Here is a 226,376-nt window from a genome sequence, read left to right as displayed (position 1 = left end):
ATCCGCCACCCGCAAGCCTGCGATGCCGCGCACCTTCAGCGTTGCCGGATCGACAACGGCCATCGCATCCGTCCCCATCTTGCACGTTCCCACCGGGTGATAAACGGTCAGCGCTTCGGCGCGCAGATAGGCCAGGATTTCATCGTCGCTACGCACATCCTTGCCCGGCAGCATCTCCCTGCCTCGGATATCGTCGAACTCGGGTGCGGCAAAGATTTGACGCGCAATCTTGATGCCTTCGACCAGCACCCTGGCATCCTCCTCGTCGGAAAAAAACCGATGGTCGATCAGCACATCCCGGCTCGATGCGTGGCCGGACAGTTTGAGTTCGCCAACGCTTTTCGGCCTAAGGACGCAGGTGTGAATTGCGTACCCGTGGCCGTACTCCAGCAGTCTGCCGCGATGGCTGCGATATCCCGGCACAAAGTGGAACTGAATGTCGGGAATGCCATCTGCGTATTTCGTCTTGGCAAAGCCGCCGGCCTCGACATAGTTCGTGGTGAGCATGCCCTTTCGGCCGACGAAATACCGAAAAGGCGCCGCCAGCATCCGGGGCAGGTTAGGCAGCGACAGACCGAGCGTCTTCGTGCTTGAGGAGCGGACCGTGATCATGCCGTCGACATGGTCCTGCAGGTTCTTGCCTACTCCCGGCAAGTCGGCAACCGGTCTTATGCCGATCGCCTGAAGCTCGGCCGCGGGACCGATCCCGGAGGCCAGCAAGATCTTCGGCGAGTTGATCGCGCCGGCCGAGAGCACGATCTCGCGGCGGGCAGATAGCCTCTTCTGCTCGCCTTTGTGCTGAACCCGCACCTGTGTCGCACGCCCCTCGGCTATATCGAGGTCGATCACCTCGCATTCGCTAAAGATCGTGAGATTCTTGCGACCGAGCACCGGGCGCACGAAAGCGGTGAAGCTGCTGAAGCGCTGACCGCGATCCTGCGTGACACTGTATATTCCGAGGCCGAACTGGCTTTCGGCATTGAAATCGTCGTTGGCGGGAAGGCCGGCATTGTTGCCGGCCTCGACGAACATCTTTGAAAGCACGTTCGGATCGCGTGGGCTGTCGACCAGCAGCTCTCCGCTTGTGCCGTGGTACTGGGGGTTTTGGCCAAGCAGATTGCGCTCGAGCTTCTTGAAGACGGGAAGCACGTCGCTATACGCCCAACCTGTGCAGCCGAGCCGCGACCACTCGTCATAATCTTGGGCGGCGCCCCTGATATAGACCATCGAGTTGATCGAGCTCGAACCGCCCAGCGCCTTGCCACGATTGACCGGAATCCTGCGGTTATCGAGGTGCGGCTGAGGCACGCCGACAAAGCAATAGTCATAATTCGGATTGCCGTAGAGCGAGAGGATTCCCGCCGGCACTCTCACCCGCACGCTGTTGTCGCTTCCGCCGCCCTCGACGAGGCAGACCCGCACGGATGGGTTCGCGCTCAGGCGATTGGCGAGGACGCAGCCTGCCGAACCTGCGCCAACCACGACATAATCATAAGTATCGGCCGACATTCACCGCGCCTTCAAAGAAAATGGAACGGGCCGGAAATCTTGGTAACCGGCCCGCCGACCTTACTGGAGGAGTTGCGTCCAGACTTTCGTGACAAGTTCCTGGGCTGCAGGCGAACACGCTTCGCCCATTTTCACCGGAACGGTTGGGAAAAGCTCGGGAGCGTTTTCCTTGGAGTAGAGCGCTTTCGTCTCGTCGATCTTCACCGGGGAGGAATGGCCGTAATAATTATACTCGTCCGTCGCGTTGTCGATCTCAGCCATAAAGTCGATGAACTTCTTGGCATTGTCGATATTGGCCGCACCCTTCGGCACGACATAGGAATCCAGCCAGCCGACCAGGCCTTCCTTAGGCATCGCGTACTCAACGTTGGCCTTGTCGTTGCGGCGAACGCGCATGGTATTGCCGTCCCACCAGAAGTGGGCGCCAACCTCGCCGCCACCGATCCGGTTCTCAATATTGTCGCTGGAGTAGGCAGCGACGTAAGGCTTCTGCGCTTGCAAGAGATCCAGAACGCGCTTCATTTCCTGAGGATCTTCGCTGCAATATTTGATGCCGAGATAGTTCTGCGCAGCCGAAACGACTTCGTCAGGTTGCGCAAGGCTGGCGATTTTACCTCGCAGTTCGACCGGCGGCTCAAAATAGGTCTTCCAACTATCGACCGGACCCTTGTAGACGTCGCGGTTGACGGTGTAGCCGGCGTTGCCGAAGGCAAGCGGGATCGAATGATTGCCGGTCGGATCCCACCATAGCTTCTGCCATTCCGGCAGGATTTGCTGGTAGGCAGCCATGGAGCTGGCGCCAATGTCCTCGAGCAGTCCGCTGTCGATCATGATCTTCACGAAATGCTGCGAGGGCGTCACGATGTCGTAGCCGGAGGAGCCTGCCTGGAGCTTCGTCAGCAGATCCTCATTAGACGAGAATGCATCGACGGTGACGTCGATACCCGTTTCCTTTTCGAATTTTGCGACGACGTCCGGAGCGATGGAGTCGGCCCAAGCGTAGATCGAAAGCTTGCCTTCAGCATGAGCCGAGACGCTGAAGGCCAATCCTAGCGCGCTGGCGACGACGAGTGATGTGACACGCGGATTTTTGAACATGTCGTTCCCCTTAATTTCTTGTTCTCCAAGGCAACGATAGCCCACATGCGCCAGCAATAAATTTGAATTCGCCGATGTGGTGGTTAGGTAAAAACTTGCTTCGCTATCTCTGCCGCTGCAGCAGAAAAGCGACCGTCGCCAGCGCGATAGAGGCCAGCATTATCAATGTCGATATTGCGTTGAGCTGCGGCGACACGCCTTGCTTGATCAGCGAGAAGACGTAAACGGGCAGAGTGGTCGCGCCGCCGGAATTCAAGAGATTGCTGGTGATGAAATCGTCCATCGAGATGACGAACGCAAGCATCGCGCCGCTGAGCACTCCCGGTAGAATGAGCGGCAGAGTTACGCGTCGGAAAGCGATCCATGCCGACGCGTAAAGATCGCGCGCGGCTTCTTCCAGATCAGCATCCATGCCCTGCAGGCGGGCACGTATGGGCAGGAATGCGAACGGGATGCAGAAAGTCGTATGCGCGATGATCAGCTTTACGATGCCATTCGCGAGGCCGATCTGGGAAAACAGGATCAGCGTGGCAACGGCAACGACAATTTCCGGCAGCAGCAGAGGCAGATTGACGACTGTCTCGGAAAGGCCGCGGAAACGAACGTCCCTTCCGCGCACGATTACCAATGCGGCCATTAGAGCCACGATTGTCGAGATCGTGGTAGCGATGACGGCGACGATGAGTGACACCTTCACGGCGGAAACCAGCGCTGAGTTGGATAGCGCCGCCGTATACCAATGAAGCGAAAAACCGCCCCAATTGGAAACGATGCGATTGGCGTTGAACGAGTAGAATACCACCACCGATATGGGCAGATAGAGATAGACGAAGAAAAGCAGGCTGAAGAGCCCGAAACCGGGGTAGCGCCTGACATCGGAACCGTTTGTCATAGTGCGAGCTCCGTCGTTTCCCTCCGTACGGCCCGCAATCCTCTGGCAACAAGGAATATCAGAACTGCCGTCATCAGAACGATGGATATGGCAGCGCCCAACGGCCAATTGCGCGCCGCGCCGAATTGCAGTTGGATCAGATTTCCCATCATCATCGACTTGCCGCCGCCGAGCAGCGTCGGCTCCAGCACTGCGCCGAGGCACGGAACGAAGACCAGAATAGCGCCAGCCAGCATTCCCGGCTGACAGAGAGGCAGGATGACACGGTGTAGCGTGATGAGGCGGCTTCCGTAAAGATCGTGCGATGCCTCGATAAGCGCCGGGTCGAGTTTCTCGATGGAGGCGAAAATCGGCAAAATCATCAGCGGGATGTAGCTGTAAACGAGGCCGATCAGCATGGCGGTGTCACCGAACAGCAAACTGTCCATATCATCGATCAACCCGAGCGCGCGCAACGTCTTTTCGATCACGCCTTCATTGCCGAGAATGATGATCCAGGAGTAGACGCGCACGATCATCGAGACCCAGAACGGCAAGGTTACGAGATAGATCAGAGCGACCTTGAGCGACGGCTTTTGCAACGAGATGAAATGGGCGACCGGGAAGCTGAGGACCAAGCAGATCAGCGTCGTCCCGGCCGAAAGCAGGAGAGTTCTCGCAACGACGATCAGATATTGTGGATTAAATTCGAGCTCGCCCGCCCAGCCTTCATTGAACAGTATCTGCTTGTAGGGTGCGGTGGTGAAAACATATTCGAAACCACCATACGGTCCACGGGTAGAGAACGAGACGAGAACGATGATGCCGACCGGTATGATCAATGTGAGGAACATGATCAGATGCGTCGGCAAAAGCCCCAGCACGTTCCAGCCCGGGCTCTTGATATGCCGCGTCATGCACCGAGGATCCGCACGGATTCGGCGGCAAAGCCGACTTTCACCGACTGCCCGATCTCGAACATCTGGCCGCGGCTGACACTGTTGCGCTTGGAAATGCGCAGCCTGGTGCCGCCCGTTTCAACGAGATAGTATGTGTAGCCGCCGAGATAATTGGTGCCCATGATCGTGCCATCGACAGCTATCGGGTTGTCCTGGGCAGGCAGGCTGATTTTCTCCGGGCGTATCGACATGAAGGCCTTCTGGCCGGCGACTGCTTTCTTGTGAGAAGCCGTCAAGGTCATGCCGAGCTGCGTTGTCACGGTCGCCTGCTCGCCGTCGACGGCAATCACCTCGGCGTCGAGGAAATTGGTCTCGCCGATGAAGTCGGCGACGAAGCGGTTTGACGGCTCCTCGTAGATCGCAGCGGGCGTGCCAAGCTGTTGGATTTCGCCATCGCCGAGAACGCAGATGCGATCCGACAGGTCGAGAGCTTCTTCCTGGTCATGGGTGACGAAGACGAAGGTGATACCGGTCTTGCGCTGCAGGATGCGCAGCTCGTCGCGCATAGCCTGGCGTAGCTTCAGGTCGAGTGCCGAGAGGGGTTCGTCGAGCAAAAGGACTTCCGGTTCGGGCGCCAATGCGCGGGCGAGCGCGACGCGCTGGCGCTGGCCGCCCGACAATTGCTGCGGCTTGCGCCCGGCAAATGCCTCCATATGGACCAGACGAAGCATGTCAGCGACGCGCGCATCGCGGCGGTCCTTTGACCAACCCAGGTTTTCAAGCCCGAAGCCGATGTTCTGTTCAACGCTCATGTGCGGAAACAGGGCGTAGCTCTGGAACACGGTGTTGACCCGCCGCTTATGCGGCGGCAGTCCCTGTATATTTGATCCGTGCAGGAAAATTTGCCCCGTCGTTGGCTGCTCGAAGCCGGCGATCATGCGCAACAGGGTGGTCTTGCCGCAGCCGCTCGGGCCAAGCAGCGTAAAGAACTCATTGTCGTAGATGTCGAAGGAAACGGGCTTCAACGCCTGATAGGTGCCGAATACCTTGGACACGCCCTTGATCTCGACAGCCTTTCGAGGTGCGCGCAGGCAGGCCTCGTCATTCATGGTCTGGGCGCTCCGGTAAGTCTTTGCGAGCTCGGGCGATGAAGGATTTTCAACGCCGCGCCACCAAGGGTGGGCGCGGCGTCGATCAGCGACTACATCTTCTCCCATTTGCCGTTGCGGACGACGAACATGTCGACGTCGATGGCCATGTTTGTTTGTCCGTTCGCGTCGAACGAGACTTCTCCCAGAATGCCGTTGTGATGGATGTCACGAATGGCTTTGCTCAGGGCCTCGTTGTCGTCGATGCCCTTTTCCTTGATGACATCGAGCAGGATCTGCGTGGCCTCATAGGCATATTTGGCGTAGGAACCGGCAGGATCGGTGTAGCCTTTGGTTTCATAGGCCTTGCTGAATTCGTCGAGCTTCGGGTTCGACTGTACGGCCGGGGTTCCCGCAATCGTGCCCTCGGCGGCTGCGGCTGCGATCTCGATGAACTTCGGATCGTATATGCCCGAAATTCCGTACATGGGCACACTGCCCATTCCAAGGTCGGCCATCTGGCTGCGCACAAGCGCTGCTTCGGTGACAACGCCACCGAAGTAGACAGCATCAGGCGCCGCCGCCTTCGCCGTGGTCAGCATGGCACGGAAATCGGTGGTGCCGACCGCGGCTGCGTCCGACGAGACGATCTCTCCGCCAGCAGCCTTGAAGAAATCGCCGAACCACTTGGTGTTGGCCGCGCCGTAGTCGGTCGTATCGGAGATGATCGCGATCTTCTTGACCTTGCCTTGCTTGACAATGGCTTCGGCCAACGGCTTGTTTTCGTTGACCAACGTTGGCGTCACGCGGGTCACGTTCGCGAAATTCTGCTCGGTGATCTTCGGGCTGACCGCGCCCCAAACGATGAACGGCATCTGCGCGCGATTGAAGACTGGGATCGTCGCCAGGGCGACCGAGCTGTTCCAATGTCCGGTCGCGGCAATCACCGACGGATCGTTGACCAGCTTTTGGGCCGCCGAGACGCCGACGGCCGGATCGGAGGCGTCATCGAGGACGATGCCTTCCACCTGGTGCGGATAGCCGCTGGCATTGGCTTGCTCGATCGCGAGCAGGAAACCGTTGCGGGCGCCGAGGCCCTGCTGGGCGTTTCCGCCGGAGAGCGGTCCAATGAAGCCGAGTTTGATCTGGTCGGCCTGAGCCTGGGCGGCACCCAGCGCAATGGCGAACAGAGACCCAGCCAGAATTGACGATACGCGGATAAGCGCCCTGCGCCTGTTTTGCATGGTTCCACCTCAATAGAATTATCTGCCGCCATCGTAGCGACCCGGCCGATCGTGATCGTCGGCTGATCATCAGTGTATTGGCGCGTATTCAGTGATGAAATTCGGAAATTGTGACTCGTGAGTTCGGAGATTCGTTCTGTCCGCCCGGCATGGCGGTTGATACCCGTCTGCTCCCGATGGAGGCGAGCACAATGACGGAACTGCTTGTCCAGCAGCTGGTGAACTGGATAACCCTTGGCTGCATCTATGCCTTGCTGGCTATCGGATTCAGTCTGATTTTCGGTGTCCTGAACGTCATTCATTTCTCTCACGGCGATGTCGCAACGACGGCGCCGTTTATCTCGCTGGCGCTCGCCCAGGCGTTGGCGACGGCGGTTGGGGCTTCAAGCCCCGCTTGGCTGGTGGTTGCGGTACCGGCAGCCGTGTTCGCCGTCGGATTGATCGGCGTCTTGCTGGACAAGCTGGTTATCAGGCGCTTTCGCGACGCCCCTGCCATGATGGCGCTGGTCGCGACGGTGGCGCTGGGTATCGTCATCCGCGAGCTGATCCGTCATCTCTATCCGCAAGGCTCGAACCCGCATGCCTTCCCGCGCCTGGTGTCGGGCATGGCTTTCGAAGTCTCCGGCGTTGCCATCAGCTGGTTCGCGCTGCTTGTGGTCGTACTGACCATCGCGCTGGTGGCCATGCTGTTCGTCTTCCTGCGCTTGACCCCGCTCGGCCTGCGCATCCGGGCGGCCTCGGAGGACCGGATCGTGGCGCGGATGATGGGCATCCGTGATGCACGTGTCTTCCGGGCGACTTTCTTCATCGCCTCAGCGATCGGCGCCACTGCCGGCCTTTTGTTCGCAAGCTATGCCGGCGTGACACGGTTCGACTTCGGTGTCATGGCCGGCCTGCTCGGCTTTTCCGCTGCGGTAATCGGCGGCCTCGGCTCGATGCCGGGCGCCATACTGGGCGGACTGATCATCGCTGGCATCGAGGTGCTTGCGCAGACATTTGTGCCCGATGGTGCTTCCTATCGATTGGTGTTCGTCTTCCTGCTCGTCATCGCCGTGCTCATCTTCCGCCCGGCCGGCCTGCTTGGGCGCACCGTCATGGAGAAAGTCTAGCATGCAGGGTAGCGCTTCACTTGCTGCGCCGGGCAAGGCGGCGGCCGCAGTCTTCGCCATCGCCTCGCAACTTTGCGGGGCAGCGTTTCTCTACCTCATTTTGAAGGTTGATGGCGGCTGGCAGGTGGTCGGCCTGCTGGCTTTGCTCGGCTTCGGCTTCTACCTGTTGGAGAGGCTGCCGTGGATCGGCGACTACGCGTTGGCCAGCTTTGCCCGTGCTCCCCTTGTGGCGATGGCTACCGCGGCGGTCATCGTTGTGGCTTTTCCATTCGTCGTCGGCTCGAATACCTATATGCTGCATCTGCTGATTGTCGCCCAGCTCTATGCCGTGCTCGCGCTGGCGCTCAATTTCCAGCTCGGCAGTGCCAACATTCCGAACTTCGCCACCGGCGCTTCCTACGGCATCGGGGCCTATGTGTCGGCGTTGCTGGCGATCAACTTCGGTATCAGTTTCTGGCTGACACTGCCGGTCGCGGCGCTGGCTGCAACACTGTTCGGTTTCATCATCGGCATTCCTTCGATGCGCACGCGTGATACCTATCTGGCGCTTGTCACCATCGCCTTTGGCGTCGTGGTCCAGCAGTTGCTGAACAATTTCGGCTGGACCGGCGGGCCCAACGGACTGGTCGGCATTCCTGCGCCCAGCCTGTTCGGGCATTCCTTCGCCGACCCGCTGGTGATCTTCGGTTGGAAACTACCGAGCCAGGCGAACTTCTATTATCTGTCGGCGGCGCTGGTCGTCGTCGCCATCGTCACGGCGCATCGGTTGCATGGCTCGCGCATCGGGCTGGCCTGGAACGCACTGCGCGCCGACGAGATCGCCGCCAAGGCGCAAGGCATCAATGTGGCGTGGTTCAAGGTGTTGGCGTTCGCGGTCGATGCCTTCCTGGCCGCCTTTGCCGGCACGATCTACGCCTTCTACGTGTCCTACATTTCCCCCGACAATTTCACCTTCCTCGTCTCCGTCACCATCATGACCATGGTCATCGTCGGCGGCATGGACAACATTTTCGGCGTCATCGTCGGTGCGTTCCTGCTGACCATCCTGCCCGAGAAACTGCGCGCCTTCGCCGACTACCGCCTGCTGTTCTTCGGCGTCGTCATCATCGGCTTCCTGATGATCCGGCCGCAGGGGTTGTTCCCGCAACGCATGCGGCGATACGGGGGCGATCTGTGAGCGCGCTTCTCAAAGTCGAGAATTTGACGATGCGCTTCGGCGGGTTGGTCGCGCTCAACGATGTCAGCCTTTCGATCGACAAGGGCGCGGTGCTCGCCGTCATCGGCCCGAATGGCGCCGGCAAGTCGACGCTGTTCAACGTCGTGACTGGCGTCTACCGGCCGACCTCCGGCCGGGTGACGTTCAACGGCGCCGAGATCACCAGCCGCCCGTCCTATGAAGTCGTCGATCGTGGCATCGCCCGCACATTTCAGTCGTCGCGGCTGTTCTCGGACCTCAGCGTCCTCGACAACGTCATCATCGGCATGCACACCCGCACGAAGACCGGCGTGCTGGATGCGCTGTTCCGGCCGGGCGCGTCGCGCCGCGAGATGGCGGCCTGCGTGGAAAAGGCCGAAACCCTGCTCAAGCTCGGATCCGGCGGCCTGTTCGAACAGCGTTATCGGCCAGCGGGAACGCTGGCGCAGGCCGACCGGCGCCGGCTGGAGATAGCCCGCGCACTGGCCTCGCAGCCCAAGCTTTTGCTGCTCGACGAACCGTCGGTCGGCATGGACGATACGGAGACGGACGCATTGGTGGCCGACATTGTGCGGCTGCGTGCGCAAAACCCCGAGCTGTCGGTGGTCCTGATCGAGCACGACATGCGCGTGGTCGAGGCATTCCCGCACCACGTCGCGTGCATCGACTATGGCAGCAAGATCGCCGAGGGTGACTTTGCGGCGGTGCGCGCCGACCCGCGCGTCCAGGAAGCCTATCTCGGGAAGGCGGTCGCCCATGCTTGAGCTGAAGGGTGTCGATACCAGCTACGGGGCGGTCCCGATGCTGCGCGGCGTGGCGATGAGCGTTCGTCCCGGCGAACTGGTCTGCCTGCTCGGGCCGAATGGCGCCGGCAAGACGACAACCTTCATGACCGTATGCGGCGTTGTGCGCGCCCAGCGCGGCAAGGTCGAGGTGATGGGCCGGGACATGGCGACGCTTGGCACGGAAAACCTCGCGTCGCTTGGTGTCGGCCTTGTTCCGGAAGGGCGCCGGCTGTTTCCCAGCCTGACCGTGATTGAGAACCTGCGCCTGGGCTACGACGCGGTGTCCGGCCGGGGTCCCGATTTCGAGGCGCAGCTGGACAAAATGGGCAATCTGTTTCCGCGTATCCAGGAGCGTTTGCGCCAGGTGGCTGGCACTCTGTCCGGCGGCGAACAGGCGATGGTCGCGCTGGCGCGCGCGCTGATCGGCGAACCCAGGCTCGTGATCATGGACGAACCGTCGCTTGGTCTCTCGCCCAAGCTCATCGGCGAGTATTTCGAGATCACCCGGGAGATCCATCGCCGCGGCACGACCATCCTGCTGATCGAACAGAATGCGGAAATGGGACTAGGCATCGCCGATCGTGGCTATGTCCTGGTCAAGGGCAAGGTCGCCCAGGAAGGACCGGCAAAGGAGCTGCTCTCGTCCAAGGCGGCCAGAAGCCTTTATCTCTGAGCCTCCCGGTAATTGCGTCTGTCGCAGCGGCGATGATCCCACGTTCACTTCTTTGGCGATGGCATCCAGCATTTAGGGACAAGCTAACCACTGCCACATGAAATCGTAATTTTCGCTACCGGGCCCCTTCAGTAAACCAACGATCAGACCTCCGTCGCATCCGCAGAAATTCTCGGGGAGAGCCAGAAAGGGCCGCTGAAATGTCAGTTGAAAAAGTAGACACGCTCGTTGTTGGCGGCGGCCAGGCGGGATTGGCTATGAGCGAGCATCTGAGCAAGTGCGGCGTGCCTCATCTTGTGCTCGAGCGCCGGCGTATCGCCGAACGCTGGCGCTCCGAAAGATGGGACTCTTTGGTTGCCAATGGTCCCGCCTGGCACGATCGTTTTCCGGGCATGGAGTTTCCGGACACCCATCCCGATGCCTTTGTCTCCAAGGAGAAGGTTGCGGACTATTTTGTCGCTTATGCGGAAATGATCGCGGCCCCTATCCGCTGCGGCGTCGAGGTAAAGAAAGTGCACCGGCTCGTCGGCCGTCCCGGTTTCCAGGTCGAAACCTCCGATGGCGTGATCGAGGCCAGCAATTTGGTTGCCGCCACCGGAGCTTTCCAACATCCCGTTGTCCCGGCCATCGTTCCCGCGGATGCCGGGCTCATGCAGATCCATTCCAGCGCCTATCGCAATCCCGGCCAACTGCCCGACGGTGCGGTGCTGGTGGTCGGTTCGGGATCCTCGGGGGTGCAGATCGCGGACGAACTCTTGCGTGCGGGAAGGCGCGTCTACCTCTCGGTCGGGCCGCATGATCGCCCGCCGCGGGCCTATCGCGAGCGTGACTTCTGCTGGTGGCTGGGGGTTTTGGGCAAGTGGGACGCCCAGGCGCCGGCGCCCGGCACGGAACATGTCACCATCGCGGTGAGCGGTGCGCGTGGCGGCCAAACGATCGACTTCCGGCGTCTTGCCGCGCAAGGGATGACGCTGGTTGGCCGGACGGAATTGTACAGGGACGGTATCATGACCTTCGCGCCCGATCTGGCCAAGAATATCGCTCGCGGCGATGCGAACTATATGTCGGTGCTGGACGAGGCCGACGCCTATGTTGCCCGCAACGGCCTTGACCTTCCCGAAGAGCCCGAGGCCCGCAAGATCGGGTCGGACCCGCAATGCGTGACCGATCCGATTCTCGATCTCAACTTGGCAGAAGCAGGAATAGGTTCGATCATCTGGGCAACGGGATTCACCGTCGATTACAACTGGCTGAAAGTCGATGTGTTCGACGAAAAGGGCAAGCCGAGGCATCAGCGCGGTGTGTCGACCGAGCCCGGGATCTATTTCCTGGGCCTGCCGTGGCAATCGCGCAGGGGATCCAGCTTCATCTGGGGCGTCTGGCACGACGCCCAGCATGTGGCGGACCATATTTCCACGCAGCGCAAATACCTAGCCTACCATGCATCCGCGAAGCGCGAGACCAAGGTGGCGTAGCCAACGGCAACTGCAACGGATGTCCCGACCTCGAGCCTGATCTGACGGAGACCAAGATGGTGCATACCAGAATTCGCAAGTTCAACACCAAAGACACCTATCCCGAGCAGAAGCTCGACAACGATCTGTGTCAGGCGGTCGTTACGCGGGGCGGCAGGACCGTCTATCTGCGTGGCCAGTGTCCGCAGGACCTCGATACGGCCAAGAATATCGACAGCCATGATCCCGTCGAGCAGACGCACAAGGTCATGCAGAACATCCGCCAGCTGATCGAGGAGTGCGGCGGGTCCATGGAGCACCTGGTCAAGGTGGTGGTCTACATCACCGACGTGCGCCATCGCGAGGCGGTCTACCGCACCATGGGCGAGTACATCAAAGGCGTGCATCCCGTTTCAACCGGCCTCGTCGTGCAGGCTCTGGCGCGGCCAGACTGGCTGGTCGAGATCGACGGCACCGCCGTCATTCCGGATTAACGGCGATGACATTCTCCATTGTCGCGCGGTGCAGCCGCACCGGCATGTTCGGGGTCGCGGTGTCATCCTCGTCGCCTGCGGTCGCGGCGCGCTGTGCCTATGCGCAGGCAGGCGTCGGCGCCATTGCCAGCCAGAACGTCACCGATCCGACGCTTGGGCTGCGAGGCCTCGAACTGCTGGCGCGAGGCGCTTCGGCCGCCGAGGCGGTCGCCATCCTGAAACGCACCGGCGCCTATAGCGAATACCGGCAGGTGCTGGCTGTCGATGCCGCTGGAACGACCGCGATTCATTCAGGCCCCAGGGCGCTTGGCATCTGGGCGGAAGCGCGCGCGGAAAATGTTGCTTGCGGCGGCAACATGCTGGCCCATGACGGAGTGCCGCAAGCCATGGTCAAGGCCTTTCTGGCGTCGGAAGGGCATCTGGGCGACCGCCTGATCGCGACCATGCGCGCCGCGCTGAAAGCGGGTGGCGAGGCAGGCCCGGTCCATTCCGCCGGAATGAAGCTGGTGCGCGAGGTTGCGTGGCCGGTCGCCGACCTGCGCTGCGACTGGACCGACGACTGCCCGATCGAGCAACTGGCGACGCTGTGGGAACTCTACAAGCCGCAGCTCGATGCCTATGTGACCCGCGCGATAAATCCATCCGATGCGCCGAGCTACGGCGTGCCGGGCGATGAATAGTCAAGACACAGCCACGGGATATCTGCGATGAGCGAACTCAGCCACAAGGACTGGATCGGCAAAGCATCCGCGATCCGTTTTCGCGACAAGGCGTTCATCGACGGCAAGGCGGTTGCGGCGCGTTCTGGCCGAACCTTCGCCAGCGTCAATCCGGCAACCGGCGAAGTCTTGGCCGAAGTGGCGTCCTGTGGCGAAGAAGACATCGATCTGGCTGTTGCCGCGGCCCGGCGCAGCTTCAACGCCGGCGTCTGGTCACGGACCAGTCCGGCACACCGCAAGGAGGTGTTGTTGCGGCTGGCGCAGTTGCTGCGCGAAAACCTGCATGAACTGGCCCTGCTTGAATCGCTCGACATGGGCAAACTCGTCAAAGACGCGGCCTCGGTCGACGTCCCCGGCTCGGCAGCGATCTTCCAATGGTATGGCGAAGCCGTCGACAAGATCTATGACGAAGTGGCGCCGACCGGCGAAGGCGATCTGGTCCTGGTGCGGCGCGAGCCACTTGGCGTGATCGGCGCGGTGGTGCCGTGGAATTTCCCCCTCGACATGGCGACCTGGAAGTGCGCGCCGGCGCTGGCGGCGGGCAATTCGCTCGTGCTGAAACCGGCCGAGCAGTCGCCCTTGTCGGCGCTGTGGCTGGCGGAACTCGCGATGGAAGCGGGCCTGCCGGCTGGCGTGCTCAATGTGGTGCCCGGTCTCGGCGAAACCGCCGGCCAGGCGCTTGGCCGCCATATGGATGTGGATTGCCTTGCCTTCACCGGCTCGACTGCCGTGGGCAAGATGTTCCTGCAGTATTCCGGTCAGTCGAACATGAAGCAGGTTTGGCTGGAAACCGGCGGCAAGAGCCCCAATCTTGTCTTTGCCGATTGCAGCGATCTCGATGCGGCGGCCGATATGGCGGCGTTCGGCATCTTCTTCAACCAGGGCGAAGTCTGTTCCGCCAATTCACGTTTGCTCGTCCAACGCGGCATCAAGGATGCTCTTGTGGAAAGGCTCGTGCAGCGTGCGGCGGCCACGCAGCCCGGCGATCCACTCGATCCGGCTTCGAAAATGGGCGCGATGGTCGATGCCCATCACGCGGCCAACGTCATGCGGTTTGTCGAGGCCGGCAAGAAAACCGCGCGCTTGGTTGCGGGCGGCGATCTGGTCACGGTCAATGGGCGCGGCAGCTTTATCCAGCCCACCATCTTCGACGATGTCGCGCATACCGATCCGATTGCCCGGGACGAGATATTCGGGCCGGTGCTTTCTGTCATCGCCTTCGACGACGAGGCGGAGGCGATCCGTATGGCCAATGACAGTCCATACGGGCTGGCCGCATCGCTGTGGACCGACAGCCTGTCGCGTGCACACCGCATCGCCGGGCGGCTCCATGCCGGCACGGTTTCCGTCAACACCGTCGACGCGCTGAGCCCGATGACGCCGTTCGGTGGCTTCAAGCAATCCGGCTTCGGCCGCGACCTGTCGCTGCATGCGCTCGACAAGTACACCGCGCTCAAGACGACGTGGATCAAATACTGATGGATGGCAAAGGCTTGATCGAAGCCCCTAAACCGGCAACATAGCCGGCCATGCCGCTACGCTTTACCCTCAGACAGTTGGAATATTTCGTCGCCGTTGGCGAGGCTGGCTCCATTGCAAAGGCGGCCGAACAGGTCAACGTGTCACCGCCATCGATTTCGGCCTCCATCGCGCAGCTGGAAACTGAGTTCGGCGTCCAGCTTTTTGTCCGCAAGCATTCGCACGGCCTCTCGCTCACCGCCGGCGGTCGCGTCTTCCTGAAGGAAGCCGCTCGCTTACTCAACGACGCCGACGCCTTGCATGACGTCGCTGGCGACATTGCAGAAAAGGTGCGCGGCCCGCTGGCAGTAGGATGCTTGCTGACGTTCGCGCAGATCGTTCTGCCGGCTCTGCGCATGAAGTTCGAGCGCGCCTATCCTGATGTGCGTGTGCGGCAGTTCGAGCGCAATCAAGGGCAGTTGCTCGAGATGCTGCAGCGCGGCGAAATCGACCTTGCCCTGACATACGATCTCGAACTGTCGCAAGACATGACCTTCGAGCCGCTGATCCTGGTGCCGGCCTATGTCATGCTGCCGGCGGGGCACCGCTTTGCCGGGAAGGCGTCGATCACGACGGAAGAATTGGCCGACGAGCCGATGGTGTTGCTCGACCTGCCTTTCAGTCGCGAATATTTCCTGTCGGCGTTCCACCAGCGGGGAATCCGACCGAACATCGCCGAGCGCACAGGCGACATTGCGGTTATGCGCACCATGGTGGCCAATGGCTTCGGCTACGGCATCGCCAATATGCGGCCGCTCAACACCCTGGCGCCGGACGGCAAGCCACTTGTCTTTGTGCCGCTGGATGGTGACCTGCGACCTCTGACCATGGGCATCGCCTTGCCCAACTCCGAACATCGCACGCAAACCGTCCAGGCGTTCATCGATCACTGCCGGCATTTTGTGGTTGAGCAAGGCGTATTCGGCGCCGGGCGGGCGGTGGAACACCAGTCGATTGGCTAGATCAGCCACCCAATCAAATCCGAACTGCTCTGTTGCTAAGCTCGAAGTTGGTCGTCGGCAAGCCGCCGCAGCAATTCGTCCAGCATGTTGTCGCAGCGGCGCATCTGCTCGACGCTGACGAATTCGTCCGGCTTGTGCCCTTGCGCCATCGACCCCGGTCCGCATACGACCGTCGGCGTGCCGAGATCGCTGCTGAACAGGCCACCTTCCGTGCCGAAGGCAACCTTGATGGTGTCGTTGGCGCCGGTCAGCGATTTGACGAAAGCGACGGCTTGCGAATTGAGCGGCGTATCCAGGCCGGGATAGGTGTTGGTGATGTCGATGTCGATCGCCGCCTCGGGCGCAATGGCCGAAGCTTCGACGGCAATGCGCGCTGCCTCCGCGCGCAAACCGTCGAGGATCTCCAGAGGGTTGTCGGCTGCAATATTGCGGATCTCGAAGTCGATCTGACAGAGGTTCGGCACGATGTTCAGCGCCACGCCGGCGTTCATCTTGCCAACGTGGACGGTTGTGTAGGGAATGTCGTAGTCGCCATCGCGGGCGCCATCACGCGCCAGCCGGTCCTGCTCCCGGCGCAAGGCGGCGACGAAGTCGCAGCCGAGATGGATGGCGTTGAGCGCCAGTGGAGCCAGCGCCGAATGGCCTTCGCGTCCCTTGCAGATGGCGCGTGCGGCAAGCTTGCCCTTGTGACCCGTCGCCACCTTCATGCCGGTCGGCTCGCCGACGATGCATAGCAACGGCCGTTGCGGGGCTCCTCGCAGCATGTCAATCAGGCTGCGCACGCCGATGCAGCCGATCTCCTCGTCGTAGGAGAGTGACAGGTGCAACGGGGTCTGCAGTGTCATTTTCGAGGCCGTGACACATGCAGCGAGCGCGCTGGCGACGAAGCCCTTCATGTCGGCCGCCCCGCGTCCGTAAAGCTTGCCGTCGCGCTCGCTCATCTCGAAGGGCGGCAGCGTCCAGTTCTGGCCGTCGATGGGAACGACGTCGGTGTGGCCGGACAGCATGATGCCGGAAGTGCCGGCCGGTCCGATGGTGGCAAAGAGGTTGGCTTTATGGCCATCCCCGCTTTGAATGATCTGGCAGGCAATGCCATGTGCGTCCAGCAGGTCCGCTACGTAGCCGATGAGGTCGAGATTCGGGTCACGGCTCACCGTCGGGAATGCGATCAGCTTTTCAAGGATCCGGATGCTGTCCATGCGTCTAAATCTCGTTGCCCGTGCGAGCTATCTAGCATCGCGTGGCCACGGCCTTGAAGTCGCATTTGGCTCAGCCGGGATTCACCGGATGCTAATCCAGGCCGTGCCGATTAGGCGGGTCCTAATCGGCACGGAAGAAATCTGTAGTTTTCCGGCGCCTGCCTCAGCTTATGAGTAGTCTCTCGGCATCAACCTAATGGCGCTCGCCAGACTGGCGTGCGCCGCGGCTCGAGGAAAGCTCCATGCGCGATCCACGCTACGACATTCTGTTCGAGCCCATGAAGATCGGTCCGGTGACCGCCAAGAACCGCTTCTATCAGGTTCCGCATTGCAATGGCGGCGGCTACCGCGATCCATCTGCTGCGGCCGAGATGCGCCGCATCAAGTCGGAAGGCGGCTGGGGCGTCATCTTCACCGAGCAGACCGAGATGCACCATACCTCGGAGATCACGCCCTTCATCGAGCTCAGGCTATGGGACGACGCCGATATCCCAGCACTGGCCAAGATGGCTAAGGCCATGCACCAGCATGGCGCGCTGGCCGGCATCCAGCTGGCTTATTCAGGCATCAACGGCCCGAATCTCTACACCAAGGAAGTGCCACGCGGACCGTCGGCCCTGCCCATCCGGACCTTCACCAACGATCCGGTTCAGGCGCGCGCCATGGACAAGCAAGATATCCGCGACCTGCGCCGCTGGCACCGCAATGCCTTCAAACGTGCCAGGCAGGCGGGCTTCGACCTGGTTTGTCTCTACGGCGCGCATGGCTTCGGCATCATCCAGCACTTCCTGTCTACCGCCACCAACCAGCGCAGCGACGAATATGGCGGCTCGCTGGAAAACCGCTCGCGGCTGATGCGTGAGCTGATCGAAGAGGGCCGGGATGCCATCGGCGACACCTGCGGCCTGACGCTGCGGCTGTCGCTGGACGAGATGATCGGCGAGCTTGGTTTCGCCAATTCCGAAGTGCGCGACGTGATCGAGATGCACGCCGACCTGCCCGATCTCTGGGATCTGGCCCATGGCGCCTGGGAGGACTGCTCCGGGCCGTCGCGGTTCAAGGAGGAGGCCGCGCAGGAGAGCCTGGTGTCAGGCATCAAGAAGCTGACTTCGAAGCCGGTCGTCGGCGTCGGTCGCTTCACCTCGCCCGATGTGATGGTGAAGATGATCAGGTCCGGCACGCTTGATTTCATCGGCTGCGCGCGGCCATCGATTGCCGATCCCTTCCTGCCGAAGAAGGTGGAGGAGGGGCGGATCGAGGACATTCGCGAATGCATCGGCTGCAACATCTGCATTACCGGCGACATGACGATGTCGGTCTCGCGGTGCACGCAAAATCCAACGTTCATGGAGGAGTGGCGTAAGGGCTGGCATCCGGAGCGCATGCAGGCCAAGGGCGACAGCGAGAGCGTGCTGATCGTCGGCGCCGGCCCTGCCGGGCTGGAGGCCGCTCGCGCACTCGGCCTGCGTGGCTATCAGGTGGCCATCGCCGAAGCCGGCACCGAACTCGGCGGCCGCGTGGCGCGCGAGTGCCGCTTGCCTGGCCTCTCCGCATGGGGCCGCGTGCGCGACTATCGCCAGTATCAGCTCAGCCAAATGTCGAATGTCGACGTCTATTTCGAAAGCCGGTTGTCTGCCGAGGACATATTGGCCTTCGGCTTTCAAAACGTTGCCATCGCCACCGGCTCGACATGGCGCAGCGACGGCGTGGCGCGCGCGCATGTCGTGCCGATGCCGATCGATCCGGTCATGCCGGTCTACACGCCGGACGATCTGATGGGCGGCAATGTGCCGACCGGCAATGTCGTGCTGTTCGACGACGACCACTACTACATGGGTGGCGTTCTGGCGGAGCTTATGGCGCGCCAGGGCGCGAGGGTGACGCTGGTGACGCCATCCGCCTATGTATCCGACTGGACCCGCAACACGCTGGAGCAGGGTGCCATCCATCGCCGGCTGGCTGAGCTCGGCGTCGAGATCGTGTTGAACCGGATCGTGACGCGCATTGTGCCGGGAGGTGTTGCCACCGCCTGTGCATATACTGGCAACCGACGTGACATCGCTGCAGACGCTGTGGTGCTGGTGACGTCGCGCCAACAGGACGATGGCGTCTGGCAGGGCTTAAAGGCGCGGAGGGACGAATGGGCCGATAACGGCATTCGCTCGATCAAGGTCATCGGCGATGCCGAGGCGCCGGGGCCGATCGCGTGGGCAACTTATGCGGGGCACCGCTTTGCGCGCGAACTGGATGAAGCCGATATTGGCGACGCACTGCCCTTCCGTCGCGAGATCACGGCATTGGCCGCGGAATAGGTTTGAGAAGAAATAGATAGATTTGAAGCCGTTCATGCTTCCGGTTGCTCAGCATTCGATGAGCCACAGATTCGCGAGGATATGCGGCGCCCCGAACCTTTGGAGATAGCCAGGCGCACAGACAGTCATCGGTCGCTGGAGAACCCAGATAGCTCAGTCTCGTTTACTGTACTACTGCATTTGGATTCCGTTCATCGGCATCATATTGTGATTGAGGTGCGTCATGATCCAGACGGAACCGAGCACGACAAGCACGACGATGAATACGCCGAAGGCCAGCGCCAGGACGTTGTTCGTGTTGTCCGGGCCTGTGGTGAGATGAATGAAGAAGACGAGGTGCACGCCCATCTGCGCAATGGCGAGCACAACGAGCGCTGAGATGATCGCCGGCTGGTAGATGAGACCGCTCTGCGCCGCAACGAAAGAGGCGACAGTCAGCAGGATGGCCAGGCCAAACCCCAGTGCGTAGCCCAGCAGGCCGCCGGCCAGCTCCTGCTCGTTGATGCGCTCTTCGCCAGGCGCGGAATCGTCAAGGTCGGCAAATTCTTCGGGGCGGTGGTCGCGATCGCTCATGCACTGGCTCCCAGAAGATACACGAGAGTGAAGATCGCGATCCAGATGATGTCCAGCGCATGCCAGAACAGGTTGAAACACTGAAGGCGACGCAAGATGTCGTCGCGAAAACCCTTCACCCAAAGCTGCGCGATCATCGTGCCCAGCCAAAGCAGGCCCATTCCCACGTGCAGGCCATGGCATCCAACCAGCGCAAAGAAGGCAGAAAGGAAGGCGCTGCGCGAAGGGCCGGCACCTTCCTCGATCATTCCGGCGAACTCCTGCACCTCGAGCATCAGAAATGCGGCGCCCAGGATTCCGGTCACGAGTAGCCAGATCTGTGTCCAGACCATATCGCGCCGGTGACTGGCAAGACTTCCCAGACCGCAAGTGAAGCTGGAGGTGAGAAGCAGCCCGGTCTGGATCGCGACCCTGGGGAGTTCGAACAGATCGCGGCCGGCCGGGCCCCCGGCGATCTCCTTCGCCAGCACGGCGTAGGCCGCGAAGAAGGCCGAGAACATGATGATGTCGGACAGCAGGAAAATCCAGAAGCCGTAGGCGACGGTCACGAATTTCGAAGCCGGTCCACCTTCGCCGTGCCCCGTCGCACCATGACTATGGCCTGAGCCGTGGCCGAGCCGATGTGGATCTGGCCTGCCAGGCGAAATGGCGCCTGGCAGCGCCCCTGAGACGGCGCTCATGCGAGTTCCTCCCTGCGCTTGGACCACACAGCCCGGCCAGCGCGTTCAATGCGCTCGAGCTCTTCGGCGGAGACCTCGTACTCGGCGACGTCACGCCAGGCAAAAACCACGAAGGTGGCGTAGGCGCCGATAAGACCGATGATGGCTAGCCACCAGATGTGCCATATGAGCGCGAATCCAACGAGGGTCGCGAAGAAGGCGGCCACGAATCCGGTAGGACTGTTCTTCGGCATCTCGATCGGTTCATAGGCCGGCTCCTCGCCCGAATCCTGCATTTCGATCCTGCGCTGCTTCATGGTCCAGTAGGCTTCCTCGCCTCCCACATGCGGAAGTCTGGCAAAATTGAAGCTTGGCGGCGGAGACGATGTAGACCATTCCAGCGAGCGGCCGTCCCATGGGTCGCCGGTTTCGTCGCGCAACTCATCACGGTGCCTGATTGATACGACAAGCTGCGTGATCTGACAGGCCGCACCAACGATCATCACAAGAATACCGCAGGCCGCAACGATCAGCCAAGGCACCCAAGGGTCGATTTCGATGTGCTGAAGGCGGCGCGTCATCCCCTGCAGCCCGACGATATACAGTGGCAGGAAGACGAGAATGAACCCGAGCAGCGTGAACCAGAACGCCGCCTTGCCCCAGCCTTCATGCAGCCGGAAGCCGAACGCCTTCGGGAACCAATAGGTGAAGCCTGCGAAAGCCCCAAACAGCACGCCTGCGATGATGACATTGTGGAAATGCGCAACAAGGAACATCGAGTTGTGCAGCATGAAATCGGCAGGCGGAACGGCCAGCAGCACGCCGGTCATGCCGCCGACGGTGAAGGTGGTGATGAAGCCGATGGCCCACAGCATCGGCGTGTCGAAGCGAATGCGTCCGCCATACATGGTGAAGAGCCAGTTGTAGATCTTCACGCCGGTACCGACTGCAATGATCGAGGTGGCGATGCCGAAGGCGGCATTCACATCTGCGCCGGCGCCCATGGTGAAGAAGTGATGCAGCCACACCATGAAAGAAACGATGCAGATGAAGAGCGTAGCGGCCACCATCGAACGGTAACCGAACAGCGGCTTTGACGAGAAGGTGGAGAACACTTCCGAAAAGATGCCGAAGGCGGGCAGCACGAGGATATAGACCTCCGGATGGCCCCAGGCCCAGATGAGGTTCACGAACATCATAGGGTTGCCGCCAGCCTCGTTCGTGAAGAAGTGGAACCCTAGATAGCGATCGAGCGTGAGCATCGCCAATGTCGCCGTCAGGATGGGAAACGCCGCGACGATGAGGAGGTTGGCGGCGAGCGAGGTCCAGCAGAACATGGGCATGCGCAGATAGCCCATCCCCGGAGCGCGCATCTTCAGAATCGTGGCAACCAGATTGACGCCGGTCATCAGCGTGCCGACGCCCGAGATCTGGATCGCCCAGAGATAGTAATCGACGCCGACGCCCGGGGAGTAGTCGAGCTCCGATAGCGGCGCGTAGGGGAGCCACCCGGTGCGGGCGAATTCGCCAATCACCAGTGAAATATTGACAAGCAGTGCACCCGACGCAGTCAGCCAGAAGCTGACGGAATTGAGCGTCGGAAAGGCCACATCGCGCACGCCGAGTTGCAGCGGCACCACGAGATTCATGAGGCCGATCATGAACGGCATTGCGCCGAAGAAGATCATGATGGTGCCGTGCGCGGAAAATATCTGGTCATAGTGGTCGGGCGGCAGATAGCCTGGCCCCTGTATGGCGGCGATCTGCTGGGTGCGCATCATGATCGCGTCGATGAAACCGCGCAGCAGCATAAGCACCGCCAAAAGTACGTACATGACGCCGATCCGCTTGTGGTCCACCGAGGTGATCCACTCGCGCCACAGGTAGGGCCAGAAGCCTTTGACGGTGATCCAGGCCAACACGCCGATAGCCGCAAGGAAGACGACGAGAGCGGCGATGAGGGGGATCGGCTCATCGAAGGGAATCGCGGACCAGTCGAGCTTTCCCAGCATGGTTCAACCGCCTCCGTGTCGTTCATGTCTGGCATTCGGGTCCGCCGGCGTGGCCGGACCCAAAGGATCAGGGTGGACCCGTGGATTGCCGCCGCGGCCTTCGCTTGGCCCGGGCGCTGGCGGCAGGTATTGACGCACCACGGCATCAAACAGCCCTGGCTGAACATGCGAGAACGCAAACGGAGCGACGTCCTGGCTTTGTCGAGCGAGTTCGCGGTACGCCCCCGCGTTCAGGGTCTGGCCGCCGCCGCGGAGGCCCGCCGTCCACTGGGCGAACGCTTCGGGCGGCACGATCCGCACCCGAAAATTCATGTCCGAGAAACCGTCGCCGCTGTAGTGGGCCGACTGGCCATACAGGACGCCAGGCTTGTCGGCCAGGAGGTTGAGCTCGCTTTCCATACCGTTCATCGCGTAAATCATGCTCCCGAGCTGCGGAACGAAAAATGTGTTCATTACGCTCGCCGAGGTCAGACGGAACCGCACCGGCGTGCCTGCAGGCATGACCAGTTCGTTGACGCTCGCGATTTGCTGGTCGGGGTAGATGAACAGCCATTTCCAGTCGAGCGCGACGACTTGCACCTCGAGCGGCGAATTGGTCGACGATAGAGGCTTGCGAGGGTCGAGCTGATGGGATCCGTAATAAATTAGACCCCCGAGAAAGAGGATCGTCAGCGTGGGAATTGACCAGACGATGAGCTCTATCCGGCCTGAATAGGTGAATCCTGGATCATATTTGGCGCGGGTGTTGGAAGCGCGAAACCACCATGCAAACCATAGCGCGGCGACGATGGTCGGGACGACGATCACCAACATGACGGCCAGCGAGTTGAGCAGGATTGTCCGATTGCCGGCGCCGACCGGCCCTTGTGGGTCGAGCACGCCGCCTGCGCAGCCGGCGAGCTCGACCGTGCCCAGCAAGAGAATGGTAAGGCCTGACGAGCCAGCCCGCTTCATGTTCGTCCCTATGGTAGGTGATCACATAGTCACCCGGCTCCGGTTCGTTCGTGGCCACCGGCCACGGGCCGAAACTATGCGCATCGACGCGAAATCAGCTCCCTCAGCAACGGCTTCAACTTGCAGTGAGAAAGACCGTATACGTCGAAGAATTTCCTGTCTCTCTGGTTTTAGGTGCGGAACAGATATGCCGCCGGTCCGCGGAAAGCCGAACATTCAGGGGCCGAATTTGTTCCCGGGCATTTACGCGAGGCAAAGTTAACGTTTGGCGGAGTTGGTGTGCAGTCCGTGAGAAGCGGCAACCGCGGCCCAGTCCGATGTGCCCGCCAAGGTCGGCACATAACTTGCTTATCAAATACGGGAGACACATCAGGGGAATTTCGTCATGCAAGAAGCAACTGCAACTCATCCTGAGGGCAATACCCTCTTCCCGATCGTGCTTTCGATCGTCGCTGCAGCGGCGACCGGAGTGCTCTGGGCCTATGCGAACCCGATCCAACTCGTTCCCGGCGTCATCCAGTGGCGCATCTTCGCCTTTCTGCCCCCGCTGGTGGGCATCCTGCTCGGCTGGAAGAGCGGTTTCATCTGCGGCTATCTCGGCACCATAGTCTGGTCGCTGCTGGCCGGTACCTTCATCCCCGCTCATTCGCTCATCGTCGACGGCATCATGGTAGGCCTCACTGGCCTCTTGCCCGGGCTGATATTCGACCCAGCGAGGACGAAATTCGATCGCAACACGCTGATCAAAATTGCGGCAGTGTGCCTCATCGTTGGCCTTGTGATGGTCGTCGCGGTCTCGGCCAGTCTCGCTTATCTCGGCATTTTCCCCTTCTGGTGGGCGGTGATGTATCTGGGCCTGTCGGACATCGTGCCGATGATCATAGGCACGCCGCTTCTTGTTGTCCCAGCGCTAAAGATCCTCAAGAGCGCGCATCCTGCCGGTTTCACGCGCTTTTGAGCGCAGTAAGATTTGAAAAGTGCTTGAACTGAACAATGTGACGGTGGGCTTCGGCGATGCGCCGATGGCAGTCACCGAAGCCACGATGACCGTTGCACGTGGCGAGTGCCTCCTCGTGTGCGGGGCGGCAGGCGGGGCCAAGACCACGTTGCTCAACGTGGCGGGAGGGATCATCCCCCGCCTCGTTGCCCCTCGCCACTTTTCCGGCTCGGTTTCATTCGATGGCCAGCCGCTGTCGACCTTGTCGAAGGATGCCCTTTTTACCAAGATCGGCATCGTCACTCAGAATGTCGAGGACCAGCTTTGGGACCTCGGTGTCGAGGACCTGATCGCGTTCCCGCTGGAAAACCGGGGCGTGGAAAAGAAACTTATCCGCCGCAGGCTGCAGATTCTGCTCGATGAGCTTGAACTCAATCCGCTGCGGGGGAGGCGAGTACTCACTCTCTCCGGCGGCGAACGGCGGATGGTGGCAATCGCAGCTGCCCTTGCGGCTACGCCTGTGCTGCTTGTGCTCGACGAGCCCACGACAGGGCTCGATCCAGCTGCCCGTGCACGGCTGGTTCGAATTCTCGCGAAGCTTGCCGACGAGGTGCCCTCGTTGCTTGTCGCCGAGCAGGATCCGGGTGCATTCAAATCTGTCGCTGAAAATGTGCGCCTGCTCGTGTCGGGCAGGCTTTCGGAGGCCGTCGCCGCGCGCACGATAATGACACAGCAAGAGCCATGGCTGGAGGCGGGCATCCTGCCGCCCAATCATCGGACGACCTGCACTCCGTCCTTTCCTGCCGGCGACGTGCTGCTTTCGGTTTCCGGCATCCGCACCCGGCTTGCGCGCCCCGACGGCGTCCCGGTATTGCGTGATGTCTCGCTCCAGATTCGCGCCGGGGAGCACGTGGCGCTGATAGGGCGCAACGGCGCAGGCAAGACGACGCTGTTCCAGTCGATCCTCGGCTTGGCGAAGCTCGCCGCAGGATCGATCCGTATTGGCGGCGAACCGGCCGACGGCTGGACCGTTGCGCGCCGCGCCCGCGCGATCGCGTATCTTCCGCAGAACATGCGCCGCATCCTGTTCAACATGACTGTGCTCGAGGAAGTCATTTTCTCCATGACCGCAGGCGCGGCAGCCGACGATTTAGTAAGGAGGGAGGCGCATGCCGCGCTAGAGAAATACGAAATTAAAGGGTTGGCCGAAGCCAACCCCTTCGCGCTTTCGACGAGGCAGCAGGCATTGCTGGGGCTTGCCTGCGCCGATGCGGCGCAGGCATCGATAGCGATCCTGGACGAGCCGCTGCTTGCGCGCGACCTGCAGGGCAGACGCATGCTGGACCTGTTCATCGGGTCCATGCTGTCGTCGGGGCGCGCGATCATGCTCATCTCGCATGATCTCGACCTCGTCCAAGATGTCGCCTCGCGCACGCTGATACTGGACGAAGGGCAGATCGTCTTCGACGGCGCGCCGCAGCAAGCCTGGGCGTCGAGCGCGTTCTCCCAGCTCGGTTGGCCCGCACCGACGGCTCTATCGACCGGAGCAGCGGCATGAAACGGATCTATGAGCTCAACTTTTTCGTGAAATTGACGGGTGCATTCACGATCATGCTGGTGGCTTGGCTTGCGCCGGACTGGCGCTTTGGCGTGCCCCTGGCCCTGCTTTCTCTCGTTTTCCTGAGCGTGATGCAGGTGCCCGGCTTGCGCGGCTATCTCAAGGGTGCGGCGCTTCTCGTGCTTCTGGTCATGGCGAGTTGGATCGGCAATCTCCTGCTGCAGGGGCTTTCGCCTGCCGATGCCCTGCCGATCGCCGCCGGGATGGCTGCACGCCTCATCACGACGACCGCGGCATTCTATTTCGTCATGGAGACAAGCACTCCAGGCTCTATCCTGGCAGCGGCCAGTGCAGCTCGTCTCCCGCCCATTGTCACTCTGATCCTGTCGCTCACCTTCGGCATCATCCCGATGCTGCGCGAGGATTTCGAGCGCATCGCCGACGCGCAGCGCGCACGCGGCATGGAGATCGACGACGTCTCGCTACCCACTCGGTTGCGCTTTGCGCTGGCACGCGGTGTGCCGCTTCTAGTGCAGGCCATCCGCTTGGCGCACGCCATCTCGCTTTCGCTTTCCATCTACGGGTTCGACATGAACCGAAAGCGCACAACGTGGCGCAATGTGGGCCTGCTGGTCGAACCCCGACTCGCTCATCAAGGATAAACAAAATGACCCAGGAAACCGCCTTTTCGCCGATAACCGGGCAAAACTGGCCGGTCGACGTCGCCGGCTTGCAGGTCGACTTGCCGATCGTCGCGATCAGGCCGGATTTCGCCATCTCGCTGATGATGGTCATCGATCTCGGAGTAAGGTTCGGCGAGCATGTCGGCCGCAAGTTGGCCGAGAAACTGCGACCGCTCAAACCCGACGTGATCGTGGGCGCGGCCACGCTTGGCATTCCCGTCGCCATCGAAGTGAGCCGCGCCTTGAGCCTCGATAACTACGTGATCTTGCAGAAATCGCCAAAGATCCATCTGGGCGACGCGCTCGTCCAGCACATCTCCTCCATCACCTCGAAGGGCGAGCAGCGCCTGCTTCTCGACCGCCGCGCGATACCGTTCCTAGCAGGCAAACGCGTCGTGGTGGTTGACGATGTCGTGGCGTCCGGCTCAAGCCTGAAGGGCTCGGTCGAGTTGGCGCGCAGCGCGGGCGCGGAAGTGGTCGGCATCGGTGTGATCCTCACCGAGGCGCGGGATTGGCAAGAAACGCTTGGGCCGGACCAGGCACTGATCCACAGCCTTGCGCATATCCCGCAATTCGCATTAGGCAAGGACGGCTGGAGGCCCATTCCAGAAACCTTTCTCTAGCGAACCGGTCCCGTACACTAGCCGGTTGCCGGTAGCGCCATACGTGCGGAAAACATCAGCCACCGACTGACACACATCGTATCTCTGCTCGAAGTCGGGAAAGAGATGAGCGGGAAAGACCGTTCGATCTTCTCCAATACAAGAACGCCTCGACCATCATTCTCGTGATCTTCGTCGTCGTGGTGTTGATGGAGTTCGCGACGGATCGCTTGCGCTCGAAGATCCAGTAGCTGCGGCCATGTGCGTGCAAAATCGACACGACACGGTCCCGCATCCTAGGGCACGAAGATAAGGAACAGATAGGCGACAAACACGACGAGATGAACGAGCCCCGTCAGCATCGTTGTTCGGCCCGTCCCAAAGCTCACGATGCTGATGGCGAGCGCGAGCAGGAGAAGCACAGTATCCCCCGGACCCAGACCAAGCATCAGGCTTCGTCCCGTGAGCAGGCTCGCTGCCCCGATTGCCGGGATTGTTAGGCCGATCGTGGCGCAAGCGGAGCCGAGGGCGACATTCAGCCCTCGCTGAAGTTCGTTGTTAAGCGCAGCCCGAACGGCCGATGCCGCCTCCGGCATAAGCACAAGCGCAGCGACGAAGAAGCCTACGATTGCGTCCGCCTGGGTAATTTGAAGAAACGCTAGCCCATCCTCGATGCTGCCGGCCACCTGCTCGGTCAGAAGAACGATCCCTGCCAGCCCGACAAATAAAAGGAGCACGTTGGTGGTCACTTTCCCACCCTCAGATACATGCTCCTCATGTTCGGCTCTGGACGTCAGATCCTCGATAAAATCGCCCCGTTGGCGCACCATCTGTGCAAAGACGAACGCACCATAGAGGAGAACTGAAAGGACGCTCACGAATGCGAGTTGCGATGCGGAGAACGCACCGGGGACTGTTGCAAGAGTGTAGTTTGGAAGGATCAGTGTAAGAACCGTCAGCGCCATAATAACGGCAAGGGAAGCGTTGGTGCCCTGTCGTTTGATGTCCTGATATCGATGCTTCAGCCCACCCAGGGTGAGGCAGACCCCGACCACACCAGTGCACACGATCATGACCGTCGAAAATACGGACTCGCGTGCCAGCGTCGGATTGTTCGCGCCGTGCAGCATCATCGAAACGATGACCGATGCTTCGATGGCAGTGACCGAAAACGTCAACAGCAGCGTGCCGTAAGGTTCACCGAGCCGCCGTGCGACGGCTTCGGCATGATGCAAAACCACAAACACGGTCGCGAAGATGAAGATAGCGACCACGATCAACGCCAGGATCTTGATCGAAAGCAGCGAATGCTCGATCGACGCGCCGCCGAAATGAATTAATGCGGCCAGGCCCAAGGAGCCGATTGGGAACAGATATTGGCCGATCGGTCGTCGATGAACAGCCAAGACGGATTTCCTTCATCGCATCGACGGTCGCAGACTGGGTATTACAGAGACTGACCGAAGCCCATGGTGTCAGTCTACTTGCGGCTGCCGGCCCGTTCAATGGCCGCGTGCTCGACCGACTTGGCGTAACGAAATTGGCCGAGCTCGATGCCGCATAGGCCGGATTACAATTAAGCCTTGAGTTTTCACGCTTCCGGCAATAGCTAGGTGCTACCAGGCCGGGCCCCTCTGGCAGTCCATCAGGACTGTGATGTCGGACTGGAATTCCAATCCGGGTGGCCTGGCTTTGAGATTTCTTCAGCTGTAGCGGCATTTCTCCTGTCATACGCGGTGTCCGCGTTGCTCTACGGCTATGCTCGCAAGCCTCGTCACCCCTAGCTGAACGCAAGGGTGCCGTATGACAGAATTTTTCAGTCCTGAAGCAATGACCGCTCTCTTGCAGGTCATCATGATCGACCTGGTGCTGGCCGGCGACAATGCCATCGTTATCGGCCTTGCCGCAGCCGGGCTACCCAAAGAGCAGCGCAGAAACGCCATCGTCATCGGTATCGTCGCAGCGGCCGTTCTGCGCATCGGCTTTGCGGCCGCCACAACCCAGCTCCTGCAGATCGTCGGCTTGCTGTTTGCCGGCGGGATATTGCTGTTGTGGGTATGCTGGAAGATGTGGCGCGAACTCCGGCAAAACCATGCGCAGGAAACACAGGCGATCGAAGCGCTTTCGGAAAGCGACGTCGACTACGATGGCATCGTAGCTGGCAAAGCTTCACGCAAGACGCTGGCGCAGGCAACCTGGCAGATCATCATCGCCGACGTCTCTATGTCGCTCGACAATGTTCTGGCGGTAGCGGGTGCTGCGCGCGAACATCCGAACGTATTGATCTTCGGCCTTGTCCTCTCCGTCGCGCTGATGGGCATTGCCGCAAACTTCATTGCCAATCTGCTTCAGAAGCATCGCTGGATTGCCTATGTCGGCCTGGTGGTCATCCTCTACGTAGCTGGCGACATGATCTATCGCGGTACGCTCGAGCTTCTGCCTCACGTCGCGGGCTCTTAAGACGCAAAAAGTGGACCGGCCGGAACAACGTTGTTCCGGCCGATTTGGGGCGCATTTGCTCGATCCGGCGGTAGAAAGAATTCCCTCGTGCTCAGATTTGCGTAAGTCGCGGCTTGCCCCCACGCAAACGACCAAATCGGAAAGCATCTGAAACGGCTGAGCGGACCATAAGCATCTCGCCTATGGTTTCGTGTGTCATGAGCCCGACCAGTCGGTCGGAATTGTCCACGACCGCAACGGCAGGCACATCTGCCCGCTGCATAAGGCGCAGGCTTTCCTCGAGACTTTTGCGGTAATGTATTTTCGGGATATCGTTGCGCATTGCGCTCGCGACCGGTTCAGCGGGGCCCTTTTCCTTCAATGTCCGGATCATGTCGTTGCGTGTCACCAGTCCTTCAAGATGGCCAGCGGAATCGATGACCGGGAATTCATGCTGCGTGGTCGCGAGCAGCATCTCGATTGCCTCGTCGAGTGTCGCCGACCGTTCCAGCCGGGCGAACTCGGTGATCATCACGTCCCCGACAAGGACGCTTGTGGCAAGCTCGCGGATCTGTGCGTTCTGGGCTTCCGCAGCCGCGGCGAGATAGACGAAGATGCCGATGAAGATCAGCAGCGGGTTGTAGAACAGCCCAACGAAACCGAAGACGAAAGCCAATCCCTGCCCGATCGTGGCGGCGATCTGGGTCGCGCGCGACCAGGAAAGGCGTGCGGCGAGGGCGGCGCGCAGGATACGGCCGCCATCCATCGGGAAGGCCGGGATCATGTTGAAAAGGACCAGGAAGACGTTGACCCCTGCAAGCCTGGCGAGAAAATTCGTACGCGGATCCTCGATCCCGGCCATCTGTTCGACACCTGCCGACCCGCCGAGCAAGGCGAAGATCAGCGCGGCGATCGCGACATTGACCAGCGGCCCCGCCACCGCGATCACGAACTCCTGCCTCGGCTCTTCGGGCATGCGTTCCAGCCTGGCCACGCCGCCGATCGGGAAAAGGGTAATGTCCGGCGTGCTGATGCCGAAGTACCGTGCGGCGGCGATGTGGCCGAACTCATGCAGGACCACGCAGGCAAAGACGGCAATGATGAAGGCAACGCCTTCCCAGGCCGCTGGCGTGCCGCCGATCCGATAGTGCGTTAGCCAAATCCAGACGAGCAGAAGCAGGAAGGTAAAGTGAACGCGCACGGTGGTGCCGGCGATCGTCCCGAGGTTCAGCGACCAACCCAAATCTATCCACTCCGAGAGACCCCGCCTTCACCATAGGCTTTGGCAGGGCGCTTGCAATCGTACGAGAACATCAGGCGCTGGCACTGACGTGTCGCGGCGTCAGTCAGTGAGTGGTTTGCGAGTGCTCGCCGCCCGGCTTCGAGATGCCGCTTAAAGCCTCTCCCGCTTCTGCCGCTTCGCCGTTCGTCGCGAGATCGCCAAGAGAGATGATCCCGACGAGCCTCTTGTCGCGGTTCAGAACCGGAAGCCGACGCACCTGCAGGTCGCCCATATTCTCAAGCACATGCTCGACGTCTTCGTCATCGAAGCAATATTTGACCTCCGGGCTCATGACATCACGCACCTTGGCGTCAGGTCCCTTGCCCAACGCTACGCCGCGGATCGCGATATCACGATCGGTGATCATCCCGACCAGCCGGTCGTGGTCGCCCACAGGCATCACGCCGGCGTCGAGCCTTTCCATAGTCTGCGCTACTTCGCGAATGGACTGTTCGGGGTTCGCGACCTGGACATTCCTCGTCATGCAGTTGCCGACTTTCATGGCAATCTCCCTTCTACTTGCGAAGCCCTGCCGCCGGTTTTGGTGTCGACCTAGGAAACGAACTCTTCGGCAGTAACGTTCCCTCGAATCTGAACGGCCCGCAGCAGGTCTCTCACCTGCAGCCGGAAGGGCTGGGAAAGCCCACATCGCCGGGATCTTGCGGTATGTCTTTGACGCGAAGTCGAACCACCCACGGTCGTGCGCTCCAATGCGCGCCCATCGCCGTAGCTGCCGCCGCAGCGACAAACGCCAATGACTGGCCAAACTGGAACCCTGATGGACAATACGACGTTTCAGGGAGACAGCGCAGCCAACGCAGCCAACGGAGAAGTCGAATGCAGCCCTTAGCCGCAAATTCCGCCCGCCACCCCAGCGCGCTTACTATTACCCCGTTCAATGGGACGGTGACGGTCAGGTTCTCCGACGCGATTATTGCCTCAACCGAGCGGGCAAAAGTGCTTCACGAAGAAGGACATGATCCTGTCTTCTATATCCCTTTCGAGGACATCTATTTCGACCTTCTGGAGAAGACGAACACCACAACGCGCAGTCCGTTGAAGGGCACGGCGAGCTACTGGCGGGTTCAAGCGGTCGGCGGATCGGCTGATGACTTCATGTGGGCTTATGAGACGCCCGACACCCCGGCATTGGCCATCGCCCGCCATGGCGCCTTCGATCCCGATAAGGCGCGGATCGATGCCGACCCTGCCGAGGATAAGCGGCATACGCCTCACATCCCCGAGTAGAGCGGCGCTTGAATTTCCAATCGGTCAGTCACACCGCAGGCGCCAATCTTTCCGTCATTCGGAGAATTCTTGATCGAGGATCCCCAGGCCGTCTTCATACTTCGATGTCGAGGCGCCAATCTGCCGTGCCTGCCATAAATTGTCGACGAGATCCGCGCGCTTCACCCGCAGTGCCAAAGGGTTGGCTGCGGCTCTGCGCACGAAAGCAAGCTCGTCCTCGTCCGGCCTGCGTGTCATGGCATCGACAGCCGATACGATGGAGGTTCCGAAACCGGCCGCCTCGAGCCGATCGCGGTCCCAACTGTCGCTTTTCTCAAGGACGTCGTGAAGATAGGCAACGGCCTTCTGGTCGAGCGTTTCGACGGCGTCAACGACCCGGCGACAATGTTCGATATAGGGCCGGCCGGTCTTGTCTGTCTGCCCGGCATGAGCCTGTTCGGCGATTTTTGCCGCGCGGTAAAGCACGCTCACTGCTTCGATCCTTGCTGGATATGTGATGATGCAAACCGACCTTGCTGCGATGCACGACGTGGTTCAAAACGAGCGTGTTGCACCGTAGCCGTGTCACCGAACGCGCGACGATTGCCTGAGGTTCCAGAGCGCGGGAGGGCTCCGGCACACTGCCGAAGGATTTCCAGCTTCGCGTTACCGAAACTGCCGTGTAGCTTGCCGTCGCCGATCTTTGGGAAACACCGGGATAGTTGCTGGACTTGAGCGGCAGGCCAGATGTGCGGTGTTTGAGGGCAGTTAGTCGCCGGACGGCCCATCGACAATCCCGGAATTGGGCAGAATTCCAAAATCCTGTGACTTGGCACCCTGTGCTGCCGTCAGAAACCCGTCTGAATGGAGACCGCGCCGCAGCAACTCTCTCACGGCCGCCGACCGGCTTGGCATGCGCCTTTCGAAGCGCCAGTTTTCCAACGCAGCCAATTCGTCAGCAGTTAGCATGATCTGCAGTCGTTCGGGTCGTTCGAGTTCGGCCATTTTTGCCTCCAGCCGCTCAAAGTTAGTATTTACCTAAGAATTAGGAAAAGCCTCGCCGAACGTCAAGATCGGTTTATGGGCCGTCGGCGTGAAAGGCTTGCAGTTACTGTGAGAAGTCGATTGTGCAGCCTGCGTTCTATGCTAACTTATTGAATTCACGAATTATTTTATGGATTTCGCTTGTTTTTGGAGCCGATGTGGCAGATGCTAATCTCAAGGGACAAACCGCTCCTGAAAGGAGGGTTCTCCATGAGAGACGGTTATTCGGCTCGTTTGTGTCACGATGTTAACCGCCAAGTTTGGGCAGCCGCCCGGTGCAAGGGGATCGTCAATGTCACCGCGGTGGCTGAGGTCGCGCGGCTGCGAAACCTCGCAGAAAACGTCGCGCTTGAAGACATCGAATGCCTGGTGCTGCAAGCGGCCCAGTTCTACGGGGCAGCCATGGAATTCGACAGCCTGAGCGTCTTTGAATTAGATAACGTCCATCGGCTTTCAGTTAATCGCGATGCTTTGCCCGAGAGGGGCAACCTCGATGTTCTGGAGGGCAGAACTGTTTCGCTCTATCATCGCCAGCCGGACCGAACGCAATAGGTCCGGCCGAGCCGTCAGCACAGTCGGTCGGAGGGGAAGGGTTCATCTTCACAGGCGCTTTCAAACCGCCGTGTTGTCCGCCACTGACGCCTGGACGAAGTGCAGTGGTGCCTCGAGCGTCCAGGTGACGCCTTGCTCATGGAAGTCCAGCCGGCCGCTGCCGCTGAAAGCCTGCGGCGCCACTCGCTCCAGGACGACCGTTCCGAAACCGCGCCCCCTGACGGCGTCCAGGATCGGCCCGCCCAATTCACGCCAGACCAGTCGAAAGGTTCCCGCGCCGTCGCCGGCAGAGATCACATTCCAATCGATTTCGACGCGTCCACCGCTGCAGGACAGCGCTCCATGTTTTGCCGAATTGGTAGCGAGTTCGTGAAAGGCTATGCCGAGATACTGCACTGCGTTCGGCTGCAGTATAACCATTGGCCCGGCCATCGACACGCGGGACTGCGCTGCGAAGGCCTTGAGCTGTGCCTGGATGAGCTCGCCGACCGTCGCGCCGCGCCACTCGGCATTGACCAGGAGATCATGGGATTCCGAAAGCGCCGCGATACGCTCCCGAACCTGCCCGAGGAAAGCCTCGGGTGTGCTTGTCAGTTTGCTGGTCTCGCGGATCATCGAAATGATCACCGAATACTGGTTCTTCACCCGATGGTTGACCTCGCGCATGAGCAGTCGGATGCGCCGTTCGTTCTCCTTGTGGGAGCTGATGTCGCGCGCGATCTTGGAGGCGCCGACGACCCTCCCGATGGCATCGCGGATCGGCGAGACGGTGAGCGAGACCGAGACGTGCGTGCCGTCTTTGCGCAGGCGCATCGTCTCATAGGAGGGGACGCGTTCGCCGGCGCGGATGCGGCTGATGATCGAGACTTCCTCGTCCAGACGATCAGGCGGAATGAGGATCGTCACCGGCCGGCCAATCGCCTCGGCAGGCGTGTAGCCGAACAAGCGTTCTGCCGCATCGTTCCAACTGGTGATGATGCCGTTGATGTCCTTCGAGACGATGGCGTCCATCGACGACTCGACAATGGCGGCAAGACGCATGCGGGCTTCATCGCCCAGCGCCTGCGTGCGCAGGTCGAGCAGCGTGTTTATGGCACCAACAATGTTGCCCGCTTCGTCGCGAAGCAGCCGTGGGTGAGCCCTGAACGGGACGAGTTCACCATCCGGCCGCTCCGCAATCGCCTGGTCCCATGAGACGTCCCGCCCTTCGCGCAGCGCCACGGCCATCGGACACTCGCCATGCGCCATATTCCGACCGTCTAGATGACGAAGCTTCCACGAGCCGCACCATAGGTCCCGACCGATAACCGGACGATGGCCCCAGAGCTCAGCTGCGGCTTCGTTGAAGAAGGTGATGCGTCCCTGTTCGTCGGTGGTGTAGACGGCGACGGGCAGTGCCTGCAGCAGGTCGGCAGAGGGAAGGCCCGGAACTCCGAGGCCGATATCGGCTTGTTCCACGAAGTTCACGTATTGCGCCATTCCAGTGGATTTCTGCAGCGGCTATAATGCGCTTGAGCAATTTCGGTTCCCCGTCGGGACAATCCCCCCTTTGCCCCGCCGGCTGCGGCGACATTCCTGGACGAGGTACCAGGCCGACACAGGATCACCGGTGAAGTTATCGGCTAAATCGTGCGGGCCCTAAATGCGCCCGAGAAGGACCAGGATAATCACGATCAACAGCACGAGACCGAGGCCGCCACCGCCGTAATAGCCGGTGCCATAGAACGGCCCGCCACCCAGACCGCTGAACCCGCCAAGCAAGACAAGGATCAAAATGATGATGAGTATGGTTCCGAGGCTCATGGTGGTTCTCCCATTCTTGCGCTGCCGCGCCATACAAGGGCACGTCCATGCGCCTGTTGATGACGGTATGAACTCCCAGAGGGGCTTCCTGTTCCACCGGAAGTAGCATCGTTGTGGCTCGTCTAGCGGGAAAAGCCGGTGGGCCCACGAGAAAGCCCGCCGGCCGGGAGCCAGCGGGCAACAGGCTTTTTCAGCCTCGGACCGCCTGGAGGGACGGGCGATCTAAAGCAAGAATGCATGACGTAGGTTGAAGTTGCGACGGTAAGCCAAAAAAGCCCACAGCCATTGCCGAGCCGGTGATATGTCCCGCATCTGGAATCTGAAGACCTGAGGGAACTCATATAAACGTAATCCGTTCACGAATAACTGTGCGCGGCGGACGTGACCGGGAGGACGGTATAGTGAGCGCGACAGGCCTCGACGTGTTCGACAAGACGCTTCAGACAACCAACGTCTGGCTCAATGACTTGATGGAAGAGCTCGGCCCAGACAGGCAGCTCTGCTGGAAGGTGTTGTCGACAGTCCTGCAGATGCTGCGTGACCGGCTGCCTTTGGGGCTAGCGGCGCATCTCGGCGCAGAACTGCCAGTTTTGGTGCGTGGCGCCTACTACGATCAGTTCGAGCCGGCAAGGCAGCCGAGCGATTGTGACTGGGACGAGTTCGTCATCGAAGTCACGGATCGCGTGTCCGATGCACGGCTCATGGATGCCAACGATGCGGTGCGTTCTGTCTTTGCCACGCTGTCGCGGCATGTCTCGCGTGGTCAGGTCGCCAAGGTCCAAGCCACTTTACCGGAAAAGCTGCGCACCATGTGGCGCTTGGCCGAAGAACGGATCGTCCCCCCGGACCAAAGTGCTGCCTAGACCACAGCGCCGTCAGGCGGTGCTCACAATCAGACGGTCTGTTCGCGCCCCGCATTTTCAGCAAAGAATGCGAGGCGCTACGCCCCAGGCTTCAGCGACCATTCACCTTCCTTCTCGTGCCGGTCGGGTGCTGCCGCCCTTCTTTTCGGGGTCATGAGTATGGTGGCTGTCGCGTTCGCCTCCGCCGCCTGAGATCTTGCTGCGGCTGCGCAGGTCGGAATCGGCTGGCGGCTTTTCTATCACCAGCGGCTCCTTCGCATTCTCGTGCGATGCGCCAGGACCGCCGTGGCGGATGCTGGCGCGGTTCTTCTTCGACGTGGACATGAAAATCACCTAACGGTCCTGCTGGTAGCCTTGGTGGGTCGTATTGACCCTCGTGTTGCCCTGCTGGCCCTGTTTGTCGGGATTTGGGGCGGAATGGCTGTGCTGCGTTTGGTCGACAGGAACCGACTTCTTATCGCCCGGACCCTTAGGGCTCTGGTTCTCTGCCGGAACGGGTGGTGGCTTTGTGCTCATGGCGGTCTCCTTTCACTAGCCAAAACAAGCAGGCCCCCGAGAAGGTTCCTGATACGAGCCGTGCGAGGGGTGAACTCCTCACATTGCCAATTCCCGGCCTTGTCGGCGCGTCGCAGCGCAATAATTTTTTGTTAGGGCGTGGGTGCACCTATCAAAAGGAGCCGACCATGAGACACCAAACACTCGACCAACTGCAGACAATTGCAAAAGTTGAGCCCTCGGCGACATACCCTGTCATGACTCGGACGCAGCGGATCGAGCGTTGGGCAGATCTTCTCGAACAAAATCCACGGCGCTGCCTCGGAGCGCTTTCAGGCACCGAATATCTCAGTCCTGAAGCCCGTGCTGTAGCGCGTGGCGCGGGATCGCCGATCACCGTTGCCTATGAGGATCCGGTGCTGCGCGCCATGGGTCTGAAAGATGACACCTACGGTGAGGCAAAGCGCTTCTTCGAGCTAAGTGACTGGCAGTTGCACAACATCGTCTGTCACTGCCACGTTGGTGCTACGATGCAAGCGCGATGGGCTGCCGCCAGAGTCCGCCGGACAATTGTCGGGAACAGACTTCTGGCTTGGCTGAGGGCGAAGTTTGTGCATTGAGGCCCGCGCAGGACGGTGACGAAAAGTCTTGCTCGTTCTCGTTAGCGACTGGCCGCCAACTGCCGGCGGCATCGCCGGCAACGCCATGGATGGTGGAGCCAACGCACTGCTTCAAAGCAGCCGGGTGAAGACCTCATGCTCGCCCGGGCGCGGTTCTTTTTTCGGCGAGCACATTGAGGAGCAATCGGGGCGCCAATTTCAAGTGAGCACGGCCCGCGCCGATACGATCCATAGCCGGTTGTGGTTGTTGGGGTCGTCTGATGGAGAGAAGGCCGCGACGGGCGCGCGCCAAAGCGTCTATTTCGACGAGTCTAGCCGAGCAAGGAGGAGAATGATGGCGTTCACTTTGACCAGTCCCGCCTTTCAGAACGGCCAGCCTATTCCAGATCGTCATGCCCGGCGCGGCGACAATCTCTCCCCGTTTCTGGAATGGAGCGATCCGCCGCCGGGCACTCGGAGCTACGTGCTCGTCATGGAAGATACGGATGCACCGTCACAGGCGTCCCGGCATTGGGTCGTCTACGACATCGGCGGCGACCGGCGTCATTTGGCCGAAGGGCGCAGTTCCAAAGCGCGAACCGAGGACCTGCCTCATGGCTTCAATGATTTCGGCAATCTTCACTATGATGGACCCGACCTGCATCCGGGTTATAAACCACACACCTACCGCTTCAGGCTCGCCGCCCTTGGCATTGCCAACCTTCCCATCGGCCCGGAACCCGATGCCCTGGTCGTGTGGCAGGCTGCCCGTGAAAACATGCTGGGTGAGGCGGAATTAATCGGCACTTACGGATGAATCAGCGCCAAGTCCTGCAGGCGGGCTGCCTGTCGGCCACGCACCGATCACCTCCCGAATGGCTTGCCAGCAGAACTGGTTCACTTTGAACTTGAGCATTCCGGGCTCAGGCGGCCACCTCAACCACGATCTTGCCGCGCGTATGTTCCCTCTCCAGCCGTTCCTCGGCCTTGGCGATCTCCTCCAAAGGATAAGTTGCCTGCACGAACGGAGTTACCTTGCCGGCGTCGATGAGGCGGCTGATCCTCGCAAGCTGCGCCGCGTTTGGCTCAGCCAGATAGGAAACGCCACGCGCCTGATGCAGGCGTGCCTGTTCGGCCGAGGGCTCAGAAACGGTGGAAACAAGTATCCCACCGGGCTTCAGCACGTTCCAGGAGCGATCCTGTGTGTCGCCCGCGACCAGATCGAAAACCATATCGATGTCCTCGACCTCGTCCTCGAAGCGCTGGTTCTTGTAGTCGACGGCCTGGTCGGCGCCAAGCTTGCGGACGAAATCGAAATCCTCGGCAGCAACGGTCGTCGCGACAAACGCGCCCGCAGCCTTGGCAAACTGGATCGCCAGATGGCCGACACCGCCGGCGCCGCCATGGATGAGAACCCGCTGCCCGGATTTGAGGTCGCCATGGTCGAAAAGGCCCTGCCACGCTGTAATGCCGGCAAGCGGCACGGCGGCGGCTTGCGCGTGGCTAAGACGTTCCGGTTTTGCTGCCGCCTCCGTCGCCTTGACGACGACGTATTCGGCATTGCCGCCCCGGCCATGACCAAGCATGGCAAACATCGGATCGCCCTTCTTCAACGTATGAGCCCGCGTGCCGCACAGTTCCACCACGCCGGACACGTCGCGGCCGAGCGTAACGGGCAGATCCCCGCCCGCCGATCCTTCGCGGGTCTTGGAGTCGATCGGATTGACGCTTGCTGCGCAGACCTTGAGCGTGACCTCGTCGTCACGGGGCTGAGGCAAGGGAACCTCGTCCAGCGAAAGGACCTCTGGCCCGCCAAAAGTATGAATACGAACTGCTTTCATGGTCGCCATGGGTTTCCTCCTCGTTTCGGGGTCCAGCGCAGGTCCGGAAAAAGGACGAGCATCGGGTGAATGGGATAGCCTGCGATCCTGGCAGTCGAGCGCGGATTTTCACCAAGTACTGAGGACATCATCTTCCACTCAATCCGCTTCAAATCCTTGCCCACCTAACCGGATTGCGGGCCGGAAGTTCCAATGAACTTCCGAGGTCGATCGTGGCATTCAAAGACCGTTCTCTGGCGCTCTACGAGAGGCCTGGCGCAGAGATCATTCTGTGACATCCCGCAATCTCGTCTGGGAACTTTTCTGGAGGGACATGGTTGGAATGGCGGCCGAAAGAATCCGGGCCTGTAGCTGTCCCAGGGAGGCTCGCCATGAAGCTTCGCGAATTGATGGACCAAGTGAAGGATCTGCCACCGGATACCCTGGTCTGTACTGCCGAGATTGACGAGGCCTTTGCGGCCAACATTGCTGGCATAGAAACAGTAGAAAGCGCCCGGATCGAAAGCCGCAAGCCGGACGGCACCGAAGCTGTCGAACTCACCAATGGGAACGACAAGGTCGTCGTAATCCGCTGGTGAACGGCTTGCGCATGCTGGAACGGTCATATGCTTGATCGCTGAACGCCGAAGGAGTCGCAGACCATGTTTCCGGTGTTGAACAAAAGACTCTGCGCCGGCCTGATTGCCGCAATTCTGGTATTCCCGGCCGGCGGCCTTGCTCCGCTCGCAGCCCAGGAAATCCCGAACGACTTCACGGCGATCGTGCGCGAGAAAATTCCGGCCGTGGTCGCCATAACGACCAAACAGATTATCCAGGGCCAGACGATGCTGGACGATTTTTTTAGTCCTTTCCGTAGTCCCGGCCTCGAACCGGCGCAACCACAGGTGCGAGAGGCCCTTGGTTCCGGCTTTGTGATCAGCCCTGAGGGGTACATCGTCACGAACAACCATGTCGTTGCCGATGCAAACGAAATCCATGTCGTATTCTCCGACAAGCAGATTTCGCCTGCGCGGCTCGTCGGCCGGGATCCGGCGACCGACATCGCGGTGCTGAAGGTCGATCCGCGGCCCAATATGACAACGACCGCCTGGGGTGACTCCGATGCAGTACAGCCCGGCGCCTGGACGATCGCGATCGGCAGTCCGTTCGGGCTTGGTGGGACCGTTACCGTCGGCGTGCTTTCAGCCCGTTCGCGCGACATTCAGGCTGGACCCTATGACGACTTTCTCCAGACGGATGCCTCCGTCAATCAGGGCAATTCCGGCGGTCCCTTGTTCAATGCACGCGGCGAAGTGATCGGAGTCAATACAGCCATCGTCTCGCCTTCGGGCGGTAGCATAGGCATTGGTTTCGCCGTGCCATCCCGGACCGCGCAGAGGATCGTCGACCAGTTGATCCGCACTGGTCGGATCGAGCGCGGTTTCATCGGAGTGCGTCTCCAGGAGATCACGCCCTCGATTGCCGAGGCGCTTGGAATACCGGGCAGCAAGGGAACGCTCGTCGCCTCGGTCGAGTCCGGCAGTCCGGCGGAGAAGGCAGGCATACAGGCGGGAGACGTGATAACGCGCTTTAACGGCAAGGACATCCAGAGCGTTCACGACCTGACGCTCGCGGCTGCGAGCCAAAAGCCGGGGACAAGGACGACGCTCACAAGAAACCGCGGGGGCAGCCAGCAGGAAATAGCTCTGACCATCGGTCAGCGTGACGATGAAGAGCAACAGACCGGCGCCATTCCCGGACCGGAAGCGGCGGACCAACGTCTCGGGCTGTCGCTCAGTCCCATCCCCGATGAGGCGCGCCAGCAACTCGGACTCCCGCCGGGCACCACCGGGCTGTTCGTGCAAGAAGTGGCGCCGAACAGCCTCGCCGACCAAAGCGGCCTCCGCGCGGGCGACGTGATCGTTTCGGCCAACAATCAGAACGTAAGCCAGCCGTCCGACATCGAAGCGCAGTGGACGAAATCCCGTCAACAGAACAAGCCCATCTTGTTCCGCATCAACAGGCAAGGGCAAACGCTTTTCGTTGCCGTGGCTATGGCCAAATCTTGACGGGCAAATCTTGATAGGAACGCATGAGCGTAAGCTTGGCCGGACGGATCACACGCTTTTGCGGGCCAGGGTCTTTACGCTTGGCAACGGGAACAACAGCCGACCAAGGTCGTTTCGTCCAATGAGTTGTTCGAACAGTTGGCAGAAAAAGGAGGCTTCGATGAGCGCCACCGGACTCGACGTATTCGACAAGACGCTGCAGACCACAAACATCTGGCTTGACGAGATCATGGCCGAGATCGGACCGGATCGGCAGATCGCATGGCACGTTCTTGGGGCGGTGCTCCACGCCCTGCGGGATCGCATGCAGCCGGATCTTGCTGCCCATCTCGGTTCGCAGCTGCCGATCCTCGTGCGCGGTGCCTATTATGACCAATATCAGCCCTCCAAGACGCCAGAGAAGTTGCGATCGCTCGATGAGTTTCTAGCCAAAATCAAGGCGGAGCTGGAGTTCACCCGACCGGTCGATTCCAAGGATGCATTCAAGGTCGTATCCAAGGTTCTCGCTCACCACGTGGGAGAGGGGCAGATGATCAAGGTTTGGGAATCCTTGCCAGCAGAAATCAGGCGCGTCGCGGAAGCGCAGCAAGCGGCGTGAGATGACTCGGGAATCTCGACGATCCCGGCCGTGACGCCGGGCCGTGTCAGTCGTCGCCTTTCCACAGCGCGGCCGGGGATAGCGGTTTTCGAGCCGGGCCGTGGATGACCGAACCGTCGGCAGCGAAGATCGAGCCATGGCAAGGACAGTCCCAGGTGTTGTCAGCGTTGTTCCAGGTCACGGTGCAGCCCTTGTGGGTGCATGCCGCGGAAACGGGATGGAGCACCCCTTCAGCGTCTCTCCACGCCGCGATCTTTTCGTCACTCCTGACGATCACACCGCCCATGCCCGGCGCTATGTCGTCGACGCTTGAGACAATGGATTGGCTGCGGCCATTCTTGTGAAAGTCCTCAGGATAAGACCGCGCCGGATCGTAGAGTTTTTGCCATGGGCTCGGCCGAGCGCAGATCAAATCCGCAATCATCGTGCCTGCGGCCGTTCCGTTGGTGATGCCCCAGGCGTTGAATCCCGTGGCGATATGAAAACCGGAGGCTTTGTCCGGATCGGGCTCGCCGGCATACGGAACTCTGTCGGCCGTGTCATAGTCCTCGTTGCACCAGCGCCACGCAATGTCTCCAACTGGAAGACTAATTCTTGCCCATTGCTCCAGCTCGACAAACCGTTTCGCGACGTCGCCGTCCTGGCCTGTATCGAACTTGGGGCCGAGCGTGACCAGCAGCGGGCCTTCGGCATCGCGGCCCGTGCGGATGGAGTGCGTCGGATCGTCGATGCCGATGAACATGCCGTCGACAGCAAGAGGGTCATCGACCCGAAACGCCATGGCAGTGTGGCAGCGCGGCTGGGTCCGGTTCGCCATGCCGATGGGGCTCTTCACTGTCATGTTGGTGGCGACGACCACATATTCGGCGTGAACGGTGCCGCCGTCGGTGACGACGCGCCAGCGGCTTGCCTCGCCAATCGAGATCGCGCGGCTGTTTTCGAAAATCCGTCCGCCACGGGCCGTCACCGCCTGAGCCAGGCCAACCAGATACGCCGCCGGATTGAACTGCGCCTGGTCGGAAAAACGCAAAGCGGCGGCCGTTTCGAAAGGCAGCGGCGCGCGCTCGAGAACATCGGCGTCCAGCCCAACCTGGCGCGCGGCCTCTGCCTCGGCTGCGATCTCCGCGCCCCGGCTTGTGTCGCAGGTGTAGGTATAGGCGTCCTTGGTCTCGAGATCGCAGGCGATGGCATAGTTGCGAACCCATTCCCGGATCTGGACGGCGCCGGCGGAATTCGCATCGGCATAGGCTTGCGCCATGTCCCGGCCGAATGTGTCGATGAGATGGCGATAGATCAGCGCGTGCTGCGTCGTGATCTTGGCCGTCGAGCGGCCGGTCACCTGGCCGCCTGTCCGCAAGCCTTCGACGACGATTACCGACCGACCGGCCTCGCAAAGGCGAAGCGCCGTCGTCAGCCCGACAATCCCAGCGCCCACGATAACCACCTCCGCATGGATCGAGCCATCGAGCGGGGGATAGTTTGTAGCGGTGGCGGCAGCCACCCAACAGCTTCCCGGTTTTCCCGAAAGAATGGCCATTTCACCTGCATCCTTTGCGTTTTCGATGCACTTGTCATCGACAACCCGCGCCGGCGCGAGAACGTTCCCGGGATTTACCGTCTTCAATCGGTCCTTGGCCGTCCGGAAGCTACAAACGCACCGGGAAGATGCGAGGTGCAAGCCATCACCCAGGTGATCGCCTCGCGATCGTATTCGTCGCCGGAGCGCCAGTTCTCGAAGAAAGGGTTCAGCCTCTCGACACGCTCCGGCCAGACGCCGGCGGCTTGAAGGCCCAGCGACACGCCGTAATTGGTGAAGGCGAACTTCGTATCGCGCAGCCACGGCGCGCGGCTGAAACAACCCGGCGGGTCGACCCACATCGTTTCCAACGTTGCCAGCGAACGTTTCGTCTGCGCCTCAGCCCATGGCTCGGTAGGAAAGAAGTGCGCGAGCCACAGCATCATGCCGAGGCCGAGATCCTGTTCGATGTCGAGGGTGCGCCAGTCGCGCTCCATCAGGTCACGCATCTGCGCGATCTCGGGCGCAAGTGCGTCTTCGTCGAGCATCCGGTAGGAGACGTAGCCATCATAGGCGTCCATGCTGCCGAGGCCGTAGCCGGGATAAGGTCTGCTCAAATCCTCCTGCATCTTCCAGATAACGCCGCGGCCGGGGATCACGAAGGCCGGATGAATGTCCTGCGCCAGCGCGATGCCGTGCGTGCGGTATCGCGGCTTCAGATCACCGAGACGCGCCAAGGCAAACAGCCACATCGCCAGGTAATGGAAATACTGTCCGTCGCGATCTGCCGCTTCGCCGATCCTCACTCCGCGCAGACGACCGAGCACACGCTCGACCTCCGCCACCAGTCGCTCGGCCTCACCCAGCCAACGTTCCTCGCCGAGCTCCTTGTAAAGCGAGACATAGAGTACGACCCCGAAAGCATCGGTCCAAAGGTAGCGCAGACCGTTGGGCCAGATGCCTTCGGCGCGCATCCAGTCGAGCTTTCGCAAGACATAGTCAACGTCGCGCAGCATAGCCGCGATCTAAAGCTCTAACGGATAAGTACGGGTGCTCCGGTCTTGGCATGTTCCGGCCCGAGCGAAGTCCCGCCGGGTTATATGCGCGTCGACGCTGCGATTGCGAGCATGCGGCATGTCGAGCATGTTTGCCTCCGGTTAGTCTGCGTCAGATATCGCGAAACGAACTGGTCGGCGGCGGGTTCCTTGGCCGTCGCAATAAGAACAGAAGATGGGCGGCGTTTCGAGTTCGCTCCGCCCTTCTCAAGAAAGCCCGTTTCGCCGGACCGGCCGTCTGACTGCGACCATTGTCGTTGCGCGCCGGCTGGCAAAGGGTTCGAGCTACCAGAACGTACCCGCATTCAGCATTCTGGCGATAAACCAATTCGCACCTTGTTCTTCCTCGTGAAATTCACGAAGGATGGATGGTCGACTGAGGGATCGATTCGGAGCTTGTCTATGCGCGGACTGCAAGCGGCCCTGGCTGCGGTGATCTTGAGCACTTCAGTCAGTTCTGGACGCGCCGATGACAGCTCTCCCTTTATCTATTTAGCGACCCAGGATCCTTTCACAGACGGTCTGCCGACGAAGAACGATGTTTATGTCTTTGGTGGCGTCTTTGCTCGCGGGTCCTTCGGGGATACGATCGACCTTTTTGATGCCAACTACACAGACAACTACATAATCGGGGCCGCATATGGTCGCGATCTCGTCGATATAGGCGCTGGTTTTGTTCTTGGTGGCGTCACCGGCGCGGCCATAAGATTTGGCGAGGACGATGATACGTCTGGCGAACTTTGGGCCGGAGCGCGACTTCGCCATCAGGGCCTTGTCATTGGTGATCTGGCGATCGCGCCCGCAGTGACGGCTGGATTTAGTGCCGTTACGGGCCCCACCGAGATCGAGCGCAATCGCGAAATCCGCGACGATGGCGATGCATCATTCCTCGGCTTCGTTGGTGCGGAGCTTTCTTTCAGAGTCAGGCAAGCACCCAATGTCGAACTCGTCTACCAACTCCACCATAGATCCGGCGCCGACGGTACATTCGGAAATATGAAAGAGGGTTCTAATGCGAACACTCTTGGAATCCGTTATCGCTTCTAGCGCCCGGTGCTGTAGACCTTTTTCAGGCGCCCACGTGCTCCCGTATTGGGAACGGCGACACTCTCGTGAACGCTTTGCACGGGAGATGGCGAGCGTGGCTCCAATGTAGGATCATTGTGGGCCGAAGCCGCCAGGAGAAAGGGGCGATGGCACTTCCGGAGAACAGATTCTGCGTCTTCTGCGGCAAGATGTGGTTGGGCAAGGGATCTCAATGCCGACCGGCACGATAATTTCAGGGCGGGCGGGGTCACCCTGTAGCGCCGTTCACACTCAGGCCATATCCTTGAGCGTGTCCAGCGGCCCTTTCAGCGCAGACCTGGGCTGGATCAACTCTGGCGTAATCAGGAATGTCTGCGGCGGCGTCGTTGGTTCATCGATAAGCTCGAACGCCTTCGTAATCATCGCCTCAACATTCTGCCGCACCATGATTACCGGGAAGGGCAGGAATGAGCCGAACGGATCATAGTCGTAGCAACCGACAACAAGCTCGCTAAACATCTCCGCCGGACGGCCTGCCATGAAACGCAGCAGACCTTCCATGTTGATCGACGAATTGACGAACAGCGCGCGCGGCAGCTTGCCATGGCGTTGGTAAAACGCCTCGAAGGCACGCAAAGTTATATCGGGCGAATACCCGGAGGACTGCACACCGTCGTCAGGGTCGGCGCCCAGCAGTGCCTTCTTGGTCGCATGGAATGCGGCGATGCGTTCGCGGCTGGCGTGGTCGTTGCGGCCGCCAAACAGAAACAGCTCGTCCGGCCGTAGGGGATCGTCATTGCCGAAGTGGCGGATGATTGCTTCCGTCAGCATCCGCGCGCCCTCATAATTGTCGCTGATCACCGAGTGCGCCTTCGCTCCCGGCAGGTCGATGTTGATATGCTTCAGCCCCGCCGGTTCGCAGACCTCATGCACGCCGTCCGGATCGGTGGCGCCGACGATGAAGAGTTGGTCGATTGAATAAGAGATCAGCGTCTCCGCGGTCCGCCGTTCCTCTTCCGGGTCGCGACTGGCGCTGACCACCACCGGGCATTGACCGCGGCTACGCACATGCCCCTCAAACGTCTGCGCCATGGAGGAGAAGTAGCGATTGTCGTGGACGGGCAGCATAAGGCCGACCAGGCCCGATCGCGAGCGTCGCAAACCCCGCGCCTGCAGATTGGTGGTGTACTGGTGGCGTTCGGCGAGGCCGAGAATTGTTTCCGCCGTACTTTCCTTGATACGGCGCTTGCGCCAGGTGCCGTTCAGCACGGCACTCACGGTCGACGGCGAACTACCCGATAGCACGGACAGATCATAGATCGTCGCCTTCTTCTTGACCCGCTGATCCATCTGGCGCCTCCGGCGCGTCTTTTTAGAGCAACATCCCGCTTGACGAGAGCTTCTCGATGCACAATAGTTTCTGCACCATCGATTGTGCAAGCGAAAACCGCTGCATGATCGATGGGGGAGTGTCCCGTCTTTTCGGGGAGGTTTCTAACGGCCGCCGTCGTTCGACGGCTCGAGTGTGTTTCCACTAGGAACGTTATGGGAGGAGTACAGATGAAAAAGCTCATGATCGCGGCGCTTGCCGCGACCCTTATGCTTGGCGGTTCATTCGCTGCGATGGCACAGCAGGCCGGCAAGGTCGGCGTCGTCGTCAAGATCGGCGGCATTCCGTGGTTCAACGCTATGGAGGCGGGAATCAAGGAGCGCGGCCAGAAGCTCGGGATCGACGCATTCATGGTCGGCCCGACCAGCGCTGATCCGGCACTGCAAGTTCGCGCAATCGAGGATCTGATCGCTCAGGGCGTCAAAGTCATCGGTGTCGTGCCGAATGATGCAAAAGTGCTCGAACCAGTGCTGCAGAAGGCGAAGGACGCCGGCATCATCGTCATCACGCATGAATCGCCTGGCCAGAAGGGCGCCGACTGGGACTTCGAACTCGCGTCCGCCACCGGCTTCGGCGAAGCTCATGCCAAGCTCCTGGCGGAGAAGATGGGCGGCAAGGGTGAGTATGCAGTGTTCGTCGGCTCGCTGACGGTGCCGCTACACAATGCCTGGGCCGATGCGGCAATCGAGTATCTGAAGAAGAACAATCCCGACATGAAACTTGTCGGCGAACGTTATGGCGTCGCCGAGGATGTGGACAAGAGCCGCAGCACTGCACTTGACTTGATCTCCGCCAATCCCGGCTTGAAGGGCTTTCTCGCCTTCGGCAGCCAAGGGCCAATCGGCGCTGGCCGCGCAATCGAAGAGCGCCGGAAGGTGGGCGAAATTTTCGTGCTCGGGCCATTCTCGCCAGGCCAGGGCCAGAAGCTCATCAAAAACGACGCGATCTCCGGCGGTTTCATGTGGAATCCGAAGCAGGCGGGCGAGGTTTTCGTCACGCTGGCCGACCATCTCATGAAGGGCAACGAGATCAAGGATGGTGATACGATCGAAGGACTAGGGACAGTTAAGCCCGACTTCGAAAACCGTAACATCATCGTCGATCAGCTGGTCCCAATCAACAAGGATACTGTCGACGATCTCGCGGCGATGGGCCTGTAAAGCCTCCCAAGGCTATGGCAGCCGGGCTGGCCTCGAGCCGCCCGGCTGCAGGATTGCAACCGATTGGATCCAGGGTTCAACTCGATGGCTGATCAGGCACTCGATGGCGCCGCATCACGGCCGTTGCTGTCGCTCCGCAACGTCAACATGACGTTCGGCGGCGTGAAGGCGCTGAAGAATGTCAGCTTTGAGGTGCTGCCGGGCGAGGTGCATTGCCTCGCCGGCGAGAACGGCTCCGGCAAGAGCACGCTGATCAAGGTCATCACAGGCGTGTACAAGCCCGAGGCGGGCGCCGTGATCGACTATGACGGCCAGAGCTACTCCCATATGTCGCCGGTAACCGCGCAAGCCGGCGGGATTCAGGTCATCTGGCAGGACCTCGCCCTGTTTCCCGAGATGACTGTCGCCGAGAATATCGCGTTCCAGACTGTCATCGGCCGTTGGCCGCGGCTGGTGAACTATGCCGAAATGCGCCGTGTCGCGACCAACGCCTTGCAACGTCTTGGTGTTTACCTCGATGTCGATCTCGCACTACACCATTTTCCCATCGCACAGCGGCAGATCGTAGCAATCGCGCGCGCCCTCGTCGGCCAGGCGAAGCTCGTCTTCATGGACGAGCCGACGGCGTCGCTCACTCAATCCGAAACCGACTATCTGCTCGATATCGTGCGCAATCTGTCGGCGTCGGGCGTCGCCGTTGTGTTCGTCAGCCATCGCCTGGCGGAGGTTCTTGAAATCTCCAGCCGCGTGACCGTGCTGCGCGACGGCGCGCTCGTTGGCGTCTATCCAACCAAAGGCCTGACCCAATCGCGCATCACCGAACTGATGACGGGCAAGACCTTCGGCTATTCCGTCCTGCACCGGGATTTAGGCACGAGCCCGGTCATGCTTGAGGTCAAGGGGCTGTCGCGGCCCGGCGAATTCCAGGATGTGTCCTTGACGGTCCGGCGCGGCGAGACGCTCGGCATCACCGGGCTTCTCGGGGCAGGGCGCACCGAGCTCGCGCTGACGTTGTTTGGCATGCGCAAGCCGAAGTCGGGCTCTGTCGTCCTGGAGGGCAACCCCGTTCGCTTCGGTTCCAACCGTGACGCGATCGCCGCCGGCGTCGCCTATCTTTCGGAAGACCGGCTGTCGCTCGGTCTCATTCAGCCCCAGGCAATCGCCGATAACATGGTGATCGCGTCGCTAGACAAGATCCTTTCGCGCGGTTTGATTTCGAGCGATCGCAAGCGATCTCTGGTCAATCGCTGGATAAGGGATCTCGGCGTCAAGATCGGAAACCAGAACGACGCGATCTCGACGCTGTCAGGGGGAAATCAGCAACGTGTCGCCATTGCAAAATGGCTGGCGACCGATCCAAAGCTGCTTATCCTCGACGCACCGACAGTCGGCGTCGATGTCGGCGCGCGCGCCGGCATTTTCGACATCGTTTCCAAACTGGCGGACAGCGGCCTGGCTATTATCCTGATCTCGGATGAGGTCCCTGAAGTCTATTTCAATGCGGACCGTGTGCTGCACATGGCTCAGGGGCGCATTGTCGGCGAATATGCACCGGGCTGCACGACCCTCCAGGCGATCGAGGAGGCGGTCCATGCGTAGGTTTGTCCGCTCCCACGCAACGGAACTGGCTTTGCTCGCCGTGATCGCAGTCATCTGCGTCTTCCTCTCACTTGCGACAGACCGGTTCTTCACCCTCGGCAACGCCTTTGACCTTCTCAACACCAGCTCGGTCAACATCATCTTCGCTGTCGGCCTGCTCGTCGTGCTGATTGCCGGCGGAATTGACATCTCCTTCGCGGTTGCTGCCTCCGTTGTGCAATATCTGACGGCGACTGTCCTCGGTTGGGTCGGCGGCGGGAATTGGATTGTCGGCCTCATCATCGCTGGCGCTTTGGGCGTCGCGTTGGGCTGCGTCAACGCCTTCTTGATCCACGGGTTCAGGATCATCTCGATCGTCGCCACGATTTCGACCTTCAACATTTTCTTCGGCTTGCTGATGTTCTTCACAGGCGGCGTGTCGATCTACAATCTGCCAGACTGGCTCACCACCCGCGTCGTGCTGTTCGAGCGAGAGATGGCTGACGGCAGCTGGGCCGAGATCACCCTACCTGTGCTCATTATGGCGATATGCGTGTTCGCTACCTGGGCGTTGATCACGCGCACCACCACAGGTCGCCAGCTCTACGCATTTGGCGATAATCCGGAGGGCGCGCGCCGCTTCGGCATCAATATCGGTGCCATGCAATTTATCGCCTTCGGCTGGCTTGGCCTGATGGCGGGCATCGCCGGTCTCGTCCAAGCGCATTACGCGCAGGAAGTCGTGCCGAACGCCCTTTATGGGCGCGAACTCGACGTCCTGGCAGCGGCAGTCCTTGGCGGTGCGCGGCTCGGCGGCGGCAAAGGCAGCGTGCTTGGCTGCATTCTGGGCGTTCTGTTGGTCTCGATCACCCAGAACGGACTCAATTTGATGGGTGTGTCGCCTTTCGCGTTCAAGATGATCGTCGGCGCCATCATTCTTGCCGCCATCACCCTGTCGAACACCAGCATCGAACGCCTGCTGCCGTTCCTGAAAAGCCGACGGGTGCCTTCATGACGGTTTTGATTGACCGCGCCCGCAATGCGCTTGGCCCCGAACTGGCAGGTCCGCTTGCCGCGTTCGCGGTGGTCATGGTCGTGTTCGGCATTGCCGCGCCGAACTTCCTTTCCCGCGCCACCTTTGGATCCGTCGCCTTCCAGCTGCCGGAGCTCGGCCTCCTCACACTCGCTATGCTGCTGCCGATCCTGACCGGCGGCCTGAACCTGGCCATCACCTTCACGGCCAACATGGCCGGCCTGACGCTGGCTTGGGTACTGCAAAGCCAGGGAGGCGTCGACGCGGGCATCGGCGCCTTTGTCCTTGGCTCGGTCCTTGCCGTCGCGGTCGGAGCACTGAGTGGGCTGATCATGGGGCTCGTCATCGCCTACACCAAGGCTCACCCGATCCTGGTCTCACTTTCGATGATGATCTTCCTGCGCGGTCTCGGCGAATTCCTGACGCGGGGCGGCGACGTGTCCGGCATTCCCGGGTTCCTGGCGCGGATCGGCTATAGTTCGATTTTTGGCATTCCGGTGCCGTTGCTCATCTTCATCGCTAGCGTGCTGATCTGGCACATCCTGCTGACACGCATGAAGCTAGGCTTCAACACCTACATGATCGGCTCCAACATCGAAGCCACGCGCTATTCCGGTATCAATACGCGCAAGGTACAGGTTCTCGTCTACACACTGTCCGGCGCGATGTGCGCGGTCGCCGGTATCATCATGCTGGCGCGCTTCAATTCGGTGCGTGTCGGCCACGGCGAGTCTTACTTGCTGATCACCGTGCTTGCCTGCTTTCTTGGCGGGGTCAATCCGTTCGGCGGCTTCGGTCGGGTGATCCCGGTCTTCGTTGCGCTGGTCGTGCTCCAGCTTCTGTCCTCAGGGCTCAATCTGATGGGCGCAAACCAGCATCTTGCGACGGCAGTCTGGGGCATTTTGATGATCACGGTGATGATCCTGCGCTGGCTTGCCGGGCGCCTCAAATTCCTAAACACAAACAGAGGGTGAGTTGAGATGCATGGTTTTGGGGTCCACACCTCGATGTGGACGATGAACTGGGATCGGGCCGGCGCTGAGAAGGCGATCGCGGCTTCGGTCAAATACGGGATGGACTTTATCGAGATCGCGCTTCTGAACGCGCCGGCGGTCGATGCCGCGCATACGCGCGCCTTGCTCGAACAGCACAATCTTCCTGCCGTTTGCTCGCTTGGCCTGCCGGAGCGCGCCTGGGCCTCGGTGCGGCCGGATGCTGCCATCGAACATCTCGAAGTGGCGATCGACAAGACCGCCGAGATGGGCGCGCTGGCGCTTTCCGGCGTGATTTTCGGCGGTATCGGCGAACGCACCGGCCTGCCACCGACCGAGAAGGAATACGACAATATTGCGAATGTGCTGACCGTCGCCGCCAAGCACGCCAAAAAGCGCGGCATAGAGCTCGGAATCGAGGCGGTGAACCGCTACGAGAACCATTTGATCAATACCGGCGCGCAGGCCGTCTGGATGGTCGAGAAGGTCGGGGCCGACAACATCTTTGTTCATCTCGACACCTACCACATGAACATCGAGGAGAAGGGGGCCGCCAATGGCATTCTGGCCGCACGCGACTATCTGAAGTACATCCACTTGTCTGAGAGCGATCGCGGCACACCAGGCACCGGCAACTGCCCCTGGGACGAGATCTACGCGACGCTGGCGGCGATCGGCTTCAAGGGCGGACTTGCCATGGAAAGCTTCATCAACATGCCGCCGGAAGTCTCCTACGGTCTCTCAGTCTGGCGGCCAGTCGCGAAGGACGAGGCCGAAGTGATGGGCAATGGCTTGCCGTTCCTGCGCAACAAGGCTCGCCAATACGGTCTGATCTGAAACGATGGGTGACGCGCAGAAGGTGGACGGCGCAAGGATCGCCGTCCTCGATGTCGGCAAGACCAATATAAAGCTCTCCGCGATGACATTCGACGGCATGCTCGCGGAGAGCCTCTGCGTCCGCAACGAAGTGCGGCCCGGTCCACCTTGGCGGCACCACGATCTCAATGGCATTAGCGACTGGCTGTTCGGCTCGCTCGCCAGTTTGTGCCGTCGTCATCCGTTGGAAAAAATGGTCGGCACCGGACATGGCTCCGCGGGGGTTCTGGTGAACGCAGATCCCGACGACACTTCCGCCCTGCCGATGATTGACTACGAGCAGGACCTGCCGCCTGCAATTCGCGATGGTTACGCGCCGCTTTCGGGCGATTTCTTCGATCGCGGCAGCTCGATGATGCTGAAGGCCGCCCACCAGGCGCGCCAGCTGTATTGGATGCAGCAGGTTGATCCGGAGCGCGTCGCTCAAGCTCGTTGGTATCTGGGCTTGCCCCAATATTGGGCCTGGCGGCTGTCAGGCGTGCCATCGGCCGAAACGACGGTTCTTTCGGCGCAATCACATCTATGGAACAACGTGCGCAAGGAGTGGTCGCCCATTGTGGCGGGGCAGGGCTGGAAGCGCCTCATGCCACCATTCCATCCGGCATGGGAGACGTTGGGGCCAATCCGGCAGGATCTAGCGCGCCGGCACGGCATATCGGAAAAGCTGTCTGTTCTGACCGGCGGCCACGACAGCAGCCTGAACCTCTACCGCTATCAGGCGGCAGGCATGCGCGATGCCTGCGTGATCTCCACCGGAACCTGGATTGTCGGAATGTGCGCCGCGACACCTCTCGACCAACTCGATGAAAATCGCGGAATGGTGCTAAACAGCGACGTGACAGGACGCCCGGTTGGCGGTGTTTTGACCATGGGCGGACGAGAATTCAGTCATGTGGCAGGGCAGGGGCAAGAAGGAAATTCGGCCGACGCCGCGCTGGTCAGTTCGTTGATTGGGCGAGGCACCTTCGCATTGCCGTCGTTCGGCGACGATGACGGACTGTTTCCCGGCAGCGCTGGGCGCGGCCGGTTTGAAGGGCCGCCTGCAGAAACCCCTGAGGAGCGCAAGGCGCTCGCGGTGCTCTATGCCGCGCTGCTGACAGCGGAATGTATCGATGCGCTGAAGGAAAACGGGTTGGTTGCATTGGATGGCACCTTCCTGCGGGACCCGCTCTACGCCATGCTGGTTGCCGCGCTGCGGCCAAACGCCGAAACGGTTTACAACCTCGACTCCTACGGCACCGCTTCGGGTGCGGCATTACTTGGCGAACATGAAGCTCGTGACACGCCGGCTCCGATCGCGCTCAGCCTGCCGGCCGCCTTTGCCGGCGATCGTGCGGCGCTCGCGGCCTATGCGCAGCGGTGGCGCGAACTGGCAAACAGACACATTCTTCCGAGACAAGACAGAAGGACTGACCGATGACTGATGACAGCGCTCTGCGCCGCGAGATGGTGGATGTTTGCCGCCGGATGAACTCCAGCGGTATCAACCAGGGCAATGCCGGCAACCTGTCGGTGCGCTCCAGCGACGGTTTCCTGATCACGCCCTCATCGCGACCCTACGAAACGATGACGCCCGAAGACATCGTCGAGATGGGCTTTGATGGCACCTATGTCGGACGACGACCCTCCTCGGAGTGGCGCTTCCACCGTGACATCTTGAGGGAGCGGCAGGAGATCAACGTCGTGCTGCATTGCCACTCGCTCTATGCTACGACGCTGGCCTGCCATCATAAGACGATCCCGAGCTTCCACTATATGACAGGAGTGGCGGGCGGTACGACCATTCGCTGCGCGGGCTACGCAACCTTTGGCACGCAGGCCTTGTCCGACAATGCCTTGGTTGCACTCAAGGATCGCCGCGCCTGCCTGCTCGGCCAGCACGGTCAGATTTCGCTCGGCAAGACCATGGAAGCTGCGTTGTGGCTGGCGAACGAGGTCGAAACCCTGTCGCGCATGTATGTCCAGGCGCTTACCCTTGGCGAGCCGCCTGTCCTTTCCGACGAGGAGATGGCGCGGGTGATCGAGCAGATGAAGAAGATGAGCTATGGCCAAGCGCCGGATCCGGAGGGAACGAACGATCTGGCGCGGCCGCGCGATGCTGCGGTCTAGCACGGCTTTGGCAGATTTTTAGCGGAGAGATGCCTGAGCCGCGTGGGCAGCGGACTGGCGGCGGCTGTGCGAGGGCTGAGGGATCGCCTGCCGATCGTCTCGCTTTATCCCATTCGCCGCCTTGAGCTCGACTGTGGCAGGTGAAGACTGAAATGTCGCCCTTATGACAAACGTTGAATCAAATCGTTCAGCAAGAGCAGCGACGCCCCGGCGAACACAGCCGCAGCCGCGTCGTCCAGCATGATGCCGAGACCACCCCTTACCTTGTCATGCATGACGCGGATGGGCCAGGGTTTGACGACATCGAAAAACCGGAAAGCAAGGAAACCTGCTGCCCACCAGACCGGGTCGAGCGGCAGCATGGAAAGTGTTGCGGCGGTACCGAAGGTCTCGTCAATGACGACGATCTGCGGATCCTCCGTTTCGGTATGGGAGACGACATGCGACGACGCCCATACTCCCACGGCGAATACGGCCATGTAGGCAACCACGACCAGCCAAGGCGATGCAGGTATTAGCACCGCGGCAAGAACCACTCCAACTGCCGCGCCGCCCGTGCCCGGCCATAACGGAGATAATCCTGCGCCGGCCGAGGTCGCAAGCAGGTAAGCGAACTTAGGCAGAAATTTACGCATCCAGTTTCGGGCGCTTCCCCGTGAATTGTAAATAGGCATTATAATCACATCTTTCGGGTTACTGCCGCTAGACCGCCGGTCGATTTGCGACGGCGGACACAAGGGGCATTGCAGAAACTTCGAAACAACATCGGAGGTTATCGCAGCGACCGGAGCTTTCGCCGTCGGCTTGACAGTTCTCTGACTGCCTTAATCCATGGGCGCATTCGCCAAAGACTTGAGCCGGGGAAGAGCCTGATCCGGTTTCGACCGCGCTGACCACCTCGATCGGCGCCGACGGGCTGGAACGAACCCACAATTTGCCGGTTAAGCTTCGCGGAACGACATCATCAGAGGAGCCAAGTCATCATGATCGCCGGTCTCATGAAACGTCGCATCGACCCGCTATGGGAGCACGCCGCTTCCCCGCTGATCGGGATCGGCATGACCCCGAACCAGGTTACATCAGGCGGGCTGGTGCTCGTCGCCTTGTCGTGCGCCGCCTATGTGTACCACCAGTCAACCCTTGCCTTTGGCCTTTGCCTCGCGTTGGCGTTTACCTTCGACGCGCTGGACGGCGCGGTTGCCCGTCGGAGACATATGAGCACCAAGGCCGGTGGCTATTTCGACGCGATGGCCGACCGATATCAGGAACTTGCCGTGTTTGCGGCAATAGGCTGGGTCGCCGATCTGTGGGCGATCGCAATGATCGCGTTCGCCGGCGGAATCCTCACCAGCTACGCCAAGGCGCGGACGGCGATCGAAATTCCCATAGAAAATCAGGCGTGGCCGGATTTCTTCGAACGGATGGAACGTCTGGTGTTCATTTGCGTGCTATTGGTCGCCGACGGAATCGCGATCGCCATGGGCGCCACTTCGCCCTGGATTCTCACGGGCGGGTTCGCGTTTTACGCGCTGCTGGCAAACGCCACAGCGCTGCAACGGACCAATCGCGCATTTGCGATGCTCAAACGAGCGGACGCGAAGCAGCCGTGAGACGGTGAAATCCATAACGCAAGCATCGATAACGGCCGCCTCACCTGGGGGGACCCGTCCGGTCGACCTGCTCCCGCGCCCTGACCCAGAAAAGGTGGTCATGACAACGGTTTGGCCGGTGGAAAACGTGAGGCGCTGGCACGGGCGCAGTCGGGTTAAAAACGATCCACGCGCGACCTGCGTCCTCTGGCATAGCGAAGTTGCTGACCCCTGTGGCCCGATATCCGCACCCTCGTTAGACCGTTTCGAGCCGGCTGAACCGAACTGGGATGAGTTTGCGGGTCTTCAGTTGCCCTACCGAACCCTTGTCGATGACCGTCAGCAACTGCCCTTGTTCGGGTCCCATAGGCATAACCAAGCGGCCCCCCGGCTTGAGCTGCTCAAGCAAAGCCGACGGCACCCGCCCAGCCGCCACGGTGACTAGGATCTTGTCGAACGGGGCGTGCTCGGGCCAGCCGCGAGACCCGTCTCCGACACGAATGCTGATATTGGATAGACCGAGGCCCTGCAGGAGAGCCTCGGCATGGCTCGCGAACTCCTCAATGATTTCGACGCTCCAAACGTGCCCGGCGAGTTCCGCGAGGATTGCGGTTTGGTAGCCCAGGCCAGTGCCGATCTCGAGCACCGCCTCGTGCGGTTGAAGAGCAAGGAGATCGGTCATGAGAGCGACGATGAACGGCTGCGAGACGGTTTTGTCGAAGCCGATCGGCAGTGGCATGTCCTGATAAGCATAAGGAGCGACTGAGCTTGGCACGAAGAGATGGCGCGGCACACGCTGCATCGCTGCCATCACCCGTTCATCGAGCGCCGCCTTGCCGAGTTCGTCGCTTGCAAGGTCGGTATGGATCGCAATCATCTCAACCATGTGTCGGCGTAAAACTGCGAGATGTTGTTCGTTCATTGGCTTCATGACGGTGGGGCTTTCCTCAACCAGCTTGCTGCCAAATAGGCTTATATCCTGTTCGTCACAGCAATGCCCGTCATGGTTTCCAGTTGCGGGTGGCCACCGCGACCGGAGGCAATTTTAGCGTTGCGTCTGGTATATACCGGCGGCAGCCCTGGAGATCCGGTGCCATGTCACCATAACGGTATGTCCTAGCTCGCGGTGATCGAACGACGAACGGCTGAATTGCCGCATGCGTGGGCAGCCGGCGATCTCGATCGGGACGTCGTCGTTGTAGTAGTGGACGCCGGTTTCACCGAGCGATGCTGCGACTGCTGGATGGCTTCGGGCAGCGGAATGCCACGACGGGCGTTCCCACAACGTCGAGCCAAAGCCCCGGGGATGCCGCTACTTTATCGCTTCCACGAGTGCTGAGTGGAACTCGCCGGGTGCCTCTATCTGTGGTGAATGTCCAAGCTCTGGGAACTCGACGAGCGTCGCGTTTGGAATGGCCGCGGCTGCAGCGCGTCCGAGTTTTGGATATTGGCCGAGCGTCTTCGCGACCTCCGCGCTGGCGCGATTGCTGCCCGGGGCGGTGCGATCCTTGCCTCCGATGATCAGCGTTGTCGGTACGGAGATATTGCCAAACTCATGGATGACAGGTTGGGTGAAGATCATGTCCGAGGTTTGGGCCTGATTCCACGCCACTATCTCCTTGCCCTCGCCAGCGTACATGCCAGCCAGCATGCTCACCCAACGGTCGTATTCCGGCTTCCAGTCGCCATTGTAATAGACGCGCTGCTGGTAGGCCTTGATGCTGGCGAAGCTGGTTTTCAGTTCGCTGGCGTATGCCGTGTCGAGGGTGGCATAGGGAACACCTTTCGCCTGCCAGTCCTCGAGACCGATCGGATTCACCAGCACCAGGCGCTCCACGGTTTGAGGAAACTGCAGAGCGTAGCGTGCTGCCAGCATGCCGCCCATGGAATGGCCGACAAGGATGACGTCGGATACATCGAGGGATTCGATGAGCTCAGCGGTGTTATTGGTCAGTTGCTGAAACGAGAATTGATATTTCGGCGGCTTGGTCGACTTGCAGAAGCCGACCTGATCCGGCGCAATGACGCGGTAACCCGCTGTCGTCAGCACGTCGATGGTCACTTCCCAGGTTCCGGCGCAGAAATTCTTGCCGTGCAATAGCACGACGGTCTTGCCGTTCGCCTTCCCGCGCGCCGGAACATCGAGATAAGCCATTTCGATGGGCTGGCGCTGCGACGTGAAGCTGTGGATCTTGACCGGATGGGCATAGCTGAAGCCCTCCAGTCGAGGGCCATAGACGGCACCGGAGGCGGTCGCGCCGGGGTCCTGGGCGAGAGCCGATGTCGTTAGGGTGATGAAGATGGCGGCGCTGGCTGGAATGCGCATGAAAGTCCTCTCTGTAATTCTCGGCGAGAATTATGGCCATCAATACGAGCGGCTTGTGACAGGCCTCGTCACCATCTCGGCACGGAGATAACGATCAGTTGATCGTGGCACGCACAAAGAGGACCGCCTCTCTGCTGTGCACCGTGCGACTTCACTGTTGGAGAATCCGGGGCTACACTATCGGCGCCGCCCACACACATCACGTCGGTAGCAAAAATGGATCTGCAAGCCTTCAGAGATTCGATTGCGCAATCACAGCCGCCCGCCGGCTTGAGCCCCGCCCTGCAGGCGCTGTGGTGGGATGCAAAGGGCGATTGGGATAAGGCGCACGAGTGCGCGCAGGCGCGCGACGATACGGCGGGTATGCGCGTTCATGCCTACCTCCATCGCAAGGAAGGCGATCAATCGAATGCGGAATATTGGTATCGTCGCTGCGGCGCCGCGCCGTCGACCTTGACGCTTGATGAGGAATGGCAAGAGTTAGCGCGTGCACTTTTGGGGCAAAGCTGATGCCTTCCGCACGCCAAGTCTGGTTCTGGGGGCCTTCACTCGAACCGCAGCGATGACTTTGATATAGTACCGCGGTCACGATCGAGAGCCTGCTCAGTCCGCCGCTCGCCGCAAACAGGCAGGCGGCATCTCTCTGCCACGGTCGGACATCTTGCTCCTGGCGCTGGTCCAAGATCGCAACGGAAGTTCAATTTCATTTCCTCTGATGCCCGTCATAATTAGGCCGGCGGCGGCATTACCAGCATGTCTCGAGGAGGAGATGAAAATGCGGCTCAATAGGTGTTTCAATTTTGCAGGTAAGGTTTCATCGGTGCTTTCTCCCGCAGCAGGGAGGAAACGGCGTCTGCGTCAGACTATCCTGATATGTGCAGCTGTGGCCGCCGGTTCCGCGACGGTTGGTTTCGGGGCACAAAGCGCCGAAACGGGAGCCTGGATCACCACTTGGGCTGCCACACCTGCTCCGCGCTGGTTGGATGATCTTCCTGCGCCTTTTGGAGTGCCGGAGGTATTGGAGAATCAGACCGTCCGCCAAGTTGCCCGCATCAGCGTTGGCGGCAATACCGTCCGGGTCGTCCTATCGAATGCTTTCGGCGCTAGGCCGCTGACTATCGGGGCCGGCAGCGTCGGAATAGCAGGCAAGAACGGCGACGTCGATCAGGCGACCCTGAAGCCCCTGACCTGGGGCGGCAAGAGTTCTGTGGTCGTTCCGCCGGGAGCCCCGATCCTCAGCGACCCCGTCGACCTGCCGGCAGAAGCGCTTTCCGAAATCTCGGTCAGCATCTTCCTGCCGAAGAAGACGGCGCTCTCGTCGGTGCATTGGGATGGTGTGCAAACCGCCTACATTTCCGGCCCGGGGAACTTCACAAACGAGGCGGCGTTCAAAGCTGACAGCACACTCAAATCACGCCTTTTTCTGAGCGATATATGGGTTGACGCCGCGCCGGAATCCCAGGCGATCGTGTTTTTCGGGGATTCCATCACGGATGGGAATTGTTCGACCCCCGACGCCAATAACCGCTGGCCAGACCATATCGCCAAGCGATTGCAGGAAACCGCCCACAAGGTCGCGGTGATTAACGAAGCTTTTTCGGGCAATCGCGTGTTGACCGACGGTATGGGTGTCAATGCGCTGGCGCGTTTCGATTCTGATATCCTGAGCCATCCGAAAGTCTCGACCGTCGTCGTAATGATGGGCATCAACGATATCGGCTGGCCCGGCGAAAATGCAATCACGCCGGACGACAAGGAACCGGCCGCCGAAGAGATCATCACCGGATACAAACAGCTCATCGACCGCGCGCATGCCCACGGCATACGCATTGTAGGCGCGACGTTGACCCCCTTCGCCGACACCTTCAAAGGACTTCCCACCGAGGGTTACTACACACCCGAGAAGGAAAAGATACGCGTCGCAGTGAACGAATGGATACGCACCGGTGGCGGCTTCGATGGCGTGGTCGACTTCGACAAGGTGATGGAAGACCCGGCCAAACCGGGGTATCTGCGCGACGACTACGACTGCGGCGATAATCTTCATCCCAACGACGCGGGATACAAGGCGATGGCAGACGCGGTCGATCTCGACGTCCTGTTGGGTTCAGCTAAATAGGTCACTGCTGACCTTGCCGCGCTGCTCAGGTATTGCGCGGCAAGGTCGGTTCCCCCGGATGTCGAGACCGAGAATTGCAACCTGGTGCTTGGGACTGGGATCCGGATTTCCCACACAGGTCCCACGACGTGTTAAGCGTTTGGTAACTCTCCTAAGTCGAAAGCCAAAAGGTATTGGCTCCTTTTGCCCGCGATAGGTGTTAGGGCTGACATCGGGGCGAGACAAAAGGAGAAAAGACCGGGATGGCCACGGTACTGAACGCCAAGGGCGTTCCACTTCCCTATAGCGGGTCCTCCGTAAAGTGGTATTCAGCGACGAATTCCGGCCCAACACTTTATGGCAGCACGTCCAACGACTCGATATATGGGGACGGCAGTGTCACCGTCACGATGTATGGCGGCAAGGGCGATGACATCTATTATCTGTATTCCTCGAAAAACAAGGCGGTCGAGCGGCCCGGCGAGGGTGTCGACACCATCTCGACCTGGATGAGCTATAAGCTCCCAGCGAATTTCGAGAACCTGACGGTCACGGGCGACAAACGCTATGCTTTCGGAAACGAGCTGAACAACATCATTACCGGCGGCTCCGGCCAACAGACGCTCGACGGCTTACAGGGCGATGACGTGCTCAAGGGCGGATCCGGGGCGGACATTTTCATCGTGACCCCCGGCAACGGCAGTGATCTGATCCTGGACTTTGGCGCTCAGGATACCGTCCGTGTCGGGAGCTACGGCTTCACCTCCTTCGAGGAGGTGCGCGCCAACATGGTCCAGTCGGGAGCGAACGTCCGACTCAATCTGTCCGACAACGAGTTTCTCGTCTTCGCCAACAAGACCATCGGCGAGTTTACCGCAAGTCAGTTCAAGATGGCCGTGGACAGGTCGGCTCTGGAACTCACCTTTTCGGACGAGTTCGACACGCTGGACCTGTGGAATGGCTCGAGCGGCACCTGGGACTCGAATTTCTGGTGGGGAGCCGCAAACGGCAGCTCGCTCACGAGCAACAAAGAGCTTCAATGGTATATCGATACCAACTACGCCCCGACGCGTTCCGTCAACCCGTTCAGCGTTGACGACGGTATTCTTACGATTACCGCCGCCAAGGCCCCTGCGGCGATCCGGCCCGAGATAAACAACTACCAATACACGTCAGGTTTGCTGACGACCTACGAATCCTTCGCGCAGACCTACGGCTATTTCGAAATTCGAGCCGACATGCCCGAAAAACAGGGTGTATGGCCGGCCTTCTGGCTTCTCCCGGCAGACGGCTCCTGGCCACCGGAACTGGACGTCGTGGAGATGGTCGGTCAGGATCCAAACAAGCTCATTCTGACAAGCCACTCGAACGAGACGGGGACTCAGACGACAGTGACCTCGACGGCGTATGCCGCGGATACCGAAGGGTTCCACACATATGGCGTGCTGTGGACAGAAGACGAACTCGTTTGGTATTTCGATGACGTCGAAGTTGCTCGTGCCGCAACGCCTGCCGATATGCACGAGCCGATGTATATGCTGGTCGATCTGGCGGTTGGTGGCATCGCGGGAGCGCCTGCCGACGGGCTTGCGACGCCGGCGGAAATGCAGATCGACTACATCCATGCCTATGCGTTGAACGATTGGATTATCTAGGCGTAACACCTGACGGTGGGCTCGGCACGGACGCGTTCGTCATCAGGCCTGATTTCGGGCGCGGTCATTGCCGCCTGAGACTGAACCGGGACTGATGTGAAGGCGATGTCGCATCCCCATCCACCCGAGCCGCCGCGAACGACCCTCGCGGCGGTTCTGGCTTCCTTCCGGCGAGCGTTGGCGGGAATTGCCTTGATGAGCGGCGTCGTCAATGTCCTGGCGCTGACCGGCTCGTTCTTCATGCTGCAGGTCTATGATCGCGTCATACCCGGCCGCAGCGTGCCGACGCTCGTCGGGCTTGCCGTGTTTGCCGGCACACTTTTCGTCTTTCAGGGCGTTCTCGAACTCATCCGGTCGCGTTTGCTGGTGCGCATCGGAATGGCGCTGGATGCGCGCTTGAGCGGACAGGTCTATGCCGCTCTCATGCGTTTGCCGTTGCGCACCAAGCTCGCAGGCGACGGCCTCCAATCGTTGCGTGATCTTGACCAAGTGCGATCGTTTATGTCGAGCGCCGGTCCGACCGCGCTTTTCGACCTGCCCTGGATGCCGCTCTACCTCGCAATTTGCTTCCTGTTCCATTTCTGGATCGGCATGACGGCGCTGGCCGGCGTGGTGATTCTCTTCAGCCTGACATTGCTTGCCGAAATTCGCACGAGAGAGCCCGCCAGAAAGGCAAACAGTCAAGCGGCAGCGCGCAATACGCTTGCCGAAGCGACACGTCGCAATGTCGAGGTTCTGCAGGCCATGGGCTTTGGATCACGCATCGCCGAGCGCTGGTCAGGGATCAATGCTGACTATCTCGACACCAATGCAACGGCGAGTGACCTTGCCGGGACACTCGGAACGATCTCGAAGATCCTGCGCATGATGTTGCAATCGGGTATCTTGGCGATAGGCGCTTATCTGGTCATCCATCAGGAAGCGACCGGAGGCATCATGATCGCCAGTTCGATCATGATGAGCCGGGCGCTCGCACCAATCGAACTGGCTATCGCGCACTGGAGGGGTTTCGTCACCGCCCGCCAGGCCTGGACCCGGTTGACCCAGCTTTTGGTCCTGCTTCCCGAAACTGCGATAAGTGTCTCCCTGCCTGCACCGAGATCTGCTCTTTCGGTCGAAAATATCAGTGTCACACCGCCGGGAGAGCGCCGTTTGGTCGTGCAAGACGCCACCTTTGCATTGGAAAGGGGCGTCGGCCTCGGCATTGTCGGGCCGAGCGCTTCTGGCAAGTCATCGCTCGTGCGCGCTATTGCCGGTATATGGCTCCCAGTTCGTGGAACCGTCAGGTTGGATGGCGCAACGCTCGACCAGTGGTCGCCGGAAGAGCTGGGCAACCATGTCGGCTATCTGCCGCAGGATGTGCAATTGTTCGACGGCACCATTGCCGAGAATATCGCGCGCTTCGAACCGCAAGCGCCCTCGGACAAGATACTGGCGGCTGCGCGCGTGGCTGGTGTCCATGATCTCGTCATCCACCTGCCGGAAGGCTACGAGACGCGGATCGGCGAGGCCGGGTCGGCACTTTCGGCTGGCCAGAGACAGCGGATTGCGCTTGCACGGGCTCTCTACGGTGACCCGTTTCTTGTTATTCTCGACGAGCCTAACTCCAACCTCGATGCGGAAGGCGAGGCCGCGTTGACGGAAGCAATTCAAAGTGTCCGCGCTCGAGGCGGCGTTGCCATCGTGGTCGCACACCGGCCGAGCGCGCTGGCAAGCCTGGATCAGGTTCTTGTGATGGCGAACGCCCGCATCGTGGCCTTTGGCCCGACGAATGAGATCTTGAACAAGATAACTCGCCCAGCAGGCGTTCCCTTGAAGGTCGTTTCCGGGCTTGAAGAGACGGCATCCTGATGGCGCAACGCACGATATTCGCGGCGGATCGCACTATTCGACGCTATCTGCTTGGCGGTGTCGCAACCTGCATCCTGCTGGTCGGCGGGGCGGGGAGTTTGGCTGCGGTCACCACGCTCTCCGGAGCCGTTATCGCTTCGGGAAAATTGGTCGTCGATTCCAGCGTCAAGAAAGTCCAGCATCCAACTGGTGGCGTGGTCGGTCAAATCTTCGTCCGGGAAGGCGATGCCGTGCAATCGGGCAAGGTTTTGATCCGCCTCGATGAGACGATCACTCGGGCCAATTTGGCAATCGTTACCAAGAGCTTGGACGAATTCGAAGCGCGACTGGCTCGCCTTGAGGCCGAACGCGACGGCAAAGGAAGCATCACCTTTCCAGCTTCGCTTGTGTCACGGCAGGATGCCCCTGAGGTTGGTCGGGCGATGGCCGGCGAGCAATCTCTATTCGAATTTCGCCGACAGGCACGCGCCGGTCAGAAGGCCCAGTTGGAAGAGCGCATTGCGCAGCTTGCCGAAGAAGTTTCCGGCCTGACCGAGCAAAGAGATGCCAAGAGCCAGGAAATCAAGTTGATCGGGTTTGAGCTCGAAGGCATGCGCGGACTTTGGCAACGCAAGCTGGTTTCAATTGATCGCATAACTGCGCTTGAACGCGATGCCGTGCGGCTTAAAGGTGAGCACGGGCAACTGACTGCGGCCATAGCGCAATCGAAGGGTCGTACGTCGGAGATCCGTTTGCAGATCATTCAGATCGACCAGGATTTGCGCAGCGAGGTGGCGACCGAACTGCGTGACGTCCAGGCAAGGATCTCTGAATTCGTCGAGCGCAAGGTCTCGGCTGAAGATCAGCTCAAGCGTATCGATGTTCGCAGTCCGCAGACCGGCGTCGTTCATCAACTCGGCGTGCACACGGTCGGTGGTGTGATTTCTCCGGGAGAACTCATCATGCTGATAGTCCCGGTGACCGACGACCTGACTGTCGAGGCGCACGTGGCACCCCAAGATATCGATCAATTGACGCCAGGGCAAAGCGCGACCTTGCGGCTGTCGGCATTCAATCAGCAAACAACACCGGAGCTGAACGGTGTCGTGGGCAAGATTTCCGCCGACCTGAATTTCGATGAGAAAACAGGCGCCGGCTTTTACACCGTGCACATTGTTTTGCCGCGCACAGAGCTTACCAGGCTCAAGGGCCTGACCTTGGCACCTGGAATGCCCGTCGAGGTGTTCTTTTCGACCGGCAGCCGCACCATGCTGTCCTATCTCGTGAAACCTTTGGCGGACCAAGTCCAACGGGCATTCAGGGAAGAGTAGGCTGGGTGTCTGGGCGAGCCGACGAGCTAAATTCCGGAACAAGGGCGCGATTTTGCCGTTTCGCCTGAAACTGGAAGCGATCCCACATGTCCGAGTTGACGAATGAAGAGATCGAGGGGCGGCTGAATGCCCAGCGGGAGACTTTGTCGCTAGTCGTCGCGCTGCTTGCCGGCCTCGACGCCAGTTCCGAGCGAATATGGGCAGAACTGGAGGCCCGTTTTCAATTCCAGAATAATCAGGAAGATCCCGGCGCCTTGCCAAGCGGTGCATTCGCCATTGAGAGCGCGATGATGCGGGAGTTCAAGCTGATCGCGGACGAAGCGCGGGCACGCAAGGCGGAATGGAACGACCCGGACAAGCCACCCATAAGAGGGGCTAGCTGAAAATCGCGAGCCCAGCGAGTGCGATGCTGCACCATGGCCAAAGCGCATCGTGTCATCGGGTCTTGTTTAAAACACGAAAACGGGCCTGACCTATGGCAAATCACGGCACGACCCTTCCGACGGTTCTTATTACCGGTAGCAGCGGCTTCCTCGGGCAGGCGATTGCGCGAGGCTTGATTGACCGCTACCGCATCATCGGCCTCGATGTAGCAATGCCGAAACATCCCCCCGCCAACATGGGAACGATCGAGATCGATCTCACCTCCGACGAGGGCGTGGGGAGGGCTGTGGAGGCGGCACGGGTGCGCAGCGGTGGCCGCATCGCCTCGGTCATCCATCTTGCTGCCTATTACGACACGACCGGCAAGGACAATCCGAAATATGACGCCGTCACCGTGCAGGGCACGCGCCGGCTCCTGAATGCGCTGACGGCGATCAAGACCGAGCAGTTCGTGTTTTCCAGCACGCTTCTCGTTCATGCGCCAAGTCCGGGGAAGGGCACGAAAATAGATGAAGACTCGCCGCTCGACCCGGCCTGGGCCTACCCCCAATCGAAAGCCGAAACCGAGGCGCTGATCTCGAGGGAGCGCGGCGAAATCAAAACGGTGATCCTGCGGTTCGCCGGCGTCTATGACGAAGACTGCCGGGCGGCCTTCGTTGCCCAGCAGATCGCTCGCATCTTCGAGCGCTTGCCGACCGCCTATTTGTTCGCCGGCGATATCACCGCCGGCCAGCCCTATCTGCATAAGGACGATCTCGTCGATGCGGTGGTGCGCACCGTCGACCGGCGCGCCGAACTTCCAGTCGAGACCGTGCTTCTGATCGGCGAAGAAGACACACCCTCATACGAGGAGATGCAGAAGCGCATCGGCCGGCTCATCCATGGCGAGGACTGGCGAACCTTGGCGCTGCCGAAGGAGCTGACGAAGCTGGGCGCCTGGTTGCAGACGGAGGTGCTCGATCAGGACACCGACATCAAGCCGTGGATGATCGAGAACTCGGACGATCACTACGAGATCGATATCTCGCGGGCCGAGGCTCTGCTGGGTTGGGCACCACGACACAGCCTGCTGGACACACTGCCGGAGATGATCCGGCGGCTGAAACAGGACCCAACGGATTGGTACGCGGCCAACAAGCTCAATCCGCCCGTTGTCGCGGCTTCGGATCCCGAGATCGAGCAGGCGGAAAGGCGCCTCAAGGGACCGCTCGAGCGAAGCAAGAAAGACGTCGAGGCGGCCACAAAACGGCATCGGTTCAGAACGCTCTGGGCGCCGATGACCAACGCTGCGCTCGGACTGTGGCTGGTCACGTCGCCGATGACGGTTGGCCTGTTCGATCCCGTCGCAGCCGCAATACCTCCCGCTCTGGGACATGCTATTGCGGAGCCCGAATTCCGCAACGCCGGTCTCGGTGTTAGCGAAATCGTTTCCGGCCTGCTCGTGACGGTCTTTGCGTTGCTGGGCATGCTCCAACGCTGGCGCTGGGTGCAGTGGATCACGGCGTCGCTCGGTCTTTGGGTGATGCTTGCGCCGTTGCTGTTCTGGACGACCAGCCCTGCCGCCTATGCTGTCGACACGCTTGTCGGCATGCTGATCGTCGCCTTCGCGGTGATGATCCCGCCGACCCCAGGTATCAGCCGTCGCGCGCTGGCGGCCGACGACGACCGCCCGCTGGGCTGGACCTATTCGCCATCCACCTTCACGCAGCGGATCCCCATCGTGGCGCTGGCCTTCGTCGGCCTATTCGTTTCGCGTTATCTCGCCGCCTACCAGATGGGCCACATAGATGGGCTATGGGATCCGTTCTTCGGCCCCGGCGGCGCACCGGTGCGCAACGGCAGCGAAGCGGTGGTGACGTCATGGGTCTCGCAAGGTTTTCCAATAGCCGATGCAGGGCTCGGCGCCTTCGCCTATTGCCTCGATATCCTGGCCGGCGCGATCGGCGACCGCCGGCGCTGGCGCACCATGCCGTGGATGGTGCTCCTCTTCGGCTTGCTGATCGTTCCGCTCGGCGTGGTCAGCGTCTCCTTCATCATCATCCAGCCACCGCTGATTGGTGCGCTGTGCACGCTCTGCATCCTCCAGGCCGCCGTCACGGTGGTGCTGATCCCCTACTCGGTCGATGAGGTGCTGGCGACCATCCAGTATCTCTGGGGCGCCACGAGGGCGGGCGAGCCGTTCTGGCGTACCTTCTGGAGGGGCGGACCTGCGCTGTCGGAGAACCAGACGCCTGACACCGACCTAGACCGTCCAGCTTCCGCGTTGCTGAAGGAATTTGTCACCGGCGGCGTGAACTTCCCGTGGACGCTGGTTGCGAGCACGCTGCTCGGCGCCTTGCTGATGACAACGCCATTGATCTTTGGCACGCAACCGCCGCTCTATTTCAGCGATCACGTCGTCGGCTGTCTCATTATCATGGTCGCAGTCACGGCCATGGCCGAAATTGTCCGGCCGCTGCGCTTCCTCAATGTAGTGCTTGGTGCATGGATCGCGGTGTCACCCTTCGTGTTTGCCGGCGGTGGAACCATCGCGATCGCGGCGGACGTTGTGATCGGTCTGGCGCTGATCGTGCTCAGCTTGCCGCGCGGCACGCGCAGCGACCAACATTATGGCGGTTGGGATCGAGCGATTGTGTGAGCAATTCGACTTCAGCACCTGGCGATCTGAGCCGATATCGTCACGGGTGCAGTGACCAGGTCCGTCACGACGAGGCTTTGACCCCGAGCTTGCGGGCCTTATCTTCGAAGTCATCTTTGATGTCCTCGATTGTCGGCAGATGCAGGCGCCGCAGCTGAGAGTGCACCTTCTTGGCGGCGTCGGAGCTCAGGTCGCGTTTGAAATTGACGACGACCTGCTGAGCGGAGTCGTAATTGCGATAGCGCTCGATCTCGGCCTTGGTCGCCTGCTGCACGTGCTCCAAGGTTTTGCGATCGGCATCGGATTTTCCACCCGGTTTCGCTCGCATGACCGGATTGAAGGCCTTGCTGATGACGAATTCGGCCAGTTCCTGCTGGGCGTTAGCCATGATCATTTCTCCCTCGAAATTGGCTGTTTGGCCTTAACCCACGCGGAAATTGAAAGTTCCCTCAGGGACGGTTTTGTCGCGGCCGGGCGCTACATTAATCGCAGGCTTGGAAGCGCTTGGTTCAGCCGATATCTGGTGGCTGTTAGTCCGCAGCAGGTTGGATGGAACCAAGCTGCAAATCTGCCGTTGGCCTCATCAACGAAACACGTGCAGAAGGCGAGACGCACTACGCAAGGTTTCGCGCAACCAAAATCCGGGAGCCGGAGTATGACCAACATGCCAGACGAAACAATTGGCGGAGATCGGATAGGCTCAAGCACAGACAATACCGAGCACGCCGATGAGCGCAGTCCCGATGGTCATCAGGGCAGAAAGGACAAGCGACAAGATCAAGCCGCCGAGCGGGACAACAACCGTCCGCAAGAGGATCCGGCAGAAGGTTCGCGCGACACGGTGGAGCACGAACTGGACAGACAGAAACAATCGGAGGCACCTCGCGGCGAGGTGAAGCGCGCGCGTGACGATCTGCAGCAGCAGGTCGAGGAAGAGATCGAGCTGCCTCAACGAGGCTCTGCCTGACGGCGCCGATCTAGATTTGTTCGCCGAGCAGGATTCTCGCATCCTTGGCCGCGACGATGAACGCCTGGCGCGCGACCCTCGGCGGCTTTTCGCCGCGAATAACGGCAAGGCAGGCTTCGATTGCAGCGAGTCGCGTCTTGGAGGCCGGCGCCGGCCAGTCCCTCAGCAGCACTTCAGCCGCGTCGGAGACCGACAAAACAACCCTGTCGCGATCGATCCGGCCAGGTTGAACAACAATCGGCTTTCTGAAACGTCTCGTACGCACGACACTCTCCAAAGTGGCAATATGTTAGCCGCGTCTGATCTTCTTGGCCACCTCAAATGTTGATTGCTGTCGGACTTGCTGCTGCCCTGTCCATGCGAGGCTTTGCGACCTCACCACGCCGCGCAGTTTGGCGTAATACAAGGTCACCCCGCGAAGGTGATCTCCCAGCCATATTGTCGGCTGGATTTGGCTATCAGTTGCCAGCTTAGGAGCAGACCCGACGCTGTGCTTCAAGGGGGCCAGGCAGTGTTATGAAATCATTGACTGCAATTGGGGGCTGCTTGGCTCTGTTCGTGTCGGCATGTACCTCATCCGATGAACAACAACTGGGTATCTCGAGCCCGCCGGTGAAATTGGCGGAGCCGCGGGTCGTGATCGAGGCCGACCCTGCGCCTCCGTTCACATATTGGGCACCGGAAGGCTCCACGATACGCAACCATCCGCGAAATCCCGCGATTTGGGTCGCGCAAGTCGCCGGCCAGCCGCAGCGATACTATTACGGAGATCAGTGTCAGGCGTCCCGTTACCAGCATCTTCTGGGTCGACCGCTCACTGAAATGCCGGATCCGCCGAAGGAAGCTGTCTGGCGCACCCACTGCTCGACATGCGCCCGCACCTCCGATCTCGGCTGGGCCCGGATGAACATCAGCTACGATGAGGACACTCGGATAATTGTCGAGATTGCCTGCGGGTGACCGACGATCTTTAGCTTGCCCATCGTCGCGTCGCGTTGGGGAAGACAGGCTTAAGCCATGAGCTGCTCGATGATCTATTTCACGGCCGACACACATTTCAGCGATCCCCGCATATTGCGTATCGATCGTCGCCCGTTCGGCTCGCTGGCAGAACACGATCGAACGCTGATCTCGCTCTGGAACGAAATCGTCAGCCCGGACGACGAGATCTGGCATCTCGGCGATTTCGCGAAGGGATCGGCCGAATTCGTTTCATCGCTCCTGTCGTCTCTTCATGGCCGGAAGCACTTGATCATAGGCAACAACGATGGCGCAGCGACTATCGGCGCCGCAGGTTGGGCCAGCACACAACATTATAAGGAGCTGACGATAGACGGCAGGTTGCTGATCCTTTGCCACTATCCTTTTCGCACCTGGAATCAGATCGGCAAGAAATCGATCGATCTGCATGGCCATTCCCACGGCAAATTGACCCCGGTTACACGCCAGTACGACGCCGGCGTCGACAGCTGGGATTTTCGACCGGTCACCCTTTCCGTCATCCTTGCCCGCAGGCGTCGGCGAACGGCCCGCCGCGATATTCAACGCAAGTGATCAAAAACGCGGATCATCCGGCTGTTGCTTACATGTTGGTATTCATTGTCCCCGAGTGAGGAATGCTTCCGGCGGCTAGATTTGCTGCGAACTCCGCATGCAGTTCATCTTCGTGTCCGAGATAACGAGGAGAAAAGTGCATCGGCACAGCATGTTCAACACCCGCAAGCCGGGCGATAGTGCCGGCTTCGGCCGCCGTGAGGTGCCGCTTCGCGGCGGCCAGCCGCCGATCTTCCTGCAGGAAGCCCGCTTCGATAAACAGTTGGTTCGCGCCGTGCGCAAGCGCAACGACACGCGCGAGATTTGCCTCGTTGAATGCGAGATCGGTCGCATAGACAATCCTCTGTCCGGGACCGGTTCTCAGGGCTCCGGCACCGAGGAGTTCGCCGACCGAGATATGCCGATCCGCGGTCGGGGCGAGTATCGTTTCGGGATCAGCTCCGCGCCGGACCGCACGCTTGGCTTCGTTCAACCAAGCTCCGACAGGCAAACCCAACGCTTCCAGTTGTGGTTTTTGCACATTGACCTGGATCTTTTCCTGAAACGCGAATGCAAGGCACGGAACGCCGTGGTCGAGCATTGCTGCTTCGACACGGAAATCGGGATCATCGAGCAGGATATTTCCCTCAGCTGGGGTTGAGGCCGTATCCTGCCGTGCGAAGCCCGATCGCGCCCGAAAGAGGCGGGAATGACGAAATCCGGCCGGCGTCCAGTCGCAGGCCGCTATCATGAAGTCGTGGGACTGTTCGTCGAGGAGATTCCACGTGTATGCGTTGAGCTTGGCTTGCACGGCCTCGGTCAACCCAGGCGGGCCGAAGAAATGCACTGTTCTATTCCTGTATAGAAATAACCGCAGGAGCCGATCGAAGCCGGCGAAGTGATCCATGTGCATGTGTGATACGAATACGTGGCTGACGCGCAGGATTTCGCGCGGCGAAAGTGGCGACAGATCACCAATGTCGAAGAGCATCGCCCGGTTGCCGAATCGGAAGTCCAGAAGAAGCCCCGCATCCGAGAAGGGATCGTTGACCAGGCGCGGCTGAACCAGCAACGTCACGGAATTCACCCGATACCGTTTTCGAATTTCGCCACTAGGCGCTCACCTTCAGACACGACCTGAACCTGAGGTCTATCCTCTCTAATCGTGCGCTCTGGGTAGCGGTTCCCATGGATATCGTTCGAAATGATGCAGAAGGCGGCGAGCCGGCCAAATCAGACTGAACGTTTTTGCCACCTTCTGCGTTGTCTCGGTTCGGAGCGAGGAGCAGACCGCAACGCGGGCAACCCGCGGTCACAACGAGGTAGCACCAAGAACGAGCGACATGACCGAGCACAAAGGCACTCAGCCGAGCGAGGCAAAGGGGACGGTGATCGCATTCTCAGCGCCGGGCTGCGAGCCCCTCTACGCTCACGAACGGGAAGCCGTGGCTGCCGTTGCCCGCACGATTGCGACCCTCAAGGGATTTGCCTTCCGGCGGGGCCTAGGCAACAGCATCGGCAATGGCGGCGGCTTGTATTTCGTGCCCGACGACAGCTTGCTTGTCACCGATGCGGCACGGCTGGGTATCGGCGGACCGCAAGACCTCTTCGGCGGCGTGGTGCCTTGGCGTTTCGCAATGACCAAGGCCATAACCCATGAACTGGTGGACGGCTTGGCCGAACGACCGAAAGAATGGTCAACCGGCTTCGGCAGAACTGTCAGCGCAGCAGTATTGCCTGGCTACACGGTGTTTTCGCGGCACGATGCGCTGCGGGCGGCCGAACGTCTGCTGAGGCTCGGGGTTGCCCGGCTTAAGCCGCCGCTTTCCTCGCGAGGCCAAGACCAACACATTGTTCTGACGGTTGCTGACGTCGAGAGGCTGCTTGAGCGGTACCGCTCCTCCGACTTGGACGAGTGCGGTCTGGTGCTCGAAGCGGACCTCCGCGACATCGTCACGCTGAGCGTCGGCAGAACGGAAATCGATGAGATCATTGTCGCCTATTACGGCACTCAAAGGACGACCACCGATAATGCGGGACAATCCGTTTATGGCGGATCCGATCTCATTGTAGTGCGCGGCGGATGGGAAGCGCTCGAAGACCTTCAGCTTCCTCGCGCACTGGCTTTGGCAACGGTGCAGGCGAGGGCCTATGACACGGCGATGGCTGACTATCCTGGATTTTTCGCCTCGCGGCGCAACTACGATATCGGCCAGGGCGTCGATTCGTCGGGCATCTGGCGATCCGGTGTGCTCGAAGCCAGCTGGCGCATTGGCGGCGGCAGTACTGCCGAGCTTGCAGCAATAAAGATCATGAAGCAGGACCCGGACATCCAACTCGTCCGTGCGTCCGCAGTTAAGGAGTTCGGCAACAACAGCCGGCCACCGGTGAACGCGGACGTTCACTTTCACGGAGAAGATCCCGATGAGGGCCCCCTCACGCGCTATACTGTCATCACGCAAGCGATCCGGGAGCCGGCCAATTGCGCCGGCTCATGAGTGTCAAATTAGATCGCAAAACGCTTAAATCAGGGAACATCCATGGGCGGCTTGAGTTGTTCGGGATAACCCGTGAAGCCAATTCGAAAGGAGGAAAAAGTGATCGAGGTTATTTCTGCTCCTGAGAACGTCGCCGCATTTCGCGTTGCCGGTACCGTGACCGCGCAGGACTACGACAAAGTCATCCCGGCCATCGAGGAGAAGCTGAGCGAACATGAGGAGATCGGCGTCCTGGCGGACCTTACGGATTTGGAGGACATGACGGGCGACGCTTTGCGCCGCGATCTGCAGTACGGCTTGAGCAAACTTGGCGAATTCCACCGCTTCCAGCGTGCCGCAGTGGTGTCCGAAAAACAGTGGATTAAGGCAGCTACGGAGATGACGGGCGCGCTTTTCCCGCAGATCGAGGCGAGGGTGTTCCCGAAGGACGAAAAGGCCCAGGCTCTGGAGTGGGTAGCAGGTGTCCAATAGCAGCATCTAGCTGATCTTCAGACCGCCTTAGGGAGTCGCCATGCCAACCACCTACAACAAGCGGCAGGATTCGGAAGGCCTGTGGGAAGTCTATGACGGCGAGAGCGAGGAAGCCGTCATAGTTGACGGCATGCCGCTTTCCGGGCTGGATGAAGTTGAAGCCAACGAAGCCATTAGAAGGCTCAAGCGGGGCGAATTGACGTCCGACAATATTCCCCCGACGGCTCAGTCCGGGTGGCCTCCGGCTAAAGACGGCATATAATGGGTTCAGGTGTCTTGATCCCTCCGTCGTCTTCGAACAGAGAGCGGACCGATTCAGTGTTGCAAAATCGCGAACCGCGTAAGCCGTTGTCCAGAACCGCACTGGCAGCAATCGCACTTATCTGCGCGCTAATTCTTGCTGCGTTTTTCATAGGCTTTGAATATTCGGCTCCTAATGCAGGCGCGCTCGTTATTCCCGGAGGATCGCAACAATCGCCGTAATGCCCCCATCGCTGTACGTTGCTTGCCGAGTTCGTCGGGCCAGCACGAGCGAGGTTGCAGGGACCACATTTCCAGTGCATTCTCGCCATCGTCCATGACCAAGCAGTATCTCAACCATCAGTTGGAGTGCCCTTATTGCCTGACAATAAGGCTGAGGATTCCGGCCGACGCCGGTCCTGACGACCGGATCTTTTGCGACGACTGTGGCGAGTTCCTGGGAACCTGGGACGATCTGCTTACCGATTTTGAGAGGCAGGGCGGGCAGGATGGGGTATTCCGTCTCGACAAGGGCCGCATCAGGCGGATCGATTGAGCCGCAAGCGAGGCAACCATCGCCTCGGCGGCCTCTGCTCACCAGCGTAACGCTTGCAGCGCCTGACCATGCGACGCGAGTCGCCGGAAAATTTCTGGCGATGCTGAATTGATGTGGAACTTGTTGCTGGCCGGTGGGGTTATCGGACGCCTTCACGTTTAGGAAGGCTAGCTCCAACCCCAGCGGGAGAAGACCATGGCCACTGCGAAGAAATCCACGAAAGCGACAACCAAGGGTCTTGAGGACCTGTTCCTCGACGGGCTCAAAGATCTTTACTATGCCGAAAAGAAGATACTAAGGGCCCTGCCGAAAATGGCGAAAGGTGCTGAGTCGGAAAAGGTGACTGCCGCCTTCGAAAAACATCGCATGGAAACGGAAGGTCACGTCGACCGCCTCGAGGAAGTGTTCGAGAAATTCGGCAAGGCAGCACGCGGCAAGACCTGCCCGGCGATCGACGGCATCATTGAAGAGGGCTCCGAGATCCTCGAAGACTATGAAGGTGCTCCTGCGCTCGACGCCGGACTGGTCGCAGCGGCGCAAGCCGTCGAGCATTACGAGATCGCCCGGTACGGCACTCTGATCGCCTGGGCAGAACAGATGGGAAAGGCCGACGTTGCCGCCCTTCTCAAAGCGACGCTCAAGGAAGAGGTCGCAACGGACGAAGCGCTGACGGGTCTAGGCGAGGGGGGTGTCAACCAACGCGCTCTTCAAGCGGCCGCATAATTGCTTGTGCCACCGGGTTGCGGAGCCCCGGCAGGGATCGCCAGGGCTCCGCTCCGAAGAGGCGGGTATCGGGCTTGCCATCCGGAATTCTTGAACCGGCCTGACTGACCGTCAGTTGCAGGAAAGGCACTGCGCAGTTGTCAGGCGGAGAGAGCAGGATCATGGATCCCGTGTTGTGGATAGCTTTCCTGGGGACCGTAATCTCGATGCAGGCCCCGCCCGGCCCCGACAGCATGCTTGTGACAGCACGCGGAATTGCTCACGGACGAAGTACGGCGTTTTTCACGGTGCTGGGCATGACCGTCGGAGCGGGGCTTGTTCAATTGCCTCTCCTCGCGTTAGGCGTGTCTTCATTGGTTGGGGCGTCGCCCCTCGCATTCAGTCTGCTCCGATGGTCCGGCGCCGCTTACCTGTGTTGGCTCGGAATAAGCCTATTGCTCTCGTCAGCCACGGAAGTTGCCATCGAAGAGCATAGAAATCTTGGTCCGCTAGCGGCTGCACGAGAAGGAATGATCGCCAACCTCATAAATCCCTGGCCAATGATGTTCATGGTTGCGTTCCTGCCGCAATTCGTTGACCCGGCTCGAGGATCGGTGACGCTGCAATTGCTGTTGCTGGGTGGGACACAGAAAATCACAGGTGTATTGGTGCTGGGCGCGTACGCGCTCGCGTCCGGTGCGGTTGGCGAGTGGATCCTGAAGCAGCCAAAGATACGGCTCTGGCAGCAGCGCATCGCCGGCTGTTTTATCATTGGCCTGGGCATTCGCATGGCCGTGAGTGGCGGAGCGACCCGTTAAACTAGCCGACCCCGCGGCTATCGTATCCCTCTTGCCTTCACAGTCGCTAACCAAAAGGCGGGCGATTGCCCGCCTTCCCATGGTTCAGTTCTTCGACTCGCCGCCGAGCTTTTTGACATTGCTGCAGAATTCAGGGTGGGTGTTGGCGGCGTTGGGGTTTGCCATCTCCTCATCGCAGACTTTTGTCATTGCCATGCGGTCCTCGTCCGTCAGCGCTTTCCACGCCGTCGTGAACGCGTCGTCCGACCGCAGAGTCTTCATGCTGGAGTCCGTGTAGAACGGCTCCATCTTTGCAGGGTCATCCAAGGCAGACGTGCCTGTGTCGGCGCCTGCCGCGAGAGAAACGCCGCTTACCAAAGAAAGCGCCATCGCGCCTAAACAGATCATCTTGTAGTTCATGGCAAGACCCTTTCCGTTGTTTAAAGGTCGCTAATGCAACCGCCTGCTGGCAAACGGCGTGTTTCAGAAAAGGTTCCTATCCCACCTGCTGGCAGGCCGCCCGATCGGCGCTTTCTACAATCAGCGAGGCGTCCTGTGCATCCGGCTCTGCCCGCCACCATTAATGCGGCATGCCTGCCAACGGAACAAAGCGCCTGCTTGACTGTTCGATTCCAAACACGAGAGCCGTCCGATGATCGCCTGCTGCAGCTTGTTGCCATAGAGGATGATTAATCCGATGGATGTCTCCATTGGCCTCCACGTCACGCCAGCGGCAGTGCGTGCCCAATGAGCGAACTGGCTCGCAAGGACCCCGGCCGAAAAAAGCCGCGACGGGAGGGTAGCGGCATCGGCCGGGCCCTTGGGCTCGGGCTGATCACCGGCGCGGCCGACGACGACTGCTCGGCCATCGGAACCTACGCCAGTGCCGGGGCCAGGTTCGGTCCCGACCTGCTCTGGACCGCGCCACTTACCCTGCCGATGATGTACACTGTCGTGTATCTCTCATCGAAGCTGGGCCAGGTCTCCGGACGCGGGCTCTTCCAGGTCATTTCCGACTTTTACCCGCGATGGCTCTTGTGGTCGGTGTTGGTGGGCGTGCTGATCGGCAACACCATCGAGGCTGCCGCGGATCTCGGGGCGATGTCTGCGGCTCTCAATCTGTTCGTCCCGCTGCCGGTTCCGTTGATCGTGGTTGGCGTCGCCGCCATTATTTTCGCTCTGCAGGTTTTCGGCTCCTACAAACTGATCCGAAACGCCTTCCGGTGGCTGGCGCTGACGCTGCTTGCCTATGTGGTTTCCGCCGTCCTCGCGAAACCGGACGCATTGTCTGTTCTGTACGGCACTCTGATCCCAAAAATCGAGTTCAGCCGTGAGTACCTGTCCATCCTCGTTGCCATCATCGGCACGACGCTCTCGGCATATCTCTATACCTGGCAGTCCAACCAGGAGGTCGAGGAAGAGATTGCAGAGGGCAGGACGACTCTCAAAGAGCGGAAGGGAGCGACGGAAGGCGAACTTCGCCGGTCTCGCCGCGACATCTTGATCGGTATGACGTTTTCCAATTTGATCATGTATTTCATCATTCTTTCGACGGGATCAACCCTCTATGAGGCAGGTCAGACCCAGATTGAGACAGCCGCCCAGGCAGCCGAAGCGCTGCGGCCGCTTGCCGGTGATGCGGCAGGAATTGTCTTCGCAGCCGGCGTGATCGGCGTCGGCTTTCTGGCCGTTCCAGTCATGACGACCGGCGCCGCCTTTGATCTTGCGCAGGCGATGGGTTGGAAGCACGGCATGAACGACAAACCTCGCCAGGCTCCCAAATTCTACATCGCGACCGGAGTGATCACACTGTTGGCGGTGGGGCTCAATTTCATCGGCTTCAACCCGATGAAAGCCCTGGTCTGGTCCGGTATTGTGCAGGGTTTTTCTACTCCGCCTCTGCTGCTGCTGATCCTCATCATGACCAACAACCGCAAGATCATGGGCGACAAGGTGAACAGCCCCGGCACAAACGTCCTTGGCGGCGTGACGACATTGGCGACCTTTGCTGCGTCAGTCGGGCTAGTGGCGACCTGGTTCATCTAGCGATACGCTGGCATCGCGCGATCTGTTGAAGAAGCGCTCGACCAAGTTTCGCAATCAGCAAACCCAACGGCTGAAGCAGATCGGCTGGGCGCAGCGCAACTCGCGCTGCTCTCGCCCGTTAGCTTTTTTCAGTCGACATCCTTCGCACAGGAGCCCGCCATGCTTATCGAGCACCAGAGCAAGCGGCCGAACATCGATCCAACCGCCTATGTGGCTCCGACAGCGGTGATCTGCGGAGACGTGGCGATCGGTCCACACACGCACGTCTCGTTCGGGGCGGTGATCGAGGCGCATGGCGCGCCGGTACGGATCGGCGCCCAGTGCGTCGTCCGCGAGAACCTCAACATCCGCAGCACGAGCCGGAACGCCGTCGAGATCGGCGATAATGTCCTGATCGGGCCGCTCTGTTCACTCAAGGGCTGTATCGTCGCGGACGAGTGCTTCCTGGCAACGGGCGTCAAAATCTATCAGGGCTCGGTCATTGGGCGACGCACAGAGGTTCGCATCGACGGCGTGGTCCACGTGCACAGCGTCCTGCCGCCGAACTCGCTCGTCCCGATCAAATGGGTGGCGGTCGGCGATCCCGCTGAGATGTTCCCGCCCGACAAGCACGAGAAGATCGACGCCGTCCTCGCCAAGATGAACTTTGCCGAAGAGGTCTACGGGCTGCAGCGACAGTCCGGCATCGGCGTCGACATGGACATGAAGAAGGTCACCCAGCGCGAGGCGAGCGGGCTCGCCGATCATCGCGACGACCGGGAGCTATAGCCAGGAGCAAGGATCACGACGGAGCTTCCGCCGTTCCTTCACCTCGGCTCCGCCGCCCTGCCAGCAACGGCAACAGCCCGGCCAGCGCCGATCCAGACGATCGAGGAAAGGAGTCTGAATATGCGCCCAGCGACCCGTCAACGATTTCGCCTCTCCGGCGGCACGGAGTTGTCCTTTATCACGGCCGGTGACGCGTCGACGCCGGCGGTGCTGCTCCTGCACGGCTTTCCGGGCTCGGCAGGCTATTTTCGTGGGGTCCTCCCCAACTGTCGCAGGCCGCATACGTGATCGCCGCGGATCTACCTGGCTTCGGCGAAGGCGAAAGTGCAGGCGAGCGTGAGTGCCGCTACCCCCTAGATCTTTGTGATGTCGAAGTGATCGGCGTCCGTCTCGCCTACGAAGACCTGGGCGATGGCCCGGCGATATTGTTCATCGATGGCTTCGACGACGTGGCTCGACATTCGACCGCACGATGTGGCTCGCGCGATAGGCGGCGGTTTACTGACGAGAGCGATGCATCGGAGCCGGTGAATGGAACATCTGCCGACAATTGCCGTTGATATGCTCATCAGGCGAAAGGGCTGCATATGTCAAAACTTCAGGCGGCAACTCCAGAGGATTTGCAACGGCTCAAGCTCGAGGCGTCGGCCTATTTTGGCCCGAAAATGCTCAAAGAAGCATTATTGCGGCTTTGCCAGGCTTGCGGAAGCGATACCCTTGATCGGTTCGAGAAAACAATGATCGATCAGATCGAGGCAATGCAAGATGATGATAAAGCCAACTTCGAAACACTGAAGGAATTTGCTATCGAACAGCTTTATGCCTGTGTTCGAGAAGTCAAGTCTTCACCTGACATGAAACAGCCACTGGAGGAAGCAGAAACCCGACGGACATCTGGTCGGTCGCAAAAGCCGGAAACCCTGGAAGACCAGCTGCAGGCCGGCCTCGAGGATTCTTTCCCCGCAAGCGACCCGCCTGCTGTGGTGTCTACAGCGATCCCCGGCGGATCGAAGAAGCTGGTCGGGACTGACGAAGTCCTGAAAAAGCAGCGAGAGGAGGCGGCTAAGAACAACAGCCGCTCATAGACAGTCGGTCCTAGTGACGGATGCTTTCGCCCACTTGGTTCTACGGCTCCAGTCAAGCATGCGAACAGACGGCCAGCATGCACCGGCGTCAGAGCTTGACGGCCGCCTCCCGCGCCCACAGCCGCAACTTCCGGCAGGCTTGGACGAACTTCTCAGCCGTCTTGTTTGATTCCAGCCTTATCAGCCCTTCATCCGCATCCGCATCGACGCCTGCCTTGGCCAGCAGCGCCTCGGCTCCCGACGTGAAACCGATGAATTTGCAATGAGCGAACGCATCGGAAACGAAGTCCTTTGCGGCGGCTTCCTTGGCCAGCAGTTCGGCGCCCGGCTCCGAGAGCATAAGCACGACCGCGTCGAACAGGACCGACGGACCGCCGTCGATCATGTGTCTCGCTTCGATCTGCGTGCCATCGGCCGCATCTACGCCGCCGACCTTTGCGGCGACGACCTCCATCACCGCGCCTTCCTTTTCGACCGCGGTTCGGAGTTGCTCGAACAGCGCAGCATCCACGCCGTCGCTGACCAGCACGCCGACCTTACGGCCTCCGAAGCTCTCCGGCCCGTTATTGATGATGCTGAGCGCCGGCGAGGGCTCCAGGTCGTCTCGCGGCGGCACCGCAGCGTCCGCCGGACTTGGCATCTTTCGAATGCCAAGCTTGTCGGCAACGGTGGCCGCCAGCGCCTCGTCGATGTTCAGCAGATGGGAAACCATTCGCTCGCGGATTGCCGGTGTCTGGACCTTGCTCAATTCGAATGTCAAAGCCATGACGATGTGGCGTTGTTCCGGAGGCGTCTGGCTGTTGAAGAACAGCCGCGCCTGGCTGTAGTGGTCGGCGAAGCTTTCCGCCCGCAGCCGCACTTTCTGGCCCTGCTCGGCATCGGCAAAGGAACGGTAGCCGCGCTGGGGATCCTCGCGCGGACCCATGCCCCACGAATTTGGCTCATAATTTGCACGGCCTACCGGATTGCGCATAGCCATGTGTCCGTCCTGCTGAAAATGAGCAAACGGGCACTTCGGTGCGTTGATTGGAAGGTGGGTAAAATTCGGGCTGCCGAGCCGCTTCAGCTGGGTGTCGAGATAGGAAAAGTTGCGTCCCTGCAGCAGCGGGTCATTGGAAAAATCAATGCCGGGCGGCACGTTTTGCGTCATGAACGCCACTTGTTCGGTCTCGGCGAAGAAATTGTCGGGCATACGATCCAGGACCAATCGTCCCACCGGGATCGGCTTGAGGATTTCTTCGGGAATGATCTTCGTGGCGTCGAGGACATCGAAATCGAAGCTGTCCGCAAAGTCCTGATCGAAGAGCTGCACGGTAAGTTCCCATTCCGGGAAGTTGCCGGACTGGATCGCCTCCCACAGGTCGCGGCGATGAAAATCCGGATCGGCACCATTGATCTTGACTGCCTCGTTCCAGACCACCGACTGCATGCCGAGCTTTGGTTTCCAGATGAATTTGACGAAGGTGGATTCGTCGTCGGCGCTGACGAAGCGGAAGGTGTGGACGCCGAAGCCCTGCATGAAGCGGAAGGAGCGCGGGATCGCACGATCCGACATGATCCACATGATCATGTGCATCGATTCCGGCATCAGGCTGATGAAATCCCAGAAATTGTCATGCGCGGTCTGGGCCTGCGGGAAGTCGCGGTCCGGTTCCTGCTTGGCGGCATGGATCAGATCGGGAAACTTGATCGCGTCCTGGATGAAGAAAACCGGGATGTTGTTGCCGACCAGATCCCAATTGCCTTCCTTGGTGTAAAGCTTGACGGCGAAACCGCGCACGTCGCGGGCCAGGTCGAACGAGCCCTTGTTGCCGGCGACTGTCGAGAAGCGCACGAAAACCGGCGTCTTTTCGCCAGCACGCTGGAAAATGTCGGCGCGCGTGTATTTGGCTAGCGATTCATAGGTTTCGAAATAGCCGTGTGCGCCGTAACCGCGAGCATGAACGACCCGTTCGGGAATCCGCTCGTGATCGAAATGGAAAATCTTGTCACGAAAGTGGGAATCCTCGATCAGCGACGGGCCACGCTCGCCGATCTTCAGAGTGTTCTGATCGTCGGAGACAGGCGTTCCGAGCGCAGTGGTGAGGACAGGCGTCTCGCCTTCCGCCAGTTGGTGAAGCTCACCGCCGTTTCCCCGCTCGACATTCTGGTTGCGACCGTTTGCGGGCCGTCTTTCTGAACGCTGCCGGGACTGCGCCATGACTGTTGCTCCTCGATGAATGAAGGCCGGAACCACCGGCTCAGGGCGTCGAACTTCCGGCGCGCCGCTTTGTTCCCGCAAAAGGACTGGCGCCTTTGCTTGCGGAACAATGGCGAATTGACGTCGCTGTCTGTCCAATGGAGCGACCTTGGCCGTGTTCCGGGCGGGCGGCACTCACCCGCAACAGGAGTTCAGCCGCGCAGTTACGCGATGTGCGTCCGCGCAATCCGAGATTTTCTAGCGACTCATTTCGATGTCCGGAACGATCCAAACCTTCATGCATTTAGCTAGGTCTTTGTTCATCAACTCGTTCTTGCTGGGAGCTGGACCATTGTCCTCCAGGGGCTATGCCTTGGCCAACCAGGAAACGGATGAAGTTTCCATCGTTGACCTGATACCTGCCTTGCGAGCCTTCGCCCGCACCTTCTGCCGTGTTCCTGACGACGCCGATGACCTGGTCCAGGAGACGTTGACCAAAGGGCTCGCCAACATCGATAAATTCGAGCCTGGGACACGCATGAAGTCATGGCTCTTCACCATCATGCGCAATACCCACTACACGCGTGCCAAGGCCGCCGACCGGGAAAAACCCGGCCTGCTTGACTGTGCCTCTTTGATCCCGATTTCGGAAGCTACACAGGAGTGGTCCGTTCAGAGCAAGGAAGTCTATGGCGCGGTCCAGAAGCTGCCGGAACATCAGCGCGAGGTCCTGATGCTGATCGGGGTTCTTGGCGTCAGCTATGAAGAAACTGCCGAAATATGCGGTTGCGCGGTGGGGACGGTAAAGAGCCGCCTTAACCGAGCGCGCGCCGGCGTCCTGGAATACCTCGGCGAATGTTCGCTGCAGACGTTGGTGGAAAGACGCAATCACCTGTCCGAGGTACAAGGAAACTTGGCAGTCGACAGGCGTCGATAGCTAGTCCTCTTTCTTTGCCTTGCATCGACGCTTGTCGACAAGCGCGTTCTGCAATTGAACCGCAAGGTTGGTCAACCGGTCGGGGACCTTCTCCTGCTCGATGGCAGTCAGCAGAGATGCGATTTTCCGGTCTATTGCCAGCCGGAGTCGCGGGCTGATCGTATCGTCGCTCGAGCGAGACATCGTGTTCTCTTAACGAATTGGTCCCTTCACCAGTGTGGTGTCAGCAATCAGAGTTTGCAAGGATTCACGCGCCGTTCTCACAGTCAGCGCTGACCCTTGCACAGCATTGTTTCGAAGCCGCTGGTATCGTCAGGAAAGCCTGTGCCTTCCCTCCAATCTCCCCGGGCAATATTCCCGGGCGCGCTCGACAAATTCGACTCTCGCGACCTCAGCTGGTCGCCGGTCATAATCGCGTCTGCGGTTGCAACATTCGGCCTTAGGCGAGCCGATCTGCGGCATGATACTGATCGGAGTTGATCCGATTGCCATCGAACCTGCGTTGCTCGGTGTGCTGCTTCTAGGCTCTGGTGGACGCAACCGCTTTCCTCGGCCTAGTCCTTGAGCAACCCGGTCATCGCGCCGTCGCCGGATCCTTTGTTCTGGCGGCCGAGGTGATGTCCCTTGCCGCCGTATGCCACCTAGTCCTCCTTAGGATTGTGGGCACTCACAGGCGCCTTTTCTATGTGACGCCCGAACAGTTATTGAGCCGTAATGTTCCCTCGGATGCAGCAAGAAGAAAGGCATTGCCATCCCACAGCCGGAACGGCTTCTCGCTGTCGACAACGACCTGCATGCCATGGGCTCCGGCGAGGCGGTGAACATCGGCACGATCCAGCGCCGGCGTTCCGCGGTAGGAGTAGTTCAGAAGTGCTGCCATGCCCGACGTCTTCAGAACACGCGCGATTTCCTTGAAATACCGCTCCGCCAAGCCGGCCAGCACCAGATAGGGGAAGCTGTCGACAGCCAGCACGCAATCGAAACTTGCATTGCCGAAATCGGCAAGATCGAGACCGGAGGTCGGCCGCACTTCTACATTGCGCAGACTGGCACATCGCTGACGAGCGATCGAAATCATCTTTGAGGATATGTCGATGCCGACGATCCGGTGCGCCGCGCTGGAAAGCGCGCTTTCGAAACGCCCGATGCCACAACCAATGTCCAGTATGTCCCGGTGGGCGCCGGTGAAGCCTTGTGTTTCCAGCCACGCGACGATCTCGTCGGTAGTGGCGGTGAGCTTCTCCTCGTCTCCCAACGAAGACAGCTGAACGCTCGCCGCCAGGGAAATCGCCGCCGCCGCATCGAAGCCGGCGGCCAGCCGCCTGACGACAGCGGCATCCGTTTCCCATTCACTGCGTTCGTGGCGAACGGCCGCGCCTGTTTCGCGCAGCATGGCAAAGATGTCAGGCCTGCGACGAAGCAGCTCGGCGATCCGCTCCAGTCTGTCCCCGTTCCGCAGGTCGGCTGAACACATATCCAGCGCCACATCAGCGAGCTCCGCGGCATCGATCCCCGTCTCGAAGCGAAGCGCCAGCCTGGCAACGACGGCTTCGACGCAGGCGCCGTCGGCCATGCACTCCTCGATCACCATTCTTGCTGTCGACGCCTGTAAAGATGGTTTTCGTCCAGCTGTGCTCATTGAGCCATGCTCCGCGTCCAGACCTTTCGCGTCGTCCATTGGTCGACGGCACCCCAGCCATATTTGTAAGTCTCCTGGCCGCGCAGGAAATCGAACTCCCGCGCCCCTTCGCGGGCCGCCTCGGAAATCGCGTGACCGATCAGGATTGCGCCGGGACTTTCCTCGGCATAGGCCGGATCAAAACCGCCAAGGTAGGCGTACGCGCGGTGGCGATGGTGAAATCCATAGTAGGCGCCGACGACCGCGTCATCGATAGCGACAAGCCAGCATCGGACAAGACCCTGTGCGGCAAGCAGGGCAAGCGCCTGCCGGTGGAATTCTTCGGCAGCCGGATCGGCCAGCACGCCGTCACCATGCCCGGCCCAACGCGCGCCATGGAGGCGGATCAAGTGATCGAAGAATGCTTTGGGACTATCTTGCGCTGGCGTGAGGGAGACGCAGCCGCGCCTGCATGCGGCTCTATGCGCGCGGCGCAGCTGGCGTCTTCGCCGCGCAGGAACGCAGACCGCAAGCGCATCGTCACCAGCGATCGGGAGCACGGGACAAGCCGCATGATCGACGAGTTCACCCGCCTCCAGCGCAGGGTGTGTAATAGTGAGACCTGCAGCACCGGCCGGTAGGTCCGGTAAAATCCATTGCGACCAATTGATCGCGAGAGCCCGGTCGGCGATGACTGCGGCGACCGCCGCTTCGATGCCGGGGGAACACAGGACATCCAGATAGTCGCTCAACGAAATCCCGACCGGAAGCAGTCTCGGCCCGGAAGGTGTGTGTTCCAGGTAAAACGGCGCCAGTCCCACCAGATCGCCGCCACGCCAGACGGCGATCGTAGCCAGCTCTCCGGGCGCGAACGTGCGCCACCACGGCACGAGCCAGGCGGGGCATTGGAACGGCGTCGCCGTCCGGCTATGCGTCCAGAGCTCCCACCAACGCGGCGCCAGGGCCTCAAGGGCGGCCGGATCGTCGATGATCTCCGAGCGGAGCATGGAAGCCGCTCACTGGGCCGCCGCGAGGCGCCTGCGGCCGCCACCAAGCCCCGCCAGCGCATGGTAGGCGTCCATGTAAGACGAAATCATGCGGTCGAGCGAAAAGCGCCGCCGCGCCTCGGCCCGGCATGTCTCGGCATCCAGGCCGGATGATGCGACAATGGCCTCCGCCATCTCGTCGACGTCATTCACCAGAAAGCCCGTCTTGCCGTGTTCGACCACGTCCGGCAGCGCGCCGTTTGGAAAGGCGACGACCGGTGTGCCGCAGGCGAGGGCCTCCATCGCGACAAGCGAACTGGTTTCCGCGGCAAGGCTGGGAATGACCAGGCAACGGGCGGCGTTGAGAAAGCGCCGTTTGGAGGTGAAGCCGAGCGGACCGAGGAAGCGGCGGTGCTTGTCGAGGCGAGGCTGGACTTCGTCACGAAGGTACAGCGTATGCGTTTCATAGGGATAGACCTTGCCGCCGATGACCAGCGGCACGCCAGCCTGTTTGGCGGCGTCCAGCGCCAGATGGATGCCCTTTTCCGGGCAGATGCGGCTGAGCACCAACGCGAAGTTGCGCTTGGACTGCGGGCCGCTCAGCGCATCGATATCGACGCCGTTTGGAATGGGCGCAACCAGCCGGGCGCCTGGCGGTGCGGTTCTTTGTTGGGCCTCTGAGACGGCGTGAAGCCATAGATCGTTGCGCAGCGGGCGCAGAGCATCGGCCGGATACCAATCCAGCGGCAGGTGCAGGCTTACCAATGTCGGGCCATGGTCAGGCAGATAGGCATGAAAATCGATGCCGTGCAGATGGATCACGTCGATCGGCCAACGGGCACGTGCGGCTTCTATCGCGGTGCGATGGGAGCGCTGTGCCCTTTTTTTCGCCGCATCGTCGAGCACACCTGGTTCAGCCGGTGTCTCGATGAGGACGCCCGCCGCTTTGGAGCCCTGGCAACCGATCACGATAGAAATGTGCCCTGCGCGCGCGAGTGCCTGGTCGAGCATCGAGAGCACTTGCTCGGCACCGCCAACCGCATCCGGACCGACTGGCGCGAGAGGGTAGGCGACGTTCAGGACGGTGAGGGTCATGGCCGGTCGAGCCCAAGCTCCTCATGCGCAGCCGCCGCCGCGTGAAGCCAAACCGCCGGCTCGAAGCCGAGCGGCAGCGCCTCGTAATAGAGCTTGCCGTTGTTCGGCAGCGCCAGGAAATCATAAGCAGGCGCCACCCGGAAACGTTCGACGCGCGCCGTGAACGGCGCCAGCGTCCGTTGCTGGGTCCGATGGCAGGCCAGCATGCACTGCTTCCGTTCGAAAGCCGCTTCCGTAAGGTGCAGTTCGATGCACTCACTGCCGGGTCCGCTGTTGAAATCCTGAAGGACCGCGCCCTCAGGCCCGGCGCAATAGAATGCCATTTCGACGATGACCGGCGCCTGGCGTCCGTCGCGGCGCAGCAAATGGCAGGCCGCATGGACGGCAAAGGCGGTCGCGTCATGATCAGGGTGACCACCTTCATAAGGATGCGTGCAGACGAAGCTGACATCGCGATCGGCCAAAAGGCCGGTCAGCTCCCGTGCGAGCGAGCTAAGATTTCCGGCGGCTTGCTTGTCGGGATAACCGAGACTGATCAGGGCCGTCGACGGCAAACCCGCTGCCGCCACCGCCGTCTCCAACTCCCTATGGCGGGCCTTGGCGTAGTCCTGCCACGTCTCGAAACCGTATGCTCGCGCGTCATCAAGATCTCGCGGCGCACCGTCAGTGACATGAACGATGCGAGATCGGCGCAATCCGGCAAGATGCCCGCCGATGCCGATGGTCTCGTCGTCCGGATGCGCGACAACGATCATGATTTCAGCACCGTCCGATGAGTATGGTGCGGTACCTACTAGCAACAGGGCCGCGAATTCGGCAAGCGTTCCGGACCCGTCAGGTTGGTGTTGCATGACACACTCATGCTGCCGAAGCTCGCACGGACCTGACCGGCGAGACGGCCATGCCGGGAGCATAGCGACGGATCATCGTCGCACAAAACTCCGCGAACTCCTCCGGCACCAGCGGCGGACTGGTGTGATGCGGCATAACTCCGCGATGCTCTGGAGTGAAGCAGAAGGTGACGGTCACGTCGAAATCGGCCAGTGCTTCCATCTGCCGGTCGTACCAATCCAGCGCATTCGGCCTGAAACTGTCGGCCCAGGAAAGCCCGGTGCGCAGACTGGTGACGCCCAGCCGCTTCATCCAGGCGACGGCGTCGTCCAGCCGGGGATCTTCAAAATGGAACCACTGCGCCAGTCCCATGGCCGGGGCATAACGCAGGAATTCCTCGAGCGCTGGTTTGGGCGTACCGTCTTCGCGCAGCAGGCCCATGTAGAAGTGGCGATAGTAGGAGGAGCCTTCCGCTTCGCGGTGACGCGTCGTTGCCCCCCATTCGCGCGGAAGGTCGTAGAGGCTGTACCATTGTATGCGCGGCGCATTGCCGAGCAGCAGTTCGGCGGTCCGGCGCAAGCCCCAGCGCTGCACCTCCTCGGCACCGAAGCTCGACACACCGACTTCGCTGACCCATACGGGCAGATCGGTGACGGTCGAAATCTCGCCGATCTTCTGCGGCCATTCCTGAATCTGCCAAAGGTTCCAGTCGAGCGGGAAACCATGCACGCCGACGGCATCGACGTGATCGAGCACGCCATACTGCTTCATGAGCGCCATGAAATCGGCATCGATCGGCGAAATGCCGCCGAGGATCTTGGTCACGGCGGGGTTTTCAGCTGCGATCGCATCGGCGGCCAGTATTGCCATATTGGCGAAGCGGCTCCAGTCGGGGTCGAGTTCGGGGTCCCAATGGGACTTGTTGTTTGGCTCGTTCCAGATCATTGCAGCTTCAATCATGAAGTTGTCCTCTCGACGGGTAAACGGCGCCGCCGCCGGCCGGCTCACCGGCGGTGCGGCAGAAATAGACCTCCTGCTCCGGGTGCAGCACGATCTCGAAGCCGGCGCTGCGCAGCATCGCTTCGGTGCAGGCGCGATTGGGAATCCACCAGTTGGTCGGGTCGTCGGCATAGCGATGCTCGACGAAATGCAGCTTCGGAAACTCCGGTCGGTCGAACAGATCGTGGGTCCAGAAAGGATAATTCTCATCGAGTGCAGGCAGGTCGGCGCTGCCGCGCTGCATGGACTGGAAGATCATCAGGTCGCCGGCAACGTGCTCACGGATCAGATCGAGAGCGAGCAGGGGGTGGCGCAGGTGGTACAGCACGCCCATGAACAGGACGATGTCGAATTTCTCCCGCAGGACGCCCACCTCGTAGACCGACAGCTGCTGGAATTCGATGTCGCAGTCCGCGATCTCGGCGGCAAAGCGCGCCTGCGCCAGATAGGCTTCATCGAAATCGATGCCGAGGACACGGCGGGCGCCGCGGCGCTTCATCTCGATCGAGTAGAAGCCGGCGTTGCAGCCTATGTCGAGCACGGCCTTGCCGGACAGATCGGCAGGAATGGCGTCGGCGAACTTGCGCCATTTGATCAGCGGGTAGTTGCCGAGGAAATGGTCTGGGGCGGTTTCGACACCCGCCAACTCCATATTGTGGAACCACGGGCCTAGGGCATCGATGCGACGGCGGATTTCGGCGTTGGAATGCAGCATGGCTAGCCTCCTTCGCCTGGATGGCTTGGTATTTGCGACTCCCCTGGCAGCACGAATATGAGGTTTTTCGGGTCCTCCGACGTGGCGTCGTTGTTCTCAAGCAGCCGAAGTGCCGTGCGGTAGCCGTTGAACGTGCCGACGTCGACATAGGCTGTGCCTGCCTTGACGCCGTAAGCCTCGCCGCCGGCCGCCAAGTAGGCGTTGATTAGCGTGCCGACGTATTCATCATGGCGATCCCGCTCGCGCCAGAGCGTCGCAAGCTGATGAAAGATGCGGCCGGGCATCTTGAATGCACCCCAAATCCAATTCGATCCGGCGTCTTGTTGCTTGACCTGGATTTCCTTCACCCGGCTGTCGTTGTCGAGAATGACGGCATCGAAAAATTCCGGACGGTCGACGGGGAACAGCAGGAAAGACAGGCAATCGTTCCGCAGGGCGCAGAAACCGTCTTCGGGTAGCCAGATCGTATCGGGCAGGCCGATCAGGACTGTCTCGTCCGTCGCGACGAGCGGCGCAGCGCGGAAGATCGCATCGCAAAGACCGACAGGGGTGGGCTGCACGACAAACAGTGCTGCGGCATCGCCATAGCCGGCGGCATAATATTCGAGGATGTCCGATTTTCCCGATCCGATGACGAAGCAGATCTTGTCGACGCCGTTGCGCACCATGCGACGCACCAGATATTCGCTCACCGCGCAGGGACGCTCGGTTTGGCCGTCGATGCGGCTGCCGACCGGCAGGAGTTCCTTCGAGAAGCCGAGTGGCTGAATGCGGCTGCCGCGGCCGGCAGCAGGCACGATGCCCAACATCAGATTGCTTCCTTCAACGGCTCCCCCGCCGTCTGCAATGAATCTGACAGGAGGCGGTCCAGCTCCCTGGCGCGTTGCGCAGAGGTATGCTCGTCCAACACCCGCTCGCGCGCACGGCGCCGAATTGCGTCAATTTCGCTGTCCGACAAGCAGACTGCGGCAACCACGTCGTCGGTGGTGTCCGCCAGGAGGATCTCGCTGCCAGGTTGGAAAAAACTGCTCAGCCCGGGCCAGGTGTCGCTCACGATAGCTGCGCCGCAGGCTGCCGCCTCGAACAGCCTGCCCGAAGGACACCAGCCCCTCTTGGCCATTGCCTCGCGGGTCACGTTCAGCGTCAAACGCGATGAGCAGAAGAAGGCCGGATGATCCGCAGGCGGAAGGTGCCTGACAAAGAAGATGTTGTCGCTCCATGGGAATTCGTGCGGGTATTGGGCGCCGCCGATGACGAAGCGATGGTCCGGCAGGCGCGCTGCCGTGCGCACCAGCAGCTTTTCGACGCCGGCCTGGCGATCTGCGGCATAGGTTCCGAGATAGGACAGATCCCCGGCAAATTCGGCCCGGGGCTGTGCCGGGCGGTGTCGCTCGGGATCGACATGGCCGTAGAGAGGCAGGACACGGCGGGCACCCAGCAGCGTTTTGAGCGCATCGATTGCGGTCCCGCCAGTATAGCTTAAGACAAGCTCGAAATCGCGTAGGCCTTCGGGCCCGTAATACGCCGGCCGTTGACCTTGTTCGATCCGGGCGAGTGTGACCGGGGTGTCAAGATCGTAGAAAACCTTCAGTCCGTAACAGGCATCCTGCGCCAGGCGCGATGCCTCCACGGCGTCGGGGCAATAGGACGTGACGATGACGACGTCCGATTGCCCGATCGCGTGTTCCGCGACATGGCGAATGTCTTCCCAGTCCGGATAGATAACGACACTGCCGCCATCGAGATGGTCAAGGTCGCGCGCCCCGGCATAATAGGGAGTGTTGCGTTCGAAGAAGGTGACGGACCAACCCAGCCCACCCAGCGCCCGGATAAGCCCGCGCCACAGCGTCGCGTGTCCGTTTCCCCACGAGGAGGTGACGGTGAGACCGAAAATGACCATTCGCATCCGGTAGTCCTCGTCAGGCGGCTTCGTTTAATCGGATCAGCTTGGAGCCCCAGTCACCGGATACGATCGTGGTGATCGAAGCGGGGTCGATGTCGAAGCGAAAACAATCTCCCAGCGGCAAGCCGAGCACCTTGCAGACGGCGGCCTTGATCACGTCGGCATGGCTGACCAACGCCACGGACTGGTTCTGATAGCGTTTGCGAAGTTGCTGCATCAGCGAGAAGACACGTTGCTGGACGTCCAGCATGGTCTCGCCGCCCGGCGTCCTCGCCTGCTGACGCCGGCTGTTCCACACCCGCCAATCGGCGTCCTGGCTCAACTCTTCGAAGGTCTTTCCCGACCACGCACCGAAGTCGATCTCATCGAGTTCTTGGCAGATTGTGATCTTGTCGGGACTGCAGGCGATTGCGATCGGTTTGGCGGTTTCCAGCGTTCGTTCGCGCGGGCTGCAACAGATGGTGGCTAACGGCTCCGGCGCCATGTGGCTGGCCAGGCGCACGGCTTGTGCCTTGCCGGTTTCGCCAAGACAAACTCCGGCCATACGTCCTGCAAGATAGTCGCCGACATTGTCGTGCGCCGCATGGCGGATCAAGAAGAACGTCGTCGTCATTCCGCGGCATCGAGCATCGGCTCGTCCCTCCCTGCGATGAAAGAGAGCGTGCGCAGGCGTGCCTCGGCATCGGTGAATTGCTCGGGCGGCGACTTCATGAAATAGCTGCAGGGACCGGTCAGCGCCCCCGCGATGCCGCGGTCAAGCGCCAGCTTGGCGCAGCGCACAGCGTCGATCACGACTCCGGCCGAGTTGGGCGAATCCCACACTTCCAGCTTGAGCTCTGCATTGAGCGGCACGCCGCCGAACGTCGTGCCTTCGACGCGGATGTAGGCCCATTTTCGATCGGTGAGCCAAGGCACATGGTCGCTGGGGCCGACATGGATGTTGCCGGCCTCCAGGGGAACGTCGAGTTGGCTGGTTACCGATTGCGTCTTCGAGATTTTCTTCGATTCCAGCCGCTCCCGTTCCAGCATGTTGAGGAAATCGGTGTTGCCGCCGAAATTCAGCTGATAGGTGCGGTCGATGCGGACGCCGCGCTCGCGGAACAGATTGGCAAGCAACCGGTGCACGATTGTCGCGCCGACCTGGCTTTTGATGTCGTCGCCGATCAATGGCAGGCCACGCTGTTCGAAGAGTTGGCGCCATTCCGGCCGCGACGCAATAAAAACCGGTATGCAGTTGACGAAGGCGCAGCCGGCCTCGAGCGCGCACTCGGCATAAAAACGCGTAGCCTCTTCCGAGCCGACCGGCAGATATGAGACCAATACGTCAGCGCCGCTTTCCCGAAGCAGCGCGCTGATATTCGCGACCGGCTCTTCTGCCTCCTCGATCTCATCGCGCAGATACTTGCCGATGCCGTCGAGCGTTGGTCCGCGCTCGACGCGAACGCCGGTTGCTGCGACATCGGCAAAGCGGAAGGTATTATTGGGTGGATTGTATATGGCTTCCGCCACATCTCGCCCAACTTTGCCCTTAGCGACGTCGAAAGCACAGACCACTTCGATGTCATCGACGTGATAGCCGCCGAGATCGGCATGCATAAGGCCGGGTATCGGCTCATTACCTCTGGCGTCCCGATAATATGAGAGGCCCTGGACAAGGGAAGACGCGCAATTGCCGACGCCGGCTATTCCAATCCGTACCTTTTTCGATCCCACGAAACTGCCGCCATCGCTGTTGAAGGTAAGTTCCTCGCGCCGAACTGCCAGTTGCCAGGAATGTTCCTTGCGACCTGGAAAAATCACGAACGTCACGGCGAGATGACAACTGCGCGCTGTGTTTGAGGCTGAGCCGATCGATGCCTGGGCGCCGCAAGCCTCAGTCGAGCCTTCGCAGCATATCCGCTTCTTTTTCCAGGATGGTGACCACCTCCTCGCGTTCAAGATGCGTCATCATCAGGCTCACACAGCATTCAAGATAGGTGATTGAGGCACGTCTCAGAAAGGCAGCCGTTTCCCTTGCGGCCATTTGCTCGATGTCCTTGGCGGATCGTTTTCGATGCACGGGTCCGTTCTCCATGCCGGTATCATCGCCCAACGGCGAGCTCGGCTGGATGTTCCCCCAATGAGAAAAAATGAAGCCCGTGTTGGTCGCGGTATCACCACGAGCCATACCCGAGCGCACAGCCCTTCCTGACTTCAGGCGGGCAGGTTTTGCAGTCGGCCCGAAGCGGACCTCACGCTTGTTGCAATCGGGGAAATTCGATCCTCGCTCCGGCTGGCTTCAAGCTCCGTAAAGTAGCTGATCGTCTGCATCAGGCCTTGCCTGAGCGGCACCTTTGGCGACCAATTGAGAAGGGTTTCTGCTCGGGAAATGTCCGGTTGCCGCCGGCGAGGGTCGTCTTGCGGCAGTGGCAGGAATTTGAAGGCCGACTTGCTATGGGTCATATCTCTCACCAATCCGGCCAGTTGAAGGACGGTGAATTCCCCGGGATTGCCCAAATTGACCGGTTGGCGCGGATTCGAATCGATATTCATAAGGCGGACCAGACCGTCAACCAGATCGGAGACGTAGCAGAAGGATCTGGTCTGCAGCCCGTCGCCGAATATCGTCAGTGGTCTCCTCTCGAGGGCCTGCATCACCAGGTTCGAGACGATCCGGCCGTCGGCAGGATCCATCCGCGGACCATAGGTGTTGAAGATGCGGGCGACCCGGATATCGGCCATTTCGGTTCTCAAATAGTCGAAGCACAAGGTTTCTGCGGTTCGTTTGCCCTCATCATAACAGGCGCGCGGACCGGTGCAGTTCACGTGACCGACATAGTCTTCCCTTTGCGGGTGCTGTTCGGGATCGCCATACACTTCGCTTGTCGATGCCTGCAGAAAGCGCGCACTGTTTTGGGCGGCGAGCTCAAGCAGATTTAGCGTTCCGATCACGCAGGTTCGCGTGGTGTGAACCGGATCGGCTTGGTAGCGCGGCGGTGACGCGGCGCACGCAAGGTTGAAAATGCGGTCCACAGGCTCAGTAAGATCCAATGGTCGGCAGATATCCTGCTCGATCAAGCGGAAACGAGGACGGTCCACGATCGAGATGATGTTTTCCATCCGACCGGTAAGGAAATTGTCCACACAGATCACACGATACCCGGCCTGAAGCAGTGTTTCGCAAAGATGCGAACCGAGGAAACCCGCGCCGCCGGCGACAAGCGCCGTCCTGGTCCGTTGCGTCCTTCTTGATTGCCGCATCTCTATTTTCTCCTGTCTGCCAGTCATGCTGCACTTTCAATGTCCAGATCGAGGGCCGGACGTGCCGATCTTGGCCGCGCCAGCAGCGAAACGAATTCACGGGCTCTCGCGGCGCCGGTATGTGCTGCCAGGATCGTTTCGCGTGCCCGCTTGGCCATAGCCAGCCTGGCGCGGTCCGACTGCCTGGATAGGATGTCGATCACGTCTTCGGCTTGGCTGGCCGTGTTGATCGTGGCTGTCGGAAAGAAGCTATCCAGACCTGTCCAGCGATCGCTGATGATGGCCGTGCCACAGGCAGCCGCCTCGAAGAGACGTACGCTGGGAGACCATCCAGCCGCTATCATGGAGCTGCGCGTGACGTTCAACGTGTAGCGCTGGCGGCTGTAGAAGGCGGCGTGGTCCGCCGGCGGCAAGTGCTCGATGCGATCGACATTGCTCGGCCAGACGGTCTCGGACGGGAATTGCGAGCCGGCCACGACGAAGCGGCGGTCCGGCATGCGTCTTGCCGGTTCAAGCAGGAGTGCATCCAGGGTCGCCTGCCGGTCCGAGCTGTAGGTGCCGAGATAACCAAGGTCCCAGCAGATCGGATCGGCCGTTCGGCGATGCCGCTCCGGGTCGACGGAGCAGTAGAGCGGCTCGGCGCGCCGTGCACCGAAGTCCGCCGCCAAACGGGCGAGCGTTGGCCCGCCGGCGAATGAGAAATAGACGTCGAAATACGGAATCTGCCGTCGGCATATGTAGTCGCAATCATCCGCGGCGAGCTTTGCCAACGTGACTGGCGTGTCGATGTCGTAAAAGCAGAACTGGCCCGTGCACAGGGACGCAACGATGTCGACGACTGCGCGCCCCTCCGGGACGAAGGACCCAACCACCACGATATCGGCCTGCTGCAGGCAGCGAGCATAGGTGCGACGAAGATCGTTCGTCGTTTCGTAGTAGCGCAACGTGCAGAAGTCCGGGTCGCGCAGATCGCGATGGCTTGCGTACCACGGTACGTCGCGCTCGAGGAAGGTGACGCGATGGCCGAGCTCGTGCAGGCCCTTCAGCAACCCGCGAAAGGTCGTGGCGTGGCCGTTTCCCCATGAAGAGGACAAAGACAGGCCAAGAAAGACGATATCGAGCCGCTTGGTCATTCCGCTGCCTCCACGGTGGGGCGCTCGAAATGGCGCCTGAAGACAGCGTCGGCCACAGCTGCCCTTAACGCGTAGGTATGCTCGGCGAGAACACGCCGAAGCGCAGCTGCGCCGATCGCCTTTGCCCGCCGGGGTGTGAGGGTCCGCATGATTTCGGCGACATCGTCGCCGTCGCGCGCCACCAGGATCTCTTCGCCAGGGACCAGGAACAATTCGACGCCGAGCCAGGCGTCGGTGATGAGGCATGCGCCGGCACCCGCAGCCTCGAAGACGCGTGTGGCAGGTGAAAAACCATTGGCGGCCATGCTGTCGCGGCTGATGTTCAGCACCGCCTTGGATGTGACGTTGAACGCATTGTGATCGCGCGTGCCGACGTGGCCGAGCCATGCAACATTTGCCGGAAGCTGCTTGTCACCCCAACCCGATCCGCCGAGCAGGAAACGCTGATCGCGCGAACGGCTGGCCGGATCGAGGAAGAAGGCTTCGACGCGCGCTTCACGGTCCGGCAGGCGGTTGCCGAGAAAGGCGAGGTCGCAAGCGAACCGCGCATCCTTCGCGACAGGATGATGCGTTTCGGGATCGAGCGCATTGTAGATCGGCACGCACTCGGCCGCCCCCAGCGCACGATAGGCCCATACGACCGGATCTCCGCCGCCATAGGTGAGGACAAGGTCGATCTCCCGCAACGCGCGGTGCAGGGGATGGTCCGGCTCGTCGCGCAACTGGCCCAGAGTGGCCGGTGCGTCGACATCCCAGAACACTGTCAGCGCATCGGAGCGGGCATGGTCGAGCACCGCGCGCAGCAGCGCCTCGTCCTCGAAGCCTACCCCGCTCGCCTTGACGACGATGTCGGCTTCGCCGGCGCTTGCTGCCACCTGCATCAGCGCATGCGGGGTCGCCTCGTAGATGACGACATGGCACCAGTCCGGTGCCTCGATATCGCGGTTCTTCTGCCTGTCGTAGACGTCCGGTTCATAGAAGGTGATCTCGTAACCGAGCTGGGAAAGAGCCTTGAGCAATCCGCGATAATAGGTCGCCGCGCCGTTCCAATAGGACGACAGCAGGCTCGATCCATAAAATGCAATCTTCATACGACTGTCTCCTCTACGGCGATGGAATCGATGGCTTGGCGGCTGCCGCATTCGGCGAGTACGTCGAACAACTCGTCCGCCCGGTGCCGGCACGTGTGTCGCGTCCGGATGGTTTCGAGGCCGGATTTCACGAGGGAGGCGGCCAGGTCAGCATCGTCCAGCACGTCGCGAAGATGACGGCCCATCTCGGCTCCGTCGCGCGCGAAAAGGAAGTCGATACCTGGCCTGAAGAGTTGTTCGACGTCGGCCCAAGGCGCCGAAACGAGCGGGATGCCGCAGGCGAGCGCTTCGAACATGCGGATCGTCGGGATTCCGGGCAGGCTCTCCCGATAGGGACGCCGCGGAATATGGACGGCAACGCGATGCGCCGCGAATGCCTTGGGCACGTCGGCATTGGCAATCCAGCCTTCGTAACCCAGGCCGGCGGCGGCAAGATCGGCGAGCGCTTCGCGTGGATAGCGCACGCCATGGACAGTGCCGCTCAGGCCAAGTTGTTCCACCGGATCGATCAGGAATTCCTTGATTTCGGCACTGCGCTCGTCGTCGCCCCAGTTGCCGATCCAGATCACGTCGGATGTAGGGTCGATCTCCGGGTGCGGTTTGAACAGGCATGCATCCGCCGCTTCGTGCCAGGTGAAGGCACGTTTGCCCCAGCCGGCGCGAAGATAGCTTTCCCGCAACGCTTCGCCGAAGGCGAGCACGCCGTCATAATGCTCCAGCCGCAGAGCCGAGATCGCCTGCGTCGCCGAGACGGCGCGATGGTGGGTGTCATGGAACAGAAGCGTGAAGCCGCCTCCGTTGGCCTTGGCCCTGCCGATGCGCGCGACGAGCGCCGGGTCCGTCCATTCGTGCACGATCACCACATCGGCGTCGGCAATCCAGGTTTCATGATCGAAGGAGGCGTCGTAGGTTACCGGCATCAGCTCCGGAAAATCCTTCCTGAAGCGCTCGATCGCGAAGGGCCCTTTCTCTGCCAGCAGGTTCGAACGGCTCCAGCCGTCCGCCGGCTCCAGCGCGATCGCCTGGTGCCCGCGTGCAACGAGCTCCCGCATGATGCCGCGCAGGAAATGTGCGTTGCCGTGGTTCCAGTCGGAAACGACGGAATGGGTATAGAACACAAACCGCATCATCAGCGTTCCGCAACGGCCAGGGCGGCCCGATCGTAGATGTCGTGCATGGCGGCCGCTTGTCTTGCCGGTGAAAACTTGCGCGCCCGGCGTGCGGCGGCTTCGCCGAGCCGGCGCCTATACTGGGCGTCGTATGAGAGATAATCGATGCATCTGGCGAGATCGCGTGGATCGTGGGCGTCGTAGAACATGGCCACGCCGTCCCACAATTCGCGATAGGTTGGGATGTCGGCAAGCACCAGAGGTGTAGCCGATGTGGCTGCCTCCAGCGCGGCAAGGCCGAAGGGTTCGTAGACGGACGGCGACACGAAGATGCCGGCCCGCGCCATCAACAGACGCACCTCATCGTGGCAGACAGAGCCCAGAGGGATGACGCTGCTGAAATTGGCGCGTTGCCCATCGGCGCTCTGCAGCGGCCCGGCAGCGAAGACCGGCCATTTCGTCAGCGATGCCGCTTGGTCCAGCGTAGCTGCGTTCTTTCCTTCATCCCACCAGCGCGCGGCGGCGAGAACCACCGCTTCCCGCCTCTCTGCTTTTGGACCCTGCCGCGTGCCATTGCTGACAACGCTCAGGCCGGCGATCGGCCCGTAGCAGGCTTCGAGCATGTTGGCATGGCTGCGGCTGGGGGCGATTACCGCATTTGCCCAATCGAAACCGCGTCTGTTGCGATCCTTCTGCCAGCCCCATTCGCCGTCCACAGTCTGTCCCCTGACGGCGTGGAGCCACGTCACAACGCATGAATGCGAGACCGCTACGACCGGGCACGGCACATCAAGTCCCACGGCCTGCGTCGGCGCATTGACATGGACGAGGTCGATTGCGTAATCACGAACAAGTGCGCGCAGTTCCTGCGGCAACATTTCCAGATCGTGCTCATTCCGGGTCATCCAGTCCGGCGGTGTCTTGAGCCACGCCAGGGCCGCGAAAGCCTGCGCCTCCTTCGCCTGCTCCTCGGACGGCTCCGGGCCTAATCCGGCGAGCACGATGCTGTCGCCGCCGTGGGCCAGCTCCCGCGCCAGATCAAGCGCGTAGCGCCAGACACCGCCGACAGCGTCGACGGTCATCAGGATTCGCCGCGAGCGCCGGATCAGTGACTGCAACATGTAGCCTCCAACTCGGCCAGTGCACGAGGACGCTTCTCCTGGATGTCGCTGAATGTCCGGAACGAGGCCAGGTAATGCTCATGGGCGCGCTCCCAGGCGAGATCGTCGGGCTCGCCCCAGATCTCGCGATAGCTGGGCGAACTGGGGTAGGGATAGAGCGGCACCGGTTCATTGGCCCACACACCGCGGTCGATGAGGTGCTTGCGCCAGTGATCGACCAGAGCGGGATCATCCTCGACCACGCCGATCAGATTGGCCTGGACGAACGGAACGTGACGTCGTGCGTTGACCAGCAGCGCAGCCAGTTCCTCGGTGCCCAGCCGGCAACGCTTCGCCAGCATGGCCCGGCCCTCCACGGTCAGGCTTTCGAGGCCGGCCTCGATCGAAACACAGCCGGCGGCACCCAGCAATTCGAGGAGCTCCGGCTTCCAAAGATCGATGCGGGTCTGCACGCCGAACTTGACGTTGCGGTCGACCAATGCCTCCAGCAGTGCCTTCTGCGGCAGGAAGATCTCGTCGATGAAGTAGATGTAGCCGACGCCCTGTCCGATCAGGCGGTCGATCTCCGCCATGACCGCATCGTGGTTCCTGCGGCGGTAGGCGTCGCGGAAATCGATCTTGGCGCAGAAGCTGCAATTGTAGGGGCAGCCGCGCGAGGCCTCGACCTCCGCTCCGAAACCCACCTGGTTGTCGTCGAACCGGTGATGGTGGTGCGAATGGGCGGCAATCCAGTCGGACGGCCATTTGAGAGCCGGATGACCGACAAAGGAACTGGCGTGGACGCCGCCATTGCCGACGAGTTTTCCCTCGTGGAGATGAGCGGTGTGGGGCACCGCGCTCCAATCGTCACGGCGGGCGAGTTCCGCGACGATTTCTTCGCATTCGCCGCGCACGACGACGTCGACACCGAGCTTGCGCAGCGTCGGCGCCGGCGTCGCCGAGCCGTGCGGTCCGACAGCGACGGGGCGGCCGCCGCGCCCCGCGAGGCAGTTGAGGAATTCGGCAGGCACGCGCAGCTCGGGCGGCGCGCAACGCCAGAACAGATAGGTCGGCGCCGTGCTGACGACGGTCATGGCCGGTGCGAAGGCGGCGACGCGATCGGCAAGTGCCGCGTTGTCCAGCTTCTGGATTTGCCCGTCCAGCATCAGCACCTTATGGCCGTCGGCCTCCAGCAGGGCTTTCGAGTAGCCCAGTTCCAGCGGCAGATGCGGCTGGCGGCAGCCGAAATAGATACTGTCCTCATATGTCCAGAACGGATTGACCAGGGCGACTTTCATGCCACGTACCTCGCTGCTTCAGGTTCGAGGCGATGATGCTGCAGCCAATCGGCGAGGTCACGGATACCGTCGCGCCACGAGACATGCGCTTTCCAGCCGAGCGTCGCTTCTATCTTGCGGGTATCGGCGACAAAGAAGGGCTGGTCGCCGGTACGTTCCCGGTCGTAGAGGATCAAAAGCTTGCGACCGGTCAGTTCGCCGATCTCCTTGAGCAGCATGCGCAGGCTGACGGCGTTGTTCGGTCCGCCGCCGAGATTGAATGCTTTGCCCCTGATGTCCTCGATCCGGGCAAGTGCCCCGCGATAGGCCGCAACCGCATCGGAGACATGAAGGATGTCGCGCACTTGCTTGCCGTTGCCGTAGATCGTGATCGGCTGGCCGGAAAGCGCGCTGAGCAGAAAATGCGCGACCCAGCCCTGGTCTTCCGTGCCGAACTGGCGCGGTCCATAGATGCAGCTCATGCGCAGGACCGCCGTAGGCAGGTCGTACGACTTGGCATAGTCGAGCACATATTGATCCGCCGCGCCTTTGGAGCAACCATAGGGCGTGCAGAAATCGAGGCCGCAGGTCTCGTCTATGCCGTTGGCTCGGATGCCGGCATCGCAGGGCACGCACCGGTCGTCTTCTTCGCGCACGGCGACGTCGGGCAGGCCGCCATAGACCTTGTTGGTGCTGGCGAAGATCACAGGGATGCGCTTGCCGCTCCGGCGGGCCGCTTCCAGGATGTTGAATGTCCCGCGAAGATTGATGTCGAAATCTTCGCTTGGCTGGACGAGGCTCGTGGTGACGGCGGTCTGGGCGGCTAGATGGAATATCGCCCTGGAATGCGCCACAAGCGGCGCCAGAACGTCCGCATTCCGGACATCGGCGGTTTCCACGGCAAGTTGATTCCCGTGCTTCTGGGCCAGCCAAGCCAGATTCTGCTCAACGCCTGGACGGCTGAGATTGTCGATGACCAGTACCGGCATTCCATCCGACAACAGGCTGTCGGCGAGGTTCGAACCGATGAAGCCACTGCCGCCGACGATGGTAACCGGCGTCGCTTCGCGAAAACCATCGGGTCTCATGACACCAGTCCCCGCTCTTCGAGTTCCCGTCTCATGTCGGCGCCGCGGTCGATGGCGACCGTATTGCGCACCCACGCGACGAACTCATCGAGTGAATGCTCCAACAGCTGCCGCGGCTCAAATCCAAGCAATTCACGCGCCTTGGAGATGTCGGCGAAGCAGTTGCGGATATCGCCGGCACGCGCTTTGCCTAGGATTTCAGGCTGACGGTCCGGCACACCCATTGCGTCGGCGAGCAGCCGCGCGACCTCGCTGATGGCATAGGCACGCCCGCTGCCGATGTTGATGACGTGGCCGCGCGCCTGGCGTTGTTCCAATGCCAGGCGGAAGGCGTGGGCAATGTCGCGCACATGGACGAAATCCCGTTTCTGCTCGCCATCTTCGAAGATCATCGGCCTCTGGCCGTTGGCGAGCCGTGAGGCGAAGTTCGCCAAAACGCCGGTATACGGGTTTGAAAGCGCCTGTCCGGCGCCGAAGACGTTGAACAGGCGCAGCGCCACTGCGTCGACGCCATAGGCCTCGCCGAAGATCAGCACGGCGCGCTCCTGGGCATATTTCGTCAGCGCATAGATCGAGGCGAGATCGACCGGCTTTTCCTCGTCCGTCGGCAGCGGCGACAGGCTTTCATTCGCCGCCGACAGCGGGTTCCATTGGCCGCTCTTGATGTCGCTCGGCTGGCGCCGTGCATTGTCGACGCGCCGACCGTCCGGCGTGCCGTAGAGGCCCTCGCCATAGACGCTCATCGATGAGGCGACAACGATCCGCTCAACCGGATGTTTGATCAGTGCTTCAAGCAGTGTGGCGGTGCCGAGGTCGTTTGCGCCGACATAGCGGGCGATCTCGTACATGGACTGGCCGACGCCGACCTCGGCCGCCAGATGGATGACGGCGTCGACGCCCTGGAGCGCCTCGGCGACAGCGTCGCGATCGCGAACATCGCCCTTGATCAGTTCGGCTCCCGCCGGCAGGCTGATCGCCTCGCCGCCGTGCACCTGTTCCAGCAGCGCATCGAGAATGCAGACGGCATAACCATGTTCGACGAGTTCCTGGACGACGTGGCGGCCGATGAAACCGCAACCCCCGGTAACCAGTATGCGTTCCACGACAACTCCTTGTGCAGATGGCCTTGGCGCCCCGAACTGTTTGACAAAAGGTTTGTTCCCTCTCCTTCAACAAAGATGGTTTGGGGTCCCTCACACCGAGGTGAACGCATCGCGAACAGGCCTTGGGCCTGCGCTGGAACATTGCAGCTCGTTTGGGGTTAGGCGCTCATCTGGCCGTAATCGGAAGCAGCAGACAGGTAGTTAGTTGTCATCGAGCGAGACGCGCACACCAAGCTAGGCCTGGCCGGGACGCCCACAGGATCGAAAGGAGATTTCAATGTCTGAATCGAAGACAACCACCAATCACGACGAGATCCGCCAGTGGGCCCAAGATCGGGGTGGCCGACCTGCGGTTGTACGAACCAGAGGCGAGGGCGGCATCCTGCGGATCGATTTTGGCGAGCCCGAGGAGGAGTTCGAAGCCATCGAATGGGACGAGTTCTTCCGGATTTTCGACCAGAACGATCTGGCCTTCCTCTACCAGGACGAAACCGGCGGCGGAAAAACAAGCCGGTTCAACAAGTTCATCGAGCGTAACCAGAGCGGCTGATAGGGCTTCTACGTCAATGGTCCCTCGGTAGCTCTTAGGTCACCTTGCGTTTTGATGGAGAGGTTCACTCCAGATCATTGTGTTTGCATGCTTTTTCGGAGCCGTTTGTCAAATATGGAGCGGTCTTATTCGGACTCAACAGTACAAATCAGAGAGATCACGGCCTCGGTCGTTGCCGGTCGCGCTTCAGTGCAACAGGCTCGTTCCGCTCGATCTTGCAACACTTCGCATAATACCGTTCAGCCAATCTTCAGTCGACCCGCCGACCCGCCTTCTGTCGATCTCGCCGATGGCGCTCTCCAGCGTTCGCTCGACCAGCCGGTCGGAAGCGCCCACGTCGCCAAGAAGCAGACGCGCCGCGAGCCTGAGCTTCGGCAGAAGTGAAAATACATTGTCGGACAAGTTCACGGGAGGGCGACCCGCCAAGGCGGATCGTTCCGGAGGAAACAAGGCGTCAAAGATTGCGTAGCTATCCGACGATTTTCGAAGATTGCTGGCGTGACGCAGACGTTCCGGAATGACGATGTCCTCGTCACCGCTGAAAAAGACGAAAGGCACGCCGCGGCGCATCAGTTCGTCGGCGATCGGAAACACCCGCCGGCCGTTGAGATTGACGTCAAGGATCGCGGCCTCAGCCGTATCGGTATGCGTAGACGCCTGCTCGACTGTCGCCGCAGGGCCGAGGACGACCGCGCCCATATTGCCGAAGTATCTCGCAAGATCGCCGGCCAATAGCCAATCGTCTTCGACGATCAGGATGTGCAAACCTTGCAGGTCGCGCACCTCATCGACCTTTCTTCGAGCGAGATTTCCGATTGTCAGTGGGGGCTTGTTCAGAATGTTGCTGCAAGGCTGCCTGCAATCGTTTGGCCAAAACCAGCATGCGCGGCGGAATGGATTCGTTTCCCGGCAAACCCAGCAAATCCGAAGAGTGCAACAGCGTTTGTTTTGTCAGCTTTAGGTCAGGTGTGCGTTTTGACATTGAAGTTTCCACAAAAGTCCCGACGTTAACGCCGTCTGCACGGACTTGTTCCGGCCCTCTTGCACGTTGTATGCTGGCGTTCAGCCCGGTTGCGGGTTTTGGGTCGATTGGCGGCTTTGTCGTCTAGGCTGTTCAACCGAGGGCTTGCGGTGACATCCCAGATGAAGAGATTTCCCATTGTGGGCGTCGGCGCGTCAGCCGGCGGCATTCCCGCAATGGAGGGTCTGTTCAAAGGCATCAGCGGCCAGCCCGGCATGGCGTTCGTCATCGTGACCCATCTCAGTCCCGGGCGCGAAAGCCTGCTTCACGAGGTGGTCGGGCGTTATACGCGGCTGCCGGTTGTCGTCGTAGAGGATGGCACCACCGTCCTATCCGACCACATTTACGTGATGCCGCAAAACGTCGTTCTCACGATCGAGAAGGGGGTGCTGCATCTGCGGCCGTCGAACGTGTTCAACCGCGAGCGCAAGCCGATCGACATCTTCTTCAGCGCGCTTGCCGAGGACCAGGGCGAATATGCGGTCGGGGTCATTTTGTCGGGCGGCGATTCGGACGGCACGCTGGGCGCAAAGGCGATCAAGGAACGCGGCGGACTGACGGTCGCCCAGGCCCCCAACGGCTACGGTCCGCGCAACCCCGACATGCCGAAAAGTGCGATTTCCAGCGGACTGATCGATATAGCGGCGCCCGCGGAGCGCATCGGTGCGAAGCTGGAGGGATTCGCCCGCAGCTTCGATCTGCTGAACGGGATTGCCGACGACGGCGGCGAGCACGGCACGGGAGACATCGGTCGGCTGCGCGAGGAAATCTACGGCATTCTGCGCGGTCATTCCGGCCACGACTTCTCCGGGTACAAGTCCAAGACATTCCTGCGTCGCGTAAAACGGCGCATGCAGATCGCACAGCTTCAGTCAATTGCTGACTATGTCGAATGGCTGAAGAAAGACCCTCGCGAGGTGACGGACCTCTTCCGCGATCTTTTGATCAACGTCACCGATTTTTTCCGTGACCCCGACGCTTTCAAGCTGCTTGAGGAGAAGATCGTACCGCAGCTTTTCGAGGGCAAGACTGCCAGCGATGCGGTCAGGATCTGGGTGCCTGGCTGCGCCACCGGCGAGGAGGTGTTCTCCATCGGCATGCTGATGCGCGAACACATGGAGACACTTTCGGTTGTGCCGCGCGTCCAGATATTTGCGACTGATATCGATGAGCCGGCGCTCGCGGTGGCGCGCGCAGCGCGTTACCCGGCGGCATTGCTGCAGGGGCTCTCGCCCGAACGCAAGCAGCGTTTTTTCAGCAGCGACGGCGACAGTTATGTGCTTACCAACGAGGTACGGGAGCTGTGCGTCTTTTCGCCTCACAGCGTCGTCCGCGACCCGCCCTTTTCGCGCATGGACATGGTTTCATGCCGCAACCTCCTGATCTATTTCGGCTCGAACATCCAGAACCGGGTCATTCCGATCTTTCACTACGCGCTGAAGCCGGGCGGTTACCTTTTCCTCGGCACGTCCGAAAGCGTGGGTCAGCACGACAACCTCTTCGCCACGGTCGACAAGAAGCAGCGCATTTTTCAGGCGCGGGAACATGCCTCGCCCCATATAACGCTGCCGACGCTGATCGGCGACGCCCGTTCGGGCGCCTTCCTGGCCGAAGGCACGGGGTCCAAGAAGGGAACCGCCGGCTACCCGCTTCGGCAGGCGGTCGAGGCACAGGTGCTGGAGCGTTTCGCGCCGCCGCACGTCCTGGTCAATGGCGATGGCGACGTCGTCTACTATTCGGCCCGGACAGGCAGATATCTCGAAGCGCCGCAGGGCATTCCGAGCCGGCAAGTGCTGACTTTGGCTCGCCGCGGGCTGAGGCTCGACCTGCGTGCGGCCTTGCGGGAAGCGGCCGCGACTCGCCGCACCGTGGTGCGTGAGAATGTCGTCGTCGATGAGGACGACGAACCGGTCCAGTCGATCAAACTCACTGTCGAGCCCCTGGCGGAACTCGGCAAGCGTGAACAGCTTTATCTTGTCCTGTTCGAACCGTTCGGGCCAGCACAGGCGCGGTCGGATGTGGGGCGCGAAGACCGTGATATCGAAGGTGCTGCCGATCTCGAGCGGGAGCTGCGCGAGACGCGCGAGCGACTGCAATCGACGATCGAGGAGTACGAAACCGCGCTGGAAGAGGTGAAATCGTCGAACGAGGAACTCGTCTCCGTCAATGAGGAGGCGCAGTCGACCAACGAGGAGCTTGAGGCTTCGAAGGAGGAGATGCAGTCGCTCAACGAGGAGCTCAACACCATCAATTCAGAGCTGACCAGCAAGATAGAGGAACTCGATCGCGCCAACAGCGATTTGCGGAATCTGTTCGAGAGCACGCAGATCGCAACCATTTTCCTCGACCGCAATCTGGTGGTGCGGACCTTTACTCCGGCGGCCTCACCTTTCTTCAGCCTACGTCCCTCCGACGTCGGCCGGCCACTGACCGAGCTTTCGAGCCAGCTCGACTATCCCGAGCTAAAACAGCACATCGATGCCGTGTTCGAAACCGGAGAGACCCTGAAACATCATCTGGCGCGTGACGACCAGGGCCGGTTTCACATGGTTCGTATCAATCCGTATCGCGACAAGGACAATAGAATCCAGGGCGTCGTGGTCACATTGGTCGACGTCACCACCTTGGCCGAGGCGGAAACGCAAAACCAGGTGCTCATTTCGGAGCTGAATCACCGCGTCAAGAACATGCTGGCGGTCGTCGCCAGCATCGCCAACCGCACCCGCGAAAATTCGGAATCGAAGGAAGAGTTCGCCGAAGCGCTGATCGGTCGCTTGCACGCCATGTCGCGGGCTTACGGTCTGCTGTCGAAGGAGCGCTGGAAAGAAGCCTCGATCAGCGAACTGCTGCGGCAGGAACTCGAACCTTTCGGCAGTGACCGGTTCGAGCTTGACGGCGCTGAAGAGAAACTTAGCCCGCAACAGGGCCTTTCCCTCAGCATGGCCATTCATGAGCTGGCAACCAACGCCGCCAAATATGGCGCGCTGTCGAAGCAGCAGGGCAGGGTGGCGCTGAAGTGGTCGGCAGACGGCGACGTTTTCAGGCTTGCCTGGCGCGAGAAGAACGGGCCGCCCGTCAGAAAGCCAGAAGTAAACGGCTTCGGGCTTTCCCTGTTGCAGGGCGAGATCGGCTACAGGCTAGGCGGAAACGTCGAGACCGCCTTCAATCGTGACGGCCTTGAGGTCCAGATCACATTTCCGATGATGGGCAAAGAGACGCCGTGAGCGATCCGCTGCGCGTTCTGGTGGTCGAGGATGAATGGCTCATCGCCGAGGACATCGCTGCGTGTCTGCGCGCTTCGGGACATCAGGTGATCGGCCCGGCCCCTTCGGTGGCGGCGGCCCTGCGTCTTATCGGCGAAAATCATGTCGACGTGGCGCTGCTGGATGTTCAGCTGCATGGCGAAACAAGCCTGGCGATCGCAGAAGAACTGCAAACCCGCCACATCCCGTTCGCGTGTCTGACCGGATTTGGGCCGCGCGATGTTCCATCAGCCTTCGCCAACTTCAAATTTGTTCGCAAGCCGGCAGATCAGGCTGCCATTCTGGGCGCCTTGGCTGAATTGGTCAGGGTGGCCTAGCTTGTTTCAGCAGACTCGTCATGGATCGAAGGGCGGAAAGCGATCACCGGCAAATTGCTCCGCCCAAGGCAATGCCATGAGCCAGTTCTCACGGCGCGGTACCCACAGTTCGTAGTCGGGAATGAGGTCGCTGGGAGCCATATCGAGCGAGCCGAGCATGATCTCGGCCTCGTTGTCCCGCAGCCAGGCGATGTGCGAACCGCATTGCGGGCAGAAACTGCGTCTGGCGAACGTGTTCATTTGTCCGCTGCCTTCATAGGCTGACATGGGCCAGACGCCAAACGGCGTGAAAAAGCTGCCGCTGGCGCGGCGGCAATCCTGGCAGTGGCAAATTCCGACCCGCAACGGTGGGCCGCTCACCTTGAAGCGAACGGCGCCGTACAGACAACCGCCGTCCCGTTCGACCCCTGCCATCGCCTTCAGTCCAGCGGTTTGTCTGTCGGCCGCGGCGTGGTGCCCGACTGGCGCGGCCCGCCGGCATTGCGGTTCACCACCGGATTATCCAGCGGAGCGGTCGATGGCTTCGATGTTCCCGCGGTTTTTGGCGTCGGCGGTTTCGCTCCCGCGTCCGTTTCGTTGGCATCGCGTCTTGGATGCCGCAAGCCGTCGGCATTCACTTGCCGGATTGCCGGCTTCGATGTGGTGTTTGCCATGGGATCTCCTTCCTGCTGCGGCGGAAAGAACGGATGGTTTCGTTCTTAGCCCACAGCTCGTACATCTCAACCGCCGGCAAGGTGCGAAGTTCCACGGCCTGGAGCTTCAGGTGTCCTCTTCGGTGCCAACGTATGCTGCAGGGTAAGCGGTGTACCGCTCGCACGCTTACAGTAAATCTTAAATTGGATGCTGGCGAGGAATCGCAGCCTTGATGGCACGGCAACTATGCGCCAGACGTGGCGGCCCAAAGCGGCGGCTGACGATCTGCCGGCCTCTCGCCGCCATCAGTCATTTGCTGTGGTGATCTCATAATCGCCCCCGGCAATCCCGCCATCCCCGCGCAGGATTAAGCCTTGTGCACGGCAATGAGTCCAGCACCGCCGATTTCCACCTGACTGGCCGGAACCATTTTCGCTACTGGCTGTTCGGCTCGCAGGAAGGAGCCGGACATGGAGCGACGTAACGCTATACTTTCGCTGGTGATAGCAGCGGTCATTATCGTCGGCTTTCTCATTGGCTTTCTGTACGCTGATATGGGCTGGCGCACCTCGCCACTCAAAAGAGCGCCTGAGCAAAACCAAGGTGGAAACGCACCAGCCGATACCTCGCCTGCAGCGGGCATCAAGAAGAATCCTCAAGAGAATACCGAGATGCCGGATCAGAAATAACGGGGATCCTTTGGGCGCAGGCAGCGCCGGTTCGATGCGGACTTGAGGTCACTCTCGAACAATCGATCTCAGAACCTGCAGTGTCGGCTCCTTGTCCGCGCGTCCGATCCATACTTTCCGCACCGCGCCTGCAAGGTCACCGAAATAGGATGGCAGATCTCGACGAGCGAACGCTCGGCTGACGCCTGATTTTCCCTTTGGAGAAGGAGCCCGCCAACCGGCGACGCTTTTGCCTGTCAGCCATCCGCCTTCAGCGCTTCATCTTGCGGATAGTGCGACCTCAGCGTATCCCTCAAGGAACTGTCAACTGGCCTTGGGAGCGGTGCTCGGGACCAGGAATCCACTCTTTAGCAACTCCAGGGCGTCGAGCGCGTCCTCATCCAGCAAATTTGTCAGAGCCACCCCATCTGAGAAGACAACGTTGTGGTCGTCTATGTCGTAGACTTCCCAAAGCCCATCCTTGATTCTTCGAATGGCGTGCCGGTGCTCCATAAGCGCACGCTAATTGAGTCTCGGAAATGGTAGGTAGAAAAAATCAGCGGTAGGCCAACATTAGTAGTGGAAAACTCAGGCGCGCTCTGCCGCGTGGTGTGTGGACTGAAGGGTGCAGGGCCGCCGTCGGGCCTGGCAGGCGGCAGTAGACATTCGTCGCTAGGGCAAAATGTAGGTGTCCCAGCACGAGCTATTTTGTCGGGGCATCGCCGACCAGAACTCAGCCCAACCTGCTAAGATCAGAATGCCGGCCGCGCCCGGTCCGGGGAGGCCAAAGCGACCACGGCCGAATAGCCAGGTTGAGAAAGCGTCTGACAATCATTGCGGACACTCGGCCTCTGATGTAATTTAGAACTTGATCACGTGAGGAATATGCCCGCTGTCGCGACGGCTTTTCTCTCTTTTCTGTCTCGGCAGATAGCATGCTCTCTAACGGACCTGACACTGCAAGCTGGTTGTTGTGGTCGCCGGGTAACAGCGGTTAAGGGATTTGCCATGCTTCGACGTTGCGGATTCGTTGCGGCCTTGATGCTCGCAAGCTTCGTGATCTTCGAGGCTTCTGCCGTCGAACGAAGGGTCGCCTTTGTAATCGGCAACTCCGATTACCAAGAAATCTCGGCCCTCAAGAACCCGGCCAAAGATGTGGTGGACGTATCCAACACGTTTCGGGCGGCTGGTTTTGATGTTTTCGTCGCGAGCAATCTTACAAAGCTGCAGTTTGAAGATCAGTTCCGTAACTATCTTGCCGCCGTGGATGGCGCCGATATCGCTGTCGTCTACTATTCCGGCCACGGCTTTCAGATCGGCGGCGAAAATTTCCTGATCCCTGTCGATGCCTCGTTGAAAGATGCGGCGGACGTCGAGGTCCAGGCAATCAAGCTGAACGATGTGCTGCAGCAGATGCGTTCGAAATCGAAGATCCAGGTGATCATCCTCGATGCCTGCCGCAACAATCCATTCCCTCGCAAGGACTATTGGCTCAGGGACCAGCTTCTTACCGCAAGCGGCACCGGCCTTGCGCAAGTAAGAAGCTCATTGAACACGCTGATCGCTTTTGCCACCGAACCCGGTGCGGTTGCCTATGACGGCGCCGGCGACCTCAGTCCTTTTTCATTGGCGTTTTCTCGTCGCGCGCTCGCCCCCAACCAGGAGATCCGCACGGTCATGGCGGCCGTCCGCCGGGATGTGGTTGAGGCTACCCAAGGCCTGCAGGTTCCCTGGGAGAACTCTTCGCTGATCGACGAAGTCGTTCTGATGCGCCGCAGCAGCCGCCCATCACTGCCGCCGGTATTGGAGAAGGTCGTGCTGTCCGGGGCCGGCCCCATCGATCTGGACCTTCCGGAACCGGTCCAGGTCGACGGCGGGACAATAACCGTCAGCATCGAAAGACCACCCGCCTTGGGACGCCTGATGCTGGACGGCAAGGTCATCGAGGCGGGAGAACTGATCCAGGGCAAGGATCTGCCGCGTTTGCAGTTTGATGTTCCCAAGGGAGCTGGCGAGCCGGAAGAGATGGATATGCTGGCCTACGCCGCACGCGACAGTTGGGGCGGCGAAGCCAAGGGCATGCTGGTGTTCCGGGTCAAGAGCGGCGAAGGAGCCGAGGGCGAACAGGTGATGGCCTCGCTCGAAGCCGAGCAGAAGCAGCAGGTGCTGCAGCGCGGCATTCATGTCACCGGTGCGGCCGAGGCGATCGAGAACCGGGAGGTCGACGTTCCGGTCGGCGTGGGCGCCGTTGCTCTGAACCTGGATGTCCCGACAGACGATGCGGCGGTCAGCCTGAAAGTCACAAACTATCCGGCAACGGGAACGCTCTCCCTGCCGGATCGGACCCTGTCGCCCGAATCGAGCTTGACGGTCGGCGAAGTCGAGGGGCTGCGCTATGAACCCCAGATCGGAGCCAGTGCACCGGTCGAGATCGCCTTCGAAATTCGGGCGGACAGCGCAATATCCAAACCCGCCAAAATGAAACTGTCGCCGAGCGTGGATCCGTGCGACCTGGCTGCCGGCGAACCTCTCGACCTTCAAGGCGTGGTCCCCGGCCTGCTGCCAAATGAAATCGGCGCCGACGCGGTGGAGCTGTGCGAGGCTGCGGTGAAGGCGTATCCCGATGTCGCCCGCTTCCGTTATGAACTGGGACGCGCGCTGCTTGCAGCCGGCAAGGTCGACCAGGCCAGGAAAGCCATCCAGCAGGCCGCCGACAGGGGGCACGTGCGCGCGGTGTTCGAGCTCGGCTACCTCCATGCGACGGGAACGGGCCAGGCTGTCGACCGCAAGCAGGCCAACACCTTCTACGCGGTGGCATCCGACAAGGGTGACCCCTACGGCATGACGGCATGGGGTCGTGCCCTGTTCCATGGAAACGGCGTCGAGCGCGACACCGGCAAGGGGCTGGATCTGCTGCTCAAGGCGGCATCGATGGGGCACACCTATGCCATAAACGATCTCGGCGCGATCTTCACCGAAGGCCGCAACGGCGTGCCCGCCGATCAGGCCCGTGCCGTTGCCTTCCTCAAGGCCGGTGTCCAGCGCCAGGACATGTATTCGATGAACTTGCTCGGTCGCAATTACCTCAGCGGTCGAGGCGTCGAGAAGGATCCGAAGGCTGCGCTGGCGCTTTTTCAGAAGGCCATCGACCTCGGCCAGCCCTATGCGCCGGCCAGTCTTGCGCGCATGTACCGTGATGGCGTTGGCGTCGAGCAGAACCTTGATGAAGCCCAACGCCTGTTTGAACTGGCAACCTCGCGCGGCGACCAGTCCGGCGCCTATGATCGCGCGGCTCTCGAGATGCAAAAGGGCGACCAGGCCGACCAGGCCGTCGCCGTGCGTTTCCTGGCATTCACAGTAGCGCTCGATTTTCGCAATGAGTTGCCTGACGCCCGCGCGACGTTGGCGAAATTCGGGGCCAAGCCGAAAGCGGCGGCGTTGAAGCAACTGCGTGGGGAACTCAAGTCGAAGATTCCGTTGAGCGGTTCTGTCGACAAGCAACTGGTCAAAGTGGCGAGGGCGGTCTGGGAACAAGCCAATCCGCGTCGGGATTTGTTCTGATCAACAAGGAGGCAATGGTGGGCAGAAATCGGAAGCAGGCAACAATCGGGATAACTCTGTCCATCGCCTTGGCGGGGGTCATGGGCTGCACATCCTGGCCACCCCTTCAACCGACGCCGCTGGTGGCGACGCCAGCACCGGCGCCGAAGGTCGTTCGCAGAGCCCCGGCGCCGCGGAAGGTCGTCAACCCGGCTCCCAAACCGGTAGCCGCCAGGAAAGCGGTTAAACCGGTCGCGGACGAGCCGGCTGCTCCCGTAATCATCCCGACTTCGGGAGGTGGTGGCGGGACTGGCGGGAGTGGGGGGAGTGGCGGGAGTGGCGGGAGCAGCGGAGGAGGAGGCGGCTGGGGAGGAGGATAGCGTTGAATGGCTGCTGCAAGTAAGCCAATTAGAGCATTTACGGCCAAGTGGAGTCACTTGGCGTCGCAGAAATGCGGCTAAATCAAACAGATAGATCCGGATGCTCAGCTCAATTTGAACGTATCCCGCTCGCGGATCCGGGCGACGGTCTAACTCGCATCCGCTGACTGGCGCAGCGCCTCTGTCTCCGCCATCTGAATGCCCATTTCGACAAACGCGGAAAGAACTGAAAAGCGATCCTCCAGTGCAACGCGTGCCAGTCCGGCCAGAACCCCCGCACTCACAGCGCGGGCGGCTGTCGGCAAGGCCGATAGCGCTGGCGCCTCCATAGCTGAACCGTTGCCATGCCGTCCTGCAGCCAGGGCAATCCAGGCAGCCGGCGTTGTTGGCGGCATCGCCGCAGCCTTGCTCACTTCCGGGCGATGGTGAGGGCTATCCGGTTCGCTGACCCAGTCACGAACAAGCGCGAGCAACTCCTGATCCCTGTGGTCGAGCAGAACGGTGAGATGGCTCAGGCACTCATGGGCCCACCACACCGCAGCCCGCTCGGGAAGGAGATAGGCACAGAACGTAATCGCCTCCTCGGGCACGCGCCCGGCAAGGAGGGCGCGGCAAAATTCGATTGAAGGTTGTTCGGTCGGACGTGCCACCATGTCCCTGGCAACAGCGGGGTAGGCCATGAAAAGGTCCCGTGCCGTTTTGAATCGAAGCTCATTGGCCATGGCCGCCACGCTTTTATCGGGGAATAATCGACACTGAAGCCCTGGACAGGGTGCGGGTCAAGTCTCAGTCCGTAGCAAGATGCAAATGCCGTCCACTCCCCGTATGCTTGACGTTTATTGACAGACAATCGCTTCGGAATTTGGTATACTCCACAGCCGAAAAAATCGGATGTTCAAGACAGGAGTAACCGTTATGCAGTTGGGCAGTTTAGCCTTCGTGTTGACGGTCACGCTTTTTTCGACCCACGCTTCCGCTGATCCACTTCAGAAGTCAGAAGACATCGTGAAGTTTTTTTCCGGGGCGAGCGAGTTCGGCCCGGCGCGTGGAATCTGCGTCGGCACCGAAGACGAGTGCAAGGGCAAGAAGAAAGAAGCGCCGGCCGAAAAAACCAGCCTCGATATGCTGATCAATTTCGGCCTGGATTCTGCCGAACTCGACGCGACTGCGCGTGCTGAACTCGACGAGTTCGCCAAGGCGCTAAAGGACAGCCGACTGAGCGCCCTCGACTTCGTTGTTGAAGGTTACACCGATGCGTCCGGCTCGGCTCACTACAACGAGGGACTGTCGGAACGAAGAGCCCGATCGGTAACAACCTTCCTGACCTCTAACGGCATCGACGCTGCCCGCATCAAAGCGACAGGCTTGGGCGAAACGAACCCGCGCAATCCCAACCCATACGATCCGGTAAACCGCCGGGTGGAGATGCGGATAAGGACTGAGTAGGGCTGGTACGCCAAGGCACGGCTCACGTCGACAGACTTGAAACGCTGGCTCGTCAGTTGTTGTTGAGCACGCCGCCCACAGCCACACCGGTGCCGAAAATCAGCGCCTTGGTCAGGAAGTCGTTGTTGTCCGGCGGCGGTGGGTTGTCCTGTCGAACCACCTCGCGGTTGCGCCTCTTCTGAACGACCTGCTGCTTGCGGGGCATCTTTGCCACCACCGACTTTTTTGTGCGGGTCTTCTGTGCCACCGGCTTTTGTGTGCGGACCTGCTGCACCTGTTTTTTCGGCTGTGCTGCACGAGCCTGATCGGCAGCGTATCTGGCGCGCACCGACTCCATCATTGGATCCGTCTGGATCACCAGGAACGTCAGTTGCTCGCGTGTCAAAAAATTGGTCTGCGGTAGACCATTCTTCGCTTGCCAGATGCCGATCGCCTGCCGGGTCTTTGGACCTATGTTTCCATCGATGCGGCCAAGCTCGTTGCCCAAGGCTTCGATGCGCAACTGCAAATCGATACGGCCCTGGCGATCAAGACCGATCGCACTTTCCGTCAACTCGGTGCCCGGGGCCTGCTTCACCTCATCCGAAACGCCAACCGAGGTGCGAACGGCTGAGCCGGAATTTGCGTTCGCCTCGTCCTCATCGATTGCCGCAATCTGCCGATCTTCGGCTTTCGGTTCGTTCAACTGATCGATGTTCAGCCGTGCCACCGTGGCGAAGCGGCCATTTGGAAACTGTTCGAGATAGGCTTCGTAGAACGGAATGGTATTGCGCTTGGAAGCTTCATCCCACAGACGCTGCTCCACCTCCCAGGAAGGAGGCTCACTGGTCACCGGGGCAGGAGCCGGTGTCGCTGCGGTGCCGGATGCGCCAGCGACAGGTTTTGTGGCAGGCGCCGCTTCCGCTACGGACTGTCCCAGGAAGACCTCGCGTCCCAGTGATGCGTTGTGCCAAGGTCTCTGGCGACCTTGTGTCGTTTCGGTCACCTGGCCGCGCACACGCGTCAGCGCGCTCTGGATTTCAACGCCGGGTTCAGTCAGGTGCCTGGCGAGTGCAGTGGAGTAAGGACTGTTGACACCGTTGCCGTCGAAAGCGATGGCGCCTGGATCGGTTGCATACGCAATCAGGATTCCGCCGGTTCCAACGCCGTCCGATTTTGCGTCGATCGGCGCCAGACCGGAGCCAAACGAGGCGGAACGGCTCTTCGGCATAGAGGCGGCCAGCGTCCTTGCCAGTGGATTGTCGCGGCAGGCATCGAGGATAATGACGCCGATCGCCGGCTCGGGCGGTAACGCCGCCATGAAGTCATCGATCTGGATTGTGCGGGTCTTGAGATAAGCGGGCGATGTCAGCTCGGCGTCTACCGGAATCAGAAAATTCCTGCCGTCGACCTGCATGCCGTGCCCGGCATAAAAAATGACGGCGAGGTCGGCGTCGTAGGATTGCTCAGTAAACCGGCTGATGAGGCCGTGCATGCCTGCATTGTCTTGATCGACCCCCTCGATCACTTGGAAGCCGGCATTGCGTAGCGTGGAAGCGATGAGATGCGCATCGTTGGCGGGATTGGGCAATGCAACGGCATGCACGTATTTGCTGTTGCCGATGACCAGCGCCACGCGTTTGGCATCAGGCGCAGCAGCCTCGGCGCCAAGCGACGCGATGATAAACAGGATAAACCCGCTCAGAAAGACGGCAAATGCTTTCATCGACCAGCCCTCCGCCCCGCATGGGCGCACTATTGATGTCTGCGCATGCTAAATTCATCAGCGACATAATCTGCCAAATGGCTCTTGGGCGTATGTGATCTCGACCACAGTTTTGGTTCACAAAGGGCCCTAAAAAAGTTGGCCATAGTAACACTTGGCAACAGGAACACCAATGGTCTAACGGCGAACTCGCACGCCGCGAGAAGCAGGTTCAAAGGGTATTCTGCGTCGGGCTTAGGAGGGCTGTGATCGCCTGCTTGTACTTTTCGAACTCCGGCGATGTCTGCCGGACTTCCGTCGTTGTCGTTGTCTGTTGACTCACCTCGGTCGTCGCCGGGCTCAGCTTCCTGCCCATTTTCCTTTCGGCCCAGCCCACGACATAGCTGGCAGTCTTGCCAGTGAGGAACCGATTGGCTTGAATGACGGCCGACCCGAGCACCGCGCTCAATTGCGCCGAACCCGGCGACGACAACACTTGATGGGCGCCTTCCATTCCCAGGAAATGACAGAGATAGAGCCGGCCGGCTGTGATCTGGTGGCCGCGCGCGCGAAGATAGGCTTCGCCCTCGCGCGCAAGATTGCTGACCATCTCGCGCGAGATGGTGGCGTCGAAACGCAGAGCGAGCAGGTCGGCGGTTGACAGTGTCCGCGCAAGTTCGGGGCGATAGGTGTTCATCATCCTGATCCAGGTCTTCGTTATGAACTGACCGGCGCCGGTTGCCGAAGAATTTGGATTCTTGGCGCGGGCGCTGCCGCCACTTTCGACTTGAACGATACGGTCGGTCAGTGTTTCGACAGCAGAAGCGTCCGTCGCGATTGCCGTAACCGTACCCAAGGGATTGATCGCCTCGCCATTGCGATAGAGTTCGAAATGCAGGTGCGGCCCAGTCGAAAGACCAGTCGTGCCGATGTAACCAATGATATCGCCTGCCTTCACCTTCGCGCCGACACCGCCCTTGACCGCGAATTTCTGCATATGCGCATAGCGCGTCTCGCGCGCGCTTCCGTGCGAAATCTTCACCAGATTGCCGTAACCTCCGCCATCGCCTTGAAAGACGATTTCGCCGTCGAAGGCGGCTGCAATAGGCGTACCCAGAGGCGCCGCCCAATCCACACCCTTGTGGATGCGAACAGTGCCGAGGATCGGGTGCTTGCGTGGGCCGAAGGTGGACGTCATGACCCCGTTGACCGGGGTGACCATGCCGTTGGTGACTGTCAGCGAGCGAACCTGATCGTCGCCGCTAACGCATGCAAACTGGCCATCGGTCTGCTGGAACACGAAACAGTCGAGGCTTTTTTCGTTGCCTTGGACGCCAACATATAGCACCCGTCCGGCCGTCTCTTCCTTGCCACGCGGCCTTTGCGAATAGATCAGGACCAGACGCTGGTCTTCGCTGGCGAAGGCATCCAGATCCTGTCCTCTCGAGAGGTACATGATCGCTTCTCCGATCACGCCGGTGGGGACTTTATTGCGTGCTGCTGTCGAGTAGATTGCGTCGAGTAGTCGGTATTGCCTTTTGTGGGTGCCTTGTGCCTGTGCGCCCGAGTAGTTGAACAGATCTTCGCGGACCCAGGGGTCGACACCAGACACAAACGCACCAGCGGCATTGCGCGTCAGCGTACCGACAAATACGTTCTTGGCGTAGATCGAAACCTGCATGAGGGACATGGTTGTCGTCTCGCGCGTCGGCCTGAAACCGCGCATCGCGACGACATGACCTGGCTCAAGGCTTTCCCGATTGAAAAGCGCCTTCAAGGCTTCGCCTGCCAGCTTGGCGTCCTCGGCGGAGAAATGTGCATCCAGGGCAACGCTGTCCAAGCTGCGGTCGTTGAGAATCTTTACGAACGTGTCCTCGGTAGCCTCATATCGCTGATATTCGCTGGTGACATTTGCAACGCTTGTGTTGTTTTCGATCTGGGTTTTCTGGAACGCGGGAAGGGCTGCCTCGCCTGCATCGATTGTTTCGCCCCAACCTGCTTCGGGGTCATCGGCGTCCACCTGCGGGTCCGAAGCAACCGGAGCCTCGTTTAGAACGGGCGGTGGCTGAAGGTCGTTTTGCAGATCGTTGGATGGCGCCGCCGCAGTCTGTCGCTGTGCCTGGAAGAATGCGAAATCTTCTTGCGTGGAGGGTATCGTTGTCATGAATTTTTCGCTGGCGCTAAGCATCACGTCGGACAGAATTTCAATCTGGGGAGAAACTCCAGCCTGATCGAGTTCTGCGGGGCGCGGGATCACTTGGCTTTTTGTGGCGGCGCCGGTGTCGGGCGCAAGGGTGATCCACATCGGATCGCCTGCGAGATCGATGATGGCAGGCACATAGACCGATGCATCGGCTGGCACATCGTCGGTTCCCTCGACCGCGTGCAACTCCTCGTCTTCATCGCCGAACGACCAATGGTCCGCGGTGAGATAGAAGCCGGCAGCGATCGACAACAGGACAATCACAGCAAGGCCGGCAAGGAGTCTGCGCCAGAGCCTGCGTCTGCGCAGGGCGGCGCGCGCCTGCCTTTTCAACCTGAAACTTGTGTCGATACTGTGCGTCACGGATTGCTTCCGGTCAGGAAAAAGGTCCACCGCACCTGTTCGAGCGTATCGACTTCGAGAAATCGTGCGGCGATATGGCCGCGCTGCCAGCATTCATCGATGCCGCGTATCGAGAAGCGCCGCCGGTCGATGCACATTTCGGTCGACCCGGTCAGGGTCGCATGACCAAAGACGTCCGTCGCATAGATGTAAATGTAGCGGTTCGTGAGCTCCTCGCGGATGACGTTCACGCACTGATTTGCACCGATGGTCCACCAGCCGTCGGTCTGGTCCGCATTGTCGACCTTTTGGCCGACGGCGAGATTGACGACGTCGAGCGTCTGATTGCAGACGGTGAATTCGGCGCGCGCTTCGTGGGACGACAGGACAGCAAGCAATATCGCCCCCGACACGACCGTGAGTTTGGTACGGCTTCTCAGGGCAAGCAGGCCGCGAAGCCAGTCACGCTGATTGTTGGGCGGGACAGCGGTCAGGAAGGAAAAACGCGAGCGGCGGAGGTCCATCGGCGTCCATGCTACCCGCCGAGCCGGAAGTACTTTGCAGTCGCGGAGAACTCAGATCGGTTAGTCTCGATCTCTTCGAGAATCTTGGGCAACAGCAGCGCGGCTGGTGTTGGCGCGGAGAACGCCGCAGCCTGGATATCCTGTGGACCGGTGATGACCATTATGATCTGCGGCACGACCTTGCCGGCCGCCTTGTCGGCTGCGCCGAGATCGATCGGAATGTTGAAGGTGGCCTTGTCCGCTTGCGCCAAGATACGATCGTCGAGGCTGAATGCCATGCCCCTGTGGTCGATCAGCAGCACGCTGGAAATGAGGCCGCCATGCGTCACCAGCGTGCCGCCGATCGGCGAACCGCTCGGCACCCTCGTCCGATCGAGAACAAGCTGCGGCTTGTCAGCCGCCATCTGGTCCAGAAAGCGCAGAAAGTTGGTGACTTCGCATTGAGCCGGTTCAATGAGGCGGACGCTGATGTCCGGTTCGACATGGAATCTCGCCTGGAAATCGGACATCATTTGCTCGAATGGCGGGACCCCAGTGCCCAATCCTTCGATCTCGACGGCGGTTTCGGTTGCCGATGTCACCGTCGCATAGAAACAGTCGCCGCCGTTGAAGTCGCGCACCCAGGAGACCCGTTGCGCAGCGTTGGCGAGGACATTTTTCGGCGGTCGTCCTAGTTCCGGTTTCGGGACGTTCAAGGCGACGGTGGATTCGGGCACCCGCGCGGCCGCCTTGGACTCGGCCGGCTGGTTGGCCGGTTGCTCGGGCTTCCGGCTCTCCATCACGTCGGGCTGGACCGCGGGGGGCGGCGAGGCTTTCTCGGCCAGCGGCACTGGCGCGATCTGGGCTAGCGGCGGAGCCGCTTGCTGGCTGTCGCTGATCACGGTGTCCGGCTGAATTGCCGGCGGTGGCTTTTCGGCTGTCGCTTGTGCCTCGGCTGCCGACGGCTCCAGGGTTTCCTCGGTTGGTGAGGGGACTTCGGCGGGCCGTGTCGGCTCCAACCTTTGATGCGCTGCGGCATCTGTCTGATTTTCAGCTGACGGCCGCGTGTCGGCTGCCGACGGCTCCAAGGTTTCCTCGGTTGGCGAGGGGACTTCGGCGTGCTGTGTCGGCTCCGGCATTTGATCCGCTGCGGTATCTGCTTGATTTTCAGTTGGCGGCGCAGCGGCCTCGGTTTGCGACTGCTGAGGTGGAGCTACTTTTGCCGGCTCATCGCCCGGCGGATTCGCAGCTTCTTCCGATGGGGCCGGAACTTTTGGTGCCAAAAGCGATGTATCGGCGGCGGTCGGTGTGGAAGGCGTCATCAAGCCAGTCAGATAAATGCCTGCACCGGACGCTACAGCTAACGTCGCCAAGGCAGCGATCGCGATGGATCGGGTCTTGGCGGACTTTCCAGGGACATTAGGCAAAACCGCCCGAGGAGGACCGGCAACTGCCGAAGGCCTCGGTTCGGACAGATGCGCCGGCCGGACATGCGGAACGAAGACCCGCTCGCCGGGAGCCGCCGGAGGCTGACTTTGGAGCTTGGGGCCAGGCGCGACGGTTCCCCTCCTTCGCGGCAAACCCGTCCGGTCTCGGGGTGTGATCGACGCTGGCGGCGTTGTCTCCTCATCCGTGTCGTCGCGTGTCATCCTGGCGATGTCCGCCATGCTGATCGGCCGGTCTTGTGGATCCGGCAGCAGCATGGCTTCAACAATTCCACGAAAATCGGCGTCGATGTCGGATAGGTCCGGGACAGTTCGGCGTTTTTCCACGATCTCGAACTGGGAGCCGCCCATGTCGATCGGTTTGCCGCGTAAAGCAGCAGCCAGCACCAACCCCAGGCTGTAGATGTCGGATTGCTCGCTGACATCGCCACTGTAGAGCCCGAGTTGTTCGGGAGAAACGTAGTTGTACTTTCCCGCGAATTTTCCGCCGATCAGGGTCTCGCCGCCGACGGTCGCCGATCGCGCGATGCCAAAATCGATGATCTTTGCGCGTTCGACCCGGCCTCCTGGCAGGATGATGTTATCCGGGGAGAGGTCGCGGTGTATTGCTCCCGCCTGGTGCACGGCGCTCAAGCCGGAAGCCAGACGATGGCAGAGCTTGCGCACGTCTTCCGTCGGCATCGGGCCACGTCGCATAACATCGAACAGCGATTGGCCGTCGACGAATTCCATAGCGAGGTAGGGGCGACCGATGCCGGGATCGATCGTGAAGACGTGATACCGAACGACTGCGTCGTGCGACAGGTGATTGAGGATCGACGCTTCCTTGCGGAACAGGGACAGGATCGTCTGATCACGGGCGAACTCGGGCAAGACGATCTTGATCGCGACGTGGTCGCCGGTCTGGATGTTGTGGCCACGATAAACTTCGCCCATGCCACCGAATGCGATCCGCTCGTCTAGTTCATAGATGCCGCTGAGTTGCGTGCCTACGGCTGTGTTGGCCACGTTAGGCGATATCCGCGTCTTGTCGTCGGCGCTCATCAGCCTCAACCTTCCGCTCTGGACGGATCAGGATGGGTCCAACTGCGCCCGTCTCCGATCTTCACGAGCACGATGGTGACATTGTCTGTCCCCCCGCGCGCCAGCACCGTTTGCAGTAGGTTTTCGCATGCCGCCTGAGGTGTCGCCGACACCGCCGCTGCCTCGATCTCGGCGTCTGTGACATGCGCTGTCAGCCCGTCGGTGCTCAACACAAATATGTCCCCGGGCATGATTTCGCCTTGCTGGAAGTCAATGACGATCTCGTCGCTGACACCGACCGCATGCGTGATAACATTGCGGCGCGGCCAGGTGAGCGCTTCGGCTGCGCTGATCATGCCCCTGTCGAGAAGTTCCTGGACTTCGGTGTGGTCCTTCGAAATCTGCGAGATCGAGGCGTTGCGGATCAGATAGACGCGGCTGTCGCCCGCCCACAGGCAGGCAAACCGCCCACCCATCGCCAGCAAGGCGGCGACGGTGGAGCCAATGGTTATTCCGCGAGATTCCGATATCCTGCGGATTTCGGCGTTGGCCCGGCTCAGCCTGTCCTCGAAGCGCGCGCGAAGATCCGGTGCCGAGCTTGCAATGCCGATCGTTGCCAGATGATCGACGATGCTGGCCGAAGCGACTTCCCCGGCATCATGTCCACCCATTCCATCGGCCACCACCCACAGGCCCGTTTCGGGCTCGACCAGATAGCTGTCTTCATTGAGCTCACGGACACAGCCTCTGTGGCTAACGCCGAAGCTTTCAAAGGGAAGGGCGACATTGTTCAATTTGCCACCAAGCGCTTCTCAGGCGTCCTCTGCGGCGCACTGTCAGGCGCTCGCTCGCGCCAGTTTGCCACAGGCTCGAACATTAGAGTATCGAAATCAACGTCCGCGCCTCTGTTGCCGAAGGACAGCGTCACCCTGTCGGGAAGCTCAATGGTCATCTCAAAACGCCTTTGGACAGCTGAACCCAGTAAGCGCGGCAAGGAAGAGAGGGTTGGGGTCCGAATTGGTCTGGATCGTATAGGCAACATCGCGCCCGCCTATCACGAAGCGGGCTTCCGTGTTGCCGCCGGTGCTGGTGATATCAGCCTTGTCCAGCAGACGCTTCAGTGCCCACGGACCGTCGAACTTGATCGCGGACTCACGGCCCGGCATTTTCGGGGCAAGGCTCAGGCTCGCTGACGCGGAAGCCATGCCGCTTGGCCAGGTCACTGTGCTTGGCGCGTTACCCGCCTGGTTGCTTTGGACAATCTGGCCATCGACGTCGAGGACCGCCGTATCGGCGTCGCCATGCAGTGAAAACGGCGTAAAGGTGATGTTGACCAACGGCACCGAACCACCTGAAGGAAAAAAGGCGTTGCGGATTTCCGCGGCCAGCTGGAAGTTTTTCAAGGTCGACTTCGACAGGTCGCGCCCAAACCGCGCATCCTGTTTCCAGCTCCAGTCCTGGCCGGTCATGTCGATCAACGATGCGAGATTCTGTGCAAAGAACCGGTCCATCAGCCCGCCTGGACCGAACAGTTTCGCGAAATCCGCCATCGCAATATCCTCTGGGCCATTGCTGGCGAAAGGATAACGGCCCGCGACCACCTCCTCGCAGGTGCGCGTGACCGTCTGGCCGAGCATCTGGTTCAAATTTGCTAAGGAGGTTTCTGCGACATTGCCGTCAAACTCGTCGGCGGTCGCAGTGACCATTCGGGCGAGTTGCTTGGGCAGACGCGAGACATTGGCGCGAAGGGTGGATATCTGCAGCTGCAGATTCATGTTGACGCGTTCCGTTTGCGAAGGGACGTGGGCCGCCAGTTGCAGGCTCTGGTAGATATCGCGGAAATTCTGGGTCAACGCATCGATTGGGCGGCGTCCGGCCGGACCGTTCACCAAAGCCTGGAATGATCTGAACTGCGCTTCGATATTCGCCCCAGGGTTTTGCGCGCTAGCGGACCCTGTGCCGGCCCGGCTTTGGGATTTGCCGCTGGCGATTTGAAGGCCGATGCGGGCCAATCCCCTGGGAACATCTGCAGCGTTCTGCGGCTGGTTTTGAAGCACGCCGGCTTCGGCCTCGGAACCAGAGCCTTTGCCGGAACCAGCTTCCCGCGTCAGAGCTGTTTCGTCGGCGATCGCCGTAAAAAGCTGGTCGATTGGCGAGGTTGGTGACGCAGCGGCGGACAGCGCGATATACTGCGGCTTGTCCTTCAGCATCGCCTTGAACTTCAATTTGTCGAGAACGCCGTTCCACACCGCGGCGAATTCCCTCCCATAGCGATCGAGAAGTTCGGGACCGAGCTTAAGCAATTCCTGATCGATGCCGCCTTGCTCGCCACCGCCGCCGAGAACCCACTGGTCATCGACAAGCATCTGCGCAACGCGCGAGAGTTGTCCGAGATAGAAGTTGTTGAAGCCGCTATAGGTGTAGATACCGGGAACGCGAAGGCCTGACAGATCGCCACCATCGACACGCTCGAACAACAGCTGCGCTTCCGGGCCGCCTTCCACGGAGACGGAAAAATCATCCAGCGCTGCCGCGTATACCGCTGACTTCACCAACGCTGAGGCACGATCGGCAAGGCTCATGCGTCCAAGCGAGCGTTGAGCGGCTTCGACAAGTGGCTGGTTGAGTTCGAAAACCGGATCATAGGCGTCGTCCAACGCAAGCATGGCCCGCAGATGCTTTTCGAGTTGCGACCGCCCCTCGCGGTTGTTTTCGCCCGGATACCGGTTCTGTTCCCAATCCTGCCTCATCCAGGAAACGATCAACTCGTCGTCGACCTTCGGCGCCTTGCCGCCCAGCATCAGGTAGATCTTCAGTGGTTCGTAAAGCGCGGCGGGATCAGCCATCTTGGCCTGGATCGTCCGTTCGGCCTGAAGCAGCAGGCGCGAGCGGAACATGCGTTCCAGCGCTTGCCGGTAAGCTGTTTTTGATGCCGAAAGAAGTCTTTCCCGCTGACCGAGGCCGAATGTCTCCTCGATCGGTGTCGGCAAGCCACTGGTGTCGAACCCAGCCGGCAGATCGCGCAACTGGTCGAGCGGGCCAATGACGTTTTCGAGGTCGACATCGGCGACCGTCGGGGTTTTGAGTAGCGGGTCTGCCGTCTCGCGATACCGGCTTACAGCTTGCATGGTAGAGGTAATCAGCGACCTGTTAGCTGTAAAGCTCAGAGCCAAGGTGCCCAGAGCCGCGGCAGCGATCAATGCTATTGCGCCAAGGCCGCCATATCTGGCGATCGCTGCACGCCTTTCAGCCGATTTGTCGTATGAAACCCACCCGGATTCCGCGAAAATGACGCCGGTCAGAAGATCATGCAAGAAGAAGCTTTTGCCAGTGCCGGAAAGATGGGCGCGAGAAGCGCTGCCGAAACTACGACCGATCACGCCCAGCACCTGGTCGATCGGCGTACCCTCCTGCGTGCCTGACGAAAAATAAAGTCCACGCAGGCTGACGTTCACTTGGCTGCGGGCCGGATCGAATATGCTGGTGACGAAACTGGCAATACGACCTTTCAACGCGCCAAACTGGGCTGGAAAGCCAAAGATGGCTATGCGCACGACCGGATCAGCCTCTTCCTGCAGACGGTCGGCCATTTCCTCCGCCAGGTGTTTTGCCAATGCGTCGAATTCGGCCGGTGCCTCACCGACCATGTTCTTGCTGCGATCGGCGGTCTGGAACGTCGCACCCCATACTTTGCGACGGCGCTGCTCATCGAAACCGCCAAAATAATCCATGAAACCGCAGACAAGGTCGGCCTTGGTGAACAGCAGGTATACCGGGAATTGGATTTTCAGTGCTTCGTGAATTTCGCGCAGACGGCTGCGTATCTCAACGACGTGGACCTCAAGCTGCTGATCATCGAGACTCATGAGATCGGCAAGGCTGATGGCCAGGATAACGCCGTTTATCGGTTGCCTGGCGCGGTATGTCTTGAGCAGAGACAAGAAGGCGAGCCAACTCTTCTTGTCGCTCTGCGCGTTGGAATCCTGCGTCGTGTAGCGTCCGGCGGTGTCGATCAGGACCGCCTGGTCGGTGAACCACCAGTCACAAGATCGCGTGCCGCCGACGCCGGTCACCGGCTGGGCGTCTCCCGAACCGGCAAGCGGAAAATTCAGACCCGAATTGACCAACGCCGTTGTTTTGCCGGCACCAGGCGGGCCGATGACGACGTACCAGGGGACCTCGTAGAGGAAATTGCGCTTGCCGCTCGACCGCTTGAGCGCAGCGATGGCCTCATTCATACGAGCCTCAAGCACCTGCGAGTCGTCATCCTTGTCGTCGTTGCGGGCAACTATCGTCTCGAGCGCTTTTTGCGCCTTTCGCCTTTGCCAGAAAAGCAATCCATAGAAGAGCGCCACGATCGCCACGATTACGCAGATGATCGTCACGCGCAGCCAGGTATCGGCAAAGCGGATCAATGGGCCGGCAAACCAGACGGCTGCCGCGAAACCGGCCAACGCGATGACGCTGAATATCCGCAGCAGCCAACGCGTCATGGGCGCTTCCAAATGGCCGTGCTCACAATGTCTCCTCCTTGGGGATCATCACATCGACACGGCGATTCTGGGCGCGGCCTTCCGGCGTCGCATTGTCGGCGATCGGCTCGTCCTCACCCTTGCCCTCGGCCGTGATCCGCGAAGGCTTGCTGAACCGCGGCGCCATCATCGCTTCGACAGCCTTCGCCCGGGCGACCGAAAGGTCGAAGTTGGATTTGAACGCGCTCGATTTTCGCGGCTTCACATTGTCCGTATGGCCGACGATCCTGATCGGTCCGGGCTCGGGTTCCAGCGCGGCGGCGATGTCTGCGGCAATCGGCTGAAACTCCGGGTTCACCTCGGCCCTGCCGGACTGGAACAACAGGACGTTGTTGATCTCCACCACAATGAACATGCCCTGCGTGCCGACGGCCAGCCCACCGCGTGCGATATCCTTGGCCAGTGCCGAGCGGATGCGATCGATCTGGTTGGTGGCGGCGGGCGGAGTGACTGTCATCGGCACAGCCGACGGCACCACGCCGGCGCGTTCGATGGTGACCGGCGTGGATGGATTGAGCGCCAGCAACCCGCCGGCAATGGCGTCGCCTTCATTGGTGATGAAGACCCGCAAAGCGAAGAATGCCGCCGTCAGCAGCGCCGACGCTGTGGCCGCAATGACCCAGAGCGGCAACCGGGCCGACGACTGTGCGATTGATGCCGCCAAGCTCTGCCAGTGAGGCGAGATGTCTTCGTCGGCGCGCGCCCTGAAATAGCGAAGCGTCTCGTATACATCGCGTCGAACGCGCTCGAGATTGTTGTCCTCGCGTGCGAGGCCCCGATACTGGCCTTCGAACCCAAGCGACAGGCAGGCATGCATCAATTCAAGCAGGTCGTAGTGTGCCTCCGGCGCGGCCAATATCTTATTCAGCGCTTCGTAGAAGCCCGCGCCGGTGGGCTCGACGTGAAAGAACTGCGACAGCATGCTGTGCTGCGCCCAGGCGTCTCGCTTGGGCCAAGGCAGGTTGCCGATGAGATCGTCAGCGGTTTCGCAAAGGGCAAATTTTGCGATCCTGGCGTCTGCTTCGGGAACACCAGCTTTCTGCATTGTCCGGTCGAATTTTTCGATCGCCTCAGCGACATGTTCCGCTAGTTGTTCCGCCTGTCTTTCGACGGGCATGAGCCTGAGCTGGCCGAACAACATCAGCAAAGGCGCCGCCGCGGCGAGGATCGGGTTCGCTGCTGAATATCTGACGCCATCCGTGGCATTCAGCAGGATTTCCTGCTGGATGGCTGGCTTCGGCGTCGCCGCAAAGGAACCGCTTCCGGTCGCTGCGCCGGGATCTGCACCCTGATAAATCACGGTTCCGGATGTCCACCCCGGCGGCGTGTGCTGACCGACACCCGGATCGAAAACCGTTGAATCCTTAGCCCGCAAGGGACCGGGCTGCCCACTGTCAGGAACAGGCCCCTGAGGAGCTGGCGCTGATCCTTCCGCGCGGCGCGGTGCGCGAATGACGGTCTTGCCCGCTGGACCGAACGGATTGTCCTTCGAACTCATCGCCAAACGTCCGTCCACACCTGATTGCTGCGCGTGCGCCACAAACAGGCAAAACGGTCCTGGGTCAGGCGCAGGAAATGCAGGCGCTGCTGACAAGGGCAGTGTCTGGAGGAAGGTCGGCTACAAAATTCTATCCCGCCGTAACATGACATTTGCCGCAGACCCCCGGGTCAATCAGCCTTACCCGCTGGCGAACTGTCGTATGTGATCGTAATCTCAGAAGCTGTCGATTGGAACAGGATGCAGTGCTGCGAAAGGATTTTTCTTCCGCCAACTACAGCGCCGTGTCCTTTGGGCTCGCAAAGGACGCTCTAATGCTTCCAGTTGGCGTGTGGTCCGCTCCGCAACCGAAGATCAGCATAGCAAACCGACTCAATTTCCGGGAATGCGCCAGGTTCAGTCTTCCCGACCTATTTTTGCTTGTCGGCTTTGGCATAGGCTTCGCTGAAATAGGCCAGGAATATGTCCAGCATTCCGTTTTCGTGTGTTTCTTCCATGGTCCGCCATTTGGCAACGAAGGCGTCCCAAGCCAGGCTCTTCTTCGATGTGAATGACGCAGGCGGAAGTTTCTTGCCGATCGCCTCAGGCGACAGGTCGTCAAGCAGCCGGGAGAGCGCAGCTTGCATGGCTGCGTAGGTAGCAAATTCATGCGTCTTGAGATCGCGGAATGCGTCTTCGATACTGTGCCTGGCATCAAGATAGCCGGCTCTGCGTCGTGCAAACATGATTTCAAGGATGTCGTCGGTTCCCGGGACGAACTTCAAGGGATTGTTATCGGCAGCGCTGATCATCGTCCGATGTGTGCTCTTGGCCAGTATTTTCGCAGCCGCACGTGCCTTCAGCAACAAGGCCAGTTCCTCGACAACCGTCCGCAGCACCGCGCCGATTTCGGCAGCGACTTCATGCGGATCACGCGATTGGAGCAATTCCGCAGAGATGCCAGCTCCGATCGCGATTTCCCGCAGCACCTCGTCCCTCGTCGAAGGGAGAGGCGCGGGCGGCGAAGACGTCGACACCGGTGCTCGGTGCTCTACCGGATTGAAGAAGGGCTCGCCTCCGAAGTCCAGCGGCCGACCTGACGTGATCGGCATTTCTCGTTGCGTCGAACCGTGCCTGCTTTGAGGATGACCCTCCGTGGTGCGCTCGTCGTCAATCGATACCAAGATGACGTAGCGGCCGATCAGCAACCGGTCTCCATGGTCAAGCCGATGCGGGCCGGCCATGCGATGGGTCGACCCGTTTATGAAGGTTCCATTGCGCGAGACATCGTGCAGCCAAAACGCGCCTGCCTCGTATCGAACGTCGCAGTGTCGGCCGGAGATGAACTTGTCGGGATCGGGCAAGGTCCAGTCGCAGGCCTCGCGCCCGATTTCGAAGCTGCGATCACGAGCTGAGTAGCCGGTCGAAATACCGGCCGGCAGGGAATCGGCATTGTTGATCTGCAGCCTGATGAACATTCAAAAATCGCCGTCGATCGCCTGTCGGGACACTCACCCAGGACTTCCATTATACCAGCAAAATCACGAGCGCGGCGTTACGAAGCTTTCAAGTCGATGATTCGAGAGGTGACACGCCGCAGCCACCGATCCGGTCCCCTTTGGTCGCTGGAAGACATGTGCTAGGCTCAAGCAGAAACGAGCGGCGGGAGGGGCAAGACCCATGCCGGACGAACGCGCCACGGTTGTGCAGACGCCGCTTGGCGCTGACCTGTTGACCTTCACGCATCTTGTCGGGCGCGATGAGATCAGTCGTTGTTTGGCCTATACTGTCGGGTTCGTGAGCAGCAGCCCCGATATCGATCCGCTGAAGATGCTGGGCGGTGCCGTATCGATCGAAGGTGAATCCGATCCGAAACGCTGGTTCAGCGGGCTTGTGTCCGAGTTTCGGCTCACCCGGATCGAGGACCGCCTAGCGTACTACGAAGCAGCCATCAGGCCCTGGCTCTGGTTTCTCGGCAATACGACCGACTGCCGCATTTTCCAGAACATGAGCGTCATCGAAATCGTCGAAGAGGTTTTCTCGAAATACAGCACGGCGAAATTCGAGAAACGCCTGCAGGGTTCTTATCCGCCGCGCGAGTACTGCGTGCAGTACGACGAGACCGATCTCGATTTCGTGCAGCGGCTGCTGGAGCACGAAGGCATCTTGTATTTTTTCGAACATGACGAGGGCAAACACACGCTTGTGCTGGTCGATGCCATGAACAAGCTGAAGCCCGCGCCGGGCTACGAAAAGGTGCCATATCACTTCGAAGGGCAGGGCTCCCGGCGCGATGTCGAATACATCACCGAATGGATTCCAGGCAGCTCGGTGCGGCCGGGCGCCTATGTCCACACCGACTATGATTTCAAGAAGCCGGGCGCCGACCTCATGGCCAAGTCGGCCCAGCCGTTCGGCCACAAGCTGGCCGCTGGCGAGAACTACCGCCAGCCGGGGGCGCATCTTGAAGTCGGTCGCGGCGACAGCCTCGCCGCGATCCGGCGCGAGGAGATCCAGGCCGTGCACCAGCGCATTGCCGCTGTCGGCACCGTGCGCGGGTTGTATTCGGGCTGCACATTCAAGCTGGACGGCTTCCCAAGAGAAGACCAGAACCAGGAATATCTGGTGGTCAGCGCCGAATACAGGCTGTTCGATCCCGGCTACAGAGCTCTTGCCGACGTCGAAAGCGAGAACTTCAAGGTGATCCTCGGCGTGGCGCCGACCGCCTTGGCCTATCGCCCGCCACGGATCACGCCACGACCGATCATGCGCGGCCCACAGACGGCGACGGTGGTCGGTCCATCAGGCGAGGAGATATTCACCGACAAATATGCCCGGGTGAAGGTCCAGTTCCACTGGGACCGTCTGGGCAAGAAGGATCAGAACAGCTCCTGTTTCGTGCGGGTCTCGCAGACCTGGGCCGGCAGCGGCTGGGGTTTCATCCAGATACCGCGCATCGGCCAGGAGGTCATTGTCGATTTCATTGAAGGCGATCCGGATCTGCCGATCATCACCGGCCGGATCTACAATGCCTCGCAGATGCCGCCCTACGGACTGCCGGGCAGCGCCACGCAATCCGGCTGGAAATCCGACTCTTCGAAAGGCGGCGGCGGTTACAACGAGCTGATGTTCGAGGATAAGGCCGGCTCCGAACTGGTCAATTTCCAGGCACAGAAGGACCACAACCTTCTGATCAAGAACGACCGCACCAAGCTGGTGCAACACGACCAGTCCGACCGCATCGACCACGACGCCAAGCACTCAGTCGGCCACAACCTCGACGAGGACGTCGGCAACAACAAGACGGTCAAGGTCGGCGTCGACCAGACCACGGATATCGGCAACAACGACACCGAGACGGTAGGCGTGAACCGTTCGCTGACCGTCGGATCGAACGAGACGATCGGTATCGGGTCGAACTCGACTGAGACGATCGGGTCCAATCACACACAGACTGTCGGGTTAGTCCAGACGATCACAGTAGGCGCGGCGCGTGTCGATTCAGTGGGTGCAGCGGAAACCCGAAGCGTTGGAGCCGTCCAGACCAATCAGATCGGCGCATCGCGGTCGATGACGGTGGGGGCCGGACAGACTCACACGATCGGAGCGGCGGACAACTGGACAATCGCCGCCGCCCAGAGTGTTCAGATCGGCACGGACCAGAGTTTCGCCATCGGCGGAGCGCAGTCGTCGCAGATCGGCAAAGCCAGGTCAGCAAAGATCGGCGCTGACGACGCAACCGATGTCGGAGGCGGGCATGCGCTCAAGATCGGCAAGGGCAGCGGAATCCAAATCGCCGAAGACAGTTCGATCAAGGTCGGCAAGAATCTGGTGATCGAGGCGGGCGACTCGATCACGCTCAAATGCGGCGACGCGTCGATCACTATGAAAAAGGATGGCACCATTGTTGCCGACGGCAAGGACATTACCATCAAGGGCAGCGGCAAGATTAATATCAAGGCCGGTGGCGACGTGGTCGTCAAGGGAAGCAACATCCACAACAATTGAGGGCGTCATCATGGAAGTGCTGGATCGTATCGACGGCGTCGTGATCGGCCTGCTGATCGGTTTCGAAGACGGCGCGCCGCTGGTTGTCTTCGTCGGTAATCCGCGCGAGACCGCGATTGCGGCGCGCAGTCTGGCGGAGCTGGACGTCTCGGCGGTCGGTTCGGAACTGGCTCTCCTGTTCGAGGATGGTGATCCGACGCGGCCGCTGGTCGTCGGACGCATCGTCGATCCGCCTCACAAGGAGAGGAAATTGTCAGTTGTCCGCGAAGGCGATCGCGTCGTCATCACCGGAGAAGAACGTATAGAACTGCGCTGCGGCCTGGCATCGATCATCCTGGAGAAGGATGGGCGCATCACAATTCGCGGCAACCAGCTAACGAGCCACGCCAGCGGCACCAACCGCATCCGTGGCGGAGCCATCCATCTCAACTGAGGCGTTCACGATGCAGCGGATCGCGTCTATCGCTGCCATGGTGGACCAGCACGCCAGCGACGCGGCCTTCCTCTGGTTTCGTCGCCGCCGTGAAATCGATGGTCCGATCCTGGGCGAAACCGATATCGGCCGCATCGACCAGCGCCTGAATGCAAATCTCGAAGGGCTGATGGCTTCCGGAAAGGCCGGCTGGGAGGCGGCCCAGGCGCATTTCGCCGATTATGCCGAGCCCGGCGAGCTTTTCGTGCTCGGCGTGCTGGCGTTGCGCTGGGGCGAGGCCGAAGCCGTTGCCTCGGCGGTCGACGCCGCGGCGACGCTGGGCGAGGTTGGCGTGTCGGGCCTGTCCGGCGCGATAGCGCGCACGCCGCGCGAAAATCTGAGTCCGTTGGTGGCGGAATGGCTGGACGCGCGCGATGCGCGGCTGCGCGGCCTCGGCCTCGCGGCACTCTGGCATCATCGCGTCGATCCCGGTGCCCGCCTCGGCGATTTGCTGAGCAATCCGGACCCGGATGTTCGCAGGCGTGCGTTTCGGCTTGCCGGCGGGCTCAAACGGCGCGACCTCCTTCCGGCGGTGCTGGACGGACTTGACGGCGACACGTCGAGGGAACGCCTGACGGCGGCCCTTGCTGCTTGCCTTCTTGGCGAAACGCGCTCGGCCAACCCGGTGCTCGACCGGATCGTGCTAGCCGAGCCCGATCTGGCCGCCGCGGCGATCGAGTTGCGCCTGCTGACGACGCCCTTGAAGACCGGCAAGGCGTGGCTGCAGGAACGTCTGAAGCAGCCTGCCTTGCGCGCCACCGCGACAGCGGCAATCGGCCTCTTTGGCGACCGGTCGGTCATGCCCTGGCTGATCGCCAAGATGCGGGAACCCGACCTCGTATTCGCTGCCGGACTTGCGCTTCGCGATCTGTTCGAGGTGGATTTCAACGACTTCGACCTGTTCACGACGGACCCGTCCTTGCTTGGTAAGGACTTCGAATCCCTCAACGAAACACCGCTTCCGGTCGCGGATCGCGTAGCGGAATGGTGGGACGAGGGGCGCGGCGGGCGCAATCATGCACTCTTCCACTCGATGCGCAGACTTCGGCTGGATGCGTTGCGCGCAGCACTCGCCGAGCCGGACGCGCCGCTGACCGATTGGCGCAGGACGCGCCGGTTCCCGGCCTGGATGTGAACGAACAACGTTTTGAGTTCAGCGGCGGGTCATGCCGGCCATCACCGCGGCGGCGCGCAGGCCGCCTTCGGAAGCCACCTCGCAGATGGCGGTCGGCCCCGGCGCATAGTCGTTCACAAAACTGTCAGCCGCCAGCATCAGGGCCATCGCCCCTCCGGCAGCGCCGATATCGCCGATCGTCATCGCCGGATAGGCGGTGGGCAGGATTTCACGGCGGGTGCGGTAGAAGCGGGGACGGGCGATCAGCAGTTCCCAGCCGCTGTACCGCTCGCCGTTGCCGTTGCTGACGACGAAATTGATGTTTGGTTCCGATGGTCCCGATCCCCTCACCGCATCGCGCAAGGCGCCGAGCATGGCGCGGCCCTGGCTATAGCGGTCCGAAAGCACGCTGTCAGTCTCCTGGGCTGTCCCGACGCTATGAATGGCAGCCACCACCGCAGCCTTTCCTTCCGGCTCCCGCGTCAGCCGAACGAAAGCGGCGGCCTCGCCAGGCACGAGACCTTGCGCGTTTTCCGCACCTTTGAGGCGACCGGCTTTGCCAAGTCGGGAAAGATCGGTTTCGTTGACGAGGCTGTCTACTCCGCCAAGCAGGACCTGTCCGACGTCTGGCTGCTCCAGCAGTTCCACCGCTCGATCGAGAAGGCCGACGCTTGCCGCCGCGCCACCATCGATCGCACGCGAGGCGGCGTGGAAGCGATTGCCGGTCGCCTTGATCACGGCCGCAAGAAAGCCGGATGGCGGGATATCGTTGTATGCCGGATGATTGCGGAAGCTTTCGGGTGGGGCAAGCAGGATCGCCGTAGCCGCCGGGCCGGCCATACTTGTTCGCAACGCCTCGACAATGGCGCGCGACGCCATATTGACGAGCCATGCGCCGTCGGTGGCGCGCAATTGCCAATGGACAGGGATGCGCGCAACGATCTGGATGGCGCCCATGGGATCGATGAGGTCAATTTCCTCGAAAGCCGACAAGCTTGCCCGGATCGCCGCCAAGGTCTGGCTCGCGTCAAGCCCGGCTGCGGTCACCGCACCTGCGCCTGTTATGTAGAGCGGACGCTTCATGGCAGGAATACCGGCTGGTCATGTAACGTGCCGTCGGTGCCGAGTGGGTTAAGATATTGCTTGCGCTTAAAGTGGGCGCTCAACAGGACGGGCGACACATGGCCGAAGACTATTTCGCGCAACTGCGGAGCATTGCGCCGGGTCACGAAAGAAAGGCGGGCCTTCAGGGTGAGACGTCTCAAGTCCGGCTCGATGATGAGCGTATCGGGCTGGAGAATGGCTTCTTCAACGCGATCTGCAAAAATGAGACGCAGCGGCGCAACAATGCGTGGCAGCCGGAAGTCCCAACGGCCGGACGGCGTCATGCCGATCACCGTCACCTGCTCGCCACCGACAAGGCGCGGCACCTGCTGGTCGGCTGGCGCACACATGTTGAAACGCGGGTCGAAATCCTTCGGCGGCAACGGCCACTGCGTTTCGATCCAGGCCTGATCGTAGGTGCCTGCATAGCCGATTCGCGGCTGCCAGCCGCGACCAAGCGCGCCAAAGCCAGCCGGCTTCGGCCGGTCGGAAGGGTTGAGAAAGGGCTCGCCTGGATAAGTGATGTTGGGCGCCTGAGTGCGCACCTGCGTATCGGCCGACGGCGCATGGTGGAAACCGACGCCGACCGGGTTGCGCGGATCGGCGTTGCCATCCGCCGTGGTGCCGCCATAGGCGCGCTCATAGACGATCGGCATGGTGAGGAACGGGTTCGGCGCGCTGTAGCTACCCATGTCATACGTGCGATCGCCGACGACGTTGAGCGCCTTGCGCATACCGCCCACACGAAGGCCAACCTGCATTTCACGAATCGGCTTGCCATTTGGAGCGTAAGCCGTGCCGTTGACGATGATCTCCGAAGCCGGCTTGAGCGGCACGATATCGGATTCATAACGGGTCGAAGACAGAGCTGGATTGCCGAAGGGGGTGTCGCCAAAGATGACTGGCAACTGCTCGCCGGATGGCTCGAGGTCGCTGCCTTCCTTCGGTGCATGAAAACTGGCGGAAAACATCGCCACCAGCACCTCCTGCCCGTCGGAGTTGACCTGCACATGGGTCGCTGCGGAAAATGGCGTGCGGTTCTCCAGCCATACAGCAAAGGCCATGGCTCAGGACCAATCGCCGTTTTCGTCGAGACCGACCGGCCAGTAGGGCATGCAGGCGATCAGCTGGACCAGTTCCTTCTCACCAGCGTCGACGAGCCACTTCAGCAGAAACGTCTCAGGATAGACCGGTTTGCCGGGCACGAAATCGGTGTTGATCTTGTCGCAGGCCAACCAATACAACCTTACGATCCACACCACTTTGGGATGGGCGGCGGGCCCGGCCCAACGCCGGTTGAACGAGACGGCGATCGCGTCGTCGCGGTCCATGCCTTTCTTGACCTGCGCGTTGACGGTGTCCTCCCACCATTTTTCGGCGATGCCGCAAGCAGTGGTGAGGTCAGCAACATAGTCGCCGAAAACCTCCTGGTGTTCGGCCGACGCCTCTTCCAGAGTGCTGCGGCGGATATCGTCGCGCCGCGGCTTGATGTCGCCTGGCTGTGCCAGCAGTCGGGCAATGCCGTCTTCGGTGCTGCGGAGTGTAATCAGGGTCATCAGCAGCTCTCGTCGTTCTGGTCGAGGCCAATGGGAACAAAAACCAGACCGAAGACCAGCAACTCAAGGTCCGGCGCCTTCTCAGTCATATCATAGATCAGGCGATCGATCTCGCGTTCCACGCGCGGCGCCTCGTCGTCGTCCTCGGCACCCCACATCTCTTCCCACGGTTTCGGCGGCCGTTCCTCGAATTCGTCCTCGGCCTCCAGGTTCAATTCCTCGATCTCGAAATAATAGCTGCGAAAAACCTCTATGACGCTCGGATGTCCGGAAGGGCCTGTCGGCCAGCGTCTGGTGGCTTCATCAAGGCCGAGCTTTTCGACCAGACCGCTCCACCAGTGCTGCACCACCGGCTGCACTACCCGCATGTCTCGAATGTAGTTCTTTTGAAGCTTGTCGATCTTATTCGCCATGCCGCACCTATGCCGCTGCCTTGAATTGCGCACGCAGTTTCTTTGCGTACTCGTCTACCTGTGACCCCTGGCTCTTGTAATGCGCTTTACAATGCGACTTCACCACATCGTCCTTCTCGAAACGCTTGCGAAACTTCTCGGCACCCATGTGGCAACCACCCATCTCCCAAGCAACGGCCAAAGGTGGCTGATGGTCGTGGGTCATATGACCCTTGCCCCTCGAATGCTTGGTGCCGTGCTTCCTGACCTTCTTCAGCTTGACGAAAAGCTTGCCCCTCAGCCAGCCGCCAGCGCCCTTCGATTCATCGCTCTGGGTGCGCCATGCCGCTTCGGTCTCGCCGTGATCCCGCTCGCATTCCCAACACGGCTTGTCCTTGACCTCCTTGACTTGCGCCGGCGAAGGATCCCGTTTTGGCCGATGGACGCTCGCCTTATATTTGCTTTTGCAGGGCTTGCCGTAGTTCTCGCCCAACTCAGCCTCGAAATCGACCATGGCCTGCCCATCGATGCAGTTGGGCAGATCGCTCGCCGTGTTCTGAGCCATCATGTCGCCGTGACGGTCGACCCCCTTGCCTTCTGCCTTGACCGTGAACGACCACAGTTTGAAGACACCCTTGCCCTTGATGCGATGGGTGACCACGCCGGCGCCCAGTCCCGGCGTGGCCGCTTCGTTGCCCGTACTCAGCGCCACTTCGGAAGAGTTCTCCAGCGCCGTCGGTGTTCCCTGCACCTTGACGCTCTTGCTGCCTTTGATGAGATCGCTGGCAGAAAGCATGTTGACATATGGAACCGGCACCGGTCCCGCCGGCGGCGGCGGCGGGCTGAGGCAGACGTCGCCCGGCGCGACGCCCTTGCCGCCGCTTGCCTGGTGGAAGAAGCCCATCTTTTCGGCGTAGACCGTGTTACCCATGGCTCAGGACTCCGCCGTCTCCGGCCGTGCCGCGCGCATCGCGGGCAGGGCATTTTGAGCAAGGTCGTGGATGTCGGCGAAGCCGAACTCCCTGACCTCCCAGTCGTCGCTCCAGAATGCGATCTTGTCGGTCGCGGCGGCGGCGCCCGGAGGTGGCAAAATCTGAAGGCTTTCGGCCAGCCGGGTCTGCGCCCAGTAGTTGTCGACGCAATTCTGAAGAAGCGAGGCCACGGCATCGTACCACGGGTCGCCCGGCTCCGGCGGGGGCCCAAGCCGGACGATGGCGAACGGATAACGGCGGCCGACGCGGTCCTCGCTCATGCGCCAGACACCGGCGCAGGGCTGGTCACCGAAAATCCCGGCCTGGACAATAAAGCGCCAAGCGCGCGGGTCGAGGTCGCCTTCATCGGGTCGCACGCGCAATTCCATCGACATCCACCGATCCCAGCGGTCGATGAAGGTCCGCGGCAGGTTCCAAGCGACGAAATCTCCAGTCGCCGGAATCTTGCCGAAAAATCCGGTGATCATATCTGTGGCGGACATGAGAACTTCTTGAACATCTCCAGATTGTAAGGATTTTCGACGCTGGCGGCCTTGAGCTCGAAATCCGCGTACATGCCTTGCGTGCCCAATCGCAGGCTGTAGACATCGGACAGTGAGGTGCCGGTGAAACGGCCGCTGCGCAGCATCCTCAGCCAAGCCCAGCTGCCGGTCTCGTTGAGCATGATTTCGGGTGAGCCGTCGATCGGCTGGAAGGCGAGGGAAATGACGCCGGTGCCGTCCTTGCCGGGCCAGGTCATCGGCTGCGGTCGCGTCGCGTTGTTGTAATAGACGAGGTTCTGGCCATCGAGATTGAGCGTCACGCGCGTGACGTTGGGAGACAGGTCCTTGGGTTCGAGCGTGAAGCTCATCACCGGGCCCGTACCGCCCGGAAAGAGATCGTCGCGGATACGCCTGGCCTGTTCGAATGCCGCCAGAGCCGCCGGGTCCAGGCCGAAGTCGGCGCGCCATTTCCATGGCTGGCTGGCGGTATCGACATAGCTGATCAGGTGGTCGTTGATGAAGGCGTCGATCATCCCGGCCGGCCCGAACAGGCGAGCGAAATCGCGGACATTGACGTCGACCGCGCTTTCGGGGCTGAACGGATAGCGGTCGTTCAGCGCTGCTTGGCAGAATGGCAGGATGTCGGCGCGCCAAATGGCGTTAAGCTCCGAGGTGACCGCCTTCTGTGTCAGGCCGCTGGTGTCGCCGGCGATGCCACCGAGCCAGTCGTCGATCGGGTCGGGCAGGATCTGCGCTTGCCTGGCGACCGCTCCCGTCAGCTCGGCGAGGCCGCCCTGTTTCTTGATGGCGTCCTGAGGGTCGGGATTGGCCGTGACCGTCTGCAGCACGTTCGAAAGTGCGGTCAGCGCCACCACCGCGGCGTCGAGTGCCGGCGGCTGGCCGTCGACCTCGGCGATCGCGCCCTTGAGCGGCTTGAAGTGTTCGGCCACGAGATTGCCGGTAAGATCCACCTCGTCTGCGGAGCCTGCGCGTGGCAGCAGTTTTGCGCCTGTCTTGGCCAGTTTGCCAAGCTTGCCGAGTTTGCTGAGCAGTTTCGAGCCGCCCTTTGCTGCTGCCTTGTTATCGGCCGGCGCTTCATCGGATCGGGTAAGCTCGGTCTCCTGAACGACCGCCGTAAGCAGGCGCTTCAGCGCAGAGTCAGCACTCGAAAGGTCCTTGAGGTTCTCGCTGGCGACATTCAGGTCGGCCAATGGCGCGAGCCTGATATCGCGCAGGATGCTGTCCCATTGTGCGATGTAGTCTTCGTAGTAGAGTTTTAGAATATCCTCGGACAGCGCCGAGACCGAGGTTTCGGAATTTTCCGAACAGCCGCCGGCAAAGACCGCCCGATCGAGTGCGGCCTGGGCGGCGACATCCTCGATCCGGTCGAGAATGGCATCGTGGAAGCCGGAATAGGTGAACGCGCCTGAAATGCCGACGCGCAGCGTCTTGTCGGAACGCCGTGCAAAGACCTTGGCGCCGTTGGGACCGGCGAAATTCGCCGGGATCCATTCCTTGAGGCCGGCCACCGCCGGATCGGCCAGCAACTGTCTGTAGCCACGCGCCGGCAGCGAAATCGTGCAGACGGTTTTCAGCGCCTCGGCAACCAGCGCCTGATCCGCGGCGATGTAGCTGTCATCGACCGCCATGCGGCGGATCGCGGCAAGCTGGTGCTCTTCCGCGTCGGCGGTCGGAAAGGGCGCTGCCGGTGCGAATTCCGGCAAATCACTGACCCACCAGTTCTGGACGAAATCGGCATCCATCTGCGACAGGCCCGTCATCATGCGATAGGTTTTCAGCGCCCCCAGCATGAAATCCGGATCGCGGATCTGCCGCCACATGGTCGCCTCGAGCAAAGCGACCATGTGCGGCTCGAGAACATTGCGCAGTGCGTGGTCGTAAGTGTCGGTCTGCGCCCGCAGCAGCTCTGCCGATGCCGATGGTCCCAGTAGATCCTGGGCACTGCTCGGCGGTGCCGTTCGGGCATTTGCGACCTCGGCCATGGCATTGAGCGCGCCATCGATAGCGGGCTGCTCCACCGATGCCGGGCTCGCGGCTGCTGCGGTCAATGGCGCCTGCAGCGCTTCGAACTGGCTCGCCTGTGCTGTGATCGCATTGCGGTTGTCATAGTAGGACCAGGTGAACATCGCACCGGCCAACAAGGCGGCGGCGGCACAGGCTGCCGCGGCGCCGCGCCAGATCCAGGCGCGGCGGCGCTGCGCCAGCGGATCGAACGTCCCCAGGCCGGCCTCCCTGAAGATGACCTCGGTCAGCAGGTTCTTCAGGAAAAAACTGCGTTTTTCAACGCGCGGCGCCGGCATGGCACGCCGCGGCGGAAGACCGAAGGATGAAGACAGTGCCGCGGTCAGCCGGTCGATGGGCGCCCCTTCCTGGGTCGCCGACGTCAGATAGAGGCCGCGCAGCCAGGCGGCTTCTTCGTACCGGCTTTCGCCGAACATCGCCTCGATCAGCACCTGGATAGGCTCGGACAGGCTTGTGAGCTGGGCGGGAAATCTGAAAATCTCGGCGCGGGCAGCGAGTTTGTCCTCATCCTCCAGGCGTGGCACCAGCCGCCGCTCGAGTTCCGTGGCAAGGGTGGCGATTTCCCGCTCTATGGTCTTTGCGTCGACACGCGCATCCAGTGCGAAGGTCGTCCCCCACACCTGCTCGCGCGAGGCCGTCGACAGGCCGCCGAAGAAGGCCTCGAAACCCTTGATCAGATCGGCCTTGGTCAGCATCAGATAGACCGGGAGGCGGATTTCGAGCCGGTCGTTGAGCTCTGCCAAGCGCCGACGGATCTTGCGGCCATGTGCCTTGATGGCTTCGTCGCCCTCTGAAAGCGCGTCGATCGACAGCGCGACGATCACGCCGTTCAGCGCCCGGCGGCCGCGATGCTTTTTCAAGAGGTCGAGGAAGCCTAGCCATTCCGCCGCATCGACGTCCGGCCGGCTCTCCTGCTGCACGTAGCGGCCCGCCGTGTCGATCAGAACTGCGTTCTCAGAGAAAAACCAGTCGCAGTTGCGCGTGCCGCCAACCCCCTGCAGGTCGTCGGTGAGATCGATCGGAAAGTTCAGACCGGACTGGCGCAAAGCCGTGGTCTTGCCGGTGGCCGGTGGCCCAACGATCACGTACCAAGGCATCTCGCGCAGGAACTTGCGTCCGCCCAGCCTGCGACGCTTCAATTCGGCCATCACCTCGGCGAACTTGGCGCCGACTGCGGCGACGTTCTCTTCGCCGGGGCTCAGCGGTTTTTCCACCACGGGCGCAGCGATTTCGGCGACGAACATGTGGTTGGCTCGGATCGCCCGGCGCTGCGCGACGATCAGCCAGATCAGCCAGAAGATGACCAGCAGCGCAATGATGACGATGCGCACATTTTCCGAGGCGAAGGGTTCGTAAGCACCAACCTTCACGATCGGGCCGAACACCCAGATAACCAGGGAAAGCAGCGTGATGCCGATCAGCGTCCACAGCCAGCGCGATGTCAGAACCGCCCAGAGGAAGCGCAGGATGAACATCTCATAGCCTCTTTTCGACCAGCACCTCGACGCGGCGGTTCAAGGCCCGTCCCGCGCGCGTGCTGTCGTCGGCCACTGGATCGGTAGCTGCACGTCCTTCGAAGCGAATGCGGTCCTGCGGCACACCGTTCTGGACCAGCATCTCGGTAATGGTTGCTGCGCGCGCTTCCGACAGCCGCTGGTTGGTGGAAAGCGGATTGGACCGTTGCAAAGGAATACTGTCGGTATGGCCGACCACGGTGATGTTTCCGATCAGTTCCTGATTGGCCAAGATCACTTTGGCGATCGAACCAATCAGCGGCTCGAAGCCTTCCGTCAGTGTCGGCCGCGACGACTGGAACAGTTCGGGGTTGGAGGCCTGAATGATCAGCCTGGCCAGCGAAACGCTCTCGGTGCCGCTTAGCGCGGCCCTGAGATTCGCCGGCGCTCCGGCCTGAAACTCCGGCACCAGCGCGAAATCCACGGCCTCCGGCGGCGGCGCTTCGACCTGAGGCGATGTGCGGCTGATATCGCCGCGCGTGGGTGGCGGCAGAGCACGAACGAGCGTAGAAAGCTCGACTGCCTGACTGCTCAGTCCCATCGACAGCCCGAGATAGATTGCCGTGGCGATAACCGCCGCACCGAGCGCCATTACCCAGATCGGAACGATGAAGCGCTGCGGCTCGTCGGATGCGATCACGCCTTTCCAGTTCGGCGACAGTGGCGCGCCGTCGGCGTCGGCATCGCGCAGGAAGCGCGCCGCAGCAACGCGAACGGCATTGAGCGAGCGGTCGCCCGACCGGCCGGGCACACGATATTTGCCGCGGAAGCCGAGCGCCAGGCAATGATATTGCAATTCCAGCAGTTCACGATCCCGGTTCGGGTGGCGCTCCAGTTCGTCGAGACGCGTGAAGAACTGCGTGCCGGCATCGACATCGCCTCGAAGCATCACCACAAGCGGCTGGCGCGGCCATGCGCTGGCACCGCCCCATGGCGTGTTCAAGGCCAGATCATCGAGCAACGCCGCCACCATCCAGGCTGCCTGGTCGGCGCGCTCCAGCGAGGATCCCGCCGACATTGCCGCGTCGCGTGCCCGAACCAGCTCTTCGAGCAACCGGGTGCGCATCGCCTCCGGGTTTTCCGGTGGCAGCGCGCTTTCAAGCTCCGGCGCGAACTCGAGCAAGGGCGCGAATGCGTTGACAAGGGTGTTGGGATGCGTACGCGACCGTTTCATTGGCGCGCCCGACAGGAGTGGCGTCATCGGTCGCGGCATCGGCGCGCCGGTCAGCCGTATGCGAGTGCGTTCGCGATCCTCCGACAGTCCGAAAGGATCATCCCGGCTCATGATCTCACCTGTTTACCGAATAGCAGTCCACCTGCGGCTCGCTCGGCAGCACACCCGACACGCCAATAACGAAGCCGGGGGCATCGAGCAGCGAGGCCCAGTGCTCGCTTTTCTGATCCAGTTCAAGGCACAGCCGATCGCCATCGTAGGGGATTTCGCGGGGCTGGGAATGAAGCGGTTTCAGTGGAATGCCGGGTAGACGGGATTTCCATAGACCCTCGAACTGATCGGCCGAACCGACAGTCGCCTGGTTGACGAAAATCTTACGCAAGGCATCTTCCGACAGCTCGGAACCGACCCGGATAACGATCCGGCTGGCCACCAGCAGCTTCGGGTTGTCGATGCGGATTTTCCAGACGTTGGTCGAATGCCGCATGACCGGCAGTGCGCGGGATTTAGGCTCGATGTAACGCAGGCTCAGGATGAGTGAGCGCAAGGCGTCCGCCAGCGCCGAATATGCGGGGCCGGGCGCCATGTGATCGTAGGCGGGCAACTCGCTCAGCCGTCGCGCGCTCGAGCCATAGGTCGCCATCGAACCGGCAAGACCGGCAAGCTCCAGGTAAAGCTCGGCCGGATGGAAAACATCCTGCGCCAGCATGTGCGCCAGTCGTGGACGCGCCGCATTGGCGAGATTGAGCATCAAGAGGTCTTCGACGCTACGCCCTGGCCCACCCATGACCATTTTGCCATGCGCCTCGGCGATTTGGTCGAGGCCGGTGACGACTTCCAAAAGCAACTGCCGGTACCAGGCCACTGCTCCGGTAACCAGTGTCGGCGGCAGGAACGTCTCATCCAGGGAGACGCCGCCATCGGCTCGAACCCCTTTGATGTCGGCTATGGGCAGGGCGGTGTAGCCACCAACCGATTTTCCGGGTGCAAGCAGCAGCGCCTGCGGACGTGCGATTTCGATTTCTTCAGGATCTGAACCGCCCTGGACGGCGTCGCGGACCGAAACGATCCGCCCATGATAGCGTGCTCCGGTGGATGCGGCGTGTGCCGGATCGAAACCGACACCGCCGGCAGGCTCGAGCGGCAGCGCCACCAGCACCGGTCCGGCACCCGTATCGGCGGTGACCGGCAGCGGTCGAGGCGCGTCCATCAGGTCAGGGATGGAAAAGGGGGTTCCATCCGGAAAGATGCCCCGTGCCGACAGGATCGAGACCTGGCCGGCATCGAGCATTGCCTGGTCCAGCGTCAGCTGCTGAAAGCCGAATGTATGGAGCTGCCCGGCCTGCAACGCGCCGCGCACGGTCGCTTCGAAAAAACGATCCTGCTGCTGAAAATGCTGGGTCCGGAGAAACAGGCCTTCGGACCACAGCACTCTGTTTGCATCGCTCATGCCGCTACTTCCTGCATCGAGCACCCCTTGCCCTGGCCGCTAGGCGGAAATGCCGCCGCTGCCAAGCGTGACGTTGACGGTAACTGTTGATCCCGACGACACCGATTTGGTTGTACGCCAGGTCCGGCCGCCGGGCTCGCGAACGAGGGCAACGAAGCCCAGCGCAGCCGCGTCCGGCTCGACCGTGATGGTTTTGGATGCGGTCTTTCCAGGCCCGACTGAGATCTGGTCGGATCCGATGAGATCGCCAGCGAGTGCGGATCCGGCATCCCCCTGCAGCGCGAAATAATCGGCCGAATTGAATTTGCCGGTGCTGCGCAGCCGCATCACCAAGACCGTCACCGGCCGGTCGCCGCCACCTGGTCCCGGGTTCATGCCGGCCGCGCCGGTCAGGTTGACGGTGACCGCGGATGGTTTTGGCGGACCGCTTTGGCAAGCCGTAAGCAGCCCCGTTGCGCCCAGGGCAACGATAAATTCGCGTCGATCGATCATTTTTCACTCCTCCTCGTATGCATCCCGAAAATCCGCGCCAATTTCACCAAGAAAGCTCGTCTCCGCGCTCTGGGCGATTTCACGATGGCGTTTCTGGTAGAGTTCCCACAGCTTGGCGCCCCGCCCGCCTGAAAGCAGGGTGCCGATCGCGGAATTCGATTTCAGCTCTTCCTCGATCGCCGCCGGGTCAAAACGGTCAATCATTCGCCGCAAGGCGGACTGCACGCCTCGCCAGGCGCGCACGTGATGTTGCGCGAGATCGCGGACCGCGTCGGCGATCGCCGCTTCACCGGCCAGAAATCCGGGGCTGCGCTCGGCGATGAGGGTCACGATGGCGTCGTCGACAGTCGGCAGAAACTTGAGCGGATTGACTTCAGAGGCCCCAACCACCGTCTGGGCGACGCGAGCGTTTCCTTTTTCCTCGGCCCGCTTGCGCAGCAGCTGCATCAGGCCTTCCATCATCAGCCGATACTCGCGACCGAACTTCTCCATTTCCGCGACGCTGTCGCGTCCGGGAAACTCGGCTTCCTCGATGCCCATGCCCCGCAGGAACGCGCTGCGAAGGGCCGTGTTCGTCGGTTGCGCCGCTGCCGGGGAGGGGGCGGGCCTAGGGGCAACGCCAGCCCGTGGCGGAGAAGGGATAGCTGCCGCAGGGCCAGGCAAATCCCAGGGATTGGCCGGCTGCGGCTCTCCGGCGCTATGTTTGCGTTGGCCGGCCGGGCCGGCGCCGTTTCTCAAATCGGGCGTCGCGGCCGGCCCGAAACCAAAATCGTCGTCGAATTCGAATGATTTTCCTGGAGCGGACTCGGTTGCCCCGTTGCGGGAAGGCACGGGATCGAGGCTGAATGGGTCCGAGGAGCCTGGCGCACCACGTGGTTCGGGATAGGCAGCGCCGTTCGGTGCCGGCGTTGCTACCGGGTCGAGGCTAAACGGGTCGTCGAAGGCAGGCGAACTGCGTTGGTTGGCACGCTCGAACGCTCCTGGAACTGGCTGCTCGAAAGGGCTCGGCAAATCGGCAGGACGTGGTCCCCGCGGCTCTTCTTCGACCGTGGCTGAAAAGAAGTCATCGCGGCCGATGCTTACCGGCGCTCGCGATGCCGGCCGCGATCGTTCCGCGAACGATTGGCTGGCTTCCGGTGCTTGAGCGGCCGGCGTCTGCAGATCGACGCACACGACGTAGTCGCCCAGCCTCAGCCGCATCCCGTTTTGAAGACGGACCGACGTGCCAGCGCCAAGCGGGCTGTCGGAGTCGTTTATGAACAAGCCGCTGCTCGACGTGTCGGTAACGAAATATCCGTCCCGCCCGCCAGTGATCTTGCAATGGGCGCGCGAAACGAACATGTCGGGATCGTCGATCTGCCAGCCCGCGTCGGCACTGCGGCCGATCACCAACTCACCCTCGTCCAGCCGGGTCTGTCTTACCGCCTGGGTACGTGGTCCTTGCTCCAGCGTCAGCAGCAGGCTCATGCCGCGACCCCCGCCAATTCCGGCCGCCATCCGACGATCGTCCGCAGCCGCATATCGTCAGCATCTCCCCTTTCCGGGGGCCGCGCAAGCCAGGCGGTCCGGCCAAGCTGTATCGCTCCGATACGCGACGGCGGCACGGCGTCGCGCGCGAGCACGATCCGCAGATCGACGTCGAGCGCTTCCCCGACCATGTCGCGAACGGCCTGCTTGAACAATTTCAGACGCTGACCACCCGGCAGGAACGCCTTGAAGTCCTCATATCCGAGCGGGCCGACGCGGAGTTCGATCCGGCTTTGACGGTTGAAGACGCGCGGGCCGATCGTCGCCCCGCGACCGAGCGCAGCGTAGGCTTTGCCAAGGCCAGTCTGAAGCGTGGCCGGTATGGTTATCCAAGCGGCGACGAACTCCTTGATCTGGACCGGCACTTTGAACGCTTCCGCCAGGAACAGCGTCAGCCGCTCCGGGCCGTCGACTTGGCTGGCGAGCGAAGCGGCCTGGCGAAGCTTCACCGTGTCGAGATCGGGATTCCCGGTGCCAGGCAAGCCGATCCCAGCCATGGCTTCAAGCATGGCGCGAACGCGGCCGCCGACCGCGCGTTCCACCTGTACGGCAGGATGAGCATCCGCCCAGGCCCGATAGTACAGGGCGATCATGCGGTGCTGAAGAATATTGACGAAATCCACGAAGGTCGTGTCGCTGGTCTGCCGCGCGTCGACGCCGGTGAACCAGCGCTGCGACAGGCGATCGAGCACCCAACGCGTCAGATGCAGCGGCAAGGGGCCTTCAGGTCCCATCAGCCCGAGATTTGCAACCGTGACCCGGGCCGGGCCCCTGTCGTTTCCGAAGGACTTGTCCTTCCCCGAGGACTTGTCGTTCCCTGGGGTCTTGTCCTTTGCGTCGCGGAACTCAACCACGTCCTTGGCGGTAAAGCTGAGACGCACATGTTGTCCGAGCCTTGCCGGCTCGCGATCCGGCTGGCCGGAATAGCCGAACAGCCCGCCTCTCCGTTCGAGCCGACGCAACAGTTCGAAGAAGTCGAACGTTTCAGACAGCTCCTCGGCCCGGTCCGGGTCGAATGTGTCTAGATCAGGTAGCGATTGCCGGGCGTCATCGGCCATGGCACATCCTCCTGTTTCTGCAGCAGCCGCGTGCGGGTCCGCACAAAGCCGTTTATTCCGGCGTGGCGGGCAAACAGCCGCGCGAGCAAAGCCGAAAGCAGCAATGTGCTTTGCCCCGCCAACACAGACTGGTCCACATGCAGCGTCACTTCCGTGCCCCGTCCGAAGCACATCGGCCCATCGATCTGCAGCCGTTCGATAACCGACCGCGAGTCGATGCGAACGATCGAATGCACGTTGCGGGCGAGGCTTGGATCTCCCCGATCGGCGTAAAGATCGAGCAGCGCATGCAGCGGATCGACTCCGCGACCTTCCTTGGCAAGGCTGAGAAAGTTGAGCGCGAGTTGCGCCACCAGCCGCCAGGCGAGATTGTCGGCGCGGGACTCGTGCTCGGCGCCCGACGGCAGCGCTGCGGGGATAGCCGGCTGGGGCGGGCGCAACGCGCCGAGAAGCCTGACCGCTTCGACCGGATCGCCTGTCTCCAGCGTCAAGATAGGGTTGTCGTCGAGTATCGGCAGATCGCGATTGGTGCAAAGCGCCATAACGTCGAGACGTTTCAGCGGCCGATTTACCGGGCTTGCGACCGGACGTGAAATCGCCAGGAAGACATCATCCCCGGTGTATGAAGTGCGGGTCAGGCCCTCGCGCCGTTCATCTTCGGTGGCCCGGCGAGGGCGCCGTTCGGTTGAATAAACCCAGCCACTGCCGCGGTTTTGCCCGAGGCTGAAGAGTTCGGGAATTTCGGCTTCGTTGCCTTCAGTATCGGCATCCTCGACGCGGGTGACCCGGTAGATTTCGAAATCCCGCGCTCGGGTACGGTCGGCGTGCAGCACCTGCCGCGTCCTGCGGGGGTCGAGCTCGATGACGTTGCACTCACGTTCGAACAGATTGATGATCGGGGTTGCGAAGAGCTCGAAATCGGCCGCCGTCACGTCCGCCAGCTCAGGCACCGGACGCCGGAACATGAAGAGGATCTCGATCCCTGCCTCGCATTTGCGGATGACGGGTCGCAGCCCTGAAACCCGTACGTAGTGGAAGCGCTCGGGCATCATGAAATATTCGCGCAGCAGACGGTACCCTTCGAATGTCGGACGGGTACGAGGCATCAAGGCCTCGTCGTCGCCAATGCCGACCATTTCGGGTCCCTGCAGGGCAAATAGCGGGTTGGTTTTGCCTTCGGCGCGTGCACCAACAGCCGAGCACGCGCCGAAGATCGCGTCAAACAAAAGCGGCGCCTTGGTGCGCCCGGCAAAATAGAGATCGAGCCGGTCGAGCGCCAGTTCGTTGAGCTTGCCTTTTCCGGTTCGAGCCAGCGTGATGCGGAGCGCTGCCTCGCCGCCCACACCGCCGATCGGCGTTATGCCGGCCGCCGCCAGCGCGCTGCGGTCCTGAAAATAGCCGACCGAAGTGATGGCTACCGGCCACAGCGTCATTTCCTGCGCGGTGGTGAAGGTGCAGCGCGTCGACAGGCCGGGTTGCAGGCTGGAAACCAGCCGCGTGTTCCGCTTGATGACATGGCCGGCAATCATCGACTGGACCTGCTGGCCGGGCTTCAGCACGGCCATCGCCGTTGCCGGCGCCGGCGAAACCAGATCGGGATAGAGGACATCGAGCACGCTGCGTGAAAACCGCGAGCGCTCCCCATCGACTTTCAGCCGGGTGCGCGCGGCAAGGAAAGCAACGCCGTCAAGCAACCGCTCGACATACGGATCCGGACACGGGACCGTATCGAGCGAAAGATTGCGCGCCACAGCCGGATGCATGTCGGCAAATTCCGCCGCGAGTGCACGGATATGGGTCAGTTCCTCCTCGTAATATTCTACGAAGACCCGATCCATCTCTCAGGCTTCCCTAAATTCGGTCCGCGCCAAGCCGTTATCGAGATTGATCGTGGTGCGCAGGCGCATGCGCTCCGGCGTCGGCGTCATGATCAGCACAGCGTCTATCTCGATCTTCAGCCCCACGGTTCTGTCGCCAAGGGTCACCGTAACCTTTGTTGCGCCCTCCTTGAGACGTGGCTCGAACGTGGCGAGAATGGAACGGATCTCGCGCGCCAGGGTTTCGCGATCAAAGTCGCGGGAGGATCGGCCTGAAAACGAAGGCACGCCATAGTTGACCACACTTCGGCGAACCTCCGGAAAATCGGCAAGCGATGGTGGGTTGTCGGCGGCCTGCTCGTTCTCGAGATCGGAAAGAAGGGGAACAGCCTCGAAGCGCTCGGTGTTGAACAGCGCCTCGATGTCGCGTCGCACGGCCTCCCTGAGCACGCGGGCGGATACGACCACGCCGCGGCTTTCGATCTCGGCGCGATGCTGGGTTTGAAAGATCAGGCGGTGCAGACGCTGCTTCTGATCGGATGTGAGCTCGGCGTCGGCGTCGATGATCCGCGGGGTTCCCGCAACAAGGATGTCCAGCCGGTCCGCGCCAAGCTCGTCGTGCAAGACTTGGTGCAGTCCGTCTATTTCCGAGGTCACGCCCGGCAGGTCATTGACGAGGCGGTCCCAAAGAGAGGGCTGGACCGCTTCGCGTTTCGCTCGCGAACTGCCGGTAACCTGTGGCTTGTCGGCGCCGGGCCGCCGGGCCTCACTTGCCGACATAGACATCCATTTCGATTTCGTCGTCCTTGTCATAGACGAACTTGATCTTCTTGTAGGCGAAGCTGACCTCCTCCTGGATCAGGTCTTCCTCGTCCTCGGCCTGCGACATGTCGTATTCCATGATCGAGGCGTCGGTCAGGGTGACGACCAGGTAATCGCTGGTCTCGCCGTCGATTGTCCGGCGGGCGGAGAACACAACTTCGTCCAGCGCCTTGTTGTCGAACAGCGCCTTTTTTAAATAAGGCGACGACTTGTCATAGTGCTTGGTGAACTTGATCATCCCGAGGGACACACGACCGCGACGCGAGAGCGAATTCGGATCATATGGCGCGACTATCTTGTAATCGACACCGTGGACTTCGATTTCATCTTCATGGCCGTCTCGAACGCTTGGGCCTTTGATGTCCGGAACCTTTAAAAAGCCATCGATCTTCACTGTTGTAGGCATTGTCTTTCTCCACCGCTTTCAATCAAAACAAGATGATGTTGCTGCAAATCAAGACTTCACGGACGGTAGTTCCGACACCAGCCGGAGCGAGGCGTTGATGCCCTCCAGCTGGTAGTGCGGACGCAGATAGAAACGGGCATTGTAGTAGCCCGGCCGCCCCTCGACGCTGTCCACCTGGACCTCCGCGGCGGCAAGCGGGCGCTTGGCGCGCGCCTTGTCGTCAGCAAAGGCCGGATTGGCCAGCACGTATCGGTTGATCCATTCGGTCAACCAGATCTGCATATCCGAGCGTTCCTTGAACGACCCGATCTTGTCGCGCGCGATCGCCTTGAGGTAATGCGCGAAGCGCGAGACCGGGAACAGGTAAGGCAAGTTCGCGCTCAGCCGTTCGTTCGACTGGGCATCCGGGTCGACCAGCCGCCCGGCGCGGGTCTCGTCGTCCTGCAACGAATGCGCGCCGATGAAGGCCGCGAGATCGGTATTCTTCCGGTGCAGGATCGGCATCAGGCCAAGCTTGGCGAGTTCCGCCTCGCGCCGGTCGTCGATGGCGACCTCCGTCGGGCATTTCATCGCGATCGACCCGTCGTCGGTCGGGAAGCTGTGCACCGGCAGGTTGAGCACCGTGCCGCCATTCTCGACGCCGCGGATCTGCGTGCCCCAACCGTAGAGCTTATGGCTGCGGTTGATGTTGACGCCCATCGGGAAGGCGGCATTCATCCAGACATATTTGTTGTGGTCGCCCTGCACCTCTTCCTCGAAGGTAAAGCCCTTCACCGGAACGGTGTCGGTGCCGTAGGGCAGACGCGCCAGCACACGCGGCATGGTGAGGCCGATATAGCGCGCGTCCTCGCTCTCGCGCAGCGATTGCCACGAGGCATAGGCCGGGTTCGATACGATCATCTGCAGGTCCTGCGGGTTCGGCAGTTCCTGCCAGCTGTCCATGCGGAACAGGCGCGGCGAAGCGGCGGCAATGAACGGCGTATGCGCGGAGGCGCAGACACCCGACATATTGCGCAGCAGGCCGACGTCGCGCGGATGGTTCGAGAATTCGTAGGCGCCGACCAGGCAGCCGATCGGCTCGCCGCCCAGCATCGAATACTCGTCCGTGTAGACCTTCTTGAAGATCGGGCTTTGATCCCACATCTGGCCTTCATAGTCTTCCAGCGTGTCGGCGAGCTGCTCTTTGGAAATGTTCATCACCCGGATCTTCAGTTTCTGATCCGTTTCGGTGTTGTTGACGAGATACCACAGGCCGCGCCATGTGCCTTCCATTTCGCGCACTTCCGGCGCGTGCAGGATCTCGTTGACCTGCGTCGTCAGCATCTTGTCGATGCCTGCGATCAGCGACTTGATCGACTTGATCGCGTTGGACGAGATGGTCGTGGTGTCGGAACGGGACTGCGCCGCCAGCGCGAGATTGCGGACGAGTTGCTGCAGCTTCTCGCTGTCGTCCTTCTTGACCTTGAAATCCTTCTCGAGGAGCCCGCTGAATTCTCCGAGGTCGATGGCTTCCGCCTCGGCGGTGACGGCTGCGGTCTTTTGCTGTTCGGCCATGACTTACTCCTCAACCTTATCGTCGTCGGATAATGCCTGGTTGGCGATCTTGCCGAGCAGCGGCTCGTTGTTCAGAAGTTGCGCGATGCGCTTTTCGGCGTCGACACGGCCATCCATGAAGCCAAGCAGTTCCTCGAGCTGACGACGCATCTTGAGGATTTCGGCCAATTGCGGAACCTGCTCGGCAATCTTGTCCGGGGCGAAATCGCCCATCTTGGTGAAGGTGAGATCAAGGGCCAGTTCCTCGTCGCGCTCGGCACCCTCGGCCTGAGGCAGCGTATTCTTCACGCGGGCTTTGACGCGCGGTCCGAGCGCCTCCATGAAACGGGGGAAGCGGTTGGCGTCGGTCTCGACAAAGGCGCGGTCCAGCACCGATTTCGACGCTTCCCTGGTCTGTGAAGCGCCGGAGAGGTCGGCCATCACACCCATGACAAACGGCAGTTCGATCGTCGTCGGGCTGCCGTAGGTCTCCACGTCATAGGCGATCTGCACGCGCGGTGCGCGATTTCGCTCGATGACCTTCGCTTTGCTTTCGGCTACCATGGCTTGTTACCTTTCATCCTTCTGAGCCGTCTTCTTGGCATCGGGAACGCCGGCAAGAAGCCGGAATTCCTTCAGCCCCGACGGGGCGAGATCTTCCATCAGTTCAACAAAATCCATATGCACCATCCGGCGCACGCGCCGCGCGAGGTGCGGGATCGGGCTCGACGGTTCGGTGCGGTCATAGAAGGCGACGACGAGGTCGAGGCATTTGACGACGTCGTCGCGCGAGGAAATCCGGTCAGGGAGACCCGTGCTCGGTTCCGCGTAACTTGTCGTGCCTGCCATAGCCTCGGCTGCATGACCGTTTCGGGCAGGCACTTCAGGATCTGCAGTCGTGGGGGCGGGGTTCGCCGCGCCGTTCGTCGCAGCCTCGATTACCGAATTCCGTTCGAGGGTCGACAGCAGCCGCTGCAGAAACCGTTTTAATTCCGGGACAGCGGCGCCGCCGCCCTCAAGACGAGTGTTGAGAGCCGTTTCGACCGCATCAAGAGCCGTGATCGCCGCTTGAGCATCGGCGATGAGCGACATCATCTCCGCATTGGCTTGATCGGCCTGCGCCTTGCATCCACTATGCACCCGGTTCAGAAGTTGACCGTGCGCGCTGACCAGCGCTGCCTTTTCGGCTGCATTCAATCCTGAAGCCGCTTCCAGAAGCATGACACGTTCGTCGAGCGCGCCTTGTTCCAGATCGCGCCCGCTGATCGCTCCGATCGTGCGCGGTGCGAAGAACGTCATTTGCCGCAAATTGGCTAACAGCCCGTCTTGGCCATTCTGGAGGTCGAGCAGTGCGTTGATACGACGCAAGGCGGCGTCGCGTGGTGCAGCATTGGGCCGCAGGGCCGGATGCATGGCCTCCCAATGCTGATCGAAGGTCCGCGCAATAAGGGTCAGACCATGCGCGAGCCCGGCGAGCCCCTGCTCATTGGCCAGCGCACGTGTGACAATGACAAGCAGGCGCAGATCCCGGCCGTGTGCACGCAACTCCTCTGCCTTGTCGAGGACGGCAGGCCAGTCGACCGGAATGGTGCTTTGCGACGAGGGCTTGTTATGCCCGTCATGGACGACCTTGACCTGGGGTTCCGTGAGACGTTCCAGCTCATGAAAGGCTGGATCGTTGCGCAAATCCTCCCCTGACGGATTTTCACCGTCCAGCGGATTCAGCCAGAGTGCGAGATCAATCACACCAACCCCCAGCGAGCGGCTCTTTCGGCCGTGCGTGCCCACGTTATCACACCGCGACACTTTACCACAATTTAGTTGCTGCTCAATCATAATGGGAGCTCGCAAGCCGGGTCCTGAGCTCGAAATCGGTGGCGCAGTTATCGAACCGTTTATCTGGATGCATCGCAAAGAAGTGGGCATTCCATGGCTGTTTGTAGCCGATGGCGTGGGTGTTGCTGGGACGGAAGAAGTCCACTGAATCGAACACCCAGTCGCCCCGTCGATAACGCGCTTTGTCAAGTTGCTGCTTATGTGGCAGTTTATTGACTGGCAGATCGCAGGAGCAAGTTCGATGGAACAGCGCCGGTCGTCGCAGAGCGTCAAGCGCAAGGAACTGGTCGACAAGCTGAACTTGACGGGTAAGCGGGCCTTCGCCTCAGCTGCCGCAGCAGCGAAGCTTCGCGGCAACCCTTACGTCGAGCTCGTCCACTTCATCGAACAACTGGTGCTTTCCGACCGTTGCGACGTTCAACTGATAATTGCCGACGTCGGCGTCGATATGGGCCGCCTAGCCAGCGATATGACCCGCGCCGTCGACAAGCTGCCTTATGGCGCCACTTCGATCGAGGAATTTTCGGATCATATCTTTCACGCCATCCAGGAAGCCTGGAGTCTGGCGACGCTTGAGTTCCGCGTGAAGGAAGTGCGCAGTGCGCATGTTCTGCTCGCCTGCCTGAAGACGCCGGTGCTGGAAGGGCTGCTGTCAAAGATCAGCGGCGAGTTCGACAGGATCGATGCCGACGCGGTCATCGCGCGTTTCGCCGAGGTGACTGGCGGATCGCTTGAGGCCGGCTCCCCCGCGGCAGCTCCCGCCGCCGAAACACCGCGGCGGGCTCCGGGCGGGGATTCGCCGCTGGCGAAGTATGCGACCGACCTGACCCAGCGCGCCCGCGACGGCAAGATCGATCCGGTCGTCGGGCGCGATCCGGAGATCAGGCAGATCGTCGATATCCTGATGCGACGCCGGCAAAACAACCCGATCCTGACCGGCGAGGCCGGGGTTGGCAAAACCGCGGTGGTCGAGGGGTTTGCCCTGCGCATTGCCGAGGGCGACGTGCCGCCGACGCTGCAAGGCGTCAGCGTGCGCATGCTCGATGTCGGATTGATGCAGGCGGGCGCAAGCGTAAAGGGCGAATTCGAAAAACGGCTGAAGGCGGTCATTGACGAGGTCCAATCCTCCGAAACGCCGGTCATCCTCTTCATTGACGAAGCTCACACCTTGATCGGCGCCGGCGGCGCGGCCGGAACGGGCGATGCTGCCAATCTGCTGAAACCGGCGCTGGCGCGCGGCGAACTTCGCACCATCGCGGCGACGACATGGGCCGAATATAAGCAGCACATCGAGAAAGACCCCGCGCTGACACGCCGCTTCCAGGTGGTCAAGATCGACGAGCCGTCTGAGGCGGTGGCCGTTCTCATGTTGCGCGGTGTGGCCGGCGTGTTGGAGCAACACCACAAGGTGCAGATACTCGATGAGGCGATCGAGGCGGCGGTCGGCCTGTCGCACCGCTATATCCCGGCGAGGCAATTACCGGACAAGGCGGTGAGCCTTCTCGACACTGCCTGCGCCCGTGTCGCGATTTCGCAGCATGCCACCCCGGCCGAGGTCGAGGATATTCTGCGCCGCCGCCAAGCGCTGGAGGTCGAGCGCGCCATCATCGGCCGCGAGGCAGCGATCGGCATCGACGTGGCTGACCGGCAGGCTCGGGTCGAAACGGGACTTGCCGAAGCCGAACTCACGCTTGCTGCCGCGCAGGAGCGTTGGGATCGGGAAAAGGCGCTGGTAGGCGAGATACTCGAATTGCGCGCCAGGCTGCGCGGCGAGGGTGTGCCGCTCGATGCAGTGGAGAGCCCGGAGGCGGTCGCCGAAACCGCAGGCGCCGATGTACCTGAGACCAAAGCGCCGGAAACCGATGCGGACGCAACGGCCACTGCCGATCCTTCTCCACCCGATCCGGCTGCCGATCTCGCGCGGCTGCGGGAGCTGATGGCCGAACTCGCAGAAGCGCAAGGCGAGACGCCGCTGATCCTGCCGTCAGTCGACCGCAACGCCGTGGCTGCCGTGGTGCAGGACTGGACTGGCATCCCCACTGGCCGGATGCTGTCGAGCCAGACCGAAAAGGCGCTGCGGCTCGCCGCCACTCTGTCCGAACGCGTGGTCGGTCAGGATCATGCCATGGAGATGATCGCCAGGCGCGTGCAGACCAGCCGCGCCGGGCTCGGTGCACCCGAAAAACCAGTGGGGGTCTTTCTGCTCTGCGGTCCCTCGGGAGTGGGCAAGACCGAAACCGCGCTGGCGCTGGCAGAAACGCTCTATGGCGGCGAGCAGAACCTGATCTCGATCAACATGTCCGAGTTCCAGGAGGCGCATACGGTCTCCACCCTGAAAGGCGCACCGCCTGGATATGTCGGCTATGGCAAGGGTGGCATCCTGACCGAGGCGGTGCGGCGCAAGCCCTATTCGGTGATCCTGCTCGACGAGGTCGAGAAGGCGCATCCGGACGTGCACGAAATCTTCTTCCAGGTTTTCGACAAGGGAATGATGGACGACAGTGAAGGCCGGCGGATCGATTTCAAGAACACGCTGATCCTGCTCACCTCCAATGTCGGCTCCGAGGTCATCATGGATCGGACCAGGAACGGCACCGTCCGCTCCGGGCTCCAAGATCTCGACACCGCCCTGCGCAGCCCGCTGCTGAAGGTCTTTCCGGCGGCCTTCCTCGGCCGTGTCGTGACTATTCCTTACTACCCGCTTTCGGACACGATGATCGAATCAATCACCCATCACCAGTTTGCCAAGATCGCCCGCCGGCTGCGGGCAACCAACGATGCCGAGTTGATAATCGGCGACGGTGTCATGGACCTGGTCAAGGCCCGCTGCACCGAGATCGAATCCGGCGGCCGCATGATCGATGCCATTCTGACGAACACGCTTCTACCGGAGTTAAGCCGCGGGGTGCTGAACCGGTCGCTCGAGGGCGAAAAGATGACGAAGGTGACTGTCGGAGCCTCCGAAGGAGGTTTCACCTATTCCTTCGAATAGCTCAGGAGCACTTCTGTCGCTCTAGCCCCAGCGTTTCGGTCGGAGAAGCAGCTTTGTTACCGGCCACCTCGGGAACAAATCGTCAGCCTATCAATTGAAGCAGAGAAGCTGCTTGGAGCAGATGAATGGGCATTTTTTCCGACCTCGACAAAAAGCTGACGGACAATCTTTACGCGCACGGTAACGACCTCATCGATCCTGCTGCAGATCTTCCCGAGAAGATCGAGGAGCGGGTCGAACTCTTGATGCCGTTCGTTCAGCCCGAAGCTCGCGAGCTGGTCCGATCGCAAATCCTTGGCCTCATTCACGAGTACAGGAATGAGGATCCGGCGCCGTCGGGTTAGGCGAGGAGGGAATGGAGTTCAACGGCCGTCATCCGTCCTGGTCTATTGCGTGGGGCGCAGGTTGAGTGCCGTCACTGGTCCGGCCGGTCTGGTCGACCCATAGCCAAACGATGAAGAGTACTGCCAGTACGATCACGCTCAAGGCGATGAGACGAGGCATGGCATTTTCCTTTCCGTGCCGAACAACCGGTCAAGACATCGGCTTGCCGTTGTCTCGGGTGCCGCCCGTGCCGGGTTCGGAGCCGGCACCAACCGTCGGGTCAGGTGCGACCGGGCCACGTTCTGCTTCGGAACCCTCAGCCTCGATCTCTTGCACGGCCTGATCCCAATGCTCGCGCTCCCGACCTTGCGGTCGGCCTTCACGCTCCCAGATTTCATAGGCTCGCCGCCTGATACGCTCTTCCCTGTCCATGATAGGCCTCCTGAAGCTGTCCTAATCCCGCGATCAATGGTTTGTTCCGCGCTGCCAGACAGTTCTCGCGCGAGAGGGCACGTCGAACATTCGCAAGCCAGAGGGTAGAATGAACAATATCCTCCGCACCGGAGATCGGGTCCGATGAGAATTCTCGTTGTTGGCGCTACCGGCCTGATCGGCGCTTCGGTCTGCGCCCGTCTCGTCTCCGAAGGGCATGAGGTGATCGGCATCGTCCGTAGCCCTCGGGCAAATGTGGCCCGCGACTACCGGACATTGGTGCTGGACGTGGCGACCGCGCTACGCCCTGAAGATTGGCTGCCGCATCTGGCCGGCATCGATGCCGTCGTGAACTGTGCCGGCGTTCTGCAGGACAGCCCTCGCGAAAAGACCGGGCAAGTTCATCGCGATGCGGCGGCGGCTCTTTTTCTCGCCTGCGCGAGGGCCGGTGTTGCCAAAGTGATCCACTTCTCGGCGATGGGTGTGGATCGGGCACAGCCTTCGTCGTTCTCGGCGACGAAATATGCCGGCGATCAAGCCCTCATGGCACTTGACCTGGACTGGATAATCCTTCGCCCTTCCGTGGTGCTCGGCCGGCCCGTGTTTGGGGCCAGTGCATTGTTTCGCGGTCTGGCCTCGCTGCCGGTCCTGCCGTCAATGCCAGATACCGGCCGGCTACAGGTCGTGCAGCTCGAGGATGTGGTCTCGACGGTCCTCTTCTTTCTCAATTCCGGCAGTCCGTCTCGTATGGCACTGGAACTTGCAGGTCCCCAACAGCTGACCATGGACGAGATTGTCGGCACTTTCCGCCGCTGGCTCGGCTGGACTCCGGCAGCCAGGCTTGTCTTGCCGGGGTGGGTTGCGCGGTTTCTCTACCGCCTCGGCGACCTAGCCGCGATGCTCGGCTGGCGGCCTCCGATGCGCACCAACGCCGCCAGGGAGATCGCACGAGGGGCGCTCGGAGATCCCTCGGACTGGATTTCCTTGACCGGTATACAGCCGCAAAGCTTGGCGCAGTTCCTCGCGCTCAATCCGGCAACGGTGCAGGAGAAATGGTTCGCCGGGCTTTATTTCGCCAAGCCTGCGATCTTCGTCGTCCTGCCCTTCTTCTGGATCATGACGGGGCTTGTGTCGCTGACCACTGGCTTCGGCAACGGCATCAGCCTCATGCAAAGCACAGGGGCTGGTATGTTGTCGTTGCCAACCGTGGTCGCCGGCGCTCTCGCCGACATCGTCGTCGGCGCACTCATAGCCTGGCGGCCAACGGCGCGAAAAGGCCTCTACGCTGGTATTGCCCTCTCGCTGTTCTATCTGATCGTGGGCACTTTCCTGCGCCCGGACCTGTGGAACGAACCGCTTGGGCCATTCCTGAAGGTCTTGCCGATCATCGTCCTTCATTTTGTTGCCCTGGCGATCCTGGAGGAGCGCTGATGCTCTATTTCGTGCTGAAGTACCTGCATGTCATCGGAGCCAGCGTGCTGCTTGGCACCGGCGCCGGCATCGCCTTCTTCATGCTTCTCGCCCACAGGACCGGCAACACGGCAACGATTGCGGCAGTGGCGCGCATTGTGGTGATCGCCGATTTTCTCTTCACGGCGACCGCCGTCGTGGCGCAGCCGATCACCGGCATCGCGCTCGCCTGGCAGGCGGGTTACCCGATCTCCGAAGGCTGGATCGTGCTTTCCATCGCGCTCTACATCGTCACCGGTGTGTTCTGGCTACCGGTGGTATGGATGCAGATGAAGATGCGCGATCTGGCGTCTGAAGCCGCCAAAGCGGGGGCCCCGCTGCCGGCTCAGTATGTCAGGCTTTTCTGGCTGTGGTTCGCCTTTGGCTTTCCCGCCTTTGCTGCCGTCCTCGGGATTTTCTGGCTGATGATCGCGCGGCCGGCTATCGATTGGTAGCGCTTGCCGCGGCAGCTGTCGTGCGGTTTCGATTTTCGGCGCTGGAACATCTTTCCAATGAATACGTTCGGCGCGGATGGATCAAGCCGTACGCAAACGCCGACATTCAGCCTCATCCGCGACTGACGCGGATGTTCTCATCATTGGTGGCGGACCTGCCGGACTGGCGGCCGCGATCTACCTCGGCAGGTTCCGCCATCGGGTCGTCGTGGTGGACGCGAATGAGGCGCGCGCCATGCTGATTGCGGAAAGCCGCAACTGTCCGGGATTTCCGGAAGGCATCAGCGGCGCCGATCTTCTGCACCGGCTTCGTGCGCAGGCCGACAAATACGGAGCGACACTGGTGCAGGGTCAGGTGTCGTCGATCGAGCCGACCGTAGGCGGGTTTGGCGCCGAGACAAACACAGGGCGGATCGTCGCCCGCAAGATATTCCTGGCGACGGGTATCGTCGACCTTGTGCCTGCAATTCCGGGTCTGCGCGAGGCCATCGCCGGAGGCAGCGTACGCCTATGCCCGGTTTGCGACGGCTACGAGGTGATCGATCACCGGATCGCTGTCATCGGAGAGGAGGCGAAGGCACTGCGAGAGGCCATGTTCCTCAAGCAGTATACGCAGCACGTCACAATGCTCGCTCGCTACCTTCCCGATTTTTCCGTCAGCACACGGCGCGTGGCGATGGAAGAACACATTGCCATTTGCGATGCGTTCGAAAGGTTTGTTCCTGCCGACAGCGGCTACGACGCCCTCCTCGAGGATGGCGAGGTGCGCCATTTTGACGTCATCTATCCGGCGATGGGATGCCAAGTGCGTTCCGAACTCGCGCTGGCAATGGGCGTCAAATGCTGCGACGACGGCTACGTCGTCGTCGACAAGCATCAGCGGACCTCGGTCGAGGGGGTGTATGCCATCGGCGACCTCGTCAAGGCCCTGAACCAGATCGCAGTGGCTTTCGGCCAGGCTGCGATAGCCGCGACCGATGCTCACAATGATTTTGCCCTCGGGTACGAATAAAGGGGCACAGATGTATGGTAGGCGGATTATAGGTCGAACGGGATGGCGCCAGCTAGTGTCATGTTGCTGGGTTCCCCAGCCCTTCCACCAGCGTGCTCAATGCCGCATCCAAGGGGGCCGATCCCACCTTCTCGGGCACCAGGAGCCCATCGATCGCAAGCATGGTCATGCCGTGGATGAGCCCCCAGCCGGCTGCCGCCTGACCTTCTATAGGCCGCTTGCGAATGCTCCCCGCGGCCTGGCCGCGTCGGAGGATTTCGAGGAGAATATCGAATACCGCCAGCGCCCGCTCATTGAGATGCATTCCCACCGCTTTCCCCTCGTCCGCGCTAAACATCAGGCGGTAGAGAGCGGGGTTGTCCGTTCCGAACGCGACGTAGGCACGAGCTATCGGAGCAATTTCGTCGCGCAGGGTTTTGGCCGCCTTTGGCGTCGCAGCCGCTAGGGACGCGCGCAACCGGTCGAACCCAATCATGGCGATCTCCGCAAGCAGCGCCGCCTTATCGGGGAAGTGCTTGTAGGGTGCCGCGTGGCTTACGCCAGCCCGGCGGGCGACTTCCCGCAGCGTGAACTGCCAGCCTTTCTCCTCCCGAAGCATATCCAACGCCGTCTCGATAACCGCACGACGGAGATCACCGTGGTGATAGGGGCGGTTGGGTGCATCCTGCATGGTACCTCAAAGTTTCTTGTGAATACATTGTTGACAGTGGCTACTTAAGGGGCTATGTCGAGGGCGTAAGTTTCTCCTGTCTACATCGGAGTGGACCATGAACGCAATCGCAAAAATTACCGACGCTGATCGGCTGGGCAGTCTCCTCGCGGCCCAGCGCGCTGCCTTCCTGCATGACGGAGCGCCTTCGCTGGCGCAGCGACGCGCTGATCTGGCCAAGTTCAGGGCCTCGATAATCGGGCACCGCAAAGCGATCGAAGATGCCATCAATACCGATTTCGGGCATCGCTCGAGGCACGAAACGGCGATCATGGAGGTTGCAGCGGTCGCCGAGGGCACGAAGTATCTGATCCGCAATCTCCGCAAATTCATGGCGCCGACCCGCCGCCACGTTGCTCTGCACATGCGGATCGGCAACGCCCGCATCGAATATCAGCCGCTTGGCGTCGTCGGCGTGATGTCGCCGTGGAACTATCCGGTCAACCTCGCGCTGATGCCGGTCGTAACGGCCATCGCCGCCGGAAACCGGGTGATGCTGAAACCTTCGGAGTTTACACCCGTCACCAATTCGCTGCTCGCGAAGATGCTGGCCGAGGTCTTCCCCGAGGACCAGTTCGCGATGGTGACCGGCGATGCGGCCGCAGGGGCGGCATTCTCTGCCTTGCCCTTCGACCATCTCGTCTTCACGGGCAGCACCGCGGTGGGCCGGTCGGTGATGAGGGCCGCTAGCGATAACCTTGTACCGGTCACCCTTGAGCTGGGCGGCAAATCACCGGTCATCGTCGCCAAAGGCCACTCCCTTGACCAGGCGGCGGCGTCCATTGCTTTCGGTAAGCTGCTCAACGCCGGTCAAACGTGCATCGCCCCCGATTACGCACTCGTCCACGAAAACGACGTAGACTCGTTTGTCGGGACGTATGGGCGGAAAGTGGCGTCCTTCTATGCGGACGGGCCGACGAGTGAACACTATACTTCCATCATCAACGAGCGGCACCACGCCCGGCTTCAGGGCCTGATCGAGGATGCTAGTGCCAAGGGAGCGCGGATCGTCGAGGTCGGCAATCGGCCCGGTGAGGCGTCCATGCGCGCCAACACGCTGCCGCCAACCGTCGTCCTCGGCGTCACAGAAGACATGCGCATCGCTCATGAGGAGATCTTCGGCCCGATCCTGCCGATTTTTCCCTACCGCGAGGTTGAAGAAGCGATCGCCTATGTGAACGCCCGGCCCCGGCCGCTCGCGCTCTACTACTTCGGCGCCGATGACGAAGACCGACGCAAGGTGCTGAGCCGAACGATCTCCGGCAACGTCACTATCAACGGGACGATCATGCACATCGCCCAGGATGACTTGCCCTTCGGCGGCGTCGGGGCCAGCGGCATGGGCGCTTACCACGGCGTCGAGGGTTTCCGTACCCTCAGCCATGCCAAGGGGATCTATGAGCAGGGTCGCTGGAACCTCTCCAACCTGCTCCACGCCCCGTTCAGACAGCCGATCGATACCATCCTCAACGTGATGCTCCGGTGATCGGCATGCCGTCATCAAATCCAGCTCAGGAGCATCAGCACATGACCACTGACACGTCGTTGCCGCTACGCGGCTCCTGCGAATGCGGCGCCTGCTCGTTCGAGGTGCATACTGCGCCAAAGGGCAGATTCCGGTGCCACTGTCTGATCTGCCAGGCGTTCAACGGCAAACCGTTCGCGGATGTGGTCGCCGTTCGTGGCAAGGATGTCGTGCTGAAAAACGCCGGCAACATCTCATTCAAGAAATACCGCCCGCCGCCGAACTTCAATCGCGGGGTCTGCCGGACCTGCGGCAAGCCGGTTGTGGAGGTTGCCGGCTTCGGGCCGTTCAAAGTGATGTTCATCCCGGCCAGCAATTTCGAGCCCGAGGCCCGGCTGCCGCCGGTTCGGATCGACATATTCTATCATCGTCGCGTGCTGGACATGCCCGATAGCGTGCCCAAATACAGCGGCTATCTCGCCAGCGAGTTGGCGGTCGGGAAAATGATTATGAGTGGCGTGTGAAGCGCCGAGTCGATTTATTTGAGTGCCATCCATGTGATGGCCTCGGCGCTGTTCGAGGGCCGATAAGCTTCGGAAACGTGCCTCGCTAGCGCAGCATGGCCGCTATCACGAAAACCGCGGCCGCTACGAGAACGACTGCGGCGATCACCAACACCGGCCAACTCCTGCGAGGCTGAAGATCAGGCTCGCTTTCTACCGGCCGCATTGCATCGGCGAAGCTGGCTTCATTCGTGAACTCTGGCTGTCGCCGTGGACGAGCCTCGGCGACAGGATTTGGCACATCTGCCGCTTCGGCGTCGGTCTCTACAGGTGCAGCGGCGGGGTCGAACCCCGGGGTTTTGTCCTGCGTCGCCCCCGCCTGAATATCGCCTCGTGCTTTGGCGGGCGCCTGATCTCGTTGTGCGGCCATCACGGTCTCCCTGGCAACCAAACTTCAATCTGCCTCAGCGGTTCCAGTCTGCGCCCGATTTGCTGAACACACCCCATTTGCTGAACACATTTGGCGGTGATCCGGGGCTCTCCGGAACAGAGGACGCCTTTCGCAGTTGTGTTGGATCATTGCCTGGTGAGTTGGCTATGCCGTCTGCGCTCGAGCAACTGGCTCAATCCGTGAAAGAGCGACGAGCGATTTTGTTCGTTGGGGCGGGGGTGTCGATGAGCGTCGGCCTGCCATCCTGGGAAAAGCTCATCGAGCATATGGAGGATGAACTCGGCCTCGACCGCGACACGGTCGACATGCCTGAACCCAGCTACCAGGCTCTTGCCGAATACTACCGGCTAAAGCATGGCAGTATCGGCCCTTTGCGCAGCTGGATGGATCGCGAATGGAGCGTGTCGCGGGAAAAAGTGAAGGGATCGGCGATCCACAAGCTGATCGTGTCACTCGATTTCCCGATCATCTACACCACCAATTATGATCGGAATCTCGAGGTTGCGTTCGAAATCCACGACCGTCCGTTCGTAAAGGTGGCCAATGCCAAGGACATCGCCAAGGCGAGCGACGAGGTGACTCAGATCATCAAATACCACGGCGATTTCGACGACGACGCATCACTGGTTCTGGCGGAGTCCGAGTATTTCGAGCGGCTGTCGTTCGATTCCCCGCTGGATGTAAAATTTCGCGCCGACGCACTGGGGCGCACCATCCTGTTCATCGGCTACAGCATGTCCGATATGAACATCCGTCTGTTGCTGTATCGGCTTTGGGAAACCTGGCGCCGGTCCGGCTATGAGAAGAACCGTCCGAAATCGTTCGTGTTCATGCCGCAACCGAGCGTCGTCCAGGAAGCGGTCCTCGGACGCTGGGGCATCGACATGCTGACCGAGCAGGCCGATCGGCCGGAGGATGCCCTGGTGGCATTCCTGAGCAAGCTCAAGGACGGGATAGACCAGATCTAGCGCGTATGCGCGCAACACCGGTGGGCAATTCTGAAAGGCGATGTGATGCACCGCGCTTGAAGCTAAATGGTTGACGGCAAGTTCGGAATGCTCACTCTATTCGGCCCGGCCGGGAACATTGTCGATCGCTGCGGCGTTCATAGCCGGGAAGGGACGCTGTTTGCGGAGGCCTATGATGGGCCACTTCGATATGATCGATCTCATTTCTGTCATCGACGCCTGCACGACCGGCCGCGCCGCAGGGCGATTGGTGTCGATGGCCAAAGCCGTGGAAGAGTTGCGGGTGCTGACCGGTGATTTCATCTCGCCGGACGAAACCGTGGCCAATGCCCTGTCGCCGGTGGCGCTAGGGCGCGGCTGCGCGGTCCTGTTCGACGAGCAGCCGGGCGCCGACATCCTCCACACGCCATGGCAAGAGGCCTGACTGGCGAGACGCCTGAGCGTTGCCGCGCCAGCGGGCGCGGCATCCGTTTGACGGCACGGTGCCGCGCGCGTCGCATATGGCGTCCGTCTGGAGCGCTAGCGGCGGTTGGAACCGGACCGTCGCAGGAATGTTTAACCGCCATGCATGAGGCAATCGGAGAGACGCTATGACTGAAAACGAGACCCGTTATGAACATGGCGCAACCAAGTACCCGGCCAAGAAAGATGCGGACGCGTCGGATCAATTCTCCCAGGAGGCGGCCGGCAACAAGAAACCTGCCGGCGGGATGGGCCTGACACGGTCAAGGGACGAGGTGGAGGACAAAACCCATCAGTCCGAAGGGAAAAATCCGCCCGGACAGTCCACCCCCAGTGCCTCGACAGAAAAGACGTCCGGCGCCGGGCCATCGATCGCCGAGCGTTCCAAGGATGCCAAGGCTCCGAAGAGCGGCCGCCAGCCAGGCGCCTACGTCAAGGACTGACCGGCCAGGGAACCTGCAGTCAGCCCATCATCGTCTTCAGCGGCTCCTGAGCGAGGTTCGCCTCGATCTCCTTGCGGCCCGGCGTTTGCCGCAGCGCTGTGCGCATGTTCTTGCGATATTCGTCCGGCATGCGCGGCGGTAGCATAGGTTCATACGCGTCGACGACCGCCTCTATGATCACCGGACCTTCCGCGGCAAAGGCGGCGTCAAGAACCCCATCGACGTCCTCAGGTCGCGTGACGCTGTAGCCGATGCCTCCCATAGCTTCGGCGGCCATGGCGAAATCGATCGGCTGGAGTTCGCAGGCGAATTGCGGGTTGCCGAGGAACATCATTTGCTCCCAGGCGATCTGGTTGAGCATGTTGTTCTTGATCACTAGAAGCTTGAGCGGAATCTTGTAACGCACGGCGGTGGAAAATTCGCCAAGCTGCATCGCCAGTCCGCCATCGCCCACCACCGCGAAAACCGGCCGGCCCGGGAAGGCAATCCCGCCGGCAATCGCATATGGCAGCCCGCAGGCCATCGATGCCAGCGAGCCGGAGACGGCGAAATCCTGTCCAGCCTTGATATCGATATGACGGGCGGCAAGTTCTGTATTCTGACCGGAATCGGTAGCGAGGATGGCGTTGGCCGGCATTCGGTCGCCGAATGCCCTGACGACGCGCTGCGGCTTGAGCGGCACGTCGTCCCTGCTTTCCGCCTCGGCCATCATCTTGCGCCAGCGCTGCATACTTTGCTGCGCGTTCTCGAGAAATGATCTGTCCTGCTTTGGCCTCAGTCTTTCACTGAGCAATTGCAAGGTGATGGCCGCATCGCCGACAAGACCGGCCTCGATGGGACTGCGAAGGCCGATGCGCTGCGCGTTGCGGTCGATTTGCACGCCGCGCGCCTTGCCGGGCTTGGGGTAGTACTCGATGTAGGGGAAGGTCGAGCCGACGATCAGCAGCGCCTCACATTCCTCCATGATCTCCTGCGAGGCCAGCGTGCCCAATATTCCTATTCCGCCCATGATGTGCGGGTGATCGTCCGGCAGGACGGCTTTGCCGAGCAAAGCCTTGGCAACGGGTGCGGCAAGGAGTTCCGCCGTCCTCTCGAGCTCGGCCTTTGCATTGAGCGCGCCGCGCCCGGCGAGTATCGCCACCTTTGAGGCCGTGTTGAGGATGTCCGCTGCAAGAGCGAGCTGGGCTTCGTCGGGTCGCTTGTCCCCTTCGAACCACCGTTCGGGCGTATGTTTTGGAAGGTTGCGGAGCGAGCGCTTTGCCGACGTCTGCTCCTGCACGTCGCTGGCTATCGAAAGATGGGAAACGCCGCGTCCCGCAAGCGCGGAACGACAGGCGAGGCCGGCAACGTTTTCCATATGCGCTGCGTCGGTCACCTGAGTGTTGAAGATGGCGACGTCGTTGAAAACGCGGGTGAGATCGACATCCTGCTGCGTGAACGTCTCGATCAGGTCGTGGAATTGCATGCCGGTTATGGCAAGGACGGGCGCCTGGTCGAGCTTTGCATCGTAGAGACCGGTGAGCAGGTGCGTGCCTCCTGGCCCAGAGGTGGCGAGGCAGACACCGAGCTTGCCGGTCCACTTGGCATAGGCTGTCGCCATGAAAGCCGCGGATTCCTCGTGCCGCACCTGTACGAAGCGGATCTTGTCCTGCCTTGTGCGCAGCGCCTCCATAATGCCGTTTATGCCGTCCCCCGGCAGGCCGAAGATCACGCGCACGTCCCAGGCGATCAATGTGTCGACAAGGATCTCGGCAGTGTTGGGCATGGTTGCCTCCTGTGTTTGGTATGCTTTTGTCCTGGGCCTGCGGCTTTACGCTCTCGCTGCGGCGTCGGGCGTCAGACGTGGATATTGGCGATCAGTGCCGAACGACGGAGATGTCTTGTTGTTCCATCGGAACGACAGCCGTTGCGAGCCGGGCAGCTGAAGCGGATCGGAAGTTGCCCGGCGAGACCAAGTCGCGCCGTCAACGGCTACTCGCAGACTGTGAGGGATGGCGCCGAAACAAAAAACCCGCCTCGGCGGCGGGTCGCTGGCGCAAATCAGCACCATGGCCAAATTACTAGCATAACTGCCGTCACAAAGCAACGAACCGCGAGCTCGCAACGCAGGCAATCGCTTCGGTTTTGGCCCGTTCCTCATCTTATCCTTGGCCGAATCTTATCCTTGGCCGAGTGCACGTTCTCTGCTTGCGCCTGTCGAGCGTCGTCCGCAGCGAACATCGTGCCATTTCACAGAACCCAGGAACGGTTATGGCGCCTTCTCGGTTGTGAGGGAAAGGAGATGGTCCATGTTTGAGAACAGCATGTGGTTGCTCGTCGTTGCAGGCGGGCCCCTGATACTGGCAATCCTGCTCGCCTACGCACTCGTCACGCGACGCCGCCGCGGTCCCGCAGAACGTAGGGAGAGCAAGCAGGCGACCGAGCGCTTGTACCGCGAGGAGGAAGACTGACGGACCATGGCAGGTGCGGATAAGCAACTGGAGCCGATATGCAATGGACAGTTTTATTTGACCGCCATTTTGGAACGATCCCGCCACCCTGCCATTATCGCCATAAGGACAGGCTCGGATTATGGCGGCCTCCGATTGGTCCGCTTCGGCAAAGACCGTGGCGCCTGTAATCACCAGGAAAGCGACGATTGCCGCCAGCGATCTGGGCATCAAAACGAACGCAAGGCACTTTGGAGGAACCAATGGCTGGACGCAGAACCCATGAGCAGCAATTGCGCATCATTGAAAAGCGGGAGAACACGAAGGGCGCCGACAAGGATTTCGACGCAGAGGCGGATCTGAAGCGATCGCCAGAAGAACGTGAAGCGTTGCGCAAGGGATCGGAAATCAGGCCCGACACACCCGATCTTGTCGATCCTGACGACCGCAACATCCTTCGCGGAAGAAATCAGGAGAGCGTTCATCACAAGAACCGCCCCGACGACTGAGTCCCGAGGACTGACCCCCGACGGCTAGCCACTGCGTCGTCTCACACGAATTGGAGAAAGCCCATGGCAAAAGGTAGCAAGAAGCACATCGGAGTGGGTTCGCAGGGGAAGGGTTCTGGTACAGGTGCCATGACCACGACCCCCAAGGATAAGATCGAGGAAAACCAAGTCCTGTCCAACCGGGACAAGGCCCAGCACACAAAGGAACGCGGTCTGGATTCCAAGCAGGTCGCGACTGAGCAGCGCCAGGATCACGCTGCCAATCGTTTGCGGGACTGACGGCTGATCCGCCGTGTGGCGCGGTCGTCTGCCCTCCAGGGGAGGGCACGGTAACCGTGCGGTTCAGGCCCATTCGCCACTGAAAAGCGGCTCTAGCGGATGGCGAGATTTGGCCATTTTGAGTTCGCGCAGCATCTCTGAATGGCGCTCGTCCTCCTTCTCGACGTCGAGCTCGACATTGTATGCCTTTTCCGGATCGGTTCGCGCGCCGACAAGTATGAATTCGGCGCCCTGCACGTCGAGCAGCGTTATGTCCTCGCGAGCGAATCTGCGGCCGCGGAATTCCCGCTGAAGCCTGTCTGGATAGTCCGGCTCCTGAGCCTGTCCCAATCCAAAACCGGGAGGGCTGGGCTTTTCGGGATTCTTCACCGAAAGCGCGAAGCTTGCCTGCGGTGCGATCTTGAAGGCGCGTTGCACCTCGGATGGTCGCTCTGGAAGCTCGAGTGCGTAGCTGAGATGCAATTGTCCATTGAGCAGCGCGACAAGATAACGGCCTTCGCCCGCCGGGCGTGCTGCGGGCAGGCGCTGGCGGCCGCGCGTCTTGGTGTCATACCTCTCTTCGCGAAGGTCCTTTTCCAACGCGGCGGCGGAACCTGCAATCGCGCCGACGAAACCCCAGTTACGCTCGTGCTCATGCGCATCCGGCAGCCGCTTGCGCCCGACAACGAGAAGCCGCGCCTTCGTCGCGTGCTCCGGCCGCAGCACGACGAAGAAGCGCTGCACGTCGGAAAGACTTTCTGGATCGGTTTGGCCCACCCTGGGCCGGTAGAGAAAGAAAATATCGCCGCGCTCGACGATCTCCATCTGTTGTCGGTCCTTGCTGGCCATGGCGTGCTCCTTCGGCTGGTGGCGATGAGCTAGGGCTGGCGTCGCAGAAATGCGGCTAAACAAACGGTTAGAGCGGGATGCCCGGTCCAGCTAAGGCATCCCGCTCTAACCGGCTGATCGCATCGACGATTTCCTCTCGAACTGCTCTGCCTGCTGCAGCAGCCGGACCACCTCCACGTCCGTGGTCTGCGCGAAATCCTCATAGTACTGGCTCACGGCGCCGAACGGCTCGGGCGTGGCGAGACAGACCACTTCGTCGACATCGGCATTTATCAGATCCAGCGTGTCCTGGGGTGCTACCGGAACGGCCAAGACAACATGCGCGGCGCGATCCTTCCTTAGCGCCTTGAGCGCCACTCGGACCGTTCCTCCGGTCGCTATGCCGTCATCGACAACGATGACTGTCCGGCCCAGCACCGAAGCCGCGGGCCTGCTGCCGAGATAGAGCTTTCTGCGGCGCTCGATTTCAAGCAGTTGCCGTTGTTTCTCCGCCTCGACGTATTCGTCTGACGGCTGGATCAGAGCCATCGCCTCCTCGTTGAGGACGAGCTGCGGATTCTCCCCGTCGACGACCGCGCCGATGCCATATTCGGAATGGCCCGGCGCGCCGATCTTGCGCACAAGCAGCACGTCGAGCCGGGCACGGAGTGCCTTCGCCACTTCGAAGCCAACCGGCACTCCGCCGCGCGGCAGCGCCAGCACCAGCGGATCGCTTGCCGCAAACCCGGTCAAAGCGGCGGCAAGCTGGCGCCCCGCATCCGTTCGATCCCTGAATTTTGGCGCGTCGAAGATCATTGTCTTCACCTTTCCAAGGACGGGACCTGGGATCAGTGCAGAGCTCGTGTCTAGATGTTCGCGGTCTGCTGCGTCTTGTCGAAAACATCCGGGCCGGTTGCACTCATCATCCTCGCCCAAAATTCACCTTGCTGGCGAAACGGCGATCGGAGGCAATTGTTTCGTCTCACCTTGGTAAAAATTGCCGCGGCCGTCGTGAAGCCGCGTCTATCGGGCCCTTTGCATCTGCGGGATTTCGGCAACTTGTCGAAATCGGCCATTCTCCACCACATGGAGCGCCGTGACGGCGGCCAGGTTGTCGCCTTTTTTGTCCCACTGCACGGGATCGCCATACGCAATGCCTTTGAAGCGTAGCTTTCGCATCGCAGTCAGAACGTCGCGCCGGCTCGGATTTCCTTTGGATTCAGCGATCGCGTTTTTGATTGCGGCGATCAGCACGCGGGCTGAATCGTAGGAATTCACGGCATAGTTGCCGATCGGTCCAAACCGCGCGGCATAGCGCGCGGCGAAATCGCTTGAACCAGCGACCCTACCCACTTCGGGCGTGGCGGACAGCACGAGAACGCCTTCACCCAATGTCGCCGTTTCGCCCGCAGGCTCAAGGAAATTCACCGCGTCCCAACAGCCGTCACCGCTCGCAAAAAGCTGATGGAGACCCGCGCGCCGCATCGCTCGCAGAATGAAAGCACCCTCGAAACTCCCGCCGTAGAACAACAGATCGAAATCGGCCCGCAGGGATGCGACCAGCGGGTCAAAATCGCGACTGCCTTCGCGAACCGTTCGCCGCTCGGCGATGCGGCCTCCGAGCGACAGAAATGCCCGCGAAAAAGCGATGCCCATGCTGTGGCCGTACATGGTTTCGGTTTCGGCCAGGACGGCGCGGCGCTTGCCCAAGACGTCGTAGAGATGACGGGCAATGGCTGCTCCGGTCTGGTCGTCCCGGTTGGTGAAGCGAAAGACATTCGGAAGAGAGCGCTCGGTGAGCGCCGTGTCGGAAGCGATCGGCGTGATCATCGGGAGGTCGTGGGCGGCATAGATCTCCGCTGCAGCGATGGTGACATTGCTGTTGTAGTGACCAACGACGCCAAGCAGATCCGGCTGGTTGCAAAAGTCGTCCGCGACTTGCCGCCCGGTCTCGACCTTTCCCTGATCGTCCGCACTCTCAACCATGATGGGAAGGCCTGCAATGCCGCCGTCCGCGTTCTGCTCCTCGACCGCGAGCTCGATCGCCTGCTTCATCTCGGCGCCGAGCGCTGCCGCGTTTCCCGACAATGGGGCGCCGATTGCGATCCGGATCGCTTCCGACATTGAAATGGTCCTTGCTGAGGCCGAGCTGTTTGTCTGTTCCGAACTGCGCTTGCGCTCATCGGTTCCGTCTCGAGCCGGAAAAATGATGGATTCTTGCTGGCGAGTCTTGGGCGCGCGAAAAAAACGCTGCTGGAACAATCGATCGCCCTGGCGCGTTCGACTGTTTTACACCTGCCCCGGGGGTCCTTGATGGCGCCACGTCCTTTTTGGAAAGGCTATCTGAAGCTTTCGCTGGTGACCTGTCCGGTCGCGATGACGCCCGCAACCACCGAGAGCGAAAAGGTCCGGTTCCACACGCTCAATCGCAAGAGCGGGCATCGGGTCGTCAGCCAATATGTCGACGCCGTTAGCGGCAAGCCCGTTGCTGAAGACGACGAGGTGAAGGGGTATCAGCGCGGTGAGGACGAATACGTGCTGCTCGAGGACGATGAGATCGACGCGGTCGGGCTGGAGAGCACGCGCACCATCGACATCGATATGTTCGTCAATGCCGACAGCATCGGCTGGATTTGGTACGACAAGCCCCATTATCTCACTCCTGACGACCCGGTCGGAGAGGAGGCATTCTCGGTCATTCGCGACGCCATGCAGTCGACAGGGACAGTCGGAATATCGCGACTGGTCATGTATCGCCGCGAGCGCGCCGTCATGCTTGAACCACGAGGCAAGGGCATCGTGCTGTGGACACTGCGCTATGGCGACGAGGTTCGCGATCCCGAGGACTATTTTGGCAAGATCAGCGAAGCCAAACCCGACTCGAAAATGATGGATTTGGTCTCGACCCTGATCGATGAGCGAACCAAGCAGTGGGATCCCGCCATGACCGGAGATCCCGTCCAGGCGCGGCTGCTGGAGATCATTGCCTCGAAGAAGAAGGGCAAGAAGCGCCCGGCCAAAGCCAAGGCCGAGCAACCGCCGCCCAGCAACGTGATCAACATCATGGATGCGCTGCGCAAGAGCATCGGCTCGGAGGCCGGAAAGCGAAAATAGGCGTCTGAGAGGAGGCTGGGTCGGGGACAAAGGCAGCACGATGAAGGTCATCCCCCGCAATCCTGCTTTCGACAGCACCCGCCGATGACCCGCGGTTTCCCCCTGCCGCTCGATACGCCTCCGATGGAAGCCAAGGCGGCTGATGCGATTCCCGAAGGAGAGGGATGGCAATACGAGCGCAAATGGGACGGTTTTCGCTGCCTGGCATTCCGGCAGGATGACGCCGTGGAGTTGCGCGCGAAGTCAGGCAAGCCGCTCGGACGCTATTTTCCCGAACTAGTCGCGACATTGAAGGAACTGCCGTCGCGCCGTTTTGTCGTCGACGGTGAAATCGTCATCTCGGTCGACGGCAAGCCATCGTTCGACGCCCTCCAGATGCGGCTTCATCCCGCCGAGAGCAGGATCCGCAAGCTGTCTGCGGAAACCCCGGCGCACATCGTCCTGTTCGATATGCTCTGCGACGAGCACGGAACCGTCTGGTTGGCGCGGACCCTGAAAAAACGGCGAGCGATCCTTGAGGCTTTCGTCGCTTCGGCAAACCGCAGGAACATCGTGCTTTCGCACTGTACGCGCGATGTGAAAGAAGCCCGCTCCTGGCTAGGGGCTGCCGGACATGGGGCGACAGACGGCGTGGTCGCCAAGCGGCTGGACGGTCCGTACCAACCGGGGGTGCGCGCGATGGTGAAGGTAAAGCGGTTGCGGTCGGCCGATTGCGTGGTCGGCGGCTTTCGTTATCTCAGCAACAGCCGGCAGGTCGGCTCTCTGCTGCTGGGTCTGTACAACGAGGCCGGCAAGCTCGATCACGTCGGCTTCACCTCGACCATCGCCAAGGACGACAGGGCCGAACTTACCCGCAAACTCGAAGCCATGCGCGAGCCACCCGGCTTCACCGGAAAGGCGCCGGGCGGGCCGAGCCGCTGGAGCACCGAGCGCAGCGGCGAATGGGAGCCGGTCCGGCCCGAATTGGTGGTCGAAGTACGCTTCGATCATGTCACCGGCGACCGTTTCCGGCACGGCACCAAGTTCCTGCGCTGGCGGCCGGACAAGGCTCCGGAGCAATGCACGTTTGAGCAGATCGCCTGAGTCCCTGCGGCGCGTGCTCTCCGTATACGGTTTTCAAGCCGCTTTCTTGCGCCGGCTTCCCGGTTCTTCGATCGGCGCTGCTGCTGCTCGAAAATCCTGCCAGGGATCCGACGACAGCGAGGCAAGCCGGGTTGGTGTGTTCTCGACCGTAAAATAGGCCGGTCCGATGCCGGGGCCGAGTTCGTCCCAGGCAAGCGGCATCGACACCGACGCACCCGGTCGTGCTCTTGTCGAATAGGGGGCGACTGCGGTCGCACCGCGCTGGTTGCGCAGATAGTCGACGAGAATTTTTCCGCGTCGTTTGGACTTGGTGATGGTCGAGACGTAACGGCCTGGGCTGTCGGACGCCATGGAGTCGGCAATCGCCTTGGTGAAGGCCTTTACGACAGGCCATTGCGCTTTCGGCTTCACTGGCGCCACGACGTGAAGGCCCTTGCCGCCGGAGGTCTTGATGAAGGGGACAAGCCCTGCATCCTTCAGCCGGTCGCGCGTCTCGACGGCGGCTTCGATCACCGCCTCCCAGCTCACGCCCTCGCCAGGATCGAGGTCCATGATGATCGTGTCTGGACGCTCCCAATCGCTCACCAACGAGCCCCAGGGGTGGATCTCCAGCGCCGCCGACTGGACAAGGCCGATCAGCCCATCGAGATCATTGATGCTGATCAGCCGCTCGTCGGGCGGGTCCTTGGGATCGTGGACCAGCACGATGTTGGGATTGAGACCCTTCCAGGCATGCTTCTGGAAGAACTGCTCGCCCGAAATGCCGCTTGGGCATCGCACCAGCGCTAACGCCCGGCCGACGATGTAGGGCGATGCATGGCGCCAGACTTCGGCATAATAGTCGGCGAGACCTTCCTTGGTCACGCCCTGGTCAGGCCAATAGAGGCGGTCGGGATGGGTGAGCTTGACGGTCCGGCGCTGAGGTTTGGGTGCTGCCTTGTTCGTCTTCGGCGTTTCGCGGATGATCTCCTTCGCCGGTTTGTCTTCTCGCAATCCGCGGAACGAGGCGTGGCGCAGATTGCCGTCGGCGGTCCAGGCCCGGAACTCGACTTCGGCGACGAGTTCAGGCCTGACATAGCGGGCTTGCCGAGCCTCCTCGGCGCTCAGCCGCTCATCGAACGGGCTTGACGGAATGCGTATCCGCTCGAGCTTCTTGAACAGGTCCTGTGCGACTGCTGCCGTGTAGCCGGTGCCGACGCGTCCGACATGATGAAGCTTACCATCGTCATAGACACCCAGGACGAGCGAGCCGATCGCATTGCGCGAGGTTGTCGAGGGGACGTAGCCGGCCACGACAAATTCCTGTCGCGCCGAGCATTTCGATTTCACCCAGTTCTTGCTGCGGCCCGCGCGGTAAGGCGCATCGCGAAGCTTGGAGACAACACCTTCCAGGCTCAGCCGGCAGGCGTGTCGCAGGACCAGCGTGCCATCCTCCTCAAAATGTCCGCTGTAGCTGATGATGCCGTTATCACTACCAATGACCTTTTCCAGCAATTGCTTGCGCGTGATCAACGCAACGTCGCGCAGATCGTACCCGTCGAGATGAAGCAGGTCGAAGACGTAGAAGCGAAAGCGATCGCTGCGGCCCTCGCTGAGGTCGGCTTGCAACGCGGAAAAATCCGACGCGCCGGCGGATGTCTCGACCACGAGTTCACCATCGATCAGCGCCGTCCCGACAGGTATATCGGCCAGCGCCGAAATGACCGCCTTTCCGAACTTCTTCGTCCAGTCGAGACCGCTGCGCGTCAACAGTTTGACGCGCCCGGCTTCGATCCGTGCCTGCAGCCGGTAGCCGTCGAATTTGATTTCGTGCAGCCAGCGTTCTCCGGACGGCGCGGACGAAACGAGGGTCGCCAGCGTCGGCTCGACGAAATCGGGAAGCGCTGCCTTCTTGGCACCCTTGATCTTTGACGGCTCCGGAACGCCAACGGTGGCGGGCTGCTCTTCCGGGGGAGCGGCCCTCGTGCGGCCGCGGTGCTTGCCAATGCGCCCCGTCTTCGACGACCAGCCGGGCGCTTCTCCGGCGACATCCTCGATCTTGCGGCCGGTGGCGACGGATTCCGGCCGCTCGTCCAGAATGTCAGGATCGCCTTCCGTGCGCGCGGCGTCATCGTCGCCCTTGATCAGCAGCCAGTTCTCGCGCTTCTCCCGCGGCTTTCCGGCCATCCGCACAAGATGCCAGCGGCCGCCAAGCTTCTCCCCGTGAAGTTCGAAATCGAGATGGCCTTTTGCATAGCCGCGATGCGCGTCGCCGATCGTCGTCCAGGTGCCTCTGTCCCACAGGATGACGGTGCCGCCGCCATATTCGCCCTTCGGGATGGTGCCTTCGAAACCGCCATATTCCAAGGGATGATCCTCGACATGAACGGCAAGGCGCTTCTCGCCGGGGATCAGGCTCGGCCCTTTGGTGACGGCCCAGCTCTTCAGGACGCCGTCCATTTCCAAACGGAAATCATAGTGGAGCCGCGTCGCATCATGCTTCTGTATGACGAAGCTGTTCCCCGTCCTCGGCGCCTTGCGGCCCTGCGGCTCCGGGGTGACGGAAAAATCGCGCTTCTTGCGGTAGGTCTCGAGCGCCATCGGTCAGCCGGCCTTCCGACGCGGCGCTGTCTGCTTCGGCTTCGCGTGACGAGCCGGCTTTGATTTTGCCGCGGGTTTTCTGGTCGAGGGCGGCTTGCCGCCACCGCCGGCACTCTGGCGCAGCGCGTCCATAAGATCGACGACCTTTTCCCGCTTGGGCTGCTTCGGAACTGCGATCTTCTTGCCTTCGAGCTTTGCCTTCACAAGCTCGGCCAGCGCTGCCTCATAACGGTCGTCGAATTTGGTCGGATCGAATTTGCCCTTCTTGGTCTTGATGATGTGTTCGGCCAGTTCGAGCATCTCACCCGTGATCTTCATGTCGGGCACGTTGTCGAAGGCCTCCTCTGCCGAGCGCACCTCGTAGTCGAAATTCAGCGTCGTTGCGACCAGCCCTTCGTCATAGGCCCGGATGAGCAAGGTCCGGACGCGCCGGAACAGGACGGTCTGGGCGATCGCGGCGACTTTCTTCCTGCGCATGCCTTCGCGGATCAGCCCAAATGCTTCTTCCGCGTGTTTGTCCGGCGGGGCCAGATAATACGGCTTGTCGAAATACACGTCGTCGACATCGGAACAGCCGATGAAGGCCGAGACGGACAACGTTTTGTCGCTCTCGGGGACGGCGGCTGCGACCTCATCGGGTTCGAGCACGACGTAGTCACCCGCGCTGATCTCATAGCCTTTGACCTGATCGTCCTTCTCGACGGATTTGCCGCTATCGCTGTCGACGAACGCGCGATGCACCCTATGTCCCGTGGCGCGGTTTACCGTGTGGAAGGCGATCCGTTCTGAAGTCGAGGCAGCCGTATAGAGCGCCACCGGACAGCTAAGTTCTCCAATTTTCAGGAAGCCCTTCCAATTTGCTCTCGGCGCCAAGACAACAGCCTCACTGTCACAAGCGTTTGCACTGGAAATGCAACGTGGCGGCGCGCAGATTTGTTCCTTGGTGCCTACACGGCGATGATCGGATGCCTGGCCTACAGACAAACCGTTCCGCTGCAACCAAATTCATGACCCGCCGTTGTCGAGCAGGAAGGGAGCGGTTGGCCATGACGAGACTATCATTGACGAGACTGTCGTTTTTGTCGGCTCTGGTTGCGGCTCTGGCTTTAGCGGGCTGCAGCAACGAGGCCGAACCGACACAGGGCAGCACCAGCAGCACTGAACCGACTCAGAGCAACACCAACACCGTCGAGCAAAGTCCCGAGGTCGACAAAGATCCTACGCCCAAGTCGTCGACGGGCGGCGATCAACCCGGTACGCCGCCGGCGCAATGAAACCGGTCAACCGACCGGTTCTACGAGGAAGCCGTCTCTTCCCGGATGCATTCTCGACGCAAGGGCGTTGGGTTTCAACCCGACCGGCTCTGCTCGACCAAATGGTAGCTATACCGATCTCGAATGAACGCGTTGAAGAAGCGGCCTTTTGACGGGGCTTTGCGGAATTCAGTGTAAGTCTGCGGCGGCACGTCGTCGTAATCGTAGCGATTCCCACTTGGAACAAACCATACGGAGAGGGTCCTCGTCGCCGGATCGTAATTGATGCTTTGGATAGCAGTTGAAGGCATTTCCCAACACTCGACGCGTCTGGGCAATAACCCGCCCCGGCGATCCAGGTTCCGCCTCGTAAAGATAGGAGGCGATGATCCGGCCGGCTCGGCGCCTCCAAGACCTTGCCGCCACCGGGCGGCTTCACCAATTAGGATTGATGCCACCGCTCAAAACCAAGCAACCGGAAATCGCCGGCCAAGGCGACCTGTTTGGCGCGCCCGATTTTCGTGCGCTCGACGATCTGCCGGAGGGATTTCACTACCAGCCGGAGTTGATCACGGCGGAGGAAGAGGCTGAGCTGGTGCGGCAGGTCGAAAGTCTCGCCTTCCAGCCTTTCGACTTTCATGGCCACCTCGCAAACCGGCGCGTCGCCGGTTTTGGCCTGCGCTACGATTTCGACCAACGCAAAGTCGTCGCGGCGCCGCCGATCCCGGCTTTTCTGATGCCGCTTAGGGAGAAGGCGGCAGCATTTGCGCGGCTGCCCGTCGACGCTTTCGTGCAGGTCTTGATCAACGAGTACCGACCCGGCGCCGGTATCGGATGGCATCGCGACAAGCCGCATTTCGATGCCGTGGCCGGCGTTTCCCTTCTTGCGCCATGCAGCTTTCGGCTGCGCCGGAAGAACGGCACGAGATGGGATCGCGAGACCATCATCGTCGAGCCAAGGTCTGCTTACCTGATGACGGGCCCGGCGCGCACCGAATGGGAGCACAGCATCCCTCCGGTTGCCGCGCACCGCTATTCGATCACCTTGCGGAGCCTGCGGCCGCAACGTTCGCTTCCGTCGAAAGGGGTGGTTCGATGACAAGGATCGAGACCGGCTCCTGTTTTTGCGGTTCGATAACGGCTGAGATGCATGGCGACCCGTTCTGGATTTGCTCCGATCACGACGACGATTGCCGCAAGGCCATAGGGAGCCCGCTGACCGTCTGGGTCGGCTATCGACCGGCGCAATTCAGATTGCTGACCGGCGCGCCGAAGACGTTCTCAAGGACTGAAGGCGTGCTCCGCACCTTCTGCGCCGATTGCGGCACATCCATAGCCTATCTCGACCAAGGGCTTCCCGAAGAACTCTATCTGACGATCGGCTTCTTCGACCACCCCGAACGCTTTGCGCCGCAGGCTCACGCCTATTGGGACATGAAGCTGCCGTGGGTGGAATTTCCCGACGATCTGCCGCGTGTGGAAAGATATTCAAGGCGGCGCGATCCGGCGATCGGAAATCCAGCCGATCGGTAACCGGCAAAACGCCGCCGATGGAACCCGAATGACCCTAGCCGAATTGAATTGCGATCAGCTCGTAATCCAAACACCAGCGGCGATCAGGGTTTACCGATGTCTCTTATCCCAGTTTGGCAAGACATCGCCGCGCGCTTGCTTCTGACCGTGCTCGCCGGTTCATTGATCGGCCTCGACCGGGAGGCGCGCGGACAGGCGGCCGGCCTCAGGACAACGATCCTGGTCGGGCTGGCGGCTGCGATCGCAATGACACAGGCCACTATTCTGCTGGGGGTTGGCGGCAAAGATCCGGATTCCTTTGCCCGGATGGACGTTCTGCGCTTCCCCCTGGGCGTGTTGACAGGCGTCGGCTTCATCGGCGGTGGTGCTATTCTTCGCCGCGGCAGTCTTGTCAGCGGCGTCACCACGGCAGCGACGTTGTGGATGATGACAATGATCGGATTGGCTTTCGGGGGTGGCCAATACGCCTTGGGCGCGGCCGGGACGGCGCCGACGCTGGTCATTCTGCTCGTGTTGAAATGGGTCGATCTGGTGATACCGCGCGAACACCATGCTGTGTTGGCGCTCACCTGGAAGGCGGCGGATCATGAAGAGCTTGACGCAATCGTCGGCCCTTCCGGTTATCGGCCACGCCTGGTTGGAATGGAGCGGCGCCCGGATCGCGACAACCCCGTGATGTCGTTCGAAATCAGTTGGAGGCGGCCTGACAGGGCACCGCCGCCGACGGATTTGTTGGCATTGGTCGGTGAGCATTGCGAGATCGAGAAGTTTGATCTCCTCAGCGAAGCGCGATAACCGCTGCATTGATTGCTAAGTGAGCCGGGATTGCCAGGTGGGCCGGGCACCAAGGCCGGCAGCATCGGCTGCACGAAACGGGCATGATCGCTTCTTCACGCTGCTTTCGATACCTATCTGTCGAGTGCAAGGCGTATATCGGGAATAGGCAAGATTTGGCACAACGATCGGGAAGCGCAGACCTTCCACTTCATGGCGGACGCGTGCCGAAATGGCTTGGCGACCGTATGACGCGCCTTGGCGCGGTCATGTGCGAGGCGATCATTCACCATTACGGTCGCGAGGAGCTGCTGCGCCGGTTGGCGCATCCCTTCTGGTTCCAGTCGTTTGGCGCCGTCATGGGGATGGACTGGCATTCCTCCGGCATCACCACCAGCGTCATCGGCGCCCTGAAACGCGGGTTGGCTCCGCTCTCCGGCGAGCTCGGTATTCACGTGTGCGGCGGCCGCGGCGCGCATTCGCGCAAGACCCCGCACGAGCTTGCGGTCATCGGCGAGCGCGTCGGCCTCGACGGAACAGGCTTGGCAACGGCCAGCCGGCTCGTCGCCAAGGTTGACAGTGCCGCTGTTCAGGACGGCTTCGATCTTTATCTGCACGGCTTCATCGTGACCGATGACGGCGACTGGGTCGTGGTGCAGCAGGGCATGAACGGCGACAGCAAGGTGGCACGCCGCTATCACTGGCTGTCCGAAGGCCTGAAGAGTTTCGTCGACCAGCCGCATGCCGCCATCGAGGGCGCCAACCAGGGCGAGATCGTCAACCTGACCGACCGCCGCGCCGACGCTTCGCGCAAGGGGCAGCTGGAGCTCCTGCAGGATCTTGGACCGGATCGCATCCTGAGGGAATTCGCCGCGCTTGAGCATGACGTGGCTGCCGCGCCGGAGCCCGACCAGCTGATGCTGCCGCACCTGGTCATGCCGGCACACCACGACGTTCGCGAAAGCGATGTCGTCATGCGCCGTCTTCATGGGAACATGGCGGCGGCTGCGGAGCGTGGCCCCGCTGATTTCTCCGAGCTTCTCCTAGTCCCCGGCGTCGGCGCGCGCACGGTGCGGGCGCTGGCGCTGGTGGCCGAGGTTCTGCATGGCGCGCCATGCCGGTTTTCCGATCCCGGCCGCTTCTCGCTGGCGCATGGCGGCAAGGACAGGCATCCGTTTCCTGTGCCGCTGAAGGTCTATGACGAGACGATCGGCGTGCTGAAGTCCGCCGTCCACAAGGCCAGGCTCGGCCGCGACGAAGAAATAGGTGCCTTGAAGCGGCTGGACGACCAATCGCGGCAGGTTGAGCGCTATGTCACGGGCCCCAGCCTGAAGGAAATTATTGCCGGAGAGTTCGACCAATCGCATCTGCTCGGCGGTCGCAGCGTGTTCGGCTGGGAGCCCGCACCCGAGGCGCCCGCGGACGTCAGGCAAGTCAAACAAAAGGGATAATCGGGCCGAATCGCAATTCAGCGGACCTGGCCTGATCCGCATTCGGCTTCAGGCGTCCAGGTCGATCAAGGCGATACCGAGTTCCGGGCGTTTCCTGCGGTGCAGATGCCCAGGCGCTTCCACCAAAGTGACTTCGAGTGTCGGCTGAACGATGCCTTCGAGCAGATGTCCGCCCTTCGTGCTGCCGTCGCGCAACCCGAGCACCGCGTGAACGTGAAGGCTGGGCTTGCCGTCGTCGCCGATCGCAATATCGCCGATCGCGCTGAGCACCTCGCACTGTTCCAGCACCGGGATTTTCCGATAGGTCTTTTCCCTGGGGTCGAACCAGCCGACAGTCGCCCTTTCGAAGGCGCCGAGCGCGGTCAGCGAGGCGCCGCCGATGTCCTGATCGACCGCGAAAGAGGTAAGCGCTGCGAACGCTTCCTCGCCAGGATCAAGCACCACCACGAATGTCCTTTGTCCGGCGCTTTCGGCGACGAGCTGCGATTTCATGGTTTCACTCCAGACGCCATGTCGGCTTTTGCGTTGTCGTCTTTTCAGTCGACTGAGTTTGAACGAAATGACGGCTGGAGAGTTCCGAATGCCAATTCGAAGCTGGCGATTGGACCGCGCGTCTGGAGGAGACGCGATCACAGGCGCGTGAGGGAGGGAACCTTGGCTTCAGCGGATGGTTTGGCCGGCTTGAGACGCAGCCAGCCTGGAGCCAGCCATGTCCGATGCCAAATCCCCCAGCAAACCCACATTGCCCGTCCTCAGCCGACGCGGCTTCATGACCGGATCCGTTTCGGCGGCCGCGGCTGCGCCGCTGCTGGCGAAGTCGGTGAAAGCGGCTGAACAATCAACCGCAAGTTTGGCCGGGCCGCGCGATCTGTCGACGATTTCGATTCGCATCAACAGGCAAGCCTACAATCTCGCCCTCGACAATCGCACGAGCCTGCTTGACGCGCTGCGCGATCATGTCGGCCTGACGGGCACAAAGAAGGGTTGTGACCACGGCCAGTGCGGGGCTTGCACTGTGCTTGTCGATGGCAAGCGTGTGCTTTCCTGCCTGAGCTTCGCCATCATGAATGAAGGTCGTGAAATCACGACCGTGGAGGGGATCGCTTCCGTCGACGGGAGTCTGCACCCGATGCAGCAGGCTTTCATCGACAACGATGCTTTCCAGTGCGGCTACTGCACGCCGGGCCAGATCATGTCAGCCATCGGCTGCGTCAACGAGGGCCACGCCGGTTCGGAAGACGACATCCGCGAATATATGAGCGGTAATCTATGCCGGTGCGCCGCCTATCCGAACATTGTCGCCGCCATTGTCCAGGCGCGAGACGAGACCAGGAGGGCCTGAGATGCGCCCCTTCGCTTACGAAAGACCGACCAACGTTTCCGCGGCCGTCGCCGCCGCCTCGCATTTTACTGATGCGCGCGTTCCCCCGACACAGGCCAACGCCCAATTCATCGCCGGCGGCACCAATATGGCCGATTACATGAAGCTTGGCGTGGCGCAGCCCGAGCGCCTGCTCGATCTCAACGGTCTGGCCGAACCGGCCTTGCGGCAGATCAGGATCAGCGACGACACCATCCGTTTCGGCGCGCTGGTTCGCATGGGCGAGGCGGCAGACAGGGCCGAGATCAAGCGCCGTTGCCCGCTGCTTGCCGAAAGCCTGAAATTGGCGGCCAGCGGCCAGATCCGCAACATGGCCAGCCTGGCCGGCAATGTGCTGCAGCGGACGCGGTGCGAGTATTTTCGCGAGACATCCTGGCCGTGCAACAAGCGCGAGCCGGGATCCGGTTGCGCTGCGCTGGAAGGCTTGAACCGGCAGCATGCGGTCCTCGGCACCAGCGACACCTGTATAGCTACCTATCACGGCGATTTCGCCCAGGCCCTGATCGCGCTCGACGCCGTCATCGAAGCCGAGGGGAGGAAGGGCTTGCGCAGGATACCTTTCGCCAAGCTGCACCACCTGCCCGGCGATACGCCCAACATAGAGACAGATCTGGCAGCCGACGAAGTCATCGTAGCCATCGATGTTCCAATCAGGGCCTGGAGCCACCGCTCGCGCTTCCTGAAGATCCGCGATCGCGAATCCTATGCGTTTGCGCTGGCCTCGGCGGCCGTCGCTCTCGATATGGACGGTGACAAGGTCAGGCAAGCACGCATAGCGCTTGGCGGCGTGGCGACCGTGCCTTGGCGCGCAAGGGCGGCTGAAGAGGCATTGCACGGCAAGGTGCTCGATCGCGATGCAGCCGAGGCCGCCGCCGAGATCGCATTCGCCGAGGCGAAGCCAAGGGAACACAATGCATTCAAGGTGCCACTCGGCAAACGCACTCTGGTGCGAGCCTTGCTCGAAACACGCGACATGAAGGTCCCATCATGAACCAAGCTGCCCCCGCGCCGAAAGAGAATATGGGAAATCCCGTTCCCCGGATCGATGCCCGCCTGAAGGTTACCGGCCAGGCTGGTTACCCAGCCGACCTTGCGACCGCGAATGTCGCCTATGGCGTGCTTGCCACCAGCACCATCGCCAAGGGCAGCATTTCCGCCCTCCGGCTCGAGAGGGCCCGTGCGGTGCCCGGCGTCCTCGATATCGTCAGCGTCGGTGATATGGATGAGGTCGACAAGCCAGAATTCGGCAATACCGGCGCAAGCTCGATCGCTCCGCTGCACGACAAGACCATCTTCCATGACGGCCAGATCATCGCTCTGGTGGTTGCCGAGACATTCGAGGCGGCGGCGGAGGCAGCTATGCTGATCCGCGCCGACTATGCGCAAGAAACACCCAGCGCCAGCTTCGATTCCCGGGGAACCAGGATCGAGCCTGCCGCCGGCAAAAGTCCGATGTACAAGGAGAACCTTAAAGCCGGCGATTTCGACGCGGCCTATGCTGCGGCTGCGGTGAAGATCGACCAGAAATACTCGACGCCGACCCAGCACCACAATCCGATCGAGCTGTTTTCCACGACGGCGTGGTGGCAGGGCGACCAACTCACCGTGCACGAGCCAAGTCAGAACGTCACCGGCTGGAAGACCGAACTGGCACGGCAACTGAAGATCGACCCGGCCAATGTACGGATCGTCAGTCCCTATATCGGCGGTGCTTTCGGCTCCAAGGGGCCGATGACCGCCCGCACGGCGATCGTGGCGGTCGCGGCCCGCCGGGTCGGCCGGCCGGTGCGCTGCGTGGTCAGCCGCATGCAGGCTTACGACACACAAACCTATAGGGCGGAGACCCGGCACCGCATCCGTATCGGCGCGAACAGGGACGGCCGCATCACCGCCTTCGGTCACGAAGGCTGGGAAGTGACCTCGCGACTCGATCCCTATGTCGTCGGCGGCACCTCGGCGACCAGCCGCATGTACAATTACGGCTCGGTGCTGACCCGCGTCTCTCTTGTGCATGCAGACCGCAACACACCCGGCTACATGCGTTCGCCGCCCGAGACGCCCTACGTCTATGCGCTCGAAAACGCCATGGACGAAATGGCTGTGGAACTCGGCATGGATCCGGTCGAATTCCGCCGCATCAACGAGCCGGAAAAGGAACCGATCGGCGGCAAGCCGTTCTCCAGCAGATCGCTGATCAAGTGCTATGACCAGGCCGCGGAGGCCTTCGGCTGGTCAAAGCGCGAAGCGGCAGTAGGCTCGATGCGTGATGGCGACTGGCTGGTCGGCATGGGCTGTGCGACCGCCATCTACCCGACCGCCGCAGCACCCTGCGCAGCCCGTGTCCGCCTGACCGACGACGGCCATGTTCGTGTCCAATCCGGCTCGCACGAGATCGGCACCGGCGTGCGCACCGTAGCGGGGCAGATGGCGGCCGAACGGCTTGGCGTCGATATCGACAAGGTGAGCGTCGAGATGGGCGACAGCACCTTGCCGCCGGCGCCGGTCTCTGGCGGCTCGATTTCGACCGCAAGTGTCTGCTCGGCGGTTCTGAAAGCCTGCGACGCGATTCGCGAAAAACTCTTCACCGCGGCTGTCGGGGAGGGCGGACCACTGGCGGGGTCCGGCAACGCAATGCTGGAAATGGAAAAGGAGGCCGTCGTCACCGATAGCGGCAAGTCGGCCAGACTGTCCGACGTCTTCAACGCGATGCAGATCGGCGCGCTCGAGGAATATGCCGAGTTTGCGCCGAAAGGCTCGTCGCCGGAGGCCTTGAAGAAGCTCTATGCCGGGCAGGCGGAATTCCACGGCGGCGATCAGGACGAGGATTCGGTGAAATACGCCTATGGCGCAGAATTGGTTGAAGTGCGCATCAACAGCTACACGAGGGAGATCCGGGTACCCCGCATCGTCGGCGCCTTTGCCGCCGGCCGCATCATGAATACGCGCACCGCGCGCAGCCAGTTGATGGGCGGCATGATCTGGGGCATTGGTCAGGCCCTGCACGAGGCGACCGAAATCGACCGGCGCCACGCCCGCTACGTCAACCGCGACCTGCAGGACTATCTGGTGCCGGTCAACGCCGACATAAAGCAGCTTGAGGTGATCCTCGTCCCGGAAGTCGATCACGCGGTCAACCCGGCCGGCGTCAAGGGATTGGGCGAACTCGGCAATGTCGGAACGGCAGCCGCCGTCGCAAGCGCGGTGTATCACGCCACCGGCAGGCGTATCCGCGATCTGCCGATCAGAATAGAGAATTTAATAGTATAGTTTGTTCCGGTAACGGGTTGAAAATACAGAGCTAGTCATTGTTGCTTTGCTGCGCTATTTGCGTCGGGCCACCAAATCGGAAATGTAGCGTTGCAGGGTAACAGTGCCACGCTCGGGATCGGCGGGCAGTTCAAGCTCGTCCAGAGTGAGGGCGGTCATGCGCGCATACGACTCGGCAGCGGCCCTGGAAAAGCCCATGCCCTCAAAGGTCTCTTGCCATTTTTCACGCGGTGCCGTCACGACCTGAATGTCTTTTCGTAACTCGTCGCTCAGACCAGCCGCGACATCGGACGCAGTATAGCGCGCCGGCCCTTCGACATAGTGGGTACCTGTCTGTTCGATCGGCTCTTTCAGCAGGCGGGCAGCGACGCGCCCAAGGTCGTCCGGTGCCACCATTGGCAATCTGAAGTCCGCCGGAAAAAAGGTGTTCACCACACCATCCTGCTCCGCAGTCTCAAGAGAGAAATCCCAGTTGCTCATATAATATGCCGCCCGGATGATGCTGGCAGGGATCGGCTGGGCGCGCAGTTTCTGCTCCAACCCGTAAAGGATGTTCAGGTCGCCACATCGGTCGCCGGGCTGAGCGCCGTAGGTTGATTGCGCGACGATCTTTCGCAATCCAGATCCTTCAAGAGCTGCAGTGATGGCGGCAACGGTCTTGCGCTCTTCAACGTCGGTGTCGGTCGATGGGTCGGCCGACGGATTGAGCAGAAACAGCCGCTCGCCTTGACGAAAGACCTGACGAAGGACCTCGCTGTCGTGGACATCCGCCACTGCGATCTCGGCGCCACGCCGGGTCCAGTCAGCGCCTTTCGATGGGTCGCGAGTTACGATGGTGACCGCTTCGCCCTGCTGTAGCAGCGACATGGCTGCAGCAGAACCAACATGGCCGGTGCCTCCGAGAATGATGTGCATGGCCGATCCTTTCGCTTCCTATTCCTCCGGGGCGGTGGCAGGAGCCGTATACCGGCGACGTACTGCATCCAGAACGTGCTTGCGGCTTTCCTGCGCCGAGAGCATTTCGTCCTTCTCTGCCTCGGCGGCTTCGCGCGCCAGCTCCTTGTCCCTGATCTGATGGCGAAACCATTCGGAATAGTCGCCGGCACGCAGGTGATGCTCCCAAGTCCCGTCGTCGATGCCTTCGGCGATCTGAGCGAAGATCATCAGGTTATGGGCCCGCAGGTTCATCGCGTTGTCGGGACCTCTGAAATAGAAGCTGCCGGCCTCGTCTAGGTGACCTTCTGCATATTTGCGGCTGTGACGCTTGAGTGACTGGCGCGGCTCGATCGCCTTGACCATGGCAATTTTCTTGCGGGTTTGAGGCCGCCAGAACAACACGCGCTCGCCTTTTGGCGACGGAATATCCTTTGGCGGCTTGGTATCCGTCTCATGGCAAAAGGCCTTGATGACATTCTTGGCCTTGGGACCGAGCGCAATGACGGCAGTGACCAGGCGCAGGGCATCGGTCGAAATCGCTTCCGGATGAACGGTGATCAGGACGGTGCCCGGCAATTCCAACGATAGGACGGCGCGTGTGTCGTCGCGCTTCTTGGGCAGAAGATGATGTGCCTCGTCGATGACCAGCCAATGTGGCCTCGCCGTACGGTAGCGGAAACTGCCAAGGCCGGGGAGCAGATCGGCAAAGAAGTCCGGTCGCTCGTTGACCCGTAACGCCAGCCCATTGACGACCACGCTGGTGTCCGGCTTCTCGATCAGGTCGAGCACTTGTGCCTTTGTCGGTGCGCTCGAGCCATCGCCTATCCGGACGGCACCTTCGAGGCCATCATAGTCGCCTTCCGGGTCGAAAATGCAGAACTGAAAGCCGTTCTCGACGAAGCGTTCCGTCAGCGCGGTGGCCAAGGTGGATTTGCCGATGCCGGAGCTTCCGGCGATCAGAACCGTGTCGGTCGGCGTCAGATAGACTTCGTCGCCGCCGACCGAGCCGAGAAGAATGCCGTCGCCGCGTTTTCGGACAAGTTCCCGATCGCGCTTTACCAGTTTCTCGATCAGTTCCTCGACGCCTTTTCCACGCGCGCCGCGCGTCACCAGGTCTGCTGTATCCTTGACCGCCACAAGTGCATTGTCGACGGCGACGCTGCAGCCGCAGGCCTGCAGGAAGGCGTGGTCGTTTTCAGCATCGCCAATACCGACCACATTGTGTGGTGAAAGCCGCAGGTCCTCAAGTGCAGCGGCCAGCCCGGTTGCCTTGTTGATGCCGCTCGGCAGGATCATCACCGCGCCCTTATTGAAGATGATTTCCAGTTCCAGCCCAAGTTTTTTGATCACTTCAAGAACTGTTGCCTGGTGTGGTTCCCAGGTCGCAACGATCGACCGTCCGACTGAAAGCGGCTTGACGCCGTGCTTTTTTAGCTTGGCGACGAACTTGGGCGCCGGTGCCGGTGAAATCACACGTTCTTCCTCGCTGGCAGGCGTGTAGATCAACGCCCCATTTTCGGCGACGACCTTGTCGAACAGGCCGATCTCGGGAAAAACGCGCTTGAGGTCGGGCAGTTCTCGTCCTGTGACGAGAATGAGCTTGCGGCCACTTTTCTTGACCCGTTCGAGAGCCGCAACCGTCTTTTCAGCTACGATCCCCTCGTGCGCCAGCGTGCCGTCATAGTCTGTTGCCAAGGCGATGAAATACATTTGTCGACCATTTCATGTCTGAGATCGCCGCTACCACCGCCACACGCGAGGTCGCACGACGAGATGCCATTCCGCAAAGGCGTGATCGAGCCGAGCGGACAAGTGTTGCGGCGCAGGATACCCACTCAGTAGCCGCCGATGATCGGCAATATCTCGCCGGTGATGTAGCTCGAGCAGTGCGGCGAGGCGAGGAACACATAGGCGGGCGCGATCTCCTCCGGTTGCGCCGGCCGTTTCATCGGCGTGTCTGCGCCAAATTTCGAAACGTCACCGGCCTGCTTGTCCGATGGGTTGAGCGGCGTCCACACCGGGCCCGGCGCCACGGCATTCACCCGAATTCCCTTTTCGATAAGGTTGCCCGAGAGCGCGCGCGTGAAGGCATGAATGCCACCCTTGGTCATCGAATAGTCGACCAGTTGCTTCGAGCCCTCGATGCCGGTTATGGAGCCGCTGTTGATGATCGCCGAGCCGGGCTTCATATGCGGCACGGCCTCCTGCGCCATGTGGAAATAGCCGTAGAGATTGGTCTTTAGCGTCGTGTCGAAATGCTCTTCGGTCAGCTCGCTGAATTCGCTGGAATGAATCTGGAAAGCGGCGTTGTTGACCAGCACGTCGATCCGGTCGAATTCCTTCACCACCTTAGCCACCGCATTGTGGCAGTGGTTGCGTTCGCTGACGTCCGCCTTGATCAGCATGCAGCGCCGGCCTTCGGCTTCGACGGCCCTCTTCGTCTCTTCGGCATCCTTGTCCTCGGACAGATAGACGATCGCCACATCCGCGCCTTCGCGCGCATAGAGCACGGCCACGGCGCGGCCGATGCCGGAATCACCGCCGGTAATGACGGCCACTTTGCCGTCGAGCTTTTTCGACCCGATATAGAATGGCGCATCGTAAAGCGGCGCTGGCTCGATCGCCCATTCGTGCCCCGGCTTCGGCTGGTGCTGCTCAGGAAAGGGCGGCTCGGGATATTTGCGTGCTCCGGCCTGCATGGCGCCTTGTTGCTTGCCGCTCGATTTCGATTTGTCCTTGGCATCGATCCGACGCTGGATATGGCGCTGCTTGGCGGCCTCGCCGGCGATTTCCGATTTCATCTGCATGGCTGCCTCCTTGGCTTGAAGGATGAACAACGCATGTCCGGCGAAAAAGTTTGCGCGACGGCGTCATTCTTCAGTCCGCGATGCGTTCGACAAGCGACCATTGCAGCCGCGGCAACGAGTGATGAGCGCCACCTTCGACAAACCGCCGATGAGAATCGCCCCCCCCAAATTTGGCAGCAGGCGCCGAATGTTCTTGATCGCAGCGAACCCAAAACGCCAGGAATCGACGGCGCGTACTGCCCAACTGGCAACGAATGATGCGGGCGGACGTTTGGGCACAAGCGGTGTCCGAGAACCTGAAGGCGCTGGCCAAGCAGAAGGTATTCCGAGGCTGGTGACCTGAAGATTTCCCGCTTCTCGGCGTACAGGCGATTTTGTCAGCGGATCGCGCCAAGGGAGAGGAAAATGGCTGAAGGTCATACCAAACCAAACGGGCCGGATCTGGTCGAGGGCATCGCGTTATCCGACCTTCCCGATGGCGGAAAGCTTCTCGGCCATTGCGGCGATGAGCAGGTGCTGCTGGTGCGCCGCGGGGCCGAGGTCTTCGCCATCGGGGCGACATGCACACATTATGGCGGGCCGCTCGTCGACGGTCTTGTGGTGGAAGACACCGTCCGGTGTCCTTGGCATCACGCGTGCTTCGATTTGCGTACAGGCGAGGCCTTGCGCGCCCCTGCTTTCAATCCACTCGCTTGCTGGTCGGTGGAACAACGCGATGATCGGATATTCGTGGGAGAAAAGCGCAAGCGGACGGCACCGAAGCAGCGCGATGGAGGCTCCGGCCAGGCTCCAGAGAAAATCGTCATTGTCGGTGGCGGCGCGGCCGGTTTCGCGGCGGCAGAAAAACTGCGGCGCGAACGCTATCAAGGTAGCATTGTCATGCTCAGCAACGACGAAGCGCCGCCCGTTGATCGGCCCAATCTTTCCAAGGACTATCTCGCCGGCAAAGCGCCGGAGGATTGGGTTCCGCTCCGCGGAGACAGCTTTTACTCGAAGAACGACATCGACCTGCGTCTCAACGCGAACGTCGCCAGCATCGATGCACGTTCTGGCGAAGTTGTGCTCGCGGACGGGACACGGACTCCTTACGACAGGCTGCTCCTTGCGACCGGAGCCGAACCGGTTCGCCTGACCATACAAGGCGCCGACCAGCCACACGTTCACACGCTGCGCTCGTTCGCAGATTGCAAGGCGATCATCGAGCGAGCCACGACTGCGCGCCGCGCCGTCGTGCTTGGCGCCAGTTTCATTGGCCTGGAGGTTGCCGCGGCCCTGCGCTCGCGCGAGATCGAAGTTCATGTCGTGGCGCCGGAAAAACGGCCCATGGAACGGGTCCTGGGGCCGCAAATGGGCGACTTCATCCGCGCCCTCCATGAGGAGAATGGTGTCGTATTCCATCTCGAGGACACCGCGAGCAGCATCGACGGCAGCAAGGTGAAACTCAGCAGCGGCGATACGTTGGCGGCGGATTTCGTCGTCGTCGGCATCGGCGTGCGACCGCGGACGGGGCTTGCCGAAACGGCGGGGCTCATCCTTGGCCGCGGTGTCGTCGTGAACGCCTTTTTGGAGACGAGCGCACCAGGCATCTTCGCGGCTGGCGACACTGCGCGGTGGCCAGATCCTCACAGTGGCGAGAACATTCGGATCGAGCATTGGGTGGTTGCGGAGAGGCAGGGGCGAACAGCAGCCCTCAACATGCTCGGCCATCGCGAGAAATTCGTCGCCGTGCCGTTCTTCTGGAGCCAGCATTATGATGTGCCCATCAACTACGTCGGCCATGCCGCGCAATGGGACGAGATCGTGGTCGATGGAGACATCCTTGCCAAGGATTGCCTGCTCCGCTTCAAGCGCGAAGGGCGCACGCTGGCTGTCGCTTCGATCTTCCGCGACATCGAAAGTCTAGGGGCCGAGGTGGAAATGGAGCGTCAAATGACCTAGAGCAATTCCGGGAAAAGCGCGGAGCGGTTTTTCGTCCGGAATTGCGTAAAAACAAATACTTAGAGCGGGTCAGCGATTCTATCAAAAGCTGAACTGCTCTAGCGAGGCGCACGCTGTTATCCGCCTTCCGTGGCTCAGCATTCAATTGCGCTTCGTTCATTCCGCGCAGCACAAGGTCCGGGCTGCGGGCGCTGTGCGGCCGGTTCAGCCTGCGCAATCAGTCTCGGCGCGCAATGATCCAGTCGGTTGCCGCCGCGAGATCGGCGACGGTTGCGGTCGGGCGCGGATCAAACCGTTTTTCATCGCCCTGCCGGTATTTGCCTGTCCGCACCAGCAATGCGCCCGAAACTCCGGCGCGCAGGGCGCCAGCTATATCGGCCTCGGCGTCGTCGCCGACCATGATCGCCTGATCCGGCGGACAGTCCATGCTTGTCAGCGCCGACAGAAAGAACGCCGACGAGGGCTTGCCGAGGACAGTTGCGCGTTTCAGGGAGGCAAATTCCAATGCCGCGACGAATGGCCCTGCATCGAGGCTGAGTCCGCCGTCGGCGTCCCGAAACGTCCGGTTGGTGGCAAGGGCCAGCAATTCGGCCCCCGCACTCAGCTCACGAAACGCGTCATTCAACGCCGCATATGTGAAGGCGTCTCCGGCATCGCCGACGATGACGGCGCGCTTGTCGCGATCCGGTAGCTCGTCAAAATCCGGCGCAAGGCCGGGGTGAACCAACAAGTATGGCGCACGGCCATTGCGAAGCAGCCATTCGCGAGCAGCGTGCGCCGGCGTGAAAACATCTGCCTTGGTAACGGTGAGTCCCATCGCCTCCAGACGTTCGAGAACCCCTTGTTTCGACGAGCGCGTGGTATTGCTTACGAAGCGTACGGCCAAACCGGCCTGGCGCAAACGCGCAACGGCGTCGATTCCGCCTGATATGGCGGTCTCGCCATCATAGATGACGCCTGCGAGGTCAAGCAGTACACCTCTTGTCATCGGTCCAGCATGACCACGAGTCCGCCGTGCGTCAAACCCGGAACAAGGCCATGGTTGTTCCTTTTGGATCAGGGCAGGCGCACTCGATTAACCGCCGCTCACTCCCACCATTCGGGGAAGGCCGTGCGTGCGACTTCGGCCAGCGTCGCGGTCGCCTCGTCGGGAACCGAGCTGTAAGGCCAGAGCAGTCGCGAGCCAAGCGGCGCCCAGCCGCCGGCTGCCGCCATCGCTTTGTCGAGCGCCGCATCGCTGACATCGTAGCGAGCGCGAAAAGGCAGAACGTGCGTGGCGAGAAAGGCCTGTATGCGCGTCTCGACCTTGGCAGCGGCTGCCGCATCCGTGCGGATCATCTGCCACCACGTCACCGCGCCCTTCGGGTTGAGGCAGGCGACGTTGGAATAGCTGCCGTGGGCGCCCTGGGCAAATCCCGTCGCCAGCGTATGGCCGGGCACGAAGACCGAAAATCCCGGCAGTTCGCGGCGCATGTCGGCGTACCAGTTGGCGTCGCCGCCCGGCAGCTTAGCGCCGACCAGCGATGGCACGGCTGCATGCAGCCTGGCGATGCCTTCGAGCGTCAGGCGGCGCTTGGCGTGCGGTGGATTGTAGAGCACCAGCGGCGTGTCAGGCGCAGTCTCGCAAAGACCGCCGACGAAGCGCATGACCTCATCGTCGCTGGGCGGCCACCAGTCAGGCAAGGTGAATTGCATCGCCGCCGGGCGGAGCGCCGATGCCCGCGTCAGCCGCTCGCGCGCGACGCGCGGATTGGACTGGCTGATGCCGATCTGGAAGGGCAGGCGCGCGCGAGCCGCTGACGCGGCCACCAGGTCGCAAAGCCGATCGAACTCAGGCTCGGTCTGGCAGTGGAACTCGCCGGCCGTGCCGTTGGAATAGATGCCGTCGACACCGGCCGCGCAAAGCCGCGCGATCGTCTCTTCCGTCGCCTCCCAGTCGATTGCACCGCGGTCGTCGATGGCCAGCATCACCGCGCCCCAGACGCCGCGCGGCGCCTGTGCAGGCAAATGGGTCAGATGGTCGTCCAGCTCAGCGCGCACCGGCGATCTCGTGCTCGCGCCGGGTTTCGTTCGATGAGAAGGCGGCCTCGATGATGCCGATGATCTTGCGTCCATAGGCACCATCGACCGGCACCGGCTTGTCGTTTGCAAGGGCATCGCCCATCGCCGTCCATTCGCGCACCAGCGCGTTGTGCATCCAGTTCGGCTCGAACGAGCCGGGCAGGTCGGTCCAGACCGCATCGCGCCCCAGCATCGTGCCTCGGTCCATGTCGATGCGCAGCGTTCCCTGCTCGCAGACCAGGTCCATGGCGTAGCTGGTCGCGCCATTGCGGTAGCCGATGCTCTGCACCTGGCCGAGCCCGCCGCCGGCGAAACGCAGTCCGAGCAGGGCGGTGTCGTCGGCTTCCTGGTCATGGAACTTGGCGCCGAGCATGGCGCTCACCGACACGACATCGTCATCCATCAGCCAGACCAGGCGGTCGAGCGCATGAATACCGGCCGTCAACAGCATGCCGCCGCCGGTTGGCTTGCGCAGATGCCAGTCGCGGCGATTGTGCTCCATCCACAGCTTGATGATCCAGCTCGATCCGATGAGCGGCCGGCCGAGCGCTCCTTCCTCCAGCATTTGCCTGGCCGCCATGCAGGGCAGGGCGAAATGCATGAGATGGGCGATCATGAGCTTAACGCCAGCGGCGGCCACGGCGGCGTTTATCGCATCGCAGGCTGCCGCCGTCGGCGCCATCGGCTTTTCGAGCATGATGTGCTTGCCGGCCTTTGCCGCTCCGATCGCCATTTCGGCATGGAGATGGTGAGGGCTGGCGATCAGGACGGCGTCGACATCCTTGTCGTCCAGCAGCTTGCGCCAGTCGGTGTAGCCGCGACCACCATGTTCGGCGGTGAAGCCGGCCAGGGCATCGTTATTCCCGCGGCACGATGCGACGAGGCGCAGGCCGTGCACTTCCTTAATTGCCCTTGCATGGGCCCCGCCGAAATCGCCCGCTCCGATAATGCCTATTCCAATCATCGTCCTGCCTTTTCATACGCGGCGTCGATCAGCGACATCGCCGCAACATAGTCATCGATCGAAATCGCCGGCGGCGCTTTTCGAGCCAGCCGGTCGAGCGTGTCGCTCATGCACAGCCGATAGCGCGTCGCCGGCAATTCGATCGGCAAGTCGACGATAGCGCCATCGTCGAGCGTCGCACAGATGGCGCGGTCGCCATAGTCGATGAGGGTCGCATTCGCACTGACGATGCGCCATTCGAAGTCGCCGCCAGGGCGCATCGACGCAAAGGTGTATCCGGCCTCGACGATGAACAACGCTCCGGCAGCGTCTTCCAGCACAAGCAGCGCATGGTCCTCGACCGGGGCGCGGTGAATGCGGTTCTCGATCGAAACGGCTTTCAGCCCAAGCTCGCCGGTTGCCAGGCTGAGCGCGGCGTCGATGCCGTGTATGCCGAGGTTCCTCAGCGCGCCGCCGCCACCGATCGCCGGATCCACGACCCAGGCGACACCGTCGGCCGCGTAGCGCTGCGGCGGGCCATTGACCAGCCGGAACTGGCCATGCGCAACCGCACCGGCGCGGCCTTGCCGGCGTAGCCGTTCAAAGGCAGTGACGGCCGGCCCAAAGCGGTTGGGCAGGGGAACACTGACAAAGGCCTGGTGCTGCCTCGCCAGGTCGCGCAGCGCGGCCAACACTCCAGTGCTGCTCGCCGCCGGCTTTTCCAGGATTAGCGGTATGCCGGCTCCGATGACGGCTCGCGCCCGCGCGGGCACCGTCGAAGGATGCCCCATCAGCAGGATCACATCAGGCGGGCTGGAGAGGATTTTCGCGAAATCGGTGATGAGCGGCAAATGATGACGCGCCGCGAAGGCGCGCGCATGCTCCGCGTCCTCATCCCAAATGCCGGCAATCTCAGTGCCACAAGAGTGTGCTGCGTCGAGATGCATTTCGGCGTGCCAATGGCTCGATCCGGCCAGGACAATCTTCATTTCAGTGACGAATCCTCTTACTTGCAGGATATCCTACAAGTCGCTATGCTACAAGCATCGACCGCTTTGCGACGCGCCATCGGGCGCAATTAAAGCGGCGCTGGGAGCAAAATGCCGGAACCCAAGTTGATCTCAGAACCCAAGCCGATCTCGGAACCTAAGTCGATCGAGCCGCTGACCAGACCGCCGCTGCTTCACGTCAGCGTGCAGGAGAGCCTCAGGAAATATATCCAGAGCAACAAGCTCAAGGCGGGGGATCCCTTGCCTCCGGAGACCTTCCTGGCGCAGCGGCTCGGCGTCGGCCGCAACTCGGTGCGCGAAGCTATCAAGGCGCTGGAGTCGATCGGCATTCTGGAGACGCGCCGCGGTATCGGCGTGTTCGTCAAGGAATTCTCGTTCAAGCCCTTGCTGGATAATCTGGCATATGGCCTGCAGGATTCGTTGCGCGACGTGGAGGAGCTGCGCGAGATCCGCCGCGTCCTTGAAACCGGCCTCATCGCCAAGACCATCGAGATGATCAGCGCCGAAGACATCACCGCGCTGCGCCAGCTGACCGAAAGCATGCGGCGGCGCGCCGAGCGCCAAGAGAGCTTTGCCGAAGAGGACCAGCAATTCCACCAGCTGCTGTTCCGCTGCCAGAACAATCACATGCTGAGCGCGCTGATCGACATCTTTTGGGTGGCGTTCAACAAGGCCTCGAACTTCACCAGCCTCGACAATCCGACACCGCTGGCGACGTGGCGCGACCATCACGAGATCGTCGAGGCCGTTGCCGCCAAGGATGTCGACCGGGCGCGTCAGCGCCTCGACGATCACTACAGGGGGATTCAGCAAGTCATCGCCAAAAACCGAACGACCTGACCAAACGCCGAACTACCTGACAATGCCAAGGGAGGAAACCATGCGCATCAAGACTATCGCTCGCCATCTGGCCGTCACCGGGCTGCTGCTCGGCGGCATCGGCCTTGCCACCAGCGTCCAGGCACAGGGTGCCAAGACCATAACCGGGGGCTTCGACGTCGGCCCCGGCGGCTTTCCCAAGAACTTCAATCCGCTGGCTGCGACCGGCGGCTTTACCTGGCTCAGCACCTATTTTGAACCGCTGGTCATCTACAACTCCGACCTGACCGAACTCGAAGGCGATCTGGCCAAGGACTACAGGGTCAGCGACGACCAGCTGACCTATACGTTCAACCTTGTCCAAGAGACCTGGCACGACGGCAAGCCGTTCACATCCAAGGACGTCAAGTTCACGCTTGAGCTCGCCAGGAACAAAGCGTCCGGCAGTCTGTTTGCCGCGCGTCTCGGCGACATCGCGTCGGTCGACGCGCCGGACGATCGCACCGTCGTCGTCAAACTGTCGAAGCCCAACGGCTCGTTCCTGTCCATTCTCTCGCAGGTGATGATCCTGCCGGAGCATGCCCTGGCCGCGATCCCACCGGAAACGCTGGCCACAAGTACTTGGTGGTCCACCACTCCGGTCGGCACCGGCCCCTTCAAATTCAATCGCTATGTCAGCGATCAATATGTCGAGCTGGCCGCGGATGACGACTATCGCGGCGGCAAGCCGAAGGCCGACGTGCTCATCAACCGGTATTTCGAGAGCCCGGCGGCCGCCGTTGCCGCGCTGCGCGCCGGCGAGATCCAGTTCACCTATGTCGAGCCCGACGACGCGGTATCTTTCAAAAGCGACAGCAATTTCAAGGTGATCGAGGGCGCTTCTTATGTAGTCAACTACATCGGGCTCAACCAGAAGGTCGAGCTCTTCAGGGATGTTCGCGTCCGCCAGGCGATCATGTACGCGATCGATCGCAATGCCATCATCGAGAGCCTCTATGGCGGGGCGGCCAAACCGGCCAATTGCGGCTACGTCGCGCCGCATCTGCTTCCCGAAGGCCTCGAGACCTATGCTTACGATCCGGCAAAGGCCAAGGCTCTGCTTGCTGAGGCGGGCTGGGACAAGATCAACGGCGATAAGCCCATCACCTTGCTGACCTATTACGGCTCGCCGCAAGCGGCCAATGTGATGGCCGCCATACAGTCGATGCTGGCCGAGGTCGGGATCAATGTTGTGCCGCGTGTCGTCGATACGCCGACCTATAACGGCATCGTCTACAAGGAAGGCACGCCGGACTGGAACGCGTTTGCGATGGTCTATGCCGGCCTGCAGAACGGGCCAAATCCGGCTGGCATCAGCCCGGGTCTCAACAAGTCCCAGATTCCGCCGGCAGGCTTCAACACTATGCGCATCGAGTTCGACGACCTGAGCGCTGCATTGGACGCCGCGCTCGGCCAGACCGACCCGGCCAAGATCGATCAATCCTGGCAGGAAGTCTGCAAGGTGATGAACAAGGATCTGCCTTGGGCGACATTATGGGTAGCCAATCGCTATGGCGTCGCCTCCAACAAACTGCGTGACTTTGTCTGGACGCCGGCGCCTGCCGGCGGTCCTTTCGCGGCTCACCCGGAACGCTGGGACATCCAGTAAAAAACGCCTGGCGGGCCACTCCAGGCCCACCTTTGCAAGGAGCCGGCCTGATGCCGGCTCCGCTCACCATCACCACGGACAGCCAATGCTGAGTTTCATTGCCCGCCGCAGCGCTACAGGACTGCTGATGCTGGTCGCTCTGAGCGTCCTCATCTTCATCCTTTTGCGACTGGCGCCCGGCGATCCGATCGACGCGTATATCAACCCGTCCAGCCCGATGTCTGCTTCCGACCTCGAAGTCCTGCGTGACCGGCTTGGGCTCGACCAGCCGCTTCCCGTGCAATACCTCGCCTGGCTTCGCGCCGCGCTCAGCGGCGACTTCGGCTATTCGATCCAGCGCAGCGGCGTTGCCGTGCTGCCGCTGGTCATGGAGCGCATCGGCCCGACCGCGCTCTTGATGGGCACCGGCCTGGCCATCGCCATCGTGCTCGGCATTTCCGCCGGCATCTTCAGTGCCGTCCGCCGTAACGCGCTGCCCGACATCGCGCTGTCGGTGGTTTCTTTCATCGGCATCTCCAGCCCGGCTTTTCTGACGGCGCTTCTCGGACTGTACTTCTTCTCGGTGTTGCTGCGCTGGGCGCCATCAGGCGGCATGCAGACCGCCGGCGCACCTTTTTCCATATCGGACGTGCTCGCGCACCTCGTCCTGCCCGCCTGCCTGCTGTCCATCGGACACGCCGCGCTGATCATGCGCTACATGCGCGCATCGCTGCTGGAAGTGCTCAACCAGGACTATGTGCGGACCGCGCGCGCCAAGGGAGTGCGCGAGTTCTGGGTGATCATCAAGCACGCGACCCGCAATGCGCTTCTGCCGGTTATCACCCTGATCGGGTCGACGGTCGGCATCGCGATCGGCGGCGCGATCTTCCTCGAAAGCGTGTTCAATTGGCCGGGCATGGGCCTGCTGCTGGTCAACGCCGTAGGCACACGGGATTACCCGGTGATCATGGGCGCCACTCTGGTAATCGGCATTTGCGTCATTCTGGTCAATCTCCTGACCGACATCGTCTATGCCGTCGTCGATCCGCGCATTCAGGTGTCGTGATGACGATCACCGCGCCAGATCCGACAGCTGTGCCGCAAACCAAAGGACCGCTCCGCCGCGCGCTCGACCGCTTCTTTGAAAATCGTGCGGCGCGCGCCGGTCTGTTTATCGTTATCCCTATCCTGCTGGCGGTTTCGACCTATCATTTATGGTGGCCGTTCAGCCCCAACGCGATCGATCTCAGGGCGATCAACAAGGGACCGTCGGCCATTCATTGGCTAGGCAGCGACGGCGTCGGCCGCGACGTCATGGCCCGGTTGCTGCAAGGCGGGCGGATCTCGCTGCTGGTCGCCGTCTGCTCGGTCGCCATCTCGATCGTCATCGGCTTCCTGGTCGGCGCCGTCGCCAGCTTCGGCGGCCGTGTTGTCGACGGCACGGTGATGCGCTTCGTCGATCTCGCAATGACGCTGCCGCCGGTGATCTTCCTGCTCGTGCTCGCTTCGATTGCCGGCACCGGCATCGCGCCGACCATCCTGGTGATCTCGCTGCTCTCATGGCCGGTGCTGTCGCGCATGGTGCGCGCCCGGCTGCTCGAGCTGCGCGAGCGCGACTTCGTCGTCGCCGCCCGTGGCATGGGGGCGGGGCTGCCGCATCTCCTGTTCCGTCACGGCCTGCCGAATTGCATCGACATTCTTGTCGTCTACGCCACTTTGCAGATCGCCAACGCCATTCTGCTCGAAGCCGGCCTCTCTTTCCTCGGCCTCGGCATCGCGCCGCCCGAAGCCAGCTGGGGCAACATGCTCAATCTCGCCCGCTCCACCGTCGTGCTCGAGCAATATCCCTGGCAATGGATGTTTCCCGGCGCCGTGCTCGTGCTCACCGTTCTGGCCATCAACTTCATCGGCGACGGCCTGCGCGATGCATTCGATCCCCGTTCCGATCTCAACTGAACCTGAAGGTTTTCAAAATGCCCCTGTTTACCGGTGTCGTGCCACCTGTCGTCACCCCGCTCCATTCCGATTTCAGTGTCGACTTCCCGTCGTTCACGCGGACCATCGAGAACCTGCTCGCCGGCGGCGTTCACGGGCTGTTCGTGCTCGGCTCGACCAGCGAGGTGGTCTTTTATGACGGGGCCGGCCGCAGGGCCATCATCGAGCACGCCGTCAAGGTCAACAATGGCCGCGTTCCGATCTTCGCCGGGGTCATCGACCCGACGACCGATCGTGTCATCAATCACGCCAAGATAGCCAGATCGGCCGGCGCCGACGCCGTCGTGGTCACCGCGCCCTTTTATGCCCGCACCAGCCAGCCCGAGATCGGCGATCACTTCCGTTATATCAAGGATGCGGTCGACATCCCCATTATCGCCTACGACATTCCGGTCTGCGTCCATGTCAAGCTGGAGCGCAAGACCACCGTCGGCCTGGCCAGCGAGGGGGTTATCGCGGGGATCAAGGATTCCAGCGGCGATGACGGCAATCTGCGTTATGTGCTCAAGGACATGGCCAACGATCCGAATTTCTTCGGCATGACCGGATCCGAGATCCTGGTCGACAGCGTGCTTGCCATGGGCGCGCATGGCGTCGTGCCGGGCCTCGCCAATGTCGATCCGCACGGCTACGTCAAGCTGTGGAACCTGATGCAGGCGGGTCAGCACGTCGAAGCCCGCGTGGAACAGGAGCGGCTGTTGAAGCTGTTCGAGATCGTCTGGATCTCGCTCGGCAGGACAAGCGCCGGCTCGGCCGGCGTAGGCGCCTTCAAGACAGCGATGAAGAGCCTCGGCATCATCGCCTCCAACACCATGGCGCGGCCGCAACGCAGCTTGAACGACGAGGAAACCGCAAAGGTCGAAATCATCCTTCGCGACGTCGGGTTGATGCGCTGACCGTGGACGCTCCGATTCTCTCGATTTCCGGTCTGCGGGCCGTGTTCCGTATCGCCGGACGCGACATCGCCGCCGTGCAGGACGTCGATCTGACGATCGGATCGGGTGAAACGGTCGCGCTCGTCGGCGAATCCGGATCGGGCAAATCCGTCACCAGCCTGTCGATCATCGGCCTGCTGCCGAAGAAGATCGGACACATCGCCGAGGGCTCGATCGCGCTGCGGTGCAGGGATGGCACTGTCACCGAGCTGACCGGCCTCGATCCCGAGTCGCTGCGCAAGGTGCGCGGCAACGACATCGGCATGGTGTTCCAGGAGCCGATGACCAGCCTCAATCCGGTCTACACGATCGGCGAACAGATCGCCGAGCCGATCCGCATCCATCTCGGCAAGTCGCATCGTGATGCGGCCGCCGACGCCGTGCGGCTGCTGGCTCAGGTCGGCATTCCCGATCCCGATCGGCGGGCGCGGCAATACCCGCATGAGTTGTCGGGAGGGATGCGCCAGCGCGCCACCATCGCCATGGCCCTGTCCTGCAATCCGACCTTGCTGATCGCCGACGAGCCGACCACCGCGCTCGACGTCACTATCCAGGCCCAGATTCTCGACCTGCTGGCCGAGCTGCAAGCGCAACGCGGCATGGGCATTCTGTTCGTCACGCACAATCTCGGCGTCGTTGCCGAGATCGCCGACCGGGTCGCGGTGATGTATGCCGGGCGCATCGTGGAATCGGGTCCGGTGAGCGAGGTGTTCACCCGTCCGCGTCATCCCTACACCGCCGGGCTGATGCGTTCGGTGCCACGGCTTGGCCAAGCCACCACGCTGAAGGCAGCAGGAACGCCGCTTCCAACCATCGCCGGCAATGTTCCATCGCTGGCCTTGCTGCCCAAGGGCTGCTCCTTCGCGCCGCGTTGCGCCCTGGCTGTCGATGCCTGCCGCACTGCTGTACCGCCATTGTTCGCGGCGACGTCGACCCAGAAAAGCCGTTGTTTGCGCTGGGAGGATCTCTGACAATGGATGCCCCCTTCCTTTCGGTCAGGAACCTGACCAAGCATTTTGCGCCGACGGCGTTCTCGCGCGGTCCCATCGTCAGGGCGCTGGAAGATATTTCCTTCGATATCGCGCGCGGCCAGGTGGTCGGCCTCGTCGGCGAATCCGGGTCGGGCAAGACCACGATCGGCCGCTCGGTGCTGCGTCTCATCGAGCCGACGTCCGGCGAAATAAGATTTGACGGCGTCGATATCACTAAGTTGAGCGTCGGCCCGCTGGCTCGCCAGCGCCGCAAGATGCAGTATATTTTCCAGGATCCGTTTGCCAGTCTGTCGCCGCGCATGACCATCGGGCAGATCCTGACCGAAGGCCTGGATATTCAGGGCATCGGCAACAGGCGCGAGCGGCGGGCGAGGGCGGAGAAAGCACTTGCTGCGGTCGAGTTGCCAGTCGATGCCTATGACCGCTACGCCCACGAATTTTCGGGCGGGCAGCGTCAGCGCATCGGCATCGCCCGGGCGCTTACGCTCGAACCCGAATTCATCGTCGCCGATGAGCCGGTCTCTGCCCTCGATGTCTCCATTCAGGCGCAAATCATAAATCTTCTGCGCGACCTGCAGATCCGGCTCGGTCTCACCATGCTGTTCATTTCGCATGACTTGGCCGTCGTCGAATATATCTGCGACACGGTGATCGTTCTCTATCTCGGGCGCATCATGGAAGTTGCACCGGCGGCCGCGCTCTATGCTCGGCCACAGCATCCCTATACGCGCGCGCTGCTGTCGGCCATTCCGTCGCTCGACCCGCTGGCCAAGCAGACCCGGCAGGTGCTGAAGGGCGACATCCCAAGCCCCGCAAATCCGCCAACCGGGTGTGTTTTCCGAACCCGTTGCCCGGTCGCCATAGACGCTTGTGCCGGCATCGTCCCGCCGCTGCGGGCAACGTCAGATGGCCATCTGAAGGCCTGCATTCGCGACGACATCGCCTAGGCAAGCTGGCGTGACGTTCCAGCAGTCGGGATCCTCGTTTCCGCGAAGCGGCACCGAAATTACTTTGCGGTCCGGCTTGCAATCGCGGCAATCTGCCCTAACATATCAGGCATGTTGCCGCTGAGCTTTTGCCATGTCCATGCCTGTCACAGTGATTAGCGAAATCGCCCGCAAGCTGGGAGGAGCCCCGGTGCTCGGGACGGAGGTAACTTCCCAGGCAGACCTTGCCATGATCGTGCGACGCCGACTGCCGCTTGCCGCACTGAGAGGACTTTCGCTCGCTGGGCTGAGCGATCAGGAGATCGAAAAGTTTGTCATCCCGCAACGGACCAGGCGCCACCGGGCTGAAAAGGATCAACCGTTGACGGTAGACGAGTCTGATCGGGCGGTGCGGCTCGTACGGATTCAGTCATTTGCCGAAGAGACGTTCGGAGATGCTGAAAAGGCCAACACATGGCTGCGCAGAGGCTTGGCCGAACTTGGCGGTGAAACGCCGTTGACCATCGCGCAGACTGAGGCTGGCGCGCGTGTTATCGAGACCATTCTTGGAAAAATCGCCTGGGGTGCCGCCGCCTGATGCGGCTTTGGCGGCTGTCAGGACTTCGATACGCTACGGCTATCGATGGCGGCTACGGGCTGTTGTTCGATGGAAGATGGAACACAGTCGGTCATCCCGTCACATACAGTGCCACGTCGCCTTCACTTTGCGTGCTGGAGAAGCTGGTGCACGTCGAGGATCCAACGCTGCTTCCGAGACTTGCGATGGTGTCGTACGACGTGCCCGATGATATTGGCGCTGACCGATACGATCTCATTAATCTCCCGGGCGATTGGCGACAACGGGAGGCATTTACGCAACGAGTCGGCGATGAGTGGCTGAACAGCGTCAGCGCTGCTCTGTTCTTTGTTCCGTCAGCCATTGTCCCGATCTCGGACGGACCAGATCACAATGTTCTCATCAATCCTCGTCATCCTGCCGCGGCCCGAATCAAAATCGCACGTGTCGATCCGTTCGAGCTTGACGTTCGGCTATTCAAAGGGTGACTGCGGGTTGGTATCGGCAAGGCGTTGCTCGCGCTAGGCTCGGACTATTGAGCTTGCGTAAGCCATTTGGGTCTGGGAACAGCCTGCAACAGGCTTTGCGTATATTCGTGGCGAGGCGCCCCGAACAGCGCCGAGGTTTGGCCTTCCTCGACAATCTTTCCATCTTTCATAACCATGATCCGATCGGCGAAATGGCGCACGATCGGCAAATCATGTGTGATGAAAATATATGAGAGGCTGAGCCGCGTCCTAAGGTCGGCCAGAAGGTCGATCACCTGCGCCTGGATAGAGACGTCGAGCGCCGAAACCGCCTCGTCGCAGACGATCAGTTCCGGCTCGCTCGCAAGCGCGCGCGCAATGGCGATGCGCTGTCGCTGGCCGCCGGAAAACTGGTGCGGGTAGCGGTCGGCGTGTTCCGGCAACAGCCCCACCAATTCCAGGAGCTCTGCCACTCGAGCCTTCCACCTGTTCTTCGGCAGAATATCGCGGTGGATCACCCAGGGTTCGGAAATGATGGAGTAAACGCGCATGCGCGGGTTCATCGATCCGTATGGATCCTGGAATACCATCTGCACCTTGCGCCGAAACGCCATAAGACGCTTCTCGTTCATTTCGAAGATGTTCTCGCCGGCGAAGACGGCCTTGCCCGCGCTTGGCGCGTTCAGCCCCAACAGCATGCGTGCGACGCTCGATTTGCCGGAGCCGGACTCGCCGACGATGCCGAGCGTTTCGCCTCTCCTGACCTCGAAGCTTATGTCATCCACCGCCTTGAACGTCCGCTTGCTGCTGAAAGCTCCGGAAGCAAGCACATAGTGCTTGGTGAGATGTTCCACCTTGAGCAGGGTTTTGCCGGCGATCGTCGTCGAACGCCTGTTCGGCGCCTCCGCTGCGTTGCCGTGGGGCAGGGCGGAGATGAGGCGGCGCGTGTAGGCGTGCTGCGGATTGCTGAAGACCTCCTTGGCGATGCCTGTCTCCACCACCTTCCCGCCGTTCATGACGATAATCCGGTCCGCCATGGACGAGGCGAGTTCAAGGTCGTGGGTGATCATGATCAACGCCATGCCGGTCTCACGCTGGAGATCGCGCAGCAGATCGAGGATCTGCGCTTGCACACTGACGTCCAGAGCGGTCGTCGGCTCATCGGCAATCAGGATGTCCGGTTTCAACGCGATCGCCATGGCGATCATCACGCGCTGGCGTTGTCCGCCCGAGAACTGATGTGGATAGAAGTCGACGCGGTTTTCCGGCTCTGGAATGCCCACACGCCGAAGCAGTTCTATCGTCTTGGCGCGTGCGTCCTTGCCGGCTCCCGCGCCGTGGCTCTCATAGACCTCCTCGATCTGGCGCCCCACCGTATAGACGGGGTTCAGGTAGGCGAGCGGATCCTGAAAGATCATCGCAATCCTGCGGCCGTTGATGCTTCTGCGCGCCTCCGCGCCAAGGCCCGAGAGTTCGACGCCATCGAAGAGGCAGGAGCCGGCCACGATATCACCTGGCGGACAGTCGATGAGATCCATCACCGTGCTGGTGCTGACGCTTTTTCCCGAACCGCTTTCGCCGAGGATCACGAGAGTCTCGCCGCGGCTGACGTGGAAAGAGACATCGTCGACCGCGCGTACCGGCTCATCGTCCGAAAGGAAATCGACGGTCAGTCCGTCGACTTTGAGAATGGGATTGGTCGCGTTGCTCATCGGGCGGCTTTTCGCAATGTCTGAAGACGCCAGCGTTGCTGCGGATCAGCGACGGTGCGCGCCCAGTTCGAGAGGATGTTGAGCGACAGCGTCGTCAGCATGATTGCAAGACCCGGCCAGAATGCGATCCACCAGGCTGTCGCGAGATAGCCGCGGCCGTTTGCCACCATTGCACCCCAGGTGAAATCCGGCGGCTGAATGCCGAGGCCAAGGAAACTCAGCGCCGATTCCGAGAGAATGACGGTCGCGAAATCAATGGCGGAAATCGTCACCAGTGTCGGCAGGACGAGGGGCGCGATGTGCCGGACGATGATCCGGGCCGGCTTCGCGCCCATGGCTCGCGCCGCGCTCACAAACATGCGCTCGCGCAACTCCAGCACTTCTGCGCGCGCCGTTCTGAGATAGATCGGCATGCGCGTAACGGCGAGAACGATCACCAGGTTGGTGATGCTCGGGCCGAGCGTATAGAGCACGATGAGCGCCAGCAGCAGCGAGGGAAAGCTCATGACGACATCGGCCAGGCGCAGAATGAGATGGCTGTACCAGCGCTCCGAATAGCCCGCTATCAGGCCGAGCGTTCCACCAACCAGCATGGACGCGAATACCGCCGCCGCGGCAATGCCGAACGTATTCTGCGCGCCGACAATCAGCCTGGCCAGGATGGGACGGCCGAGGGTATCGGCGCCGAGGACATAGATCCAGCCGCTGGCCAGCGAGAACGGGGCGAGGTTTCGCTGGCGCAGCCCCAGCCGCGAAGCAGCGTCGCCCACCAGCCACGGGCCGAGGACCGCAGCGAGCACGATGATCGTCAGGAAGATAGCGGCGGCGAGCGCAAGCTTGTCGCGCTTCAGATAGGCGAGAAGCACGCTGCCGCTGCCTGGAACCGCCGCTGGCTTGATGTCGGGGGTGATGATCGTCATGGCTCAGTACCGGATGCGCGGATCGAGAACCGCGTAGAGCAGGTCGATCGCGATGTTCAGGATGAAGATGGCGGTTGCCGTCACCAGAATTGTCGACTGGACGACGGCAAAATCGCGCTGGATGATCGAGTCGATCATCAGCTTGCCGATGCCGGGCCAGCCGAATATCGACTCCACGACGACGGCGCCGTTGACGAGACTGGTCGCCAGGTCGCCGGCGACCGTGACGACGGGCAGCAGCGAGTTGCGAAGCGCATGCCCGAAGATGATCTTCTGTCGGGGCAGGCCTTTGGCCCTTGCGGTCTTGATGTATGGAGAGGCAAGCGCGGACAGCATCGTTCCGCGCACGACCTGCACCAGGAGACCGAAGGGGCGAAGCATCAGCACGAAGACGGGCATGATCCAATGGGCCCAGGTTCCGGTGCCGGATGTCGGCAAAAGCCCGAGCCCCACAGCGAAGACAAGGATGCCGACGATGGCGACCCAAAAATCCGGCGCGCTTGCGCCGGCCAGAGAGACGAGGCTGGCGACACGGTCGAACATGCTGCCCGGTCGCGCGGCCGCAAGAGAGCCGACAAGGATAGCCAAAGCGGTCGACAGCGTGATCGCGACGGCGGCAAGCTTCAGCGTTTCCGGGAACGCCTCAAGCGCGACCTGCATCGCCGAGCGGTTCTGGCGTAGCGATTCACCGAAATCCAGCTGCAGAAGATCGCGCAAATATTCCAGAAACTGCCAATAGATCGGCTGATCGAGGCCGTTCAACCGCGCGAACGCGGCCCGAGCTTCCGCAGTCGAGTCCAGAGGCAGGTACAAGGCGGAAGGGTCGCCGGTGAGCCGTGTCAGGAAAAAGACCAGCGTCAACAGACCTATGACCGACAGGATGCTGTGGAACGCCCGGCGTCCAAGATAGGTAATCATTTGGGATGCCCTTGGACGGATATCGACGGAGGCAACAGGTCAGGGGCGCAGGATCACGATCGGACCCAGCGCCCCCGTATCACTCAGTCTTTTTTGATAGCGATATTGGCCAGCGGTATTTCGCTGTTGGTGGTGATATCGGGCTTCCATTCCAGCCTGGTGCCAACGCGGGTATAGCCGATCATGTGGAACATCGGGATGTCCGCCACCACTTCGTTGCGGGCCTTGCCGAAGATCGCCTTGAAGCTGTTGGTGCGGGCTTCGCCGGTCGCAGCCAGGGCCTCGTCTATCTCCTTGTCGAACGCCGGATCGGCCACGGTCGAGTAGCTCCCGCTCGATCGGTAGAAGATCGGAACCGTGAAGGCCGCATCGCCCTTGTTGTTGTCGTGCATCATCTGCAGGAGATTGGGGCCGCGCTCCGGCGGGAAAGGCTTTTGCAGATAGCGCAGCCAGTCGGCGACATCGAGCATGGTAAGCTTGACGTTGAGGCCGGCATCCTGCCACATCGTCATCATGGCCTCCATCGCTTCCGCGCCGTTTGGATAGATGCCGTTTCGCCCGATGAGCTTGATCTCGGTATCGACCGCGACACCCGCCGCGCGCGCCTCTTCGATGAGCTTTTTCGCCTCTTCCGGATCGTACGGCCAAGGCTCGAGCGCATCGTCATGCCCGTTGATCCCGGAGACGACCATCTGCGACGCACGCTTGACGTCGTCGCCGAACAGCTGCGCAAGCCCTTCCCAGTCGATCGCGAGGTTGAGCGCCTTGCGGACGCGCAGGTCATCGAGCGGCGGCTTGGCGGCATCGATACGGATCGCGGTGGTTTCGGAGTTCAGGTAGGCGAAATCCGTCTCCGGATTGCTGGCGTCCTGGATGGCAATCGACGGCGTCAGGTCAGCTTCCCCGGTTTCCACCATGGCAGCTCTGATCGAGGATTCGGGCCGCCAGACATAGGTTGCCTTCGTGATCTCCGGCTTCTTGCCCCAATAGCCATCGAACGCGTCCAGCACTACGGTTTGCGGGGAAAAGGTCGACAGCTTGAATGGGCCGGTCCCGACCGGATCGTTCACCGCCTTGTCGACCGGTGTCTTCGGCGAGACGATCATGACCACGCTCAACAGCGTCGGCATGATGGGCTCGGGCCTGTCCGACTTTATCTCGACGGTTAGATCGTCGACCGGCGTCAGCGTTAGCTTGGCATCGCCGAACTTCGCTATGTTGCTGCAAGTGATCTTGCCGCTGATCATCCTGTTGATGGAGAACGCAACCGCATCCGCGTTGAGCTCGGTTCCGTCCTGGAACTTCACGCCCTCGCGCAGCTTGATCCGCCAGGTCGTCGGGTTCACGCTGGTCCACTCGGTCGCCAATTTCGGCTGAGGTTGTCCGGTGATCGGATCGATGACGGTCAACGATTCAACGACGTTTTGGCTGAGTATCTGGCCGACATTTGTGATGATGGTGCCGCAGGGCTCCAGATTGGCCGGCTGCTCCGGCAGGACGATACGGATGTCCTGCGCCGCATCTTGTGCGACAGCCGATGGCGCGGCAGCAGTCATCAATACGACAGCTGCAATCGTATGAGCGCTTCTATTCATGTCTCTCCTCCCTTTGATATTCCGTTTTGGCTGTCGGGCGCAGGGCGAACCTCCTCGTCCCGTTCGCCCGACAATTTGCCGATCTCCCGGCGACTAGGCGGCGATCCTCTCGATCAGTCCGCGCAGCATGTCTTTTTCCTGCGGTTTCAGATCCGTCAGCGGCGGACGGAGCGGGCCGGGGGTCCGTCCTATGAGCTCGACGCCTGCCTTGATGATCGACACTGGATAACCTTGTTCGCGATCGCGCAAAGCCGCGAAGGGGAAGAAGAAGCTGTGCAGGATTTCTTCCATTGCGGCGCGATCGTTTGTCCGCATGGCCCTGTAGAAGCGCTGTGCCAATTCCGGCACGAAGTTGAAGACCGCAGAGGAATAAGTCGTCACTCCGGCGCCGTTGAAGCCTTCGGCAAAGAGCTCATGCGTGGGCATGCCACCGATGTAGCAGAGCCGATCGCCAAGTTTGGCGGTGACGTGGCGGACAAGATCGATCTTGCCCGTGCCGTCCTTGAAGCCGATGAGGTTTGGGCACGCGTCGGCAAGGCGAGCAACCGTGTCGGCATTGGCGACCGAGTTCGCACGGTTGTAGATGATGACGCCGAGGCCGGTGGATTCGCACACGGCTTTGACGTGCCGGAATATCCCTTCTTGGGAGGCTTCCATCAGATAATGAGGCAGAAGCAAAAGACCGTCGGCTCCCGCAGCCTCGGCGCGGCGAGCAATTTCCGTGGCGAGCGCCGTGCCGTAGCCACAGCCGGCGATGATAGGCACATCTCCCGAGGCATCCTTGGCCGCGCGGGTAACGTCGGCGACCTCTTCCGGCGACAGGGAGAAGAACTCGCCCGTGCCGCCGGCCGCGAACAGGGCAGCGGCACCGAACCCCGAGAGCCATGCCACATGCGCGCGATAGCTTTCGAGATTGAGGCTGAAATCCTCGTTGAAATGTGTGACCGGAAACGACAGCAGCCCTGAAGCGACACGCGACTTGATTTCATCTGGCGACAAAAGAACTCATCCCACAATTGATATGATGTCATCTAGATTCATATGATGAGTATCGGGGCGAGTCAACCGCCGGTTTTGTCCTGGTTTGCCGAGCGTCGGACGGTGAGGGCGCGATAGCGCTTTATCCCCGTCACCAGATGGCGGCGCATCGCCTCACGCGCCTTTTCCGGGTCGCGGGCGAGAATCGCATCCGCGATTTCCCTGTGCTCCTCCAGAATCGGATGGTCGCGATTGGGCAAGGGGTCGACGCCGCCCATCATCGTCTTGAACTTCACCCGCGGGATCATCCGCCGGCCGACATGTTCGAGGAATGCCTTGAACCTGGCGTTGTTCGTTGCGGTGGCGATCGCCATGTGGAACTGGAAGTCCGCCTCGTCGGTGGGTTGCCCTTGCGCCATGAGGTCGGCGAATCTTTCGACCTGGGCCTCGATTTCGGCCTCCTGCGCCGGCGAACTGCGGGCTGCGGCAAGGCCGGCTGCCTCGACTTCGATGCCGATGCGAAGCTCGAGCTCTTCGATGATATCCGAGATCTTGTTCGTTTCGTCGGTGAAGAGCTTCAATCCCTCGTCGACAGGTTTCGGGCCGAGAACGAAGACGCCGGCGCCTTGCCGCGATTCCACCAGCCCGTCGGCGCGAAGCGCGGCGATGGCCTCCCGGACCACAGTGCGGCTGAACCCGAACCGGTCAATCAGCGCAGGTTCTGTCGGCAATTTGTCGCCAGGTGCATAAAAGCCGGCTTCGATCTGCCCGCGCAGCGCATCTGCAACCTGAGAGACGAACGACCTGCGGGACGTTCGATGTTCGGCCTGCTGCATGGGTCCTCCAAACTTTGCCGGGTCGAGACATTGCATACTCCCGGCGCAGGGCAAAAGCGAGGTCATCATATGAAAATTTGCAGTCCGAGGTCGAATGTACTTAGGTCATCATATGGCTTCTGCGCTCCGCATGTGGGCCGTCAAGTCGCCTAAAGCGGTTTTCGTCGGCACCTTGCTGATACGGCCACGGCGATGAGCGGAGCCATGGCGTGGCGGCTTTCAGGCTGCGGCCGGCGGCAGGTGATCGCGGACCCACCTGACGATCTGCCCCGCCGTCATCGCGCCGGATGCGCGCGCAACCTCCTGTCCGCCATGGAAGAGGATCATGGTCGGGATGCTGCGAATGCCGAGCCTGGTTGCAACCGCCTGCTCATTGTCGGAATTGAGCTTGATCAGGCGAACATGCGGCTCCAGTTCGTTTGCTGCCGCTTCATATGCCGGCGCCATCATCTTGCAGGGGCCGCACCACGGTGCCCAGATGTCGACGACGACGGGGAGGCTGCTTCGCGTGACCTGGCGATCGAAAGTCGGTGCATCGACGTCTGCCGGGTGACCCGAGAACAGCTTGGAGCCGCACTTTCCGCATTTCGCGTCCCTGGCATTGCGTGCCGGCGGCAGGCGATTGACCCCGCCGCATTTGCCGCAAACCACCAGATTTTCCTGCGCCATGGCCATTCACCTGCTGAAGTCGATCGCCGCCGTCAGGATGCCGTCTTGAGTGAAGCACGCTGCGCAAAAGCTGCCGCGTCCGAAACACTCGCCAACTCTGCGGCGATGTCGGCGAGCTTTCGATCGGCGTCGACCTTGCGCCAGGCGGGCGGGGTGGCATTTCGCTGCAATTGCCGCGACAAGATGTCGACGGTGGCGTCGGAAGGACCGCCCCTGCGTTCGCTCACCCGCTGCCAAAGAACGAGCGGATCCGCCTCCAGCCAGAATCCGGCGAAAGTGACGCCTCTATCACTTGCCGCCTTCTCGATGCGGTCGCGATCGGCCGGCCTGTCAAAGACGGCATCGGCGACCACCGAACCGCCTTCGGAAAGGATCAAGTCGGCGCGCCATGCCATTTCGCGGTAGACGCGGTCGGACACTTCCGGTCGATAGGCCCTGTCCGGCAGTTTCGTCTCGACTGGCACCCCATGCATGGCTTTGCGGATGCGGTCGCTCTCGATAATGCGCGCGCCGGGCGGCGCGCCGACATGTGCGGCGAGTGCTTCGGCAACGGCCGTCTTGCCGGAACCACTCAAGCCGCCGATCGCGATCAGCCGAGGAGGCCTTGCCTGGAGAAGTGTTCGGGCAAGCTCGAAATAAGATCTGGCTTCGGCAATCAGCCCGCCGGAATCGGCACCGCCTTCCTCGATCTGGGTTGCGGTGACATGCGCGCGCACGGCAGCCCGCACCGCCATGAAGAACGGCAAGAGAATGAAGCCGTCCTCGTCGTCTGCTTCGTCGAGATAGCGGTTCACCACCAGGTTGGCGAGTTCCGGAAAGCCGCGATGCCAAAGGTCCATCAGCAGGAACGCCAGATCGTAAAGCACATCGATGCTGGCGATCTGGTCATTGAATTCGATGCAATCGAAGAGGCAGGGCTCTCCATCGAAGAGACAGATATTGCGCAGATGCAGATCACCATGGCATCGCCGGATCTCGCCTGCCGCCGACCGCCGGTCGAGCAGTTCGCGATGACGGGCGAGGGCGGTGCGGAAAATCCCGGTGAATGCCTTGATCTCGGCTCCCTCGAAAACATTGCTGGTGGCAAAGCCGGCTTCGTTGATGTCGAGCACGCCTGACAGGTTCGAGAATCCACTGCCGTTGTGGATCTCCGGCGCGCCGCGATGATAGCGCACGATCATGCGCGCGACCGCCGTCATCAGCGCAGGCGTCAGTTCGCCACCGATTGCCATTCGATCGAGTAGCTTCGACTGATCGAAGCGGACCATCTCGATCGCTGCATCGACCAGTTTGCCGCTTCCGTCGCAGGCGAGCTTGCCGCCAGTCTCTCGCGTGATGCGCCGCACACCCAGATAGAGGCCGGGCGCGGTCTTGGAGTTGAGCTCCACCTCCTTCTCGCAAGCGGCGAGCCGCAGCACCGGGGTCGAGAAGTCGACATAGGGCAGCTTGACGGCTCGCTTGATCTTGTAGGCGCGCTGGCCAACCAGGAAGATACGCGAGATGTGGGTTTCGATCGTTTGGACCGGCCCGGTCTCGCCATACGCGGCAGGGTCCATCAACATCGCGGCCACGGATTCCTGATCCTCGACGATCATCGCATGCCTCTTTGTTTGTATCGAACCTTTGGAATCCGACGAGCGTGTTCGCTGAAATTCCGCGCCATCGGGCCCTTACTGCCGCAGCGTCTGGGTATAACCAGCCAAGTCACGGATGCGTTCCCTAGTGCGACTTCTCCCGGCGCCGATCGCATGTTCCGGCACACGTGGGCGCGTTAATAAGGATCGAATGATGCGCGGCGACGTTCTTCACTCAGCGCAAGGAACGCACCGAGCTGTCTCGCTATTACGACGATTGGACTTTGACGCAAAATCGGGAGCAGCCGCCATGGCTTTCAGGACGATACTTACCGTTACCGGGCCGAACACGGGAGACAACGATCTCAAACTCGCCGCCGACCTGTGCAACGAAATCGGCGCGCATCTTGCTGTTCTCGTCGTTGCCATTGCTGCGCCGCCACCAGTCGGAGAGTATGCCGCGGTGGTTTCAGAAGCCTGGCTCGAGGCGCGTCAGTCCGACGAGAATCTGTTGAAGAAGCGAGCTACTGCCGTATCGGCTTTTCTCGCCGGCAGGGCGCCTTTGGCCGATGTCTCCAGCGAATATCCGGAAGCCGGCTGGGCCGACGACACCATCGGCCGTCGTGCCCGCTATGCCGACATCACGGTTTTTGGACCGGAGTTGCTTGCCAACGAAACGCTGAAGAGCAAAACGATCGAAGGCGCATTGTTTTCGTCGGGAAAGCCTTTGCTGCTCATCCCCCAGGGATCGCGGCCGACACTGAAGCCGAAACGCGTGCTGGTCGCCTGGGACGCCCGTCTGGAATCATCGCGTGCCGTCCGCGAGTCCCTCGACATGCTGGCAGGCGCCGATGAGGTGCACCTCGTCATGGTCGATCCGGTGGAGGACGAATACCACCATGGGGCGGAACCTGGAGCCGACGCCGCTGCCTATCTCGCGCGGCACGGCGTGAATGTCACGGTCGACCGGCTGCCCAGCTTGAACCATTCAGTCGTCGACGTGCTTCGCAGGCACGCGGTCGACATCGCCGCCGACCTGATGGTGATGGGCGCCTATGGTCATTCCCGGTTGCGCGAGCGCATCTTCGGCGGCGTCACCATCTCGATGCTTGAAGATCCGCCGATGCCGATCCTTATGGCGCATTAGCAATTTAAGGACTGAAGACGGTTGGGCCGACGCGATCCGCCGCGGGAAGAATCCGTCACGCCAGCTGCGGAACATTGGTCAGTCCGCCGGCCAGTGGCGAGCGAATCTCGGGAAAACGCTAAGTATTTGTTTTTTCTGGTCGGAGTGGCAGGATTTGAACCTGCGACCCCATCGTCCCGAACGAGCGTGTCGGCCAGCAAAAGCCCGGATTTCCGGCATTCCTCATCACGGCCGGCGGCTCCTGTTCACCTTTGTTTCCGGCTTATCTGTGGGGATGTGAGGAGTGACGGGAGCGTTCGCCTTCTGTGCCCCGGGCATTCGGACGACGTTTTTCGGTAGATTTCGCGAGCGCGCCTTGGAGACGATCGCTTCGGCGGCATCCGCCTGGAAGTCGGGGTGATGGTGGCTATAGGTCTGGATCAGCATCTCGACGGTCATGCCGAGGAAGCCGGCGGCCGCCCAAGGGTCCGAGCCTTGCTGCATCAGCCGGGGTCGCGGCCGTGTGGCGGAAGATGTGCGGGGTGACGCCGGATCGACGCCATCGACCAGCACGCGCCCAGCACGCGCCCAGCCGCGGCAGGCCAGCTCGCTTCGACACACCATACGTCAGAGGGGCATTCTTGTGGATGTTCATTCGGACCGTCCGGTGAGTGCTGAAGCTTGGTAACTCCAGTCTCCTCGGTTCGGTCCGAATGGAAAACCTACAGAAAGCTCACAACTAGAGCCTGTTCCATCCCTGCATCGGGATGGAACTCCATCTCTTTTATTTGAGCATGATCTCCTCCGAAGACCGGGCTCCCGCTTTTTGCTACCCTGACCTACGGTTCGGGATCATGGCTTTGAGGTGTTGCTTATCCAGTCCTTGTTTGGCCACGGCGAACCCTCGCGGGATGTTGTTTCCCCGTGTAGGTCCTTCAGGTCACAAAGAATGCGCCTGCCGTAAGCGACAGAGCTGGAGAAAGGGTGGCGAACTGTGTTTGAGACGCACCGCCGATCCCGTCACTGTCGAAGGAGAGCGCTCCAGTCGAACTGTTGTAGATGATGTGGTCAGAGCTATCATGCGCGGCCTTGCCGGTAAAGAAAGCGTCCGATGAAAGCCCTCCCAACTTAAGCCCGGCAAAAATCGCGTCGTCGAGGTGGACTTTGTCCTGGGACTTGTTGAAGTCGGTGACCCTATCAATATTGCCGGCTCCAAGAGCGGTTTTGAAAACGAACGCATCGTTGCCGCCAAAGCCGCTCAACTTATCGGCACCGCCGCCGCCGTTGATGACGTTGGCGCCGGCATTGCCCTGGATGGTTTGGGCCAACTCGTTGCCGGTCAGGTTGATTGCCGTGGTGCCGGCGTCCCTCGTGGTGCCAAGGACTTCAACCGACGAGCCGGCTGAGAGCGCATAGCTCACAGAGGCCCACACCCTGTCTTGACCTTGGCCAGAGGCCTCGACCACCTTGTCGCCCGCGTTGTCGACATAGTATTCGTCGTTGCCGAGGTAGCCTGTCATCGTGTCGGCACCAGTTCCCTGAAGTACATCGGCGCCGCTGGTGCCGTACAAGGTGCCATCGCCGGTGCCGCCGGAAGGAGGGACAGTCCCAGACCCAGTCTCGGTCCCAGTCCCGGTCCCAGTCCCAGTCTCGGTCGAGCCAGTGGTCGGGGGAGTGACGTTCGCGCCCGTTACAGTGTCGCCGCTACCTGCCTTTTGATAGAGCTGCACCTCGTCGATCTGCATCTGCATCGACGAAGGGGTCGAGCTATCGAGAGTCGTATGCCATCCGGCCGCGTTCGAATTCGCGACCCCATTATTCATGATCAATTCCATCGGTTCATCCGGGATCGGGGCCTGTGCGCTGGTCACTTGCGCCATCTGGTGCCCATCGAGATACCAGGTGATCGATTCACCGGGCACCCAGTTGATCCCATACGTGTGGAAGCCGGCCGTGAGGTCGGTGCCGGTATCGATGCTGTTGCCGACCCACCCTGACGGCGAGTGGAGGTGCCAGGAGAACATCTGGTCTGCCGGCCCCGAACCGGTAAATCCACCCTCCTGTATATCGATCTCGAAATTGTCGCCGCTGCTGCCGGCGCCTTCGCCGGGCAACATCCAGAGGGCCGGCCATGCGCCATCGCCGCTCGGCGCCTTCATGCTGATCTGAAGATAGCCGCCATTGAATTCGAAGTTGCCGTAGCTGCTGACCGCGCCGGACGTGACCGGGTATGTCTGTGTCGTCCCCTGATTTATGCCGCTGATGGGCTGCTTGATCGCCGTGAGATCCAACTGCCCGTTGGTCACGGACACTTGGCTCGGCACATCGTAGTCGGCATAATACTGCGAGCCTGCGTTGCTTCCTCCTGATCCATTGCTATTCCATGGCCAGCCGTTGGCGGCATTGCTGGTGATGTAGGTATTCCAGTCGCTGTCGAGCGCCGTACCGGAGAAGGTTTCCTCGAAGACGAGATCGCTAGAGGCAAAGCCTGCGGGTGCGGAAAGAGTCATTCAGTGATCCTCTGTGGTGTTGAAAACAGCCGCGCATCGCCAAGGCGCACGACATATCGCATGCTCGCAGTTCGGCACCGCGAACGGATTTCAAAGTAGCGGAGATTTGGAAGTCCTCGCCCAGACATTATTGTCGAGCGAACTTAACGTTGAACTCGCCATAGAAGGTGAGTTTTGTCGACGGGAATGCTCATCAGGCCCTCGTCCTCGAAACCATAAACGGTGTCGCTGCAGACGGGCGCAAGGGGGTCAACGGATCGAGCCGTAGCCGGACAAAAGTCGAGCGCAGCTGTTCCGGCAGAAGTATCGCCGGGCTTGCAGTTTAGTATAATCACAGTAGAATCCTTAGTCGTTCCTGTTTTTTGTTTTCATTACGCCCACACCCCTAAGTCAAGCGCTGGTATTTCCGCTTTCTGGCTTACTCACGCACCGTCTTGTATCTACGTGAGTTGATCACTCGAGGACGATGTACGTAACCCAACCTGCCATATGCGGCGAGAATGAGGCTGGGCGAAAACTTATTAACACCTTCTAATGTAGGGGTGTGTCGAACGGCCGCACCGAAACAGCCTTCCGGACGTCCTACGAAAAACCGTGTCCGTCGGCTGAAATGTTGCGCTGGTTTGGGCGCCAGTGGTTCGAGCGGGTCGTTCGCATATGAGATCGTCGAGAAGGACGGCCGGGATGTCTTGCGATGCTGCGTGGCGGACGAGCCGTCGGAGCTATGGCTGGAGCTGCCGATCCCGATGTTCGACCGTGCCGTTTGCGCGGCAGATGCGCTTGGCCGAGGTCCGCCGTTGCGGCGTTGACTACGCTCCAGTCTCTACACGTGTTGCTGAGCGACGTCGCCGGCGGCACGGGGCGGCGATGTCCCGCATCATCCGCTTTCAATGATCGAAGATGGAACCTGGCACCGTTATCGAGCGCAGCCCAATGCAGGCTAGATTGACGCACCCAGAATTGGCCGTTTTCGTTCAGGACGCACAGCGATAATGCGGCATCGCTTGTCCCTGATCGGCGACAACATTCTACCGGCAGCGTCGCTGTGGAGTGAAGAGTTTGGTTCTTTCTTATGAGCTACCTCAGATGGGCCGCGTGCTTGAGGGTGCCTCCCCCGGAAGCTTCGCAGCCGGCGGCTTGACTGGATCGAGGGTGTCGTTACATTTGTTTTGTTTTTATCCGGTTGCGCCCACTTTCTGAGGTGCGCGGTCCCTAACGTGCAGCCCGGGCAAGGGAGGAACTCTAGAACTCTGGAGCGACCTCAATGCCGTCCTAAGATCCGTTCATTCTCAAAATGTGAAATTCGATCAACTGGAGCGACTTAGGATTCCCCTTCTGGAACTGGCATTGGGGCCATGCAGAGATTTCGATCGCTGGTTGTTTTCATTCAAAGCAACAAAGCTATTGTTAGGTCGAAGTATTCGAAGAGGCAACTCAAGCGCACTGATGTGGGCAGAGATGATTTCAAGTAACGATCTCTATACCGGAAAAGACTATGCTGCTGCCAATCCGACTTGGCATGACGAAGATGGCGGTGTTAAGGCCGCGAACATCGCCAAGATCGTGCGCGCCAACAAAATCAGTTGCCAGAAAATCGTCGACACAGGTTGCGGGACGGGAGGCGTTCTGAATGCCCTTCTTCAACACGATATCTTCCGTGACTCAGTGGCTACCGGCTACGACATCGCTCCCTATGCTATAAATTTGGCGAAGCAGCGAGAAAGAAAAAACCTAAGATTTCACTGCGGCGACTTCCTGCAAACCAACGAAAATTATGATCTTCTTTTGTGCATCGATGTTTTCGAGCACATAGATGACTATATGGGCTTTCTTCGGAGGCTCAGAGGACGTTCAAAATACTATGCGTTTCATATTCCTCTCGATATCAGTATTGTCGGCCTTCTGCGCGGTCAGCACCTTAAGCAACGCAAGGAGGTCGGTCACCTGCATTACTTTGATCAGGCAACAGCTCTAGCGACTCTGCGCGACACAGGCTTTAAGATTATTGACGCACAGTACACTAGGACGGAAGATATCCTGCTGATCCATCCCGAATGGCGAACCACGACAGCCATCCTCGGTAACGCCGTACGGCGCATTGTCCGGACTATTGCCGGAGAGGATCTGTCGGTGCGCTTACTCGGCGGCGCCTCACTGATGGTCCTCACTAGCTGAGGTGGTGTTAGGCGTCAGAACAACCGACTCCAAGTGGTGGCAGCAAGGGAGATGGCGAGACTCGAGGGCGAGACGCTGCAGTATCGTATTTTGCTCGACGCCGGCGATCTTCAGCAATGTCGGGTGTTCCCGAGATCGGGTCGGCTTGCTCCTTGCGATCGCGCCGACCGCATGAATTCGCTATTCGCGGAACCTCGCCACGGTGCTTGCGCAGATGCCCATACGACCTCTTGCGCTGATACTTCAGCATGAAGCGACGTGGCAATTTGTAGTCTCGGCTGGTACTCAAACTCGTCCAGCGCGAACTGACCTTTTGTGTGCGTGGAGGCTCACGAAGGCAAAGTTGACAGTGGTCCCCGGAAAACGTCAAACTGCTACGGTCACCCGCAAGGCCGGGCGGATCTCGCATACTTTCAACGTTGATCGCCGTCCAGCGAGAAGCTCCGAAACTCGATTCCGAGTTGCTTGAGCCGCTCTACACCGGGAACCTCTGCCGCCGGGTGCACGAGCCCAAGGATGGAGTCGGATCGGAAGGGGAGGGGGACACGCAGGGCCTCAGCTGCCTTGAGGACGCCACTGACAAGCTGCCAGGGCACTGGGACGGCGCGCAGTGTTCTGCCTTGTGACGCGGCGATCTCTTTCATGAGCCGTCGGAACGGCACCGGTTCGGGGTTGGCCAGCCCTACCGGTTCCGGCAGGGGCATGTCCGACTCGGCAATACGCACCATGGCGGCTGCCAGGTCCGCCTCATGCACAGTGAACTGATGGGAGCGCGCCCCGATGAGAGGTGTGACCGGCAGGTTGGTGAGCTTGCGGAGCGCGCCCGCCATCCCGCCCCAACCGGGGCCGTACACCAGTCCGAGGCGGGTGGAGACACCTCCCAGACTGCTGGCGGTGCGCTCGCAGGCCAGCTTCGCCTGGCCGTACAACTGTCGGGTTCCCTTATAGGCGGACATCGAGGAGATAAAAATAACCCGGCGAACCCCTGCGTCGGCGGCATTGCGGAGGAGCTGCTGCGAGCCGGACACATTGACACCCCACACATCGCCGGCGCTGACGAGAGTCAGGTCCCATGCACCGTGGATGAGCACATCTAGGTCGCTGAATGCGGCCCCCGATGGCGGGCGCTTGATCTCGTATGGGCGCCACTCGGCGATGCCGACCATTGCGGCAGCAGATTCGGAGGTCACCCGGTTCGAACGGGCGAACGCGATGACCTCATGCCCTTCTTCGGCGAAGGCGGCACGCAGGATAGTCCCGACATATCCGTTGGCTCCGGTGATACCGACCCGCATTAAACCCTCACCCCGTCAGCTCCATCGCTTCGCAGGCGATGCGATGAGAATTGGCCATCACAGTCAGGGTAAAGGTAGTAGCTGGAACATTTGGGAAAACCGACCCGTCGATAAGATGGATCCGGTCCCAGCGCGCCAGCCGCCCGAGGCGGTCTGTCGTCGCCCTCCCAGTATTCCGCTCACTGGCGTGGGGAAAGCTGCCGCCAAAGTGGTAGCTCTTGGCCCCGCCCGACCACAACATCTGCGGTGTGACTGGCCACAAATCAAGGTAAGGTGCCGCCCTGCGGATCCGCTTTATTACGTCAGGCAGCATCGGAGGCACGTCTTTGCCCTTGACCTTGGCCTCGCTGAAGCCCTCCGAAGTGAGGGTGATCTGGGGTAGCTCATCAGGAGCTGCGGACATCTGGGCGGTGACCCGGACCTTGGGTGATGCCCAGGACGGCAAGTAGCCCAGGCCTACCGTCAACCGGCTCAGGAGCCGATCCGTCGCGAAGGCGGCGGCGGGATGTTGGAGGAAGCCGGGCAGCGCATCGTAGTATGCCTGGTTGAACGGATAGAAGTGAATTTGTGAGACATCGAAGCCCTCGTCGTCCTCGCCGATGACCATGTTGAACTGGTTGAGTGTGAACTCGCGCCTTGTACGTGGGTCGGGGGTCGGCTTCATGGACATCATTGGAAGAACGAACTGAGCCGATTCCGAAAGATGTACCGGCTGGTCCGATCCGAGCGAGCCCAGGATCAGCCGGGTGGTCCCGATTGGCCCGCAGCCCACGAAGACCCGGTCGGCTGTGAATCGCTGGATCCGGCCGCTGGACAGCTCCCGGGCGTGTACGACGGCCGTGTCGCCCTCCTGGTCGACTCGCACCGCGAGCAGCCCGCTGCGGTAGTCGATCCTCCCGCTGCGCCTGAAGCGATCGAAGCTGTGCGAGGCCGAAAAGATCAGCGACCGCGGGCACCCAGTCATGCATAGGCCGCAGGGCTGGCATCCGGGCGCTGAGAAGGCGAGCCGGGCGCGGCCTATGGTTATTCCCGTGGAGCGCACACGATCGCGGTGCCGGTCGTAATTGGCCAGGACCATCTGCGTCCGCGGTGCCAGGGGCGGAAGCGGGTCCGGGGATCCGATGAGCGGGAACCACTCCTCGAGATCGTCGGACTCTCCAGCGAAAGGAATGTGACCCAGGATCGTCCTGTAGTGCTCTTCCATGTCCGAGAAGTCGAACGGCCATCTTCTGAACGTGGCGGCGCTGAAGGGCATGATCTGGGCCCCCCAGACATTGCTAAACCCCCCGTAGGCGCTTGAGATGACAGCTGAGTTGACTCTACCCTCGCAGTGCACGCCGTCGAGCTGGCCCTTGTTGACAAACGGGAAATCGGATCCGTAGCTTCTTTTTTCTGGCAGCGAATCGGACTGGACCTGCTTGGGTTGCAGGCTGACCCGGCGGACGTCCTCCTCATCCCAGTCGTCGACACGCAGCTTGGACAGCCTGGAGATTACCTCCTGCGTCTCCGCGTCCAGCACGGTGCCCGGATCGAACACGGTTATCTTCTCGTCTGGCTTCTCGGACAGCGCCAACACGGCGGCGGCTGCAGCTGGACCCGAACCAATGATTATCGAAGACGGCATTTACTTCCCTCGCCCACCGGCTGCGCGGCTGTGTCCAGCATCTGCTTGGTTGCCTGTTGGCCCTGCCGGCGCAATCGCCGCGCCAACTCGATCCGGCCGGCGACGTGGCCTGCCGCGGCCAGCCCCACGCCAGCGATTATCGCCGCGGACCGGGCCAGCCCGTGGGCGTCACCCTTGGCCGCTTGCGAAATCCCCCGCGGTACGCCCTTGGTCAGCGCGTACCAGACGAAGCGGGCCTCTGCACCCAGTGTGGCGGCGTCGCCCATCTGGGCAAAGGCCTCGACCTTCCCCTTGTTGACGAAGAAGCAGCGGCGCCAGAAGTACTTCCAAGTCGGCCGTGAGGCGGGTACAAAGTGGCGGACGGTCGCCGCCGGTTCGTAGATGACCGCCTCACTGCCCTTGATATGCGCCACGCGGTGGCACATGTCCATGTCGTCGTGATTGTCGGAGTGGAACCCTCCCACCTGCTCGAGGAGGGTCCGCCGCACCGACATGTTGGCTCCTATGAGGTGAGCCAAAGGGCCTCGGCTGGTCGGAAGGCCGTCATAAGCGCATCCGAACACCCAGTCGAACTGCACAGGGAACCAGGCCGGGCGGCCAGCCTTGAAAACCGGTATGGGACGACCGCCGACGGCCCCGATGCGCTCATCCTGATACGGGTCGGTGAGAATCCCGAGCCAGTCCTTGTCGGCCGCTGCATCGTCATCCAAGAACGCCAGAATGTCTCCGGCAGCTATCTCGGCTGCCGTGTTTCGGGCCGACCCCAGGTGCCCGTCGTACTTGTTCTGGATCACCCGTATCGGAGGGGTGGATGCGGCGAAGTGAGCCCAGTACGCGGCACAACGGTGGAACAGGGTCTCATTATGGTCGATGCAAACGATGATCTCACAGGGTTGCAAGGTCTGCTCCTGAACCGAGGCCACCGACTGAAGCATCAGCTCCCATCTGTCCTCGGTGTAGGCACAGATAATCACCGAGATCGTGGGGGGGCGCGGGACCTGCTGGCGTTCGCTGGTGACGCCATCCTCGGTCTGCCCGGTTTTCGATCCAGGCTGACCGGTTGTGGCAACGGCAACGTCATTACCGCGGCGGGCGAGACCGATACTTAGGTTCCGGACGTGGCCCCGCTGGCCAACGCCAATCGGCGTACAGGATTGCGCAAGCATCAGAATACGCATCTAGGAATTCTCCCGACTTGAGCTGCCAATGTCTGCCCCAAGCTCTTCGATAGACGGTGCGATGGTCTTGGTTTTTGAAAAGCCAGACTTCCACGCGCTGGATTCGGCTTACCCGGAAGCCGGTTCTCAGCATAAAGAAACCACGAGGGCCGAGGTTTGCGCCACAGAGGCTCGAGGCGGCCGCCGACGCCAAGCACGCGCGGGTCGGCGTAGGGCATCAGCAACTCGTCCAGCCGGCGCTCATCGGCGATCGCATCGTCATCGAGAAACGCCATGACCGGCGCGGACGCCAATCCGGCTCCCGTCGTGCGACCGCCGCACAGTCCACGCACGTTGGTATTAGGTGTGACGACGACACCCTCGATCCCGCGCCGGGCGCGCTCCAAGAGCGCCTCATCGTTGTCGACGACGAGGATGATCTCGCGGGCCGGGCAGGTCTGGCGGCGCACCGACGCGATGGCCGCGTTCAAATCGTCCCAGCGATCGAGTGTGTCGGCGCAGATCACGACGGAGGCTTCGGTCATGGCAACTGCCGGCTGGTTTCTGAGGCCGGGCTGGTTTCGCGTGTCTGCGTCGCCCGAGCCGTGGCGGCTTTGAGGATGCTCCAGAGCGGACCTCCGTCGTTGTGAATATCGAACTTGTCATATTCGTCGACGGGATAGCGTCCGCTGTCCTGCCGCGACACCAGCCGCCACACCATCCAGCCGGCGCAGTTGCGCTCGCGCGTCAGCGTGTCGAGCCACATCGCGTAAGCCTGGGCAAAGTTCTGATTGGAGCGGGCATAGCCGAACTCCTCCAGAAGCACCGGCTTTCCGGCGCGAACTGCCAACCGGCAGAACTCGGTGATCAAGCTGTCGAACTGCTGGACGGTGAGCTTGTAGTAGAGCGGGTAGCCGTGCCAGGTCCCGAAATCGAGAGTCGGGATCGTCAGATCCGATAGCTTCGACTCGACGTTAGCGTGCCCTGAGGTGACGAGATGGTTGGGATCGAGCGACTTCACGTAGGCCGTCATTTCGGTGGTCCAAGCCAATCGTAAGGCCTCCGGCTGCGCATTGCCTTCGTTCATTAGCTCCCAGGCCATGATGGTCGGATCATCCCGGTAGGCGAGCCCGGTGAGCGGGTTGACTCGCTGCACGACGTGGCTGACCCAGGTCCTGTAGTCGCGCTTCGTGCGCGGATCCTGGAAGAAAAACTCCGACTTCTCTTTGCTGAGGTCGGTGTTGTACTGGCTCTGCACGCCTGGGGCGTCCCGGCTCCCATACCAGGCCCGCATCTGCTGGGCGCCGCCTGTGAAGGCCCAGAAATCCAGGACGGCGATGATCAGCCTCAGGCGTCGCTTGCCGGCCTCGGCGATGAGGAAATCAACCTTCTGCATGCCGTCGGCGCCGTCATTGACCGCCATCCTGTTTTGGCTCGGGTCCCAGTAGAGCAGGTACGTGCCCTTGACCGCGAGATTGCTGGCTTCGCCTTCAAGCCGCCAATCCCAGATCGTAGGCTTGCTTCCGTCGAGCGACCCGATCACCGGCTGGAGGAAGGTGCGGACCACATTGGCGCCCATCGCCACCGCGTCATCGAGAACGCGGGTGACCTCATCCGGCGACCCGTAGGTCAGATAGTGGTTGTTTACGCCGGTCACGAAGAACGGCCTGCCGTCCAAGGTGAAGTTCGTTCCGGAAGTCTTGATGAAGGACGTTGCCGACGGATCATCCGCGGCGCTCACGACTGCCGGAACGGACAGCAACGCGCACACCAGCACCCGCAGTCCGGCGTTGCGCAGCCTATTTTTCACTCGTTGCCAGCCGACAATCACCCGGGCATGTGGCTCTCGCCGGGCGCCGAGTGCAACAGCCCCGAAGGATTACCTCCTCTGACCTCGCACAGCCCGGGCGTCGTTCGGGCATAGTGGTGCTTGGCCGATTCCGGTCGCTCGAGTATAGACCCGTGCTGTCAGACATCGCTCCCAACCAAGAGTTCGGCTCCTCGTATTGGCGAGTCCCCGCGGTAGTAATAGGTGGGAAGTATTCTCGCGCTGTGGCACGCGCCATCGCTTTCCATCTACCTCCCTGGCCCGCAGGCCCGCGGCGGAGTCTTGGTAAGGCGGATCGCCGCAGGCGGTTCTCGTCAAGCTGTGAGCCGGCGTCCTTTTGAAATCCGCGGTCAGAACAACAATGCGCATTTGCCTGAGTCTCGATCCATCGCGGCTACTTCGGTGGCACCTCTGGCTGGCAGAAGCGCTTGCTGAAGTGCCCGGCAACGAGGTCTCCTGCGCTTTGGCGGCCGGTCGCCGCCCGCTGCCGTTGACCTGCCGTCTGCTGCTCGAACTCGAACGACTGGTCTATGGCTTTCGCGGGAACGGCGCCACTGACTCCGTCGAGGCGGCGCTGCGGTCCCTGCCGCCGCCTCCGTCCGACCAAGTGGACGTGGTGATCGATTTGAGCGGAGAGGAGACGCGCCCGGCGGGGCTGCGCGTGCTGACGCCGCTCTTCAACGGCGTACCCGGCGAGATCGGCGTCATGGCGGCCGTGGCGAATGATCAGGACCTTCTCGTCGACCTGCACGACACGGCGCGCCCGTTGCGGCCGTGGATGGCCCGTCCGGCCAGTGTAGACCGTGGAGTGTTCTCAGCGAGTCTCGACAGCGTCCTCTCCTGCGCTGTGCTGCTGATCCTCAAAGTCTTGCGCGAGGAAACCGGTTCAGCTGCGTCCGGTGTCCCCGGTTCACGGACGGCCGTGCCTTCGCTTGGCGCATTTTCGGCCCTTGCAAGGGCGACCGGCACGGTTGCATCGAAGGCGATCGGGCTTTTGGACGTCCTGGCGAGGGGCGGCAGGATGTGGGGGATTGGCTGGCGCTTCGATGAATCGGCGAGCCTGCTCGACAAAGGCGAAGCGACCTTCCGGGTGCTCACCGGAAATGCCGACAGCTATCTTGCCGACCCGTTCCCGTTCCGGCACCAGGGGCAGGATTTCATCTTTGTCGAACAGTACCTCTACTCGAAGAACCGGGGGTGCATTGCGGCCGTGACAGTGAACCGGGACGGGACCGCCGGCGCATCCCGGATCGTCGTGGAGGAACCGCATCACCTCTCGTACCCGTTCCTGTTCGAGCAGGATGGGCAGATCTGGATGATCCCCGAATCGGGGGCGGCCAGGAATGTCAGCCTCTACCGGGCAGTGGAATTCCCTTACCGGTGGACGCGGGAGGCCTGCCTCATGGAAGGCATTGAGGGCTACGATACCACGCCGCTCTGCCATGCGGGCGGCTTTTGGTTTTTCGTCAGCCCAAGGCTGTGGAGGTCCACGTCCTGGGATGCCCTCAGCCTCTACCGTGCCGAGAGCCTGACCGGGTCTTGGATGCCCCATGCCGCCAACCCCGTCCTGCTCGATGCCAGGCTCAGCCGCCCCGCAGGCGCCGTCATCCGACACGGCGGACGCACGCTACGCCCGGTCCAAGACTGCGCGCGCGGTTATGGCGGCGCGGTGACGTTCTGCCAGATCGATGCGCTCGGCGTGTCGGAGTTTGCCCAGACCCCGGTCGGTCGCATTTGGTCCGGAGCGTTGGGGTGTCACACCTACAATCGCCGGTCTGGCCTGGAGGTGATCGACCTGTTCGGGCATATCCGGGGTTTGCGAGAGGTCACGACCTCCTATCGTTTGCTGGTACCCGACGCGCCGGTCTCGGGACCGCGTGGGGTCTCGGGACCGCGTGGGCAGTCCCTCTCTTGGCCGGTCTCGTCCGGCT

General features: G+C 61.2%; 212 protein-coding genes and 1 pseudogene (2 of these 213 cut by a window edge). 97 read left to right on the top strand and 116 right to left on the bottom strand.

The features are described 5' to 3' along the window. The 6 genes from EJ075_RS01590 to EJ075_RS01565 form a co-directional block, all read right to left on the bottom strand. On the bottom strand, positions 1-1,509 hold the 5' portion of the coding sequence (locus EJ075_RS01590; RefSeq protein WP_126103097.1) for a GMC family oxidoreductase N-terminal domain-containing protein. The gene continues 93 nt to the left of window position 1, outside the view; 1,509 of the gene's 1,602 nt are visible here — the first part of the coding sequence; it begins with the start codon at positions 1,507-1,509; its stop codon lies off the left edge, out of view. 60 nt (positions 1,510-1,569) lie between these two features. Next, a complete protein-coding gene (locus EJ075_RS01585; protein WP_126103096.1) occupies positions 1,570-2,607 on the bottom strand; it encodes an extracellular solute-binding protein in 1,038 nt (345 codons plus the stop codon). Between the two features lie 103 nt (positions 2,608-2,710). Next, a complete protein-coding gene (locus EJ075_RS01580) occupies positions 2,711-3,499 on the bottom strand; it encodes an ABC transporter permease (protein WP_095486319.1) in 789 nt (262 codons plus the stop codon). Further along, positions 3,496-4,395 (bottom strand): ABC transporter permease, encoded by a 900-nt coding sequence (locus tag EJ075_RS01575; RefSeq protein WP_095486320.1) that lies wholly within the window; start codon positions 4,393-4,395, stop codon positions 3,496-3,498. Before EJ075_RS01575 ends, EJ075_RS01580 begins: the two co-directional genes overlap by 4 nt. Continuing rightward, complete coding sequence (locus EJ075_RS01570; protein WP_126103095.1) at positions 4,392-5,486, bottom strand: ABC transporter ATP-binding protein; 1,095 nt, start codon at positions 5,484-5,486, stop codon at positions 4,392-4,394. Before EJ075_RS01570 ends, EJ075_RS01575 begins: the two co-directional genes overlap by 4 nt. 92 nt (positions 5,487-5,578) lie before the next feature. Continuing rightward, positions 5,579-6,709 carry a branched-chain amino acid ABC transporter substrate-binding protein gene (locus EJ075_RS01565; protein ID WP_126103094.1) on the bottom strand — a complete coding sequence of 377 codons (1,131 nt, stop codon included), beginning with the start codon at positions 6,707-6,709 and terminating at the stop codon, positions 5,579-5,581. 191 nt (positions 6,710-6,900) lie between these two features. Between EJ075_RS01565 and EJ075_RS01560 the strand changes: the two genes are divergently transcribed. From EJ075_RS01560 to EJ075_RS01520, 9 genes are all read left to right on the top strand, one after another. After that, positions 6,901-7,818 carry a branched-chain amino acid ABC transporter permease gene (locus EJ075_RS01560; RefSeq protein WP_126103093.1) on the top strand — a complete coding sequence of 306 codons (918 nt, stop codon included), beginning with the start codon at positions 6,901-6,903 and terminating at the stop codon, positions 7,816-7,818. A 1-nt stretch (position 7,819) separates the two neighbouring features. Beyond that, positions 7,820-8,995, top strand: coding sequence for a branched-chain amino acid ABC transporter permease (locus tag EJ075_RS01555; RefSeq protein WP_126103092.1), 1,176 nt, complete (start codon positions 7,820-7,822; stop codon positions 8,993-8,995). Next, entirely contained in the window at positions 8,992-9,777 is a 786-nt protein-coding gene (locus EJ075_RS01550) for an ABC transporter ATP-binding protein (protein ID WP_245458081.1), read from the top strand. The genes EJ075_RS01555 and EJ075_RS01550 overlap by 4 nt, the downstream gene beginning before the upstream one ends. Continuing rightward, positions 9,770-10,471 (top strand): ABC transporter ATP-binding protein, encoded by a 702-nt coding sequence (locus tag EJ075_RS01545; protein ID WP_126103091.1) that lies wholly within the window; start codon positions 9,770-9,772, stop codon positions 10,469-10,471. Before EJ075_RS01550 ends, EJ075_RS01545 begins: the two co-directional genes overlap by 8 nt. Before the next feature lie 200 nt (positions 10,472-10,671). After that, positions 10,672-11,946 (top strand): NAD(P)/FAD-dependent oxidoreductase, encoded by a 1,275-nt coding sequence (locus EJ075_RS01540; RefSeq protein ID WP_126103090.1) that lies wholly within the window; start codon positions 10,672-10,674, stop codon positions 11,944-11,946. Between the two features lie 56 nt (positions 11,947-12,002). After that, positions 12,003-12,419 (top strand): RidA family protein, encoded by a 417-nt coding sequence (locus EJ075_RS01535; protein ID WP_126103089.1) that lies wholly within the window; start codon positions 12,003-12,005, stop codon positions 12,417-12,419. 5 nt (positions 12,420-12,424) lie between these two features. Continuing rightward, positions 12,425-13,099, top strand: coding sequence for a DUF1028 domain-containing protein (locus EJ075_RS01530; protein ID WP_126103088.1), 675 nt, complete (start codon positions 12,425-12,427; stop codon positions 13,097-13,099). Positions 13,100-13,126: 27 nt separating this feature from the next. Next, positions 13,127-14,617, top strand: a complete 1,491-nt coding sequence (locus EJ075_RS01525) for an aldehyde dehydrogenase (protein ID WP_126103087.1) — start codon at positions 13,127-13,129, stop codon at positions 14,615-14,617. 50 nt (positions 14,618-14,667) lie between these two features. Continuing rightward, positions 14,668-15,618, top strand: a complete 951-nt coding sequence (locus tag EJ075_RS01520; protein WP_126103086.1) for a LysR family transcriptional regulator — start codon at positions 14,668-14,670, stop codon at positions 15,616-15,618. A 35-nt stretch (positions 15,619-15,653) separates the two neighbouring features. Here EJ075_RS01520 and argE read toward each other — a convergent pair whose 3' ends face one another. Further along, complete coding sequence (gene argE / locus EJ075_RS01515; RefSeq protein ID WP_126103085.1) at positions 15,654-16,817, bottom strand: acetylornithine deacetylase; 1,164 nt, start codon at positions 16,815-16,817, stop codon at positions 15,654-15,656. A 242-nt stretch (positions 16,818-17,059) separates the two neighbouring features. Between argE and EJ075_RS01510 the strand changes: the two genes are divergently transcribed. After that, entirely contained in the window at positions 17,060-19,129 is a 2,070-nt protein-coding gene (locus tag EJ075_RS01510; protein ID WP_126103084.1) for an NAD(P)-binding protein, read from the top strand. Positions 19,130-19,300: 171 nt separating this feature from the next. On the opposite strand, the gene cyoD is transcribed toward EJ075_RS01510, so the two are convergent. Genes cyoD through cyoA form a run of 4 tightly spaced genes read right to left on the bottom strand, consistent with a single transcriptional unit; the run spans position 19,301 to position 23,327 of the window. Continuing rightward, on the bottom strand, positions 19,301-19,702 hold the full coding sequence (gene cyoD / locus EJ075_RS01505) for a cytochrome o ubiquinol oxidase subunit IV (RefSeq protein WP_126103083.1): 402 nt from the start codon (positions 19,700-19,702) through the stop codon (positions 19,301-19,303). Beyond that, a complete protein-coding gene (gene cyoC, locus EJ075_RS01500) occupies positions 19,699-20,382 on the bottom strand; it encodes a cytochrome o ubiquinol oxidase subunit III (protein WP_126107202.1) in 684 nt (227 codons plus the stop codon). Before cyoC ends, cyoD begins: the two co-directional genes overlap by 4 nt. Then, positions 20,379-22,373 (bottom strand): cytochrome o ubiquinol oxidase subunit I, encoded by a 1,995-nt coding sequence (gene cyoB, locus EJ075_RS01495; protein WP_126103082.1) that lies wholly within the window; start codon positions 22,371-22,373, stop codon positions 20,379-20,381. The genes cyoC and cyoB overlap by 4 nt, the downstream gene beginning before the upstream one ends. 3 nt (positions 22,374-22,376) lie before the next feature. After that, positions 22,377-23,327: a ubiquinol oxidase subunit II gene (cyoA, locus tag EJ075_RS01490; RefSeq protein WP_126103081.1), complete on the bottom strand. Its 951-nt coding sequence runs from the start codon at positions 23,325-23,327 to the stop codon at positions 22,377-22,379. A gap of 385 nt (positions 23,328-23,712) precedes the next feature. Between cyoA and EJ075_RS01485 the strand changes: the two genes are divergently transcribed. The 4 genes from EJ075_RS01485 to EJ075_RS01470 are packed head-to-tail and all read left to right on the top strand — an operon-like array spanning position 23,713 to position 27,128. Beyond that, on the top strand, positions 23,713-24,285 hold the full coding sequence (locus tag EJ075_RS01485) for an aminotriazole resistance protein (protein WP_095486336.1): 573 nt from the start codon (positions 23,713-23,715) through the stop codon (positions 24,283-24,285). Positions 24,286-24,304: 19 nt separating this feature from the next. After that, the gene (locus EJ075_RS01480; protein WP_126103080.1) at positions 24,305-25,822 is read left to right on the top strand and encodes an ATP-binding cassette domain-containing protein; all 1,518 of its coding nucleotides are present in this window, start codon (positions 24,305-24,307) and stop codon (positions 25,820-25,822) included. Beyond that, positions 25,780-26,484, top strand: coding sequence for an energy-coupling factor transporter transmembrane component T (locus EJ075_RS01475; protein ID WP_245458080.1), 705 nt, complete (start codon positions 25,780-25,782; stop codon positions 26,482-26,484). The genes EJ075_RS01480 and EJ075_RS01475 overlap by 43 nt, the downstream gene beginning before the upstream one ends. A 5-nt stretch (positions 26,485-26,489) precedes the next feature. Continuing rightward, the gene (locus EJ075_RS01470) at positions 26,490-27,128 is read left to right on the top strand and encodes a phosphoribosyltransferase family protein (RefSeq protein ID WP_126103079.1); all 639 of its coding nucleotides are present in this window, start codon (positions 26,490-26,492) and stop codon (positions 27,126-27,128) included. A 275-nt stretch (positions 27,129-27,403) separates the two neighbouring features. Here the strand turns inward: EJ075_RS01470 and EJ075_RS01460 are convergent, their stop codons facing one another. Then, positions 27,404-28,513 (bottom strand): ionic transporter, encoded by a 1,110-nt coding sequence (locus EJ075_RS01460; protein WP_245458079.1) that lies wholly within the window; start codon positions 28,511-28,513, stop codon positions 27,404-27,406. A 397-nt stretch (positions 28,514-28,910) separates the two neighbouring features. Between EJ075_RS01460 and EJ075_RS01455 the strand changes: the two genes are divergently transcribed. Next, positions 28,911-29,567: a TerC family protein gene (locus EJ075_RS01455; RefSeq protein ID WP_126103078.1), complete on the top strand. Its 657-nt coding sequence runs from the start codon at positions 28,911-28,913 to the stop codon at positions 29,565-29,567. A 91-nt stretch (positions 29,568-29,658) separates the two neighbouring features. Here EJ075_RS01455 and EJ075_RS01450 read toward each other — a convergent pair whose 3' ends face one another. Together EJ075_RS01450 and EJ075_RS01445 are read right to left on the bottom strand one after the other, a co-directional pair. Then, positions 29,659-30,789 (bottom strand): site-2 protease family protein, encoded by a 1,131-nt coding sequence (locus EJ075_RS01450; RefSeq protein ID WP_126103077.1) that lies wholly within the window; start codon positions 30,787-30,789, stop codon positions 29,659-29,661. 103 nt (positions 30,790-30,892) lie between these two features. Beyond that, entirely contained in the window at positions 30,893-31,330 is a 438-nt protein-coding gene (locus tag EJ075_RS01445) for a CBS domain-containing protein (RefSeq protein WP_126103076.1), read from the bottom strand. Positions 31,331-31,665: 335 nt separating this feature from the next. On the opposite strand from EJ075_RS01445, the gene EJ075_RS01440 reads away from it, so the two are divergent. Further along, positions 31,666-32,076 carry a DUF427 domain-containing protein gene (locus tag EJ075_RS01440; protein WP_126103075.1) on the top strand — a complete coding sequence of 137 codons (411 nt, stop codon included), beginning with the start codon at positions 31,666-31,668 and terminating at the stop codon, positions 32,074-32,076. Positions 32,077-32,130: 54 nt separating this feature from the next. Here the strand turns inward: EJ075_RS01440 and EJ075_RS01435 are convergent, their stop codons facing one another. Next, entirely contained in the window at positions 32,131-32,547 is a 417-nt protein-coding gene (locus EJ075_RS01435; protein ID WP_126103074.1) for an HD domain-containing protein, read from the bottom strand. A 276-nt stretch (positions 32,548-32,823) separates the two neighbouring features. Beyond that, positions 32,824-33,060 carry a hypothetical protein gene (locus EJ075_RS01430; protein ID WP_126103073.1) on the bottom strand — a complete coding sequence of 79 codons (237 nt, stop codon included), beginning with the start codon at positions 33,058-33,060 and terminating at the stop codon, positions 32,824-32,826. A gap of 249 nt (positions 33,061-33,309) precedes the next feature. Between EJ075_RS01430 and EJ075_RS33340 the strand changes: the two genes are divergently transcribed. Continuing rightward, positions 33,310-33,651 (top strand): hypothetical protein, encoded by a 342-nt coding sequence (locus tag EJ075_RS33340; protein ID WP_206437527.1) that lies wholly within the window; start codon positions 33,310-33,312, stop codon positions 33,649-33,651. Positions 33,652-33,711: 60 nt separating this feature from the next. On the opposite strand, the gene EJ075_RS01420 is transcribed toward EJ075_RS33340, so the two are convergent. Beyond that, positions 33,712-35,130, bottom strand: coding sequence for a PAS domain S-box protein (locus tag EJ075_RS01420; protein WP_245458078.1), 1,419 nt, complete (start codon positions 35,128-35,130; stop codon positions 33,712-33,714). Between the two features lie 159 nt (positions 35,131-35,289). Further along, on the bottom strand, positions 35,290-35,454 hold the full coding sequence (locus tag EJ075_RS01415) for a DUF3309 family protein (RefSeq protein WP_126103072.1): 165 nt from the start codon (positions 35,452-35,454) through the stop codon (positions 35,290-35,292). Between the two features lie 401 nt (positions 35,455-35,855). On the opposite strand from EJ075_RS01415, the gene EJ075_RS01410 reads away from it, so the two are divergent. After that, a complete protein-coding gene (locus EJ075_RS01410) occupies positions 35,856-36,317 on the top strand; it encodes a DUF2267 domain-containing protein (RefSeq protein ID WP_126103071.1) in 462 nt (153 codons plus the stop codon). 102 nt (positions 36,318-36,419) lie between these two features. Here EJ075_RS01410 and EJ075_RS01405 read toward each other — a convergent pair whose 3' ends face one another. Together EJ075_RS01405 and EJ075_RS01400 are read right to left on the bottom strand one after the other, a co-directional pair. Then, entirely contained in the window at positions 36,420-36,641 is a 222-nt protein-coding gene (locus EJ075_RS01405; protein WP_126103070.1) for a hypothetical protein, read from the bottom strand. Between the two features lie 9 nt (positions 36,642-36,650). Next, complete coding sequence (locus EJ075_RS01400) at positions 36,651-36,833, bottom strand: hypothetical protein (RefSeq protein ID WP_095486348.1); 183 nt, start codon at positions 36,831-36,833, stop codon at positions 36,651-36,653. A 167-nt stretch (positions 36,834-37,000) separates the two neighbouring features. Here EJ075_RS01400 and EJ075_RS01395 point away from each other — a divergent pair, with 167 nt between their 5' ends. Together EJ075_RS01395 and EJ075_RS33425 are read left to right on the top strand one after the other, a co-directional pair. Continuing rightward, positions 37,001-37,432, top strand: a complete 432-nt coding sequence (locus tag EJ075_RS01395) for a hypothetical protein (protein WP_126103069.1) — start codon at positions 37,001-37,003, stop codon at positions 37,430-37,432. Positions 37,433-37,460: 28 nt separating this feature from the next. Beyond that, entirely contained in the window at positions 37,461-38,228 is a 768-nt protein-coding gene (locus EJ075_RS33425; protein WP_245458077.1) for a YbhB/YbcL family Raf kinase inhibitor-like protein, read from the top strand. A 106-nt stretch (positions 38,229-38,334) separates the two neighbouring features. On the opposite strand, the gene EJ075_RS01385 is transcribed toward EJ075_RS33425, so the two are convergent. Continuing rightward, entirely contained in the window at positions 38,335-39,261 is a 927-nt protein-coding gene (locus EJ075_RS01385) for an NADP-dependent oxidoreductase (protein ID WP_245458076.1), read from the bottom strand. Positions 39,262-39,623: 362 nt separating this feature from the next. Here EJ075_RS01385 and EJ075_RS01380 point away from each other — a divergent pair, with 362 nt between their 5' ends. The 3 genes from EJ075_RS01380 to EJ075_RS01370 all read left to right on the top strand — a co-directional run bounded on the left by EJ075_RS01380 (position 39,624) and on the right by EJ075_RS01370 (position 41,898). Beyond that, a complete protein-coding gene (locus tag EJ075_RS01380; protein WP_095486351.1) occupies positions 39,624-39,830 on the top strand; it encodes a sugar phosphorylase in 207 nt (68 codons plus the stop codon). Positions 39,831-39,893: 63 nt separating this feature from the next. After that, positions 39,894-41,300, top strand: a complete 1,407-nt coding sequence (locus EJ075_RS01375; protein WP_126103068.1) for a Do family serine endopeptidase — start codon at positions 39,894-39,896, stop codon at positions 41,298-41,300. 160 nt (positions 41,301-41,460) lie between these two features. Next, the gene (locus tag EJ075_RS01370) at positions 41,461-41,898 is read left to right on the top strand and encodes a DUF2267 domain-containing protein (RefSeq protein ID WP_095486353.1); all 438 of its coding nucleotides are present in this window, start codon (positions 41,461-41,463) and stop codon (positions 41,896-41,898) included. A 46-nt stretch (positions 41,899-41,944) separates the two neighbouring features. On the opposite strand, the gene EJ075_RS01365 is transcribed toward EJ075_RS01370, so the two are convergent. Next, the gene (locus EJ075_RS01365; protein WP_126103067.1) at positions 41,945-43,435 is read right to left on the bottom strand and encodes an FAD-dependent oxidoreductase; all 1,491 of its coding nucleotides are present in this window, start codon (positions 43,433-43,435) and stop codon (positions 41,945-41,947) included. A gap of 83 nt (positions 43,436-43,518) precedes the next feature. Then, complete coding sequence (locus EJ075_RS01360) at positions 43,519-44,430, bottom strand: hypothetical protein (protein ID WP_126103066.1); 912 nt, start codon at positions 44,428-44,430, stop codon at positions 43,519-43,521. A gap of 441 nt (positions 44,431-44,871) precedes the next feature. Between EJ075_RS01360 and EJ075_RS01355 the strand changes: the two genes are divergently transcribed. Further along, on the top strand, positions 44,872-45,516 hold the full coding sequence (locus EJ075_RS01355) for a hypothetical protein (RefSeq protein ID WP_126103065.1): 645 nt from the start codon (positions 44,872-44,874) through the stop codon (positions 45,514-45,516). Positions 45,517-45,786: 270 nt separating this feature from the next. On the opposite strand, the gene EJ075_RS01350 is transcribed toward EJ075_RS01355, so the two are convergent. Next, a complete protein-coding gene (locus tag EJ075_RS01350; protein ID WP_126103064.1) occupies positions 45,787-46,845 on the bottom strand; it encodes a LacI family DNA-binding transcriptional regulator in 1,059 nt (352 codons plus the stop codon). 210 nt (positions 46,846-47,055) lie between these two features. On the opposite strand from EJ075_RS01350, the gene EJ075_RS01345 reads away from it, so the two are divergent. From EJ075_RS01345 to EJ075_RS01315, 7 genes are all read left to right on the top strand, one after another. After that, on the top strand, positions 47,056-48,045 hold the full coding sequence (locus EJ075_RS01345) for an autoinducer 2 ABC transporter substrate-binding protein (protein ID WP_126103063.1): 990 nt from the start codon (positions 47,056-47,058) through the stop codon (positions 48,043-48,045). 84 nt (positions 48,046-48,129) lie between these two features. Continuing rightward, entirely contained in the window at positions 48,130-49,644 is a 1,515-nt protein-coding gene (locus tag EJ075_RS01340) for a sugar ABC transporter ATP-binding protein (protein ID WP_126103062.1), read from the top strand. Beyond that, positions 49,637-50,638, top strand: coding sequence for an ABC transporter permease (locus tag EJ075_RS01335; protein WP_126103061.1), 1,002 nt, complete (start codon positions 49,637-49,639; stop codon positions 50,636-50,638). Before EJ075_RS01340 ends, EJ075_RS01335 begins: the two co-directional genes overlap by 8 nt. Next, positions 50,635-51,630 (top strand): ABC transporter permease, encoded by a 996-nt coding sequence (locus EJ075_RS01330; protein WP_095486360.1) that lies wholly within the window; start codon positions 50,635-50,637, stop codon positions 51,628-51,630. Before EJ075_RS01335 ends, EJ075_RS01330 begins: the two co-directional genes overlap by 4 nt. Before the next feature lie 6 nt (positions 51,631-51,636). Further along, positions 51,637-52,485 (top strand): sugar phosphate isomerase/epimerase, encoded by an 849-nt coding sequence (locus tag EJ075_RS01325; protein WP_126103060.1) that lies wholly within the window; start codon positions 51,637-51,639, stop codon positions 52,483-52,485. Between the two features lie 4 nt (positions 52,486-52,489). Beyond that, on the top strand, positions 52,490-53,944 hold the full coding sequence (locus EJ075_RS01320) for an FGGY family carbohydrate kinase (protein ID WP_126103059.1): 1,455 nt from the start codon (positions 52,490-52,492) through the stop codon (positions 53,942-53,944). After that, the gene (locus EJ075_RS01315) at positions 53,941-54,633 is read left to right on the top strand and encodes a class II aldolase/adducin family protein (RefSeq protein ID WP_126103058.1); all 693 of its coding nucleotides are present in this window, start codon (positions 53,941-53,943) and stop codon (positions 54,631-54,633) included. The genes EJ075_RS01320 and EJ075_RS01315 overlap by 4 nt, the downstream gene beginning before the upstream one ends. Before the next feature lie 161 nt (positions 54,634-54,794). On the opposite strand, the gene EJ075_RS01310 is transcribed toward EJ075_RS01315, so the two are convergent. After that, on the bottom strand, positions 54,795-55,268 hold the full coding sequence (locus tag EJ075_RS01310; RefSeq protein WP_164547013.1) for a phosphatidylglycerophosphatase A: 474 nt from the start codon (positions 55,266-55,268) through the stop codon (positions 54,795-54,797). Positions 55,269-55,616: 348 nt separating this feature from the next. On the opposite strand from EJ075_RS01310, the gene EJ075_RS01305 reads away from it, so the two are divergent. Then, positions 55,617-56,243, top strand: a complete 627-nt coding sequence (locus EJ075_RS01305; protein WP_126103056.1) for a CDP-alcohol phosphatidyltransferase family protein — start codon at positions 55,617-55,619, stop codon at positions 56,241-56,243. Between the two features lie 235 nt (positions 56,244-56,478). Here the strand turns inward: EJ075_RS01305 and EJ075_RS01300 are convergent, their stop codons facing one another. Beyond that, on the bottom strand, positions 56,479-57,153 hold the full coding sequence (locus EJ075_RS01300; RefSeq protein ID WP_126103055.1) for a protein-L-isoaspartate(D-aspartate) O-methyltransferase: 675 nt from the start codon (positions 57,151-57,153) through the stop codon (positions 56,479-56,481). A 381-nt stretch (positions 57,154-57,534) separates the two neighbouring features. Next, complete coding sequence (locus EJ075_RS01295) at positions 57,535-58,548, bottom strand: alpha/beta hydrolase (protein ID WP_126103054.1); 1,014 nt, start codon at positions 58,546-58,548, stop codon at positions 57,535-57,537. Positions 58,549-58,764: 216 nt separating this feature from the next. On the opposite strand from EJ075_RS01295, the gene EJ075_RS01290 reads away from it, so the two are divergent. From EJ075_RS01290 to EJ075_RS01260, 7 genes are all read left to right on the top strand, one after another. Continuing rightward, positions 58,765-59,058 (top strand): hypothetical protein, encoded by a 294-nt coding sequence (locus tag EJ075_RS01290; RefSeq protein WP_126103053.1) that lies wholly within the window; start codon positions 58,765-58,767, stop codon positions 59,056-59,058. Between the two features lie 265 nt (positions 59,059-59,323). Then, positions 59,324-60,667 (top strand): SGNH/GDSL hydrolase family protein, encoded by a 1,344-nt coding sequence (locus tag EJ075_RS01285; protein ID WP_126103052.1) that lies wholly within the window; start codon positions 59,324-59,326, stop codon positions 60,665-60,667. 242 nt (positions 60,668-60,909) lie between these two features. Beyond that, on the top strand, positions 60,910-62,301 hold the full coding sequence (locus EJ075_RS01280; protein ID WP_126103051.1) for a family 16 glycosylhydrolase: 1,392 nt from the start codon (positions 60,910-60,912) through the stop codon (positions 62,299-62,301). 105 nt (positions 62,302-62,406) lie between these two features. Continuing rightward, positions 62,407-64,152 carry a type I secretion system permease/ATPase gene (locus tag EJ075_RS01275; RefSeq protein ID WP_126103050.1) on the top strand — a complete coding sequence of 582 codons (1,746 nt, stop codon included), beginning with the start codon at positions 62,407-62,409 and terminating at the stop codon, positions 64,150-64,152. Further along, positions 64,152-65,462 (top strand): HlyD family type I secretion periplasmic adaptor subunit, encoded by a 1,311-nt coding sequence (locus tag EJ075_RS01270; RefSeq protein WP_126103049.1) that lies wholly within the window; start codon positions 64,152-64,154, stop codon positions 65,460-65,462. Before EJ075_RS01275 ends, EJ075_RS01270 begins: the two co-directional genes overlap by 1 nt. A gap of 86 nt (positions 65,463-65,548) precedes the next feature. After that, a complete protein-coding gene (locus EJ075_RS01265) occupies positions 65,549-65,845 on the top strand; it encodes a hypothetical protein (protein WP_126103048.1) in 297 nt (98 codons plus the stop codon). Positions 65,846-65,937: 92 nt separating this feature from the next. Continuing rightward, positions 65,938-68,484, top strand: a complete 2,547-nt coding sequence (locus EJ075_RS01260; protein WP_126103047.1) for an NAD-dependent epimerase/dehydratase family protein — start codon at positions 65,938-65,940, stop codon at positions 68,482-68,484. Between the two features lie 64 nt (positions 68,485-68,548). Here EJ075_RS01260 and EJ075_RS01255 read toward each other — a convergent pair whose 3' ends face one another. Continuing rightward, positions 68,549-68,872, bottom strand: a complete 324-nt coding sequence (locus EJ075_RS01255; RefSeq protein ID WP_095486598.1) for a hypothetical protein — start codon at positions 68,870-68,872, stop codon at positions 68,549-68,551. A 267-nt stretch (positions 68,873-69,139) separates the two neighbouring features. Here EJ075_RS01255 and EJ075_RS01250 point away from each other — a divergent pair, with 267 nt between their 5' ends. Next, positions 69,140-69,451 carry a hypothetical protein gene (locus EJ075_RS01250; RefSeq protein WP_126103046.1) on the top strand — a complete coding sequence of 104 codons (312 nt, stop codon included), beginning with the start codon at positions 69,140-69,142 and terminating at the stop codon, positions 69,449-69,451. A gap of 10 nt (positions 69,452-69,461) precedes the next feature. Here the strand turns inward: EJ075_RS01250 and EJ075_RS01245 are convergent, their stop codons facing one another. Continuing rightward, positions 69,462-69,716 carry a DUF982 domain-containing protein gene (locus tag EJ075_RS01245; RefSeq protein WP_095486599.1) on the bottom strand — a complete coding sequence of 85 codons (255 nt, stop codon included), beginning with the start codon at positions 69,714-69,716 and terminating at the stop codon, positions 69,462-69,464. Between the two features lie 764 nt (positions 69,717-70,480). Between EJ075_RS01245 and EJ075_RS01240 the strand changes: the two genes are divergently transcribed. Beyond that, positions 70,481-71,005, top strand: a complete 525-nt coding sequence (locus tag EJ075_RS01240) for a metallophosphoesterase (protein WP_126103045.1) — start codon at positions 70,481-70,483, stop codon at positions 71,003-71,005. A 28-nt stretch (positions 71,006-71,033) separates the two neighbouring features. Here the strand turns inward: EJ075_RS01240 and EJ075_RS01235 are convergent, their stop codons facing one another. Beyond that, on the bottom strand, positions 71,034-72,062 hold the full coding sequence (locus tag EJ075_RS01235; protein WP_206437526.1) for an MBL fold metallo-hydrolase: 1,029 nt from the start codon (positions 72,060-72,062) through the stop codon (positions 71,034-71,036). A gap of 265 nt (positions 72,063-72,327) precedes the next feature. Here EJ075_RS01235 and EJ075_RS01230 point away from each other — a divergent pair, with 265 nt between their 5' ends. From EJ075_RS01230 to EJ075_RS01205, 6 genes are all read left to right on the top strand, one after another. Beyond that, positions 72,328-73,482 (top strand): DUF3182 family protein, encoded by a 1,155-nt coding sequence (locus EJ075_RS01230; RefSeq protein ID WP_126103043.1) that lies wholly within the window; start codon positions 72,328-72,330, stop codon positions 73,480-73,482. Positions 73,483-73,581: 99 nt separating this feature from the next. Beyond that, positions 73,582-73,953, top strand: a complete 372-nt coding sequence (locus EJ075_RS01225; RefSeq protein ID WP_158302615.1) for an STAS/SEC14 domain-containing protein — start codon at positions 73,582-73,584, stop codon at positions 73,951-73,953. A 40-nt stretch (positions 73,954-73,993) separates the two neighbouring features. Continuing rightward, positions 73,994-74,215 carry a hypothetical protein gene (locus EJ075_RS01220; protein ID WP_095486377.1) on the top strand — a complete coding sequence of 74 codons (222 nt, stop codon included), beginning with the start codon at positions 73,994-73,996 and terminating at the stop codon, positions 74,213-74,215. Between the two features lie 315 nt (positions 74,216-74,530). After that, the gene (locus EJ075_RS01215) at positions 74,531-74,749 is read left to right on the top strand and encodes a hypothetical protein (protein WP_095486378.1); all 219 of its coding nucleotides are present in this window, start codon (positions 74,531-74,533) and stop codon (positions 74,747-74,749) included. A 195-nt stretch (positions 74,750-74,944) separates the two neighbouring features. Beyond that, a complete protein-coding gene (locus EJ075_RS01210; RefSeq protein ID WP_095486379.1) occupies positions 74,945-75,472 on the top strand; it encodes a ferritin-like domain-containing protein in 528 nt (175 codons plus the stop codon). 161 nt (positions 75,473-75,633) lie between these two features. After that, the gene (locus EJ075_RS01205; RefSeq protein ID WP_348627356.1) at positions 75,634-76,269 is read left to right on the top strand and encodes a LysE family translocator; all 636 of its coding nucleotides are present in this window, start codon (positions 75,634-75,636) and stop codon (positions 76,267-76,269) included. Between the two features lie 84 nt (positions 76,270-76,353). Here the strand turns inward: EJ075_RS01205 and EJ075_RS01200 are convergent, their stop codons facing one another. Then, on the bottom strand, positions 76,354-76,668 hold the full coding sequence (locus EJ075_RS01200) for a hypothetical protein (protein WP_095486380.1): 315 nt from the start codon (positions 76,666-76,668) through the stop codon (positions 76,354-76,356). A 327-nt stretch (positions 76,669-76,995) separates the two neighbouring features. Between EJ075_RS01200 and EJ075_RS01195 the strand changes: the two genes are divergently transcribed. From EJ075_RS01195 to EJ075_RS01180, 4 genes are all read left to right on the top strand, one after another. Continuing rightward, positions 76,996-78,294 carry an Nramp family divalent metal transporter gene (locus tag EJ075_RS01195; RefSeq protein WP_126103042.1) on the top strand — a complete coding sequence of 433 codons (1,299 nt, stop codon included), beginning with the start codon at positions 76,996-76,998 and terminating at the stop codon, positions 78,292-78,294. A gap of 159 nt (positions 78,295-78,453) precedes the next feature. Continuing rightward, positions 78,454-79,062, top strand: a complete 609-nt coding sequence (locus EJ075_RS01190) for a gamma carbonic anhydrase family protein (protein ID WP_126103041.1) — start codon at positions 78,454-78,456, stop codon at positions 79,060-79,062. A 284-nt stretch (positions 79,063-79,346) separates the two neighbouring features. Beyond that, positions 79,347-79,622 carry a hypothetical protein gene (locus EJ075_RS33335; protein ID WP_206437525.1) on the top strand — a complete coding sequence of 92 codons (276 nt, stop codon included), beginning with the start codon at positions 79,347-79,349 and terminating at the stop codon, positions 79,620-79,622. Between the two features lie 27 nt (positions 79,623-79,649). Further along, positions 79,650-80,147 (top strand): hypothetical protein, encoded by a 498-nt coding sequence (locus EJ075_RS01180; RefSeq protein WP_126103040.1) that lies wholly within the window; start codon positions 79,650-79,652, stop codon positions 80,145-80,147. Between the two features lie 88 nt (positions 80,148-80,235). Here the strand turns inward: EJ075_RS01180 and EJ075_RS01175 are convergent, their stop codons facing one another. Further along, a complete protein-coding gene (locus tag EJ075_RS01175; RefSeq protein ID WP_126103039.1) occupies positions 80,236-82,347 on the bottom strand; it encodes a catalase in 2,112 nt (703 codons plus the stop codon). A 352-nt stretch (positions 82,348-82,699) separates the two neighbouring features. Between EJ075_RS01175 and EJ075_RS01170 the strand changes: the two genes are divergently transcribed. Then, positions 82,700-83,263: a sigma-70 family RNA polymerase sigma factor gene (locus EJ075_RS01170; RefSeq protein ID WP_126103038.1), complete on the top strand. Its 564-nt coding sequence runs from the start codon at positions 82,700-82,702 to the stop codon at positions 83,261-83,263. 682 nt (positions 83,264-83,945) lie between these two features. On the opposite strand, the gene EJ075_RS01160 is transcribed toward EJ075_RS01170, so the two are convergent. The 19 genes from EJ075_RS01160 to EJ075_RS01070 form a co-directional block, all read right to left on the bottom strand. After that, positions 83,946-84,836, bottom strand: coding sequence for a class I SAM-dependent methyltransferase (locus EJ075_RS01160; protein WP_245458074.1), 891 nt, complete (start codon positions 84,834-84,836; stop codon positions 83,946-83,948). A gap of 62 nt (positions 84,837-84,898) precedes the next feature. Next, positions 84,899-85,888, bottom strand: a complete 990-nt coding sequence (locus EJ075_RS01155; protein ID WP_126103035.1) for a GNAT family N-acetyltransferase — start codon at positions 85,886-85,888, stop codon at positions 84,899-84,901. A 9-nt stretch (positions 85,889-85,897) separates the two neighbouring features. After that, entirely contained in the window at positions 85,898-86,962 is a 1,065-nt protein-coding gene (locus EJ075_RS01150; protein WP_126103034.1) for a glycosyltransferase family 4 protein, read from the bottom strand. Continuing rightward, on the bottom strand, positions 86,959-87,813 hold the full coding sequence (locus tag EJ075_RS01145) for a PIG-L family deacetylase (protein WP_164547010.1): 855 nt from the start codon (positions 87,811-87,813) through the stop codon (positions 86,959-86,961). Before EJ075_RS01145 ends, EJ075_RS01150 begins: the two co-directional genes overlap by 4 nt. 7 nt (positions 87,814-87,820) lie before the next feature. After that, positions 87,821-88,753, bottom strand: coding sequence for a beta-xylosidase (locus EJ075_RS01140; protein WP_126103032.1), 933 nt, complete (start codon positions 88,751-88,753; stop codon positions 87,821-87,823). Continuing rightward, entirely contained in the window at positions 88,746-89,507 is a 762-nt protein-coding gene (locus tag EJ075_RS01135; protein ID WP_095486389.1) for a TIGR04290 family methyltransferase, read from the bottom strand. Before EJ075_RS01135 ends, EJ075_RS01140 begins: the two co-directional genes overlap by 8 nt. 2 nt (positions 89,508-89,509) lie before the next feature. Continuing rightward, positions 89,510-90,316, bottom strand: a complete 807-nt coding sequence (locus tag EJ075_RS01130) for a sugar phosphate nucleotidyltransferase (RefSeq protein ID WP_126103031.1) — start codon at positions 90,314-90,316, stop codon at positions 89,510-89,512. Then, positions 90,316-91,413, bottom strand: coding sequence for a glycosyltransferase (locus EJ075_RS01125; protein WP_126103030.1), 1,098 nt, complete (start codon positions 91,411-91,413; stop codon positions 90,316-90,318). The genes EJ075_RS01130 and EJ075_RS01125 overlap by 1 nt, the downstream gene beginning before the upstream one ends. A 13-nt stretch (positions 91,414-91,426) precedes the next feature. Then, positions 91,427-92,023 carry a histidine phosphatase family protein gene (locus tag EJ075_RS01120; RefSeq protein ID WP_126103029.1) on the bottom strand — a complete coding sequence of 199 codons (597 nt, stop codon included), beginning with the start codon at positions 92,021-92,023 and terminating at the stop codon, positions 91,427-91,429. Beyond that, positions 92,020-93,123 (bottom strand): inositol-3-phosphate synthase, encoded by a 1,104-nt coding sequence (locus EJ075_RS01115; protein ID WP_126107195.1) that lies wholly within the window; start codon positions 93,121-93,123, stop codon positions 92,020-92,022. Before EJ075_RS01115 ends, EJ075_RS01120 begins: the two co-directional genes overlap by 4 nt. A 160-nt stretch (positions 93,124-93,283) precedes the next feature. After that, the gene (locus EJ075_RS33045) at positions 93,284-93,589 is read right to left on the bottom strand and encodes a hypothetical protein (protein ID WP_164546992.1); all 306 of its coding nucleotides are present in this window, start codon (positions 93,587-93,589) and stop codon (positions 93,284-93,286) included. Between the two features lie 14 nt (positions 93,590-93,603). After that, complete coding sequence (locus tag EJ075_RS01105) at positions 93,604-94,650, bottom strand: UDP-glucuronic acid decarboxylase family protein (protein ID WP_095486606.1); 1,047 nt, start codon at positions 94,648-94,650, stop codon at positions 93,604-93,606. Between the two features lie 23 nt (positions 94,651-94,673). Further along, on the bottom strand, positions 94,674-95,783 hold the full coding sequence (locus tag EJ075_RS01100) for a glycosyltransferase (RefSeq protein WP_126103028.1): 1,110 nt from the start codon (positions 95,781-95,783) through the stop codon (positions 94,674-94,676). Beyond that, a complete protein-coding gene (locus tag EJ075_RS01095) occupies positions 95,780-96,874 on the bottom strand; it encodes a glycosyltransferase (RefSeq protein ID WP_095486394.1) in 1,095 nt (364 codons plus the stop codon). Before EJ075_RS01095 ends, EJ075_RS01100 begins: the two co-directional genes overlap by 4 nt. Next, entirely contained in the window at positions 96,871-98,001 is a 1,131-nt protein-coding gene (locus EJ075_RS01090; protein WP_126107194.1) for a glycosyltransferase, read from the bottom strand. The genes EJ075_RS01095 and EJ075_RS01090 overlap by 4 nt, the downstream gene beginning before the upstream one ends. 2 nt (positions 98,002-98,003) lie before the next feature. Next, on the bottom strand, positions 98,004-99,065 hold the full coding sequence (locus tag EJ075_RS01085) for a glycosyltransferase family 4 protein (protein ID WP_164547009.1): 1,062 nt from the start codon (positions 99,063-99,065) through the stop codon (positions 98,004-98,006). Positions 99,066-99,088: 23 nt separating this feature from the next. Further along, entirely contained in the window at positions 99,089-100,381 is a 1,293-nt protein-coding gene (locus tag EJ075_RS01080) for a TIGR04295 family B12-binding domain-containing radical SAM protein (RefSeq protein WP_126103026.1), read from the bottom strand. After that, positions 100,378-101,448 (bottom strand): NAD-dependent epimerase/dehydratase family protein, encoded by a 1,071-nt coding sequence (locus EJ075_RS01075; protein WP_126103025.1) that lies wholly within the window; start codon positions 101,446-101,448, stop codon positions 100,378-100,380. Before EJ075_RS01075 ends, EJ075_RS01080 begins: the two co-directional genes overlap by 4 nt. After that, complete coding sequence (locus EJ075_RS01070) at positions 101,445-102,551, bottom strand: NAD-dependent epimerase/dehydratase family protein (protein WP_095486398.1); 1,107 nt, start codon at positions 102,549-102,551, stop codon at positions 101,445-101,447. The genes EJ075_RS01075 and EJ075_RS01070 overlap by 4 nt, the downstream gene beginning before the upstream one ends. A 277-nt stretch (positions 102,552-102,828) precedes the next feature. On the opposite strand from EJ075_RS01070, the gene EJ075_RS01065 reads away from it, so the two are divergent. Beyond that, positions 102,829-103,101, top strand: a complete 273-nt coding sequence (locus EJ075_RS01065; protein ID WP_095486399.1) for a hypothetical protein — start codon at positions 102,829-102,831, stop codon at positions 103,099-103,101. A 186-nt stretch (positions 103,102-103,287) separates the two neighbouring features. Here EJ075_RS01065 and EJ075_RS01060 read toward each other — a convergent pair whose 3' ends face one another. Together EJ075_RS01060 and EJ075_RS01055 are read right to left on the bottom strand one after the other, a co-directional pair. Further along, the gene (locus tag EJ075_RS01060; protein ID WP_164547008.1) at positions 103,288-103,884 is read right to left on the bottom strand and encodes a response regulator; all 597 of its coding nucleotides are present in this window, start codon (positions 103,882-103,884) and stop codon (positions 103,288-103,290) included. 1 nt (position 103,885) lies between these two features. Continuing rightward, positions 103,886-104,083 (bottom strand): hypothetical protein, encoded by a 198-nt coding sequence (locus tag EJ075_RS01055; RefSeq protein ID WP_126103023.1) that lies wholly within the window; start codon positions 104,081-104,083, stop codon positions 103,886-103,888. 161 nt (positions 104,084-104,244) lie between these two features. Between EJ075_RS01055 and EJ075_RS01050 the strand changes: the two genes are divergently transcribed. Continuing rightward, on the top strand, positions 104,245-107,346 hold the full coding sequence (locus EJ075_RS01050; protein WP_206072973.1) for a CheR family methyltransferase: 3,102 nt from the start codon (positions 104,245-104,247) through the stop codon (positions 107,344-107,346). Continuing rightward, on the top strand, positions 107,343-107,702 hold the full coding sequence (locus tag EJ075_RS01045; RefSeq protein WP_095486401.1) for a response regulator: 360 nt from the start codon (positions 107,343-107,345) through the stop codon (positions 107,700-107,702). The genes EJ075_RS01050 and EJ075_RS01045 overlap by 4 nt, the downstream gene beginning before the upstream one ends. A gap of 18 nt (positions 107,703-107,720) precedes the next feature. Here the strand turns inward: EJ075_RS01045 and EJ075_RS01040 are convergent, their stop codons facing one another. Both EJ075_RS01040 and EJ075_RS01035 read right to left on the bottom strand, forming a co-directional pair. Continuing rightward, the gene (locus tag EJ075_RS01040) at positions 107,721-108,116 is read right to left on the bottom strand and encodes a GFA family protein (RefSeq protein ID WP_126103022.1); all 396 of its coding nucleotides are present in this window, start codon (positions 108,114-108,116) and stop codon (positions 107,721-107,723) included. Positions 108,117-108,121: 5 nt separating this feature from the next. Beyond that, positions 108,122-108,355: a hypothetical protein gene (locus EJ075_RS01035; RefSeq protein WP_095486403.1), complete on the bottom strand. Its 234-nt coding sequence runs from the start codon at positions 108,353-108,355 to the stop codon at positions 108,122-108,124. A 450-nt stretch (positions 108,356-108,805) separates the two neighbouring features. Between EJ075_RS01035 and EJ075_RS01030 the strand changes: the two genes are divergently transcribed. Together EJ075_RS01030 and EJ075_RS01020 are read left to right on the top strand one after the other, a co-directional pair. After that, positions 108,806-109,024, top strand: a complete 219-nt coding sequence (locus EJ075_RS01030) for a hypothetical protein (protein WP_095486404.1) — start codon at positions 108,806-108,808, stop codon at positions 109,022-109,024. A gap of 864 nt (positions 109,025-109,888) precedes the next feature. After that, positions 109,889-112,564: a caspase family protein gene (locus tag EJ075_RS01020; RefSeq protein WP_245458073.1), complete on the top strand. Its 2,676-nt coding sequence runs from the start codon at positions 109,889-109,891 to the stop codon at positions 112,562-112,564. A 508-nt stretch (positions 112,565-113,072) separates the two neighbouring features. Here the strand turns inward: EJ075_RS01020 and EJ075_RS01010 are convergent. Then, the gene (locus EJ075_RS01010; RefSeq protein ID WP_095486610.1) at positions 113,073-113,645 is read right to left on the bottom strand and encodes a hypothetical protein; all 573 of its coding nucleotides are present in this window, start codon (positions 113,643-113,645) and stop codon (positions 113,073-113,075) included. A 193-nt stretch (positions 113,646-113,838) separates the two neighbouring features. On the opposite strand from EJ075_RS01010, the gene EJ075_RS01005 reads away from it, so the two are divergent. Further along, entirely contained in the window at positions 113,839-114,369 is a 531-nt protein-coding gene (locus EJ075_RS01005; RefSeq protein WP_126103021.1) for an OmpA family protein, read from the top strand. A 52-nt stretch (positions 114,370-114,421) separates the two neighbouring features. On the opposite strand, the gene EJ075_RS01000 is transcribed toward EJ075_RS01005, so the two are convergent. The 9 genes and pseudogenes from EJ075_RS01000 to EJ075_RS34100 form a co-directional block, all read right to left on the bottom strand. After that, positions 114,422-115,984, bottom strand: coding sequence for a caspase family protein (locus EJ075_RS01000; protein WP_245458072.1), 1,563 nt, complete (start codon positions 115,982-115,984; stop codon positions 114,422-114,424). A 301-nt stretch (positions 115,985-116,285) separates the two neighbouring features. Next, entirely contained in the window at positions 116,286-118,619 is a 2,334-nt protein-coding gene (locus EJ075_RS00995; protein WP_126107193.1) for a M23 family metallopeptidase, read from the bottom strand. Continuing rightward, positions 118,616-119,122: a DUF1036 domain-containing protein gene (locus EJ075_RS00990; protein ID WP_206072974.1), complete on the bottom strand. Its 507-nt coding sequence runs from the start codon at positions 119,120-119,122 to the stop codon at positions 118,616-118,618. Before EJ075_RS00990 ends, EJ075_RS00995 begins: the two co-directional genes overlap by 4 nt. Before the next feature lie 11 nt (positions 119,123-119,133). Continuing rightward, positions 119,134-121,590: a serine/threonine-protein kinase gene (locus tag EJ075_RS00985; protein ID WP_126103019.1), complete on the bottom strand. Its 2,457-nt coding sequence runs from the start codon at positions 121,588-121,590 to the stop codon at positions 119,134-119,136. Between the two features lie 5 nt (positions 121,591-121,595). Further along, the gene (locus EJ075_RS00980) at positions 121,596-122,363 is read right to left on the bottom strand and encodes a protein phosphatase 2C domain-containing protein (protein WP_126103018.1); all 768 of its coding nucleotides are present in this window, start codon (positions 122,361-122,363) and stop codon (positions 121,596-121,598) included. Between the two features lie 159 nt (positions 122,364-122,522). Further along, the gene (gene tssM / locus EJ075_RS00975) at positions 122,523-126,062 is read right to left on the bottom strand and encodes a type VI secretion system membrane subunit TssM (protein ID WP_126103017.1); all 3,540 of its coding nucleotides are present in this window, start codon (positions 126,060-126,062) and stop codon (positions 122,523-122,525) included. Between the two features lie 22 nt (positions 126,063-126,084). Further along, positions 126,085-127,599, bottom strand: coding sequence for a type VI secretion system protein TssL, long form (tssL, locus tag EJ075_RS00970; RefSeq protein ID WP_126103016.1), 1,515 nt, complete (start codon positions 127,597-127,599; stop codon positions 126,085-126,087). A gap of 410 nt (positions 127,600-128,009) precedes the next feature. Then, positions 128,010-128,786 carry a type VI secretion system-associated FHA domain protein TagH gene (gene tagH, locus EJ075_RS00965; protein ID WP_348627387.1) on the bottom strand — a complete coding sequence of 259 codons (777 nt, stop codon included), beginning with the start codon at positions 128,784-128,786 and terminating at the stop codon, positions 128,010-128,012. Further along, positions 128,787-129,056, bottom strand: a pseudogene (locus EJ075_RS34100) (FHA domain-containing protein); the annotation flags it as partial. A gap of 202 nt (positions 129,057-129,258) precedes the next feature. Between EJ075_RS34100 and tssI the strand changes: the two are divergent. From tssI to EJ075_RS00950, 3 genes are read left to right on the top strand one after another with little or no spacing between them, the layout of a single operon-like run. Next, positions 129,259-131,586: a type VI secretion system tip protein TssI/VgrG gene (tssI, locus tag EJ075_RS00960; RefSeq protein WP_126103014.1), complete on the top strand. Its 2,328-nt coding sequence runs from the start codon at positions 129,259-129,261 to the stop codon at positions 131,584-131,586. Positions 131,587-131,593: 7 nt separating this feature from the next. Further along, positions 131,594-132,019 (top strand): DUF6484 domain-containing protein, encoded by a 426-nt coding sequence (locus tag EJ075_RS00955; RefSeq protein WP_095486612.1) that lies wholly within the window; start codon positions 131,594-131,596, stop codon positions 132,017-132,019. Between the two features lie 10 nt (positions 132,020-132,029). After that, the gene (locus EJ075_RS00950) at positions 132,030-133,193 is read left to right on the top strand and encodes a hypothetical protein (RefSeq protein ID WP_095486417.1); all 1,164 of its coding nucleotides are present in this window, start codon (positions 132,030-132,032) and stop codon (positions 133,191-133,193) included. 18 nt (positions 133,194-133,211) lie between these two features. Here the strand turns inward: EJ075_RS00950 and EJ075_RS00945 are convergent, their stop codons facing one another. The 18 genes from EJ075_RS00945 to tssA are packed head-to-tail and all read right to left on the bottom strand — an operon-like array spanning position 133,212 to position 153,280. After that, complete coding sequence (locus EJ075_RS00945) at positions 133,212-134,255, bottom strand: hypothetical protein (protein WP_095486418.1); 1,044 nt, start codon at positions 134,253-134,255, stop codon at positions 133,212-133,214. Then, a complete protein-coding gene (locus EJ075_RS00940) occupies positions 134,252-135,340 on the bottom strand; it encodes a DUF2169 domain-containing protein (RefSeq protein WP_095486419.1) in 1,089 nt (362 codons plus the stop codon). Before EJ075_RS00940 ends, EJ075_RS00945 begins: the two co-directional genes overlap by 4 nt. Before the next feature lie 3 nt (positions 135,341-135,343). After that, on the bottom strand, positions 135,344-135,832 hold the full coding sequence (locus EJ075_RS00935) for a hypothetical protein (RefSeq protein ID WP_095486420.1): 489 nt from the start codon (positions 135,830-135,832) through the stop codon (positions 135,344-135,346). Continuing rightward, positions 135,832-136,245, bottom strand: coding sequence for a hypothetical protein (locus EJ075_RS00930; protein WP_095486421.1), 414 nt, complete (start codon positions 136,243-136,245; stop codon positions 135,832-135,834). The genes EJ075_RS00935 and EJ075_RS00930 overlap by 1 nt, the downstream gene beginning before the upstream one ends. 7 nt (positions 136,246-136,252) lie before the next feature. Next, on the bottom strand, positions 136,253-137,155 hold the full coding sequence (locus tag EJ075_RS00925; RefSeq protein WP_095486422.1) for a DUF4150 domain-containing protein: 903 nt from the start codon (positions 137,153-137,155) through the stop codon (positions 136,253-136,255). Between the two features lie 3 nt (positions 137,156-137,158). Then, positions 137,159-137,698 carry a type VI secretion system-associated protein TagF gene (gene tagF / locus EJ075_RS00920; protein WP_095486423.1) on the bottom strand — a complete coding sequence of 180 codons (540 nt, stop codon included), beginning with the start codon at positions 137,696-137,698 and terminating at the stop codon, positions 137,159-137,161. Further along, positions 137,680-141,216: a type VI secretion system membrane subunit TssM gene (tssM, locus tag EJ075_RS00915; RefSeq protein WP_126103013.1), complete on the bottom strand. Its 3,537-nt coding sequence runs from the start codon at positions 141,214-141,216 to the stop codon at positions 137,680-137,682. Before tssM (EJ075_RS00915) ends, tagF begins: the two co-directional genes overlap by 19 nt. Position 141,217: 1 nt before the next feature. Beyond that, positions 141,218-142,540, bottom strand: coding sequence for a type IVB secretion system protein IcmH/DotU (gene icmH, locus EJ075_RS00910; RefSeq protein WP_126103012.1), 1,323 nt, complete (start codon positions 142,538-142,540; stop codon positions 141,218-141,220). Positions 142,541-142,544: 4 nt separating this feature from the next. Continuing rightward, the gene (gene tssK, locus EJ075_RS00905; RefSeq protein WP_126103011.1) at positions 142,545-143,879 is read right to left on the bottom strand and encodes a type VI secretion system baseplate subunit TssK; all 1,335 of its coding nucleotides are present in this window, start codon (positions 143,877-143,879) and stop codon (positions 142,545-142,547) included. Between the two features lie 39 nt (positions 143,880-143,918). Continuing rightward, positions 143,919-144,371, bottom strand: coding sequence for a type VI secretion system lipoprotein TssJ (gene tssJ, locus EJ075_RS00900; protein ID WP_126103010.1), 453 nt, complete (start codon positions 144,369-144,371; stop codon positions 143,919-143,921). 3 nt (positions 144,372-144,374) lie between these two features. Beyond that, entirely contained in the window at positions 144,375-145,838 is a 1,464-nt protein-coding gene (tagH, locus tag EJ075_RS00895; protein WP_126103009.1) for a type VI secretion system-associated FHA domain protein TagH, read from the bottom strand. Then, positions 145,835-146,956, bottom strand: coding sequence for a type VI secretion system baseplate subunit TssG (gene tssG / locus EJ075_RS00890; RefSeq protein ID WP_126103008.1), 1,122 nt, complete (start codon positions 146,954-146,956; stop codon positions 145,835-145,837). The genes tagH (EJ075_RS00895) and tssG overlap by 4 nt, the downstream gene beginning before the upstream one ends. Further along, a complete protein-coding gene (gene tssF / locus EJ075_RS00885) occupies positions 146,920-148,794 on the bottom strand; it encodes a type VI secretion system baseplate subunit TssF (protein ID WP_126103007.1) in 1,875 nt (624 codons plus the stop codon). Before tssF ends, tssG begins: the two co-directional genes overlap by 37 nt. 3 nt (positions 148,795-148,797) lie before the next feature. After that, positions 148,798-149,553, bottom strand: a complete 756-nt coding sequence (gene tssE, locus EJ075_RS00880; RefSeq protein WP_126103006.1) for a type VI secretion system baseplate subunit TssE — start codon at positions 149,551-149,553, stop codon at positions 148,798-148,800. After that, on the bottom strand, positions 149,540-150,001 hold the full coding sequence (locus tag EJ075_RS00875; RefSeq protein WP_008875170.1) for an Hcp family type VI secretion system effector: 462 nt from the start codon (positions 149,999-150,001) through the stop codon (positions 149,540-149,542). The genes tssE and EJ075_RS00875 overlap by 14 nt, the downstream gene beginning before the upstream one ends. A gap of 48 nt (positions 150,002-150,049) precedes the next feature. Continuing rightward, positions 150,050-151,555, bottom strand: a complete 1,506-nt coding sequence (tssC, locus tag EJ075_RS00870; RefSeq protein ID WP_126103005.1) for a type VI secretion system contractile sheath large subunit — start codon at positions 151,553-151,555, stop codon at positions 150,050-150,052. Between the two features lie 3 nt (positions 151,556-151,558). Continuing rightward, positions 151,559-152,098 (bottom strand): type VI secretion system contractile sheath small subunit, encoded by a 540-nt coding sequence (tssB, locus tag EJ075_RS00865; protein WP_126103004.1) that lies wholly within the window; start codon positions 152,096-152,098, stop codon positions 151,559-151,561. A gap of 6 nt (positions 152,099-152,104) precedes the next feature. Then, positions 152,105-153,280, bottom strand: coding sequence for a type VI secretion system protein TssA (gene tssA / locus EJ075_RS00860; protein ID WP_126107192.1), 1,176 nt, complete (start codon positions 153,278-153,280; stop codon positions 152,105-152,107). Positions 153,281-153,611: 331 nt separating this feature from the next. Between tssA and tssH the strand changes: the two genes are divergently transcribed. Beyond that, positions 153,612-156,362, top strand: a complete 2,751-nt coding sequence (gene tssH / locus EJ075_RS00855; RefSeq protein WP_126103003.1) for a type VI secretion system ATPase TssH — start codon at positions 153,612-153,614, stop codon at positions 156,360-156,362. A 125-nt stretch (positions 156,363-156,487) separates the two neighbouring features. Continuing rightward, positions 156,488-156,706: a hypothetical protein gene (locus tag EJ075_RS00850; protein WP_126103002.1), complete on the top strand. Its 219-nt coding sequence runs from the start codon at positions 156,488-156,490 to the stop codon at positions 156,704-156,706. 190 nt (positions 156,707-156,896) lie between these two features. On the opposite strand, the gene EJ075_RS00845 is transcribed toward EJ075_RS00850, so the two are convergent. Then, positions 156,897-157,118, bottom strand: coding sequence for a DUF2934 domain-containing protein (locus tag EJ075_RS00845; protein WP_126103001.1), 222 nt, complete (start codon positions 157,116-157,118; stop codon positions 156,897-156,899). 144 nt (positions 157,119-157,262) lie between these two features. Between EJ075_RS00845 and EJ075_RS00840 the strand changes: the two genes are divergently transcribed. The 3 genes from EJ075_RS00840 to EJ075_RS00830 all read left to right on the top strand — a co-directional run bounded on the left by EJ075_RS00840 (position 157,263) and on the right by EJ075_RS00830 (position 160,034). After that, a complete protein-coding gene (locus EJ075_RS00840; protein WP_126103000.1) occupies positions 157,263-158,549 on the top strand; it encodes an SDR family oxidoreductase in 1,287 nt (428 codons plus the stop codon). Beyond that, on the top strand, positions 158,549-159,022 hold the full coding sequence (locus EJ075_RS00835) for a DUF2269 family protein (protein WP_126102999.1): 474 nt from the start codon (positions 158,549-158,551) through the stop codon (positions 159,020-159,022). Before EJ075_RS00840 ends, EJ075_RS00835 begins: the two co-directional genes overlap by 1 nt. Before the next feature lie 76 nt (positions 159,023-159,098). Then, entirely contained in the window at positions 159,099-160,034 is a 936-nt protein-coding gene (locus EJ075_RS00830; RefSeq protein ID WP_126102998.1) for an NAD(P)/FAD-dependent oxidoreductase, read from the top strand. Between the two features lie 58 nt (positions 160,035-160,092). On the opposite strand, the gene EJ075_RS00825 is transcribed toward EJ075_RS00830, so the two are convergent. Further along, complete coding sequence (locus EJ075_RS00825) at positions 160,093-160,704, bottom strand: TetR/AcrR family transcriptional regulator (RefSeq protein ID WP_095486439.1); 612 nt, start codon at positions 160,702-160,704, stop codon at positions 160,093-160,095. Positions 160,705-160,801: 97 nt separating this feature from the next. Between EJ075_RS00825 and EJ075_RS00820 the strand changes: the two genes are divergently transcribed. After that, positions 160,802-162,229, top strand: a complete 1,428-nt coding sequence (locus EJ075_RS00820; protein WP_126102997.1) for a coniferyl aldehyde dehydrogenase — start codon at positions 160,802-160,804, stop codon at positions 162,227-162,229. A 5-nt stretch (positions 162,230-162,234) separates the two neighbouring features. Continuing rightward, complete coding sequence (locus EJ075_RS00815; protein ID WP_245458251.1) at positions 162,235-162,732, top strand: GFA family protein; 498 nt, start codon at positions 162,235-162,237, stop codon at positions 162,730-162,732. Positions 162,733-162,817: 85 nt separating this feature from the next. On the opposite strand, the gene EJ075_RS00810 is transcribed toward EJ075_RS00815, so the two are convergent. Further along, the gene (locus EJ075_RS00810; protein WP_126102996.1) at positions 162,818-163,141 is read right to left on the bottom strand and encodes a hypothetical protein; all 324 of its coding nucleotides are present in this window, start codon (positions 163,139-163,141) and stop codon (positions 162,818-162,820) included. A 167-nt stretch (positions 163,142-163,308) separates the two neighbouring features. Between EJ075_RS00810 and EJ075_RS00805 the strand changes: the two genes are divergently transcribed. From EJ075_RS00805 to EJ075_RS00795, 3 genes are all read left to right on the top strand, one after another. Continuing rightward, entirely contained in the window at positions 163,309-164,130 is an 822-nt protein-coding gene (locus tag EJ075_RS00805; protein ID WP_126107190.1) for an SIR2 family protein, read from the top strand. 175 nt (positions 164,131-164,305) lie between these two features. Continuing rightward, positions 164,306-164,554 carry a hypothetical protein gene (locus tag EJ075_RS00800; RefSeq protein WP_126107189.1) on the top strand — a complete coding sequence of 83 codons (249 nt, stop codon included), beginning with the start codon at positions 164,306-164,308 and terminating at the stop codon, positions 164,552-164,554. Positions 164,555-164,720: 166 nt separating this feature from the next. Then, entirely contained in the window at positions 164,721-165,035 is a 315-nt protein-coding gene (locus EJ075_RS00795) for a hypothetical protein (RefSeq protein WP_095486444.1), read from the top strand. Positions 165,036-165,054: 19 nt separating this feature from the next. Here the strand turns inward: EJ075_RS00795 and EJ075_RS00790 are convergent, their stop codons facing one another. Beyond that, positions 165,055-166,800 (bottom strand): thiamine pyrophosphate-dependent enzyme, encoded by a 1,746-nt coding sequence (locus EJ075_RS00790; protein WP_126102995.1) that lies wholly within the window; start codon positions 166,798-166,800, stop codon positions 165,055-165,057. A 523-nt stretch (positions 166,801-167,323) separates the two neighbouring features. Between EJ075_RS00790 and EJ075_RS33040 the strand changes: the two genes are divergently transcribed. The 3 genes from EJ075_RS33040 (at position 167,324) to EJ075_RS00780 (ending at position 168,252) form a co-directional block, all read left to right on the top strand. Then, positions 167,324-167,485, top strand: a complete 162-nt coding sequence (locus EJ075_RS33040) for a hypothetical protein (RefSeq protein WP_095486446.1) — start codon at positions 167,324-167,326, stop codon at positions 167,483-167,485. A gap of 242 nt (positions 167,486-167,727) precedes the next feature. After that, complete coding sequence (locus EJ075_RS00785) at positions 167,728-167,973, top strand: hypothetical protein (RefSeq protein WP_095486447.1); 246 nt, start codon at positions 167,728-167,730, stop codon at positions 167,971-167,973. 63 nt (positions 167,974-168,036) lie between these two features. Then, the gene (locus tag EJ075_RS00780) at positions 168,037-168,252 is read left to right on the top strand and encodes a hypothetical protein (RefSeq protein ID WP_095486448.1); all 216 of its coding nucleotides are present in this window, start codon (positions 168,037-168,039) and stop codon (positions 168,250-168,252) included. 63 nt (positions 168,253-168,315) lie between these two features. Here EJ075_RS00780 and EJ075_RS00775 read toward each other — a convergent pair whose 3' ends face one another. The 3 genes from EJ075_RS00775 to EJ075_RS00765 all read right to left on the bottom strand — a co-directional run bounded on the left by EJ075_RS00775 (position 168,316) and on the right by EJ075_RS00765 (position 171,183). Next, positions 168,316-169,080, bottom strand: a complete 765-nt coding sequence (locus EJ075_RS00775; protein ID WP_126102994.1) for a hypothetical protein — start codon at positions 169,078-169,080, stop codon at positions 168,316-168,318. 105 nt (positions 169,081-169,185) lie between these two features. Then, positions 169,186-169,875, bottom strand: a complete 690-nt coding sequence (locus EJ075_RS00770) for a phosphoribosyltransferase (RefSeq protein ID WP_095486450.1) — start codon at positions 169,873-169,875, stop codon at positions 169,186-169,188. A 207-nt stretch (positions 169,876-170,082) separates the two neighbouring features. After that, positions 170,083-171,183 (bottom strand): branched-chain amino acid ABC transporter substrate-binding protein, encoded by a 1,101-nt coding sequence (locus EJ075_RS00765; protein WP_126102993.1) that lies wholly within the window; start codon positions 171,181-171,183, stop codon positions 170,083-170,085. A 189-nt stretch (positions 171,184-171,372) separates the two neighbouring features. On the opposite strand from EJ075_RS00765, the gene EJ075_RS00760 reads away from it, so the two are divergent. Both EJ075_RS00760 and EJ075_RS00755 read left to right on the top strand, forming a co-directional pair. Continuing rightward, the gene (locus EJ075_RS00760; RefSeq protein WP_126102992.1) at positions 171,373-172,173 is read left to right on the top strand and encodes a Ku protein; all 801 of its coding nucleotides are present in this window, start codon (positions 171,373-171,375) and stop codon (positions 172,171-172,173) included. 84 nt (positions 172,174-172,257) lie between these two features. Continuing rightward, positions 172,258-173,256 (top strand): ATP-dependent DNA ligase, encoded by a 999-nt coding sequence (locus tag EJ075_RS00755; protein ID WP_126102991.1) that lies wholly within the window; start codon positions 172,258-172,260, stop codon positions 173,254-173,256. Between the two features lie 33 nt (positions 173,257-173,289). Here EJ075_RS00755 and ligD read toward each other — a convergent pair whose 3' ends face one another. Both ligD and EJ075_RS00745 read right to left on the bottom strand, forming a co-directional pair. Then, positions 173,290-175,836 carry a DNA ligase D gene (gene ligD / locus EJ075_RS00750; RefSeq protein WP_095486454.1) on the bottom strand — a complete coding sequence of 849 codons (2,547 nt, stop codon included), beginning with the start codon at positions 175,834-175,836 and terminating at the stop codon, positions 173,290-173,292. A 3-nt stretch (positions 175,837-175,839) separates the two neighbouring features. Then, positions 175,840-176,709 (bottom strand): Ku protein, encoded by an 870-nt coding sequence (locus tag EJ075_RS00745; RefSeq protein WP_095486455.1) that lies wholly within the window; start codon positions 176,707-176,709, stop codon positions 175,840-175,842. A gap of 173 nt (positions 176,710-176,882) precedes the next feature. Here EJ075_RS00745 and EJ075_RS00740 point away from each other — a divergent pair, with 173 nt between their 5' ends. Continuing rightward, positions 176,883-177,110 carry a hypothetical protein gene (locus tag EJ075_RS00740; RefSeq protein WP_095486617.1) on the top strand — a complete coding sequence of 76 codons (228 nt, stop codon included), beginning with the start codon at positions 176,883-176,885 and terminating at the stop codon, positions 177,108-177,110. A 74-nt stretch (positions 177,111-177,184) separates the two neighbouring features. Here the strand turns inward: EJ075_RS00740 and EJ075_RS00735 are convergent, their stop codons facing one another. Further along, positions 177,185-177,400: a KTSC domain-containing protein gene (locus tag EJ075_RS00735; RefSeq protein WP_095486456.1), complete on the bottom strand. Its 216-nt coding sequence runs from the start codon at positions 177,398-177,400 to the stop codon at positions 177,185-177,187. Positions 177,401-177,540: 140 nt separating this feature from the next. On the opposite strand from EJ075_RS00735, the gene EJ075_RS00730 reads away from it, so the two are divergent. The 4 genes from EJ075_RS00730 to EJ075_RS00715 all read left to right on the top strand — a co-directional run bounded on the left by EJ075_RS00730 (position 177,541) and on the right by EJ075_RS00715 (position 180,847). Further along, positions 177,541-178,188, top strand: a complete 648-nt coding sequence (locus EJ075_RS00730) for an alpha-ketoglutarate-dependent dioxygenase AlkB (RefSeq protein ID WP_126102990.1) — start codon at positions 177,541-177,543, stop codon at positions 178,186-178,188. Beyond that, positions 178,185-178,622 (top strand): GFA family protein, encoded by a 438-nt coding sequence (locus tag EJ075_RS00725; RefSeq protein ID WP_126102989.1) that lies wholly within the window; start codon positions 178,185-178,187, stop codon positions 178,620-178,622. Before EJ075_RS00730 ends, EJ075_RS00725 begins: the two co-directional genes overlap by 4 nt. A 96-nt stretch (positions 178,623-178,718) precedes the next feature. Continuing rightward, complete coding sequence (locus tag EJ075_RS00720) at positions 178,719-179,417, top strand: MgtC/SapB family protein (protein WP_126107188.1); 699 nt, start codon at positions 178,719-178,721, stop codon at positions 179,415-179,417. Between the two features lie 155 nt (positions 179,418-179,572). Next, a complete protein-coding gene (locus tag EJ075_RS00715) occupies positions 179,573-180,847 on the top strand; it encodes a DUF763 domain-containing protein (RefSeq protein WP_126102988.1) in 1,275 nt (424 codons plus the stop codon). Between the two features lie 48 nt (positions 180,848-180,895). Here the strand turns inward: EJ075_RS00715 and EJ075_RS00710 are convergent, their stop codons facing one another. Next, positions 180,896-181,339: a PPC domain-containing DNA-binding protein gene (locus EJ075_RS00710; protein ID WP_095486461.1), complete on the bottom strand. Its 444-nt coding sequence runs from the start codon at positions 181,337-181,339 to the stop codon at positions 180,896-180,898. Positions 181,340-181,556: 217 nt separating this feature from the next. Here EJ075_RS00710 and EJ075_RS00705 point away from each other — a divergent pair, with 217 nt between their 5' ends. Genes EJ075_RS00705 through EJ075_RS00695 form a run of 3 tightly spaced genes read left to right on the top strand, consistent with a single transcriptional unit; the run spans position 181,557 to position 185,495 of the window. Then, the gene (locus tag EJ075_RS00705; RefSeq protein WP_095486462.1) at positions 181,557-182,189 is read left to right on the top strand and encodes a (2Fe-2S)-binding protein; all 633 of its coding nucleotides are present in this window, start codon (positions 181,557-181,559) and stop codon (positions 182,187-182,189) included. Position 182,190: 1 nt separating this feature from the next. Then, positions 182,191-183,219: a xanthine dehydrogenase family protein subunit M gene (locus tag EJ075_RS00700; RefSeq protein ID WP_095486463.1), complete on the top strand. Its 1,029-nt coding sequence runs from the start codon at positions 182,191-182,193 to the stop codon at positions 183,217-183,219. Next, a complete protein-coding gene (locus EJ075_RS00695) occupies positions 183,216-185,495 on the top strand; it encodes a xanthine dehydrogenase family protein molybdopterin-binding subunit (protein WP_126102987.1) in 2,280 nt (759 codons plus the stop codon). Before EJ075_RS00700 ends, EJ075_RS00695 begins: the two co-directional genes overlap by 4 nt. Positions 185,496-185,549: 54 nt before the next feature. Here the strand turns inward: EJ075_RS00695 and EJ075_RS00690 are convergent, their stop codons facing one another. From EJ075_RS00690 to EJ075_RS00680, 3 genes are all read right to left on the bottom strand, one after another. Then, entirely contained in the window at positions 185,550-186,410 is an 861-nt protein-coding gene (locus EJ075_RS00690; RefSeq protein ID WP_126102986.1) for an NmrA family NAD(P)-binding protein, read from the bottom strand. Positions 186,411-186,428: 18 nt separating this feature from the next. Further along, entirely contained in the window at positions 186,429-188,141 is a 1,713-nt protein-coding gene (locus EJ075_RS00685; protein WP_126102985.1) for an HAD family hydrolase, read from the bottom strand. Positions 188,142-188,266: 125 nt separating this feature from the next. Further along, complete coding sequence (locus EJ075_RS00680; protein ID WP_126102984.1) at positions 188,267-189,238, bottom strand: SDR family oxidoreductase; 972 nt, start codon at positions 189,236-189,238, stop codon at positions 188,267-188,269. Positions 189,239-189,643: 405 nt separating this feature from the next. Here EJ075_RS00680 and EJ075_RS00675 point away from each other — a divergent pair, with 405 nt between their 5' ends. Beyond that, complete coding sequence (locus tag EJ075_RS00675; RefSeq protein WP_126102983.1) at positions 189,644-191,176, top strand: FAD-dependent oxidoreductase; 1,533 nt, start codon at positions 189,644-189,646, stop codon at positions 191,174-191,176. A gap of 217 nt (positions 191,177-191,393) precedes the next feature. Here the strand turns inward: EJ075_RS00675 and EJ075_RS00670 are convergent, their stop codons facing one another. The 4 genes from EJ075_RS00670 to EJ075_RS00655 form a co-directional block, all read right to left on the bottom strand. After that, entirely contained in the window at positions 191,394-192,164 is a 771-nt protein-coding gene (locus EJ075_RS00670; RefSeq protein ID WP_126102982.1) for a TIGR01458 family HAD-type hydrolase, read from the bottom strand. Between the two features lie 98 nt (positions 192,165-192,262). Next, positions 192,263-193,216, bottom strand: coding sequence for a dihydrodipicolinate synthase family protein (locus EJ075_RS00665; protein WP_245458071.1), 954 nt, complete (start codon positions 193,214-193,216; stop codon positions 192,263-192,265). Beyond that, positions 193,206-194,201, bottom strand: a complete 996-nt coding sequence (locus EJ075_RS00660; protein ID WP_126102981.1) for a Gfo/Idh/MocA family oxidoreductase — start codon at positions 194,199-194,201, stop codon at positions 193,206-193,208. The genes EJ075_RS00665 and EJ075_RS00660 overlap by 11 nt, the downstream gene beginning before the upstream one ends. Then, on the bottom strand, positions 194,198-195,169 hold the full coding sequence (locus EJ075_RS00655) for a Gfo/Idh/MocA family oxidoreductase (protein ID WP_126102980.1): 972 nt from the start codon (positions 195,167-195,169) through the stop codon (positions 194,198-194,200). The genes EJ075_RS00660 and EJ075_RS00655 overlap by 4 nt, the downstream gene beginning before the upstream one ends. 129 nt (positions 195,170-195,298) lie before the next feature. On the opposite strand from EJ075_RS00655, the gene EJ075_RS00650 reads away from it, so the two are divergent. The 9 genes from EJ075_RS00650 to EJ075_RS00610 all read left to right on the top strand — a co-directional run bounded on the left by EJ075_RS00650 (position 195,299) and on the right by EJ075_RS00610 (position 203,549). After that, positions 195,299-196,030, top strand: coding sequence for a FadR/GntR family transcriptional regulator (locus EJ075_RS00650; protein ID WP_245458250.1), 732 nt, complete (start codon positions 195,299-195,301; stop codon positions 196,028-196,030). Between the two features lie 40 nt (positions 196,031-196,070). Then, complete coding sequence (locus EJ075_RS00645; protein ID WP_126102978.1) at positions 196,071-197,657, top strand: ABC transporter substrate-binding protein; 1,587 nt, start codon at positions 196,071-196,073, stop codon at positions 197,655-197,657. A gap of 85 nt (positions 197,658-197,742) precedes the next feature. Beyond that, positions 197,743-198,702: an ABC transporter permease gene (locus tag EJ075_RS00640; protein WP_126102977.1), complete on the top strand. Its 960-nt coding sequence runs from the start codon at positions 197,743-197,745 to the stop codon at positions 198,700-198,702. Further along, positions 198,702-199,592, top strand: a complete 891-nt coding sequence (locus tag EJ075_RS00635; protein WP_095486474.1) for an ABC transporter permease — start codon at positions 198,702-198,704, stop codon at positions 199,590-199,592. The genes EJ075_RS00640 and EJ075_RS00635 overlap by 1 nt, the downstream gene beginning before the upstream one ends. Positions 199,593-199,609: 17 nt before the next feature. After that, positions 199,610-200,527, top strand: coding sequence for a dihydrodipicolinate synthase family protein (locus EJ075_RS00630; protein WP_126102976.1), 918 nt, complete (start codon positions 199,610-199,612; stop codon positions 200,525-200,527). Between the two features lie 2 nt (positions 200,528-200,529). After that, the gene (locus tag EJ075_RS00625; protein ID WP_126102975.1) at positions 200,530-201,537 is read left to right on the top strand and encodes an ABC transporter ATP-binding protein; all 1,008 of its coding nucleotides are present in this window, start codon (positions 200,530-200,532) and stop codon (positions 201,535-201,537) included. A gap of 2 nt (positions 201,538-201,539) precedes the next feature. Beyond that, entirely contained in the window at positions 201,540-202,505 is a 966-nt protein-coding gene (locus tag EJ075_RS00620) for an ABC transporter ATP-binding protein (protein ID WP_126102974.1), read from the top strand. Positions 202,506-202,638: 133 nt separating this feature from the next. Next, positions 202,639-203,082: an antitoxin Xre/MbcA/ParS toxin-binding domain-containing protein gene (locus EJ075_RS00615; protein ID WP_245458070.1), complete on the top strand. Its 444-nt coding sequence runs from the start codon at positions 202,639-202,641 to the stop codon at positions 203,080-203,082. After that, positions 203,082-203,549 (top strand): RES family NAD+ phosphorylase, encoded by a 468-nt coding sequence (locus EJ075_RS00610; protein WP_126102973.1) that lies wholly within the window; start codon positions 203,082-203,084, stop codon positions 203,547-203,549. The genes EJ075_RS00615 and EJ075_RS00610 overlap by 1 nt, the downstream gene beginning before the upstream one ends. A 44-nt stretch (positions 203,550-203,593) precedes the next feature. On the opposite strand, the gene EJ075_RS00605 is transcribed toward EJ075_RS00610, so the two are convergent. The 8 genes from EJ075_RS00605 to EJ075_RS00570 form a co-directional block, all read right to left on the bottom strand. Beyond that, positions 203,594-205,240 carry an ABC transporter ATP-binding protein gene (locus EJ075_RS00605; protein ID WP_126102972.1) on the bottom strand — a complete coding sequence of 549 codons (1,647 nt, stop codon included), beginning with the start codon at positions 205,238-205,240 and terminating at the stop codon, positions 203,594-203,596. After that, the gene (locus EJ075_RS00600) at positions 205,237-206,160 is read right to left on the bottom strand and encodes an ABC transporter permease (RefSeq protein ID WP_126102971.1); all 924 of its coding nucleotides are present in this window, start codon (positions 206,158-206,160) and stop codon (positions 205,237-205,239) included. The genes EJ075_RS00605 and EJ075_RS00600 overlap by 4 nt, the downstream gene beginning before the upstream one ends. A gap of 3 nt (positions 206,161-206,163) precedes the next feature. Next, positions 206,164-207,078 carry an ABC transporter permease gene (locus EJ075_RS00595; protein WP_126102970.1) on the bottom strand — a complete coding sequence of 305 codons (915 nt, stop codon included), beginning with the start codon at positions 207,076-207,078 and terminating at the stop codon, positions 206,164-206,166. A gap of 83 nt (positions 207,079-207,161) precedes the next feature. Continuing rightward, the gene (locus EJ075_RS00590) at positions 207,162-208,634 is read right to left on the bottom strand and encodes an ABC transporter substrate-binding protein (protein ID WP_348627386.1); all 1,473 of its coding nucleotides are present in this window, start codon (positions 208,632-208,634) and stop codon (positions 207,162-207,164) included. Between the two features lie 132 nt (positions 208,635-208,766). Beyond that, positions 208,767-209,672 carry a 5-dehydro-4-deoxyglucarate dehydratase gene (gene kdgD, locus EJ075_RS00585; RefSeq protein WP_126102968.1) on the bottom strand — a complete coding sequence of 302 codons (906 nt, stop codon included), beginning with the start codon at positions 209,670-209,672 and terminating at the stop codon, positions 208,767-208,769. A gap of 62 nt (positions 209,673-209,734) precedes the next feature. Then, positions 209,735-210,487 carry a FadR/GntR family transcriptional regulator gene (locus EJ075_RS00580; RefSeq protein ID WP_126102967.1) on the bottom strand — a complete coding sequence of 251 codons (753 nt, stop codon included), beginning with the start codon at positions 210,485-210,487 and terminating at the stop codon, positions 209,735-209,737. Between the two features lie 219 nt (positions 210,488-210,706). Then, entirely contained in the window at positions 210,707-211,156 is a 450-nt protein-coding gene (gene trxC, locus EJ075_RS00575; protein ID WP_126102966.1) for a thioredoxin TrxC, read from the bottom strand. Between the two features lie 32 nt (positions 211,157-211,188). Then, positions 211,189-212,718 (bottom strand): bifunctional aminoglycoside phosphotransferase/ATP-binding protein, encoded by a 1,530-nt coding sequence (locus EJ075_RS00570; protein ID WP_245458249.1) that lies wholly within the window; start codon positions 212,716-212,718, stop codon positions 211,189-211,191. Positions 212,719-213,040: 322 nt separating this feature from the next. Here EJ075_RS00570 and EJ075_RS00565 point away from each other — a divergent pair, with 322 nt between their 5' ends. Next, positions 213,041-213,877, top strand: a complete 837-nt coding sequence (locus EJ075_RS00565; RefSeq protein ID WP_126102964.1) for a universal stress protein — start codon at positions 213,041-213,043, stop codon at positions 213,875-213,877. 225 nt (positions 213,878-214,102) lie between these two features. Here the strand turns inward: EJ075_RS00565 and EJ075_RS00560 are convergent, their stop codons facing one another. After that, positions 214,103-214,360, bottom strand: a complete 258-nt coding sequence (locus tag EJ075_RS00560) for a hypothetical protein (RefSeq protein ID WP_095486487.1) — start codon at positions 214,358-214,360, stop codon at positions 214,103-214,105. 431 nt (positions 214,361-214,791) lie between these two features. Beyond that, complete coding sequence (locus EJ075_RS00555) at positions 214,792-216,366, bottom strand: family 16 glycosylhydrolase (RefSeq protein ID WP_126102963.1); 1,575 nt, start codon at positions 216,364-216,366, stop codon at positions 214,792-214,794. Between the two features lie 1,446 nt (positions 216,367-217,812). On the opposite strand from EJ075_RS00555, the gene EJ075_RS00550 reads away from it, so the two are divergent. Further along, complete coding sequence (locus EJ075_RS00550) at positions 217,813-218,541, top strand: class I SAM-dependent methyltransferase (RefSeq protein WP_126107185.1); 729 nt, start codon at positions 217,813-217,815, stop codon at positions 218,539-218,541. 413 nt (positions 218,542-218,954) lie between these two features. Here the strand turns inward: EJ075_RS00550 and EJ075_RS00545 are convergent, their stop codons facing one another. Genes EJ075_RS00545 through EJ075_RS00525 form a run of 5 tightly spaced genes read right to left on the bottom strand, consistent with a single transcriptional unit; the run spans position 218,955 to position 224,448 of the window. Continuing rightward, positions 218,955-219,836, bottom strand: a complete 882-nt coding sequence (locus tag EJ075_RS00545; RefSeq protein WP_126102962.1) for an NAD-dependent epimerase/dehydratase family protein — start codon at positions 219,834-219,836, stop codon at positions 218,955-218,957. Between the two features lie 7 nt (positions 219,837-219,843). Continuing rightward, on the bottom strand, positions 219,844-221,460 hold the full coding sequence (locus EJ075_RS00540) for a GMC family oxidoreductase (protein ID WP_126102961.1): 1,617 nt from the start codon (positions 221,458-221,460) through the stop codon (positions 219,844-219,846). After that, positions 221,445-222,638 carry a glycosyltransferase family 2 protein gene (locus EJ075_RS00535; RefSeq protein WP_206072975.1) on the bottom strand — a complete coding sequence of 398 codons (1,194 nt, stop codon included), beginning with the start codon at positions 222,636-222,638 and terminating at the stop codon, positions 221,445-221,447. The genes EJ075_RS00540 and EJ075_RS00535 overlap by 16 nt, the downstream gene beginning before the upstream one ends. After that, positions 222,626-223,162, bottom strand: a complete 537-nt coding sequence (locus tag EJ075_RS00530; RefSeq protein WP_126102960.1) for a glycosyltransferase family 2 protein — start codon at positions 223,160-223,162, stop codon at positions 222,626-222,628. Before EJ075_RS00530 ends, EJ075_RS00535 begins: the two co-directional genes overlap by 13 nt. Next, positions 223,159-224,448: a cellulase family glycosylhydrolase gene (locus EJ075_RS00525; RefSeq protein ID WP_245329930.1), complete on the bottom strand. Its 1,290-nt coding sequence runs from the start codon at positions 224,446-224,448 to the stop codon at positions 223,159-223,161. Before EJ075_RS00525 ends, EJ075_RS00530 begins: the two co-directional genes overlap by 4 nt. Positions 224,449-224,806: 358 nt before the next feature. Here EJ075_RS00525 and EJ075_RS00520 point away from each other — a divergent pair, with 358 nt between their 5' ends. Next, positions 224,807-226,376, top strand: the 5' portion of a protein-coding gene (locus EJ075_RS00520) for a hypothetical protein (protein WP_126102959.1). The gene runs 2 nt beyond the window's last position; only the first 1,570 of its 1,572 coding nucleotides appear in the window; it begins with the start codon at positions 224,807-224,809; only part of the stop codon is in view: it crosses the right edge, with 1 base visible at position 226,376.

It is taken from the genome of Mesorhizobium sp. M6A.T.Cr.TU.016.01.1.1 (assembly GCF_003952585.1).
Taxonomy (GTDB): Bacteria; Pseudomonadota; Alphaproteobacteria; order Rhizobiales; family Rhizobiaceae; genus Mesorhizobium; species Mesorhizobium mediterraneum.
This window is presented reverse-complemented; position numbering and strand designations above follow the sequence as displayed.

What these genes read in the sequence shown, in the direction of transcription:
- EJ075_RS01585 (WP_126103096.1), bottom strand. Translation starts at nt 2,607, where the DNA reads ATGTTCAAAAATCCGCGTGTCACATCACTCGTCGTCGCCAGCGCGCTA.
- EJ075_RS01580 (WP_095486319.1), bottom strand. Translation starts at nt 3,499, where the DNA reads ATGACAAACGGTTCCGATGTCAGGCGCTACCCCGGTTTCGGGCTCTTC.
- EJ075_RS01575 (WP_095486320.1), bottom strand. Translation starts at nt 4,395, where the DNA reads ATGACGCGGCATATCAAGAGCCCGGGCTGGAACGTGCTGGGGCTTTTG.
- EJ075_RS01570 (WP_126103095.1), bottom strand. Translation starts at nt 5,486, where the DNA reads ATGAATGACGAGGCCTGCCTGCGCGCACCTCGAAAGGCTGTCGAGATC.
- EJ075_RS01565 (WP_126103094.1), bottom strand. Translation starts at nt 6,709, where the DNA reads ATGCAAAACAGGCGCAGGGCGCTTATCCGCGTATCGTCAATTCTGGCT.
- EJ075_RS01560 (WP_126103093.1), top strand. Translation starts at nt 6,901, where the DNA reads ATGACGGAACTGCTTGTCCAGCAGCTGGTGAACTGGATAACCCTTGGC.
- EJ075_RS01555 (WP_126103092.1), top strand. Translation starts at nt 7,820, where the DNA reads ATGCAGGGTAGCGCTTCACTTGCTGCGCCGGGCAAGGCGGCGGCCGCA.
- EJ075_RS01545 (WP_126103091.1), top strand. Translation starts at nt 9,770, where the DNA reads ATGCTTGAGCTGAAGGGTGTCGATACCAGCTACGGGGCGGTCCCGATG.
- EJ075_RS01540 (WP_126103090.1), top strand. Translation starts at nt 10,672, where the DNA reads ATGTCAGTTGAAAAAGTAGACACGCTCGTTGTTGGCGGCGGCCAGGCG.
- EJ075_RS01535 (WP_126103089.1), top strand. Translation starts at nt 12,003, where the DNA reads ATGGTGCATACCAGAATTCGCAAGTTCAACACCAAAGACACCTATCCC.
- EJ075_RS01530 (WP_126103088.1), top strand. Translation starts at nt 12,425, where the DNA reads ATGACATTCTCCATTGTCGCGCGGTGCAGCCGCACCGGCATGTTCGGG.
- EJ075_RS01525 (WP_126103087.1), top strand. Translation starts at nt 13,127, where the DNA reads ATGAGCGAACTCAGCCACAAGGACTGGATCGGCAAAGCATCCGCGATC.
- EJ075_RS01520 (WP_126103086.1), top strand. Translation starts at nt 14,668, where the DNA reads ATGCCGCTACGCTTTACCCTCAGACAGTTGGAATATTTCGTCGCCGTT.
- argE (WP_126103085.1), bottom strand. Translation starts at nt 16,817, where the DNA reads ATGGACAGCATCCGGATCCTTGAAAAGCTGATCGCATTCCCGACGGTG.
- EJ075_RS01510 (WP_126103084.1), top strand. Translation starts at nt 17,060, where the DNA reads ATGCGCGATCCACGCTACGACATTCTGTTCGAGCCCATGAAGATCGGT.
- cyoD (WP_126103083.1), bottom strand. Translation starts at nt 19,702, where the DNA reads ATGAGCGATCGCGACCACCGCCCCGAAGAATTTGCCGACCTTGACGAT.
- cyoC (WP_126107202.1), bottom strand. Translation starts at nt 20,382, where the DNA reads ATGAGCGCCGTCTCAGGGGCGCTGCCAGGCGCCATTTCGCCTGGCAGG.
- cyoB (WP_126103082.1), bottom strand. Translation starts at nt 22,373, where the DNA reads ATGCTGGGAAAGCTCGACTGGTCCGCGATTCCCTTCGATGAGCCGATC.
- cyoA (WP_126103081.1), bottom strand. Translation starts at nt 23,327, where the DNA reads ATGAAGCGGGCTGGCTCGTCAGGCCTTACCATTCTCTTGCTGGGCACG.
- EJ075_RS01485 (WP_095486336.1), top strand. Translation starts at nt 23,713, where the DNA reads ATGCAAGAAGCAACTGCAACTCATCCTGAGGGCAATACCCTCTTCCCG.
- EJ075_RS01470 (WP_126103079.1), top strand. Translation starts at nt 26,490, where the DNA reads ATGACCCAGGAAACCGCCTTTTCGCCGATAACCGGGCAAAACTGGCCG.
- EJ075_RS01455 (WP_126103078.1), top strand. Translation starts at nt 28,911, where the DNA reads ATGACAGAATTTTTCAGTCCTGAAGCAATGACCGCTCTCTTGCAGGTC.
- EJ075_RS01445 (WP_126103076.1), bottom strand. Translation starts at nt 31,330, where the DNA reads ATGAAAGTCGGCAACTGCATGACGAGGAATGTCCAGGTCGCGAACCCC.
- EJ075_RS01440 (WP_126103075.1), top strand. Translation starts at nt 31,666, where the DNA reads ATGCAGCCCTTAGCCGCAAATTCCGCCCGCCACCCCAGCGCGCTTACT.
- EJ075_RS01430 (WP_126103073.1), bottom strand. Translation starts at nt 33,060, where the DNA reads ATGGCCGAACTCGAACGACCCGAACGACTGCAGATCATGCTAACTGCT.
- EJ075_RS33340 (WP_206437527.1), top strand. Translation starts at nt 33,310, where the DNA reads ATGAGAGACGGTTATTCGGCTCGTTTGTGTCACGATGTTAACCGCCAA.
- EJ075_RS01420 (WP_245458078.1), bottom strand. Translation starts at nt 35,130, where the DNA reads ATGGCGCAATACGTGAACTTCGTGGAACAAGCCGATATCGGCCTCGGA.
- EJ075_RS01415 (WP_126103072.1), bottom strand. Translation starts at nt 35,454, where the DNA reads ATGAGCCTCGGAACCATACTCATCATCATTTTGATCCTTGTCTTGCTT.
- EJ075_RS01405 (WP_126103070.1), bottom strand. Translation starts at nt 36,641, where the DNA reads ATGTCCACGTCGAAGAAGAACCGCGCCAGCATCCGCCACGGCGGTCCT.
- EJ075_RS01400 (WP_095486348.1), bottom strand. Translation starts at nt 36,833, where the DNA reads ATGAGCACAAAGCCACCACCCGTTCCGGCAGAGAACCAGAGCCCTAAG.
- EJ075_RS01395 (WP_126103069.1), top strand. Translation starts at nt 37,001, where the DNA reads ATGAGACACCAAACACTCGACCAACTGCAGACAATTGCAAAAGTTGAG.
- EJ075_RS01385 (WP_245458076.1), bottom strand. Translation starts at nt 39,261, where the DNA reads ATGGCGACCATGAAAGCAGTTCGTATTCATACTTTTGGCGGGCCAGAG.
- EJ075_RS01380 (WP_095486351.1), top strand. Translation starts at nt 39,624, where the DNA reads ATGAAGCTTCGCGAATTGATGGACCAAGTGAAGGATCTGCCACCGGAT.
- EJ075_RS01375 (WP_126103068.1), top strand. Translation starts at nt 39,894, where the DNA reads ATGTTTCCGGTGTTGAACAAAAGACTCTGCGCCGGCCTGATTGCCGCA.
- EJ075_RS01370 (WP_095486353.1), top strand. Translation starts at nt 41,461, where the DNA reads ATGAGCGCCACCGGACTCGACGTATTCGACAAGACGCTGCAGACCACA.
- EJ075_RS01365 (WP_126103067.1), bottom strand. Translation starts at nt 43,435, where the DNA reads ATGGCCATTCTTTCGGGAAAACCGGGAAGCTGTTGGGTGGCTGCCGCC.
- EJ075_RS01360 (WP_126103066.1), bottom strand. Translation starts at nt 44,430, where the DNA reads ATGCTGCGCGACGTTGACTATGTCTTGCGAAAGCTCGACTGGATGCGC.
- EJ075_RS01355 (WP_126103065.1), top strand. Translation starts at nt 44,872, where the DNA reads ATGCGCGGACTGCAAGCGGCCCTGGCTGCGGTGATCTTGAGCACTTCA.
- EJ075_RS01350 (WP_126103064.1), bottom strand. Translation starts at nt 46,845, where the DNA reads ATGGATCAGCGGGTCAAGAAGAAGGCGACGATCTATGATCTGTCCGTG.
- EJ075_RS01345 (WP_126103063.1), top strand. Translation starts at nt 47,056, where the DNA reads ATGAAAAAGCTCATGATCGCGGCGCTTGCCGCGACCCTTATGCTTGGC.
- EJ075_RS01340 (WP_126103062.1), top strand. Translation starts at nt 48,130, where the DNA reads ATGGCTGATCAGGCACTCGATGGCGCCGCATCACGGCCGTTGCTGTCG.
- EJ075_RS01335 (WP_126103061.1), top strand. Translation starts at nt 49,637, where the DNA reads ATGCGTAGGTTTGTCCGCTCCCACGCAACGGAACTGGCTTTGCTCGCC.
- EJ075_RS01330 (WP_095486360.1), top strand. Translation starts at nt 50,635, where the DNA reads ATGACGGTTTTGATTGACCGCGCCCGCAATGCGCTTGGCCCCGAACTG.
- EJ075_RS01325 (WP_126103060.1), top strand. Translation starts at nt 51,637, where the DNA reads ATGCATGGTTTTGGGGTCCACACCTCGATGTGGACGATGAACTGGGAT.
- EJ075_RS01320 (WP_126103059.1), top strand. Translation starts at nt 52,490, where the DNA reads ATGGGTGACGCGCAGAAGGTGGACGGCGCAAGGATCGCCGTCCTCGAT.
- EJ075_RS01315 (WP_126103058.1), top strand. Translation starts at nt 53,941, where the DNA reads ATGACTGATGACAGCGCTCTGCGCCGCGAGATGGTGGATGTTTGCCGC.
- EJ075_RS01310 (WP_164547013.1), bottom strand. Translation starts at nt 55,268, where the DNA reads ATGCGTAAATTTCTGCCTAAGTTCGCTTACCTGCTTGCGACCTCGGCC.
- EJ075_RS01305 (WP_126103056.1), top strand. Translation starts at nt 55,617, where the DNA reads ATGATCGCCGGTCTCATGAAACGTCGCATCGACCCGCTATGGGAGCAC.
- EJ075_RS01300 (WP_126103055.1), bottom strand. Translation starts at nt 57,153, where the DNA reads ATGAAGCCAATGAACGAACAACATCTCGCAGTTTTACGCCGACACATG.
- EJ075_RS01295 (WP_126103054.1), bottom strand. Translation starts at nt 58,548, where the DNA reads ATGCGCATTCCAGCCAGCGCCGCCATCTTCATCACCCTAACGACATCG.
- EJ075_RS01290 (WP_126103053.1), top strand. Translation starts at nt 58,765, where the DNA reads ATGGATCTGCAAGCCTTCAGAGATTCGATTGCGCAATCACAGCCGCCC.
- EJ075_RS01285 (WP_126103052.1), top strand. Translation starts at nt 59,324, where the DNA reads ATGCGGCTCAATAGGTGTTTCAATTTTGCAGGTAAGGTTTCATCGGTG.
- EJ075_RS01280 (WP_126103051.1), top strand. Translation starts at nt 60,910, where the DNA reads ATGGCCACGGTACTGAACGCCAAGGGCGTTCCACTTCCCTATAGCGGG.
- EJ075_RS01275 (WP_126103050.1), top strand. Translation starts at nt 62,407, where the DNA reads ATGTCGCATCCCCATCCACCCGAGCCGCCGCGAACGACCCTCGCGGCG.
- EJ075_RS01270 (WP_126103049.1), top strand. Translation starts at nt 64,152, where the DNA reads ATGGCGCAACGCACGATATTCGCGGCGGATCGCACTATTCGACGCTAT.
- EJ075_RS01265 (WP_126103048.1), top strand. Translation starts at nt 65,549, where the DNA reads ATGTCCGAGTTGACGAATGAAGAGATCGAGGGGCGGCTGAATGCCCAG.
- EJ075_RS01260 (WP_126103047.1), top strand. Translation starts at nt 65,938, where the DNA reads ATGGCAAATCACGGCACGACCCTTCCGACGGTTCTTATTACCGGTAGC.
- EJ075_RS01255 (WP_095486598.1), bottom strand. Translation starts at nt 68,872, where the DNA reads ATGGCTAACGCCCAGCAGGAACTGGCCGAATTCGTCATCAGCAAGGCC.
- EJ075_RS01250 (WP_126103046.1), top strand. Translation starts at nt 69,140, where the DNA reads ATGACCAACATGCCAGACGAAACAATTGGCGGAGATCGGATAGGCTCA.
- EJ075_RS01240 (WP_126103045.1), top strand. Translation starts at nt 70,481, where the DNA reads ATGATCTATTTCACGGCCGACACACATTTCAGCGATCCCCGCATATTG.
- EJ075_RS01230 (WP_126103043.1), top strand. Translation starts at nt 72,328, where the DNA reads ATGACCGAGCACAAAGGCACTCAGCCGAGCGAGGCAAAGGGGACGGTG.
- EJ075_RS01220 (WP_095486377.1), top strand. Translation starts at nt 73,994, where the DNA reads ATGCCAACCACCTACAACAAGCGGCAGGATTCGGAAGGCCTGTGGGAA.
- EJ075_RS01215 (WP_095486378.1), top strand. Translation starts at nt 74,531, where the DNA reads ATGACCAAGCAGTATCTCAACCATCAGTTGGAGTGCCCTTATTGCCTG.
- EJ075_RS01210 (WP_095486379.1), top strand. Translation starts at nt 74,945, where the DNA reads ATGGCCACTGCGAAGAAATCCACGAAAGCGACAACCAAGGGTCTTGAG.
- EJ075_RS01205 (WP_348627356.1), top strand. Translation starts at nt 75,634, where the DNA reads ATGGATCCCGTGTTGTGGATAGCTTTCCTGGGGACCGTAATCTCGATG.
- EJ075_RS01200 (WP_095486380.1), bottom strand. Translation starts at nt 76,668, where the DNA reads ATGAACTACAAGATGATCTGTTTAGGCGCGATGGCGCTTTCTTTGGTA.
- EJ075_RS01195 (WP_126103042.1), top strand. Translation starts at nt 76,996, where the DNA reads ATGAGCGAACTGGCTCGCAAGGACCCCGGCCGAAAAAAGCCGCGACGG.
- EJ075_RS01190 (WP_126103041.1), top strand. Translation starts at nt 78,454, where the DNA reads ATGCTTATCGAGCACCAGAGCAAGCGGCCGAACATCGATCCAACCGCC.
- EJ075_RS01180 (WP_126103040.1), top strand. Translation starts at nt 79,650, where the DNA reads ATGTCAAAACTTCAGGCGGCAACTCCAGAGGATTTGCAACGGCTCAAG.
- EJ075_RS01175 (WP_126103039.1), bottom strand. Translation starts at nt 82,347, where the DNA reads ATGGCGCAGTCCCGGCAGCGTTCAGAAAGACGGCCCGCAAACGGTCGC.
- EJ075_RS01160 (WP_245458074.1), bottom strand. Translation starts at nt 84,836, where the DNA reads ATGGCCGACGGCGCCTGCGTCGAAGCCGTCGTTGCCAGGCTGGCGCTT.
- EJ075_RS01155 (WP_126103035.1), bottom strand. Translation starts at nt 85,888, where the DNA reads ATGCTCCGCTCGGAGATCATCGACGATCCGGCCGCCCTTGAGGCCCTG.
- EJ075_RS01150 (WP_126103034.1), bottom strand. Translation starts at nt 86,962, where the DNA reads ATGACCCTCACCGTCCTGAACGTCGCCTACCCTCTCGCGCCAGTCGGT.
- EJ075_RS01145 (WP_164547010.1), bottom strand. Translation starts at nt 87,813, where the DNA reads ATGCAACACCAACCTGACGGGTCCGGAACGCTTGCCGAATTCGCGGCC.
- EJ075_RS01140 (WP_126103032.1), bottom strand. Translation starts at nt 88,753, where the DNA reads ATGATTGAAGCTGCAATGATCTGGAACGAGCCAAACAACAAGTCCCAT.
- EJ075_RS01135 (WP_095486389.1), bottom strand. Translation starts at nt 89,507, where the DNA reads ATGCTGCATTCCAACGCCGAAATCCGCCGTCGCATCGATGCCCTAGGC.
- EJ075_RS01130 (WP_126103031.1), bottom strand. Translation starts at nt 90,316, where the DNA reads ATGTTGGGCATCGTGCCTGCTGCCGGCCGCGGCAGCCGCATTCAGCCA.
- EJ075_RS01125 (WP_126103030.1), bottom strand. Translation starts at nt 91,413, where the DNA reads ATGCGAATGGTCATTTTCGGTCTCACCGTCACCTCCTCGTGGGGAAAC.
- EJ075_RS01120 (WP_126103029.1), bottom strand. Translation starts at nt 92,023, where the DNA reads ATGACGACGACGTTCTTCTTGATCCGCCATGCGGCGCACGACAATGTC.
- EJ075_RS01105 (WP_095486606.1), bottom strand. Translation starts at nt 94,650, where the DNA reads ATGCGGCAATCAAGAAGGACGCAACGGACCAGGACGGCGCTTGTCGCC.
- EJ075_RS01100 (WP_126103028.1), bottom strand. Translation starts at nt 95,783, where the DNA reads ATGACCAAGCGGCTCGATATCGTCTTTCTTGGCCTGTCTTTGTCCTCT.
- EJ075_RS01095 (WP_095486394.1), bottom strand. Translation starts at nt 96,874, where the DNA reads ATGAAGATTGCATTTTATGGATCGAGCCTGCTGTCGTCCTATTGGAAC.
- EJ075_RS01090 (WP_126107194.1), bottom strand. Translation starts at nt 98,001, where the DNA reads ATGCGGTTTGTGTTCTATACCCATTCCGTCGTTTCCGACTGGAACCAC.
- EJ075_RS01085 (WP_164547009.1), bottom strand. Translation starts at nt 99,065, where the DNA reads ATGACCGTCGACGCTGTCGGCGGTGTCTGGCGCTACGCGCTTGATCTG.
- EJ075_RS01080 (WP_126103026.1), bottom strand. Translation starts at nt 100,381, where the DNA reads ATGAAAGTCGCCCTGGTCAATCCGTTCTGGACATATGAGGACAGTATC.
- EJ075_RS01075 (WP_126103025.1), bottom strand. Translation starts at nt 101,448, where the DNA reads ATGAGACCCGATGGTTTTCGCGAAGCGACGCCGGTTACCATCGTCGGC.
- EJ075_RS01065 (WP_095486399.1), top strand. Translation starts at nt 102,829, where the DNA reads ATGTCTGAATCGAAGACAACCACCAATCACGACGAGATCCGCCAGTGG.
- EJ075_RS01055 (WP_126103023.1), bottom strand. Translation starts at nt 104,083, where the DNA reads ATGTCAAAACGCACACCTGACCTAAAGCTGACAAAACAAACGCTGTTG.
- EJ075_RS01050 (WP_206072973.1), top strand. Translation starts at nt 104,245, where the DNA reads ATGAAGAGATTTCCCATTGTGGGCGTCGGCGCGTCAGCCGGCGGCATT.
- EJ075_RS01040 (WP_126103022.1), bottom strand. Translation starts at nt 108,116, where the DNA reads ATGGCAGGGGTCGAACGGGACGGCGGTTGTCTGTACGGCGCCGTTCGC.
- EJ075_RS01035 (WP_095486403.1), bottom strand. Translation starts at nt 108,355, where the DNA reads ATGGCAAACACCACATCGAAGCCGGCAATCCGGCAAGTGAATGCCGAC.
- EJ075_RS01030 (WP_095486404.1), top strand. Translation starts at nt 108,806, where the DNA reads ATGGAGCGACGTAACGCTATACTTTCGCTGGTGATAGCAGCGGTCATT.
- EJ075_RS01020 (WP_245458073.1), top strand. Translation starts at nt 109,889, where the DNA reads ATGCCCGCTGTCGCGACGGCTTTTCTCTCTTTTCTGTCTCGGCAGATA.
- EJ075_RS01010 (WP_095486610.1), bottom strand. Translation starts at nt 113,645, where the DNA reads ATGGCCAATGAGCTTCGATTCAAAACGGCACGGGACCTTTTCATGGCC.
- EJ075_RS01005 (WP_126103021.1), top strand. Translation starts at nt 113,839, where the DNA reads ATGCAGTTGGGCAGTTTAGCCTTCGTGTTGACGGTCACGCTTTTTTCG.
- EJ075_RS00990 (WP_206072974.1), bottom strand. Translation starts at nt 119,122, where the DNA reads ATGGACCTCCGCCGCTCGCGTTTTTCCTTCCTGACCGCTGTCCCGCCC.
- EJ075_RS00985 (WP_126103019.1), bottom strand. Translation starts at nt 121,590, where the DNA reads ATGAGCGCCGACGACAAGACGCGGATATCGCCTAACGTGGCCAACACA.
- tssM (WP_126103017.1), bottom strand. Translation starts at nt 126,062, where the DNA reads ATGACGCGTTGGCTGCTGCGGATATTCAGCGTCATCGCGTTGGCCGGT.
- tssL (WP_126103016.1), bottom strand. Translation starts at nt 127,599, where the DNA reads ATGAGTTCGAAGGACAATCCGTTCGGTCCAGCGGGCAAGACCGTCATT.
- tssI (WP_126103014.1), top strand. Translation starts at nt 129,259, where the DNA reads ATGCCGGACGAACGCGCCACGGTTGTGCAGACGCCGCTTGGCGCTGAC.
- EJ075_RS00950 (WP_095486417.1), top strand. Translation starts at nt 132,030, where the DNA reads ATGCAGCGGATCGCGTCTATCGCTGCCATGGTGGACCAGCACGCCAGC.
- EJ075_RS00945 (WP_095486418.1), bottom strand. Translation starts at nt 134,255, where the DNA reads ATGAAGCGTCCGCTCTACATAACAGGCGCAGGTGCGGTGACCGCAGCC.
- EJ075_RS00940 (WP_095486419.1), bottom strand. Translation starts at nt 135,340, where the DNA reads ATGGCCTTTGCTGTATGGCTGGAGAACCGCACGCCATTTTCCGCAGCG.
- EJ075_RS00935 (WP_095486420.1), bottom strand. Translation starts at nt 135,832, where the DNA reads ATGACCCTGATTACACTCCGCAGCACCGAAGACGGCATTGCCCGACTG.
- EJ075_RS00930 (WP_095486421.1), bottom strand. Translation starts at nt 136,245, where the DNA reads ATGGCGAATAAGATCGACAAGCTTCAAAAGAACTACATTCGAGACATG.
- EJ075_RS00925 (WP_095486422.1), bottom strand. Translation starts at nt 137,155, where the DNA reads ATGGGTAACACGGTCTACGCCGAAAAGATGGGCTTCTTCCACCAGGCA.
- tagF (WP_095486423.1), bottom strand. Translation starts at nt 137,698, where the DNA reads ATGTCCGCCACAGATATGATCACCGGATTTTTCGGCAAGATTCCGGCG.
- tssM (WP_126103013.1), bottom strand. Translation starts at nt 141,216, where the DNA reads ATGTTCATCCTGCGCTTCCTCTGGGCGGTTCTGACATCGCGCTGGCTG.
- icmH (WP_126103012.1), bottom strand. Translation starts at nt 142,540, where the DNA reads ATGAGCCGGGATGATCCTTTCGGACTGTCGGAGGATCGCGAACGCACT.
- tssK (WP_126103011.1), bottom strand. Translation starts at nt 143,879, where the DNA reads ATGAGCGATGCAAACAGAGTGCTGTGGTCCGAAGGCCTGTTTCTCCGG.
- tssJ (WP_126103010.1), bottom strand. Translation starts at nt 144,371, where the DNA reads ATGATCGATCGACGCGAATTTATCGTTGCCCTGGGCGCAACGGGGCTG.
- tagH (WP_126103009.1), bottom strand. Translation starts at nt 145,838, where the DNA reads ATGAGCCTGCTGCTGACGCTGGAGCAAGGACCACGTACCCAGGCGGTA.
- tssG (WP_126103008.1), bottom strand. Translation starts at nt 146,956, where the DNA reads ATGGCCGATGACGCCCGGCAATCGCTACCTGATCTAGACACATTCGAC.
- tssF (WP_126103007.1), bottom strand. Translation starts at nt 148,794, where the DNA reads ATGGATCGGGTCTTCGTAGAATATTACGAGGAGGAACTGACCCATATC.
- tssE (WP_126103006.1), bottom strand. Translation starts at nt 149,553, where the DNA reads ATGTCGGCAAGTGAGGCCCGGCGGCCCGGCGCCGACAAGCCACAGGTT.
- EJ075_RS00875 (WP_008875170.1), bottom strand. Translation starts at nt 150,001, where the DNA reads ATGCCTACAACAGTGAAGATCGATGGCTTTTTAAAGGTTCCGGACATC.
- tssC (WP_126103005.1), bottom strand. Translation starts at nt 151,555, where the DNA reads ATGGCCGAACAGCAAAAGACCGCAGCCGTCACCGCCGAGGCGGAAGCC.
- tssB (WP_126103004.1), bottom strand. Translation starts at nt 152,098, where the DNA reads ATGGTAGCCGAAAGCAAAGCGAAGGTCATCGAGCGAAATCGCGCACCG.
- tssH (WP_126103003.1), top strand. Translation starts at nt 153,612, where the DNA reads ATGGAACAGCGCCGGTCGTCGCAGAGCGTCAAGCGCAAGGAACTGGTC.
- EJ075_RS00850 (WP_126103002.1), top strand. Translation starts at nt 156,488, where the DNA reads ATGGGCATTTTTTCCGACCTCGACAAAAAGCTGACGGACAATCTTTAC.
- EJ075_RS00845 (WP_126103001.1), bottom strand. Translation starts at nt 157,118, where the DNA reads ATGGACAGGGAAGAGCGTATCAGGCGGCGAGCCTATGAAATCTGGGAG.
- EJ075_RS00840 (WP_126103000.1), top strand. Translation starts at nt 157,263, where the DNA reads ATGAGAATTCTCGTTGTTGGCGCTACCGGCCTGATCGGCGCTTCGGTC.
- EJ075_RS00835 (WP_126102999.1), top strand. Translation starts at nt 158,549, where the DNA reads ATGCTCTATTTCGTGCTGAAGTACCTGCATGTCATCGGAGCCAGCGTG.
- EJ075_RS00830 (WP_126102998.1), top strand. Translation starts at nt 159,099, where the DNA reads ATGGATCAAGCCGTACGCAAACGCCGACATTCAGCCTCATCCGCGACT.
- EJ075_RS00825 (WP_095486439.1), bottom strand. Translation starts at nt 160,704, where the DNA reads ATGCAGGATGCACCCAACCGCCCCTATCACCACGGTGATCTCCGTCGT.
- EJ075_RS00820 (WP_126102997.1), top strand. Translation starts at nt 160,802, where the DNA reads ATGAACGCAATCGCAAAAATTACCGACGCTGATCGGCTGGGCAGTCTC.
- EJ075_RS00815 (WP_245458251.1), top strand. Translation starts at nt 162,235, where the DNA reads ATGCCGTCATCAAATCCAGCTCAGGAGCATCAGCACATGACCACTGAC.
- EJ075_RS00810 (WP_126102996.1), bottom strand. Translation starts at nt 163,141, where the DNA reads ATGGCCGCACAACGAGATCAGGCGCCCGCCAAAGCACGAGGCGATATT.
- EJ075_RS00805 (WP_126107190.1), top strand. Translation starts at nt 163,309, where the DNA reads ATGCCGTCTGCGCTCGAGCAACTGGCTCAATCCGTGAAAGAGCGACGA.
- EJ075_RS00800 (WP_126107189.1), top strand. Translation starts at nt 164,306, where the DNA reads ATGGGCCACTTCGATATGATCGATCTCATTTCTGTCATCGACGCCTGC.
- EJ075_RS00795 (WP_095486444.1), top strand. Translation starts at nt 164,721, where the DNA reads ATGACTGAAAACGAGACCCGTTATGAACATGGCGCAACCAAGTACCCG.
- EJ075_RS00790 (WP_126102995.1), bottom strand. Translation starts at nt 166,800, where the DNA reads ATGCCCAACACTGCCGAGATCCTTGTCGACACATTGATCGCCTGGGAC.
- EJ075_RS33040 (WP_095486446.1), top strand. Translation starts at nt 167,324, where the DNA reads ATGTTTGAGAACAGCATGTGGTTGCTCGTCGTTGCAGGCGGGCCCCTG.
- EJ075_RS00785 (WP_095486447.1), top strand. Translation starts at nt 167,728, where the DNA reads ATGGCTGGACGCAGAACCCATGAGCAGCAATTGCGCATCATTGAAAAG.
- EJ075_RS00780 (WP_095486448.1), top strand. Translation starts at nt 168,037, where the DNA reads ATGGCAAAAGGTAGCAAGAAGCACATCGGAGTGGGTTCGCAGGGGAAG.
- EJ075_RS00775 (WP_126102994.1), bottom strand. Translation starts at nt 169,080, where the DNA reads ATGGCCAGCAAGGACCGACAACAGATGGAGATCGTCGAGCGCGGCGAT.
- EJ075_RS00770 (WP_095486450.1), bottom strand. Translation starts at nt 169,875, where the DNA reads ATGATCTTCGACGCGCCAAAATTCAGGGATCGAACGGATGCGGGGCGC.
- EJ075_RS00765 (WP_126102993.1), bottom strand. Translation starts at nt 171,183, where the DNA reads ATGTCGGAAGCGATCCGGATCGCAATCGGCGCCCCATTGTCGGGAAAC.
- EJ075_RS00760 (WP_126102992.1), top strand. Translation starts at nt 171,373, where the DNA reads ATGGCGCCACGTCCTTTTTGGAAAGGCTATCTGAAGCTTTCGCTGGTG.
- EJ075_RS00755 (WP_126102991.1), top strand. Translation starts at nt 172,258, where the DNA reads ATGACCCGCGGTTTCCCCCTGCCGCTCGATACGCCTCCGATGGAAGCC.
- ligD (WP_095486454.1), bottom strand. Translation starts at nt 175,836, where the DNA reads ATGGCGCTCGAGACCTACCGCAAGAAGCGCGATTTTTCCGTCACCCCG.
- EJ075_RS00740 (WP_095486617.1), top strand. Translation starts at nt 176,883, where the DNA reads ATGACGAGACTATCATTGACGAGACTGTCGTTTTTGTCGGCTCTGGTT.
- EJ075_RS00735 (WP_095486456.1), bottom strand. Translation starts at nt 177,400, where the DNA reads ATGCCTTCAACTGCTATCCAAAGCATCAATTACGATCCGGCGACGAGG.
- EJ075_RS00730 (WP_126102990.1), top strand. Translation starts at nt 177,541, where the DNA reads ATGCCACCGCTCAAAACCAAGCAACCGGAAATCGCCGGCCAAGGCGAC.
- EJ075_RS00725 (WP_126102989.1), top strand. Translation starts at nt 178,185, where the DNA reads ATGACAAGGATCGAGACCGGCTCCTGTTTTTGCGGTTCGATAACGGCT.
- EJ075_RS00720 (WP_126107188.1), top strand. Translation starts at nt 178,719, where the DNA reads ATGTCTCTTATCCCAGTTTGGCAAGACATCGCCGCGCGCTTGCTTCTG.
- EJ075_RS00710 (WP_095486461.1), bottom strand. Translation starts at nt 181,339, where the DNA reads ATGAAATCGCAGCTCGTCGCCGAAAGCGCCGGACAAAGGACATTCGTG.
- EJ075_RS00705 (WP_095486462.1), top strand. Translation starts at nt 181,557, where the DNA reads ATGTCCGATGCCAAATCCCCCAGCAAACCCACATTGCCCGTCCTCAGC.
- EJ075_RS00700 (WP_095486463.1), top strand. Translation starts at nt 182,191, where the DNA reads ATGCGCCCCTTCGCTTACGAAAGACCGACCAACGTTTCCGCGGCCGTC.
- EJ075_RS00695 (WP_126102987.1), top strand. Translation starts at nt 183,216, where the DNA reads ATGAACCAAGCTGCCCCCGCGCCGAAAGAGAATATGGGAAATCCCGTT.
- EJ075_RS00690 (WP_126102986.1), bottom strand. Translation starts at nt 186,410, where the DNA reads ATGCACATCATTCTCGGAGGCACCGGCCATGTTGGTTCTGCTGCAGCC.
- EJ075_RS00685 (WP_126102985.1), bottom strand. Translation starts at nt 188,141, where the DNA reads ATGTATTTCATCGCCTTGGCAACAGACTATGACGGCACGCTGGCGCAC.
- EJ075_RS00680 (WP_126102984.1), bottom strand. Translation starts at nt 189,238, where the DNA reads ATGCAGATGAAATCGGAAATCGCCGGCGAGGCCGCCAAGCAGCGCCAT.
- EJ075_RS00675 (WP_126102983.1), top strand. Translation starts at nt 189,644, where the DNA reads ATGGCTGAAGGTCATACCAAACCAAACGGGCCGGATCTGGTCGAGGGC.
- EJ075_RS00670 (WP_126102982.1), bottom strand. Translation starts at nt 192,164, where the DNA reads ATGACAAGAGGTGTACTGCTTGACCTCGCAGGCGTCATCTATGATGGC.
- EJ075_RS00660 (WP_126102981.1), bottom strand. Translation starts at nt 194,201, where the DNA reads ATGATTGGAATAGGCATTATCGGAGCGGGCGATTTCGGCGGGGCCCAT.
- EJ075_RS00655 (WP_126102980.1), bottom strand. Translation starts at nt 195,169, where the DNA reads ATGAAGATTGTCCTGGCCGGATCGAGCCATTGGCACGCCGAAATGCAT.
- EJ075_RS00645 (WP_126102978.1), top strand. Translation starts at nt 196,071, where the DNA reads ATGCGCATCAAGACTATCGCTCGCCATCTGGCCGTCACCGGGCTGCTG.
- EJ075_RS00640 (WP_126102977.1), top strand. Translation starts at nt 197,743, where the DNA reads ATGCTGAGTTTCATTGCCCGCCGCAGCGCTACAGGACTGCTGATGCTG.
- EJ075_RS00635 (WP_095486474.1), top strand. Translation starts at nt 198,702, where the DNA reads ATGACGATCACCGCGCCAGATCCGACAGCTGTGCCGCAAACCAAAGGA.
- EJ075_RS00630 (WP_126102976.1), top strand. Translation starts at nt 199,610, where the DNA reads ATGCCCCTGTTTACCGGTGTCGTGCCACCTGTCGTCACCCCGCTCCAT.
- EJ075_RS00620 (WP_126102974.1), top strand. Translation starts at nt 201,540, where the DNA reads ATGGATGCCCCCTTCCTTTCGGTCAGGAACCTGACCAAGCATTTTGCG.
- EJ075_RS00615 (WP_245458070.1), top strand. Translation starts at nt 202,639, where the DNA reads ATGTCCATGCCTGTCACAGTGATTAGCGAAATCGCCCGCAAGCTGGGA.
- EJ075_RS00610 (WP_126102973.1), top strand. Translation starts at nt 203,082, where the DNA reads ATGCGGCTTTGGCGGCTGTCAGGACTTCGATACGCTACGGCTATCGAT.
- EJ075_RS00605 (WP_126102972.1), bottom strand. Translation starts at nt 205,240, where the DNA reads ATGAGCAACGCGACCAATCCCATTCTCAAAGTCGACGGACTGACCGTC.
- EJ075_RS00600 (WP_126102971.1), bottom strand. Translation starts at nt 206,160, where the DNA reads ATGACGATCATCACCCCCGACATCAAGCCAGCGGCGGTTCCAGGCAGC.
- EJ075_RS00595 (WP_126102970.1), bottom strand. Translation starts at nt 207,078, where the DNA reads ATGATTACCTATCTTGGACGCCGGGCGTTCCACAGCATCCTGTCGGTC.
- EJ075_RS00590 (WP_348627386.1), bottom strand. Translation starts at nt 208,634, where the DNA reads ATGACTGCTGCCGCGCCATCGGCTGTCGCACAAGATGCGGCGCAGGAC.
- EJ075_RS00580 (WP_126102967.1), bottom strand. Translation starts at nt 210,487, where the DNA reads ATGCAGCAGGCCGAACATCGAACGTCCCGCAGGTCGTTCGTCTCTCAG.
- trxC (WP_126102966.1), bottom strand. Translation starts at nt 211,156, where the DNA reads ATGGCGCAGGAAAATCTGGTGGTTTGCGGCAAATGCGGCGGGGTCAAT.
- EJ075_RS00570 (WP_245458249.1), bottom strand. Translation starts at nt 212,718, where the DNA reads ATGTTGATGGACCCTGCCGCGTATGGCGAGACCGGGCCGGTCCAAACG.
- EJ075_RS00565 (WP_126102964.1), top strand. Translation starts at nt 213,041, where the DNA reads ATGGCTTTCAGGACGATACTTACCGTTACCGGGCCGAACACGGGAGAC.
- EJ075_RS00560 (WP_095486487.1), bottom strand. Translation starts at nt 214,360, where the DNA reads ATGCAGCAAGGCTCGGACCCTTGGGCGGCCGCCGGCTTCCTCGGCATG.
- EJ075_RS00555 (WP_126102963.1), bottom strand. Translation starts at nt 216,366, where the DNA reads ATGACTCTTTCCGCACCCGCAGGCTTTGCCTCTAGCGATCTCGTCTTC.
- EJ075_RS00550 (WP_126107185.1), top strand. Translation starts at nt 217,813, where the DNA reads ATGTGGGCAGAGATGATTTCAAGTAACGATCTCTATACCGGAAAAGAC.
- EJ075_RS00545 (WP_126102962.1), bottom strand. Translation starts at nt 219,836, where the DNA reads ATGCGGGTCGGTATCACCGGAGCCAACGGATATGTCGGGACTATCCTG.
- EJ075_RS00540 (WP_126102961.1), bottom strand. Translation starts at nt 221,460, where the DNA reads ATGCCGTCTTCGATAATCATTGGTTCGGGTCCAGCTGCAGCCGCCGCC.
- EJ075_RS00535 (WP_206072975.1), bottom strand. Translation starts at nt 222,638, where the DNA reads ATGCGTATTCTGATGCTTGCGCAATCCTGTACGCCGATTGGCGTTGGC.
- EJ075_RS00530 (WP_126102960.1), bottom strand. Translation starts at nt 223,162, where the DNA reads ATGACCGAAGCCTCCGTCGTGATCTGCGCCGACACACTCGATCGCTGG.